Raw genomic sequence first — 172,631 nt, forward strand, 5'->3', positions numbered from 1 at the left:
TTGTGTCGTAACTTCATTCTACACGAGGCCATCGCTATGGGCTTTTTTGCGTTCACGTTCAGGTGTTGCACTTAATTTTATAATTCATCCTATAAAATTACCAAACCAGACTTCATGTAATCGATATATCACGACAGATATAAATACCGTGATATATGATATTAGGTACACCCGAAAAGATGGAAACTTTCTAATGGGAGAAAAAATAAAAATCGCTAGTAACAATGCAACAACAATACCCGTTCCACTTCCTGCTGCATAAGTAGTAATCATACCGATTAGTATTATGAATAAAGGAAACGGTCTAACCTTTTTATATATTGTCAAAGAATAAATATAAGCTATTGCTATGACTAGAACGATTGTCATTGAAAATTGATTTTTTCCACCTAAGAAATACATCGCTTCCCCACCTGAATAAAGTGGGAAAAATAAAGAAACGAAGCTAGCTAGAACAACAATAACTGACATATAGTATAATCCTGTTATTAACTCTTTAAAATCTTTAATCGCATATGAAAAGTATATACAAAAGCTAATAAATACTACTATAGTAAATACGATACCTACAGTTATTGTGTGATTTACCATTGCTGATATCAAAATAATTACCATGTTGAGAATCGTAAACGCAATAAATTTATTTAGTGTAAGAGTCTTAATAACTATTATCGTTGCTAGGAATACGATTCCAAACTGCCAAGCTAGTTTAATAGGTTCAACTAAATTCAATACGTAAATACTCAAATGTGGCAATACCAAAAAAAGGACTATCCATCTGTTTGTTATTTTCATGTTACTCACCATACTATAATGTTTTTTTATCCTTCATAGCATAACACAAATTAGATAGCCTTTATAGTACAATTTACTCATCAAAGTACTCTATCACTACTTGAACTTTACCTGTACCACCTTTGCCACCCATACAATGAGCTATTAAAGGAACACCGCTATCAACTAGTGTATTTACAAGTGTACCTTCCTTATAATTATTAGCTGCTATGTTCGTGTCGTGAGTAATGGTTGATACAACGTATTTATTACCTGTTCCCCACCTTACGGTTACTGGTACTGCTGCTTCACTTGTTATCCAGTACGAATAAAATAATTTCACTGATTTTATTCATATTTTATTTGAAGGTAAAGCTAATACAAGATTCTTTTCCTCTCCGGTTAAATCAATTTCGGGCGAAACAATTACTTTTGGTGCATTTAAGTTGTTTACTGTTGGTTTCGAGTTAATTCCAGTTGCATTATGAATATCTGTAATTAATGGAGACAGGTTGGTTAGCATACTGTTTTGATTACTCGCTGTATAAACTTGTCTAAAACCTGTTGCTAGAGTTCCTACATTTACATTCAATAAAATTAATTTAGTGTTGTCTGAAGTCATGAAAATACCGTATGCAGTTCCAGATAAAACACTAGCAGGAGTAATTTGACCATTTTCTAATAAAACAACAGATCCACCTCTTATAGTAACAATAGCTTGACCATTATCTAATTTTGACCCTTCGCAATTGAAACCATGAATCGATACTTGTGCATTTGTATTAATAAAAATTCCTTCATGAAACGAAGTTGTATCAATGTTCAAATTGTAAAAAGATAGTCTTTTAAAACCGTGAACATACACTGCTTGTCCTCTTGGTTTGTGGACATAGATATTACTTACCATGTTTTGAATAGCAACACCAATTGACCCGATAGCGCCATAGATTGCAACCTTTTACGTTTGCATTTCGACCATGAATGTATCGCCGTCACCGCGACAACCCACGTATAGTTTGTCATCAATCGTGAACGCGATTTGAGGTTCTACGTGGATTATCTCGTTTTTATAGTTCGTGTGGCTGTATTTGAAATCATCAATGATATTAAACGTCCCGTTCGTAAGCAACTCTACTTTAAAAGCGTGACAATATTCTGATCCTGTCACAAGGTACAGTGAGCCGTTGTAGGTGATACCTTGAGGTTGAACCTGCCCCGGCGTTAATTGGTCAGTTAACGTGTACGTTTTCAATAATTTCGCTGTACCGTTATACTCCGTTTGCGCCTTACCACTTGTGAACGTACCCCAGTAAGCCGGGTCTGTTTTTCCGGGCGTTACATCAGACAAATCGTTATCACCCATACCGAGTAAGAATTTATAAATCTTCGCCCCTGCGTTGTAATAGACGATTCGCTCGTTTTCTCCGAAACAAGCCGACCCATCACCTTCTAAACGTTTATTGCCTTCCATGAAAATGATTTGTGTATTAGCGGTGTCGGTCGTCAATACACTCGTCTTCCCGTAGGGGTTTTTGAAGATATTAATCTCTGGAGGGTAGGTTGCTCCGTTAAAGACCAACAAGAATCCGTTTCGGTAATCAACCCCGTTCGCGTGTCCTAAGTTGTGCTGTTTGTTCGCCTTTTCAGCAAATGTCGCTTTATCCAAGACTCGAATCGTCGAATTACCCACATGGTTCGGCGTACTCTCGTCAAACAACCAAATCTCATCTTCGACGACGCATCCGTCTTGTTGCAACGGAAAACTAAAACGCTTGATGCTTACAGCCGGTTTGTTCATTTCTCTAAACACCTTGTTCGGACTAGGTTTTTCAATGTGTGCAAGATTGGATTTGATCACCTTACCATACCGAACAGCGAGTAATAGTAAGTGTGTCCCTCGAATGATGCTGTCAGAGTTGACAACTTCAAGCACTTGCGAAGACTTGTTTAGTACCAATGAAAAATTTGAAGGGACTGTGTAAACGAACGTCGTTAGAACAATCTGCTTGTTCCCTTCGCTCGTTTTGTAGAACAATCGCGGATCTTCCGTGCCGAACGTAACTACTGCATTTCCGGAAACACTCTCTACATACACGCCTTCGAACGTACCGTACATCACAATATCGTCTGCAAATTGCCGATTCGCTAACGTGTTCGTTGCGGTCGCTCCGATATTATTTTGAACAGGTTTGTTGCCAACGTTCCCAATCAACACGACGTCATCGACTAATAAAGAATCTACTGATTTCACGGTCATCGTTTGGGTATATGCTCTGTACACCAATACATTACCCGTGGCGATAGAGTATGACGATTGTGGGACAATAAATGTATAGTTAGCCCCTTTGCCAGTCCGAACAAATAAGCGCATATCGCCGCTAAACGTTACTGTGAAACCGCTTGTTAAATCATAGACAACTGTTCCACCGAAGTACACCATATGGTTGTTAAAACCTTGACGTTTAAATTCCAAGTTATTCCCGTAGACTTCGCCATTATTGTTTACAAGCATGATAAAATCAGACGTCGTTAAGGTGTCTGCTGATTTAACGAGCAACTTATTGCGTGTGCCTAACGTGTGAACCAAGGCGGAGCCGGTAGGGACTGTATACTCCAAGTCTTCCGCCGCGTTCAAAGAAACAAATTGCACAGATTCAACATTCTTAAAGTTGAATGTCGTGTACAGTTTGAATTTCACTAACAAATCAGTTCCCGAACGAGTCAAGTAACACTCGTTATTAGATAAATAGATCGCGTCTTGCAAACTACCCAAAGACGTTCCCGACTTCGCTCTCTTTAGGGAGGCGTCTGCTAACTTGGTTGTACCTATGGCGCCATCAGTAATTATGCTTAAAGCCGGAGCGTTACCCGTTAGCGCCTGTTGCACTTCGTCGGCTAAGTTGATTAGTTTTACTTTTTTTCCGTCAGTGGAAGTATCGAGTTCGGTTCCCGCAATTTTTTCGGTCTTGTCCCTTTTGAGAGTCAGTTGACTGTCGGTGTATGTTTTATCAGTTTTCAGATAAAGCGCGGTTGTTACCTCTGTCTTCGTCGCTTTATCCGCCAATTGCGCAGCAATCTCTGTCGACTTTTTGTGAGAATCATCAATCCCTGTTTCCCAACGATTCAAATCATTTTCAGATATTGGGTCATCAATCTTCCAATTAGTCTTTGCATTAAAATTCATTAGTTTACCTCCCAACTATATTCAAAATCAACCACTTTATTAGGTGTTAACAGAATATTTAAATCCTTAGAACTAATTGTCTCCATGTTTTGATCTAAGCATTCAATTTTAGTAATAACACTCAATCCAGTAATAGTCTCAGTTTTTGTCGTGACAATGTTTCGATCAACTACAGTACCGACTAGGGTTTTTAAGATACTACCGTTTAAACGAATATAGTGAATTTTTTCAGCTAATTCCTGAGCGACAATCGAACGATAGAATAGAGTTACACTCACGCGTTTACCTCGCTTTCTTTTCTCCAAACAGGAAGCCCCGCTTTTAACTCACCAACGGATCGATAGGTCCCAATTTGAATTTTGGCTCGATTTGAAATCATGAGACTTTCTTTAACTACCGGTTGTGCAACAATTCCTTCATTGCTATCAATGACCCGATAGTAGAAGCCATCTCTATGAAATATTATCTCCTCTAGTCTTGTTGATTGACGTTTATTAGCATTTACAGTTCTGAAAACGACCTTTAAAGTTTCATCACCTGAATACGGACCATCAATCTCGATACGGAAATGATACGGGTCGCCGCCATACTCGAACCATTCCACGATTTTCGCCTTGTCCAAAATGATGGAGACGACGTCCTCGATGGCCTGCGCCGTCCCCTTCTTCCGATGGACGGACCACGAGCTTTGGATGAGTGCTCGTTTTTGTTCGGCGCTCAATTGATCGTCGTAGTAGTCGAGATGCTCTTCTTTTGCGATGATGTCGAGCAACATCTCGGGGATCGGGTTGGTCGGGTCGAGCACGTCGGTCTGTTCGAGGACGAAACGGAACATTTCTGTGATCGCCTCGGTCAACGCGGCATTCTCAGGCTGCGATGTGAGCGAGCGTGGCAGGATATCCCGCAACGAAAAGTCGCGTAAGTCAATCATCGATGAACCCTCCGAACGTCACGCTGATGTTCCGCTCTCTCGCGACCTGGTCGTCCGCGATTCCGACATATTCGTTCGGCTCCACCAATACACGACGTCCCCCTTTTTCTTGGACGCGTGCATATAGCTCGCCCGGGTCGACCCCACGCCCTAACTTCGAGCGCTGCCACAGCTTGTATTCGGCAATTGCCGCCAATATCTCGCTTTGATGGAACGATTCTGCCGTTCGATAGCTTTCGGGAAGATAGTAGACGAGTGTCAGATCGTAATAAACCGGAACCGGCGCAGCCGTCGTCACGAAATCAGTCAACGGACGGATGTCGCGCGGTGAGCATTTTGCGAGCACCGCCTCGAGGACTTCATCGCTTGGCAGTTCACCGCCCTGCATCAATGGTACAATCTTCACCACGCTCGGGGCCGGTGAGATCGCCTTGACGTCGATGATACCCTGATGCGCGGTCTTGGCGTGATAGATATAGGCCAGCTCAGGACCTGCGGTCGAAAATCCTTCAGGCGATAAATGGATACGCTCTGCGTAGGCCTCATCCTCTTCGACATCTGTTCCGCCATTCGACGTGGTGACGTTTTGCACCCCCTGTACCCAAGGAATCGGGGTCTGCAGGTCATTGATGAGGCCCGGTGCAATCTCGTTACCGATGGTCCCTGCCTCGGTGCATCGAGCGATGATATCAATGTAGGATAATCCGGTCGTGACCGTGATGTCGCCGATCGTTTCAAAGGTGATCCCGCTATATGCGACCGCGGTCCCTTCAAAGATGACAAACGGTTCCGGGTTCACGAGGTCGAATCTCAAAGTCGTGAGGGCAGGCGCGGCGTCGAGACGCGGTACCCCTTTGTCGTTACCGAGATGGTCCAAAAAGTTATCATCCGCGTAGGCGAGTCGAGACTGTTTGCCCGTATAATCGATGTTGTTCGCGAGCAAAGAGGCGACATAAGCGGCCGCCTGCAACATTTTAAAACGCGGGTCTGCCTCGTTCAACTTCACGCCTGGCATCAATTGCTCAAACTTGGTGACGCCCAGTTGTTCGTACTCTTCGACGTCGCTCGAGACGAACTCGATCTCAGGTAAATTAAATCGTGTCAATTTCTATCACCACCTTCACCGTCGTTCTGATTCTGCCGTTCAAGAGATCTGATTCGTCCTGGTCAACAAGAACCTCTTGCACGCTGACCTCCGGAATGTTCCGTTCAAGTTTCTCGATCACCTGTGCCGACCACTCGTTTTTCGCCAACTCACTCGGATCGTCAATCGGGGGATCCATCCCGAATTCGCGATGCATCGGGTAGCTGTCCACAAGCGTATCCAGTAAAAACGAGATACTTTGCAAAATAGCGGCCACTCCCGTCGCCCCGTAATCGATGGTCGTGCCCTCGGATGAACTGATTTGATAGACCGTCATCTTCAAGCCTCCCTATTTCTTTTTGAATGTTGTGTATGTCGACACCGAGGAGATATAGAGTCCGCCACCGACGTTGTACCATCGGATGCCGCTGCCATTCGCGTACCCATAGACTTGGAAACTCTGTCCTTTTCGCATCACTTTTTTGATACGTGCATTGAGGGATGGGCCCATGCGGCAATTGAGCATACCCACTTTTACCGTCGCAGAACCGATCGGGCCTGACTTCTTGGCGGGAGTCGATGCTGTAGGCGGTTTCGGTTTTGGTTTCTGACGGACGGGTTTGTCTTTTGGATATTCTTTCAAGGTCAACGAGAGTTCAATCGTGTGCGAGACGCCTTTGTTGTCGATGAATCGATGGGTTTCTTGAAGATCCTCGATGTACCAAAAACCATTCGTCACTGGTTTTTGACCGATGACAAGGGTGCCAACCTTCCCTCCGTCTCGAAACCCACGCAATTGTTGGGCCACTTTTTCCGGATCCACTCTCTTCGAGCGTTTCAGTAAGATTTTCATGCTGATCGACTCTTGGCCCGGGCCTTCGAATTCCGGCAACGGTTTCTGCAAGATGATGTCATGAACCGCCCATCGGGACGAACCGCTGCGGGCGAAATCGCTGAACGTGAGTAACTTGCTTGACGACACCTCAAATGAGACGCCTGCAAATGTTCCGATTTTCATGACGCCCCTCCGTTTCGAGTGATGAATTGGTCGGCGATGATGCGTCCTTTGATATCTAAGGTCCCATTTCCAACCAGATTGATGGTCATGTTTTTATTTTTGATATCATATTGGACAAAAGCGCCGTCCTCGAACTCGATGTGTCGCTTGGTCTCCTCATTTACAGGCACCTTGTCGACATCATTGAAAATAGAACCGAGCACATAGCCCTGTTTGGCGCTTCCTTCGACAAAGATACAGACGACCATCTCGTCAACCTTTGGCAACCAGTAATCCTTCACACGAACGCTACCCCTTCCGACAATCGGGAGCTCGCGCGACACCACCTCGTCGCCACCTTTGTCCTCAAACAGGACACGAACCGTGGCCCGATCCGGATAGACCGATGACACACGTCCGATATCTACATGTCGCATCAGTATCCCTCCAATACGCGTCGTAATGATAACGTCGTCTCCGAACCTTTACTGACCGTCGCCGAGACGCTTGTGATGATATATTTGCCATCGAACGCGTCGAATTCTTCCAATCTGACCGTTTCTCCCGCAAATGCGGTCAAAAATCCGGCGAACCGGACAGAGAAGGTCATCCCATTCTTGTTTGCATCCCTCAACTTCGCCATTGCCAGTTTCTTCGCCGCCGACTCCGAATTGATTTCCTCATTGATGTAGAGGACGCGATTTGTGGCGGGTGGTCGTTTAGGTGTGAAGGTGTAACGTTTCACCTTTTTCGTCTTCGGGTCCGTCCATTTGACGGAACAGCTGCGGTATAGGCTCGTCAAGGAATCGTCCCCGTCGTAACTTTTGATCGCCTTGTCCGATTCTTTGATGATAAGTTTCTCGGGCGCCTCTTCAAGTTTCGCTTCATCCATGACGATGAGTTTTTTGTTCGCCACTTTGAGCGTCAAACCGGCGTCGGAACACAAACGCATTAAGAAGGCGAGATCCGTCTCGCCTTCTTGATCGACGCGGTCATAGTATGGATTGTCCATCGCCGAGAAGTAGAGGGACATGCCGTTCACTTTCGCGACGTCCCCTGCCACTTTTCGAAAACTCGTCTTCTCCCATGCTTTTGTCTTCTGGGAACGATTCAATGTCGAGCTCTGAGGAATGGATAAACCTTCAATCGTCGATACCTTCGGTGTTCCGGAAATGCCGAACTTGTCGATTTCAAATGTGCCGATGAATCGGCTCGTCGGTTTCGTGTCGTCCCATCCACTCGATACGACGAATGCGCACTTGATGACAGACCCTTTTTGGGGGCGCCATGCACTTCGCCACTTCTTCTCTCGGTCGGATAGGGCAATCGAAACCGTGTCTGGCTCGGCCGAAATGTTGTCGACGAATGAGATGGATGTCAAAAAATCTTCGATTTCCCTCGTGACATTGACGTTGTCATGCAAGATATCCGGACGCACACGACGCGCAAACTTAATCATCCGAACACCCCGCCTTCAAGTGAATTATCTTCCATCATTTCCGCTTCACCGTCACCGAGTAGCCAATCCGGCTCCCCAGCGAAGATTTCTTCGCGTGGCGGTTCAGGTATGTTTAAGACCACTCCAGCGGAAAAGATGAGGGTCAATCGGTGTTTCGGGTTGGCTCGCAACAAAACAGGGAGCAAATATTCGCTCCCCAACAACTTTAGGGCGATGCGGTCGAATGTATCGCCGCTCACCGTCGTATAGGCCTCCATCTGCTCCCTCCTCAGTAACGATTCCGTTTTTTCTCACGTTCGAATTGTTCGGCCATGCGTTTGAACTCCTCATAGCTGAACTTCAATGCGTCTTCGACCTCTTGGCGGGACGTGCCTGGGGCCATGTGGACCACCGGGCTGTAGACGAATTGATAGTTCGCGCTCTCGTTCGGACAAGCTGAAGATTTGTCACCGTTACCGAAATCTAGAAGTTCACGTAACGGGTTCTGGCGGTCACTTAGTTCGAGACCGAAACGTGATGCAACCCGACGCAACAGGTTCGTCGCCCGACCGCGTTTTTCTTCTGACAACGGGATGATGGCTTCCGGACCCGCCTCTCCGACGAGACCGAGATGCGCATTCGTGACGATTCCGCCGTTCGCATACGGGAGATAACCGCCGCCGCGCATCATGTTCACGATACCGGGGTGATTCATGATCCCTCCGTAACGACCGTCCATATATCGAATGGCAGCAAGCGCCGAATCAAGTGGATTACGACGGTTGTTGAAGCCTGGCACCTTCCACCGTTGGAAGGTGGAATTGATGATTTGGAACAGGCCGACAGACGGGTCGCCCCGTTGTGCGTTGATGTCCCAATCGTTGATCGCATTAGGATTGAAGCCCGACTCTTTTTGCGCGATCGTCATGAGTGGTCCCAAGAGGCTTAATGGCTTATTGAGCATGTTGAGCGCCCGGGTGATAGCCGAACGGGCCATATCGGCACCTGAACCGCCAAACGAGGCGCCCATCGACTCGCTCATATCAGGGACGATCCCTTTAATGAACGTGAGCGCCTTGTCTTTCACATAACCAAAGGCACCCTTACCGATATCACCAAACGCACCACTCAGGCGTGGCACCTCGACCCCGAATCGCTCGAGCACTTTCGAGAGGAGCTTGGTCGGGTCTGACAGATAACCGAACACATCGAACGCAGCATCTTTCACTTGGCCTGCCTTTTGACCGACCCATTCCATACCTGTTTGGAACGCGTTTTTCACCGTACCAAAAGCATAGTGCGGAACACCTTTCCGGCCGAGCACGGCCCGGGTCGCTTTGGCGTTGATGACCTCCGTGCCTTTCGGCAGGTTCATTAACGTGTCGGTCGATGGGCTCAGTCCCACGCGTCCATTCGGTGTCCGATAGAGTTCGGGACCTGCGTTCGAGCCTCGACCGTCACCGAGGACAGCGAGGCCGCCCGGGTGCCCTTTCGTACCTTTTGCGTACTGCGGGACGACCCAATTCGGAATCGTCGCCTCAATACCGAGCTTACCGCTGACCCAGTTCAGACCGCCGATCACACCGTTAACCGAGTCTCCAATTTTATTCAACAACTTATTACCTATTGAAGCCGCTCCGTCGACCGCTTTTCCAGCCATGTTCTTGATCCCTTGCCCGATTTTCCCTGGCAAGGCTCTTGCCATCGCCACGATATCTTCAAAACGTTTCGCCATTGCGTCCTTCATGTTTGTGGCGATTTGAATTGCTTTATCTCGCATAAACCCAAACCGGGAAGCGATCCCTGTGACCATATTACGCACTAACGCGTACGCTAGGGCGCCCATATTTCGAATCGAAGCCCCTACTCGTGATGCGAGCAATGCGGCTTGCAACACTACAGTCGTAACGCCGTTCTTGAACAGGTTGTAAACGCCTGTCCAGTAACTTCGATAGAAACCGATAACGTTTTTAACGAAATTGACAACCCCGGCAATAATCCGGGCACCCATTTGGGCGACTAGGTTTTGAGCGGATGAAACACCTCTAGCAAACAAATCCTTGGTCGCAGTCCACATTGCCCCTGCGTTTTTGACCAATCCCGTACCGAGCGCCTTAATACCGCTAAGAACGCGACCGATGAACATGAGGTTCATATAGTTCCAGATAAATTGGATCGCTCCGAAAAAGAGTTGTTTGACCCCTTCCCACATTTTCGAGAAGTCACCGGTAAAGAGGCCGGCAAAAATCTTTATGGCTCCCATGATGACGTTTAGCGCCCCATTGATGAGCCCGGAAATCGTCGACCACAACATTTTTAAAATCGGCAGCACGATCGGCGCCAAAAATTGAATGATTTTGATGATTGTCCCAAACACGTTTTGGACTGCCTGAATGATTTGTGAGCCGTTTTCATTCCAAAAATCGAGAATTTTCGTCGCAAAACCAGTCAGGGTGTTGACGATGATTGGAATCATCGGTTGCACGATCGAAAGGACGGTCGAGGTCACCTTCATGATGCCGGAGACCACGGCGCCGATCCCTTGGAACACGCCAGAGGCGAGGTCGGCGATTTTAGGGCCGTTATTCGTCCAAAACGACAACAGACCATTAAATATATCGCCGTACATCGCCTTGAGCTTGTCAGCGATCGGCTGGGTCTGTGCGTAGATGTCATTTAGCGCAGTCGTAAAGCTCGTGCCGACGTCTGAAAAGGTATCCTTGTTCGAGATGACGCGGTCACGGAACGCGTCGATCTGTTTATGATTGAATCCGACGTCGGGCATGAGCTTTCGTCCTTTAACAAAGTCACCAGAGAACATCTTGATGCCGGCGAAAGCTGTATTGGCAAAATCTTTCGCTTCATTGACCCGATCACGAAACACATCGATTTGACTGTGGTCGAAGCCGACGTTCAACATGATCTTCCGACCGCTCACGAAATCGCCATTCAACATATCCTTGGCGGCACGTAATGGTGCCGTGAAATTCTCGACGGTCTTCCCGAGGTTCGCCATCCGACGTTGTATCGCCGGGATCTGTCCCTTCAAATATCCGGAAAACTGTGTGAGATACGGAAGTGCCTTGGAACCAATCGGGATGATGAGCCCAGTCTCGACTTGACGGGCAATCCCTTGGAAGGCGTCACCAATCGTGTCGTACTTGACGTCAGCCACCTTTTCCATGGTCTTTTTGGTCATGTCGAACTGTTTACGGGCGCTGCCCATCGCTTTTAGCACATCCATCTCGAGATCTTCGGCCTGCGTCCCGAACAATCCGACCGCGATGGCGTTCTGTTCGACGGGATCTTTGACCTGCGCGATGGCCGCAACGACCTGCTCAAAGGATTTCTGGGCGGTCGGCCCGCCTTTCGCGAAGATTTGGGACATTTTCTCGGCATCCATGCCGAGTGCACGATAGGCCTCGGCGGACGCCTTAGATCCATCTTTCGAGCGAATGTTGAACTCTTTGACAGCGTCAGCTGTCTTATCGAGCGAGAACGCCCCGTTTTCGAGTCCTGTGCTGAAAATGTTGAACATTTGATCTGCGCTAAATCCTAGTGCTTTGAAATAAGGTGCGTATTCATTCGCAGTATCCAGCAATTCGTCAGTTTTGTTTAATCCATTCTGAGCGCCTTGGGCGAGCAAATTGAACGCCTCGGTGTTCGAGATGCCGAAGTTCCGCATCATCGTATCCGCTGCCTTGATAGATTGGGTCACGTCCTCACCGAACACGTCTCGATAGACGAGTGCGTTCGCCGTCGCCGTCTCGAGCTCTTTGCCGGACAGTTTGGTCACGCTTCGCGTCTTAGAGATGGCGTCCGCGAGGTCGTTCCAATCCTCCCCGAGGTTCGAATTATAGAGATTCGTCGACACTTTTTTGAGCTCGGCCACTTCTTTCGTCGACATGTTGGTCGAGGCCTGGACCTGCTTCATCGCTCCATTGAACGCATTCGCGCTCTTCGCGGCACCGGTGAGACCGACCGCGATCGCTCCGATAGCCGCACCCGTGGTGACCGCGACCGCTCCGAGCGCTTTCATCGTCCCGGTCGCCACTTTCGAGTTCTCGCCCATCTGCTCGAGACCGCTGTTGGCCTTCGCAAATGACGATTTCATCGAACTGTCGACCATACCGGCTAGTTTGAACGCGATTTCATAGACTTGGGCACTAGCCATCCTTTTTCACCTCTCGGACGTCGGTGATGAATTCGATGAGTTCACGGAGTGAGAGACGCAAGAAATACTCGATTCCCGTATGGGCGACAGAAGAAAGGCGGACACATGCTTTCCGCACGTTCCGCCCCGTCACGATGATTTCAAGTCGATTCCCTCTGACCTCTGCGACTCCTAGCTGTTTAAAAAACGGACGACCTCGTTCTTCACCTTGAGCGCTTCCTTACCAGGGAGACGCTTGAAGAATTCATGTGGGACACCCGCTACCGTGGCAGCAAGCGAGAAGGCATAAGCGAGCGTCAACTCCGGGACCGGTGAATAGTTTCCGGTCGCCGAATATGCACGGTCGGCCTCGAGTAGGTCGTCGCCAGTCAGGTTCTCAAGTCCTGACAAATCGATGCTCTCGACAGACTTCCCTTCGAATTCGAATGGTTTCCCGAAGACGATGACGCCTTCTTTTTTCTCGCTTGGAGAGGAGAGGACGTTCGTGACGTCCCCTTCCGTTTTTTCGATTTCATCGACACTGATTTGTTTTGCTTCTGTTGGCATGTTTTATCCCCCTATTGTTTTGGTCAGATTAAGTTACGGATCCCGCTGAGTTGATCCACGCCGTTGAGCACGTAGACGAAGTTGAGCTTGTCGAGCTCAAGGAGCACTTTGCCATCTTCCTCGATTTTGAGATAGAGGACTTCGTAGACGGCTGTCGTCTCCGTGTTCGCGTTTTGCGCGATTTTACCCGGGTTGATACCTTTCGGTTGGCCCTTCATCGAGATTTTGAGACCGCGATGTTGTGTGACGCCCGATGAGACGTCATAGGCTTGTTGCGCCGCTCGTAGGACGAGCATGCGGTCTTTCATTTGCTGAAGCGCGAAGGCCTGGCTTCCGATGTGGCGGAAACCGATTTCGAGCGCGAGACTCCCAAAATGACCTTGCGAGACGCTGTCCCATTCGCCGAGCAGGCCGGCTCCGGATACTGTCTCCGTCAACGGTTCAAGGTTCGGGAGCGTCACTTCGGCACTGACACCGATCAACTTCTCGGTGTCCGTATACAGGTTATAATTGACTACCTTCTCAGGAATCATGTTCATTATGAAGCACCTCCGAACATAGCATTAGAAAGCATTTGTGGATCAAACTCTAGGATGTTGACGATATGCTCGGCAGGCGGGTAGGCTGCGAGTTTTTGGATGAACGTGATTTTACCGTTCAAGATGTCCGTCGACGGGTTCATGTCCTGGCGGAACTCGATACGCGCGCCGGCGATCTGGCCACGCGCCGTATATCCGTTCGCCCGGATGTTCTCGCTGTCAACGACGGACTCGATGAGACGGGTGTTCGTCGGGTCATCGACCTTTTGGAAATACGTCAAGATGAACGTGTTGCCCCACCAGTTGAAGATGCGACGAATCGAGATGAACCGGTCTTTCGGGTCTGTCGTGTTCGGATAGGCCGCGGTGTTGTTGCCCCATGTCTTCCATCCGTTCCAGTTCAGCAATGTGACGATTCCGTTTCCGTTCAAGTGGTTCGCCTCATCCTTGTCGAGGTAGACTTCCGTCCCGTCCGCCAAGACCGCGCCCGAGATGGCGACCGACTCGTTCGATGGAGATTCGTGCGGGACTGATTCGTTCCGCGCATCGACCGACGCCATCACGGCACCGAACAATGCCGAGTAGTGGATCTGCTTCTCGCCGACTTTCACTTTCGGCCACAAGGCGACAGCTTGCGACCCGTTGTAGCCGTTCGCATTCTTCCAAACGAGCGCCTCATCATATGATGTGACGACGGATGTGTCGATGTCGAGAGCCGTCATCGCGTTGAATCCGCCGTTGATCTTCTTCGTTTTCGCTTGTAGGACCGCTGCCACTTCCGGGATATGCGAGAATCCTGGTGCAAGTAGTGTCCCGGACACGATGTTGAACATCGGATAGACGACCTTCACGAGTTCGAGACCTTTATAAGATTTCGAGACCGCATCATATCCACCGATGACATCTTCGGCCGTAACCGCACCCGGATCGAGCTTGTCGTATTCTGCCGTCAATGCGGCATTGGCCGTGACCGTGCTCGAAAGTTTGACCACAGTCGGTTTACCATAACTGTTGAAGGAAGCGATGTAGTCCGTCCCTTTGACCAAAGGTGTCGCGCCGTTCTTCACGACGAGCGTTTCGAGCAACACGCCTTCGTCGTCGATAACTCCCTCGCCATTCGCCAACGTGAAGGCTTTCGCCGTGACGGCCGTTTTATGGACCGCCGGGTCGAGCACGTTGATGAAGACAATCGGAGCGATGCTTGCCAACTTAAATGATGCGTACATCGATTCACAGAGTGTGAATGCCTCGAAGTTCTCGCTGTACCCAAGTTGTTCTTGCGCGCTCGCCAAGTTATGGACGAGGATCGGTTTGTTGACGGCTGTCGCCGGGTCTTTCGCAAGATGGACCGGCGCTGTTCCGACGACGACCTGCACGGCCGAATCGGCTGTGACCGGCGGCGTCAATGAGGTCGGGTTTTCAATCAAGTCAATTCCATGTTGATATGCCATTATGTTTCACTCCCAACTTGTTTTTGTGCTTCTTGGTACAATACATACTCTTTCGACGCGATCACCTTCAATTTCTCTTGGGCCATAGATAAAGACTTGACCGACACGAGGAGTTGTCCGAGCACCGGCCGTTTCTCGATTTCACGGGCCAAGTAAGATGGTACCCCGTTCGAAAAAATGGAGAACTGAGGGACGAGTGCCAAATCTGGCCCGATGTAGACCATTGTCTCGGCCTTCGTGGCCGGTTCGGCCTTCACGTCAATCTGAGCGTCCACCTTTCCTGACGCCCGCTCTTTTTTTACTTTGTTTTCTTCGGTCATATCAATTCCTCCACATCTTTTCTCGCTGGAATCGGCGCTTCCCAATACGTATCGATTGAGCCGAGCCATTGCGGTGCGGTCTCTTCCTCGTAAGGAGAGGCATCGAGGGGATAGCTGAGCTCGTAGAAGCGTCCGGCTAACGGTCGCGCCCGGAACTCCTCGATGATCCGATTGATGATACGGACCATGTCGCGATACCCTTGATTATCGGGCGCATCATCGTAGAGACCGACGATAAAGCCAATCCGGACACGAGGTTGCGTCTCCGGTTTCTCTTGCCTAGCCTGCATCAGTTTGACGATGACAAAAGGGAACTGGATATCGTCCTCATGCTGCCGTGCGGGTAGCCCTTGGGCGAAAATCATCATCGGACCGGTTGTGACCGTCCCGTCCGGAAGTGGTTTTTTGAATTCCTCACCCTCGAACATGCCTTTCAACCTGTCTATGATGGCATCTTGTAGCAATGTTGAGATCATGTCGCCGCTCCTTTCGCCAAGATACGCTCGATTTCATGGTCGATGCGCTTGTTGAACATCTTTTGACCGGTGGCGTCGATTCGATTCCGGATATCCTCGCGATTCAACATCTGCGGTATCGAGGGACCGAACAGCCTGTCGATGGGCAGGCGCCGTTTTGCGCTCCGTTTGAATACCTTGATACCGTTGATATCTGCGTTGAACGCGCCCTCGAGAGGTTTGGCCGCACCTTTTTTGACCGCGACTTTGATCGGGGACTTCCGTTTCGGGTTGACCGTCTTCGGGCTCACTTTGAACCGGTCCAACGGCACGACTGGACCACTACTCTTTAGGACTGCATTCACATCGCTGCGTTTCGCACGTGTCCGAGTGATCGTCGGCTTGATTTCGGCCGTCTTGATGTGATAATTCTTGCGGAGCTCCTCGTTGACCGTTTTGGCCACGCTCGACATCGCCCGGTTGAGCGAGCTTGCGATGACTTGCGGCGCTTTCTTCTCCATCGACCCGAGCCTGGCCTTGATATCTTCAATCGCGCGTTCATCGACGGAAACACTGGTCGTGATCATAATGCCGACACCCCTTCCAAGACGATGACAAGCACACCGCTCTCATCCATGATTTCCATGACTTCATAAGGGCGTCCTTTGAACGCTAAACGCTGCCCGCGGAACGGGCGTTTCTCGAACGCGGCCTTGTCTGCATAGAAAAGGAGATCACCTCTCGTGAGCCCCTCCTCATCATTTTTTCGGTTGAATCGTTCGAGCCTGTCCTCGTCAAAGGTGATGTTGATCAGCTTGCCATTGAAAGACACCGTTTCAGCGAACTCGTTCGGGTTGAAAAACGTCGTCGACAAGTCTTTTGACAACATCTCTTTGAATAACGACATTCAGGTCACTCCGTTTCGTCTTCGAGCATGGCCAACAATTTTTCAGCCTGTCCGCTTTCGACAATCGCCTTGATCAGGTCGGATTTTTTGAGCGTTTTTTCGATTCCGATGATCCCGACCGCGTCCATGTCTTCCTTGAGCTCATCGAGTTTCCATTCCTCATCAATCAATTTCTCAGTGGCCGTTACATCGAGAGCAACCTTGTCGTCAGAACCATCAGTGCCCGGTTCGACGACCGCGACTTCCTCGAATGTGACATGGGCGACGGCCAACCCGTTCGCAAGAAGGAACTTGACGTCCTCCTCACTCAACTCCACGATGTCACCTTTACGAAATCGCTCTCCTTGATAACGTGTGTGTGTAAGGAACTCTAATTGGGGCATCCGTTACACCACCTTCGCGACGAACCACGAATCGACGTCGTTCGGCTTCGGCAACGGGCGACTGCTGACGCGCATCATTTTCACTTCATTCGCGCGGTCGGCCCACATTTTCGGGACGCGTGATCCTTCGTACGTGACGAAGTTGTCATCTTGTTCCATCTGGGTGATGGCTCCGTACGCGAACGTACCCACTGCCGCCGGCGCCATGAGGATGCGGTCTTCCGGCACGAATGGTTTCGTCACATTGTCCTCATCCAAGTACCAGGCGTCATAGGTGACGAGGTCGAGACCAAGACCCGGAAGGCGACCGATGAATGTCGTCCCGTCACCGCGGACCGACGGCTCGATTTGGCCGAAGTTCATGTTGCGGATGTCGAGCAACTTCTGCATCTTCTCGTCATTCCGGAGTTTAGTCGCCGCTTGACGACCGAGTACGACGACCGCCGGTGCGACCCCTGTCTTCTGAATGATTTCCAAGCGCCATCCCTCGAGGTCGGAGTAGATGTCCGCCCCTTCGCCCCAACGGTCAGCGAGCGTGAGTGTTTCTGTGTTCGTGAACTTGTAATCGATCTGTTGTTCGATGAAGTTCTTGCTCTCATAATCGACGTATCCTTTGAGGATTGCGCTGCCATAGAACAATACCTGCGCCGCCAACCATTCTTCACGCCGTGTGATCATCGCGCCCAACTCTTCCAAGTCTTTGGCGACGAGTTCCGCTTGGCGGTCTTCCGGTGATCGCGTGCTGACGACCGACTCGCCGAAGCCGCGTTTCTTGAGATCATCGATTGTCGTGACACGTTGCGGTGCGATGCGGGGTGCCGTGTATTTCGTTGTACGGAATCCATCTCGTTCCATCGTCACGCCGCCGACACGAGGTGCGACGAACGGTGCCATCTTCTGATTGCCCTTACGGATGTCGAGGAGCACTTCCTCGGTCACGAATGTCTCTTCACCAGGGAAGAATGTGTCTTTCAAGAATGAACGGGCTGGCGGCATTTGTTCGACCGCCTGTAATAGAGTCAAAGTGTTTGAAAAGTCCATGTCTGTTTATCCTCCCTCTCACATTTTGTCTTTCAAATAGATACCGAGCTCACGTAGGCGTTGCTCGTGGTCTTCGGCCGTATCCGTCCCGCCCAAGATCAGCGCTTTCCGGTTGAAGCGACCTGATGCATAGGCGACATATGTGACCGCGCCGTCTGTCGTGTCGATCGTGTCCGCGAGAATGCAGTCCGCCTTCTCAGAGCCATCCGCCTTCGTCGAATCCACGGCGACCGCTTCTCCTGTCGCTGTCACGATTCCGAGGACTGTACCGCGTTGCAACACGCCCTGCGCTTGTTTCAAGACGACCGATTTCGTGACGAACGGAATCTTGTCGTCAAAAATTAGCTCGTCGAACTTTTGCTCACTCACATCATTCACCAATTGGAACATGCTCATTTACCTCCTTTTTTGCCGAACTTCTCGGCGATTTTATTGGCAGCCTTTTTCACTTCGTCTCCGTCGCCATCCGAGACCCCGGCACCATGTGTGCCTTTGACTTGATTGATTGGATTCGCATCTTGTTCGCGGTTCTCCAGGTAGCCTTGACGATGTTTTTCGTCCGCTTCGGCCGCTTGGTTGAGGATTTTCATGGCGACCTCGCCGGCGTTCGCGTTCACGTCCGCTTTGGCATCGTTCATGATTTGTTGGAACTCTTCGTTCTTGATGCCTGCAGGTTTCTTCAACGAATCGATATTCTTGATTCGTTCGTTTTCGTTTTTGACGCCCTCGGCAATCCCGAGATTCAAGATTTGTTGATAGACGTCAGGATGATTGTTCTTCAAATCCTCTAGGTTCATGATGTCGTTTTCCTCCGTTTCGTTGTTTGGTTTGGGTTGTGGTTCTGATTGATTGGCCACTTTCAACATATTCGGCATCTCGTTGCGCAATTTATCGATCACGCGTTGCGGTAACAATCCAGTGGCCAGGTCATTCAGGTTGGCGACGACTTTCGGCGCCTCGTTCTCGAACATGACCGCGTCGATGAACCCGTGTTCTTTCGCCTGATCAGGTGTGAGCCACGTCTCCTTCGACATCATGTCGAGCAACTTTTCGTTCGACAACCCTGTCTTTTTCGCATAAGCGTTCGAGATCGTGCGGTCGATCCCTTTCAGGAAGTCGGCCGTATGCTTCATGTCTCGGTGGTCGCCCATTTGGATACTCGACGCGTTATGGATCATCATCTGTGCCGTCGGGGACATCAAGACGTTGTCTCCTGCCATCGCGATGATGGAGGCGGCGCTCGCCGCAAGACCAACAATATGGACCTCGACGTTCCCTTTATGCGACATCAATGCCGTATAAATCTCGGAGGCGTCGAACACCGAGCCACCCGGGCTATTGATTTCGACCGTGACGTCCTCATCAGATAAGTCCCTGATGGCGTCAGACACCATCTTCGGCGTCGTATGGTCGATACCGAACCACTCATAGATCCACGCCTCATCGTTCGAGATGATGGCACCCTTGATGTTAATCTTCATTCCTACTCACCTCCTTTCAGGTCTCATCTTCCTCGTCCGACTCCACGGTTTGGTCAGGGACGCCGGATGCCATTCCCGTCTCTCGCCGAGCCTGTTCCTCACGAATGCGAAGCGAGTGGTTTCGGAACCAATCGCCGCCTCCGAGTGCGACAGTTTCTGCAGAACGGGTCGTGAATCCGTTGTCGACACGTTTCTCGGCCGCGTTCACTTCTTTGAGTGGGTCGAGTTGTCCCTGCGATGGACCGTTCCACTCGGCGCCGCTGTATGCCTTTCGGATCATCGGGTCTGTGAAGAACCCGGGAGCATCGATACGCCCTTTGGCGATCGCCTCGCTCAAGAATTCTTCATAGATCGGTTGACAGAATCCCTCGGCCATCCATTGTCGGCGCATCTTGAACATCTTCCATGCCTCGAGCAAGGCACCGCGCGACGCGGAATATGAGGACGTGAAGTTCTTCAATAACACTTCATAGGGAATCTCGAGCGCTGCTCCGATTTGCCGGCACATCGATGTGACGAAGGGGTCAAAGTTTGGATTCGGTCGCCCCGGTGCGGCCTCTTGAATCTTTTCATTCTCGCCAAGGAAGTGGACCGTACCTGGTCCGAGCTCGTACGTCGTCTCATTATCTGAATCGACCTCGTCCTCTTCCGGGATGCTTCCGAACTTATCCGTCTCAGAATCCGCATCCGATGTGATGAAGACGGAATACAGCGCATTGACGACTGCGGCCATCAGCTCGGCGTCCGAATAGCGAGCGAGTTGTTTCATCGTCTCGATGACTGGCGCCAGCAAAGGGACGCCTCGTCTTTGTTCAGGCCGTTCGGTTTCAATCAGATGTAAGATGTTCGGACGTCCTGTGGTTCTCCCGAACTTCTCGACGCGGATGCGTTTCATTTTTTGGCTATCGAACGAGCTCGGGTGACGGTCCGAGATATGATAGGCGACGACCTCGCCGTCACCATTGATTTCGACGCCGTTCAACACCTTCGGGTTCCCTTCTAAAAGCATCCCACCGTCCGCGCTGTTGACGCGGTCCGCCTCAATCAATTGGATACGCAAGTCGTACGGCATGTTCGCACGTGGCTTGATCGGCAGTAAGCAAAAGGCATCCCCGCTCATGAGCCATGAGAGGAATGCCAATCCTTGCAATTGATAGAAGTTGTTCATCCGCTGCATGTCACAATGGATGGATTCGGCCCATAGATTGAACTCGCGTTCGACTTTCGTCTCCCAGATGTCGGCTTCCTCGGTCGTCATGCCGAGATAGTCCGCGTCGATTTGTGCATTGAGTCGAAGCCCGGAACCGATGACGTTCGTCCGCATCGTCTTCAAGGCGCCGGTCGCAAGAGGGGCGCCCATGTAGAGATCGCGCGAACGTTCCCGGAGTCTAGGGATGTTTTTCTCGATGTCGTCGATGACCGAACCGTTCTGCGTCACCCACCCCGCCATGCTGCTCTTCCGAGAACTGGCACCGTGGTTCCCATATCCCTTGTTCATCACGGTCAATAGTTGTCGATTCTTCTCGCGTTTCAATCCTTGTGCCGGACTGATGAACGCGACGGTCTTATCTAGCCAATTCATTTCAATGGTTCACCCCCTTCATAGGTCACGTGGCACGATGCGTTTGGCGCGTCGTCGTGGCTTGTTCGTCAGGGCAGACACACGGCCTTCCCAGTATTTGATTTGCTGACGGATATCATCCATATCTGCACGGGTGAGCGACCGAGAGCCGATCGTGTAACTTTTCCCTGTCGAGACGGCCAGGTCCGCTTGATACCATGCCTCAAGATGCGTTTTCGCCCGTTGGAGGGTCATGACCCCGGTTAGTTCATTCAATTACGTCACCCCTTTCGACGATGTCCGCCGTTTCTTCTTCTTACGTGCGGTACCGATCGTGTATTCCCGTTCGGAATTCAAGTCCGGATTCAGGATCTCTAACGCTGCCGTGTTATAGACACGTAGATCGAGTGGCTCGTTTCGGTTCCGGATTTTCTTCCACACCTTGTACGCGACGCCTCTCTCGTATTTCGTGACGAGCGCTTCGGCCGTCAGACCGAGGAAATAATTCGCGTCATAGCCGCGCCCTTGGGGAAAGTGGCAATAGTTCGGCCCGATCTCCGTGACACAGATGTTCGACATGACGCGCGACTTGCCTTCCGAGACGCCGAGACTGACCAGCACCGCTTTGACCGGCTTCGGCCGGGTGTAGCCTGCGACGAGTGGCGTATATTGTCCCTTCGTGTCAGACCGGCCCTTGATGGCGTAGACGCGTCTGGACTCCCGGGCCTTCGTGAACCGGTAAACCTCACCGGTGAAATGACCGCCGGAATCCATGCAGGTGGCAGCAATGCCGAAACGCTTGCCGTCCGACTTGGACCACGTCCGTGAAAGATACTCATCGAGCTCTTGCCATGGTTTCTCTGTTTTGAGGTCGCCGTGAATGACATGGTATTCGATGCCCCACGATTCACGGCCCGCGCCCCATCCGACCACCTCGACTTCGAAACGGTCGTCCTGCGTATCGACGGCAGCCGTCAATACTTTGACCCGATCGGGGACTTCGGCGCCGTATTCTTCACGACGGCTTTCGAGGGATTCTGTATCAACCTCTTCCGTCTCTTCCTCCCATGTCTCGCCGAGCGAGGTGTTCACCCATACTTTCATCGCCTCCTGCCCTTTTTTCTTGGCATCTAGAAAGTCGTTGATGATTTCTTGCCATTTTTTCCACGGCGAGGCGAACTCGTTGAGATGAAAACCCCGACTGCGTGCGCCAGGGTTTCGGGCGATCCACTTGCCAGGGCTTCGTTTCCATTCGTATTCGTCGTGCAATGCCCCGCAACAGCTGCAGGACATCGAGACACTGTCGAAATGGATCTGGGCGAACTTCAACGGTTGATATTCGCCGCATGACGGACAGGCGAGCGTCCATTCTTCCATCGTGCTGAGCTCATATTCCTTCTCGATTCGTGAAGCGCCTTTGATTGTCGGCGTCGACACGAAAATCTTTTTCCGGTTATAGAAGTTGTTCGTCCGTTTTTCGGCGAGGGACAACGGGTCGCCCTCGGTACCGGCCGATACAGGGAAACGGTCGATCTCATCGGCTAAGAGGATTCGAATCGGACGTGATGCGAGTCCGGACGGTGCGTTCGCTCCTGCGAGGACGATGTATCCGCCCGGGAACGATTTTTGGAGTGTCGTGTTCCCTGAATCGCGGCTCTTCGCATCGGCAATCTTATGTTTGATGGCCGGGGTGTCCCGAATCATCGGCGCCAGACGCTCTTTCGAGAACGATTGGGCGAGCGCGACCGTCGGTTGCACGACCAAAATCGGACCCGGGTCGAAGTCGACATGGTAGCCGAGCGTGTTCAAGATGAGCTCGGTCTTCCCGACCTGCGCACTCGACATGATGACGATCTTCTCATACTCCGGATCGTTGACCGAATCCATGATTTCGCGTTGATACGGTGCGCGATCCGTGCGCCATTGCCCCGGTTCGGCCGACGATTCCGACGAAAGTTTACGATAGGCGTCCGCCCACTCGGACACTGTCAGATCTGGTGGCGGCGCAATCGCGTTCTTGACGATGTCACGGAACAGGCTCTCGGTACTTTTACTTTTTCGGCTTGCCGTCATGGCGCACCGGCTCCCCGTTCAGCTCGTCGTCGATGGAAGTGACCTCGTCCGCATCTTCTAGCAGCATCTTGTCCTTGCTGATGTCGTAGAAGACCATCGGGTCATAATCAGACAGTTCTTCCAGCGCTTCATACACCCCTTGCTTCAAAACCTCTTTGATCGGTGGGATTTCAGTCAATCCGACCAACTGCGGTGCGAATTTCGAAGGGATGGAGAGGATTCTCGCCCGGAACGCGCCCATCAAATCGTTCATGACGCGCCTCACATCTTCCGATCGATGCAGATCACCCCGCATGATTTGAAGTTCGAGCTCCGTTTTCTCACGTCGGGCACGGGTCCATTTTGCCTCTTCTGTCGTTTTGTCGAGGACTCCCTCGTCTTTTGTGTCGTCCAGACGGTACTCGATGAACGAATTCACTGACGCCGGGAGGTCGAATTGACCGTGGCCGACACGGACGAACACGCCATCCTTCGCCAATTGCTGCACTCTTCGCGTTGAAATCCCGAAGATTTCGCTTATTTCGGCTGTACTGACGGTATATGTGTTTTTCTCTGAATCCTTGCGTGCCAAGGCTTCAACCTCCCTTCGAACGATTATTTCCCAACAACGGCAAGGCGAAAGCGAAACGGACTTTTAGCGAAAAAAACTAGCGCTTCCGCGGGCCTCGCAGCACCCGCGGCTGAATTTTATATTTTTCCCAGTACCTTTTACTTTTTTTGATAGGGTCATTAACGATTTCGTTCGTCCCATAGATAGTTCGCCCACTTGCTCCGCTTCCGGATGCGTGTCGGGCCTGTCCGCTTGTCTTTGCGCATCGGATTGATGGTCCATTTGATTTGATAGAATTCTGCGCCATATTTTCTCATGTCGATCCCTCCTCATACCTTGTTTACATCAAGCACCAGACGAGCCATCAGGTCTTGCGACCAAGTTCGGGGGTACTCAGCCGCTACCGAAGGGGAGGACGCACTCGTCTGGTCGTTGATGCATACAAAAAGCCACCGAATCCGCTCGGTGGCTTGAGTGTGTCCCTACGACCTGAGGGACTATTAAGTTTGGAGTGAACGGTGAGGAGACGCGGTCACTTGCGGCGTGTGCACGCTCCTCTACACCCCAATTATCACACGCTTTTCTAAGGGTGGAGTATCAAATCCGTATCAAAATCGTATCAATTCCGTATCATGTTTTCGTTCGGTCGATTGCTTGGCGTGCCAATGACCCGACCGGTCTCAACTCTTCATCCTCGCCGCCCTCGAAAACATCCCTGTCATTCAGGATAGAATAATATTCGGGGTCGGCATATCGTTCTAGCGCCGATATCATTTTCTCTGAGGCGATATCTTTTTTCCAGGCGGTGATCGTTCCCAGCCGGAGCATTGTTTTGTTCTGCTCGGCAATCACTTTTTTCTGGCGGAGTATGATGTCGTTCAGGTCGACGACCGCTGTTTGATGAGCTTCGATGTTCTGCCGGGCCAACTTCAGATAGGCGTTATACTCCGACGTGATGACGATGAAGTATGCCAACAGTCCTGCCGCCACAGAATCCGCTACATCCATATTGAGTGACCGGTATGCAAACCATTCGTGCATGATCCATATGATGCTGAGGCATATGTACAGAAGTATCATCTTGCCGACGACTTTCAGTTCACGTCTGCCAAAAAGTCTATTAGCCTTTCCCATGTCTTGTCCCTCCGATTCGTCTGAGTGCCGGGTGACGTTGATTCATCTGATGGGCCCGTTCAATCTTCATCGAGCAACCGCTTTGTTGCGGGATTGCGTTGAGGCCTAATTGTTTTGGCTTCGGCGGGAGCTGGATGTATCCTGGGCGTTTGTTGGTTCTGACTTGCTCGATGCGTTCGTTAGATATGACCATTCGGTTGAAAACGATACGAGCCCGCTCGAGGAGCATGTTCCAAAGTCTGACGGCCGCATCCCGTAACAGCCTCGCCGCTTCCATGACTTGACGTGTGATTTCCGCTATCGCATCCTTGTTTTGATCATTCATCGCTTGTAGTCTCCTTTTCTGTTCAATTGGCTGTATCTGAAATAATCTGTTTCCAGTCACTCCCGAGCGCAAGCCCATGTTTGCGCCGGTACAGCTGGTACCCGATGACGTCGATCATGTCACCTGCTTGCGCGTCCGTGTCGCGCAGCCATTGGATGAACAGTGGGTTGACCCCGATGGACGAGGAGGGATGGGCGCCTTCGAGGTGCCAATCCTTGACCGTTGTCTGTCGCGGCGGCTTCACTTTGGAGCTGTAGGCTGTTTTAAACTGAGCTGGCATGAACTTATTGTAGTTCGGTTTGTCTGTCGCCATCACTCGAACCTCCTTAATAGTATTTCGTCATAAACTCAGCGAGCGTCATACTATTCGCCATCGAGAGCGTGATGCATGTAATCGCGATGTTCTTCTCCGTACTCAGTCCTTCGCCGGAATAGATATAATCCAAGACATGCTTGAAGATGGCATGACCTTTCTCGTCCCCTTGAAAGATTTCCAAGCGATCTTCATCGAGCGAATAGCCAATCATCTCGTGTCCGTTGACGATGTGAACGGCTCCGTCCGGATATTGAGAACGCTCTCCGTATCGATACCATCCGTAATTCCTCTCGCTCCAAACGTCATCCGAGATAGCGTCAAGTTTTCGAAGATTCTCGTCGGTGAGTTCCCATACCTCGTAACCGTGCTCATAACGATCGAGCTCACGAATCGTCTTATATTTCAATTCTGCGGGAATCTTGTTTTCCTCGAATGCGGCACATAAGTCATCGCCGAAAATTTGAATCATCATTTCATCCTGCATCACATCGATGTCAATTTCTTCAACAATCGTAAACCCTTTGTCAGACCCCTCTAGACGAAGTGTAAAATACTTGCCTGTATAAGATTTTCCTAATCCTATTTCTTCTCGCATCATTTCAGCGGTAACAACATTTGTTAAATCTTCGTTGCCAAGTAAAACACCATCGTATAACTCTGAAAGTTTTCTCATTTTCTGTCACTCTCCAGTAAAATTTATTGTTTAGTTCATTTGTCTGATAAAAGTACCAGCTCTTCGATCTGACGTGTGTCGAGCACTTTATGCGTTCTATGGAGCGGGGAGAAATGCTTGGGTTCCGGCCTCACTTCGATTCTGCCGCTTGGACACTTCAATCCTTCCGCGACAGTATTTCCTTTGTAATTAATCAGCACATGATTTTTACGGCGTGGATGTGGGATGATGTTCATGATTCTTGTCATTTGGTCACCACATTCCACTTACTCAAATCAGACCACTCAGGGTTGCTGTATATGTCTCCGACCACATGGACGAATTCGTGTTCTTTGAATACGCCATACGCCAGGTAATCGCCGTACATGACGCGACCATTCGATACACGTACATGGTTGAGCGTCGGTTTCTCCCATGGCTCATAGATGCACTCCACGACATCACCTTCATAGATACGCCGACCCTTCGTATCGATTAGCCCTATGAACGGTAAAAGCGCGACCTCGTTTATAGGAACCCTCTCTGCCATGCCGTCATATTCAATCCCGACGGTCGCGGTTTTGAAGCTGATGCTCGTGACGTCATACATCCACTCACGTTCGATGTGCCACGCTCTGAAACTGATGTCGTTCATATACGCCCTCCTTGTCGGTCATCGATTCATAGCGGCTTGAGAGGGACTCAAGTTCGAGCACCCTCGTCTCCCGCTCCACCTGTAACAATCGGATCATCTCGTCATACATCGTAACTTCGTGCTTCAACAGCTTCATACGGTCTGCCAGTTGCTTCATGCGATGTCCTCCGTCCGTGGAAATCGTAATTTTACTGGTTGATTAGTTTTTCGTTACCTTGTTCATCAGTTTCTACTTCCCAACCGCATTTACAAGAACGGTAAAATCTATCGTCTTCAACAATCAATTTACCTGCGCCGTTACCGACTTTGTCATTACCGCACAAAGGACAATCGCTGTACTTCTGAATTAATTCAAACGTTTTTAAAGCGTTCACTTAATCCCCTCCCCGATCGTCCCGTTCAGGAACGCCTTCGCCTTTTCTTGAATCGCCACGTCGAACGCCTCGTCGAAGTGCTCGAGCAATTGCTTCGTCCGTTCCGGGCCGACGCCATTCACTTTGGCAGCGGCCATTTTCATAGAGTCGTGATGCATCGCTTTCGCCGCTTCGAACGTGTCAAACATCGTCTGGAACACGATTTTCTGTACCTCAGTCCCAGAGTACCGTTTGTTCAAAGCGCTCTTCCGCTTCTCTTGAAACTCGCGTTCCCGTCTCCGGCGCTGTTGCCGGTTCAGTTGTTTTTCCATCGTTCGATACCCCCTCTCTCCATTCGTCCGCATGCATGAACCGTGCATTGTCGCCTCGCAAGATACTTAAATTGCGTCTGCAACCTGTTTCTCCGTCCGCGACGGTGACGAACGACTGCTCCGTCCCATCTTCGAGATAGTAGACGCGGAACATGTTCCAGTCAGGTCTTATGGCCATCTCGTTCGCTCCTCCTTCCGGTCGATGACGATACCGATGATGACCAGGAGTGCGAAGGCCGACATGCATCTCTCTTCATGTAGCGCCCCGTACAGAACGCCGAGCACTCCTGCCCATATCATCAGTACACCCATATCAGTAGCCTGATGCCATCCGGGCGTAGTTCTTCTCGAGCGAGTCCTCGAACGCCGTCATGATCTCGTCCGTCGTGGCCCCCAATACCTCGGCAATCGCGATCAACGAGGCGATCGATTCCTGTACCGTCCCTTTGACCGCCTTATAGATCAGGTCCTCGTCCGGATAATGTTCACGCGCCAATCGGCTCACCTTCTTGTATTCGAGCTCGATGGCGAGGTAACAATATCCGACGGTCCGTGTCTTGTTGGCCATGCTGGCGACGAAGTGGAAGCAGTCGGCAAGCTCTTCGATGAACCGTTCACGGTCACGCTCCTTGGTCGTCCACCATTTCCAGTCCTTCTTCAGTTCCTTGACCGCCTCATTGGCCTCGCTCGTGTACCCGATGTCGAGACCCTTCAGTGACGGCTCTTTGACGTCCCGTGACTCATAAATATGTTTGTCCAGCTTCTCCTGTTCCTCGCACATGTGGCGGAACAGTTCGCGTGTCAGTATCATGTCAGCCATGTCGTTTAGCCCCTTTTCTGCGTCTAAGTCGTGTTTTTGGGTAAAAGAAATCCCCGATTCGGTTAGAGCCGGGGATCCAGTTGTCGGTCGTGCCGATCAGATGATGAGGATACGTTCGTTCTCAACGTCCTCGCTGAGCGCGTCAGCCAGGAACTCTTTGATGTTCTCAATGGCCGCGTTGCGCCATTGTCCACCGTCCGCCTCGAAGAGTGCCGCCGTCGGTCCTTCCTTCATTCGGAAGATGAACTGGCTCTCGACCTGTTCGACCTCGACGAACGTGCGATACGGGGCGAGCGTGACCGGATTCGGTACCGCGACCTTGCCGATTGTGGCGACGCCCGTCTTCGCACTGATGATCTGAGACACCCCATCATCCTCGCGGGTTTGGATGTTCTCTTCGACGACCGACCCGCATACCTTGAGCAGGACGTCACGGTCATCGTTCTTCACGAAGATCGACTGCAGCTTGATGTTCATCTGTTCCATGTCGAGGAATCGTTCGAACGGATATTGCGGCAAGAGTGCCTCCGATGTGACGTAACGGCTGCGGCGTCCCTGATCGTTCAAGCGACCGTAGAGATGGACCGTCGTCGGACTCTCGACATGGATGAGATATTTGTCTCCGTCATTTTCTTTGACGAACGTCGTGTTCTCATCGATTTCGCTCAAGACATAGCGCACAAGCGATTGAAGTGAGTTGACCTTGACCGTGTTCGCCGTCGGGTCTTCCAGGCGTTCGACGCTGCGGCTGACATACGTTTGCGATTTGTGGTACAGCTCGTCCACCTTTCCGTGGTTTTTGATCCAGTCGAATGCGTCTTTGAAGATTGTCATGATGGTTTGCTCCCTTGTCTGTTGGATTAGTTGGTTGATTTAAAAGCTATACACGTCGTACACGAGCCGGGGCGCTTGACCCCGTTCCCATGAGTGTTTTGATTACTTCGTCTTGCGGAAGTCGATGACGGTTGATTCGGCAGTCGTGTTCGGTTCCTCGAGCTTCGTCCCGTCGTCGTTGACAATCTCACCTGAGTCGACGTCGACCATGTATTGGCCCGGCATCGATGATTTCAGCTCACGGCCGATGACCTGTCGTCCATCGTGTCCGATCATGAGCGAGGCCGAGACGGCCGTGGTCGGTACCAGTGTCGATTTGACAGATGAGACGACGTTCGCGAGTTCGCGACGGTCATTCGGTTCAATATCGAGCGTGATCGTCACCTTGCGCTTCTTCGTCGCATCGGTGTTCAGGTCTTGAATGTTCTCGAGCACCTTTCCGATTTCCATGTTGACGCGTTCGAGCAATGCTCCGTCCGCAAAGTTGTTCAGGTCGATGTGTTTGTGCATGATTTAGTCCTCCGATGTATATGATTTGGTTGTTTTGAATGCCAGTTCCTCAGCAATCGGGTCGAGGTAGTCGAGGATGATGCCGTTCCGGCTGTAAATTCGATGCGTCTGACGCTCGCGGAACCATTCGACAGGGATAGACTTACGCTCGGTGCTGTTGCGCCACCTGAGGGCATCCTCGGCTTCCAAGAGATATGTCTCATTGTGGAGCTCGAAGTGCACGAGCAGGAACGACACCCCGCCGAAGTCGAGCACACGCCTGAGTTCCGTGTATTGCTCGTCCGACACCTTGTCGACGGACAGATAGTTCTTCCGCGTCGACTTGGCATCGAAGGCGATGAAGCGTCCGTCTACGGTCCCCATGTAGTCGAGCCCGCCAGAACGTTCGAACCAATGTTTTTGGATGGCTCCTTTTTTATCGCGTTGGATCTTCGATTCCGGGAACGTCTTCCGGACGTGGGCGATCCGCTTCAGACGATATGTGTGGTTCGCCAGGTCGACCATCTGTTCGAAACGTTGCCCACGGTTGCGTGGGCTGATTTTCATGGTTTCTCACCTCTCAGGTCGTCCCACAGTCGGAATACGTCGGCCACCCTGCCGAGAAGCGCATCACGGTCGTTGAAGTAACTCTGCCGATTCCCGTATCCGAGTTCCTGGATGACGATGGCGTCGGTGTTGCGTAGCCCTTTCCGGAAACGGAGGTCCCAGATCCGGACCAGTTCCGGCTGCGTCTCCTCGAGCAGCTTCCTGAGATAGACGAGTTCTGATAGTTCGGCGAGCGCGTGGTCGAGTTCCTCTTTGGCGAGCACCGCCTTCTCGACGGGCGAGGACGGCGCCTTATGGCTCTGTCCCTCACTCGTCTGATAGCTCGGCGTCGTCGAGGTGACCAGTCGGCTCTCCAAGTGGTCGATGCGGATCGGCAGCGTGTAGAAGTTGTTCAACTTCTGCTCGGCGATGTTCCGCGCGGTCTTAGATAGTTTTTGGTCGACAATATGGTCCATCTACCCTGCTCCTTTGTCTGCTAGATTGATAGGCGTTTCCACCCTTGGTAGACGAGTTGTTGTGTCTCATGATGTGTGGCGTGCGGTATGTACTGATAGACAACCTGCGTACCTTCTCTTCTCGTCAGATATTGTGCTTTCGTGACCTTGTACTTTATGACCCTCTCGTGGCGGGGTTTCGGGCGGCGTTCTGTTCGCGCCATCTCGTCACCACCGTTCGGAACGTCTCCCCGTCGAGCGTCCAGTCGTCCTGCTCACGTTGCAACAGTTCGGCGGTCTCGATGGGGCAGAGGTCGTGCTCGACATCGACCAGTTCACCCCCTTCGACGCGATGACGTGTGATGCCGGTGGACACGATGATCAGGTGCTCCGTGTCTCCCTCAGACTTGCGATAAACGATGCCACCCATGACAAGACCCCTTTCCGTGTGTGTCGACTGATGTGCGACTGGATGCGATGTAGTGCCTTGCGTTGCCGTTGCCGGCGTAACAAGTAGGCCGTCTGACTGTCGAGCGTGTCCGATGGTTCGTCCGGGCGTCGGCTCATAGCATGTTCCCGGCGGCCATCTGATACTTGACGATGCGCTCGGCCGCCTGCGGCATCGAGAGCGTCACCTTGCCCGACGCGACCGGATGGTCGAACGTGTCCTTGTTGCGCCACTTGCGCTCGATGCGGTACTCGTCCCCGAGTTCCCCGTTCTTGGAGAGCAGGACCGGGATCATCGCCGACACGGTCTTGCCGTCGACCCTGTAGCCCATGTCCACCCATTCGAAGGTGAAGATCTGTCCCGTGGCGTCCCGGAGGATTCGCATCGGTGTGTCGCCGTCGAAGGCGAGGTAAGAGACGTGCGGATCCATCTCGTTTGCGTTCATGTTCGTCCACTCCTGTTCTGTTCGATTTTTTTCAGTTGCTCCGCGAAATGGCGGAGGCACCGGGCGACCACGTCGTCGCCCTTCGCCTCGTAACGCTTCACCTCACGGTCTAACGATTTGATGCGGTCCCTGCGGTCTTGCTTCAAGCGCTCGCCCCGCCCTTCAGTTCCGACATGAGTTTTGCGAGCTCGGCGTCGTCCGGGACCTCGGCTTCGAGTTCCGCTTTCTTGCGGGCGGCATGCTCACGGGACTCACGTTCTTCCTTCTCGAGCCATTCCGGTGTCTTGGCGTCGGGGTTCGTTCCTGCGTGCTGCTGTTGGCGCTTTTGTTCTTGAAGACGGATGAGGTCGAACGTGAACAGTTTCTGGGCGATGCAACGGTCGACGATTCGCTTGACGTATTTGAGTGTGCGTTTTTCCTGGATGACCGCCTGTTCGAGTGCATAACGTACCGACTCGTAGGATGCATCTTCGATCATGTCCTCGAGGGAACCGATGACGTAAGGCGTGGCCGTACTGATGTTCTGCTGATAGAAACTGGCGAGGTCGTTCAACTGGTCCGCCACCACCGCATCATTTGTCAGTGTCTCTTTCTTTTGTTGTGGTTGTGGTTTTGTTTCTGCTTTTGTTTCTGTTTTTGTTTTTGTTTCTGTTTGTCCGTTTTTTTCGGACGATTCGTCATACGATTCGTGGTACGATTCGTCAATTGTCTTCTGAATGGCTTTGTTGAGCGATTCCTTACTTGACGATTCGTGCGTCGATTCGTTGCACGATTGGTGGGGCGATTCGTCCGGCGATTCGTCATACGATTCGTGGCACGATTCGTCATACGATACGTAGTACGATTCGTATACCTGCCGAATGCCGTCTATCGGGACGTGTTTTCCGACGATTTCGATATAAGGTTGATGCTTCACCTTGGCGAGCTCGGATTTGATGAGATCTTGCACCGGTTTTCCACCGCGTTTGAAGTTGTACTTCGCCCAATTGAAGATGACGAGCTCTCTCGTGTCGACGTTATAGTCGATGAGCTTGTGATAGGTGATGAACCGGTCCATCAGGGCGTTTACCGTCTCTGTCGAGTAGCCGAGCTGGAAGGCCATCTCTTTCTTCGTGATGCCGTAGATGCCACACTGTGTCGTGTTCGGGTTCGTGAGGAGATAGAGGTAGAAGAGCTTGTCCTCCGGTGTGAATTCCTCCATGATCTTCGGGTCTTTCCAAAAGTCTGTCTGTACTGTTCGATAAACGCTCATTTCGTTCACTCCGTTCTCTGTTTTAAAGCAATGTGGTCGTCAGAAGGGCAGATCATCATCTGACAAGTCGATTTCCCCGCTGCCATTGAAGGGGTCCTGGTCGAACCCTTTTCTTGTCGACGGCGCCTTATCGTCCTTCGGTGGCGGTGCATTGTCACGTCCTCCGTCCCCTTTCGAGCTCAGGAAGCGCACACTGTCAGCGACGACCTCGGCACGGTAACGCTTCTGTCCGTCCTGCCCTTCATAGCTGCTGATTTGGAGCCGGCCGTCGACGCCGGCCATGCTCCCTTTCGATAGATACTTCGATACGTTCTCCGCCTGTTTGCGCCAGACGACACAATCGATGAAGTCCGCCTCTCGCTTCCCGTCCTGTCCACTGAACGGACGGTCGCAGGCGAGCGTGAAGCGCGTCACAGCGATGCCTGACTGCGTGTAACGTTGTTCCGGATCGCGTACTAACCTGCCTACCAATACAACTCGGTTGATCATTGAATCCCTACTTTCTTCGAAGGGATGTCTCCCTCGTATTTTTCGTCACCTTCACGGTAGAATGTCTCGTGCTTCGGCACGACCCAGACCCAGTCGTACTTCGGGTTGAATCCTTTCGGGTTGAGCAGGAGCTCATACTCGACGCAGTTCTCAAGCTCGTACTCACGGATACGGTCCTTGACGAGCTGATAATTGCCGTTCGTGCGTTCGAGGTACAACCAGATGATGCCGTCATCCCGGCGGACCGAGTGCGTGCCTTTCATGCCTGACTGATACAGCTGGCTTTTGAGCCGGTCATTGTTAATACGGATGCGGTGACGGCTCATCTTCGGTAAGGATTCATGCTTACGTCGCAGGTTCTGTGATCTCATCCTCCCCGTCCTCCAATCGATTAATCTGACGCTGGATGCCATTGACCATCCCGTCGACTTGCTTCTGGGCAACGGTCAATGAGTAGAAGACTCTGCGTTTCCCGCCTTTGAGCGCGATGGCCTTGAGCTCCTGTTGGATGTCGTCAAGGTCGGCCGCGAGCTCGACGAGCCGATTGACGTCGTCGTAATGCTGTTCGAGTTGTTCAGGTTCGTGTGTCTGCATGGCGATTCTCCTCTCGATTTCGATTTGGCTTACATGCTGGATGCGCGGAACAAATCATCATCCCGTCGTTTCAGGTGATGCGCGACGGTATCGAGCGTCTTCGTCAGTGATTCGAGGACCGTGACGTCGATGACCTCGGCGCGCACTTCTTTTTCCAGCCGTTTGATGACGGCCTGCTCGAGCGTGTCGAGCGTGGTGGATTCGGTCTGTGCGTTCATTCAGCGTTCACCTCCCTCGATGGCCTGACGTAGTTCAGCGGGATGCACTTATCCAAATCATCATGGAGCATGTTATAAGTTGTGGCAGTGGTCGCAAGTGCATTGACCGTGTCGGTTAGGATGATTGCATTCACGACCCTCATCGTCTCGCTATCAAACTTAACGGCGCGCCAGTCACTACGTCTCTTGAACTTCCCGATCCACTTGTCCGGATGCTTGAGTAGTTGCTCGCGAACATTGAATACCCGTCTGATGTACCATGTGGCATCAAGTGCGACCGAGACAGGAAGTTGTCCGAAGTCGGCATACGGCTTCCCTACCTTCTGCTCCGAGAAGATGCCGTTTTTATCGAAGAAATAGCGCGTCCCACGTGAATTGAAAATCTCTAACCCGTTTGCGATGCGAATCAACGCCTCGCGACCGTCGATTGGTTCGTATAGCGTCGGGTCCAATTGCGACTCCCGTCTTTCCATCACTCGCTCGCCCCTTCCTCGATTTCCTCGTCGATGTAATGTAGCGCCCCGTAGAAAACGGAGCTCATGACGAACGCGACGGCCGGGATGACCCAATATTCGAAGCGTGCGTTCATCGTGGCCATGAGCCATAGGCCCGACCCGAGCGCTGTCAGAAGGAGCCCGTATCGGATGTGGTCCAGTTTCTGTTGTAGATGCATGTTGCCCTCTCCTTTTCAACTCGCGCCGCCCGTGCTACACTTAAAGTGTTCAGGTTTATGTGTAGCTGTGTTTCCCGTTTGGGCGACACGGCTTTTTTGTGTCTTTCGATGGTCAGTGACGGTTGGCGAACGCCCACTCGTCGAGGTCCTTGACGTGATAGAGCTTGATGGTCGACAGCTCCGGTTGAATATATGGGATGCTGTCCTTGATGGCCATCCGGTCGAGCGACGCCGGGCTGATGCTCAGATAGGCGGCGGCTTCTCTCCGGTTGAGGTACTTTTTTTCATGTGAGTAGACCTTGTCGACGGCGATCTGCGCGGAACGCTGCAGCATCCGTTCGAGCTGGTCGACCGTCAGCGTGACGACCTGTACTTGCGTTTGTTGCATGGTGGTCCTCCTTTCGATGTAACCCTAACGAAAAGTTAGTCTTGACGACCTAAGTTATTCTTAGACCCAACATTCATAGAACTGCTATGCGCAAACCTGTAGAAGGTACGGCGTTTCGCCGTAACATCGATTCCAAACGGTGTCGATGTTACCGACATCCTTTCCAACGAGTACGGATGACGACCTACATTCCGATGGTATGAGTTGAACTCACCCCATTTAGATGGTGTGGTTTGAAACCACATCATCGATGGCCTCATTAGTAATGACCCCATCTTTTAAAGAATTGTTCACGATTCGAAGTCCAGTTCGAGTTGGTCATTCAATTTGCTGATGGTCATGCGATTTTCAGTGTTCGGTGTCCATTCTCGAATAAACATTTTTGCTTCTTGGAGTTTGACCCGAGGCAAGTCGCCTTTACGGGCAATCTCGAAGTAGTCTTTGAACTCTTTCCAAAACTGCGAGTAGACTGTCTGGCGAAGTGACGCGTCCTTGTAAGCTCGTGCCTTCTTGCCGCCGAGCGATTTGGTGACCCGTTGATTCGCTAGGTTCGAGAACATTTGCTCATCATTCGTCGAGAGACGCATCTCGCCTTTGAGAAATTTGACGTCATTCTTTATACCTTGCGTCTCTTCTAAGAGGTCAGCTTGCGAGCGGAACAGCATGGCGAGCGATTGTTCCGGGCTGACTTGCTGTGCCTGTTCCATTTGGTTGAAGTGTTTCACGTAAAATGCCGTGAATAGGATTCCCTTCTCGCCGGTCAGTTTGTTGGCAATCATCTCGCAACCGAGTTTCGTGAGAAGATAGCAGCGGTAACTCTTTCCGGTACCGGCTTGATAAGATGACTCGATGTAGTAATCATCAGAACGCAGATTTGCGTTTTGACTCATCGCCTTAACGTGAGTATCAATATCACGAACTAGATCGCTATGACGTTTGTCCATCATCTCCGCGATATCGCGACTATCGATTGCTTGCTGTTGTTCTTTGACTCGTCCCGCGACTTGCATTGCTTGGAACATCGGTGTTTTAAATTCGTTCACTGCTTGTCACTCCTGTCTGATTCATCTTTAAAACGGGTATATTTAATTGATAAACGTTGTTTCCTAAATGGTAATCCTTAATCAAAAAAATAATCGATTGGTTTTTTGTACAATTTTGACAACATCATTAAATACTCCGCTTTAACTCCTCTCGATCCAGTTTCAAAACGAGAAATTGTCGCAGCTGCTTTGAAGCCTGTCTGTTGAGCGACTTCTACAAGTGTTAAATTGGCTTCTTCGCGAGCTAATCGGAGTTTTGATAAATTAATTTTTGTTTCGCTCACATCTGTTCACCTCCTGTTTTTATTACCACTTAGGTAACTTATGACTTAATATTAATTTCCTTTCCGGTAATTGTCAACACTTTGTTTCCTTTTTGGTAATTTTATTTTTTTGCTTTTCCATTTTGGTAAAAGTGATAGAATTGAGAGGAGAATATATATGGAGATGATGATGTTGGATAATGTTTTTCGAGGTGATAGATTAAAGGCTTTGCGTAATAAGAGAGATTTACTGCAGCAGGATATTGCTGACGAACTCGGTATAACAAAAGCTACACTTTCTCGTTTTGAAACTGGAGCTAGGCAACCCGACGCTAACATGCTCGTTAGGTTGGCGAATTATTTTAATTGCTCAGTAGATTATTTACTCGGTAGAATCGATGATCCAGACATGACGCTTGAGGAATATATCAATAAGAGATCGGAAGAAGAGGATATTATCGGCCTTCATTTTTCGAATGACGAACTAAAGAACCTTAGCAAGGAAAAAATTGATTCCATCATTGATTTCGTTAATTACCAAATTGAATCAGAAAAGAAAAAGCGATGATGCCATCAACAGGCGTCATCGCTTTAATGTTTTATCTTTATTTTCCAATGCGTCTTTTTGGGGAATCTCATCGAGCCGATAGAAGATGATCTTTCCAAGTTCGATATCTTTCTTGCCCACCAGTTTAACGAGTCCAGTTTTCGTGCTCAAATAACAACTCATGCCATTGTTGTCAGCCAAAGAAACCCCTCCATCTACGAACGACCGTTCATGTATTTATTTTCCTTGCAAAGATACCACCATCGAAAGACCTAGTCAAGAAAAAATAACTTTATATCATAAAACAAAAGTATTGAAACGTCAACAGAAAAATACTTTTATAATTCAATATTCGTCATGGCCGTCCAAATTAAGAACGCTTGTTCCTGTTTATGTACTCAGTATGAGCCCAACACAAAATATTTTCAACCATTTTCCTCATTGAGACAATCTGAGATGTTCGACAAAGTCCCAAAAATAGCATATTTTTGTCGAACGATTCTCAATTGAAATTTATGTATATATAAGGGTAAACAGTATTTTAATTGGTATAATTTTTAGGAGGTTTTACCAGTATGAAGACGATTTTTAAAATTGTGATCGGGATCTTGATCGCGGTGACACTACTCGGCATCGGCGCCGTTGCTTGCACAGGTGCTTTCATCAACGAGGTCGACAAAGAGATGACGAAGACGACTGAAGAAGCGAAGACTGACGAGTCGAAGCCAGGTCTCGCGGAATACGAGCAAGTCGAGACTGGCATGACAATCGAAGAAGTCAACGCGATCCTCGGCGAGCCGACAGACAACACGGTGTCAGAGTCAGACGGTCTCAAGATGGAAATGGTGTCTTATGATGCACGCGGCGACCTAGGTGCCAACATCCTCGTCACATTCACGAACGGCGCTGTCGATTCGAAGACACAAACTGGCGTTGCTGAATAAGTAATTTACTAGAAGGGTTGAATTGACACCCTTCTATTTTTTATATTCACTTCACTGAAAGGGAGATGCAATCATGGGTTGGTGGCAAGATATCATGAACGCCCGGCAGAACCGGGAGGAAGTCGAGCGTTTGACGAAAGAGATTGAACGGATTGAGCTGACAAAGGAAGAGGTACGTTATATCGACCTCAAGAAAGAAATCGAAAACATCGAGAAACATAACGAGGTTAAACAAGAGCAGCTCCGCGCTGAACTGGACATGTTCAAGAAAAGCATCGAGAAAGAACGTGCGTCACTTGAAAAGGAAGTCGAGACACTATAACGCACACGTGATCAGCTCGGTCTGAGCATCAATGCTTATGAAGGGCGATTGTCCGCACTCGAGCACGGCCTCTTCTCCCCGCCTCGCTACCTGACGGACGACGACACGTCCGAGATATTGAAGGCGAAGCTGGACGCGGTGCGCTCGAAGCAGAAGGAATTGATCAAGGAGAAACGGGCGACGACACATCCGGCCGGTTATACGGTAGACGGGGACAAGAAGAAAGGCAAAGAGTTCGTGAACGACACGATCAAGCTGATTTTACGGGCGTTCAATAACGAGTGCGACGTCATCATCGCCGGCGTGAAGCATACGAACCACGATCGGTCGATCGACAAGATTGCGAAGAGCTTCAAGCAATTGAACTCGCTAACCGATATGCAGTCTGTCTTCATGACGGACGAGTACCTCAGACTAAAACTTCAAGAACTTCAAATCATGCATAAGTACCGCGTGAAGAAGCAGGAAGAGAAGGAAGAGCAGCAGGCCATCAAAGAGCAGATGCGTGAAGAGGCTCGTGTCTTGAAAGAAATCGAGGAAGCTCGGAAGAAGGTCGAGAAAGAAGAAACTCACTTCAAAGCCGCCCTACTCGCTGCACGCACCAAAATCGAGAACGCGAGCGAGTCCGAACGCACGGCACTCGAAGCGAAGATCGCTGAGCTCGAGGCCAAGCTAAAAGAAGTCGAGGAGATTAAAGGCGACATCGAGAACCGTGAGCGCAACACGCGTGCCGGTTATGTCTATGTCATCTCGAATATCGGGTCATTCGGGGAACATGTCTACAAGATTGGCATGACGCGTCGTCTCGAGCCGTTCGACCGTATCCGTGAGCTCGGGAGCGCATCGGTTCCGTTCACGTTCGACATCCATGCCATGATTTTCTCAGAGGATGCACCTAACCTCGAGAACAAGCTGCACAAACGTTTCGCCGACCGTCGCGTGAACCAGGTCAACTTCCGCAAGGAGTTCTTCAAGGTCAACATCGATGAGGTCGCCGACGTCATTAAGCAGGAATTCGACCAGACGCTTGAGATCACGAAGTTGGCGCAAGCCGAGGAATATAATAGAACGCTTCAAATTTTGTCAGAGAGCGAGGCTGCAGTATCAAATTAAAAAAACGTCCAACCCTCTTGCTGCATAGAGGGTGGACGTTTTTTACTCTTACTCGTCAGACTCGGGCTCGAGCTCGCTCACCGGAATGAACCACGCTCTCTTGCCGTATGTCTTCGCATAAATCTTTTGTTGGGTGCGAGGGTCAATTCTCCAGGCACGGAATACCCCGTAGCAACCGAACTTTTCACTATAAACTAATTTTGTCATAAATATCATTTCCCTTCTGTAACAAGATTTATCTTGTAGAAGGGCCGATTATTTTGTTATCATATTTAAGTACAGCAACCGGGAAGTTATGTACATTGAACATGATGCAGCAAACAAAATGATGTATCTTAGTTCGTCGGCCCTCTACAAGGGCTATTTTTTTTACCCATTTTTCTCCCTCACTTTCGAACGTTGTTATATCGCTTGATGGCCACTTGCTTCGAAACGTTAAATGTTGTTGCGATTTCTTCCACTGATAAATTACCGATGAGATGGCTAGGAGCCAAAAACTCTCCAGCAAATTCATTGGCTTGCCATTCGGGGTTTTCAAACACTTTTAAATCCGGTAGTTTCCCGCCAATCCTGGCCAATTTTTTTACATCATGATGTAAAAAAAGATGACCGATTTCATGCGCTATCGTAAAGCGATGCCTTACGTATCCTTTAGCAGCTTCAACATACACGTCTTCCCGAATGATAATTTTGCAAAGGTCGGGCAGACAGATAGCATACTCCTCCATCTCGTCCACCTCAACCACTTCATACTCAAAATCATCTCCAAAAACTTTAACCAAGTCATGCTCAAGCACGCGGACAATATCCAACCGTGCTAAGTCACTATATCCAAGTGCTTGTCTGAGGATATACGCAAACATTCTGAGGTCTTTTCTGGATCTTGGCTTTGTTTTATAGTGTGAGTGACTCATCATTACCTCCAACGTTGATGACTTATTCTAAGATGTCGAACATCATTTTTAATTGCTCTTCGGAGATGTCCCCCGATTTTCTAGCCAATGCTTTTAAGAGCTTTTGACTGTTTTCGCCGGTATGTTCAAGCGCGAAGATGATCATCTTCTCGGATTCAATAATCGCCTCTTGAAGTTCCCAACTTTGCTCGGGATTCAAATCGTACTCTTTCGAAATGATAGTCTCCCATTCTCCTGGGACACTTCTTTTTCCGTTCTCGACCGCCGATAGATATGAAACGGTGACATTAAGTTTGGAAGCCATGTCTTTCAAGATTTCATTGCGATCAATACGAAGCTTGCGACAAAACTTTCCGAATGGAGTAAGCACAACGTTACCTCCTTATAGTTAACCGAATTTAAATAAATACATTTTTGATTTGTAGGCGTCGTGAGATACTTCTTAATCCTAATATACACAATTAATATCAACAATTCAACTATTTTGTTGAATTAAAATCATATTTTTAATTTTATTCCTTCTAAACTACATTAATCATTCATTTTCGCATAATATTACAACGAGAGGAGTGAACCGTGTGGCGAACATCAAAAAGAACGAGAAGACCGGTAAATGGGAGGTGCGGCTCTCCCTCGGTTTCAATGAGGAAGGTAAGCGCGTGCAGCGCTATTTCTCCGACGAGCGAAAGAAGACCGTCGAGTATTGGGTCGCCGACCAGATCCGGGCTCAGAAGGAAGGTGAGTTCGTCAAGGTACGTCCGAAAGGAAGTGTCGGCGAGGTGCTCGATGACTGGCTCGAGTTTTACATCAAGACGACGATGGCCAAGACGACGTACCACTCGTACACCAGCTTCGTCGAGAACGTGCCGGGCTGGTTCAAACGTCTGAACATGGACAACGTGAAACCGCAACACTGCCTCCGCCTGCTCCGTGAATACCTCGACGCCGGCCTACAGCCGAACACCGTCAACATTCGCCGGAGCGTCTATGTCGGCTTCTTCTCCTGGGCCCGCCGTCTGGACTATTACAAGGGCGACAACCCGATGGCTGCCGTCGAGAAGCTGTCGGAGGGATTGAAGGAATACAAGACGCTCACGCCAGATGAGCTGAGACGTTACCTCGAGACAGCGGATGAGACGATGGCGAACGGTTATCGTACAGCGGTCCACCTGATCGCCTATACCGGCATGCGTGCCCGCGAGGCGACGTCCCTCCGTTGGTCCGACATCGACTTCGATCGCAAACAGATCACGATCGCCCGTACCGCCATCGAGACGAAGGGCGGCTATTCGTTCGAGCAGACCAAGGGGAAGAAGGTGCGGGTCGTCACCATCCCCGACCAGTTGATCCGCTTCCTCGAGAAGTCCCGGCTTCGTCAGAAGTATGACATGGTCAAGTTCGGATGGCGCAACGATGAGGACCTTGTCTGCCTCGGCATCAAGGGCGCCTATGTCTGGTACTCGGGGTTGCGACGACGTCATAACCTGACCGTCAAAACGGCCGAGATTCCTGAGATCACGATGCGTGAGTTAAGACATACCCATGCGACGCTGCTTATCAAGGCCGGTGTCCATGCGAAGGTCATCCAAGAACGTTTGGGGCACGCCGATGCCAAGACGACGATGGATATCTACGCTCACGTATTGCACACTACTCAGGGAGATACTGCAGAGCTCTTTTCCAACATGATTGAGGACGTAAAAAAACCGCTCTAGGGAGCGGTTTTCGTGTGTTTGCGGCAGAAAAAAATAAAAAGTGTGCAATTAGTGTGCAATGGGTGATTACTTACCCTCTGCAAACGGCTCTGTTGAGCGTCTTTTCGGACGTAAACCATAATACTGGTAGTACTGCGTCTCGATATTGCCGTTATACAGCTTACGACGCTTCGTCGCCGGGCGGCCGTAGGCTTTCTCGAAGTCCTCGTAACTCGTCAACATATAGACGCTATAACCCGGATATTTGGCATATTGCTGCCCAATCCGCTCGTACAGCTCGATGATTTCGTCTTCCGTCTGCAACCGCTCACCGTAAGGCGGGTTGCCGATGATGATCCCGTAATCCTCGGTCGGCTTGAGCGCCGCCGCATCGGTGTGGACGAACGTGATCGCGTCACGGACGTCGGCGAGGTCGGCGTTGTCTTTGGCGAGTTTGACCATGCGCGGGTCGAGGTCGATGCCGTAAATCTTGAGCGGCTTGTCCCACTCAGCTTTTTCGTTCGCTTCATTGATTGCCTCGTACCAAGCTTTCTTCGGTACACATGGCCAATCTTGCGAACAGAATTCACGGTTTAATCCCGGTGCGATATTGCGACCGATGAGTGCGGCCTCGATCGCGAGCGTACCAGAGCCTGTGAACACGTCATAGAACGGCATGTCCGGCTTCCAGTTCGTCAGCTTGATCATCGCTGCGGCCATCGTCTCTTTGAGCGGTGCCTGCGAATGAAGCTCGCGGTAGCCGCGACGATGGAGCGCGTCACCCGACGTGTCGATCGTGATCGTCGCCACGTCTTTCAAGAGCGCAACTTCAATTGGATAGATCGCACCCGTCTTCGGAAGCCATTCATCCGGTTTGTTGTATCCGCGTTGCATCGCATCGACGATCGCTTTCTCGGTGATTTTTTGGCAGTCGCGGATCGAGAACAGTTGCGACTTGACCGAACGTCCGTCGACGGTGAAACGGGCGTCCCACGGCATCAGCTCCGTCCAAGGCAAGTCGACGACACCGTCGAATAGTTCCGTGAACGTCGTCGCCTTGAACTCGGCGACGACGAGTTTGACGCGGTCGGCCGTTCTGAGCCAAATGTTCAAACGGGGAATATCCTCCATCTCGGCGTCGATGTAGACGCGTCCATTCTCGATTTCACACGTGTAACCGAGGTCACGTACTTCTTTAGCGACGAGCGCTTCGATGCCCATCGCTGCAGTTGCGATCAGTTTTCGTTTTGCCATATGATCCCTACTTTCCTAATTCGTAATTGTTAAGCGTAAAATGGTCAAGTAAAAAGGAGCTCAAGTAAGATTGCTTGAACTCCTTGTCAATGTAAGTTGAGACTATGCTGCCCTGTAAGCCATGTTCTGTACTCCGGTGCTCGTAGCGGTTTCCCTGGCACGATGGAGTGACAATCATCTATCTGCGCCGCTTGGCGCCTTCCGTCCCGTTCGATTCCAGTCAGGAAGTTCCCCTACCATAGTTTGGGTTTCTCGCTCGTGGGGTTTACCTCGTTCCACTCTGAACGTTTCCGAACAGACTCCGTCACTGTGGCACTTTCAAGAAGCTTGCACCGTATCCGAAGACTTAGGTGCTTCTTCTGCCGTCAACTTGCGTTGCCTACACTTATCTTTTCGTGTAGCACGATCACTACAGCCATCACAGGCTGTGCGAGCATGGACTTTCCTCAAGACTTGCGTCCCGCGATTGTCCAGACTTCATAGTCACTTAATCATTGTAGCGGATATTGCCAAATATGACAACTAAGAAACCGAACTTGATTTTCATTGGCGTCAGCGCTAAAATAAGGCGTGTTCCATTGAACAAGGAGGGATTTTGATGCGTCAAGATGCAAAGAAAGGTTGGATCCAACGACTGACCTATGTGATCGAGATCGATGACATTAAAGCGCTCCACCCGAACAACGGCGTATTCGCCTTCTACCGTAAAAATCGACTCGTCCGAGGATTTGAGCCGTTTGACATTAAAGGACCGAATGAATTGTCTAAACGCGCTTATCACTTCGATCACCATAACTTGGCCCATTTACAGGAACGTTTTCCTGAATCGATTCCTTTATTCGACGCGTCGAAACAGACGCGACGCGTTTGGAGCGACGCCGTTCGCGTCGGTCTATGTGAAATCATCATCGACGGGAAGCTAAGTTTTGAACACATCGACGACAACGGCAACGTCTTAGAAGCGAATATCCGCTGGAGCGGTGAAGCTATCACAATCGATTAACGAATTAAAAACGCCCGCATCTTTCGACTCGTCTGTCGGAGATGCGGGCGTTTTTTTATATCGCTTCAGTCGTGTCCGTCGTTTCTTCGACGACAGGTAATGCCGGGGCATACTTCGTCGAGACGACTTTTTCGGAGATGTCGGTCGGTTTCAAGAGGACGGTAAGGCCTTCGGCGGTACTTTTACGGACCGGAAACGTTCCCGGTATATGCAGTGCCTCATAGACGACTTGATTGTCTTTATCGAGCACGGTGACGGTCCCTTTGCGCGTCGTCGTCAGTTCGAACGTCTGCGCATCGGCCACTTTGATCGCCACGGACGGTTTGACCGGGTTCACGTACGTGAATGAACGACTGGCTGAACGTTTAAATTTCCCGTCCGTCACGACCGCGGTTAGACGGTACTGCCCGCTCGGGAGCCAGTCCCCACCGGCGAACATGGTAAAAGCCGGATTGTTTGCGGTCAACGTCTTCACTTTGCGCGTTCCCTGATAGAGGTAATAAGACGTCTTCAAGTTCGGTTTGTTCGAAAGAGCCAGCTTCGCCTCCGTCACATAACGGTTCCGTAGCGTCGCTGGTGACGTGATCGTGACCGGACGCGGCGTCGCGTCAAGCAACCGCTTCGTGTTCAGTTCGGTGTACGTCTTCCCGCTGACGCGAGGCATTTTTTGAAGCAGTCCTTCGATCTCAGCCGGTGTCAAATACGGATTGACCGACTTGACGAGCGCAAGCCCAGACGAGACCATCGGCGCCGCCATCGATGTCCCATCCATGTAGATAAAACTGTTCTTGACGCCGAGCGATAAAATGTTCACGCCCGGTGCGACGATTTTCACTTGGCTATCCATGTTGCTAAACGAGGCGACACGGCGATTCGCATCGACCGCTCCGACGGCGATGACTTCTTTCATATTGGCGGGGAAAGAAGTCTTCGCGCCGTCATTTCCAGACGAGGCGACGATGACGACACCTTTCGCCCGGGCCCGGCGGATCGAGTCGGCGAGCACTTTATCGTAATCCTGTCCCCCGAGTGACAAATTGATGATGTTCGCACCTTTGGCAACGGCCGTGTCGACGGCTTTGGCGACCGTCCACGAATCCGTGAACTCTGAGTTCTTCCCGTAGAAGACGTTATAGAAATGATAGCGGACGTTCGGTGCGAGACCGGCCATCCCAAATTTATTGTGCAGTCCCGACATGATTCCGGCCGTGTGCGTGCCGTGATAGTCGACACTGTATGGCCCTTTAATCGAATTGACGACTCGTGGTACGTTATAGAGCTCTTTATGGCTCCGGTCTGCAGATGAATCGATCAAGGCGACGACAATGTCTGACGCCCCACGGGTCGTGTTCCACGCTAAATCGGTACCGGTCTGCTTGATGTAATATTGGTTCCCGACCCGCGGCTCTGTCACAACGTACCCATGCTTCTCTAACAACACCGGCTTAGACGCCCCGGCAGTCGAAGGCACGAGTAACGTCAAAGCCGTCAGTAGAAGAATTTTTTTCATCGCCTTACGCTCCATTCCAAACTTCCTAAGATTTACCCATCATCTCAAATTTCACGACGGATTTCCCTTTTTTCTTAAAAAAAGGTTGTGACATTTTTCTGACGGTTTACCAGTAGTCCGGCTCATCAGGATGTTCCATCTCAAAATCGATAATTTTACCGATCGTCAAGTACGTATAATACCGGGCCAACTCCGTCCGGTAAGGGTCCGGTGTAAAACCTTCTAAATCTTCACCGAGCGGCGAACCGTCAATCGTTTCGAACTGTTGACAGAAGAATGACTCCGTCTCTTTATTCCAGACGATATTGTCACCGATATAGCCACTTCCAAAGCGGATATAGTCGATGATCGAAGGGACGATCACTTCAGCCGGGAGCCGTTCACTCATCCGTCCGACCAATTCATAGCGATCCCGGTCCGCATAATCAGCTTGTTCAAGCGACGTACATTTCAACACTTCTTTATTGATCTCGATCAACACGACATAATCCCCAGACTCAATCGACAGCTTCATCTCTTCACCTCATCTCAATCTCCACTGATCCGTCTATGTTAACAACTATTCGGAATAAAATGCCGAAATCCTGTATACCTGTACAAATTTTCCAACGGCTCGATTCGCACAACATGATGAAATCTGTTTTTGTTATACTAAGGATATGAATCAAGAGAGGAAGTGCACTATGGCCAAACGCCCTTTGACCCCTCGTGAAAGCGAATTGATCGCCACCGCCCTGTTTGTCGTCGGTAGCGTCCCTTACGCCGGACATATCGACCGGCTCGAATCGCTGACACTTCGCGACATCGCAGACGACTACTTGTCCGGAAAACGTCCTGCCGCGGACGCCGTCGAGGCGCTCGACCAGTACATTTTCGTACGCCGCCATCGCTTTAAAAATGTTACGCCTCATAACCTATGGACGCTCGACGACCGGACCGAGCAGGAAGCGCTCCGTTATATCGTCAGACGTCCGGAATTGAAGAAAGGGGAGACGTTAAACAAGCAAAACTCGCCGTTCACGATCGGACAAGATGTCGAATTCAAAGTCGACAAACAACTCGACCGCGGGCAATTCCGCATCTATATCGGGAAATTGAACGGGTACACGATCAAAGCCCAGTCGAAAGAAAAAGACAAGCTTAAATCCGTCAAAGGCTGGATCACCCATCTCGACCGCAAAGACCGGCTCGTTTTCGTCAATATTTCCGAGTTCGGGCGCGAACCGATTGACGCCGACATGTTGGTCCAGTTCGAGGCGATGAGCGCGGGACTGCTCGGCTGGTTCGATACGGCCACCCTGCCGACCGAAGACGAAGCGAAGACGGCCAAACAAATGATCGCCACGCTACAACGACGCGACCAGCCGTATTGGTTCACACTGACCCAAGCGTTGAACCATCCTCGACCTGAACATGTGAAACGCTGGAATACGGTCGTCAACTTGCTCGTCAAAGCAAGCGCCGGTGACGCGGCCGCCGTCGAGACGCTCGAAGTCAAAGAAGACAAATACTTTAAAGACGCCTTTTTACGGGCGCTGCGATCACTTCACGCCGAGTTGACGAAACCGACGTGACCGTGTCTTGACAGGTGGCTTCGGATTACCCGAGGTCACCTGTTTTCACCGTGGTCGCCATATGGAAAGGAAGAGGGATATGCACGTATTGATCGTAGAAGACGACCCGGCCATCTTGCGCCTCATTGAAGGGACGCTGCGGCAGGCCGGACATCACGTGTCGGTCGCCATGGACGGACACGCGGCCGAGCAATTGTTTTTATCGAACCCGGCCGACGCCGCCGTCATCGACATCATGTTGCCCGGGATGGACGGGCGACAGTTGTGTCATCGCTTGAAGGAGCTCGTGGACATCCCCGTCATTTTGCTGACGGCGCTCGGGGAATGGGAAGACAAACGGAGCGGGTTCGAGCATGGCGCCGATGACTACATGACAAAACCGTTCATTCCGGAAGAACTATTATTCCGGCTTCAAGCCGTGGCCAAACGGTATGAAAAAGTCGCCGCCTCATTGATCAAGGCCGGGCCGCTCACGTTAAATCTCCGGGAATATCGCCTCACCTTCAATCAAGAGACGATTCACCTGCCAAAACGCGAATTTGAGCTGTTGTACCAGCTCGCTGCCTTTCCGGGACGCGTGTTCAGTCGCGACGAGCTGATCGAGAACGTGTGGGGGTTAGAGTTTGACGGCGACGACCGGACGATCGACGTCCACATCAAACGGCTCCGTAGCCGCCTACCTGATGAGACGGTCATGATCCGAACCGTCCGGGGCATCGGCTACACGCTCGAGGTGAGGCCATGAGATCGCTCTATTCGCGAATCGTCGTGACCGTGTTCATGATTTTACTCTTGTCGGGTGCCATCGCCCTGCTCGTCAGTAACGTCGCCTATTACACGTGGTGGCAGCCATCGTATAGCGCGAAGACTGAACAGATGGCAAGTTCCGCGCGCGGCTACTTTGACAATCATACCGATCAGGACGAGACCGCATTTTATTCGTTGCTCGCTCAAAGCGGCTACCAACTGTTCGTCGTCAAACCTGACGATCGCATCATGCGTTACGGTGGAACGTTCCGAGACGAGACGATCGATGACGAAACGATCGATGCGGTCCGCTCGGGCATCGCCTATGAAGGGATGCGCGATTACCCGTTCCACTTGTTTTTGCTCGGTCTGTTCGATAACGAGGTCATCAATACGTACGGCTTCAACGTCGCAGGGGCTGACGGGGATGATGCCGTCTTCCTACGTCCGGACTTGAGTGCCCAAATTCGTGAGCTTCATCTGTTCGTCGGACTATTTTTCGCCGTTCTGACCGCTTCGGCCTTCATCTTGATCGCCTTGGCGACCACGCTGCTCGTCCGGCCGCTTAAGATCCTCACGGCTGCGACGAGCTCTGTCGCCTCCGGAGAGCGCCCGAGCTCGCTCCCGCTCAATCGTCATGATGAGATCGGTACGCTCGCACGTCGTTTCGCCCTCATGGTCGATTCACTCGAAAAGTCAGAAGGTGAACGGCGACGGTTCGTCTCGAACGTATCGCACGAATTTCAATCACCGCTCACTTCGCTCACAGGCTACGCGAGTATTCTGGCCGATCAGTCGACAGGCGAGGCGAAAGAATATGCGACGATCATCCGGAATGAGACGGAACGTCTGTCAGGGTTGACCAAACAGCTGTTGATGCTCGCCCGTCTAGATGAGGCCAACGTGTCTCTCCAGACCGAGGTCTCGATTAGCCGCTCCATCGAAGACGTGATTCGCATGCACGCGTTCGAACTCGATCAAAAAGGAGTCGCCGTCACGACGGATCTCGATGCGTCGCTCGTCGTCACGGGCGACCCCGTCTTGTTGTCGCAAGTTTGGTCCAACTTGTTGTCCAATGCGATTCATGCCTCACATGAGGGCGGGATGATCACGATCCGGGCCTACGAGGAGACACGTCCGACCGTCTCGATCCAAGACGAAGGTGTCGGTATGGACGATGCGACAAAGGCTCGCTTGTTCGAACGCTTCTATAAAGCCGATCTGTCCCGGACGAGTCGCGGCACCGGACTCGGGCTCGCGATCGCGAATGACATCGTCCGCTTGCACGGCGGGGAGCTCCTCGTCACTTCAGAGCTCGGGCGTGGCAGCGTCTTTATCGTTCGATTGTAGGTTTGTTCATATTCCGTTCATGTTCGTCAGCTATGCTTCCTTCATCGACATGAAGGAGGTTTTTTTATGGAGTTAGGACTGAAAGAAATGTGGCGTCAAAAACGGAGGTTCTCGCTCATTTTTGTGATCACGCTGCTCATCGTCTTGTTGACGACGCTGATCACCGGACTCGCCGATGGGCTCGCTTATGATAACGGTGCGACCGTACGTGAACTTGATACAGACACGTTTCACTTGTCCGCTGACGCGGAAGGTCAATTGACGCGATCGTTCATCGAACAAGCGCCAACGGACGGTTTGACACCCCTTGCAGTCAAACCGCTCACGTTCGTGAACGAGACGAAAGTCGATGCGACCGTTTTCGCCTTGCCGGCCGATTCGTCGATTGGACCGTCACTTGACCTCGAAGTCGGGGAAGTGCTCGTCGACCCGAGTTTTCTTGAGACATTTGTCGTTGGAGATACGGTCGAAGATTTCACGAGTGGGTATCGCTTCACCATCGCCGGCGTGACGGATGGACGGTTCAGCCACGCCCCGGTCGTCTGGACGACGATGGAGACATGGGCCGCCTATCAACAGGCGGCCGGTGGTCCGACTTACGTATCTGCTTTACTTGGAGAAGGCGACACGTCCCTCTCCGCGTACACGAAACAAGAAATCATCGAGTCCGTTCCTGGCTATTCGGCCGAACAAGGCACGTTCGATATGATGCGCGGTTTTCTATTAGTAATCGGCGCATTCATCTTGACAGCATTCTTCTATATGGTGACGCTACAAAAGTTGCCAGAGCTCGGGATTTTAAAAGCAATCGGCATTCGGACACGTTCGATCGGCACAGCGCTCGTCAGCCAAGTGTTCGTCACCGTCGTCTTCGCGAGCGGCGTCGCGTCACTGATCACATGGCTGTCGACACGTATCGTCCCAGAAGCGATTCCATTTCAATTTGAGCTTGCGAACGTGATGCTCTTTAGCGCACTCTTCGTCCTCATCTCGCTCCTTGGGACGATCTTGCCACTACAAACACTACGCCGGCTCGACGCAGCTGACGCCTTAGGAGGTCGAATGACATGAAACTGACTGGCATTTATCACGCATATGAACAACCGATTTTGTCTGGGATCGACTTGACCGTCTCTCCTGGTGAGTGCATCGGGATCGTCGGACCGAGCGGTAGCGGGAAGAGTACGCTCCTGCAAATTCTCGGGTTATTGAAACAGCCGGATGCCGGGACACTCTATCTCGATACGGTCGATGTATTTACACTCGACGAAGAAGCGAGACGGAAGTTACGCCTCAATGAGATTGGGTTCGTCTTTCAAGACGCCCACCTCGTCCCGTATTTGACGGTCATTGAACAACTTGCACTCATTCAGGCGGAAAGTGACACAGACGGCGACGCGAAACAGCTGTTGACAGATTTCGGACTCGGCCATCGATTGAACGAGTTGCCGAATCGTCTCTCCGGCGGCGAACGGCAACGGGTCGCTGTGGCCCGCGCGCTCATCAATGACCCGTTGCTCCTGTTGGCTGATGAACCGACAGCAAGTCTCGATTATACGAACGGCCGCCTCGTTATGGAGCGTCTCGCCGCAGCGGCGCATGAACGGAACAAACGAGTGATCGTCATCACCCACGATGAGCGCATGCTTGATGTGTGCGACCGGGTGCTCCGTCTACGAGACGGTCAGCTCGAAACGCTCTAACATGCTCGTACACTACCGGCTTAATCGGGGGCGCTAGCATGGGGACACCCCGCTTCTGATCGGGGAGACCGAAGATCTTTAACTGATTATGAGAAGAGGAGCGCCGACCCGGAGGGGATGACGCTCCTCTTCTTTCAGTATCTATGGCAGCGTGTTGAAGTTTTCATCAACCGACCCGATGCCTTTCCGGATGACGGATGAGGTCAAGATGATAGGACAACCAGGCGCTGAACGTGATATGAACGGATAACGTCCGCATCACATCGATGTCAATCTGTTGAATCTTCAGAAGCCTCTCTTCGATATGGTGTGAGACGAGGAAGACGTCGGATAACGCCAGGAGCGCCCGCATCGCCTCATCTGGTTTGACGCCCGCGGTTATCGCGAGCGTATGTAGCGACAGATGAATGCTGCGAGTTGTCCCGGTCAAGTAACATTCGATCAACGCATCGAGTACAGGCGACAAATGTGTGGTCTCGTGCGTCCCCCGCTGATAGATGCTGATCCCCTCTTCGGTCACGTAATCCGTCCGCCCCATTAAACAAGCTTGAATCATCCGATACATCGCTTTACGCGTCACGTTCATCCGCCTCCTTCATTTCTGCCGTTTCAGCATAATGTCAAACGACTCACGGGGCAAATATCCTTGTTCACACTTCCATAGACAATTCGGTCACATATGCTCGGACATTAGTAACTCGAACGTGAACGAAACGATTCGTTTCGGGTACAATAATGGGGAAGGGAGCGGTTTTATATGCAGAAAAAATGGAAGTACGGTCTCGCGACTTTGTTCACAGGCTATTACGCCGTCAGTTATTACGCGTTCAAGCGGATGACTCGCGGAAAACGTAAGACGCCCGAGATGCTCTTAGCACCCTATACGAAAGAAGATCAATCCTTTTATCACGACGTGCCGTTCGAGCACGTCTCCCTCCGTTCCCGTGACGGCTACCGTCTGTATGGCCGGGTCTATCGGAACAATAATCATAAAAAGTGGATTGTTTTTGTCCACGGTTACACGGCCTCCCACAGCTTTATGGCACCGCACTTGGCGATGTTCCACCGGCTCGGCTATAACTTGCTTGCGGTCGACTTGCGCTCACACGGAGAGTCGGAAGGGGTGTACGCCTCGTACGGATACCACGAGAAACATGACATCGTCGACTGGGTCGAGTGGTTACGCGACCATGAGACGGTCGATCAAGTCGGGCTCCACGGCGTATCGATGGGCGCCGCGACGATTCTTCAGGCCGGCCCGCTCACTGATGTGGATTTTTTGATCGCCGAGTGCCCGTTCGATGACATGAGGCAACTCATGCGTCACCAATTGAACGTGCTACATCGCTTACCGGGTGACTTGTTGTTGCCCGGCATCAATTACTTCTTGTGGAGCCGGGCCCGGTTCACGATGCGGCAAGTCCGACCGAAAGTAGCGCTCGCATCAATCACTGCACCGGTGCTGTTCATCCACGGCACGAAAGACGACTTTGTCCCGACCTGGATGTCCGTCGAGATGAACGCACTCAACCGCCAGAACGCGCTCGCACTCATTCACGGCGCCGAGCATACGAATTGTATCTTAAAAGACCAACCTGCCTACGAGAACGCTGTCAGTCAGTTTTTGCGTCGGTGACGTGAATCGGCCCGGCGATCAAGTCGAGCAACGTATGGATGAGGATCAACGGCCACAACATTCCCATCGCCAAATATAAATAGCCGAACAGGAAACCGACAAGGCCCGTCGTGACAACCCCTTTCGGACCCTGGTACGCATGGGCCAGACCGAACAGCCCGCCCCCGATGATGGCGAGCGTCGCATCCGGGACGTCCGTGTATAAAGAAATCGTATACAAGAGGACGCCGCGGAATATGAACTCTTCGGTCGCCCCGGCCGTGAACGATACTGCGCCCCACGCCCTCGCTTCGTCGGTCGTGCGCGGAAGGAGCAACCGTTCAATCTCAAGCCCGTAAAATGGCCGAAGCTTTGTCCGTAACGCGGCCGACGTCTTGACGAGCAAATAGAACGCGATGAGACCTGAGATGACTATGGTCGAAAAGAAGAAATACTGCCAGGCGCGCCCGTCCCCATCCGGCGGCGCGAACCCGAGACCGACCGCTTCCGGCGGAACTTGGAACAAGAAGACGAGCGCTAGTAAGAGCAGGCTCAGCCCCCATGCCGACTTGATCGTCTCTTCATAGACACGGGTTCTCCCGAGCGCCTCGATCATCGGCTTCACGAGCCGGGCGTTGAATAGTTGTACGATCAATAAATACGCAAGAATAATCGTAAAGACGACCTGTTCAAGCATCTATATCCTCTCCTGTCCTTCCTGTTAGCTATATGCTACACTATTCGGGTATTGTCTAGAAAGCTAGGAGGCGGAATCTTGAAACGAATGATGCTGCGACTGACCGGCGTAATGCTTGTGATCGTGCTGTGCCTCGGCGCAATCGGCTGGTTTGGTCAACATGATAAAGTGAACAACGCCCTCTACCGGGCCTATTACGGTGACCACGGTATCCCGGCGGTCCACCAAGACGTCTACAAGGAAGCCGCGGCCACCTATGACGTCGATTGGCGGCTACTCGCCGCCGTCCACCGTGTCGAGACGATCTTCTCGCACAGTTCATCGATGCGCTCTTCGGTCGGCGCGATCGGACCGTTCCAATTTATGCCGCGGACGTGGCTCGGTTGGCAGTACGATACGGATGACCAAAAAGGTGATGTCCCGGAAGACGAAGTCGATTTGACCGACTTGACGCTGATTGAGCAGTACGGCGGCTTAGGCCGAGACGGGGATGATGACGGCAAGGCCGACCCTCATAGTTTGGTCGACTCGGCCCATGCCGCCGCTTACTATTTGAGCGAGCACGGCGGGCAGACGACTGATTCAGTCGACTCGATTCAAAACGCCATCTTTGAATACAACCGGAGTGACCAGTACGTGTCAGACGTCATGTCCTTTTATGAGCAGTATCAGGACGAGCTGTCGTTACTGCCTGGTGACGCGACGACGACGACGCAGCAGGTCGCCCGGTATACGATCCGGTATCTCGATTGGTTCGCAGGCTGGGCATGACCCGGCACTACTTGGTTAAAGTGAGGAAACAACATGAACACGCATATCGAGGAAGTGACGATTCGAGTCAAATCGATATTTAACGAAGACAAGACAAAGCGTTACATGCGAACGTATGAATTCACCGACGTCGTCGATGGGGTGATTTGTGCCGTCATCATCTATTCTCCGCGGATGAGCGATGCATTTTTATCTGGTACGACGACTCAACGCGCCTACATGCTCATGCGGAACCATTTGGACAAACCGATCCGCGAGATGCGCGTCATCAGTCTCGTCCCGACGCTCGCCATCAATGACAACCTACCCTACGTCGAGTCTCAACTCGACGAAGTGAACTTTCATTACGTGGAAGAGACGCTCGACGAGGTCGAGACGAGCGGCGGCATGATCATCGTCGGTTGGGGTTCGCCTGGGCGCCTCATGCACCATTCCACACTGTACAAGACGTTATTCGCCGAGCACGAGGCGAGCATGTATTGTATCGGTACGACGTCAAAAGGCGAACCGCAACAAATTCGCATGGCCAATGAAAATACGGTACTCGAAGCGTTCAATAACGAATCGATCAAACCGAAATTTAAGATCTTGAAAGAGACAAAACAGGACGACTCGAAATGAGTCGTCCTGTTTTTTATCGCACGCCGATCCATACACTTACTCCGAACAGCGTGAACAAGAGTGACGCCAACAGAAAATCGTTTCGCGTGACCGGAATCACCTCGTACGTGGAACGATGTTCACCCGTAAATCCCCGAGCCTCCATCGAGAACGCGATCCGCTCGGCTTGACGGATAGCGCCGGCAAGAAGCGGGATTAGGAGTTTCGGGATGTGCCGCACGTGATCGATCCGGGTGTCGAGGCGCACGCCACGTAAGGCATGCGTTTCATAGAGCTGCATCAGTTCGATCTTTAAAATCGGGAAAAAGCGAAAGCCGACGAAGACGCTATAGGCGATGTTCGGAGACAATCTCGCCTGCTGCATCAGACTGTAGACGAACCGCTTCGGGTCCGTCGTCAGCGTGAACAGAAGCGACAGGACCGTAAAGGCGAGGACCCGAAGCGAAAGTGTCGCCGCCAACAACACGTTCTCCTCGGTGACATCATTGCCGAAGATCGAGAACACGACTTGCCCGCTCGCCTCTCTGCCGAAGACGAGCGTCGTCCAAAGCGTCCCGAGCGCGGTCAGTAAAAATGGGATCATGAACAGTTCCCATCGCTTCCAGCTCACGTCGGAAAAGATGAATTGGAGGGCGATTGTGCCGAAGAAGACGACGAGCGGAGTCCACGGGTTGTACACGAAGGCGAGACCGAACATGAGACACGTCACGGTCAAGAACTTGATTGTCGGGTTCATCTCGTGAAACGTCATCAAAACGCCTCCGTCAACAGTCCGTGGGCCCGCAATAAGTCCGAGTCGTCCCAAATCGACGCATCGTACGGCCCACTCAAGTTCCCGTCACTCATCAAATAATACGTGCTCGCGGCACGGGCGAAACTGAGATCGTGCGTTACGAACAAGACCGTCTGCCCCGCACGGACTCGTTCAGCCATCAATGCATGGAGCGCTCGAAGTGATGCCTCGTCTTGACCGGCCGTCGGTTCATCAAACGCGAGCAGTTGTTTACCCGACAGAAGCATCACCCCGATGGCGAGTCTCCGTTTTTGACCGTGACTGAGTGAGAGTGGATGGGCGTCACGCAGACGTTCAAGCCCGAGGCGTGCCAACATGTCCTCGATTGAACGGTTATGTCCATACGCTAGTTCCCGCGACACGTCACTCGTCACAAACAAATGCGCCGGGGATTGCGGGACGAGCCCGACTTCACGGTGATGCCGCGCCAGGCTTTTTAGCCACGTCGATTTGCCGCTGCCGTTCCGACCGAGGATGGCGATCACATCCCCGGGGGCCACTGCGATTTTGCTCGCTGCAAGTTGAAACTTTTTGTGATTCACTTTCGGTATCTGAAATAATGTGTTTGTGCCCCGTGTCGTTTCAATCGGCGTAAATGTATAATCCGGTTGAACGACGAACGATCCATCGCCTGCGATCCTTCCGTTCACGAGTTCCAGGTGCCGGTCAAAGAAGTCGCCCCACATGTACGGACGATGCTCGATGACGACGATATTGACGTTCCGTGCGGACTTGTCGAGCCAGCGAACGAACCGACGTGCCGTCGCCGGGTCGAGGTGTGAGAGCGGCTCGTCGAGTAAGAGCCATTCCGGACATCCGATCAAGGCACAGGCGACGGCGATTTGCTGCTTCTCGCCCCCTGATAAATCATGGATGGTGCGGTGGCGATAATCGGACAAATGTAACTCGTGCAAAATCGCTGAGACACGGTCCATCATCTCGCTTCGGGCGACCGAAAAGTTTTCGAGCGTGAAAATCAGCTCTTCCTCTACCGTCTGCATGACGAACTGGCTGTCCGGGTCTTGAAACACCGTCCCGACGCGGCGATTCACCTCGCCAGGCCGATACGTGGCATAGGACCGACCGAATAGATGCAATCGCCCCGTCACAATCCCATCACAGTTGTCCGGGTAGAGCCGATTGAACAAGGCGAACAAAGTCGACTTCCCCGACCCGCTCGCCCCGGTGATGAGCGTCCTGCCGTCCTTAAGACGAAGTGTGATATCTGTCAATACGTCGCGTTCTTCTCCCGGGAAACGAAACGCCAGACGCTCGGTCTCAACCATGTGCCTTCCTCTGCCGGGTGACGGCATATCCTTCTAGCGCACCCGTTCGAAGCAACAAGTCGCTCAAAATCTTCCCGCCGATCCCTGCGATGAGCATCCCGCTCGTCGCCCGTAGTGCGAACATCAAAGCCACGTACGTCGGACTGAGCGCACTGAGACCTCCCATGACGTACGTATATGCGAAACTCGTCACTGCCGCACCGAATCCGGCGAGCATGAGCACCCACAAGTCATACCGCTTATACCCGGTTAGTGCGAACGCCGCTTCGGCGCCGAGTCCTTGAATGATGCCGACGAGGATGATGCGCGGACCGATCGCATTGCCGATCATCATCTCGATCGACGCTGCGAGCACTTCCGACAAAAAGGCGGCGCCTGGCTTTCGAATGATGTAGGCGGTAATAATCGAGACGATGAACCAAATCCCAAAAATCCATTCATAGGCGATCGGCCCGATCAAGCCGGCCCACAAGTTCCCCACATGGACGAACGCCAAATAGACGACGGCAAAGACGACCGATAAAATCGACAACAAAACGATTTCTTTCAACTTCCATGAGTTAAGCATCGATGCGTCCCTCGTGTGACGGACTGTTCACACTGAACGTGACCGTCATGACGACGTGGCTCGACTTCTCGCGAACACGGTTGAACGTCGCCTCATAAAACGCGAACACCGGCTCGATGTCTCCGTGAATTCCTGAAGCATAATGCATCGCGTCATTGAAGACACCCCGTGCTTTCGCGAAATCGACCTCTTCATAGATGATGTCCATGTAATCGTCATCACCGAGCGGGTAGAGCGCGAACTGTGAAGAGACGTATTGCGCACCTACCCGCCCGTTCACAGGTTCAGTCGTTACGTCGAGCAGATTGTCCCCGGCCGTGTCACCCGGACAGCCCACCGAGAACGTTCCACTCATCGAGACGTGGGTCCCTGTCTTCGTTGCGTGTGACAAGACTGCTTTCGCGACGTCAAACACGTGCTCGGCCCGACCGCGAATCACGGTCGACACATCGTCCGTGTGCCTCCAGACGTTGCTTAAATCAGTTTCTTTGAGTGCTCCTTTGATGACCGGTATGAACTCTGACGTCATCGGGCTTAGCGTAAAGCGGAACCCGACGATCGGGCTCGTTCCACATTGTTGATTCATGATGATTCCCCCCTTATTTGGTTACACAAAAAAGCCGCATCCATGAGAATGCGGCCACTTATCCAATCATCAATCCATCAGAAAAAGTGCCACACTTCCTCACGCCAGTATTACCTGGATCGAGTTATAAGGGATTGGAGCCATGCTCACATCTCAGCCGAAGCACCCCTAGTGTAGTCCAATGTATGCGGTTGTTCATGCAAGCAAAAGTATAGCCGTTCGATTCTGAATTGTAAACGTTTAAATCATGAAAACGTCGCGATTCCGTTTCCTGGAAGCGTATCCCGTAACGTTGTCCAGTCTGACGCCATTTCTTCGTCTGACAGTAGACAGGCGTCAAGTTCAAGCTCGACGCGCACTCGGTCCATTCGGTGACCGATCAAGACGAGCTCCGTCTGGCGGTCGCCGTACGGTTCGATGTAATCGGCCTCAAGCTCTGGTTCGGCGGCAAACATCTGCTTTCGTTCCGCGTCAGGAAGCGTCGCGAGCCAACGGCCGGCATGTTCGAGCGTCGACGCGTACCCCGCTTGGGAGAACAGGCAAGCGATGTCGTTCCGTGAGGCGATCCATAAAAAACCTTTCGCCCGGACGACTTCTTCCGGGAACTGTTCGATCCACGCATGTAAACGCTCCGGGTGGAACGGACGGCGGCGGCGATAGACGAACGAACTGATGCCGTACTCTTCGGTTTCAGGGGTATGGTCGTCTGTCTCGAGCTCTTGGATCCATCCGGCGGCATGCATCGCCTGGTCGAAGTCGAACAAGTTCACGTCTAACAGGTCGGACAACAATACGTTCCCGTACGTACTTGTCAAAAGTCGCGCCGCCGGGTTTAACGCGCGCAACAGACTTTCGATCTCGTGCAGTTCCGGTTCCGTGACCCGGTCCGCCTTGTTGAGGACGATGATGTCGGCAAACTCGACTTGATCGACGAGCAAATCGACGACTTCCCGGACGTCACCCGTGTCGACAGCCTGTTTCCGTTCATGCAGCGATTCGCCCGAGTTGAAGTCTTTTAAAAATCGATATGCGTCGACGACCGTCACCATCGCGTCAACATACACACGGCTCGTCAAGTCGATACCCAAGGCGTCATCCGCATATGTAAACGTCTGCGCGACCGGGATCGGTTCCGAGATACCTGACGACTCGATGATGATGCCGTCGAGCTGTCGGTCGTTCGCAATCTCGCTGACCGCCTCGAGTAAATCTTCTCGCAACGTGCAGCAGATGCAGCCGTTAGACAGCTCCACCAACTTCTCGTCCGTCCGTGAAAAACCTGCTCCGTCAATCAATCGCTCATCGATGTTCAGCTCGCTCATATCGTTGACGATGACGGCATATTTTTTACCATCCCGATTGTTCAACATATGATTGAGCAACGTCGTCTTGCCACTTCCTAAATATCCGGACAAGACTGTGATCGGAATTCGTTTCATGATGTATACCACCTTTAAATCGTAATCATTACATTTTAGATAATGAACGGGATCACGTCCGTTGTCAACAAAAATACACGCTCAAAAGGAGCGTGTTTTCTTGTTGACTAACATGATTGTTATCGCTCGTCCTTCCGGCGCCCACGCTTTCCGCAGGCAATCCCGGAGCCGCATCGCGACTCGCGTCGCTGCTGGGTCTCCGTCGGATTGCTTTCCTGCAGGAGTCGGGGCGCCATCGAACGAGCAACGCAAACGGTCGCCATCTAGCGGCCATTTGTCTTTTTCTGAGGCCTCGATGGCCGAAGAAAAAGCTCTGGATATGTTCTTCGTACCGGTTATTCTTCTAACGCTTTCCGTTCCGCCTCGGAGCGAGGATACGTGTTCGCCTGCCACTCGGCCCGATAAATCGAATCGAGTTGCGTCAAACCGACCTCGTCATCATCCTTATCGGCATCCACACTCGGCGTCTCGTCCCACTTTGGTTCAAGATACGTATGGTCTTCTTTCCGGGCCCGGTCGTCCAATATCTTTTGAATCCCGACCCGAGCCACCGCCGCTAGTGCCAATCCGATTCCCGCTCGCACGAGCAATCGCTTCACCATAGCCGTCCCTCCTTAACGTCCAAACCGATAAAGTGGCATCCCTTTCACGTCCGTATCGATCTTGAAGACCGAACCCGCATCCGGATGAGCGGCGAGCGCCTCGTCGTCCATGCCTTCCCGTGCCGTCGTGATCGCCAATTGTTTTAAGTCATCCCCGATAAAACTACACGACGTGACGTTCGGCGCCGGGACGATGACTTCAAGCACTTTTTCACCCGTCTCCGGATTCCACCGCGTGACGCGCCCGCCTGCGAAGTGGGCAATCCATAAAAAGCCGTCTTCATCCGACGTCATGCCGTCCGGGAACCCGTCCTCATTCTTGAAATCAATGACGACCTCACCTTCCCCGAGCGTGCCCGTTTTCAAATCGAACGGGAACTTGCGAACCGTCTCGGTCGGCGTATCGATATGGTAAAACGACGTATGGTCAGGTGACCACGTCAACCCGTTCGATAACGTCAATCCGCTCAACATGACCTCGGTCGTGCCGTCGCGGTTCAAGCGGAACAACGTCGCCTGCTCAGACTCGTCTTTTAAGTGGAGCGTCCCGGCGAAGACACGACCGTACGGGTCGGCTTTCCCATCGTTGAAGCGAAGGACACCTTCCCGGTCATCAAGTTCTACGAGTTTATCGAGTTGTTTCGACGTTTCATCCCACTCATAGATACCATCCTTCAATCCGACGATCACGCCGTCGGTCACTTTAGGGACGACAAACCCGACCTGCTGTCCCATATCAAACGAAGATAATTCATCTTCTTTCTCATCGTACCACCAGAGCGCGTGCCCTTCGATATCGACCCAGTAGAACCGCTTCAGTTCAGCGTCCCAGCAAGGCCCTTCCCCGAGCGTGTTTCTGACTCGAATCCATAACGTAGCGTTTACTGTCTCCATTGAATTGCCTCCACTCTCTGCTTTGATATCAAAAGACTATTCCCTGAGGGGGTAAGGACTATTCATCATTCACAAAAATGTTTAAAGATATTTCTCGTCTGACGCATTATACGCCCGGGCACGATAAAAACGCTCCGAATCGGTTTCGATTCGGAGCGCTCGTTTATTTGGCGCCTTCGACGTTCATTTGTTTACTGCGTAATTGGCCGCACGCCGCATCGATATCGGTCCCGTGCTCGAGACGCACGCCCGTATTGATGCCCCGTTTTTTCAAGACGTCGTAAAACGCCATGATGTCCTCGGTCGTACTCCGTTCGTACTGGATGTGCTCGTTGACCGGGTTGTATGGGATCAAGTTGACGTAAGACTTGTCTTTGATGTCATCGATCAACGCCGCGAGTTCTTCGGCATGTTCTGGCAAGTCGTTCACTTTCGAGAGCAAGATGTACTCGAACGTGATCCGTTTATTCGTCTTCTCAACGTAGTAGCGGATTGCCGGCATCAGTTTATCGAGCGGGAACGCCCGGTTGATCTTCATGATTCTCGTCCGCAGCGCATCGTTCGGCGCGTGCAGAGAGAGGGCCAAGTTGATGCGCAGGTCAAGGTCCGCGAACTTGTAGATCTTGTCGGCGAGTCCACTCGTCGAGACGTTGATTTTACGAGGAGCGATCGCGAGACCGCGCTCGTCTTTGACGACACGGAGGAAGTCGACCAAGTTATCAAAGTTATCGAACGGCTCCCCGATTCCCATGACGACGATGTGGCTGACGCGGTCACCTTCACCGACCTCGTCTAAATAGTGTTGGACGGTCATGATCTGTTCGACGACCTCGCCGGCCGTCAAGTCGCGTGTTTTTTTCAAGAGGCCGCTCGCACAGAAACTACAGCCGATGTTGCACCCGACTTGTGTCGTCACACAGACGGAACGCCCATACTTATGGCGCATGAGCACCGTTTCGATATAGTGCCCGTCGTGCAGTTTAAGTAAGAATTTGACCGTGCCGTCACCCGCTTCTTGTTTGACGAACAGTTCTTGTGTCGTCAGCGCATAGTTCGCCTCGAGCTGTTCGCGCACTTCGGGACGAACCGCGATCTCGTCGAGCCGTCTGACACGGTCGATGTAAAGCGAGTCCCATATTTGTCTGGCGTGGTAGGCACTGTATCCCCAAGATACGCAAGCGTCCGACAGCTGATCAAATGTCAGCCCATATATAGATGATTTCATTGTAATCTGTCCTTTCTTCAATCCGCATACGTACCATTGTAGCGGACGTGAGCGACAGGTGCAACGTTCTTACATAGGCGGGATCGGACGCGTCACGTGGCGTTCGAACGCGTAGGCGATGCGGATGAGGTCTCGTTCCGCATAGCTCGTACCCGTGAATGACAGCCCGAAAGGTGCCCCGCTCTGTTTGAGCTTGTATGGGATCGTGACCGTCGGGTGCCCTGCCTTCGCCGCCATATCGTAATTCAAGTCGTGTGGCAACGCCAGGGCGTGAAGCGTTTGTTCCATCAATAAACGATCGAGGCCGTCCGTTTTCGCGTGCCGGACGTCGGCTAAGCGTCGCTCTAGGTAGCTCGACTCGGTCAAACGCCCTGATAACTGATTCGCTTTCTCGAACGTAACTTGTCCGTGCGGGATCGTTTCCGGGTGACGCTTGTTCCAGTCCATCAAGTCCTTGAGCGTTTCATACGGGAGCGCTGTCGTCGCCAAATACGCCTCGATCCCGAGCTTGAACTCATGGTAGAGGACGTCGCCTTGGTCAAGTCCGTCGTTTGACGGCAGGTCGACTTCGACGAGCTCGACCCCGCTCGCTTTGAGTAACGCCAGCGCCGCTTGATAGAGCGTCTGTTCTTCATCCGACAATTCCGCCTTCACGAAACCGACGCGCATGCCGACGGCTTGACGTTCGTCGAGACACGTCCGGTACGGTGGACCGGACGGCAGATGTGTCGTCGCCGGGTCCGAGTCGTCTTCCCCGCACATCGCTTCTAGTGCGAGCACCGCGTCGCGGAGCGTCCGCGCCATCGGACCGGCCGTATCTTGCGACCGTGAGATTGGGATGATCCCACTCCGGCTGATGAGCCCGACCGTCGGTTTGATGCCGACGATGCCGTTATGGACGCTCGGGTGGATGATCGACCCGCTCGTCTCGCTGCCGACGGCGAGCATCGTCAAGTTCGCCGCAACGGCAGCCGCCGAGCCAGAGCTCGAACCGCCGACGTCGAGATTGTCACCATACGGATTGAGCGTCTGGCCTCCGACCCCGCTCCATCCGTTCGGCATGTCCTCCGTCAAAAAATTGGCCCATTCCGATAAGTTGGCTTTGCCGAGAATGACCGCCCCATGCTCACGGAGGCGGCGGACGAGTTCAGCGTCACGACCGGCAAAGTGATGCTCGAGCGCCACGGCGCCGGCAGTCGTCCTCATGAGTCCAGCCGTCTCGATGTTGTCCTTGAGTAAAACGGGAATACCGAGCAGTGGCAGCCGGTCTCCGCGACGGTAGGCGCGGTCCGCCGCCTCCGCCTCGAACAACGCGTCAGGGTTCACTTGGATGACCGCTTTCAGTTTATCGTTCAAGCTAGCGATCCGTGTCAAATAGTAGGCCGTCACGTCCCGGGCCGTGAACGTCCCTTCTTTATAGCCGCGCTGTGCGGTCTCGATGTCTAGTTCAAATAAGTCTTGCATCCAATTCCCTCCTTATAGGCAATGTTATTCGGTATTCGCTTAATGCATCGAATCCCCTTCTTTTTATCGCCATTGGATGTGCAACTTGATACACTAGAAGAAACGTTATTGGAGGTAGCCATGTCCCGCTCTTACATCCTTGTTTTACTGTCCGTGTTCGCCCTGTTCTTTCTACAATTGTTCGGGGATGATTTGCCGTGGGCATTCCCTGCGTCCATTGCCCTCATTATCTTGATTGTTGGTGCCACGCTATTTCAACTTCGGCGCACACCAAATCGTTGACGTTTAAACGAGACAGATGATATGATGCTGTCACCAACTACATATCGATATCTTGAGTGAACGAGAGACCTGGCTCTACGACTTCACAGCAACCTGCTTCGGCAAGGTGCTACTTCCAGCAAGGCATTGCCTTGGACGATATGACAGAGCGCTCATGTCGATGACATGGGCGCTTTTTTTGGAATGAACATGAGGGGGATTTTATTTTGGAAAAAGCTACATTCGCAGGCGGTTGTTTTTGGTGCATGGTGACACCGTTCGAGGAACAGCCAGGCATCGAAGGCATCGTATCCGGCTATACGGGCGGGCACGTCGACAATCCGACGTATCAAGACGTCAAGACAGGCACGAGCGGTCATTACGAGGTCGTCGAGATCACATTCGATCCGGCTCAATTCACATATGAGCGCCTGCTCGAACTGTATTGGATTCAGACCGATCCGACCGACGACGGCGGCCAGTTCCAAGACCGCGGGCAACAATATGCGCCCGCCATCTTCTATCATACGGAAGAACAACGCGTGAAAGCAGAACAGAGCCGCGACGCGCTCGCTGCGAGCGGAAAGTTCAAACAACCGATTGTGACGAAAATCTTACCGGCTGACGTCTTTTACCCGGCCGAAGACTATCATCAAGATTATCATAAAAAAAATCCGGCCCACTATAAAGCGGACCGGAAACAATCTGGCCGTGACGAGTTCATCGACCAGACGTGGACAAGCTGACAACGACGGGCCTCATGCCCGTCGTTTTTTTAGCTCTTGGCGAGCCCGAGCATGAATCCAGCGACCACGATCAGACCGATCCCCATAAAGACGAAGACGCGTTCTTTCGACGTCTTTTCTTCTTTTAGCAAGTAAATGCCACCGAGTGTCGCGACGACGACGTTCAGTTGAGACAGTGCGAACGACGTCGCGATGCCGACTTCTCCGCTCGAGACGAACAATCCGAAGTTCCCGATCCCCCAGGCAAGCCCGGCGAAGATGTTCTTGAACGTTTTCGGATCAAACTTTTTCACATCTTTTTCACGAAGACTGAACAAGAGCGCGGCGATGAACATCCCGAGTGACTGCGGTAGGATGGCGGTGATGCCATCGACCTCAAAGTAGTTCGTGAGGACGGCATACGTCACGTAACCGATGCTCGAAACGAGCAGCACGAGTAGCCCTTTTTTCAAAGCACTACTGCTGTCAGATTCTTTATTTTGTTGATATGACGTCATGATGGCCCCGATGATGATCAAAACGAGGGCCGAGAAGCCGAGCCCTAGCTCAGTTGGCGTCTTCCAGTCCCCAAGGACGATGACCCCGAACAGTGACGTCCCGACAAGCTGCATCCCTGTACTGATCGGCATCGCCTTCGAGACGCTTAAAATTTGGAATGACTGGAACTGAAGGTATTGTCCAAGCGCCCAGAACACACCTGATATGAAACCAGTCACGATCGCGAGCGTCGTGAACTCTGGCTTGAAGACGAGCGCGATGACAACCGCCATCACCATCGCGCCGATCGTCGTACCGATCAATTGTTGAATCGGCTTGCCGCCGACAATAGATACGATCAGCGGGATACTCCCCCACATGAGGGCGGGCAGTAGCGCCAACAAAATCATCTCCATATGTTGCACCTGCTTTCTTAATATAACATTCTGTCTGTTTTTCCCGGCTCCAGCGCTCATTAAACTTCAAAAAATGATTTTCAAAGTTCTTTCGTTTTTCTTATTGCCAAATCATTTATTAGAATGATATAATAATTTCCAACGGGGCATTAGCTCAGCTGGGAGAGCGCCACGCTGGCAGCGTGGAGGTCAGCGGTTCGAGCCCGCTATGCTCCATTCCTTAAGTCGGTCCACTGATGTGGGCTGGCTTTTTTGTGTCCCCGCCTCGGTTTAAGTCGACACGAACCGGGTAATGATTGTAAGACATCATTTATCTTAAGGGGGACTTCCAATGAACCGAGCCTCTGTCGAAGAGACGATTTTGGCCGTGATCGATTGTATCCGGGCGAGCAACCATTGTTTCTCGAAATGTTTACAAGAAGAAGACCTGCTGATGGTCTCGGAATGTATCCGGTTGACGAAAGAATGTGCCGAAGTCGCCACACTCACCTTGAACGCGCTCGAAACCGACTCTGCGTTCACAAGACCGATCGCGGCGCTCTGCGCGCAAGTGTGTGATACGTGTGCCGTCGAATGCGGGCGTCACTTATACGACCATTGCCAACGTTGCTCTGAGGCGTGCTTGCGCTGCGCCGAGGCGTGTCGGCACCTCTCGGCCGCATGATCGCTTTCCAGTCTAACCTTGTGTTAGACTTTTTTTGTACAGATTTTTAACGAAGAGGGGAACTTTTATGCCACATTCTATTCTAGCAATCGACGTCGAGACGGCCAATCGCGACAGTCGGAGCATCTGCTCTGTCGGTTGGAGTTTACTTACAGACGGTGAAGTCGTCGAGACGAACCAATTGCTCGTCAATCCTGAGGAAGACTTTGACCAAGGCAACATTCGCGTCCACGGGATTCGCCCGAGCGACGTCTGGGACGCCCCGGCATTGCCCGAAGTGCTCGAACAGCTCTATCCGACATTGAACGCCGTCGACGTCGTCATAGCCCATAACGCCGCATTTGACATGGGTGCGCTCCGTAAGGCGATCGCCAAGTACGACTTGTTCACTTTCCCGACGATTGAATACGGCTGCACCGTCAAGTTGTCCCGCAAGCTATACCCGGGGCTACCGAACCATAAGTTGAACACGATGGCCGAGCATTTGAACGTCCCGTTCATCCACCACGATGCCGCCGAGGACGCCCGCGTCTGCGCCCTGCTCATGCGCGACATGATGATCAAGACCGGGATCACCGACGTGCGCGAGTTGCACCGCTACACGTCGGTCAAACTTGGAACGCTCGCTTATTGACAAAAGGCCCGACAGCTGTCGGGCCTTTTAGCGTTTGAAGATCCATCTCTTTTGGACGTAGTAACTCAATACGAACAATACACTATCGACGGCGACCTTGAGGATGACCTCGCCGTCCCGGAACAGCAGGAACAACACGTAGACGAGACTCGCCGACAGCGCCATTTGCACAGCGACCAGCCCAAAGTATTTCAACATCGAGCGCTTCGCTTTCGATTTGAAGACGACTTTCCGGTTGACGTAATAATTAAATAACGAAGACACGATGCGCGCCAAAACCGTCGCCACGATGACATGGACTGATTCGAACCATGGATTCAATAAGAAAATCAACAACGCGTAGACGCCGATGTCCATTAAGAATGAAGCGACTGATGATAAGGAATAGGCCAAAAACATTCGATAAATGAGAATCGAATCGATGACTGGACGAAAATGTGAAGACGCGTTCTCGTCAACGTATACCGTTTCGATCGGTGTTTGATGGATCGGTACTTGCAATCGTTTCGTGAACGTCAACATGTTCATCTCGAACTCATAGCGGTTGCCCGGAATATCGATCAGTTGCTTGGCATAGCGGAGCGGAATCGCCCGCAGTCCGGTCTGTGTGTCGTTCAGACGGAGACCGCTGCCGAGCAACATGACAAATCTCGTCATTTGATTGCCGAACCGGCTCCGGAACGGAATCGCAGGCGACGAGAAATCACGACAACCCATGATCAGATGATGCGGCCACTTCACCCCTTCATCGTACAGGTTACGGACGTCCGCCGGCAGATGTTGTCCGTCCGCATCGACGGTGATCACGCCGGTCGTCTCCGGGTACGCATCGACGATGTGGCGGAGCCCGGTCTTTAGCGCTGCGCCTTTGCCGGCATTTTGTTCATGCTCGAGCACAGCGGAGACGTCCGCCTTTACGTCATCAAACACGGCACGGCACGTATCGGCACTGCCGTCGTTCACGACGATGACATGGACGAACCCTTTGTCCTTCAACTCCCGGACCAGTGTGACGAGCGCTTGATCAGGGTTATAGGCCGGTATTAATACGACATAGTCGTCTAAACGTTCCACGGCATGCATTTGCATCGCCACCCCTCCTTCTTTCCTCTTATACCCCAGTCAGACGAAAGTGATACCGAGACAAGAAAAAAAACGTGATGGCTTTGCGCCATCACGTCAAACAGACGAGCTGATGATTCATCCGGTAAAGATGAGATATGAAGAAACGGCGTAGACGAAGACGACGAGAATCGAAGGAAGGGCGTATCTGACTTTCGATGTCACGTCTTTGCGAAGGACGCTGTACATGACCAAGATCGACAGAATCGTGATCCCGATCGCCGTGACCAAGTGTGATGCCGACACATCCGCTAAAATCGACCCGTTCTGATAAAATACGTCCGACATGGCGATGATGAGCATGTTGAAGATGTTGCTCCCTAAGATCGAGCCGAACGCCAAGTTGACGTTACCGAGTTTCAAGGCGACGAATACCGCGACCGCTTCAGGCAGCGACGTCGACGCCGCAATCAAGAAACTACCGACGAAGCTTGAACCGAGCCCTGTGACGACAGCAATCTGGTCACCCGTGATCGACAGCGCCGTCCCGGCCGCCATGATGACGAGTGCCGCGATAACAAACCCGACGCCGGCTTGTTTCACTGAAATCGTATCAGTCACGCTCGCACCGACTTCTTGCTCGACTTCTCGTTCGGCCGTCGGTTCTTGAGGCCGCTTCCCGATATAGTAAATCCCAATCGCATACAAGACGGCAATTAATATCGCGTCAATGCCAATGCCTAGTACCGTATAATCAATCCGGACGATGAGCGCGATCATCGTGACGAGCGTCAACATCAATCCGAGACTGGCCGTATATAGGTGGTCTCGACTTGCGTCATTGAACAGTCGCTTTTGACGATAAAATAGATCGAACATCGCCAAAATGAAGATGTTGAACAAGTTCGAACCGAGCATGTTCCCGATCGCGATATCCGGGTTGTTGATCAAGACGGCGGATACGCTCGTCGTCACTTCCGGAAGTGACGTCGCACCTGCAAGCAAGACCGTCCCGACGAGCATCCCGCTCATCGTCGACTTCTCACTGATGACATCAGCGTACGTCGATAATTTTATGGCAGCATACACTGTAATCGCAGCGGCCAAAATAAAGTAAATAAATACCATGTAAATTTTTCTCCCCTTTTCATGAATTCAAAAAGACCTTTTTATGGACGCCGAAAACGCATCCATAAAAAGGTCTTGCGGACTTGGTAAGAAGCTCGATGGACCGAGTGCATACGCACCGTAATGACGACCCATCGACCACGTTCGTGGTCGCTACTCCCCTTCTCATGTTCATGACGAATATAACACGTTCAAGGTCACTTGACAATCATTTCACTTCAACAACGTGATGACGTCCTCAGACCGGAGCGCGGCCCGGTAAGATAATTCGTTGATTGCTTGCAAGACGGGAATTGACAAGTCTTGTCTAAGACCGCTGTCTTGCAGTTGGTCTTTCAGCGTTTCGAGTTCAAGCCTTTCCGCTTCAGAGCCGTGACGATAGCCTTCCCGCATCGACTCGTTCAACTCGTAAGCAGTTTGACAAAGCGTCGACGACTCTTGGAGCCAATCGTCTTCGTGGAACCCATGCCCGATCACATCGAACAGTTTGTTCAACTTCTCGTCACGGTCTTCTTCGACACCGTAGAACAGCAAATTCAACTCGATCTCAAATTCATCGATCAAACTCGTCGTCTGACTGAAAGGCTGAAGCGCGTGGAGCAGCTCATGATAGTACCAAGACTGATCACGAAGTGGCCGCTTGAATCGTCCCCACACCTGCTTTCCTTCACGCTCAATGTCGAGTCGGATCGAGCGCAGATTATGTAACTTGTCTGCCGCTAGAAGCGCGACTTCATCATACTGGAGAGTGTGCACTTTCTGAATCGTCATCCGCTTACGTTCTTCCCACGAGTGATGCTTCCCCGGTTCCGAAACGGCTTGGACTAACCGGGCGACTTCTCGTCCGAACTCCTGTTCAATCTCCTCGGCCGTCGTCAGCGTGTCTTCTAGTAAGTCATGGAGCAGTCCGGCCGCTACGACCGGAATCGGCTGCCGGTCTTCGACGAGCAACATCGAGACGGCGACCGGGTGGGTCACATACGGAATGTTCGTCCCTTTGCGAAACTGTCCGTCATGACGGACGGCCGCAAAGCGTAAAGCCTCTTCGATCAGCTGGTGCACGACGCTTCCCCCTTCAAATTTGTTTACTCACTCCTTCCTGTTATACCCATGACTAGGACTTATCACTCACATCCGCATTTAAAATATAGGGTAATGGTCCTACCGGCAGACTTCATCAAGACTCGTAAATCATTTTCTTTGTCATTCCACCATCGACGACGAGGTTATGTCCGTTCACGAAATCGTTCATCGGATCAATCAAGTACGTAACGGCACGGACGATATCTGTCGTCGTACCGACCCGGCCCGACGGATGTTGACGATGGTCGACGTCTCGCAACGGTTCGTCGGACGTATGGATCCAACCTGGGCTGATCGCGTTCACCGTGACCGGTCGAGACGCGAGCGAGACGGCCATCGAATTGGTCAATGCGACAATCCCGCCTTTTGACGCTCCGTACGCTTCCCAGTCCGGCTCGTTTTGGTGCGCGCGCGTCGAGGCGAGATTGATGATGCGTCCATACTCCGCCCCTTCATTTAGCGTCAAAAATGCTTTTGAACAAGCAAACGTCCCGACAAGGTTGACATCGATGACGTGTTTAAACGTCTCGACGTCCAACTCTTCGATCGGGGTCTCAAGTGACGACACGCCCCCATTATTGATGAGGATATGTGCGACACCGAAGTCTTGTCCAATCTTCTTGAAAGTGTTCGACACGTCCTCATGGTTGCCTAAATCCATCTGCATGAACGTCACATCACGAAGCAACGGATCCTCTCCGATGTCGAGTCCGATGACGTGATAAGACTCCGCAAAATGATGCGCGAGCGCGTAACCGATCCCTTGACTGACTCCTGTAATGATCATTGTCTGTTTCATCGTCTATCCCTCCTCGAAATCATTTACCCGGAATGTGCTTACTTAAGTCCTGCCGCACGCCAAAGCGTTTGATCGGACGTCGTCACGACCGTCGCTCCGGCCGCGAGTGCTTGCTCAACTTCGTCAAGCGACGAAATCAATCCGCCCGCGAACACAGGGATCCCCGTCCGTTCTTTGACGAGCCGAATGTATTTAGGGACGAGTCCCGGCAAGACCTCGATGTAATCAGGTTGCGTCCGATTGATTAACCGATAGCTTTTTTCGAGCGAGCTCGAATCGATCAAAAATAGGCGTTGCACGGTCTTGACTTGTTTTTGTTTCGCCTTTAGGATCACATTCCCTTTCGTCGAGATGATGCCGTACGGTTTATACGACTGACAAATATATTCGGTCGCGAACTCGTCGGCCTTCAATCCTTGGATCAAATCGAGATGGACGAAGACCTGCTTACCGTGCGTCTCAAGCAACCGAAAGACCGCATCGAGACGCGATATGTGGATCTCGAGCAAGACGCCGATGGCGAATTCACTTTCCAGAAAAATTTCTACATCCCGCATATCACGAAGCGCGGGCAAAATCGATTGGTCCTCAAACATTTGGCCGCCACACCCTTTCCATTTTCTTTCATTATTCGGACAAAGGCTTTATGAAATCAAGGTTTATGAATTCAATATAGCGGGAAAACGATTACAACTTGTGTGGAGGGGGACTCATCTAATGGTAAATGAAGTCGAGGTACGGATTGAAACACCGACACCGGAGCAACATCAACAGCTCAGGGTCAAGGCCGGAATGCCAAAGCGTTCAGACAAAGGAACGATTAAAGGACTGGCCAACACGCTATTCGGTGTGTGCCTATATAGAAACGATGAGATGGTCGGTATGGGTCGCGTCGTCGGGGACGGGGGGATGGTATTCCATCTGGCCGATATCGTCGTCGACCCGGATTGCCAAGGCCTTGGGCTCGGGAAGCTGATCATGGAACATTTGATGGACTGGATCTTGAAAGAAGCGGACGAGACGGCCATCATCAGCTTGATTGCCGACATCCCGGCCGACGGGCTGTACAAGCATTTCGGTTTTGACTATTCGCGGCCAGAATCGGTCGGCATGGAGTACCAGTGGAATCAAGACTAGTCGCTGTGGACGGCGACTCGTCACAAAGGGGTGACGTATGGAACTATTGAATATTATCGTTTTACTCGGTTTAGGACTGACCGTCATCTCTGTTCTTAGCCTCATCATCGAGCGACTCTTCTTCCCGAGTATATTGGCATTTATCGCGATCGGGGTCGCCGTCGGCTTCTTCTGGGATGGGAACGAAGTGTTCAAGGTCGCCGGTGAGATTGGGATCATCTTATTGTTTTTCTTGCTCGGACTGAAGTTCCCGTTAACAGAGCTCGTCAAGCGAATGAAACAAGTTTGGAAAGCAGGCGTTTTAGACATCGTGCTCGCGTTCGGTGTCACGATCGGTATCGCTTTGCTGTTCGGGCTCGATTTTCCACAGGCTTTCTTGATCGGGGCCGTCCTTTATGCGACGAGCTCATCGATTTCTGCCAAACTGCTCGAGCGAAATTCGGACAAGCACGAAGATATTAAAGAATTCGTGCTCGCCTTGCTCATCTTTGAAGACATCTTCGCGCCGCTCATCTTGACCGTCGCTCCGTTCATCATTCAAGACGAACCGATTGCTTTCTCTGACATCGGCAAAGTGTTCGTCGGTTTCCTCGTGTTCGGGGTATTATTGTTTGTCGGATCACGCTTCGTCACGAAACAACCGAAGATCGCGAAGCACCTGCTACGTCAGGACGATGCGAGCATCGGCTTGATCGGCTTGATCTTATTCTTCGCGGGCATCGGCATGATATTCGGGTTATCGGAGATACTCGGAGCGTTCATCGCCGGGATCATGTTGGCCGGGATTCACGACGTCAGACCGTTGAAACGTCTGACCGTGCCGGTCCGTGATTTGTTCTTGCCAATCTTTTTCATCTCATTTGGAATCTCGATCAACCTCGAGCAAGGAGTGATCATCAATACGCTCTTCTTCGTCTTGATCGTCTGGGGCGTGCTGTCGAAGTGGATCGTCGGCCGTGTCGGCGGCAGGCTGTACGGATTGACGCGGGTTCAAGCGAACGAGGCCGGTTTCTCGCTCGCACCTCGAGGCGAGTTCTCGATTCTTTTCACCGCCCTCTCGAACGGTGCCATCAACTTGTTCGTCGGGTTATACATTTTCGTTTCCGCCATCGTGGGCATCGTCTTGTTCCGCTTCTCTGAAAGTTTAGCGGCGAAGACGGAGCAGACGCTCAAAAGAGTCTTGCCCGAGGAAACTGATAGAAAACCTGACCAAACCGATAAAGGAGACTGAAAACTCATGGTTGAAGTTGCATTTGTATGTATTCATAACTCATGCCGTTCTCAAATGGCAGAGGCGATCGGACGCGATATGCTCGGAGATATCGCCCGCGTCCACTCAGCCGGCACGGAAGATTATCCGGAAGTAAAGCCGCTCGCGCTCGAGGCCGTCAGGGAGATCGGTCTTGATCCGTCGGGTCAACACCCGAAACGGCTTGACGAGATTCCGGACCGGCTCGACTATTTGATCACGATGGGTTGCGGGGTCGAGTGTCCGTACGTACCGACGACATATCGGGACGACTGGGGGCTCGACGACCCTTCCGGTCAGCCGATCGAAGCGTTCCGGGAGACGCGTTCGCAAATCATCACGAAGATGAAGCAGTTGCGCGAACAGATTTTGAACGACCATCCTGAACTCCAAAAATAACGGGCCCTCTTAGGAGGACCCGTTTTTTAGTCGCCATCAAACCGACGACGCTTTGTTCGACTGTTTCCGTTTCCGCCGCTTCCGCCACACGACGAAAGCGATGATCGCGATGACGAGAAGCGCGTACATCACGTATGAATACACGTCGAGATAGCCTAAGATCGATTCCCAGTTCTCCCCGACCCGAATTCCAATATAAATCAGAATCGAATTCCAGATCACCGTTCCGGCTGTGCTCAACAGCAAAAATTTAAGGAACGGCATGTTCGACATACCGGCCGGCAGCGAGATCAAACTCCGAACGACCGGCATGAGCCGACCAAAAAAGACCATCCAGCCGCCATAGCGGTCAAACCACGCGTCCGCTTTTCGGACGTCATCGATATCGAGCCGGATCCACTTCCCGTGCCGCTTCGTCCACCGCTCAATCTGTTCGACGTCTAAATATAATCCGATGCCATACAACAAGACCGCTCCTAAGATGGCGCCCACTGTCGCCGCCAAGACGACGACCCAGACGATCAAATTTGTTTTGACCGCAAAGAACCCACCGAACAGCAAGACGACTTCTGACGGGATCGGCGGGAACACGTTCTCGATAAAGATCATGAACGCGATGCCGAAATAACCGTACTGTTCAATGATACTGATCATCCAATCTCGCATAAATCCATCAACCTCCAATATGACGTATTATACCCGTCAATGAACATCGACAACCGTTCTGACGTGCTAAAATGAATCGATAACGAAAAGGAGATGAAAGCAACATGGAAGAGACGTCACGCTGCCCTTGGTGCGGCACAGACCCGGACTACGTTCGATATCATGACGAGGAGTGGGGCCAACCGGTCCACGATGACAAGAAACATTTCGAATGTTTGACGCTCGAGAGCGCGCAGGCAGGACTCAGCTGGATCACCATCTTACGGAAGCGTGAGAACTATCGACGCGCGTATGCCGATTTCGATGTCACGCGTGTCGCAGACTATACCGATGTCGACATCGAACGGCTACTGTCAAACGATGGAATCGTCCGCAATCGCCGCAAGATTGAAGCGTCGATCAACAACGCCAAACGGTTTCTCGAGATCCAGAACGAGTTCGGTACATTCGATGCGTACATCTGGTCGTTCGTCGACGGAAGGGTCATCAACAACGACTGGACGTCGGTCGAAGAGGTTCCGGCGACGACGGAGCTATCGCATCGTTTAAGCACAGACTTGAAACGACGTGGTTTTAAATTTCTCGGTCCGACGACCGTTTACGCCCATCTGCAAGCGACCGGTCTCGTCAACGACCATCTGATCAACTGCCCCGCCAAATGATTTTTTGTTATTTTAGTCAATGATGAAAAATAAACGTGCAGCCGATTCAATTTTGTGACAAAATCTTGTCAAGGTATAAGATATAGATTTTGAAAACGTTTTCACAACTGAATGAGGGGGCTGTTACATGAACGGAATTTTAGTTTCCATCACGATTTACATGGTGCTCATGATCGTACTCGGCGTCGTCGCCTATCGCCGTACAGAGAGCATCGGCGACTATATGCTCGGAGGAAGAGGGCTCGGTCCAGGCGTAGCCGCCTTGTCGGCCGGGGCATCTGACATGAGCGGTTGGCTACTGATGGGCTTGCCGGGCGCCATGTTCGCGACCGGTCTCTCGAGTGGGTGGATCGTCATCGGGTTGACGATCGGCGCCTACTTGAACTGGCTCCTCGTCGCCCCGCGTTTACGCACGTATTCGTATTTGTCAGAAGATGCGATCACGATTCCAGACTTCTTCGAAAAGCGGTTCAAAGATTCTCGGGGCACGCTGCGGACGTTCTCAGCCGCCGTCACCTTGATTTTCTTCACACTGTACGCGACGAGCGGATTCGTGGCCGGCGGCCGGTTGTTCAACGCCGTCTTCGGCATCGAATTTGTGACAGGCGTCTTGATTTTAGCGTCGATCATCATCCTGTATACGTTCATCGGCGGGTTCCTCGCTGTCAGTTGGACGGACTTCGTCCAAGGACTGATCATGTTGTTCGCGCTCATTTTCGTTCCGGCGATCGCGATCACGGCGACTGATGGCGTCTCGAACGCGCTCCAAACGATCGGTGATATCGATTCGGCGCTGCTCGATCCGTGGACGGGCCAATCGTTCATCGGGATCGTGTCTCTATTCGCCTGGGGGCTCGGTTACTTCGGACAACCACATATCATCGTCCGCTTTATGGCCATCGAAAAATTACAAGATATTAAGACCGCCCGCCGGATCGGCATCTCGTGGATGCTCTTCACCGTCGTCGGGGCGATGGCGACCGGATTGATCGGTCTCGCCTACTACACGCAGCAAGGACTTGAGATCGACAATCCAGAAAATATTTTCATCAATCTATCAGACCTATTATTCATCGACTTGATCACGGGCGTGTTACTCGCGGCACTGCTTGCCGCCATCATGTCGACCATCTCGTCGCAGTTGCTCGTCTCGTCTAGTGCGGCGACGACCGATTTCTATCAGAAGTTTTTCCGCAAACAGGCAGGTGACCGTGAACTCGTCATGGTCGGCCGGATCACCGTCATTCTCGTCTCGGTCATCTCGATTTGGCTCGCCTTCGGTGCTGATGATACGATCTTGAACCTCGTCGGCTACGCTTGGGCCGGTTTTGGTTCCTCGTTCGGCCCGCTCATCTTGTTCAGCTTGTTTTGGAAGCGGACGACGCGCCAAGGCGCACTCGCGGGCATGTTGACGGGTGCATTTATCGTCATCGTCTGGAAGAACTTCGCCAGCGACTGGTTCGGGACCGTCGGTGAACTGTATGAGATGATTCCAGCGTTCTTCTTGTCGGCGCTTGCCATCTATGTCGTCAGTTTGATGACACCGCCACCAAGCACGACAATCACGAACGAGTTTGAACAGATGGAGCACATATTGAAAAAAGAAGGCATCTGAACCGCACAAAGTACCGGGATCCACTACCCCGGTACTTTTTTGTCTGTCGTGACAAAAGGAGATTTAGCGCTTTTGCCGAACTCCTCTATATACACGTTCGATTTTAAACGAAAGGAAGTGACCACTCACTTGAAACGAGTGATCTTGCTAAAACAACCTGCCCTGTTTTTGTCCCTCCTTTTCCTGTTCGGCTGCACCTCAGCCGATGTCGAAACTACGCAACCCGAGCAAACTGAGAATCCGCCGGTCGAGACGGAACAACCGATCGATACCGTGCCCGAAGAACCGGAACCGGTCGTGACGACGACGTCCATTTACGCGATCGGCGATATTTTATTGCACGACTCCGTCTACAACGCCGCCAAGAGCGGTGACGGCTATGACTTCACCCCTGCGTTTGAAAAAGTTGCGCCCGCTTTGGCCGAAGCCGACATTACCGTTGCCAACCAAGAGAGCATGATCGGCGGCAGTGACATCGGGTTGTCGAGTTACCCTGCCTTCAATAGCCCCTACGAGATCGGTGATGCGTTGCAAGAAGCAGGCATCGACCTCGTGACGACAGCGAACAATCACACGCTCGACCGCGGCGTGAAAGCGATTGAGAATTCAATCGCCTACTGGAACTCGATCGATATGCCGTATACCGGTTCGTTCTTATCCGAAGCAGATAAAGCCAACGTCCGGACGCTGACCGCGAACGACATCTCGTTTGCGTTCCTCGCCTACACGTATGGGACGAACGGTGTCGTACCGAAGCAGCCGTATCACGTCAATTACATTGACGTCGAAGCGATGAAACGAGATATCGAGGCGGCCGAACAAACCGCCGAGCTGACCGTCGTCGCACTCCACTTCGGGAATGAGTACGAGCCGCTCCCGAACGAAACGCAAGAAACACTCGTCCAACAACTGTCCGATCTTGGTGTCGATATCATCATCGGCCATCATCCGCACGTCCTGCAGCCGACGGCCTGGGTCGACGGCGCTGCAGGCAATCGAACGTTCGTCGCCTACTCACTCGGAAACTTCTTGTCTGGCCAGCAAGGCGATGAGCGGAATACGGGCGGCATCGTCGGTATCGACATCGTCAAGACAACCATCGACGGCGAATCGACGTTTGAGCTCACGAACCCGATGTTCTATCCGACGTTCACACGGCAATCGAGCGCGGGCCATTTCGAGGTCGTCCCTCTCCAGTCCGCCAAACCTGAGCTATTCAACGAGACGAGCGAGCATATGAAACAATGGATGCCAGAACTCGAGATCATTCAGTGACGAACCACTTTTCATAAGTGGTTCTTTTTTTTTTTTAGGAAAACCATTGCTTTCCATCCCAGCATCCTTTAATGTAAGTTGTATATTTATAAAAACAGATGAATAATTATGTATAAGGGGTGCAACGAAATGAAACAAAAACTCGTATTAGCTTATTCAGGTGGATTGGATACTTCGGTCGCCATCAAATGGTTGAACGAACAAGGGTATGACGTCATCGCTTGTTGTTTGAACGTCGGGGAAGGCAAAAATTTGGAGCATATCCAACAGAAAGCGCTCAAGGTCGGCGCCGTCAAATCAGTCGTCATCGATGCCGTTGATGAGTTCGTCAATGACTTCGCCCGTTACTCGATGCAGGCTCACACGATGTACGAAGGTGTCTATCCGCTCGTCTCCGCCTTATCACGGCCGCTCATCTCGAAAAAGCTAGTCGAGGTCGCACAAGCCGAAGGAGCCGTCGCTGTCGCTCACGGCTGTACCGGCAAAGGCAACGATCAAGTCCGGTTCGAAGTATCGATCCACGCGCTCGACCCGTCGCTCGAAATCATCGCACCGGTCCGGGAATGGAAATGGTCGCGGGAGGAAGAAATCGCCTACGCCGCCAAACACGATATCCCGATTCCGATCGTGCAAGCAGAACCGTTCTCGATCGACCAAAATATTTGGGGTCGTGCCGTCGAGTGTGGCATCCTCGAAGACCCGTGGGCCGCTCCGCCAGCAAGCGCCTATGAATTGACGGCGCCGCTCGAGGATACGCCGCATGAACCAACGTACGTCGAGATCGAATTCAAACAAGGCGTCCCGGTCGCCCTCGATGGGAAACCAGCGACGTTCACGTCGATCCTTGAACAATTGAACATCGCCGCCGGCGCCCACGGAATCGGCAAGATCGATCATATCGAGAACCGGGTCGTCGGTATCAAGTCGCGTGAAGTGTATGAGGCACCCGGGGCGATGACGTTGATCACGGCACACCACGCGCTCGAGGCGTTGACGCTCGTTCGTGAAGTCGCCCATTTCAAGCCGATCGTCGAACAAAAATTGACCGAGACGATCTATAATGGCCTGTGGTATTCACCGCTCACGAAAGCACTCCTCGCCTTCATCGATGAGACACAACAGACGGTGACCGGAACGGTGCGGATGAAACTGTTCAAAGGTCAAGCCATCGTCGACGGACGGAAGTCGCCGATCTCGCTCTATGATGAACAACTTGCCACGTACACGTCAGCCGATACGTTCGACCAACAGGCTGCCGTCGGCTTCATCAAACTTTGGGGCCTACCGACAAAAGTCCAGGCCGAAGTGTTAGCCGAGAAAGGATTGATGCCCCATGAGTAAACTATGGGGGGGACGGTTCGAGCAGACAGCGAGCGAATGGGTCGACGAGTTCGGTGCCTCGATCCATTTCGACGCCCAGCTCGTGCTAGAAGATATCGAAGGGAGCATCGCCCATGTGACGATGCTCGGAGACCAGCACATTTTAACCGCTGACGAGTCCGAACAGATCATCGGCGGTCTGAACACCCTCGCTGAGAAAGCGCAAGCCGGCGAGCTGTCGTTCAGCGTGTTCCATGAAGACATCCACATGAACCTCGAGTCGTTACTTCGCGAGGAAATCGGTCCGGTCGCCGGGAAGATGCATACGGCACGCAGTCGAAACGACCAAGTTGCGACCGACATGCACCTGTATTTGAAGCGTCGCGTCGGTGAGACGATCGAAGGCATTGAAGCACTACAGACGGCGCTCTATAACCATGCGGCAAACAACGTCGAGACGATCATGCCGGGCTACACGCACTTGCAACGGGCGCAACCGGTCTCGCTCGCCCACCATTTGCTCGCTTATTTTTGGATGCTCGACCGTGACAAGGAACGCTTCAGTGACAGTTTGAAACGGATCGATATGAGTCCGCTCGGTGCCGGCGCGCTCGCCGGGACGACGTTCCCGATCGACCGCCATCGGTCGGCCGAGCTGCTCGGTTTCAGCCGGGTCTATCCGAACAGCCTCGACGCCGTCAGCGACCGTGACTTCATCTTAGAATATTTGTCGAACGCGTCACTCCTGATGATGCACTTGTCCCGGTTTTGCGAGGAACTGATTTTGTGGAGCAGCGAAGAATTCAAATTCATCACGATCTCAGACGTGTTCTCGACCGGTTCGAGCATGATGCCGCAAAAGAAAAATCCGGACATGGCCGAGCTCGTCCGCGGCAAATCGGGTCGTGTCATCGGTAACCTGATGGGTCTACTCACGATCATGAAAGGTCTGCCGCTCGCTTACAACAAGGACTTGCAAGAAGATAAGGAAGGTATGTTCGACACGGTCAAGACACTTCAAGGTAGTTTGAGCATCATGACCGGCATGATTCAAGACATGACGTTCCACGCTGACACGATGAAACAAGCGACCGAGCGCGACTTCTCGAACGCGACCGAGCTCGCCGATTACTTGACCGCGAAAGGACTGCCGTTCCGCGAGGCCCACGAAGTGACGGGTACGCTCGTCCGCTACTGTATCGAGCAGCGCCTCTACTTGTCAGAGCTTCCTTTAGAGACGTATCAAACTCACTCCACTTTGATCGGGACTGACGTCTACGAGGCACTCTCACCGGTCACGGCCGTCAAACGCCGGAATAGCTACGGCGGGACCGGCTTCGATGCGGTACGGACGCAACTTACGGAAGCGGCCACAAAACTTCATCAACCAACGAGTTGACACGAAAGCACCTGGCCAATCATGACCAGGTGCTCATTTTATGCTTGCCAACGTAAATCACTAGATGTTAACCTATATATAGTCAACGTTAACAGAAATGAGGTTTACATATGAAGATTCATGATTTGACACAAGTTGCCATCGGTGCCGCATTGCTGGCTAGTATCGGTTCTGTCGCCATCCCGATCGGACCCGTCCCGATCACGCTGCAAATGCTCGGCATCATGACGATCGGCGCCATTCTCGGTGCCAAAAAAGGCGGACTCGCCGTCGTCGTCTATCTACTTCTCGGAATGATCGGTCTCCCGGTGCTCAGCGGTTCCGGCGGCTTGGCTCCGTTCGTCGGCCCGACGGTCGGTTATTTGATCGCGTTCCCAATCGCCGCTTACTTGATCGGGTGGTTGTCGGAGCGATATCGCTCTTTCCCCGCCCTCGTTGCCTGCAACTTGTTGATTGGTCTCGGTTTCGTCTATCTCGTCGGCAGCCTTGGCCTCCAAGCCGTATTCGGTCTATCGTTTATCGATGCGCTTAAAGTGAACATCCCGTTCATCTTCGGCGACGTCATTAAAGCGGTGCTCGCCGCAGCCATCGCCGTCAAAGTCTCGGCAAATTCGCAAGTCCGACGTTTACTTGCTTCGTGAGTGTTCAAACGTTTCGCCTTCTTCCTTATGTGGAACTTATATAGTATGGAAGGGGGGTGTCCTTATGAGCGATTCAACGTTTAAAAAACGCTTGATGAAAGCGACCCATCTCCATCGCTCCACAAAAGGACCAAAGCGCGGCAAAGATGAATCGCGTGATGAGAAACGCGACACAGAGGCGTTCGAACGACGACTCCGTGAAGCGAAGAGCAAAGTCGGCGAAATCCAAGAAAACATTGATCATATTTCTAGACGCTAAAAACCCCGTCCACGGACGGGGTTTTGTTGTCATTTCTTTCGTCGCGGCCGGATGAACAGTGCGACGATGAACGAAAGCGCCAGGACGACGAGCAGTCCGAGCGAGATGTCATTGAAGCCGAGCAAGTTAAGGGCGACGCTGATGGCGACGGCGACGTAAAATCCGCCGAGCGCTTTCTTGACGAGCTGCGAACTGAACCGTTGTAACTGCTTAGCCCCGATCGGCGAACCGATCATCGCACCGGCAATAAGCGCCAAACCGTGCCAATAGTTCGTATCAGCACCGGCGACCGCGTAATTGATCACGCCCGAGACGACGATGAGGAACGCCGCGGCGATACTCGTCCCGACAGCCCGTTTCATCTCGGTGTTGAGCAGCTTGACTTGGAGCGGGGTCAATACGAACCCGCCGCTGACGCCCATGAGTGACGAGATGAATCCGCCGAACAGACCGATAAAACCGAGTCGTGGCACCGATTCCGATCCGATACTTCCCTCCTCATGTTGCTTCGAACGGAAAAACGAGACGGCGAAGTATGTGAGTAGCGCGATGTAGGCGAGCGAGATGACGGGCTTCGCACCGTCGAGCGTCTCTAAGTAAAAGACGAGCGGCGTCGCTACCCACGTCCCGACGACCCCGAACGCCCCGATCAAGAGGGCGTGTTTTGGATTGACGTTTTTCAGTTTGAGATGTGAAATCGTCCCGGCCGTCGTCGACCCGAGCGTCAGCATCAAGCTGAGCGCGATGGCCGCACTCGCTTCATATCCGAAGACGAGTAAGAGCGGCGTGAGTAAGATACCGCCCCCGATGCCGAAGAATCCGCTCAAAATCCCGATGAGCGTTCCGAGCAGTAAAAATGATAGTAACGCAGTGACATCCATATAGAACCCTTCTTTCATTCATTCTCGTTAGCAATCATATCAAAAAGGAGCGCAAGATGCGCCCCCACTCATAACGACCGCTCTAAAAAGTCGAACAGTTTTTGACGGTACTCCGTCTGGAATGATTCGTGTGACGCCACGTGTCCGTCATTGTCGGTCACCCAGAGCTCGATCCCGTCATTTTTCTCCACCAACTGCTCACTTTCAGACACTGGGATGGCGTCGTCGCCTTTCCCGTGAATGAGCAGGATCGGGGCCTCAATTTGAGCGACATCGTCAATCGGCTTCACGATATCCGCGTCAAGGCCAGTGAACCACGGCGTCACGGTCATGATGACCGGTGTGAACGGGAAGTTCGGCAAATCGCTCCATATCGGCAGATTCGTCTCGAGATAACCGCGAAGATCGCTAAACGGACTGTCGGCGATGACGGCCGCGACATCCATCTCATCGGCTGTCGCGAGTGCCGTCGCCGCTCCCATCGATACGCCGTATAGGACGATCGGTCCATCCGTCCGCTCATTCGCAAAATCGATGGCCGCCATCAGGTCCGTCTGTTCTTTCGCCCCGACCGTCACGCGGTCTCCTTCCGAGATGCCCGAGCCACGAAAATCAAACGTCAAAAACTGGTAGCCTTGCTCATGGAACTCAGGGATGAGTTCTTTCAGCGGCAAGTCGGACTGCTCGCGGTTTTTCCCATAACCATGGGCGAAGACGATTGTCGCCCGTGGCGTCGGATGAGGGATCCACCAGCCGTACAGGTCGCTGTCGTCCTCTGCCTGGATCGTCACGTTCTCATATTTGATGCCGAGCGCCTTTGGCGTGAACGTCAGCGTCTCCCGCACCGGCGACGTCAATTGGTCGCCGATATGGGCCGAGATGCCGACGACGGCCAACATGGCGACGATCACCACGACACTTACCGCAATTCCTATATATTTTCCCCATCGACTCATCGCCCGACTCTCCTTCATCTTCAAAATATTGCCCAATCGTTTCATCGGAGCCAGCTCCGTAACGCGATCAAGGCGTGTTGCACCGGCTCCCATGTCGACGCCGGGATCAAGTAACACGTTGCTTCATGGATCACGAACGTCTTGACGTCCGCCCGCTTGACGATGTTCTCCCCGATGGCACCGAACGGGTCGCTGTTGACGTCCGTATGTTCGAACGTCTTCCACACCCGCTCGCCATTCTCGTATAAGGCGCAACCGAACTGCTTCACCGGTCCGTCGATCCCATATTCGGCATAATGCCATAACGTCGTCGCATCGAGCGGCGACCCGAGATGGAGGATACGAGCGTCTCGTTCAATCATTTTTTCGATCGGTGACCCTGGTCCGAATCCGATATCGGTCGTGTGATTCGCGACCAGTTGCTCGGCGTCACGACCCCAGGCCGCGACCGACCACATCGGATGCTCGCTCCGGTGTACGTCCGGATACGTCCGGAACAGCTCGGGGACGCGGCCCATGCCGCGAGTCGCCGTTTTCCGTTGATCAAAAGCAGGCATCTCGGCTCGGATTTCGTCCCACCACTCGCTTGGGACGGGCGGCGCCTCCCATTCGGCCGGGTCGGAGTTGTCCCCACTTTGAGTCGCCATCATGATGAGCCCGGTCGGCCCGACGACGTCTTGTAACGCTTCGATCACCGCCTCCGGTCCGCCGCAAACCCACCCGAGCTTGGATAACGAGCTGTGCACGAATAATGATTCCCCCGACTTGATGCCGCTCTCGCGCAACCGGGCGACCAAACTTGATCTTGTTTCCATATGTTTCATCGGTTTCACTCCACAACGAGCTGGATCGTCGACCCGCTTCTTGATTTTTTCACTTCGATCCGCGCATCGACGCGGTCTTTCAACTCTTGGACGTGGCTGATGACACCGACGAGACGTCCGCTCGACTGCAGCGACATCAACAGTTCGATCGCCTGGTCGAGCGATTCGGCGTCGAGCGTCCCGAATCCTTCGTCGATGAGCATCGTCTCGAGACTGACACCGCCGCTCAGTTGCTGGACGACCTCGGCCAACCCGAGCGCGAGGGCGAGCGAGGCTTTGAACCCTTCCCCGCCCGACAAGTTTTGGACGCGCCGGGATTGTCCCGTATAAGCGTCAAAGACCAATAATTCGAGTCCAGATTTTGCGTTCCCTTTCGCCGTCTCGACTTTTCGCTCGAGTTGGAACTGCCCACTCGTCATCAGATCAAGATGAATGTTGGCCGCATGTAAAATCTGATCGAAGAACGCCGTCTGCACATACGTCTCGAACGTCAGTTTCTGTGGGTTCAAACCACGACCCGTGTCGGCGATCAGTTTGACCGTCTCGAGATTACGTTGCTCGTCTGCGGTCTGGTCTCGAAGCCGGTCCCATTCCGAAATGACATGGCGATGGCGCTTCAATTGGCTGTCCGCTGTGACGAGTTGTTCCGCCAATGCGTCGAGACTTGCCTGCGCTGTCGTCAATCGGTCGTTTAACAGAACGAGATCCGGTTTGATCGCATCACCGATCTTGTCGGTCAATGCGTTGAAGCCATGTTCGAGGCGGATCCCGTCTGCCTGTTCTTCCGCGAGTTGTTCTTGCAGCGACGACAACGTGTCGATCTGTTCGACGTGTGTCAAAAAGACGTCACGGCTCAATTCGTTTTTCGCTAGCGACTCCTCGAGCTCGGTCTCGGTCTGGTCAAAACGTTTCTGCTCGAGGTCGAGCCGTTCGTTCAGAAGCCGCAAACGTTCTGCTTCGGTCCACTTCAAGCGTGTCACGTCTTCGAGTTCGCGTTCATACTGCGCGATAACTTGCTGCAGTCGTTCGAGCCGCGTCGATTGCGCGTCACGTTCGGCTTGCAGTTGTTGCAGCGAGGCCGCGTCCGGTTGCCGCATCGCTTGCAGCCGTTCTTGGACGGCTTGCAACCGCTCGAGCAATTGCTGCCGTCGCTCCGTCAGTTCGCGTTTCTCTTTCTCTAATCGTTTTAGTTCTGTCATGACCGTGCGGTACGTGCGTTCCGCTTGAGCACGCGCCCGCTCTTCATCTCGAAGCGAACGGATGAGTCGCTCTTGCAGAGCGGTCGCCTCTTGAACCGACCCGGACAAGTCGAGTGCCTGTCTTGACGATTCGAGTTCGCCTCGGACTTCTTCGGCCTGTTGCTTCAACGCCCGGTAGTCCGCTCTCGCCTCGTGCAAGGCCGCCTCATATTGTTTCAGCGCCTCCGTCGCGGCGACGAGCTCGCCTTGGTCACTCGTCACCTCGTGCGACGCGACCGTCCCATGGGTCCGCGATCCACATACGGGACAAGGCTCACCGTCGACGAGCGTCGCACTGAGCTTCTGTGCCCATAACGCCTGCTCTTCATGCATGAATTGCTCGACGATATCCGACTGGGCCTTGTGACGCCGTTGTGCTTCCTTGCCGTTGCGCTCGCACGATGCGAGCCGCTCCGTTACAGCTTGAAATCTTGCCTCGAGTTGCGCGTGTGCCGTGAGCCGGTCATACTTCCGTTCAGCTTCGACGAGACGGTTCGGTGTCGTTTCCTGTGCGAGCTCTGCTGACAACACCTCTTCCTGCCGTCTCAGTTCGGTTAAACGAGAATCGTCCTTGAAGACGGCGAGTTGGTCGGTCAAGCGTTTCAACTCGTCTCGCTCTGTCACGGCGGTCTGCCATTCGTCCACGAACGGAAGCATGTCATCGATGGCTTTCAGACGGGCGGTGATCGTCTCGACTTCTTGCTTCGAAGTCGCGATGCGCTCCGTCTTGGCGTGGAGCTCGTCTAGTTTGCTCGCGTATTGTGTCAACCGTGTTTGAACACCGTCGATGTCATGATTTAGCCGTTCGATATCTTGTCGATTCGCCAAGTAGCGATCGTATAACGGCCGGACACGGCTTGATGCCTCCAACCGTTCAATCAATCGGCGGCGCTCCACCCGGTCAGCTTCACCCGATTTGTAGCGTTCAAGGGCGCGTGCCTGCTCGTCACGTTCGACGAACAAACGGACGAGCGCGTTCGCCTGTTCGAGTTCGCTCCGTATCGCATCGACCCGTTTCGATTGTACGTCCCGTTCGCCTCGTAACGACTCGGTCGCCGTCAGCAGACGCTCTTCTCTGGCCTCGAGCCAGTCCTGAATCTCCGGCAAGTTACGCTCGGCGACGGTTTCGATGTCATCGTCTTCAAGTTCGAGCAGCTTCAAGCGTGTCGTCTCTGTCGCCCACTCAACTTGTTTCCGGTACTTGCCATACCGCTCGACCCAATTCTCTTGAAACGCTCGATACGCCTCGGTCTTAAAGATCGACTGGAGGATCTGTTGTTTCTTCATCGAATCCGAGTCGAGTAGTTGGCGGAACTGGTTTTGCGGGAGCAGCAGGATTTGGCTGAACTGCTCATAATCAAGTTGCAGCAACGATTCGATCTGCTGCTCGACATCCCCGACTTTCGTCGCCAGCGGTTTCCAGCTGTCCGCCCATTCATAGAGGACGGCCTCATGCGGGATCGGTGTCTTATTTTTCGGGTGCGGTTGTTGGGGCTGGCGGACGATCCGGTAGCGCTCGTCTCGAATCGTGAATGAGAAATCGATCTCCGTCTTTCGTTCCGGTTCGGCGTATTGGCTTCTAAAATCGCTGGCGTTCCGGAGGGCACCGCTCGCCCGTCCATACAAGGCGAACGTCATCGCGTCAAAAATCGTCGTCTTGCCGGCGCCGGTTCGTCCACTGATGACGAACATCGAGCGCCCTTCAAGCTGTGTGAAGTCGATCTGTTCCGTCTCGGCGTAAGGACCGAATGCGGTGATCGTCAATCGTTCAGGTCTCATATCGGTCCATCTCCTTCCACGAATCGTCGTACCGTCTCATCGGCGTCTCGGCCATGGACAGCTTTATAGAACTCCATATAGACGTCCTCGATTGACTGCCGTTCGAGCGTCTCACGCTCGAAGCGGGACGTCTCGTCTTGCCGGCGCAACAGTTCAAGCTCGAGATGCAAAATGTTCGGATAGACGGTCCGCAGTTTCGCCATCGGGTCGAATAACGCAGACTCGTCGGTCAAGACGATTTTCAAGTAATCATCCGTTTTCTCGTCTTGATAGAACACCGGATCGAGTAGTTCATTCAACGTGCCCGTCAAGATGCGCAAGTCGCGTCTTGCTTGAAGCGGACGACGGCGGCGCGTCCATCCTCCGTCCCATTCGATGACGTCGACCGATTTCACGTGGTTCGCCTCAGAGAATGAATATTTCATGAGCGAACCGCTGTAGGCGATCTTATCATCGCGGAGCGCGTCACGGTTATGGAGATGGCCGAGCGCCGTATAACCGAACGGTTCGTATAGTCCTTTGGCGACTTGTCCGGCCGTACCGACCGACAGTTGCCGCTCAGAGTCGGTCTCGAGACCGCCGGCGACGAAGCTGTGGCCGATCCCGACCGCTCGGGCATCGATGGAACCGAACGATTCGACGACGGACGTGAGCGCGTCGTGATGGGTCCGGATCGTCTCGTCTTGCAGCGTGTAGCGGATCCGGGCCGGTTCTAAAAACGGCATCAAGTAAAACGGGATGCCCGCGACGATGATCGGTCCCGCACCCGGCTCATACTTCCCGACGATATGGAGCCCGACTTTCGTCAACAGCTTCGAACTATATTGGAGCCGTTCGGCCGAATCGTGGTTGCCGGCGATCGCGAGCACGGGGATGTTCCGCTCGAGCACGAGCGCTTTCCACATCTCATCGAGCAAATCGACTGCTTCAACCGGGGGAACGGACCGGTCGTACAAGTCCCCGGCGACGATGATCGCGTCCGGTTGTTCCTCGTCGACAATCTGTAGAAACGATTCAAATAAAATGATGCGTTGATCTTCTGTCATGTGGCGGCCGTGGACGATTTTTCCTAAATGCCAATCGGCCGTATGTATCCATTTCATTCGTCCTCACCTCTATTTCTATTCTAGCATTTTTCACCGTAACGATTCGACGTCTTGACACTTGTTTTCGAAACAGCGAAAGTTAATAGGAAAGGGGGACGTTCGATGGAGTCCACAACTACTTGGCAAGCTTTCCTTCGCTTGTTCCGAGTCGCAAAACCGCCGAAACAATTGTTTATCGGTGCCGTATTGATTTCTTTAGTCCAAGCGATGGCGGCCCTCGCCATCCCGCTCATTTTGCAACGTGTCGTCGACAATTGGAGCGAGGCCGTGCTCGACGCCCGGCTCGTCGCCATTTTTGTCGTCGCTTTTCTCGTCCAAGTCGTCTCGAGCGCCATTTCCATCTATTGGCTACATATCGTCGGACAACGCGTCGTCGCCAATCTCCGGACGACGTTATGGGAGCACCTCGTCGCGTTGCCGATCCCGTTCTATGACGGTGTCAAATCGGGGGACCTCGTCTCACGCCTGAACAGCGATACGACGACGCTGCAACAGCTGTTGTCGGAACAGAGCGTCCGGCTGCTCACTTCGTTCGTATCGGTCATCGGGGCCGTCGGTATCTTGTTCACGCTCGACTGGCAGATGACGCTCGTCATCTTGTTCTCGGTCCCGACGACGCTCGTGATCGTCATCCCACTCGGCCGCAAACTTCGAACGATCGCCAAGAAGACGCAACACGAGCTCGGCGGGTTGTCTGGATTTTTCGCCGAGCTGCTCGGTGAGATCCGGCTCGTCAAATCACAGGCGACCGAACGTGAGGAAGTCGCCGAAGGGAGCCGGCGGATTGAACGCTTGTTCGATTACGGTGTGAAAGAAGGACGGATTCAAGCGATCTTGATCCCGCTCTTGAACGTCACACTGACGGCGATGCTGATCGCCATCCTCGGTTTCGGGGCGTACCGTGTCTCGACCGGGGCGTTATCGACCGGGGCGCTGCTCGCTTTCATGCTCTACTTGTTCCAAATCATCACCCCGCTCATTACGATGACAGAATTTATCACGCGCCTGCAAAAGGCTCGCGGCGCGACCGAGCGCATCTCTGAGCTGCTCGCGGTCGAACCGGAACGTTACGCCGCTGCCACGGAACACATCCAACAGTCGACACTGACGTTCGAGGACGTCACGTTCCGCTATGATGAGCAACCAGTCATCGATGCCATCTCGATGACCGTGCCGTTCGGGGCGACGACCGCGATCGTCGGACGGAGCGGCGCCGGCAAGACGACGCTGTTCGCGCTCGTTGAACAGTTTTACGTTCCATCGTCGGGTCGTATCCTTTATGGCGACCGCGACATCGATTCGTACGGCCGCGACAATTGGCGGCAAGTCATCGGTTATGTCGCCCAAGACTCACCCGTCCTCTCGGGAACGGTCCGCCAAAACATCTTGTACGGCCTGAAGCGTGACGCGACCGAGACCGAGATTAAAAGCGCATGTGAGATGGCGAACGCTTGGTCGTTCATCGATACGATGCCGAACGGGCTCGAGACCGAGATCGGTGAACGCGGTGTCCGTTTATCGGGTGGCCAACGGCAACGGCTCGCCATCGCCCGGGCGCTGCTCCGTGACCCCCAAATCTTGTTGCTCGATGAAGCGACGTCGAGCCTTGATTCAGAGTCCGAGCGTGTCGTCCAAGAGGCGCTCGACCGGCTCATGCGAGGACGGACGACGCTCGTCATCGCCCACCGCCTCTCGACCGTCCAACACGCCGATCAAATTATCGTCCTCGAGAACGGCGGCATTAGCGGACTCGGTACGCACAAGACGCTGCTTCAAGACAACGAATTATATGAACGGCTCGTTAAACAGCAACTACTAGGAGGAAATCAACCATGAAGACAATCGGATTTATCGGACTCGGCGTCATGGGTCAATCGATGGTCAGAAACTTAATGAAGGCAGGCTATACCGTCCAAGCGTACACGCGGACGAAAGACAAGGCCGCCGACCTGCTCGCGGAAGGTGTGACGTGGTGTGACTCCATCGAAGCGGCGTGTCAAAACGCCGATGCGGTCATCACGATCGTCGGCTATCCGTCAGACGTCGAAAGCATCTATTTCGGTAAAGGGATGATTCTCGACTCCGCCGAACCCGGCACACTCGTCATCGACATGACGACGTCGTCACCGAAGCTCGCCGAACGAATCGCTGAAGCCGCAATCGACCGCAGCCTGCTCCCGCTCGACGCCCCGGTCACGGGCGGCGATGTCGGCGCCAAGAACGGGACGCTATCGATTCTCGTCGGCGGTGGCGAATTCGCGTTCACGAAAGCAATGCCGCTGTTTGAAGCGATGGGGCAAGCGATCGAACGGATGGGATACGCCGGGAGCGGCCAGTACGCCAAACTCGCCAACCAGATCGCGATCGCCGGCATCATGATGGGCAACGCCGAACTGCTCGCCTTCACGAAGCGTGCCGGGCTCGACCCCGATCAATTGCGCCAGACGATCCGTGGCGGCGCGGCCGGCAGTTGGACGCTCGAAAACCTGGTACCTCGCATGATTGTCGAAGATTATTCCCCAGGCTTCTTCATCAAACACTTCATCAAGGACATGGCGCTCGCCCTCGAGAGCGCGAAAGAGTTAGGCGTCAAACTGCCGAGCCTCGAGCTCGCATACCGACTCTATTCGATTTTAGAAGAGAACGGATACGGTGAGAACGGGACGCAGGCGCTCATCGAATACTATATGAATCAAGACGTTTGAATCGACGCTGTTGTGGAATTAGTAGTACAGAAGGGAGCGATCATGATGCCTTGGAATATGAAAGATTATCCGGAATCACTGAAAAACTTCGACCCGCTCGTCAAAAAGAAAGCGATCGATATCGCCAATGCCCTCATAGCTCAAGGGTATTCCGATCAAAAAGCGATACCGATCGCGACAGAACAGGCTAAAAAGTGGCATGAACATGCGACGAATGAAGAGAGACAAGACTTTAAGGACGCGCCCGATCCACAGAAGTCAGATCGGCACGGATCATAAAAAAACCACGGTCGGCTGAGATTCAGCCGGCCGTGGTTTCGTTTGCTTGTTTTTCTGCTTTGATTTCGAGGTAGAGGCCGCCGAGCGCCGTATGAAGATACGGCTGGACGAAGATATAGGCGATCCCGCCTGTCATGAGCACGAGCACGTACCAGCCGATAAAACTTGCATAGAGTCTAAGCATGACTTGCTTCTTGCCGTGCATGAGGCGTCGGCTCTCACGCATCGCTGCGAACGCCGACAGTTCAGGTTGATCGCGAAGGATGAACGGGACCATTCGATACGTCAAGTAAAACCAAACGCCCGGGACGATCAAGAAGAGCATGAGCACGTTCAGTCCAAGATAGAACACGGCGTAATACGTGACGGCACGGACGTAGTCTTTAACGGACCCGAACGACTCGAGCAAAAGACCGAACCTTGGTTTTTCCGCTTTGGCGATGTCGAGGAAGATCCAGTTTCGTCCCATCTCGAGCGGGGCGAGCAAGACGGTCGCACCGTACAAGAGACCGATCGAGACGAGCATGACGGACGGGTCCGTCGATGACAAATCGAGTTGCGTCGTGATCATCGCTTGAACGAGCATCGTCGAGAGCACGGCAAGGAGTGAGATCCCCCAGTTTCCGGACAACATCCGGAGCGCAAATTGTTTATAGACTGCTGATTGCATGACGTCACCTTCATTATCGTTTTTTTCATTATAGCAAAAAAACAGTCATCCGACTGTTTTTAGCGTTTCATTTGCTCGAACAGGTTTTGAAATTTCGCCTCGTCGAGTCTCCCGTCCGTCCGAACGCCGTTGCCGACATGGACGAAAGGAACATCGAGCCGGGCGACGAGTTGAGCGACGTTGTCCGCCGTGATCCCGGCTCCAGGCAGTATCGTCATCGTCGCCGCGTCCCGCATCGCTTCGAGACGTTCGATCCCTTCAACGGCCGTCACCGCTCCCCCGGACGTCAAAATTTGATCGACTTCCGGAAATCCGTTCAACACGTCCAGCGCTTGAATGAGATCAGCCGCCTCGTCGATCGCCCGGTGGAACGTGAGCGCCATGTCACCTTTATGCTTGATGACCTCGCCGAGCAGCCGTTCATCGATTCGTCCGTCTTCCGTCAATGCACCGAAGACGATCCCGTCGGCCCCGAGCTCACGGCATAGCCCGACATCCGCCAAAATCGTCTCACTATCATCTTGGCTGTAGACGAACGAGTCGGTATGCGGCCGGATCATGACGTGGACAGGGATCGTGACGTGCTCCAATACGTTCCGGATCGTCCCGAAGCTCGGGGTCGTCCCACCGGCACGCATATCGGCAATCAGTTCGAGCCGATTCGCCCCGTATCGTGCCGCTACTTTCGCTTCGTTTAACGTCGTGACGATGACTTCGATCATAAATGACTCCTCCTTTAGTTATGGAGCGAAACGCCATTCGACCTCGTGTTCGGCCAACGCCCGTTTCCAATCGGTCGGTTCTGGAAAATCTGAGATGATCGTCGTCACCGTCGAGAAGTCGGAGACACGATATCGTTTCTGTTGATTGAACTGAGTGTGGTCGGCGAGCAGATAACACATGCGGCTCTGCGTCATGACGGCTTGCGTCACAGTCGACAGCCCATGGGCGTCACACGTCAGTCCGAGCGTCGCGTCGACTCCTTCGACAGACAAGATCGCCATATCGAACACGTACGCTTTCAGTTGTTGAAGCACTTGTTCGCCGACGGTAACGAGATGTTTCGGGTCGATCGTACCTCCGAGCAATTGAATATCGCCCGTGAACACACCTTTGGCCCGCTGCTCGAATAGCGCTTTCGCGACCATGAGTGAAGGCGTGACGACCGTCAAGTTTCGCCCGCGGAGCCTTGACGCGACTTGCTCGGGGGCGACACCATGCCCGATGTAGAGTAGCATGTCGTCTTCGACAAGTTGAAACGCCGTATAGGCGATGCGACGAATCCCGTCCATGTTCGAAATCGTCATCGGCTGGAACGAGACGCTTTGATGCAAGACGGCCCCCCCGTATACCCGTTTGATGCGATGTTCTTTCTCAAGCTCTTCTAAGTAGCGGCGAATCGACTCCCCCGAGACGTTCAACCGTTCGATCAGTTCACTCGTCTTCACTTTACCTTCCCGCTCGATCCACTCGACAATCTTTTGTTTACGTTCTTCTCCAATTAACGACACAAGCCTGCCTCCTCCGCAAAAATCGCTTCCTCTCCCATTTTAGCGAACGGATGTAAATTTAACGTAAACTGAAAGTAAAGAACGGGCAAATCCAACACTTTTTTCATTCTTTTTAGCAAAAATCCACGGAAATCCACAACAATTGGTAGGTCGTTCGAAATCGTTTCGGCGCAAACGACAAAAACCGAACGGAACTTGATAGACAGGTCCCGTTCGGCAACATCTTTATTTTTTCTTTTGGAACAGCGGCACTTTCGGTTCGGTGCCCGCGCGGATCCGTTGCCAGTTCGTACGGTGCTTGATGATGATGAACAAGGCGAGCGGCACGATGACGATGAGCGGCAACCAATCTCTCGTGACGACGCTATACGTCACGACCGTCACGAGTCCGACGGCTGACGCCGCCATCGACGAGAGCGACACCATCTTCGAGATGAGGAGCGAAACGATAAACGTCCCGACGACGACGAAGAAGAACCACGGGAACGCCGCGAGTAAGATCCCGGCGCTCGTCGCGACCGATTTTCCGCCTTTGAACTTGGCGAAGATCGGGTACGAGTGGCCGATGATGGCGGGAATCCCTGCGAGCAAGAGACTCATGTCGCTCCCGAACAGGAGCGGCAACAGCGCCGCGACCAACCCTTTTCCCATATCTCCTAACAATACGAGCGTCCCCGCTTTTTTTCCGAGCACGCGGAACGTGTTTGTCGTCCCTAAGTTCCCGCTCCCATGCTCCCGCACATCGACTCGATAACCGAGCTTTCCGACGATGAGCGCAAATGGGATCGAGCCGAGCAAATAGCTGACGATGATGATCATCACTTCTGTCATGTAAGGCATCGCAATTCCCCTTAGTCCATTAATTGCTCGAGGTAGCGCTCGAACGGAACGTTCGCTTTATGAACGTTCGTCGCATGGTCTACCCCGATATATCGTAAGTGCCACGGTTCATACATATAACCGGTTTCCGCTTCGTAAGCACGTTGGTAACGGACGATAAACCCGTACTTGTGTGCATTATCGGCAAGCCACTTGCCCTCTGTCGTCTGTTCAAGCTCTTGCGTCAGTTGATAACCGACTGATGCGCTCGAGACGTCGATCGCGAGCCCTGTCTGATGCTCTGAGTGTCCCGGAGGCGCCGAGTACTTCATGGCCTGCTCCTTGCCGTCACGCGCGACGTAGGCGTTGAACAACTGCACTTGATACGCATACGTCCGGAACGCGCTCGTCCCTTTCAAGTCAATCCTGGCCGCTTTCGCGTCCTTCATGAGTGACTCGATGGCACGGGCCGCTTCTTTACGCAACATTCTACGCTCACCGGTCGCCGAATCGACGAAATCGATGTTCGCTGGCACCAAATCGGCCGGTTGATAATCACTCGGCAAGGCAATCTGTTTATTGACGAGGACGAGTGCGTCCAACTCAAGGTTTGCTTGCCCGTTCAATTCGATCGGTTGACTCGGGTCGTCCGGTTCGGCCACTGGTTCTTCCTCGACCGGCGGCTCTGGTTCGGTCGCCGGTTGTTCGTCCTTATCCGTTTCGGCCGGCTCTTCTGCTTCCGGAGCTGGCTCTGCCGGTGCCGTCTCGTTATCAGTCGGCGTTTCCGCCGGCTTCTCCGTGTCAGACACGGTCGGTTGTTCTATCGGTTCGTTCGGATCAGCTTGTTCGCTTGTCGTACATCCCACTAACGTGAGCGTCAAGGCGCAGCACACCATCAACATAGATGGTTTTCGCATGCGATCTTCCCCTTTCTTCATACAAAAAATACCGTCAAGATATGATACCACACTGACGGTACAAAGGAACGACTGTTATTGAACCGGGCTCAAGACTTTCAAATACATATTGTGCCATGCCGGGAATTCCCGGTCGAGCCGGATCGGTTTGAAATCGCCGCGCTTCACGACGACATGCGTCGTCTTCGCGGTCCCGACCAAATCATTGTTTTGGTCGGTCAACTCATATCCGTAGACGGTACGGATCTTCGAATAACTGTCGACCCAGACACGCACGTTGACCGTGTCTCCGAACGTGACGCTCTTCTTATAGTCGACCGTCACGTTCGTCACCGGCGACACGAATCCGGCCTGTTCCATGTCTTTATATTCCACTCCGAGTTGTCGTAACAACTCGGTTCTCGCGATCTCAAGGTAGACTAAATAATTCGCATGATAGACGATCCCCATCATGTCCGTCTCTTGGTATCGTACAGGAATCTGAATCGTATGCATCAAATCGCCCTCTTTTCAGTATACAGTATATTATAACTTACTATTAATATCTACTACTAAAATCTGATTTAACTCGCTATCTTCGGCGTTCTCGGCGATGAGCCGGTACGATTGCCGGGCGATCGCCTCATCGACGAGCGACAGCGCTGTCCGTGCGTTCGGTTTATCTGCATGCTTCAGTCGTTCGGCCAGTGCAGCTTCGACACCGTCCCCGAACGCATAACCGAACTTCTCGGCATAGCTGTTCGCGATTTGGGAAAGTTGGGCGAGTGAATAGTCGTCGAACTGAATCGTTCGTTTGATCCTACTGCTCAGTCCTGGGTTCGAATCGATCAACCGGCGCATCGGCGCCTCATAGCCCGCCAAAATGACGACGAGGTTCTCCCCGTGCTTCGGCATCTCGTCGACGAGCGTATCGATCGCTTCGCGTCCGTAGTCGTTCGGACCGCCGTTCAAACTGTACGCCTCATCGATCAGCAATACCCCGCCGAGCGCGTCGCGGATGGCTGCTTTCGTCTTTTGAGCCGTCTGTCCGACGTAGCCGCTGACGAGGTCGGCACGGCTGACGACTTTCAAATGTCCCCGTTTCAAGTAGCCAGTCTTCTTCAACAACTGAGCGTACACGTGCGCAAACGTCGTCTTGCCGGTACCGCTGTTGCCGACAAGCGCGGCGTGAAGTTGGACCGGAGCCGTCTTCAGCCCGAGCTCGCGCCGCCGTCTTTGAATCGTGATCAACGCCTCGATCTCCTGAAGCTGTCGTTTCGCTTCTTCCATCCCGATCATGTCATCAAGCGTCGGAGCCGTGCCATCTTCGCTCGTTGCCTCTTCAAAGTCGAGCTCTGTCAACAAAGCCATCTCATCGAGCGGGGCGTCGGCACCGAAACGAGATCCTTTTTTGAACATCGCATCGAGCAAGATGTTATGGACGGTCCGGGCGTTCCCGAACGTCGCATCGACTCGTTCCCGGTCAATCCGGGCGATGAGGGCGCGCTTGGCATCGGTCGTCAGTACATAGTTGTTCTCTTCGGCCACTTTCTCCCCGATCGCGACGAGCTCTTCGTCGCTGTAGTTCGGCAGCTCGTAATGGTTCGATTCAGGGAACCGCGACCTGAGTCCTGGATTCGCGAGTAAGAAGTGGCGCATCTCTTCCGGATAACCGGCCAGGATGACGACGAACTTTCCGGCATATTCCCCGCTCGTCATCGCGGCGACGAGTGTGTCGATTGCCGCTTGTCCATAATCGCTCCCGCTCGCATCTTGCCGTTTGAGCGCGTATGCCTCATCGATGAACAAGACGCCCCCTTCGGCTTCCTTGACTTTATTCATGACTTGTTCTTCCGTCTGGCCGACGAAAGCACCGACAAGGCTCGAACGGTCTGCCTCGATAACATCGGGCCGTCCGAGAAGACCGAGCTCGAAATAAATCTCGGCCATGAGCCGGGCGAGCGTCGTCTTGCCGGTACCGGGGTTCCCTGTGAAGACGAGATGGAGCGATGGTTGATGTTTCGACGAGAAACCGGCCTTGTCCCGTTCTTTTTGGAACAACAAGAACCGATACCACGCTTTTACCCGCTGCTTCACTTCCGTTAGACCGATCATCGACTCGAGCGACTCGATCGCACTCGAACGGACCTCCCGTGGACGTTCCGGCAACAGCTCGCAAATCGCATCGATCCGTTGTTTGACGAGACCGACCCGCTCACCGAAACGACGGAACGCCTCCCGGCTGAAGTAGTTGCCTTGCATCGACGCGAGCAGTGACGCGGTGTCGTCTTCGAGTGACGCGACTTCTTGCATCGCTTCGATGACGACCTCGAACAAACGCTCCAATTGATCTTTGAACTCGGAGTCCCGCAGATCTGACTTGGCCCGTTCGATTTCGTCGTGTAACCGATCGAGCTGATCGAGCAGTTCGGACGTCTTCGCTTCGTACTCGGTCAAAATTTGGACTTTCATCGAGGCGTAGTCGGCTTCGCGAAGAGTCGGCCAGTCGACATGGAGCGATTGCCTGAACCGGCGCAACTTCTCATTCAGTTGGCTGACCCTCAGTTCGGCCGGTAAAGCGCCGAGCGACTCGAGTTCCTTCACCCAGCGATTGAGGAGCGGATCGATCGTTTGGTTGTGCTGCAACCGTCTCGTCGAAAGCAGTGTCAACGTCCGGATCAACTCGTCGTTATGCTCTGTCGCACGCGACCAGTGGGCATAGGACAAGAGCGCCGCTTCATCGACCTTGTTGCCTTGTTCCCACCGTTCCAAGTCATGTTGAACTTGTTCCAAATGGATCTGTTTCATAAAGTTCTCCCTTTCAGACGACAAAGGAGCCGACGTCTCAGTCTGCTCCTCGTCGGGTTATAGTGCTTCAAAAGAAGTCATGCGAATTGAGTGGAACAAGTTCCCGTTGTTGCGTGACTCAGCAGCGAGCAGAATCCGTTCGTTCACATCGACGTAATATGTCACCGCTTCCTCATTTTCGTCTTCGTCGAAGATCGATGGGTATTTCTCGACCCACTCCGCAGGTACCGCCTCGGCGGATTCCGTTTTGACGAACGCCTGAGCTGTCCGACCGATGATATTGACGTCACCTTCACCCGTGCCTAGCGTCCCGTCATCAAGCCACTTGCGAATCTGTTCGTTCGTCGCCCGCGACAAGAACGGATGGGGGGCGACTGCACCCGAACTCGTCTCTTGACTGTTCGTTTCGTCGCCTTCCGGATTGAACTCACGGTACATCGTGCCATCCCATTCGGCCCGGGCACCGGCGTTCGGTCCCGATACGACCTCGGATACGAAATGTCCGTTCTCATCGTACGTGACGAGGTAGTTGCGAACTTCGAGTGTCTCCCCGTTTTCCGGCAACTTCTTCTCTTCATAGCCGATTTCGACGGACGTATAGAACGGTTCGGTCCGATTCTCACGACCATTGTCATCATCATCATTCAAGTTGGTGACCAAATAAAAATTATAAGCGAGCAGAGCGCCGACGATGAGGATACCGGCAAAAATGATCCAACTGAGCCGCTTTTTCACTTCTCGTTTCATAACATGCCCTCCCAATATTCTTCACTTACTATCCTACACTAGCGAGGGTGCCATGCAAAACATTTACAACTAAAAAAAGGGCCTCGACTGAGACCCTATAATTTTATCCAAGTTTATCTTCATCACGCTTATAGCTTTCAATCCACTTATCCCGTTCGTCCGGTTCATCGGCCAAGTCCTTGAACAAGGCGACGATCATCAGAATCAGCACGAAGATGAACGGGAAGGCGACAAGGATCGCGACGGCTTGAAGCGCGCCGAGACCACCCGCATATAAGAGCACGGCTGCGATCGATGATTGGATGAAGCCCCAAATCAACTTGATCCGCATCGGCGGGATGAGTTTCCCTCCTGTCGTCAACATCCCGAGCACATACGTCGCCGAGTCGGCTGATGTGATGAAGAACGTCGAGATCAAGAAGATGGCGACGATGCTGAGCACCGTCCCGAATCCACCGAACGTCTCGAACAAGGCGAACAGTCCGACTTCCGTTCCGATCTCGTTGACCGCGTCGATCAAGTTCGCCCCGCCGAACAAGTCAGCCCAAATGGCCGATCCGCCGAAGACAGAGAACCAAAGCAGTCCGAACGACGTTGGCACGAGCAAGATTCCGATGATGAACTCGCGGATCGTCCGACCTTTTGAGACACGGGCGATAAACGTCCCGACGAACGGTGACCATGAGATCCACCACGCCCAGTAGAAGATCGTCCAGCCGTTGATCCACTCGCGCTCGACCGGTTCAAAAGCACCCGTTCGGAAGCTCGTCGTCGGCAATTGTTGCAAGTACGTCCCGATCGTCTGCGTGAACAAGTCGAGAATGAACGCGCTCGGTCCGGCGATGAGCGTCGCAACGAGCAAGACGATGGCGAGGAAGATGTTCGTGTTACTGAGAATACGAATCCCTTTATCTAATCCGGTCGAAGCGCTGAGCATATACAGCACCGTCACGACAGCGATGATGATCAACTGCGTCGAGAACGCGTTCGGTACGCCCGGAATTAAGTAGTGAAGCCCACCGGCAATCTGCTGGGCACCGAATCCAAGCGACGTCGCGACCCCGAACGCTGTTGCGACGACGGCCAAAATGTCGACCGTCTGTTTGACCGGACGTTCGTAGCGGTCATTGACGAGTGAACCGATCGTCTCCCCGATCGTCGCCGGACGCCCTTTGCGGAACGTCGAGTAGGCGATGGCGAGAGCGATCATCGCATAAATCGCCCATGGGTGGAAGCCCCAATGGAAGAAGGCGTAACGCATCGCCGTGCGCGCATCACCTTCCGGCGTCGGCGACTCGAACGGTGGCGCGTGGAAGTGAAGCAACGGTTCCGCCGCTCCCCAGAAGATGAGACCAATTCCCATCCCGGCACTGAACAGCATGGCGAACCATGTCAAATATCCAAAATCTGGTCGGTCTGTATCTTTTCCGAGCCGGATCGACCCGAAGCGCGAAAAGATTAAAAAAATCGCGACGAGTAAAATCCCGGTCGCGCTGAGCAGGTAGAACCAGCCCATCCCGTTCGAGAGCAAACCTTGCAGTTTCGTCGTCACGTTGATCAAGCTTGCGTTTCCGAGCAAGCTTTCAGGGAAGATTCCCCAAATCGTAAAGAGGACCGTAATGATGGCTGATACGATAAATACGGTCGTCACTCGACTTTCTCTTTCCATAATCTCACTCCTATTCAATTTTCTTATTTTCATATACGTTTTCCACCCTAACACAGTTTACAATCTCGGCACAACCCGAAAACGTGTTCGCTCGTGTCACGATGAAAAAAGTGACGATGGAATCTCGTCACTCGGTCGACTTCGGTTCTAACGATACGATCAACGTCTCATCGACGACGTAATAGGGCCGTTTTGGCAACACTTTCAAATAGCCGCCTTCACGCAGACGCGTCAAATCAAGTTGCGCCGTCTGTTGGAATTTACGTAGCGGTAATTTTTTTTCTTGCTCGAAATATAAGTCGAGCGCCCGCTGCACCTGGTCCATCTCATAGACGACGTCACGCTCGTCCTCTGGGGCGATGTGGAACGTCTCTTTTGACATGTAAAACCGCTGTCTTGGCTTGCCTGGCAAGTGACGTTTCAAACGTCCGAGATCGATCTCTTGGGACTCGTCCAACAGCACCGTCCGGTTGACCCCTTTCGGTAACGTCTGTTCATACTCATGAATGGCTTCTCGTAGCTGCGGCAACGTGATATCGACTTCTTGCTCGACCACGTCTTCTTTTTGCGTCAGACGCTGCCACCAATTTTTACCTGACCGTGTTTGTCGCTCCATACACTCCCCCCTCTCCCCGTTCCTTTCCCGTTATCTTTGACCATCTCACCTTATATTCGCATATTCACGAAAAAAACCTTCCTTTTTTCAAAGGAAGGTCTGACGCTTATTTCAATTTGTTACGGAGGACCATCTGGAGGATCCCGCCGTGACGGTAGTAGTCGATCTCAATTTCCGAGTCGAAGCGGGCGACGACTTTGAACGCTGTCACCGTGCCGTTTTCATGCGTGGCCGTGACGTTCAAGATGTCGCGCGGACGTACCGACTCATCGACTTGGATATCGAGTGCCTCTTCGCCTGTCAGTCCGAGTGATTCCGCAGACTCACCGTCCATGAACTGAAGCGGTAACACACCCATCATGACGAGGTTTGAACGGTGAATCCGTTCGAAACTTTGGGCGATGACGGCACGAATACCGAGCAGGTTCGTACCTTTGGCTGCCCAGTCACGCGACGAGCCCATGCCGTAGTCGTTTCCGGCGAGCACGATCAAGCCTGTGCCCTGCTCTTTATATTTCATAGCCGCATCATACATCGGCATGATCTCACCTGTCGGCCAGTACGTCGTGTACCCGCCTTCTGTGCCAGGCGCGACTTGGTTACGGATACGGATGTTCGCGAACGTACCGCGCATCATCACTTCGTGGTTACCACGACGCGACCCGTATGAGTTGAAGTCGAGCGGCGCGACGCCTTTCGACTGCAGGTATTGCCCAGCTGGTGTCGTCTTCGAGAACGCTCCTGCCGGCGAGATGTGGTCAGTCGTAACCGAATCGGCGAACTTACCGATGACACGAAGACCATTAAGTGGGAGCACAACGCCCGCTTCCGGTTCGAGGTTTTCGAAGAACGGCGGGTTTTGGATGTACGTCGAGTCGTCCGAGAAGTCGTACAAGTTACCTTCTGGGACGGCGAGTGCGTTCCAACGTTCGTTGCCCGTGAACACCGTGTCGTACTCTTTACGGAACGCTTCCGGCGAGACGACGTCTTGAACGACCATCTTGATCTCATCGTTTGACGGCCAGATGTCTTTGAAGAAGACTTCGTTGCCGTCTTTATCCGTCCCGAATGATTCGTTCATGATGTCGAAGTTGACCGATCCTGCGAGCGCGTAAGCGACGACGAGTGGCGGTGACGCCAAGAAGTTCGCTTTGACGAGCGGATGGACGCGGCCCTCGAAGTTACGGTTACCCGAGAGGACAGACGACACGAGAAGATCGTTCGACGTGATCGTCTCTTCGACTTCGCGGTCGAGCGGCCCAGAGTTCCCGATACATGTCGTACAGCCGTAACCGACCGTGTTGAACCCGAGCTGGTCGAGGTACGTCGTGAGTCCGGCTTTATCGAGGTAGTCAGTAACGACTTTCGAGCCCGGGGCGAGCGACGTCTTCACGTATTTCGGTACCGTGAGTCCACGTTCGACGGCTTTTTTGGCCACGAGGCCAGCGCCGACCATGACGTAAGGGTTCGACGTGTTCGTACAGCTCGTGATCGCCGCGATCGCGACGTCACCCGTCTGCATGTCGACCGATCCATCCTCATAATGGATGGCAGCTTTCTTGTCGAGCTCGGCACGGTCGAGACCGAAGCCGCTGTGTCCGGCCGGTGCGCTCAAGCTGTCGATGAACGCCGTATGCAAGTCAGACAAGTTGATGCGGTCTTGCGGACGTTTCGGGCCTGCGAGTGAAGGTTCTACTTTAGACAAGTCGAGCGTGAGCGTCTTTGTGAACGCCGGATCGGCTTGATCAGGTGTGTAGAACATGTCGTTCGCTTTCGAGTACGCCTCGACGAGGTCGATCAACTCTTCTGAGCGACCTGTCGTACGCATGTAGTTCAACGTTTCCGTATCGACCGGGAAGAAGCCGCAAGTCGCCCCGTATTCAGGCGCCATGTTGGCAATCGTCGCCCGGTCAGAGAGCGGCATCGTGTGGAGCGACGGTCCGAAGAACTCGACAAACTTGCCGACGACTTTCTCGTTACGGAGCATCTCGGTCACGACGAGCGCGACGTCTGTCGCTGTGACACCTGGGTTGACCTCACCGATGATCTTGACGCCGACGACGTCTGGTACCGGGAAGTACGACGGTTGTCCGAGCATGCTCGCTTCGGCTTCGATTCCGCCGACGCCCCAGCCGAGGACACCGAGTCCGTTGATCATAGTTGTGTGCGAATCCGTTCCGACGAGTGAATCTGGATACGCGACATTACCTGTCCCATCATTCTTTTCAAGCACGACCGACGCCAAGTACTCGAGGTTGACTTGGTGGACGATTCCCGTTGCCGGTGGTACGGCACGGTAGTTGTCAAACGCAGTCTGCGCCCAACGCAAGAATTTGTAACGCTCTTCGTTCCGCTCGAACTCGATGTCCATGTTTTTCATGAGCGCGCCGGCGAATCCGTAGGCATCGACTTGGACCGAGTGGTCGACGACGAGATCGACCGGGATTTCCGGGTTGATCTTGTTCGGGTCGCCACCAAGGTCAGCCATCGCTTTACGAAGTGAAGCGAGGTCGACGACCGTCGGGACACCCGTGAAATCTTGCAAGACGACGCGAGCCGGTTTGAACGGTACGTCAATGTCTTTCGAGACGCCGGCAGTACCCCATTTTGCCAAGTTCTCGACATGTTCCTTCGTGATGGCACGGCCGTCTTGTTGACGCAAAACTGATTCGAGCAAGACACGAATCGAGTACGGGAGGCGACTGAGTTCCGTCACCCCTTCTTCCTCTAACTTTTTAAGCCGGTAATAATCGTACGCTTGTCCGTTGACCTCGAACTGTGTCCGAGATGAAAAAGCGTCTACTACGTTCGTCTGTTCCATACAATTTCCCCCTTTTTGAAAGCGACGACCACAGCAGTTGCCGTAATCGCTTACTTATCACATGTTTATCATAATACAACTATAGCGCGACGTAAAATACATTCCGTCACAAATTAGTCATAAGTAAAACTTATCATTTACTCCAATCGTCTCAAAACACGAAAAAAAGACGGCCATCTAAGGCCGTCTTTACAATCTAGCTTATTCGGCACCGATCTCGACATTGACATCGAGTGCGTCGACGAGCGTCAACTCATCTTCATAGCGTTCTTTGAAACGGTCAAACGTGAACTCGTTGGCGAACAAGAACACAGGGCGTTCCCAACGGTCGGTCACGAGCATGTTCCGTGAGTCTTGGAACGGCTTGAGCGCCTTCAATTCTTTGTCCTTCACCCAACGAGCGACACTATACGATACCGGCTCCATCCGGATGTCGACCCCGTACTCGTTATTGAGACGATATTCGAACACCTCGAACTGGAGTTGACCGACCGCGCCGAGATAAATCTCGTTATACTCGTTGCGGTACACTTGGATCGCTCCTTCTTGGGCGAGTTGCTCGACACCTTTGTGGAAGTGTTTCGACTTGAGCGAGTTGATCGGCGAGACGCGCATGAACAATTCCGGCGGGAACGTCGGCAACGCCTCGAACGCGATCTTTTGCTTCGACGTCGTGATCGTGTCACCGATCTGGTACGTCCCAGAATCGTAGATCCCGATGACGTCACCGGCAAACGCCTTATCGACAGTCTCCCGGTCGTTGGCCATCAACTGCGTCGATTGACTCAGTTTGATTTTCTTGCCGGTCCGCGTCAACGTGACGTCCATTCCCCGTTCGAACACACCCGAACAGATGCGGACGAAGGCGATGCGGTCACGGTGGGCCGGGTTCATGTTCGCTTGAATCTTGAAGACGAAACCACTGAAGTCTTCAGACGTCGGGTCGATCGGACCGACGTTCGATTTACGGGCCTCTGGGGCCGGCGACATATCGAGGTAGTGGTCTAAGAAAGACGTCACCCCGAAGTCGACGAGCGCCGTACCGAAGAAGACAGGTGTCAACTTACCTGATTGGATCGCCTCGACGTCGATGTCGTTGCCGGCACCGTCTAACAGGTCGATCTCGTCGCGCAAGTTCGTCAAGTTTTCTTCTGTCAAGTAGTTGGCGAGCACAGGATCGTTGACCCCGTCCTCGTTCAACGTGAGCTTGCCTTTCTCGCCACGGAACAAGTGGATCTCGTTCTTGATACGATCGAACACACCTTCGAACTGCATCCCGCTGCCGATTGGCCATGTGACGGCGACCGAAGGCATACCGAGCACTTCTTCAAGTTCTTCCATGAGCTCGAGCGGATCTTTTGCCTGACGGTCCAACTTGTTCATGAACGTGAAGATCGGGATACCCCGCATACGACAGACTTGGAATAATTTCTTCGTCTGTGTCTCGATCCCTTTGGCGGCATCGATGACCATGACCGCGCTGTCGACAGACGTCAAGACGCGGTACGTGTCTTCTCCGAAGTCGTTGTGACCCGGCGTGTCCATGATCGAGACGACCTTGTCGCGATAGACGAACTGCATGACAGACGACGTGACAGAGATGCCCCGTTGTTTCTCGATTTCCATCCAATCGGACTTGGCGTGTTTTGAGTTTTTGCGGGCTTTGACCGTCCCCGCCTCGCGGATCGCTCCCCCGTGTAAGAGCAATTTCTCCGTGAGTGTCGTCTTACCGGCATCCGGGTGGGAGATGATGCCGAAAATGCGGCGTTTCTCTACTTCTTGTTTTAATTGGTTCATATATTGTCCTTTCCCTTCCAGACTTTCAACTTCATTCTCATTTCTGACTGCAACGCTCTCTATTCTAACGAAACGGCGTCGTTTCGTCCATCATTATGGGATGCTCATGCTTTTGTATTCACGGTCTTTTTTGTATACTAAGTTTGAATGATTGTGAAATGAAAGAACGGGGGAAAGACGATGCCAGAAAACTTGATGATGTATTTCATTGTCTTCTGGGGATTTGTGATGATCGGGTTGATGACGATCGGCGGATACTTCATGTTCCGTAAGTTTTTAAAACGGATGCCGAAAGAAGACGGCCGCTCTCTCCTAGATATCGAGGACGATTACATCGCTAAGACACGCCACCTGTGGACGCCCGAGACACGGACGCTACTCGATCGGCTCGTCACACCAGTGCCTGAGCTGTTCCGCGATGTCGCCATTCGCAAGATCGCCGGCAAGATCGGACAGTTCGCGCTCGAATCGAGAGCGAAAGTGATGACGACGGAACTCGTCGTCAAAGGATATATCGCCGCCACACCGAAGCGGGACCACAAGTTTTTGAAGAAAGCGCTCGAAGAAGAGCAAATCGATTGGATGACTTATAAGCGTTATTTCCAACAGTGAAGATTCGAAAAACAACGGCATACCTCGCTCGAGGTATGCCGTTGTTTATGTCGTCGCGATGCGCTTATATTTTTGATACATGGCGATCCGCCACGGCACGATCATGCCCCAGGCGATCAAATAGAACAAGCCGCCCGTCGCGAAAATGTTGACCTCATCGCCGAGGAACGCTTTCATGACCGTCCTGATCGCGAGTAAGGCGAAGACGACGATGAAAAACGCTTTCGAGCGGGATAAATAAACCTCACCATCACGTTTTTCAAAATTGGACGTCTTGATCAAAAAGATACTAAAAATCAAGCCTACGACAAGCGCCTCACCGACTTCGAGCCATGTCAGACGAAAAGCCGGCACTAAAAATTGAAGCATGCCCGTCGACATCGCGAGCGGTGGAATCAAGATTTTTTTCGCATTCGTCGGTCGGGCCGATGCCTTCACGCGAACGAAACTCGCGATGACCCCCATCAGCAGTGCGACGAGAGTCGATCCCCAAAATATCGACATATGGTCAGCCCCTTTAGAATCCGGTGAATCCCACTAGTTCGCTCATCCAGGCAGCGAAGCGGTTCATTCCATCAAAATATAATACGACTCCGAAAGCCATCATCAAATAGCCTCCGAACTTTGTTACTTTCGCGCTGTTGCGCGCCAAATATTTGATTTTGCCGACGAAGCCGGCCATGACGAGAAACGGGATCGAGAACCCGATGACGTAAGCGAGCATATACCCCATGCCTTGGCTCGGGTTAGACGCAGCCAGTGCGATCACCCCGGCGAGAATCGGTCCTGTACACGGCGTCCATCCGGCTGCGAACCCGATTCCAATCAACACGGTCCCAAAATACCCGCTCTTCCGTTCTCCAAGTGCGAGTTTCTTTTCGCGCATCATGAAGCGCGGTTGCCATAGCCCCGCTAAAAAGACCCCGAACACAAAAATAAGGATTGCCCCGAACATGCGTAGACTATCTTTAAATTGAATGAAGAAGTCGGCGATCAACGAAGTTGATAAACCGAGGACGAGAAAGACGATTGAGAATCCGAATAAGAATGAGAACGTATGAAACCAAGCCGTCCGTTGCCGGAGCCCTTCGCTTTTCAAGTCAGAGACAGATACCCCTGTGATATACGACAAAAAGACCGGATAGAGCGGCAGCGTACACGGTGATAAAAAAGACAAGACGCCCGCCCCAAAAGCGAGCCATAAAGTGACTTCCATGCGTTTTTCCACCTTTCAGCCCCATTATAGCGAAAACCATTTCAAAATGCTCGCATCTTTTCTCCGTCCACTTCTTCCGATTTTGTAATCATTGAAATGGAAATGTAACTTGTGATGTGTAGTGTTGAATGCTAAGATTTGGATATTCTACTTCACCAGGTTCTATTTTAATATGATGGGGGAAATACCGTGGCGGTCATCACAGCTGAAACCTTACACTATGCCATTGAACAAAAACGCGATGAACTGTATGAAATCGCCTCGCAGTACAGTTGGACGTCTCCAGAAGTGATTCATGTCAGCCAAGAGCTAGACACGTTAATCACGTCTCACGTCCTCTCGAAACACCTAGCAGACAACTTAAATTGATCATCAACTCCAGCTCGTCACTTTCTAGTGACGAGCTTTTTCCATGGAAAAAGGACACCCCCACGGGTGTCCTTTGTAAATTATGACATCAGACGTTGTCCTGACTGTAACTCGTACATTTTTTTGTACAATCCATCATGCTTCAACAAGGCCTGATGATTGCCCCGTTCGACGATCTCGCCGCGATGTAAGACAAGAATCAAGTCGGCATCCTGTATCGTCGACAAGCGGTGGGCGATCGCGATCGTCGTTCGTCCACGACGCATCCGGTCGAGGGCGAACTGTACCCGCTCCTCCGTCTCCGTGTCGATCGAGCTCGTCGCCTCGTCCAAAATCAGGATTTTCGGATCACGGGCGACCGTTCGGGCGAAGGCGAGCAACTGCCGTTCCCCGCTCGAGAACGTCGCTCCCCGTTCGCCGACTGTATGACCATACCCCGTCTCGAGTTTTTCGATGAACGTATTGGCTTGGACAAACTCCGCCGACTGGCGTACTTTATCGGAATCAACTGTCGGGTTGAACAATTTTAAATTATCTTCGATCGTGCCGCTGAACAGGAACGGGTCTTGCAAGACGAGACCGATCTTATCGCGAAGTTCCACTTCCTCGAACTGCTCGAGTGGGTGTCCGTCGATGGTGATCCGTCCCCCTTCATACGGATAAAACCGAGTGAGCAAGTTGATGATCGAGCTTTTCCCGCTCCCCGTGTGACCGACGAGCGCGACCGTCTCACCAGGCTTGGCGACGAACGAGATATTCTTCAAAACATCGACTTCCCCGTCATAACTGAACGTGACATCGTCAAACCGCACTTCTCCTGCCTCGATCGCTGCCTCGCCAGAGAGACTTTTTCCTGGCGCCGGTTCATCGGTGTCGAGCACTTTGAAGACGCGGTCTGCCGAGACGACCGCTTGTTGGAATTCACTCAGCCGTTGCATGATATCGAGCACGGGGCGGAAAATGCGCTCGATGTAACTGATGAACGCATAGACGACCCCGACTTGAACTTGTTCCGTCATCGACAGGAAGCCATAGTAGCCGAGCAAACCGATGATCGAGAACGCAAGCAACAGCTCGATGATCGGGCGGAGCAACATACTATCGAGCTTCAAGTTCTTGAAGCGCGCTTCTTGATGCGCCTCGTTCGTCGCTTCGAACTGACGGACGAGACGCTCTTCTTGACGGAATTGTTGAACGATACCCATACCGTTGATCGACTCGCTCAACTGCGCGTTCAGTTGCGATAACAAATCACGGACTTGGGCAAAGTATTTAGTCGAGTACCGGCGATACGCCCAAATGATGAGCCAAAACAACGGGAGGAGGACGAGCCCGATCGTGGCGAGCGTCGGCTCTAAAATGTACAGGAAGATGTACGTCCCGAGCAATTGAACGCCCGACTGGACGAACGTGCTCATCACGCCGACGTACAACTCTTTCACCGCTTCCGTGTCGTTCGTGATCCGGGAGACGAGCACACCCGCCGGCGTCCGGTCGAAATAGGCGAGACGCAGCCCCATCACATGGCGGAAGATGTCCATTCGAATATTTTGGACGATTTTAAGGGCGATCTTCTGAAACGCAATCGATTGTAAATAGTCGAAGATGACGGCTGAAATGTGTAACACCATATAGACGACGAGCAGCGTGACGATCCAATTCGTCGGATAGACGCCCGGTGTCACGAACTCATCGATGAACACTTTGATTAAAAATGGTCCGGCAAGCTTCGCTCCCGTCGCAAGAAGCAAAAAGACGAAGGCGAGGCTGAGCGGCCGGCCGTATCGTTTCGTATAGGCCAATAACCGCTTGATGACCACCCATTCTTGAATATCATGCTTCATGGTGGCCCCCTCCTTCCACGATCGCCTCAAGTTGTTGGCGGTCGTACGTTTCTTTGTACCAGCCCGGTTCTCGGATGAGATCGTTGTGTCGGCCTCGCTGAATGACTTGGCCGTCAGCGAGTACGAGAATCTCATCGGCATGCTCCACTGCCGACAGACGGTGGGCGACGATCAATCGAGATTGCTCCGGATTGCCGACACGGAAATGTTCGATGATGGCTTCTTCCGTCTTCGCATCGACGGCGGACAACGCGTCATCAAGGATTAATAGATCGGCTTCGATCATAAGCGCCCGGGCAATCGAAATACGTTGCTTCTGTCCCCCCGAGAGCGTTACGCCGCGTTCACCGACGAGCGTGGCATACCCTTCCGGCAACCGTAAGATGTCGTCATGCACTTCGGCAATCTTGGCAGCTTCCATGATCTCATCCATTTTTGCTTCCGGTTTTCCGAAGGCGATATTGCTCGCAATCGAATCCGAGAACAGGAAGTGGTCTTGCGGGACGAGGGCGACTTTATCTAGTAGAAGTGATTTTTTGACTTGACGAACATTGACGCCGCCGATTTTGATTTTACCGTCGGTCACGTCATATTCCCGAGTCAACAATCGAACGATTGTCGTCTTACCAGAACCGGTCCGACCGACAATCCCGAGTGTCTTGCCATGCTCGATCCGGAACGTGACATCACGTAGCACGGTCGTATCGTCATAACGGAACGAACCGATATCCGCCTCGAGCTCGGAATGATCCAGTTTCGTCGCCGCCATCGGGTCGTCTTGAATCTCCGGCTTGATGGCGAGCATGCGCTCGATCCGGTCGTACGAAGCCCGACCACGTTCGACGATATTGAACAACCAACCAAAGGCGAGCATCGGCCAAGTGAGCAGACTAAGATAAGCGGTAAAGCTGACGATTTGACCGATCGTGAGCTCGCCTTGTTCAATCAAATAGGCCCCGTAGCCGATCGACAATATGTAAGATAATCCGACGATCCCGAAGATTGTCGGGTCGTACAAGGCGTCAATTTTAGCGACACGAACGTTTTTTGCCATGACTTCATCTGACAACTTCTCGAACGATTCGACGTCGTGGTCGACTTCCCCGGTCGATTTCAAGACGCGAATCCCACTCACACTCTCCTGAACCTTGTCATTCAATTCGGAAAATGCCGCTTGGGCGACACCGAACCGGCTATGGAGCATCTTTCCATATCGTGTCGTCAAAATGACCATGATCGGCAGCGGCAGTAAAGCGACGACCGTCAGCTTCCAGCTGATCGTCGTCACCATCGTGATGATGACGAACGTACCCATCGTAACACTGTCGACGAGCGTCAAAATACCCGCCCCCGCCGTCGTCGAGACAGCCTGGACATCGTTCGTCGCGTGCGCCATCAAATCGCCGACACGCGACTTTTTATAAAACCGTTGATCCAAATCCGTGAAGTGACGATACAATTGGCTCCGGAGCAGGCGTCCGAGCCGGATCGAGGCCCCGAAAATGAAATAACGCCAAAAAAAGCGCGCCACATAGTTTCCGATCCCGACAGCCGCAAGGCCTCCTAACAGCATCCACAGCAAGTCCGCTTCGAGCGAACCTTGGTTCATCCCATCGATGACTCGGCCGATGATGCGCGGCGGTATGAGCTCGAGTGCGGCGACAAACATGAGCAAGACGATACCGACTGCATACGTCCGCCATTCGAGCCTGAAGAACCAAGCTAATTGTTTAAATACACGAATCTGAAACGCCCCCTATATCTTGAAATAAGACTATTCATTTATGGTAGCGAAAGTTTGTTCGATTGTCGAACAAAAGATGAATAAAAAAGCACTTCGCGGGTGCGAAGTGCTTCGGTGACTCATTATGATTTTTTTTCGTTCTTCGCTTGAACGTTCATGGCACGCATCACTTGGTTGACTTTTTTCTGTGACGGTTTTTGACCCATCTGCATCATTAACGTACGAATCATGTCTTCGTTGATTGGTGGGTTCTGTTCAAGGTAGTTCATCATGTATTTACGAGCGATGAAGAATCCGATCGCGATACCCCCGATGAGTGCTGCCACGACAAGAAGAATCCAAAATAATGTACTCAAGGTTTTACCTCCTCTACCATATGAAACATCGTTTTTTACTATACACTATATTACGCTAATTCGCTAGTCGTCAGAAAAAAAAGTGATGACCTAGACATTGCTAGGCCATCACACGTTTTTTATGACAATTATAGTGATTTGACAGCGTCGATGACGTTCTCGACCGACATGCCGTACTCTTTCATGAGGAGGTCCCCAGGAGCCGAGGCGCCGAACTTGTCGATTCCAAGCACTTTACCGCCGAATCCGACGTACTTGTACCATCCGAGCGTCGCACCCGCTTCAAGCGAGACGCGCTTCGCGATCGACGAAGGAAGGACTGATTCTTTGTACTCTGCCGATTGGGCTTCAAACAGTTCCCATGACGGCATTGAGACGACAGCAGCGTTCACGCCTTCAGAAGCGAGTTGCTCACGTGCTTCGACGAGGACGTGGACTTCTGACCCTGTACCGAGAAGAAGGACGTCCGCTTCGCTAGACTTACCTGCGACGACGTAGGCACCTTTCGCCGCGTCTTCGACAGATGTTCCTACGAGTTCTGGCAACGCTTGACGTGTCAAGACGAGAAGTGACGGAGCTGACGTCGTCGTGATCGCTTGTTTCCAAGCGGCGATCGTCTCTTTACCGTCTGCCGGACGGAGAACTGACAAGTTCGGCATCGCCCGGAAGCTCATCAAGTGCTCGACCGGTTCGTGCGTCGGACCGTCTTCACCGACTGCGATCGAGTCATGCGTCAAAACGAATGTCGACGGAATTCCCATGAGTGCAGCGAGACGGACCGCTGGACGGAGGTAATCCGAGAAGACGAAGAACGTTGCGCCGTAAGGAAGTACGCCACCGTGAAGTGCCATCCCGTTGACAGCTGCCGCCATTGCGAATTCACGGACACCGAACCAGATGTTACGGCCAGCCGGATCTTCGTCGAAGTCAGCCGCGCCTTTAATCATCGTGTTGTTCGAGCCGGCGAGGTCAGCCGATCCACCGAACAATGTCGGCACCTTCTTCGCAATCGCGTTCAAAACTTCTCCGCTCGTTTGGCGCGTCGCTTTTTCCGAACCGATTTCAAACGTTGGCAACTCGCTATCCCAACCTTCAGGAAGTTCGTTGTTCATCGCACGTTCGAACTGAGCACCGAGTTCAGGATGAGCCGATTTGTAGGCTGCGACGAGCTCGTTCCAATCCGACTCAGCTTTAGCGCCAGGCTCAACGACTTTATCGTTGAACAAGTCGTACACTTCGTTCGGGACGTAGAAGTTCTCGCCTTCCCATTTATAGAACTGTTTCGTGAGCTCGATCTCTGCTTCTCCAAGTGGAGCGCCGTGTGATGCCGATTTACCTGATTTATTCGGTGAACCGAAACCGATGACCGTCTTCACTTCAATCATCGTCGGTTTAGACGTCTCAGCTTTCGCCTCGTCGATCGCTTTGGCGATCGTATCGATGTCCGTTCCATCCTCGACGCGAATGACTTGCCATCCGTAAGCGTTGAATCGATCTTCTACGCTTTCAGAGAATGACTTGTGGAGATCCCCGTCAAGTGAGATGTCGTTTGAATCATACAAGACGACGAGTTTCCCGAGTTTCAAGTGACCGGCGAGTGAGGCAGCCTCAGCCGACACACCTTCCATCAAGTCACCGTCTCCACAAATTCCGAACGTATAGTGGTCGACCACGTTGAACTCATCGCGGTTGTATGTTGCTTCCAAATGTTTTTCAGCCATCGCCATACCTACAGCCATCGCAATCCCTTGGCCGAGTGGTCCCGTCGTCGCGTCTACACCAGCCGTGTGACGATACTCAGGGTGTCCTGGTGTCTTCGAGTCCATTTGACGGAACGACTTGATGTCATCGAGTGAAAGGTCGTAACCAGACAAGTGAAGCAGCGAGTACAATAGCATCGAACCGTGTCCCGCTGAAAGGACGAACCGATCGCGGTTGAACCAGTTCGGGTTTTTCGGGTTGTGACGCATTTTGTCTGTCCAAAGCGTGAACGCCATCGGGGCCGCACCCATCGGCATACCTGGGTGACCTGAGTTCGCTTGTTGGACAGCATCAATCGAGAGCGTCCGAATCGAGTTAATCGCTAATAATTCTTTAGTAGTTGTTTCCACTAATTTCATCCTCTCTGTTGTTAAGAAAGTTTCTACCCGTCATATTTTAGCACACTCAATCGTGTGTCACAACTAATTAAATAGTATGTCACATTGGTTGGAATCGTTTACTTCCATACGTCTGTTTTCGAGGGAATGGTCGAACCTTATCGAGCTTCGTGTATAACAAACATGCACATCCTATACGAAATAGGATGTGCATTCGAGTTCATTCAGAACGGTGTCGGTTCTGTTCGTCTTTTAGTTTTTCTGGTGTCACGTCGTTGCCTTCCGGATCGACGACTTTCATGCCCATCATCTGGGATTTGAACGATTGACGGAACGCTTTTAAATATTGTTGACGCAACGCTTGTTGCTCGTCCATCTCTTGTTGTGACAAGCCGTCTGTCTTTGCCTTGTTGGCGAGGAAGTTAATCCGCTCCAATTGTTCGGGTGCTAACATAATGGTTCGCCCCCTCTCTACTGAATTTGTAGTTCTACTGTACAAAATCAGGGCGTAGGAATCAAGTTTCTGGCACTGCCACATGCTCCAAATAGCGACGGTTCACAGTCGCTTTCGAGACTTCGTAGCCGAATCCGCGGAGCGTGGCCGCGATTTCAGCGAAGGTGAGCCCCCGCTCCCGAAGTTGGACGATCTCCTCGATCGGCACTTCGATCCGGCTCCTCCCACCTTGGTCATGGTGCTGAATGTTGCGTTGCGGGTTGAAGCCGTTCGCGACCGCCCGGCGCATGCCGCGCGATATCTTGGCGTTATGAATCTTCCGTTGATACTCCTCGACGACGCTGACAATCTCAAGCACCATCTTCTCGGCGTCGGAGACGACGTATTCGTCGGGCGACTGCATCGTCAACAGCCGGACGTTATGCTTCATGAGCGTATGCAAGATGGCGATTTTTGCATTCCCTCGGCCGAGGCGACTGTCATCGCTCACGAGCACGGCATCGAGCTTTGACGCCGACACATGCTCTAACAGATCGAGCAGACCCGTCCGATTGACCTCGAAACCGCTCTCTTGTTCGGTGATCACATCGATCACTTCCGCATCGAGACGTTTGGCCATCTGTAACAATTCCGCTTCTTGCCTCATGAGCGAGGTTTCCTGAGTTGACTTGTTCGTCGATACGCGACAATAAATGACGACTCGCATCTCGTCACTCCCTTTCTTTCCAGTCATCCTTTTACGATACACAGGATGAGCGGGTGTTCGCAATCCAAATCGATCATTCAGCGGCGAACCACGTCGTTTTCCGTTCTTCTTTTTCCGCACGTTCCGCTAACAGCTGGGCTTCGAGCGTTTCCGCTTCGTTGAACGCAACTTCTTGTTCGATACTTCTTTCGACCGTCATCACTGTCGGTTCGACAACTTCGCCTTGGCGAAACTCGCCGACTAAGTAAAAGGCGAACATCCCGAGCACTACCATTCCGACCAATATGAATCCGTTGATTGTATCTTTCATTTGAACCGCCTCCAAATATAAGAATATGCGTTCTTAGGAACGTATGTTCGTTTATCTGTTCTCATCATAAAACAAGAACTTCTGTTCGGTCAAGAAAAAACGAACGAATGTTTGTACGCTCATATGTTCTTGTGTTAAAATAAATCCATAAAGAATAGGATGCGTTCGCAGGTTATTCGACATAAACGAGGTGAAATCCATTGAAAAAAATGTCAGCAAGACAGCAACAGATTCTTGATTTTATAAAAGCTGAAGTTCGGACGAAAGGTTATCCGCCGTCAGTCCGCGAAATTGGTGAAGCCGTCGGTCTCGCATCGAGCTCGACCGTGCACGGTCACTTGGACCGTCTTGAAAAACGTGGATTGATTCGGCGCGATAAGACAAAACCGCGTGCGCTCGAAGTGTTGAGCGAGGACGCCCCGTCTATCGAGGAGCGTGAGACGGTCATGTACGTCCCGGTTATCGGGAAAGTTACGGCCGGAACACCGATCACGGCGATCGAGAACGTGGAAGAACACTTCCCGCTCCCGGCCCATATCGTCGGTTCGGATAACGTGTATATGCTCTCCGTCTCTGGCGATTCGATGATCAACGCCGGAATCCTCGACGGAGACCGCGTGCTCGTGAGACAACAGAACACGGCAGACAATGGAGAGATTGTCGTCGCGATGACGGACGAGGGTGAGGCGACCGTCAAACGGATCTACAAAGAGGCGTCGAAAGTCCGACTCCAGCCGGAGAACGATGAACTTGAGGCGATGTATTTCGATAACGTATCCATTTTAGGGAAGGTCATCGGTGTATACCGGACGATCCATTAATGGCTAGCGGCAAGACACATACGCGTACGAACCTCGTGGCAATCGGTGCTTTAGCGATTGCCACGCCTTTTATTGATGTCGATATCCCGACTACCCTTTTCCTCGGTGCGCTTATCGGGACGTTCTGGCTCTCCCCGGACCTCGATTTGAAATCGGATGCATACTATCGGTGGGGACCGCTGCGTTGCTTTTGGCTCCCTTACGTGAAGCTGATGCCGCACCGGTCGCCGCTGTCGCACTTGCCGGTGTTGAGCGATCTCATTCGTGTCATCTACCTTGGCTTCCCGCTCGCGCTCATCCTTACGTTCACCCCGTATGAAGCGGCTGTGAAGACGTGGCTCGACTTGAACGGCATCCCGTTCTTCCTCGGTCTCGTGTTCGCGACGACGCTCCATACGGCACTCGACTATGCGTCCACATTTTTCAAACGTGCGTTCTAATCGCAAAACAAGCGACCACTCAATTTCGAGTGGTCGCTTGTTTTGACTAAAAAAACGCCCGATCCAAGAAACTGGATCGAGCGTTTTTTGAATCCATTCGACTTAGTAGAGCGTCATGTACTGATCGCGTTCCCACTCTGTTACTTGCGTGCGGAACATGTCCCACTCGATCTCTTTCAACTCGAGGAAGTGTTCGCCGATGTGGTCACCGAGCGAATCCATGACGATTTTGTCGGCGCGGAGTACTTCGAGTGCGTCGAAGAGTGTCGCCGGAAGATCGTCGATGCCGTTCGCAACACGCTCTGGCTTGTCCATCACGTAGATGTTGCTGTCGATCGGTTTCGGTGCTTTCAAGTCTTTCTCGATGCCGTCAAGACCAGAAGCCAAGAGGGCCGAGAGCGCGAGGTACGGGTTCGCCGCCGGGTCGACCGAACGTACTTCGATACGTGTCGAGAGGCCGCGGGCAGCCGGTACACGGACGAGCGGTGAACGGTTACGGGCGCTCCATGCGACGTAGCATGGTGCTTCGTATCCAGGCACGAGACGCTTGTACGAGTTGACCGTCGGGTTACAGATCGCCGTGAACGCACGTGCATGCTCGAGGATACCAGCTGTGAAGGCGCGTGCCGTATCCGAGAGCTCCATGTCACCGTTCGGGTCGTAGAACACGTTCGTGTCGCCTTTAAAGAGTGACATGTTCGCATGCATCCCTGAACCGTTGACACCGAAGAGTGGTTTCGGCATGAACGTCGCGTGAAGGCCATACTTCGCCGCGATCGTCTTGACGACGAGTTTGAACGTTTGGATGTTGTCGGCAGTCGTTACCGCATCCGCGTATTTGAAGTCGATTTCATGCTGTCCTGGTGCGACTTCGTGGTGTGACGCTTCGATCTCAAAGCCCATGTTTTCGAGCTCGATGACGATTTCTTTACGGCAGTTCTCACCAGAATCGACAGGTGCCAAGTCGAAGTAACCGCCTTGGTCGTTCAATTCGAGTGTCGGCTGTCCGTTCAAGTCTTTCTTGAAGAGGAAGAACTCTGGCTCTGGTCCGACGTTGAACGCTGTGAAGCCGAGCTTTTGCATGTGCTCGAGGTTGCGTTTCAAAATACCGCGCGGGTCACCGCTGAACGGCGTGCCGTCCGGATTATAAATATCACAAATTAAGCGAGCGACTTTACCGCTGCCGTCTGTCCATGGGAAGACAACCCACGTGTTAAGGTCTGGATAGAGGTACATGTCTGATTCCTCGATGCGTACGAACCCTTCGATTGAAGAGCCATCGAACATCATCTTGTTATCAAGTGCTTTGTCCAATTGGCTGATCGGCACCTCGACGTTTTTAATCGTACCGAGGATATCCGTGAATTGAAGACGAATAAAGCGTACGTCCTCTTCTTGTGCGATCCGTTTGATGTCTTCTTTTGTGAACGTTTTTCTGGCCATGGTAAAAGTCCCCTCTCACATTGTGTAATGGTTTGTGTACTGGCGTCATCGATAAAAACGTGACAACTCTCCTTGGATGAGCGACGTTTTATTGAAACGACCAGCTTCTTGAAGCTGCGTTTTCAATAATTGATGTAACTCTTTCTCGGAAATCTTTGGCGGTTCGCTTGGCGGGGCCGTAGAAGCAGATTGTTCTGTCTCTTTGGCACCGTCGTTGTCGAGCATATGGCGAATCGCCGCCAAGTTGAAGCCTTGGTCAATGAAATCTTTGATTGCGAGTAAACGTTCGACATCATTAAAGGAATAAAGTCGTCGTTTCGATTCCGTCCGACTAGGCGAAACCAGACCCTGTTCTTCGTAATATCGAATCTGCCTGCCTGTCAGTTGCGTCAGATCTTGGACGATCCCAATCGGAAACAACGGGTTGGAGCGACGAAATTGATCGGCCATCCCTTACCCCTCCTTTTCTGTCTCACACTGTGAGAATAATACATGACAACTTTCCTGTCAATAGATGTTAAGAAAGTTAACATGACATTTCGGTTACAACGTTTGAGTTGAATTTTCACGGTCAAATGTGACGAGCCCTTTCGTCCGCAATTGGCTCAAGGCGAGCATTAACGCGACTTTCACGTGCGCATAGGTCAAGCCGCCTTGGACGTATGCCGTGTACGGCGCCCGGAGTGGTCCGTCCGCTGATAGTTCGATCGACGAACCTTGGATGAACGTCCCGGCCGCCATGATGACGTCGTCCTCATAGCCTGGCATATAGGCCGGTACCGGCAGCGCGTGGGCGTTGACCGGGGACGCCATCTGGATGCTCTGACAGAACGCGATCATCTTGTCGCGGTCGCGGAACGTGACCGATTGAATCAAATCGGTCCGCCGTGACGTATAATGCGGATCGGTCTCGAAGCCGAGCAGGCCGAGCAGGCTCGCCGTCAAATGGGCCCCTTTCAACGCTTGGGCGACCGTGTGCGGCGCCATATAAAAGCCTTGATACATCTCCTGCAGCGAATAGAGCGACGGACCGGCCTCGCTGCCGATGCCTGGTGTCGTCATCCGGAACGAGCATCGTTCGATCAATGCTTTCGTCCCGGCGATATAGCCGCCTGTCTTCGCCAAGCCACCGCCCGGGTTTTTAATGAGCGAACCGGCCATGAGGTCGGCCCCGACATGTGTCGGCTCAATCGTCTCGACAAATTCGCCGTAGCAGTTGTCGACGAAGACGAACACGTGCGGGTGCGCTGCTTTGATCGCCGCGATCGCCTCGCCGATTTCTGTGACTGGGATGCTGCGTCGATTGGCGTACCCTTTCGAACGTTGGATGCCGACGAGCTTCGTCTCGGGGCGGATCCGTTCGATCGCAGCCGCGACATCGATTTGATCGTCTTTCAACTCGACCGTGTCGTAGCCGACACCGAGTTCTTTCAATGAACCGCGGCCGTCGCCGCGGATGCCGACGATCTCTTCAAGCGTATCGTACGGTTTACCCGTGATATACAAGAGTTCATCTCCCGGTAACAGCACACCGAACAAGGCGATCCCGATCGCGTGTGTCCCCGAGATGATTTGCGGACGACAGAGGGCGAGTTCGGCCCCGAACACGTCCGCATAGATCGACTCGAGCGTGTCGCGCCCGATATCGTCATAGCCGTATCCGGTCGTCGGATTAAAATGAAAGTCTGACACTTTATGCTTCTTGAACGATTCGAGGACACGGTATTGGTTGAACTCCGCCGTTTCCTCGATCGCTTCAAAATAAGGTTTCACCCGTTGTTCCGCTTGCTTGACGAACGGGGCCAATTCATCGTAATGCTCAATCTTTTCTTGCCACATCATTCACACCTCAAATGGTTTCAGCGTCGCATATAGACGCGTGTCTTCTCTCATATAACCGACAAGTTCGACCGAGCCGTCGTCAAGGAAGTTCTCCTCGAGCCGGTACATCGAATCTTTGGCCGGATGGTAATGTTCGAACGAACTGACCGGCAAGACGACGTGCACTTTCGTCAACACGTCCGAAATCTTGTCCTCGATCGCGCCGATTAGCGTCTCGATATCGGCCGAGTCGAGCGCCGAGATGACGAGCGGTCCACCGACGAAGTCAGCCGTCAAGCGATCTTTCTTGTTGTACACTTCGAGCTGCGGCAACTCACTCGCGCCGAGATCAGACAAGACCGAATTGGTCGTATCGATCTGGTTCATGTAGTGCGGGTTCGACGCATCGATGACATGAAGCACGAGATCGGCCCCGAGCACTTCTTCAAGCGTCGAGCGGAACGCGGCGACGAGTTTCGTTGGCAAGTCGCGGATGAACCCGACCGTGTCGGTGATCAGCACTTTCCCGCCGCGCGGCAGTTCGAGCTCACGCGTGAGCGGGTCGAGCGTCGCGAACAGTTCGTCCTGTTCGTACGTGTCGGCATCGGTCAGACGGTTGAAAATCGTCGACTTGCCGGCGTTCGTGTAACCGACGAGCGCGACTTGGAACACACGGTTCTCTTTCCGGCGCACACGGTAGCGGTCACGGTGCGCGACCGTGCCTTCGAGTTGTTTCTTGATCTCATCGATGCGGCGCTTGATGTGACGGCGGTCACTTTCAAGTTTCGTCTCACCCGGGCCACGTGTCCCGATCCCGCCTCCGAGTCGTGACAACTGTGTGCCTTGCCCGATCAGGCGTGGGAGCAAGTAGTTCATCTGGGCGAGCTCGACTTGGAGCTTCCCTTCCTTCGACTGGGCCCGTCCGGCGAAGATGTCCAAGATGAGTTGCGTCCGGTCGATCAATTTCATCTCGTCCGGGTCGTTCAACGAGATCCGAATGTTTTTCGATTGGGCCGGTGACAGCTCAGCGTTGAAGATGACGATATCCGGCTCGAACTGTTCGATGAGCACGGCGAGCTCCTCGACTTTCCCTTTCCCGATAAACGTCCGGCGGTCGACTTGTTGCCGTTTCTGGTCGAGCCTTGCGACGACCTCACCTTTTGCTGTATCGACCAACTCGACGAGTTCACCCATCGATTGCTCATATGTCCAATCGTCGACGGTCGGTAGCTGACACCCGACGATAATCACTTTCTCTCGTTCCATATACATCCCTCATTCCTAATAAGTCTCATCCTCCATCTTACCACGAATCCATGAATGGAGAACGTCCGTTTGTGGTACGATATGAAGAGAAGGAGGGACGTCCCATGACGAAACGCAGAAAAGAGTACTCGCTCCCCGAGTATATCGAAACGTATTTATATCATCTCGGTGCGAGCGGCCGCCAGCCATCGACGCTGAAACGCTATCGCTACGACTTGATCGACGTGCACAAATACTTCAGCGACCATAACGTCGAACTCGTCACCCCCGAGGAATGGCTCGCCGTCCCGCTCGAGTCATGGAAGACGTTCATCAACGATTTTTTGATCGAAGAGAAACAGTACCAACAGGCGACGGTCGCCCGCATCGTCACCGTCATCAACAGCTTGACCCAGTTTTTGAACCCGCTCCGCAAAAAGATGCTCGCCTATTCGCAACCGGCGCACACGCTCACCATCGACCAGATCGCGTTACAGTCCGAGTTCGACAAGCTCGTCCGGACGATCCGGTCGCCGCGGGGATTGAGCGAGAACCAGCTTCAGGCTCATCCGTACCTCGTCAACCGCAACGCGCTCATCGTCACACTGTTCTACAAATACGGTTTGCGCGTTCATCATATCATCCGTCTGAAAATGAACGACCTACACTTGGCGAGCTACGAGTTCGACGTCTATGACCGGCTCGGTAACAAGTTCACGCTGAAGCTGACGCCTGAAGACCAATCGCTCCTCATGAACTATCTCGCCGACATCCCGACGCCGGTGCGCCCGCGCTGGTACTCGGAAGATCCCGTCTTCGTCTCGTTCGACTTTGCCCGGATGACGTTCCGCTGGGTGTACGCCAAAAACCAGCCGAAACAGCTGACGATCGTCATGATTACGAAGATGATGCGGCAGTTGAACGAGCGCAGCGGCGTCACCCGCTCGGTCACCCCGTCGATGCTCCGGAACGCCCATGTCTTGAAGACGTATGCGACCGACATGACCTCTCTCGAGCGGATGAACGTGACGTGCATGCATAAAGAGTCGTCGCTCCGCCGTTATGAGCAGGCGTATGCCGAGTTCGGTGCCGAGCTGTTCGGTGAAAATGTGACGAACTAAAACCCGCCCTTTTCCGAGGACGGGTTTTGCTTTGTCGATCAATGGGCCCATTCATCTTCTAGTAACCCGTAGACGACATGGTCGACGTACCGGTCGTACAGCCATTCGGCGTCTCGAAGCACGCCTTCTTGTTTGAAGCCGAGCCGTTCCGGCAGCGCCCGGCTCTTCACGTTCCCGGTCGCGACACGGATCTCAATCTTATGTAAGCGGAGTTCCTTAAATCCGTACTCGATGATCGTTTCAAGTGCTTGGCTCATGATGCCCTGCCCTTGAAAGTCTTGGCCGAGCCAATAGCCGACCGTCCCGCACTTGATGCCACGATCAAGATCGTTGAAGCCGATCGTCCCGGCTAGCTCGCCTTGATACAGAATCGCGAACGATTTTGGATAGCCACCCGTCTCGATCAATCCTTTGATTCGTCCTTCGATGTTCTGCCGCGAATCCTCAACCGTCTCCGTGTAATCGAGCCACCCGAGCCACTCGCGAAGATATGGCTTCGATGCCATCGTCAGTTCGAACAACGCGTCCGCGTCGTCGACGTTAAACATGCGTAACTGCAGCTGTTCATTGATATCATAGGTCAACATGTTGATCCCCCAATCGCTTTCCAATTATTGTTCTGATAATAGTTTCATTGTAAGCTTGCTGAACATCTAATATATCGAAATTCAATCTAAATTCCCCCTTTTAATCAATGGTTTGATCAATCGACGACGAAGGATGGATTATACTAAAGGAAACCTCTGAATGGAGTGATGATCCATGCCAATCTTTTCACAAGAAGAAACGAACGAGCTCCTGAGCATTCTTGAGAAGCGTTTCGCCGCCCACACGGCACGCCATCCCGACGTCGAATGGTCCGGCGTTTTGACAAGGCTCCAACAAGACGACAGCAAACTCGCATCGATCGCCGAGATGGAACAGACCGGCGGCGAACCTGACGTGATTCGACTTCCGAACGGTGACCTCGCCTTTTGCGACTGCTCACCGGAAACTCCGAGCGGACGACGGAGCCTCTGCTACGATGAGCAGGCGTTAGCGACGCGGAAGAAGAACAAACCGGATGGAAGCGCCGTCGCGTTGGCCGAAGAGATGGGGATTGAACTATTGGATGAGGTCACGTATCGTCATCTGCAAACACTCGGCGCGTTCGACTTGAAGACATCGAGCTGGATTGCCACCCCGGGAGCGATTCGTCAAAAGGGCGGCGCCTTGTTCTGTGACCGCCGCTATGACCACATCTTCGTCTACCACAATGGTGCGGATTCCTATTACGCGGCCCGCGGGTTCCGAGGGATGTTCATTATTTGAGCAAGGCCAAGTGCCTTGCTCTTTTTATGTGAATAGCCACTTGAAGACGAGCGGAATGTATTTGACGAAAAAGAGACTCACGAAGAAGAGCGACGGTGCTTTCAACAACCAGATGTACCAGGCATTCTCTTTACGCATCATAATCAACACGATGCCATTAATCAAAGCGTTCTGTGTAACATGAGGTTCGTGCATCCATTTACTTACTAACGTCCCCCATCCTGGAAAGGAATCCAGACCAAACGTTGCCGAAAAATCCGGCGACGTATCGTACTTAATTCGGACGTACCATGCCATCGCATAAACCGAAACGAAAACCGAGGCCCAAATCGTCATCCCTAAAAACAAGAAAAAGTCTTTCCATGACTCCACGTCGATAGAGAACACGACGACCAAAATCCCGATCCCAATCACAACGTTAATAATGAACAGCGGTGAAATCGTCAGAATAGAGAATTCTTCCGCTGTCATAAACGACCCTAAAACTAAACTTGAATGTTGGTCCATCAACGCATCCTCATCGCTTTCACGTGCGGTAACAATGCGTCATACAGTTCGACGTATAGTCCCATCCCCAAGCCGATGCCGATAAGTAACAAGATTGCCCCCAAATGTTTTGTCGTCATAAATATAAGGACAACGTGAATCACAATCGTAGCGATAATGCCATCCACGCTCCCTGAACTATCCGTGATCGCTTTTCCCGGTTTAATCAATAGATAAATGCCCGCTGTCGAAAAAAGTACACTTATACAGGCGATTCCGATAACATCAATCCATAATGACATTCTTTGAACTCCTTAATTCTAAATTCGGTATTTGAAATAAAATTAAATTCTAAATTATTCTTTTTCAAATTTTAGAGTCTGCACCCTCAAATGTCTACCAAAATTTTCAAGACGAACCAGTATAACTTGTTCAAATAGGTCATCTCTTACTCCACGGTTGATTAAGTTGACACGATATATTCATAGATTGAAGAGGATAGTATAGACGTTTTGACACATAAAAAACTGCAGACAAATCGTCTGCAGTCTCAAGCTTACGCGTGAAGCGTCACGTTCAACTCTTCGGCGACCGCCTTGAAAGCGGCGAGCGCGCGTTCGAGGTCGTCACGCGTATGTTCCGCCGTCACGATCGTCCGGATACGGGCCTTGCCTTTCTCGACCGTCGGGAAAGCGATGCTTTGCGCGAACACGCCGTGGTCTTTCAACTTGTCCGAGAACGTGTGCGCGAGCGTCTCCTCACCGAGCATGACCGGCGTGATCGGCGTCGTCGCGTGGCCGATGTCGAAGCCGAGGTCACGGAGACCCGATTTGAAGAACTCGGTGTTCGCCCATAGCTTGTCGAACAGCTCTTCTTCTTCTTTCATGACCCGGATCGCCTCACGGTTCGCCGCGACGACCGCTGGCGGGTGTGACGTCGAGAACAAGAACGGACGCCCTTTTTGGATTAAGAAGTCACGGACGTCGTTCGAGCAGGCGACGTAGCCGCCGAGGACCCCGATCGCTTTCGACAACGTCCCGACTTGGAGGGCGACGCGGCCGTCGAGACCGAAGTGGTTGACCGTCCCGCGTCCATTCTGACCGAGGACGCCCGACGCGTGCGCGTCGTCGACCATGACCGCAGCATCATACTTCTCGGCGAGCTCGACGATCTCCGGGAGCGGTGCGATGTTGCCGTCCATCGAGAAGACGCCGTCCGTTACGACGAGCCGCGTCCGGTAGTCTTGCGTCTCTTTCAAGGCCGCCTCTAAGTCTTCAAGGTCGGTATGCTTGTAGATGCGACGGGCCGCTTTCGTCAGACGGATTCCGTCGATGATCGAGGCGTGGTTGAGCGCGTCACTGATAACGACGTCTTCCGGTCCGAGCAGCGCTGATAAGACGCCGAGGTTCGTCGCGAATCCCGATTGGAACACGAGTGCCGCTTCCGTATGCTTGAACTCGGCGAGCTCGCGCTCGAACGCTTCATGCATCTCGAACGTTCCGGCGATCGTCCGGACCGATCCCGTCCCGGCCCCGAACGCTTCGACCGCTTCGATCGCGGCTTGTTTTAAGCGTGGGTGGTTGGCGAGTCCGAGGTAGTTGTTCGACGATAATTGGACGAGCGACTTACCGTTGATCATGACTTCGTTCCCTTGCGCCGATTCGAGCGGCACGAGCGAGCGGAACGTGCCCGCTTGCTTCATTTCATTGACTGCTTCTGTAATATGTTCAAATGCCATATCGATTCCCCCTGTTTATGGTAGTAAGACGACTTTCCCGCATTTCCCGGCCCGCATGAGCTCGAAACCTTGCTCGAACTCCTCGAGCTTGAAGACGTGGGTGATGATCGGTTCGACGTTCAATTGGCCGGACGCGAGCATTGTCGACACTTGGCCCCACGTCTCGTACATTTTACGACCGGTTATGCCTTGGACCCGGATTCCTTTGAAGACGACGTCACGCGTCAAATCGAGCGCGACCGGTTGTGCCGGAAGTGACAAGACGTTGACGTCACCGCCCGCCGTCACCATCTTGAACGCCTGGTCGATCGCGACCGGATGCCCGCTCATCTCACAGACGACGTCGATCCCGTCCCCGTCCGTCTCAGCCATGATCAGGTCGAGCGGATTTTGGTCCATGCTGTTGATGACGACGTCCGCTCCCATCTGTTCTGCGAGCTTCAACCGGTACGGATTGATGTCAATCGCATACACGCGGCTCGCACCGGCCGCCTTGGCGACGCCGACGGCCATGAGACCGATCGGGCCGCAGCCGACGATGGCGACAGATTGTGCCGTTACGTCACTTGCGAGCACGGTATGGACCGCGTTCCCGAGCGGTTCTTGAATCGACGCTAGCTTCGACGGCATCGTCTCCGGGTTGACCCATAAGTTCTCTTCCGGCATGACGACATACTCGGCGAAACAGCCTTGTGTGTCGACCCCGATGATTTTCGTATTTTTACAGATATGATACTGGCCACGCAAACATTGTTTACACTGATGGCAGACGATGTGCGTCTCAGCCGACACGGTCTGACCGACTTTGATGCGCTTCGCGCCTTCCCCGAGCGCCACGACTTCCCCTGAAAACTCATGCCCGAACACGTAAGGCGGTTTGACCCGGCTCTTCGCCCAGTCGTCCCATTCATAAATATGGACGTCGGTCCCGCAAATCGATGTCGCTTTCACTTTGATCAATACTTCACCGGCACCCGGTGTCGGAATCGGCACCTCGACCAGCTTTGCCCCAAATCCGGCCGTGTGTTTTTGAATCGCTTTCATAACAGGTGTCGTTGCTTCCTTCTCTGTCGTTGACACGAGCTGTTCCATCGAAAACGTCCCCCTCTTGTCTGTTTGTCGAACTTCACGTTCTCTTTCATCTTGTCATAAAATGACGAAACTGAGAAGATAGAACCTCATTTTTCAACAAAAAAGAGAAGCCATCCGCTCCGATGGCTTCTCTTCACAAGAATAGGACCTATGTCCCGACCGCACAAGCTCATCTAGGTTCGATGATGAGCTTGATGGCAGTTCGTTCTTCCCCGTCAATTAGAATATCCGTGAACGCTGGAATACAGATCAAATCAAGACCGCTCGGCGCGACGAAACCGCGGGCGATGGCGACAGCTTTGATGGATTGATTGAGCGCACCGGCGCCGATCGCTTGAATCTCACACGTTCCTTTTTCACGAAGAACGCCAGCTAATGCACCCGCAACGGAGTTGGGATTCGATTTTGCTGAAACTCTGAGTACGTCCATTCTTGTTTCCCCCTCGGGTAGGTTGTTCAATCAAACCAGACGGTCTGATCATCTAGGTGTATGCGTTCGATCTTGGTCGCTCGTTTCGACTGGTCGTCGATCGTGATTAAAACTCCATTAAGTTGTTCCCGTCCCTCGGCAACTTCAAACCGGACCGGGAGTTGTGTCACAAACTTTTTCAACACGACAGACGCGTCCATGCCGAGGACACCGTCGAGCGGACCGGTCATCCCGACATCAGTGATATACGCCGTCCCGTTTTTAAGCACACGCTCATCAGCGGTTTGGACATGGGTGTGCGTCCCGACGACGGCTTGGACACGGCCGTCTAGGTGATACCCCATCGCGATCTTCTCACTCGTCGCCTCGGCGTGCATGTCGACGAAGATGGCATCGACGTCGTCCCGCACCTCATCGACGAGGGCGTCGACTTTGCGGAACGGACAATCGAGCGACGGCAAGAACACCGTCCCCATGACGTTGATGACGGCAAGCTTCTTCCCGTTCTGCTTGAGCACCATCATGCCGACACCGGGCGTGCCGTCCGGATAGTTGGCCGGACGGACGATACGCTCGGCGTCGTCGATCCAATCAAAGATTTCACGGTTGTCCCAAGTATGGTTCCCCATCGTCACGCCATGGAATCCAAGTTCGAGAAATTGTTGGTATATTTTTTTTGTGATACCGCGTCCGTTGGCTGCGTTCTCACCGTTGACGAGCATGAACGTCGGACTATATTTGCTTTTCAAGCGCCCGATTTGTGCTGCCAAAATGTCACGACCCGGTTTCCCGACGACGTCACCGATAAATAAAATCTTCATAAATATTTCCTCCTTCAAAACAGAAAAAGCGGAGAATGTCTCCGCTTTTTACTTCGCATAATCGACGGCACGCGTTTCACGAATGACCGTCACTTTAATTTGTCCTGGATAATCCAGTTCATCTTCAATCCGTTTGCAAATATCGCGGGCCATCTTGTTCGCCACGACGTCGTCGACGACGTCTGGGCGGACGATGATGCGGACTTCGCGTCCTGCTTGGATCGCATATGATTTCTCGACACCTTCGAACGACTCACAAATTGACTCGAGGCGTTCTAAGCGGCGAATGTAACTCTCGAGCGTCTCTTGACGAGCGCCTGGCCGTGCCGCAGACAGCGCGTCTGCCGCTGCGACGAGAACAGCGATCGTCGATGTCGCTTCGACGTCTCCATGGTGCGAGGCGATCGAGTTGATGACGACCGGATGTTCTTTATACTTCGTGGCCAGCTCAACGCCAATTTCGACGTGGCTGCCCTCGACTTCATGGTCGATCGCTTTCCCGATATCGTGGAGGAGTCCCGCTCGCTTGGCGAGCGTCACGTCTTCCCCGAGCTCGGCGGCCATCATGCCGGCGAGGTGGGCCACTTCGACCGAATGGGCGAGTACGTTTTGACCGTAACTCGTCCGGTAACGCATGCGTCCGAGTGTTTTGATAAGGTCAGGATGTACCCCGTGGATACCAGCCTCGAACGTCGCTTCCTCACCGTATTCACGGATGCGCTCATCGACTTCGCGGCGTGACTTCTCGACCATCTCTTCGATCCGGGCCGGATGGATCCGTCCGTCTTGCACGAGTTTTTCTAGCGTCATCTTGGCGATCTCACGACGGACCGGGTCAAATCCGGACAAGATGACCGCTTCAGGCGTGTCATCGATGATGAGATCGATCCCAGTGAGCGTCTCGAGCGTGCGGATGTTACGTCCTTCACGACCGATGATGCGCCCTTTCATCTCGTCACTCGGCAAGTTGACGACGGATACCGTCGTCTCAGCGACATGTTCAGCCGCATAACGTTGCATCGTGAGAGACAACAAGTGTTTCGCTTTTTTATCAGCTTCAAGTTTTGCTTTTTGCTCGATGTCTTTTTGAAGGAGAGCAGCATCGTGAAGCGCTTCCTGCTTCGCTTCGTCCATGATGATGGTTCGTGCTTCTTCTTTCGACAAGGCCGCCACGCGTACAAGTTCTTGACGGGCTTCCTCGTATAATTCCTCCACTTTGCTTTCGAGCGTCTCTGCTTCACGTTTCCGTTTCGCAATGCCCGCCTCGCGTTCATCCAAAGCATCTTCTTTCCGTTCGAGCATGTCTGCTTTCCGGTCAAGAAGCTCTTCTTTTTGAACGAAGCGATTCTCTTTCACTTTCTGCTCTTCGCGACGTTCACGTAACTCTTGTTCCGTCTCATTGCGAAGTTGAATCATCTCTTCTTTTACTTCAAGCCGTGCCTCTTTTTGCATCGCTTCCGATTGTTGTTTCGCTTGCTCCACAATCTTGGTCGCTTCCGTCTCAGCACCTTGAATCTTCGCTTCGGCGATCGATTTACGCACAAAAAAACCTGCAACAAAAGCTATCGGCAAAAGGAGGATCAGAATAAGCCAATTTAGCCATTCCATCATGTTCACCTCCCTTTCGCAAGGTTATTTTATTTTTTTAAGATTGAATGACACGGGGGGACCCGCGCATAGCTTTATTGTACTTATTTACTTGTTAGAATGCAATGCAAGGACAGGATAGAACTCCCAATTCCTTAAAAAATATTGTGATATACAAAAACCCCGCTCGGACGCATCCGGCGGGTCGCTTGCTTAATCTTCTTCGATGAGTGAGAGCACTTCATCACTGTCGGCTTCGACCGTGACCGTCTTCTCACCGTTGAGACCGTAGTGATCGCGAATTTGTTGTTCGATCGCTGCGGCGATTTGTGGATTTTCTTTCATGAACTGCTTCGCATTTTCACGACCTTGTCCAACGCGTTCTTCGTTGTACGAATACCAAGCACCGCTTTTTTGAACGATATCAAGATCGGCACCGATATCGATGAGTTCACCTTCACGTGAGATCCCTAGACCGTACATGATGTCGACTTCAGCTGTTTTAAATGGTGGGGCGACCTTGTTCTTGACGACTTTGATCTTCGTCCGGTTACCGACCATTTCTTGGCCTTGCTTCAACGTCTCTGCACGACGGACTTCTAAACGAACCGACGAATAGAATTTCAAGGCACGTCCACCTGGAGTTGTTTCCGGGTTCCCGAACATGACACCGATTTTTTCACGAATCTGGTTGATGAAGATGACGATCGTCTTCGATTTGTTCGTCGCACCCGACAACTTACGGAGCGCTTGGCTCATGAGACGAGCTTGAAGTCCCATGTGTGAGTCACCCATCTCACCTTCGATTTCAGCTTTTGGTACGAGTGCCGCTACCGAGTCGACGACGAGGATGTCGACGGCACCAGAACGAACGAGCGCTTCTGCGATTTCGAGCGCTTGCTCCCCTGTGTCCGGCTGTGACAAGAGCAGTTCATCGATGTTGACACCGAGGTTGTGCGCGTACTTCGGATCGAGCGCGTGCTCCGCATCGACGAACGCTGCTTGGCCACCGCGTTTTTGGACTTCAGCGATCGCATGGAGCGCCACTGTCGTCTTACCTGAAGATTCTGGCCCATACACTTCGATGACACGACCACGTGGATAGCCGCCTGCGCCGAGCGCGATGTCGAGGGCGATCGATCCTGACGGAGTGACGGATACTTGTTGATCTGTATTTTCACCGAGGCGCATGATTGAGCCTTTACCGAATTGTTTCTCAATTTGGCGTAATGCCATTTCTAACGCTTGTTTACGATCACTCATAGATTAATGAGCCTCCTTTGATTTGTATCTTCATTATAAACGAACCCAACCTTTTACACAAGGTTTTTACGAACGTTTATTCGCCTTTTTTTCATTCGTTGCCACAATGCCCATAACCCATCTTTGGCCGCGCGCGCCTGGATGACGTTCCGCTGTTGGTGCGGATAGACGCGTTCGATCACTTCCATACCTGACGGCGTCTTCACCCCGATGAACACGGTGCCGACCGGTCGACCCGAATTGGAGACGGGTCCGGCCTCACCGGTGAAGGACAGTCCGTAATCCGAATTCGTCTGATCAACGAGCCCTTGGATCATTTCTAAAGCAACTTGTTTTGAGACGACCGACTGTGACTCAATTGTAGCAAGGGACACCCCTAAAAACCTATTTTTTAGCTTGTCCGAGTACGTGACGACGCCTCCTAGAAAGACTTCTGACGCCCCTGGGACCGCCGTCAGCATCGCTTGGACTTGTCCCCCGGTCAACGATTCGGCGATCGATAGCGTCGCGTGGCGCCGTCTTAGCTCGCGAATCAAATGCGCAGCCAGCGTATCCTCGTCCGAACCGAAATAATAGGCGCCGACACGGGACAGAATGTCTCGTTTGACGCGGTCGATCATCTCCCGGGCCGCGTCCTCGGTCTCCGCTTTCGCGCTGACACGCAGTCGCGCTTCCCCTGATTCCGCGTACGGGGCGACTGTCGGGTTCACCCCGTCCATTAGATCGGATACCGCCTCGTCAAGCGCCGACTCACCGATCTCATAAAAACGTAGTGATTCAGAAACGATCGTCGCACCCGAAAACTTGCTCGGAAACGTCGCTTCGACAATCGCTGTCATCTCGCGTGGCACCCCGGGCAAGAGCAGCCACGTCGTCTCGTCCTCGACCCACATGCCGGGAGCGAGACCGGCCGGATTGTGGAGCACTTCAGCTCCTGATAAAACATCTGCTTGTTTGGCGTCCCCGTCGTTCATGGCTCGTCCCCGCGAGGCGACAAAGCGTCGGATCGTGTCTAAAGACGCTTCGTCCCGAACGAGCGGACGGCCGAGCAAGTCAGCGAGCACTTGTTTCGTGATGTCATCATTCGTCGGACCAAGTCCACCGGTGACGATCACGAGTTCGCTCCGCCGCTTCGCTTGCTCGAACGTTTCTCTCAAGCGATCAAAGTTATCCCCGACCACTACATGATACAGCACGGACAGCCCATATTTCGACAACTGCTCTGATAAGTAACGGGCGTTCGTGTTCGAGATTTCCCCTAAGAGTAGTTCAGAACCTACCGCAATGATTTCGGTCCGTTTCATCGAAGTTCCTCCTTTGATTCAAAAAAAAAGACGAGTTGCTCCCACAACTCGCCTGTCGTCGATTTACATCGATTTTACAATGATCTTATAGTTTTGTGCGAAATACTCGGCCCCAGAATAAATCGTCAAGACGAGTGCGAGCCACATCGCCCACTCCCCGAACGGGATGCCGATATAGTTGAAAATCGGGTTGCCGAACAATAAGAAGATGATGGCAAAGAGCTGGACCCATGTCTTCGCTTTACCCGACTTACCGGCCGCCACGACGATTCCTTCATCAGCCGCGACGAGACGAAGCCCCGTCACCGCGAACTCACGTGACAAGATGACGACGACGACCCATGCCGCGACGAGGTCCATCTCGACGAGCAAGACGAGCGCCGCCGTGACGAGTAACTTGTCAGCGAGCGGATCCATGAACTTGCCGAAGTTCGTGACCAAGTTGTGCTTACGGGCCAAGTGCCCGTCAAGCCAATCCGTAATCGCTGCGATCGTAAACACGACCGCGGCGATGAATTGATGGAGCGGTACTTCCGCCCCGAGGAAAGCGATGTCTCCCCAGTTAAAATCTACAGCGAGCAAGACGACGAATACGGGGATGAGCAAAACCCGCAACATCGTCAGGCGGTTAGGTAGGTTCATCGAGAACTCCTCCTCTAGAAGACGTCGACTTATTCAGCGTCGACTCTCTTCACAAATATATTTTGTGTGACCGGAGAATCAGCAAGCTCAAGCTCACGGCCGTTGACGACAATCTTCTCGACGCCACCGATCAAACCGATCCGAATCCGAAGCGTATCTGTTTCGGCACCTTCGATGACGATCGGGTTTTGTTTCGATTGGTTCGGATATTCCGGTGCAAGGAACGCTCCTTCAAGCGATGTATCGCGAACGCCGACATAAGTCGCCGGTGATTCTTTGACGTGAATCTCGGTCGTCAGCTTGTCAGCTGTTGCGATCTCATACGTGAGGTCGGCCCCGTTCGTTTCCGTCACCGCGATCGGTCCGGTTTCTTCTGGCGGCTCTTCCTCGGCCGGTGTTTCTTCGACCGGCGCTTCTTCCGTCGGCTCTTCTTCAGGAACGTCTTCATTTTGATTGATCGTCACGCCTGAAGCCGGTGGTTCAGCCGGTGTCGCGTCCTGTCCGCCTCCAAAATCGAGATTTCTAACGACGTAGTAGACCGCTGTCACAAGCAAGAAGGCGACAAGCACGAGCATGATTTTCGGCACCCATCTCGAGACGCGGCTCGACGTCTCGGAAGCTTTTGAATAAGTTTGCTTACGTGATAATTGAGCGGTCGGTTGCGGTTCGATTTTCGGTAAATCTTTTGCATATGTCTCGTAAAGCTCATCGACATCAAGACCGAGCGATTCCGCATACGTTTTGATGAACGCCCGTGCATAAAACGAACCAGGGAGATTTTTATAATCACCTTCCTCGATCGCGATGATATAGCGTTTTTGAATCTTCGTCGTCTGCTGAATTTGGTCAAGCGTCAGACCGCTCGCCTCACGCCTTTGTTTCAAAAAAGTCCCTAGTTCTGTCAAAGGGGTCCACACCTTCCATTCAATTAATTATTCAAACCATTCTGCTTCACGATTCGTTTCTTGCGGAATGATGATGATTTCATCTTGGTTGTTTCGCAGTTCGATAATATAGTCAAAGTCCTCAAACACGCAATCGGTATTGCGGACGTAAAGATCGGGATGCTCGATCACTTTGACGGCAGGCAGACGCATGACTTCCCGGATCAACTGACGATGACGTTCGTCCATCGTCCGCGTCGAAACGGCGCCGTCGATTATGTAGACGTGATCGCCTTCTCGTTCTTCTTCAAACAGTGACGTCCGGACCGTCTGTTTCATGAGCGTCGACGAGAGAAACAGCCAACGCTTGTTTGCGCAGACGCTCGCCGCGACGATCGACTCCGTTTTGCCGACGCGCGGGTTGCCCCGGACACCGATCAACAGATGTCGTTCTTCTTTCATCAGTTCAGCGACAAAATCGACGAGTACTCCCAAATCTCCACGCACGAAGCGAAACGTCTTTTTGTCGTCGTTGTCGTGTTCGATATAGCGGCCGTGACGGATCGCAATCCGGTCCCTCAGTTTCGGGCGGCGGAGTTTGATGACGACGATTGCTTCCATCTTCCGCAAAATATGCTCGAGCCGATGGACGTGATCGGCGGCCGGTGCCTTGAGCAACATCCCACGACGTTGCAGATCGACCCCGTTGATGGTCACGATCGAGATTTGGAGCATCCCCATCAGCGAGGCGATATCGCCGAGGATACCGGGGCGATTTTGGCAAAGTTCATATTCGAGATACCATTCTTCGAACTTATGATCCATCTCGTCCACCCTTTCCGAATGTAGGCTCGCTACCTTGTTCATTCTAAATTATTTTAGAAGAATTGAAAAGAACTCGTTTCAACCGAGACGACAAAGTTTTTACTGCCAACCGCCATCGACCCGTAACACCGTGCCGGTCACGTAGGACGCGGACGGTGAACAGAGGAAACGGATCGTCTCGGCAACTTCTGTGACATGACCGAGACGGCCGAGCGGAATCTCATCTCTAACGTCTTGTTTCGTCTCTTCTACCGTATCATTCATCGGCGTCTCAATCCACCCCGGCGTGATGGCATTGATGCGAACATTGAACGGGCCGGCCTCGCGCGCGAACGCTTTGACGAAGCCGAGCTGTGCCGCTTTGACGGTCGAGTACATCACTTCTCCGGCCGCTCCGACTTCCCCCCAGACGCTCGAGACGATGACGATGTCGAGCGGGCGATCGTAAGCTTTTTGCCCGACGACGTGTTGAACGAGTCGAACCATCGCGCGCACATGAACGCGATAGAGACGATCGAGTTCAGTGATGTCCGCGTCGACGAGCAGCCCGTAGGCGTGATTACCGGCGACGTGAATAATCCGATCGACCGCGCCGACCGTAGCGAGCCAGGCGTCTAGCTCCTGGTCGTCGCCGAGGTCGCACGTGACGACTTGTCCTGACAAACCCTCTGTCTTCACGAACGCTTCGAGCGCTTCCGTGTTCGCGTACGCATGTAAGATGAGCTCATCATCGCGAAAGGAAAGGGCGACGGCACGACCGATCGCCCCACTCGCCCCGGTGATGAGTGTCGTCATGGTTTTTTGACGACACAGACGGTCCGTTGATCCGGTTTGAACAATCGGTCATACGTGTCGTATAGGTCTTCAAGCGTGACCGCGTCTAGCAGCTCAGGCAAATCGAACATGTTCCCGCCCGTTAGCGCGTAGCGTGAAAATTGGTTGGCGATGAACTCGGGTGAGTTGAGCGCCTTCAAAAACTGCCCTTTCATCATCCGCTTCTTACGGTCGAGTGTCTCATTTCCGATGTCGAGCGGACGCTCGAGCACCTCGGTGATGCGGGCGACGAACGCATCGACATGCGGTGTCTCCATCGACAGCACGGCGAAGGCGAACGATTCTTCCGACGTATAGTCGAACGAGAAGGCATCATCGATCAACCCTTCGGCGTAAAGCTCTGCATAGAGCGGCGCCGTCGTGTCAAACAAGGCGTGCATGAGCAGTTCGACGGCCAGTTCTTGTTTCATCCCGTCTTCCCCGGCGCGTGGCGTGTCCTTGTAGCCGATCATGACTTTCGGGACTGATACGTCCATCTCGATGACACGCGTGGCTAAGCGGACCGTTCTCGGCTCTTGCACGTGTTCGCGTTCAGTGAGTACAGGCGGTTCGAACGTTTTCGCGGCCTGATTCGAACGGATCTGTTCGAGCACGATGTCAGGGTCGATGTTACCGACGACGAACAGCGTCATGTTACTCGGATGATAGAACGCTTGATGACACGCATAAAGGTCAGCGGCCGTGATCGCGCTGATCGACTCGATTGTTCCGGCGATATCGATTTTGACCGGATGCGCTTCATACATCGCCTCGATCAAACCGAAATAAAGACGCCACCCTGCGTTGTCTTGATACATTTGAATCTCCTGGCCGATGATGCCTTTCTCTTTCTCGACCGAAGCCTCCGTAAAGTACGGATCTTGGACGAAATCAATCAACGTCTTTAAGTTTGCCTCGACGTTTGACGTGGCACCGAACAAATAAGCGGTCCGGGTGAATGATGTGAAAGCGTTCGCCGACGCCCCGAGCTGTCCGAACTTCTGGAACACATCGCCGTCCTCTTTTTCGAACATTTTATGTTCAAGGAAATGGGCGATGCCGTCGGGTACTTCGATCCAGTCGTCCGTTTTGAAGCGGCGGTCGATCGAACCGTATTTTGTCGTGAATGTGGCGTACGTCTTTTCATATCCAGCTTTCTTCAGCAAGTAGACCGTCAGCCCGTTATCGAGAACGACGTGATGAATCGTCTCACCGACGTTTGGAAAATCTAGTTTCATGCTGTCCCCCCCTTTAAACAATAAATCGCCTTCAGTTTGATTTGACTCGAGAGCGCGGCCACGTCTTCTCGCGTGGTCCGGGCAAGGATGGCCATCTCTTCTTCGAGTGAGAACGGACGGATGTCCGAGCCACTCATCCAGGCGATCAGTTGACGCGGACTGTCACCGAGTTGGCGCCGTTGATGGAACAACATCTCTTTCGTCTGCTCAAGCGTCATGTCATCGAACCCTCCTGCTTGCAGGTCGGCAAGTTGGTCGGCAATGATTTGTTCTGTTTTTACTTGGTTCAAGGCATCGATCCCGGCGTAGACGAACAACATCCGGCTAAGCGAACTGTATTGCGACGCCGCATAGTACGCCAAGCTCTCCTTTTCACGGACGTTCATGAACAGTTTCGAGTGTGGGAACCCACCGAACAAGCCGTTGACGACTTGCATCTTGATTGCGTCCTCGCTGCGCGGGTCAACGTTGGCCTCATAGGCGAGGTGAAGTTTACTCTGCTTCACGTCCTGCTGTTCCTCAAGTCGTTGAAACTCTCGGTCGACCGGTTCAGGATACTCTCGGACGAGCGGCGAGCCGAGTGTCTCGAGTGGCAAAAACGCCTCGGTCACTTGGTCACGCGTGACGTCCCCGACGACGTAGACGTCGATGCGGTCGTGTTTGATCATGGATGTGTACGCTTCATAGAGCGATCGCGGCGTCACCTGGTCAAGTTGTTCGAGTGTCCCGAGCGACGGGATCGCGAGTTCTCCGCCGAGCAGTTCTTGCAATCGCTGCTGGGCGAAGCGCATTTTATCATCGTATACCGACTCGATGCGTTGACGCTGCAGACGGGATTCTTGTTCGACGATAAGCGGTTGGAACGCGCCGTCGTAAACGTTCGGGCGGAGCAACACTTCTTCTAGTAGCTTGATCGCTTGAGACAGGACCGGTTCCCCGACGAGCCGATCGTTCACAACTTCTAGTTGGAACTGGATGACATGCTCTTTCCCGACTTTTGACGCACCGGCGAATAGGCTGGCATCATATAATTGCTCGAGCGGTGTATGAAACAGTTCAATCGACGGATACGCCGCCGTCGCTTTTTCCATGACGTACGGCAGTAGCGCCCGGTCGGCAATCGTCTCTGCAGACAACGGCGCCGCGAACGAGACGAGACACGTCGTCGTTTTAAATTTATCGGTCGGATAGACCGAGTAGTGGAGCTGGTTACGGAATTGTTCGATCCCTTTCATGAATCATCTACTCCTTTTTCGTTTTCGGTTGGAACACGGACGCACCGCGCGCATACTCTTGATCGGGTACGCCCGCCACCACGTTGGCATAACGGGCGGCCGTGAACAAGTAATCGCTTAAGCGGTTATAGTAAGACAATTGACGAACGGCCGCATCGATGTTGACGAGCTCGCGTTCGACGCGGCGACAGACCGTCCGGGCGACGTGCAGACTCGCCGAGGCCACGCTGCCCCCCGGCAGAATGAAGCGGACGAGTTCTGGACACTTCGTCTCTAGTTCATCGATCCACGTCTCGAGCTCGGTGACGATCGCTAAGTCGACTTGCTGCGGCGGATCTTGTTTGTACATCAGTTCTGAACCGAGGTCGAACAGATCGTGCTGGATTTTCGTCAGTTGATGCCGTAACGTCGCGTCCGTCTGGTGCGCGAGCGCGAGACCGATGTGACTGTTCAATTCATCTAACAATCCCATCGCCTCGATTTGCGGATGTACTTTCAAGACGCGTCCGCCGATCAATGACGTTTCACCCTTGTCGCCTCCACGTGTATATCGCTTCATGTCATTTCCTCCTCTATGCCACAAATGGTGACCCATAGGAGTCACCATTGTCGTTATGATTGCGGTTGGTCGTAAGGGAGCCGAATCGTGAACGTCGTCCCTTCGCCGTACACGCTCGTGACGTCGACCGTGCCATGATGGGCGTCGATGACGTTCTTGACGATGGCGAGTCCGATGCCTGTTCCGGTCTTCCCGCCGCTCGTCCGGGCCTTGTCCGCTTTATAGAACCGCTCGAACACAAACGGCAAGTCCTCTTTCGGGATCCCGCTGCCGGTATCGGTCAAACAGATCAAGAAACCGTCCGCTTCTTCGGTCGCCTCGAGCCGAATCGCTCCGCTCTCGGTGTGGGCGATGGCGTTGCCGATCAAGTTCGTGAACACTTGTTCTAACCGGTCCCCATCCGCTTCAATCATCCGCTTCGGAGCCACGGTCGACAACGTGATCCCTTTCTCGTTCGCCATCTGGTTAAACTTGCGCATCACCCGCGGTAAAAATTCGCCGAAATCGAACGCCGCGAACTGCATCGTCTCTTTCCCTGATTCGATTCTCGCCAAATCGAGTAAATCGTTGACGAGCCGGGCAAGCCGTAACGACTCGTCGTAAATGATCGAAGCGAATTCTTTCGTCGCCTCGTCACTTTCGGTCATGCCGTCGATGATCGCCTCGGAATAGCCTTGGAGCGTCACGAGCGGTGTTCGCAACTCGTGGCTGATGTTGGCGACGAAGTCTGTCCGCATCTTGTCGAGGCGGTGACTTTCGGTCGTATCACGGATGACGACGACCGCTCCCTCGAAATCTTCCTCCCCGAGGAGCGGTGTGACCGTCAACGTGTAGTAGTGATCGTCTTGCTTCACTTCAATCGTCTTCTCAGGCGCACCGCCGACGACGTCTTCGTAGAGCGCGAGCACGACTTCGTGCGGTTGATCGTCGTGCAATAACGGCTGTGCCTGCGGGTTCGTCACGATCACGTTCGCATGGCGATCGAGCGTGATGACACCGTCTGCCATCGAACGTAGAATCGAAGCGAGCTGCAGCCGTTCGCGGTCGAGCGCGTTCACGTATGTCGACAGCTGGCTGCTCATCGCATTGAATGAACCGGCAAGTTCACCGATTTCATCATTCGATTTCTGGACGAGCCGCAGATCGAACTGTCCTTCACCCGTCTTATTGACGGCGTCCCTCATCTCACGTAGCGGGGCCGTGATCCGGGTCGATAAGAAGAAAGCGAACACGGTCGTGACGATGATCGCCGAGGCGACCGTCCAAAAGATGATCGTCCGCGCCCCTTCATTCGCGCTTGAGATCGCATTGAGCGGCTCAATCAAATAGAGTGTATACTCGCCCGTCTCAAGAGAGAACGTCGTCCGATACGCCAAGGCAGCCTGGTCATCGAACGACGAGAAGTTCCCGATCGCCGTCTCCCCTACAGCTTGATAAGGACCCCATGACTGACGTCCGAGTTCGGTCATCAAGCCATCGACTTCCGTGCCGAAGTTCGAACGGACCGACCCGTTCTCTAAAATATAGTTCGCTCCGTATACTTCGATGATTTGGTCGACCGTCCGTGACGAATCGCCTTCCTCTAGCAAGACTGACTGGACTTGTCCACCGAGTTTCGCTAAATGCCCACGTTCCTGATCAATATGGAACGAGTTGAAGAACTCGAGCATAAGGACGGATACGATGAACAAAATCAGGCTGACCAACACGAGGATCGTCAGCCACAGCTTCGTGACAATACTATTGCGGCGAATCATCACTCACTGACGACTTCAAACTTGTATCCGACACCCCATACCGTCGTGATCATTTGGGCCGCGGATGGAGAGACGCGGTTCAATTTCTCACGAAGCCGTTTCACGTGCGTGTCGACCGTTCGAAGGTCTCCGAAAAATTCATAGTTCCATACTTCTTTTAACAGTTGCTCCCGCGAGAACACTTTATCGACTTGTTTGGCCAGGAAGAATAACAGCTCATACTCTTTTGGCGTGAGGGCGATTTCTTCCCCGTCGACCGTGACACGGTGTGCGTCATTGTCGATCGTCAAATGCGGGAACACGATCAAGTCTTTCGACTTTTCGGCCGTTTGCAAAAACTTTGTCGAACCTGAGCGACGGAGTAGCGCCTTGACGCGCAAGACGACTTCACGAGGACTGAACGGTTTAACGATGTAGTCGTCTGCGCCGACCTCGAACCCTTGAACCCGGTCGATCTCCTCACCTTTCGCCGTCAGCATGATGACAGGTGTCGCTTTCGTTTTACGGAGTTCGGTACACACCTCGACCCCGTCCATCTTCGGCATCATCAAGTCGAGCAAGATGACGTCAAAGTCGCCTTCAAGTGCGAGTTGAAGCGCTTCTTCACCGTTCGTCGCTTCTTCGATCACGTATTGCTCCCGTTCTAGATACATTTTTAACAGTCGGCGAATTCTTTCTTCGTCGTCGACTACTAGAATTTTTGTTTTATCAGCCATCAACTAAACCTCCCAGAGAACCATTACAAGATGTAGCGAATGTTGCACAATTGTGAACATTTCGCTCTCTTTCATAACTATACCACTCTATTATTTCGCTTAACAACGGTGAGTTGTATGCCCTTACGAAAAAGAAGCCACCGAAGTGACTTCTTTTTCATCAAGCGTATGAATGTAATCCGGCGATGACGAGGTTGACGAACACTAAGTTGAACATGATGACGGCGAATCCGCCGACACAGAGCCATGCTGCTTTCGTCCCCGTCCAGCCCCGCTGGATGCGCATATGCAAGTAATAAATATAGATGAGCATCGTGATGAGCGCCCATACTTCTTTCGGGTCCCAGCCCCAGAAACGGTTCCAGGCAATCTGCGCCCAAATCATGGCGAAGATGAGCCCCCCGAGGATGAAGACCGGCAACCCGATCGCGATCGAACGGTAGCTGATCTCGTCCGCGAGGTCAAGATCGACTTTCTTCGCGAGCGGTTGCAACGCTTCCGCAATACGTTTGCGTAAGACGACGAACCGGAGCACGAGGTAAATGACGGCGCCAGCGATAACCGACCAGAGCAACGTGTTCAACTTCAACGTGTTGATGAACGTCGGCAATTCGAGCGATAGTCCACTCGCACCTGATAACAGTTGTGCGCCTTCCGGTACGAACAAGATCGGCATGAAGTATTCGTACGACTCTTGCGTACCGCGGTCATTCGTAAATTCGACGACTCCGCCGGCACCGATTGCTTTAAACAGCATCGATACGAGGATGAAGCCGAGCGTGCACATGAGGACGAACATCGTCACTTCTAGCCATGTGCGCGATTTCGATTGTTCGCGCATCGACGTCTCGTTCAGCAAGAAGATCAAGCCCGAGGCGAAACTGATGGCGAGAATCCCTTGACCGAGCGCGGCCGTCGTGACGTGAATTTTCAACCAGACACTGTTCAATGCCGGAATGAGCGGCGCCACTTCGCTTGAGAACATCGATGCGAACGCGATGACAAGAAGCGCCACCGGCATGGCGAACAAGCCGAGCACATCGTTTTTATAGATCCCGTAGACGACGAGAAAACCGAGCACCATCATCATTCCGAAGAATGTCGTATACTCGTAAAGGTTAGAGACCGGCGCGTAGCCGACCCCGATCCAACGCATGATAAAATATCCCATTTGGGCGACAAAGCCGATGACGGCTAGCGTGAACGCATACTTACCGTAAGCGATCCGGTTGACGTTTCGGTCTTTGCGCATGCCGCTGACCGCGATTGTGAACAACACGGTCGCCACGGCGTAAAGAATGAACGCGATCAAGAGCAGGCGGCTGCTCCACTGAATCCACTCCATTATGATTCCCCTCTTTCTTTAGTTGAGTCGATGTCTGCCTTTTTTTCGAACCGAGCCTGGTCTTCCCAAATCGGCAGCCCATTTTTTTCTAGGAGCGGTGTGATCTCGCGGTGAAGCGACGACGGGTTCTTGTTCGTGAATCCAGCCACGAGCACGTCCGTCTCGTTATGACGTCGAATCCAGACCCGGCGGTGCGGCCAATACATCCCCATGACGATCCCGATCATGAAGATCGTCCCACCGACAATTAAAATCGGATACGTCGAGTCGCTCTTGACCCGAAGTCCGCTCGTACTCGCCATTTCCGTTCCTGCGAACTGGATCGCGTAACGATTGTCTTCATCGGCAACGTTCAATCGAATCCCGATCAAGTTCGATTCGGTCGTCCCATCCGGGTTCTCGACCGCTAAGAAGAAGGCAGGGTTCAACGCCCGTGGTGACTTCGTATCCGGCTGTCCGTTTCGAACTTCAAAGTCCGGATACAAGTCGTTGAGCGTCACCGTGACCTCGCCGAGATCGTATGTCGTCTCAGGGTCCGTCAAGTCAACCGTGAACGGTCCGTATATGTCACCTGTCTGTTTGTCACCGACGTTAAACGACATCGACAAAAACTCCGGTCGGCTTGAATACTGTTCCTGATACACTTCGTACTTATCAAATTTGAACGGATGGTTCACTTTCGTCGAACCGGTTTCGACTTCCTCGAGTTGCGGCGATCCGTCCTCGTTCGTTCCGGTCTTCTTGAACAGTGTCAGTTCCGTCTCATAGTTTTTCGGGACAGCACCGGCTTTTTCAATCGCTTCGGCGAACTTGGCGTCCTCCGCATTATTTTCTGGATCATACATCTCGAGGATGAACTGATCGTTACGAATGTAATACGTGTCATCGGTCGCCTCGAGCGCGACCGTGTCCCCTTCTCTCACCCATTCGAGCGTATCGGTGTGAAATGCCGGGAAGACGCGGAGCATCGCCCCCATAAAGAAGATGACAAGCCCGATGTGGTTGATGTATGGACCCCAACGACCAAACCGATACTTCTCGGCGAGTAGCGCATCGCCGTCGCGTTTTACATGATAACGCTTAGACTTCAACGCCTCACCGAGCGCGTCGATCTGTTCGTCCGTCCCTTTACCTTCACCGATCAGGCGTTGCCCGCGCATGAAGCGATCGGTGCGTCGGACCGGTTGATATTTCAACGCTTTATACAACGGAAAGAATCGATCGATCGAGACGACGATCAGTGACAACGTCAGCATCACGATCAACGTGATGTACCACCACGACGTATATAAGTTATGGAATCCTAACGTGTAATAAATCGTTCCTGGCGTGCCATATTCTTCGGTATAGTATTGACTCGCCGGCAATTGTTGCGGAATATACATCTCTTGCGGAAATGTCGTCCCGACCGCAGAACCGACGATAATGAGTCCAATCAACCAAAGACCGACTTTGACCGATGCAAAGAAACTCCAGACACGGTCAATCCAAGATCTCGGACGACGCTTCGACCGTAAATCGGCGCCGTCGTATTTCATATCTAGCATGTGTGCGCCCCCCGTTCGCTTACAATGACTTCTCGGCTAACTCTAACAGTTTCTCTTTCGTGAGTTCGCCTTCATACTTTTCAATGACTTTTCCGTCGGCATCGATGACGAACGTCACCGGTAAGTTATAAATGCCGTACGCCTTCTCGACTTCGCTACGTGTATCCATCAAGATCGGATAGTCGAGTTCGACGCCGAGGTCATTGATAAAGTTGTCGACCCGCAGCGGCGTCTCACCGACGTTCACGGCCCAAAAATCCACGCCCATATTTTGAAGCGTGGCATAGTTGTCTTGTACGACCGGCATCTCTTTCTCGCACGGTTCACAGAACGTACCCCAGAAATTTAACAGCATCCCTTTCCCATCATACGTTTCGCGCTCGACCATCGTCGTACCGTCAAGACTGACGAGTTTAAAGTTCGGCGCGTCGTCTCCGGCCTCGACCCGGCCATCGTTCCCGGCCTGCTCGATCAATTGCATGATGACGACCGCACCGGCAAACAGCACCATCGTCATAATCATGAGGCGCCAAAATGACCGCTTTTTCTTATGGGCCATCGCTTGATTCATCCGATCGCCTTGTTTCGTCTCTTTCGTCATGATTTCACACCATCCTTCAGTTGCTATTGTACTGAAAAAACAACGATAACGCACATTAACAGACTTTTTTCATCTTTTTGTCACAGAATCTCCACAAAAGAAAAAATCATCCTGTGTAAGGACGATTTTTAACTTGTTATTTTTTCTTTTTCTTGCCTCGTGGTTCATTTGGCACGACCGGGTTCGCGAGCTCACGGAGCTTGCTCACTTCCTTGCGTGACAACTCGCGCCAGTCGCCTGTCGTGAGTCCGTCGAGCGTCAAGAAACCGAACTGTTCGCGCTTCAGTTTGATGACTTCCGAACCGACTGCTTCGAGCATGCGTCGAATCTGACGGTTGTGCCCTTCCGAAATGACGATTTCGAGAATCGCCGAGTTCTTCTTATGGTCGACTGTCTTCATTCTGACTTTCGCGCTGCCCGTCTTATAACCGTCATCGAGCTCTAAGCCTGACTCGAGCTGCTTGATAGCGATATACGAAGGGATGTTTTTCACTTTCGCGACGTAACGTTTCGGGATTTTGAACTTCGGATGAGTCATCATGTTCGAGAATTCTCCGTCGTTCGTCAAGATGATGAGTCCCGTCGTATTGTAATCGAGACGACCGACCGGGAAGACACGTGACCCTGGTGGGACGAGATCGGTAACGACTTTGCGTCCTTTATCATCGTCGACCGTCGACACGTAGCCGCTCGGTTTGTAGAGCACGTAGTAGACGTGTTCTTCCTGTTCGATTTTGACGCCGTCGACTTCAATCTCCGACTTCGGTCCGACTTTCGTCCCGAGTTCACGAACGACTTTGCCGTTAATGCGAACCCGTCCGTCTAAAATCATTTCTTCGGCTTTACGCCGTGAGGCGATACCCGCTTGGGCAATCACTTTTTGTAAACGTTCCATTTAATCATTCTCCAATCTATCTTCCGTAATCGAAGTTGGCTGGCCGAAGAACAGATCGCCTTCGTCTGCCAACTCGTCAACAAACGTTAATGGTGGCAACTCCTCGAGTGAATTGAATCCGAAATGGTCAAGGAAATGCTCGGTCGTCCGGTACAGTTTCGCGCGCCCGATCGTCTTCGCCCGGCCGGCTGATTCAATCAGTCCTTTTGACAACAACGTATGAATGACGCGTTCGACTTTGACACCGCGGACTTCCTCGATATCGGCCCGTGTGACCGGCTGCTTGTAGGCGATGATGACGAGCGTCTCCATGGCCGCACGAGACAGCGCCTGTTCGGCCATCGTCCCGACATACCGTTGAATGTACTCGGACACGTCCGGGATCGTCACAAGCTTGTACACGCCGCCCGATTCGATCAATTGAAACGGACGCCCCGAATCCGTGAACGACGCCCCTAGCTTATTCAATTGTTCGCGGGCAGCGGCCTCAGAAATATCGAGCGTATCTGCTAGCGCCCGGACTTCCATGCCCTCTTCTCCGACGACAAACAATAGGCTTTCAATGATCGTTTCATAAGACAACAACGGCTTCATCCCTTTCCTTTGACGCTTCGACAAACGAAATGTGAATATCTCGGTCGACTTGCTTTGTCGTGACGACTCGTAACTTAATCAACTCAAGCAGCGCCATGAACGTGACGACGAGGTCGGACACGTCCGGCCGTTCTTCGAAGAATGCAAAAAACGACGTGTTCCGGTTCGCCGACACATGTTCATGCAAACGGGTCATCTGCTGTTCGAGCGTCCGCTCTTCCCGCTTGATCGTCTTTTTACGCCGTTCTTTCCAACGCTTCCGCTCGACCATCTTTGAATAGGCGTGCAACAAATCTGAAAAGTTGAGCGGTCCATCGTAAGGTTGGACCAGTTCAGACATGTACCGTGTCAAATCTTCGCCGGGACGGCTATATAGTTCGAGCCGTTGCTCTTCCTGCTCGCGCATGAAGACGACCGCTTCTTTATAAGCTTTGTATTCAATCAACTGTCGAATCAACCCTTCCCGAGTCGGCTCTTCGCCGAAATCCGGAATCTCATCGTCCTCGATCGGGACCGGTGGCAACAGTTGTTTGCTCTTTAATTGGAGCAACGTCGCCGCCATGACCAAATATTCACTGGCCACATCGAGCTCAAACTTTTGCATCGTCCGGATAAAGGCGACATACTGGTCCGTGACTTCCGAAACAGAGATGTCGGCGATATCGAGCTCCATCTTGCCGATCAAGTGGAGCAGCAAGTCGAGCGGGCCTTCGAACGTATCGATTTTGACGTTATACGCTTCCATAGAGACACCTGCCATTTAACATTTTTGCGCTTTAGTATAACATGTTTTGTAGTACAGTGACCACGAAAGGAGAAAATTGATGCTTACCCCTTTTTATCAGTATACGTTGCTGTTTGAATGTCATGCCGATTATTTCGAGTGCCACGAGGTGCTCGAAGAGGCGTGGCAGGATGGGAACCGTGAACATCTCGGCTATGCCGTCTTGATCCAGTACGCCGTCGCCCACTACCACTTCCGCCGGGGCAATACGGCCGGGGCCGTCAAGAGCGTCGCTGCATTGAAGCAAAAGCTTCCTTTGGCCAAAAGCGCTCTTGAACCGCTCGGCATCGACATGGAGGCGTTCACACGCGACTTGGAACGTTGGCCGCTCTCGGACACACTCCCGCTAGACGAGCCGACACGCCGACAAATCGACCGGTTGAAACCCACGTTCGAACCGACCTCCCTGACTTTCGACGAGCTCGTCCATAAACATATCCACCGTGACCGGACGCCCGTCGTTGAAGAGCGTCTGCTCGCGCTAGAACAACGACAAAAAGCTAGGCGCTGAGCCTAGCTTTTTATATCGAGACTTGATTCCATTTATCGAGCAAGTCACTCGTCTTCCCGTGACCGACAAGCGTCAAATCGAGCGGTAACAAGTTCCGCGTCTCATCGAGCAGTTCATATGAACGTTTTTCGCCACGGAACGAAGGCGACAAGGCGATATGATGGATGCACATCGTCGTCTCAAGCTGTTCCATCCCGATGATCCCGACGAAGTCTTCTTCGACTTTCCACAAGTAGAGGAACTTCGAAGCATCTTCCTCGTAAGACCGTACGAGTTCGAGAAGGGCGAGCGGAGACTTGTCGCTACATGAAAATGCGAGCAGCCCCATCGCCGTCTTCTCGTGCGATTGTTTATACTTCACCAGCATGGCTGGTCTCACCACCTTTAGTCAGACATGTTTCACGAAGTGATCACGTGAGAGACATGGCTCATTGTGCCATAACGTTTAGGCAGAAATCAATTCTCATCCCAAACTTTGACTTCAGCCATCTTCGTGCCTTGGCGAAGTTTGACCGCGTGTTCAAGGCCTGACGTCACTTTACCGAACACAGTATGAACCCCATCAAGGTGCGGTTGTGGCGCATGGACGATGAAGAACTGTGATGAGCCCGTGTTGCGCCCAGCGTGTGCCATCGAAAGCGAGCCGGCTTCATGTTTGTACGGGAACGAAGTCGACGTCTCGCAAGGGATCGTTTTACCTGAACCGCCCATACCTGTTCCGTCCGGGCATCCGCCTTGACTGACGAAGCCTGGGATGACACGGTGGAACGTCAATCCGTCGTAGAAGCCGCGGTTCGCGAGCTCTTCGAAGTTGTCGACCGTGATCGGTGCTGCGTCATGGAATAAATCAAATTCAATCATTTCACCGTTCTCTAATTTCATTGATCCTTTTTTCATATGGAAATACCCCTTTATGTTCATATAGTCAATAATCACTCACATTACCCATCTTATCAAAAAAAGACGTCTGCCTCCACTGTTTTGTGGAAACAGACGTTCTGACTTACTGGATGACCGCGTGGACGAGCGGACGTGCCTCTGGTTGAGTGGCGCCGATCGTGTAAGCATGATCCATGCGTTCAAGTGCCGAAGACATGTCTTCGATGTTTGAACGAAGGACCGCGATGACGTCACCCGCCTCGACTTTGTCGCCGACTTTCTTCTCGAGCGTGATACCGGCCGCGAAGTCGATCAAGTCGTCCTTCGTTGCCCGTCCCGCTCCGAGGAGCATCGCTGCGACACCGACCTCGTCCGCGATGATCGATTCGACGTAACCGGCTGTCTTCGCGACGAACGTCGTCTCAAATTGCGCTTGCGGGAATTTAGTCACATCATCGACGAGTGAGGCGTCCCCACCTTGTGCCGCGACGAACTGACGGAATACTTCAAGCGCGTGACCGTCGGCCATCCGGCGTTCAAGATCGGCGTATGCTTCGTCAAACGTCTTATAAAATTCACCGAGGACGGCCATATGACCGGCGATCGTGAGTGCGATCGTTTTCAAGTCTTTGACGTCTTTCCCAGACAATACTTCAATCGCCTCTTTCACTTCGTTCGCGTTCCCGATCTCAAAGCCGAGCGGTTGATCCATATCGGTGATGACGGCGATCGTCTTGCGACCGACGTTTTTCCCGATGGCGACCATCTCTTCAGCAAGTGCTTTCGCGTCGTCGAACGACTTCATGAACGCACCAGACCCTGTCTTGACGTCAAGGACGATGCTGTCGGCACCGGCCGCGATCTTCTTCGACATGATAGAGCTCGCGATGAGCGGGATCGACTCGACCGTCGCCGTCACGTCGCGGAGCGCGTAAAGACGTTTGTCGGCCGGCGTCAAGTTGCCCGTCTGCCCGATGATCGACATCTTGATGTCGTTCACTTGCTTCGTGAACTGAGCTTCTGTCAACTCGACGTTGAACCCTGGGAATGATTCGAGCTTGTCGATCGTCCCACCTGTATGACCGAGCCCGCGCCCGCTCATTTTAGCGACCGGGATACCGATCGATGCGACGAGTGGGGCGACGATCAAACTGATCTTGTCACCGACGCCACCCGTTGAGTGCTTATCGACTTTTTTCCCTTCAATTTTAGAAAGGTCGATGACGTCACCTGACTTGACCATTTCCATCGTCAACGCCGCCGTCTCTTTCTCGGTCATGCCATTGAAATAAATCGCCATCGACAAAGCAGACATTTGATAGTCTGGAATCGTCTCATTCGTGAAGCCTTCCACGACGTAGCGGATCTCCTGTTCGTTTAATTCTCCACCGTTACGTTTTTTCAAAATCAAATCGACCATACGCATAAGTTTCGTCCTCCTAGAATTGTTTTAGTCACATGCTTTTAATCGTGCCACGTACGAGTGAAAGGAAGTCTTGACGGACGCGCTCTGTCGTCTCGATGACTTCTTCGTGGTTGAGCGGTTGGTCAAGGATACCTGCGGCCATGTTCGAGACGCACGAAATTCCGAGGACACGCATGTCTGAGTGACGAGCCACGATGACTTCTGGTACGGTCGACATGCCGACGACGTCGCCGCCGAGCAGACGGGCCATCTTGACTTCGGCCGGTGTCTCGTATGTCGGACCGGTGTTCCCGAAGTAGACGCCTTTTTGAATCTTGAGACCGAGGTCTGACGCGACCCGCTCTGTCAACGCGACGAGTTGTTTGTCGTACGCCTCTGACATATCCGGGAAGCGTGTCCCGAAGTCGCTCGCGTTCTTGCCGATGAGCGGGCTCGTACCGAAGAAATTGATATGGTCCGTGATGACCATCAAGTCGCCCGGGTTGAACGCCTCGTTGCAAGCACCAGCGGCGTTCGTGACGATGAGCGTCTCGACACCGATCAATTTGAGGACACGGACTGGGAACGTGACTTGTTCCATCGAATATCCTTCATAGAAATGGAACCGTCCTTGCATCGCAACGACACGTTTCCCTTCAAGGTCACCAAAGACGAGCTGTCCGACATGACCTTCGACTGTCGAGACCGGGAAGTGCGGAATATCTTCGTAAGGAATCGCGACCGGATTCTCAATCTCGTCGGCGAGCACGCCAAGACCCGATCCGAGAATGAGTCCGATTTCTGGCGTTCCGTTCATGCGTTCCTGTAAAAATGCTTTTGTTTCGTTCCAATTTACCATGTGTAGTGCCTCCTCAAATTTCGTTTAAGAAACTGTTTCCGATTGCTGGTGCGTCGACGTCAAAGTTATCCGCCACCGTGGCGCCGATATCTGCGAACGTAGCGCGAACGCCGAGGTCGACCGCAGTCGAACCGTGGTGATGGACGATGAGCGGGACATATTCCCGCGTATGGTCCGTCCCTGGTGCCGTCGGATCGTTACCGTGGTCGGCCGTGATGATCAGCAAGTCGTCTTCACGCAAGCGAGCAAACACTTCAGGAAGACGGGCGTCATACTCTTCGAGCGCGACCGCATATCCTTCCGGATCCCGGCGATGGCCGAACAATGCGTCAAAGTCGACGAGGTTCAAGAAGCAGAGCCCTTCGAACTCCTCATCAAGCGAAGCGACGAGTTTGTCCATCCCGTCCATGTTCGACTTCGTACGGACCGCTTTCGTCACGCCTTCTCCGTCATAGATATCACTGATCTTCCCGAGGGCAATCACGTCTTTGCCAGCTGTTTCGAGCGTGTTCATGACCGTCTTGCCGAACGGTTTGAGCGCATAGTCGTGACGGTTTGACGTCCGGACCCAAGCACCAGGCGTTCCGAGGAACGGCCGGGCGATGATCCGTCCGAGCATGTACGGATCTTCGCGCGTGATGTCGCGCGCGTATTCGCAGATGCGGTACAGTTCTTCGAGCGGGACTACTTCTTCGTGGGCCGCGATTTGAAGCACCGAGTCGGCCGACGTATAGACAATCAACGCACCTGTCGCGACATGCTCTTCACCGAGCTCGTCTAAAATTTCCGTTCCTGATGCCGGCTTGTTGCCGATGATGTCGCGTCCACTGAACTCTTTAAGCCGGTTGATCAAATCGTCCGGGAATTCCTCGAACACACGGAACGGCGTATCGATGTGGAGACCCATGATTTCCCAATGACCAGTCATCGTATCTTTCCCGGCCGAAATTTCTTCCATCCGACCGAACGCGCTCGGCGCGCTTGACGGTTCGATGCCTTCGATCGGTTTAATGTTCGCTAATCCGAGCTTGCCCATGTTCGGCATGTTCAGGCCGCCATGCTCACGAGCGATGTGACCTAACGTGTCTGAACCGACGTCTCCGAACTGGTCGGCATCTGGGGCTTCCCCGATCCCGACTGAGTCCATGACGACTAAGAATATACGTTTAAATTTCTTCACAAAAGTTCCTCCTTTAAGTGTCTAGGCCCGCGGGTGATGCTTACGGTACACATCGTGGAGCCGCGCCTTGTTGACATGTGTGTAAATTTGAGTGGTGGAGAGATCGGCATGGCCGAGCATTTGCTGGATGGCGCGCAGATCGGCACCATTCTCGAGCAAGTGCGTCGCGAACGAGTGACGCAGCACGTGCGGTGTGATCTCTTTCGGGATACCGGCGTCTTTCGCCCGTCGCTTGATGATCTTCCAAAACCCTTGGCGGCTAAGCCGACCGCCACGTCCGTTCAAGAACAACGCCTCGGTCTCCCGACCACCGAGGCCGTTTCGCGCTTGCTGGATGTAACGTTCGACAAAATTTTGGGCGACCGACGACACCGGAATGATCCGGGCGCTCTCGCCTTTGCCTTCACACTGTAAATACCCCAGTTCAAACTGTAAATCATCCAAATCAAGACCGAGAAGTTCGCTGACGCGCATGCCTGTCCCGTAGAGCAGTTCGAGCATGGCACGATCCCGAAGCGCGAGCGGATCGTTCGTCGGGACGCTATCGAGCAACCGCTCGACTTCGTCTTGCGACCACGTGTCCGGCAGATGTCGCTCCGCTTTCGGCGTCTCTAAGTAAAGTGCCGGATCAGTCGAGGCGCCGCCGCTCATCTTCAGATGGTGATGAAACGTGCGAATCGAACTGACGGCTCGCCGCAGTGACGAGGCGGCCCGACCCGCTTGCGACAGTTCCTCTAAATGCTTGACGATATGTGAGCGCGTGACTTCATTCCACTCGGTCACCCCAAGTTGGGTTAGTGTCGATAAGTACTGGGTCAAATCGCTCGCATAGGCTTGTCTCGTGTTGGTGGACATTCTTTTCTCAACCGTCATATATTGTAAAAACGACTCGACTTGCGAACGCATGACATCCCCCTCCTTCCTCGCTACACCTGAATACGCTTACATCATATCACTTATGTAAACCGTTGTGAAGACGTCTGACCTCATTTTTTTGTAAGTTTTTTTGACAGTTTTTTGTCATCGATTTCACGTCCGTTTTCTCCAGGAAATCGACTGACAATCCCGCTGTATCACTGGTAAGATGAACGTAGTTGAAAAGGAGTGATGACGATGAACATCGAACACGTTGCCGTATGGGTCCACGACCTCGAACGGATGCGCCGCTTTTACGAGACATACTTTGGTGCCAGCGCCAACGACAAATATACGAACCGGCACAAACAGTTCACATCGTATTTTTTAACGTTTCCGGAATCAGCGTGCCGACTCGAGCTGATGTCGCGGTCGGACATCCAAGGCGAAGCGATGCCGGCACTCGGCTGGGCGCATGTCGCCTTCGCGCTAGGCAGCGCCGAGGCCGTCGACGAATTGACGGCGCGCTTGCAGGCTGATGGCTATGAACTCGTCGATGGACCGCGTCTGACCGGGGACGGCTATTATGAGAGCGTCGTCCACGATCCAGAACGAAACAAAATTGAACTGACGATTTGACGGCACGATGAACAAGGGAGGACAAGCCGCTCGGCTTGTCCTCCCTTGTTTCGTCAACCGTTAATGACGGCTTTATGCCCTTCGAGCGTGACGCCTTTCGCTTGGCACACTTTACAGATGCCATGGAACGTCAAACGATGGTCTTTGATTAAAAATTCATACTTGCTCTCGACTTTCTTCTCGACGTCGACGAGCAGGTCTTCCATGATCTCTTCGACTGATCCGCACTCGACACAGACGAGGTGATGGTGCGAATGGTTCGCCCCTTCTGGTCTGAGATCGAACCGGGCGACACCGTCACCGAAGTTGACTTTGTCGACGACGCCGAGCTCGGTCAACAGTTCGAGTGTCCGGTACACGGTCGCGAGACCGATTTCGGGTGCGATACTCTTGACGAGCATGAACACGTTCTCTGCACTTAGATGGTCTGTCTCATTCTCAAGCAAGATACGGACCGTTGATTCTCGTTGTGGTGTCAATTTATATCCTTTGGCGCTCAATTGCTGTTTGATCCGTTCAATTCGCGTTTCCATAAGGCGCCCCCTCTTTACATAATTCACTATTCAAAGCATACCGAAGTTCCGTCGATTTTTCAAATTAAAATCATTACTATGTAAGTCTATCACAACCTACTACAGATTAGAATTATTTCAATTTAGATAATTGCCACCATTGAATCGCCATAATCGTCTTGGCATCGGTGATCCGGCCGCTCGCTAAAAGTTCGCCTGCTTCTTCGAACGTATAACGTTCGACTTGTAAAAATTCGTCCTCGTCTAGGTTCATCGCTCCCGCCGTCAAACCTTTGGCGACGAACACGTCAACGCGCTCACTACAAAATCCAGGTGCCCCGTAAAACGAGAACATCTTTTCAAGCGACTCAGCTTTATAACCGGTCTCTTCCTCGAGTTCACGCTTCGCACTCGCGAGCGGCTCTTCTCCGATTTCAAGTTTCCCGGCCGGAATCTCGAGTGACATCGATTCGAACGCTTTCCGGTATTGCTCGACGAGAACGATCTTGTCGTCCTCATCGATCAACAATATCGCGACGGCCCCATTATGATACACAAGCTCTCGGACCGACGTTCCTCCGTTCGGGAGCTCGACGACATGCTTCTCGACATCGAAAATCTTCCCTTGATAGATGACTTCCCGTTCAATCGTTTTCTCTTCCATGGTTATGTACTCCTCACGTTTTCTTATATACTGTAATTATGAGTCAAATCAATCGACGGAACAAGGAGGAATTATCGATGGTAGAACTTGGACTAGGAACGATGTCGATTTTAAAACAAGGTGACGATGAGGGCCGACGGATTCTCGAGGCGGCTTACGCGTCAGGGATCCGTCATTTTGACACGGCTGACGTCTATGACCGTCACGACGTCGAACGGCTCGTCGGTGAGACGTTTGCCGGTCGGCGGGACGATTTGTTTTTGACGAGCAAAGGCGGAAATGAATGGACCGAGGACGGAATGCGCTGGAACCCAACCCCTTCTTATTTAGAACAGGCGCTTCACGGTTCTCTCGAACGACTACAGACGGATTACTTAGACTTATATTACGTACATGGTGGAACGATGGAAGACGACCTTGACGCGACGATCGATTTCATGCGCCGACAAAAGCAGGCCGGGGTCATCCGTCAAATCGGGCTCTCCTCGATTCGTCCGAACGTGATCCGCTACTGGCTTGAGCACGGGGAGCTCGATGTCTTGATGACACCGTACTCACTGCTCGACCGCCGCATCGAATCGCTCGGGCAAGACGTTCCGCTCGTCGGTCGAGGACCGCTCGCTAAAGGGCTGTTGACCGATGAATGGTCCGAGCGCTTGAGCGCTAAGGGCTTCGAGTCGTGGAGCGAACCCGAGTTACGCAACCTCCTGTCGACGTTACCACACCCGATTCAAGCGTATGCGCTCGCTGCCGCGAAACGGACGTGTGCCGTCGTCTTGCCTGGCGCTTCTTCTGTTGAGCAGTTGCAGCAGACGATTGACGCGTATCATGACGACATCAATGAGCGTGCACTCGATAAACTACTGGCTCGTCTACCGATTCATCCGTATACAAAACATACGACCTGAACGTCAGGTCGTATGTTTATCGCGCTGTTTCATTTGTTCGATCGCCCAATCGGCCCAATCGGCATAGTTTTCCATCATGCGGATCGCATATTCACTCGTCAATAAGTACCCGAGCGTGTCCGCTTCCGATTGATGGGCTGCTTGGAACGCACGAATTTGATGTGCGACTTGTTCATGATGCGTTTTCGTCTCCTCGACGTAACGGATTGCCTCGTCGAGCGGAAGCAGTTGCAGCAGGCTGACGCGCAGCAGGTTCTCATCTTTCATCTTCGGCTGAAACGACGTCGGTTGTCTGAGCCAGTCAATCAACTCTTGACGTCCCGTCGCTGTGATCGAATAGATCTTCTTATCGGGAAGATCATGTTGGGTCACATGCTCTGACGAAACGAGGTGCTCGTCTTCCATCTTTAACAGTTCCCGATAAATCTGTGTATGATGGGCGTGCCAAAAGTGGATCATTTGCGCTTTGAACGTCGCGTTCAAGGCGTAGCCGGTCGCAGGCTGATGGGTCAACAACCCGAGTAGTGCATGACGTAACGCCATAACCATCACCATTCCCTTGCAGTTCAGTTTTTTTAAGTGTAGCACAATCTCTTGTAAGTCCGAGAATGTCAATCGGTTGACGGGCGCACTGAAGACACAGACAATGAGAGAAAGGAGTGATCAATCATGAAACCAATACAATCTGAACAACAATTCCAAACTGCCATTCAAGATAAAGGAATGGTCATCTTCACGACGTCTTGGTGCCCGGACTGCCGCCGCCTCGACATGTACGTCGACGAACTCGTCAAAGACTACCCGCAATTCAACTGGTACGTCGTCGATCGCGACGAACTGCCTGAACTGTCTGACACGCAGGAAGTCCGTGGCATCCCGTCACTGCTCTTCTATAAAGAAGGCGTCAAACAAGAACACCTTCATTCGGCGCATGCGAAGACGGAAATGCAAATTCGGTCGTTCCTCGACACGTTGAACGCCTAATCAAAAGACGACCGCGGTCGTCTTTTTTAGTGCGTGAATTTCTGCATGTAGCGCCTGTCGATTTGACGCTTGATCCAATACGAACACCGGCCGTGCCACGTCAAGCGTCCAAACGTGAGTAAGGCGTGTCCCGGGGTCGTCAATAAAATATTGAGCGACGTCCGCTGTTTGTATGGCTTTTGGTCACCGAGGAGCGCTGACGCGACGTGACGGCCCGAGCGGACCGCGTCGACGCCTCCGTTCAAGCACATTGCCATATCCCCGGTGATGTAAATATCTTGATACGTCGCGTGACGCAAATAAGCGTCGGTCGGAATAAACGACCCCTCCTCGGCAAGGCCTGAGCGGTGCCACCACTCGACCGGCACGACTCCAGTCGCGTCAAGGACAAGACCGTCTGGCGCGTCCCCACCCTCATACTGTTGCGCGATCAGCGTCACCCCGCTTGCAACGAGACGACGGGCAATGTGACGGCCGACCCGGTTCGGCAAGTCGGGCAAAATCTGCTTCGCATAGAGCGTGACGTGTTGCTTCGACCTCACGCAAGCGAAAGCGAGCTCGACGCCAGCTTTGCCCCCTCCGACGATCGTGACCGCACGGCTCGCTTGAATCTGTTCGATCGCTACGTCCGTCATCGGTTTCAAGCCCGTTCCGATCCCTCGGCTCTTCGCACCTGTCGCGAGCACGAGGTGATCATAAGCGATCATACCTTGATCGGTCTCGATGATTCGCTTGACCGGGTCGAGCGAGATGAGTCTGCTCGCGACCGGTGTGACATCCGGTCGCAAGTTGACGACTGCCGAAGCCATCTCATTTGCGATCACTTGGGGGAACGCCCCGGTATAAATCGTTTCCTCAAGTCCGACATAACTGACCTCGTACCGTTCACGCAACTGTTCGATCCGCGCTAAAATTTCGAGTTGCCCGTGACCGAGCCCGACTAGGACGAGCCGCGGCTTCATCGTAAAATCCGCCGTGCTTCCAACAGGCGCTGGCTGATCGTGAACACTTCAAGGATGAGGAACAGCGTCGCGACGACCCCGATCCACGACGGGAACAAAATCATGAGCGTGAACAAGATGAAGCACTCCGTCCGTTCAAGGAGACCCGGTTGATAATAAAATGATTTCTCAGAACGTTTTGAACTGCTGGCTCCGACGGCGAGAAACAGCGTCATCGCAACGACGAAGGATCCGAGCAAGAAGAGAAAGACCGGCATGTGCTCAGGGTAACGAAGCGCCAGCGCAACGACGACCGAGATCTCGACGATGCGATCGAAGACGAGGTCGAGCACTGTGCCAAACCCCGTCTTCCGAGAGCGGCGCGCCATCGTCCCGTCAATGACATCGAGAAGACCCGACAACCAAAGCAGGGCGACCGCTGTCCAAAGCATGTCATTATAAATAAAGAACCCGACCGAGATTCCGATGACGCCTCCAAGGATTGTCACTTCGTTCGGTGTGAAATTCCATTTTAGAAGCCGATCGGCCCCTCGTTCAACGATGGGACGAACCCAGCGGCTTCCGTACGTGTCTAGCATCAAACCACTCCTTTTTTCTTCCGCAAATAGTAGGTCTCCCCGACCTGAAACGCTTCATCCCGGGGGAGAATGATGTACGTACCGGTCGCGAGGCGATACTCGCCTAGGCGATTGCCGAAGCGATTCAACTGTCGGACGAGTAGGACCGGTTCGCCTGCTTCTTCCGTCACTTCCATCATCGTCGCCGGATAAGACGAACCCGAAAGCTCGATAAAGTCTCCAAACGCCGGCTCAGTTTCGTATAGTTCGCCTGGCGTCCCCGTCGCCAGGACTTCTCCGTCCTCGAGCAACGTCACCCGATCGGCGACGAGCATCGCTTCTTCCCGGTCGTGGGTCACGAGCAACGCCGTCAACTCGAGTTGTTGGACGAGGTCCCGGATCAGCCGCTGCAACTCGTACTTCAAATCCGGATCGAGATTCGTGAACGGCTCATCTAATAAAATGAGCCGCGGCTCGGCCGCAAGGGCACGGGCAAAACTGACACGCTGTTGCTCGCCTCCGGAAAGTTCGTGGATGTCATCGTCATATCGGCCCGGAAGGCGGACACGGGCAAGCCACGCCTCTGCCTGCTCCCGGGACCGGTTTTGAGTCGCGAGCGTCACGTTCTCCCCGACCGACAAATGCGGGAACAGAAGCGGTGATTGTGACAGCATCGTGATGCGCCGCTTGTGAGGAGGCGTCCCGAGGAGCGGCTCTCCGTCCCACGTCACCGTCCCCGTGTCTGCCGTCTCAAGTCCGGCGATAATCCGTAGCAACGTCGACTTCCCGGACCCGCTCACCCCGACAAGCGCATGGATCTCTTTCTTGTCAACGATCAGGTCGACCCCGTTCAACACGTCGCGTTGTTTAAAGTTTTTTTGTATTCCCGTAACGACTAAACTCATCTTAACCGCTCCTTCATAATTCGTACCGATACGCGAAACAATCCTCCGAGACCGATATACAACAAGACCGGTAACAAGATGAGGACCCACGTGTTTTGTAGTGCCAATGAAACGTCATTTCCTGCATACGATTGATACAGTTGTGTCGTGACGGTCGGGATGAGCCCTGCACCGATCAATTGCACGAGCACGAACTGACCGAGAACGATGACCGTCGAGAACAAGACGATCGTCCGCATCGTCGCCGCCAACAAAGGAAACAGCACCATGCTAAATCGAGGCAGCGGCGGCAGTGTCATCGTCTGCTCAAGGAGCGGGCGTCCGATCACATACATCGCATTGTAGGCGAGCCGGATCGAGTACGGGAGCGTCGAGACGAGCAAGACGAGCAAGACACCGGCATAAGTCCCGACGAGCCCGACGTTCGCGAGCACGATGTACATACCGAACATACTCGCCATGACCGGAATGAACAACGGGATAAAGACGAGCCATTCGACGAGTGTCCGCCACCTCGACTCTGTAAAAATCAGCCACCACGCTGTCCCAAGACCGAGCCAGACATTGATGACGGCCAAACTGATGACGTAGAACACCGTGTTCATGAGCACTTCATCCAATCGGATCGGAGAAGGCAAACCGAAGAGTAAGCCGAGAAACGGGAACAAGATGAAACTGATGATCAGGACCCGACTCATCGCCTCACCCCTTTTTCAATCCGGCGTCTTCGTTTGACCGTAACGAGATACGATACAAAAGCCCCGACTGAGATCAATAGTGTCCAAACGAGTGCGACCGCGTAGGATTCATTCGCGTTTAAAAACAACCCTGTCGTCAGCCGTTCGTATGCGAGCACCCCGAGCAGCTCCGGGAATGTGACCCCGAGCAGGGCCGGTACCTCGTAAGCGAACGAGATGAACGCCACTAAAATCCAAAACGAGTCCAAGAGCGGCTTCAGTAAAAACGGCCACTCCGCGACTTTGAACTGTTCGAACCGCGTGAGTTGGAGCGTCTTCGCCATATCGAGATAGCCGCGATTCAGTTGCCCGTATGTGCCGAGCATCATCAAAAAGACGAACGGCACTTCTTTCCACACATACGTCAATATGATGACAAAGTGATGGCGCTCGTTCGCTTCCACAAGCCCGTAAAACGGAAAACCGCCCGAGAACAACAACAAAAATAAATACGCACCTGCGACATGCGGCACGAACATCGGCAATTTGAGCAGCGCTGAAAGCCAAACCGCCTCTCGAATCCGGACCGTTCGTGCCAACCACGTCCCGATGAGTAGCGAAATCGTCGTCGAGACGAGCGTCACGTAAAGCGTGACGGCTAAACTCGCCCGCCACGCCGCATCGCGCCAAAGTGACGTCCATTCGAATGAAGCGGTCTCACCGGCTAGAAACGCCAGACCGGCGAGCGGTAGCAATAAGACGATGACGCTCAAGCCGACGCTACCTCGCGACACGGGACCATCCTTCACGAACTTGATCGATCACGCTCGGCCCGAAGTCGGCAATCGAACGTTCGGCAAGTTGTTCAGGGTCTGGATACGTGACGCCCGTGTCCAGTTTGAGGAAGGCTTCCCGGTCCGCTCGTTCAAGCTTCGTCAAATCGAGCGACGTCCCGTCCCCCCAATACGTCGCATCTTGTTTGGCGAGTTGGGCTTCCGGTGACAACAATTCATTGATCACGACGATGGCACCGTTCGGATTGCTTGCGTTGAACGGGACCGCGAGAAAATGCGTCGAGGCGATTGAATGGTCGAGGACGAGTGCACGCGTCCCGTCTGGAAACACGCCGTCGTTTCGCTCGGCCTCAGCACGACGCTCATTGAATCCCATCGTCATCCACACGTCACCTTTCGCATAAAGTTGGTCGAGTTGGGCGAGTGACTTCGGATACGTCGCTCCTTGTTTCCACAGATTCGGTGACCACGTCGCGAGTTCATCCCAAAATGCATCCGGGATCGTTTGATCGCTTCGGATCGTTTCCCCGTACTCGGCATAGAGCAGATGGCGGACGAACGCGTTACCGGTGAAGTCTGTCACTTCAGGATACGTGAAACGGCCCGGATTTGCTTCGGTCCAACGATGTAGTTCTTCGAACGTCGCCGGAGGATTCGTCACTTTGTCGGCATCATAGTGCAGCACGAACTGAACGTTGCCCCACGCCACCTCGAGTCCGTCGGTCGGCGTCCCGGCGTCGGTCGCTTGCGCGGTCTCGTTCAAAAGTGCTGCGTTCGGGATTTTATCGAGCAGGTCGCCTTGTAGAAGCTCCGCCTCGGCCGCGTTTCTAAAATTATCACCATTGATCCACATGAGGTCGATCGTGCCCGCCTCTCGGTTCGAACGTTTATCAAGTGACAGTTGGCGAATGAATTCGGCCGTGTCCATCGGGACGCGATTCAACTCGATATCGTATGTTTCTTTCAAGCGCGGTGCGACGTAGTCATCGATGTAACGGTTGATGCCGTCGTCCCCGCCCCACAAGTAAAAGTTGACCGTCGTTTGCTCAGCCTCTTGAACCGCCTCGTCAAACGTCGGGGCCAAGTCTGCTCCCGTCGTCCCGCAGGCGCTGAGGAAAACAAGCGCAAACAGCAGCCCAAATTGTCGTATTCGTCGCATCGTACTTCCCCTCTCTCTACTACTTTTTGTCAAATCCCCGTTTTGCCAACCGTTCGAACCAAATCGGGCACATTGCGTACAGTTTTCCGCCTAAGTCCATCCACCACGGGGCGTTGACTTCACGTTTCGACTGTTCAAACGCTGAGACGACCCGCTGTGCCAACTGATCTGGGTCGAGCATGATACGACGCACACTCTGTTCATAGCGCCCCGTCTTATCAGCACGATCAAAGAACGGCGTGTTGATCGGACCAGGATTGACCGTCAGTACATGGACACCTGCCGGCTTCAGCTCGAGCCGGAGCGCGTTTGAAAACTGGAGCAACGCCGCTTTCGATCCGGCGTACACGGCCGACTTCGGGGTCGGCACTTTGGCAGCTTGCGAGCAGACGTTTATGATCGTCCCGCCTCGCTTCATCCGGCGCCCACAGTCACGCGACATCACCATCGGCGCGATCGCGTTCAAGCGCATCGTCTCTTCGATGACGTCCGTCGTTTGATCAACGACCCGGTCAAACTCACCGACGCCGGCGTTGTTGACCCAACCGTCGATTGGTCCATATTTCTGTACGACATCGTCGACGAGCGTCTCATAACTTGTCAAAACATCCGCGACCATCCAGTCTGCAGATAGTTTCGTCCCGAGCTCTCGAAGGCGCGTCTCGTTTCTGGCAATTAACGTCAGCTTATAGCCCGCTGCCGAAAAAGAATGCGCCAAAGCGGCACCAAAGCCGCTCGACGCACCCGTGATCACAATATGTCTCATTCCATTGCTTCCTCCACTCTCACATAAATCCATTTGCCATCGGTTAACTGCTTGACGACATGCCCGCGCTCCTCGAGCAATGTCAACCGCGCGAACACTTCGCTGAAGACAAGCGGCATCGCCCGGCGCATCTTCCGCCCGTACAGCCGCATCGACCAATCGAACACACTCAAGCCGTCGGCCCAGTCGTTCAGCAGCTGTTCGCTCCGTTCATAGCGTTGACTAATCCTTGATTCGATGAGCACCCGCGGATGCTCAATCGGATTACCGTGTCCGCTCACGACGAGCTTAATATCAAGCTCCTGTAACTTTCTAAGCGAGTCGAGATACAGTAAGACCGGTGACGCAAACCCTTCGTCCTCATACGGTTGTTCGATCAACGGGTTCGGTTCGACCGCATCGATCAAATGATCACCGGCGATCAAGACGCCGCCCGGTCCGAGCAGTCCGAGTTGATCGCTCGCGTGTCCCGGCAGATGAATCGTCTTCCATGCCCCGTCGCTCGTCACGTCTTGCCCTTCTTCGAACGTCATCGTGACGGTCGTCGGACCGATCCAACGTAGCGCCTCCCGGTAGTCCGGCAACTTGGTGATGATCGACTCCGGTGCCCCGAACCAATGAGCCAGTTCATATAAGAAGTGATTGCCTTTTTTAATAAAGTTCGGTGTCTGTTCCAAATAACGAACGAGCTTCTCGTGACCATAGACTGGAATCGAGGCGTCCCGCAGCCGCCAAGCTTGACCGGCATGGTCGGCATGATGGTGCGTTAAAAATAGAAAATCGATATCCGCTAGCGTCAGTTCGAGTTCAGCCAATTCGCCGTTCAAGGATGCCCATGCCTCTTCCGTATCCGGGCCACAGTCGACCATGAAAAACCGGCCCCCATGCTCTACGATGTATACGTTCACGTTACCGACCTCAAACGGTGTCGGAATATCGAGTCTTGCCAGTTGGCTTGAAATCCAGTTCGCCACGTCCACACAACCCCTTCCACCTATCTTCATTCATTATACCTGTCAGAAAGAAGGGATTTCAATGGCACAAAAAAAGGAGGGGATTTCTCCCCTCCAATCGTTTATAAGTTAATGACGGTCACTTTATCGCGTGTCATCGTTTCAAGACTGCGTCCGATGCCTTGGACACCGAGACCTGATTGTTTCACACCGATGAACGGGAAGTGGTCAGGACCGCGTTCCGTTCGACCGTTGACTTGGACCGTACCGACTTCGAGCTTGTCGGCGACCGTGAACGCACTGTTCACGTTTTGCGTGAACACGCTCGCTTGAAGACCGAACTCTGACTCGTTCGTCAGTTCGATCATCTCGTCGAGCGAGCTGACACGGATGATCGGAAGAACAGGTCCGAACGGCTCTTCCCAAGCGACACGCATCTCACGCGTGACGTGATCGAGCAGCGTCGGGTGAAGCAGGTTGCCGTCGCGTTCGTTACCGTGGACGACCGTAGCACGCTTGTTGACGGCGTCGTCGATCAAGCCTTGAACGTAGTCAGCCGACTTTTTGTCGATGAGCGGGACGATGAAGCTGTTGTCGACTGGCGAACCAACCGTGAGCTTCTCGACACGCTGTTTCAACATGGCGACGAGTTCGTCCGCTTGATCTTCGAGCACGAAGACGCGTTTGATCGCCGTGCAACGCTGACCTGAGTAAGAGAACGCACCGCTGACGATTTGATCCGCCGCAAGCGTCATGTCCGCGTCTTCTAAGACGAGCGCCGGGTCTTTGCCACCGAGCTCTAAGACGACCGGGACCATCGATGCCTGTTGTGACAAATGTTGACCGGTTCCTGTACCGCCTGTGAATGTGATCATGTCGACACCTGGGTGCGACGTCAAGTAGTCGCCGATGACCGAACCGCGACCCGTCACGAGGTTCAACAATCCGCTCGGAAGACCGGCGTCTTGCAGTGCCTCGACCATTTTGACGCCACTGATCGCACCTTGCGTCGCCGGTTTGAAGACGACCGCGTTCCCCGTAATAAGGGCCGGGGCGATTTTAGCAGCGGCTAAGTTGACCGGATAGTTGAATGGTGAGATCGCGAGAACGACACCGAGTGCCTCTTTTTTGATGATCGCCATTTTGTTTTTTGATCCGCCCGGGAACGAATCGCCTTGCATGAATCCACCTGTGAAACGAAGTCCTTCCTCAGCCGTATAACGAATAATCTCAGCTGTGCGGACGACTTCTTTCTTCGCGTCGCTCAAGTTCTTCCCGACTTCGCGCATGATGATTTGACCGATCTCATCGACGCGTTCTTCGAGTTTGTCCGCCCATGCGTACAACAGCTCGGCGCGCTTGTTGACCGGAAGCGCCGCCCACTCTTGTTGTGCACGTTTAGCACCGTGAATCGCCTCGTCGACTTCGTCGCGCGACATCGCTTGGACGTGTCCGACGATTTCTTCTGTATAAGGTGAAACGAGTTCGACCGTCTCATTTGTTGTTGATTCTTGCCATTGCCCGTTAATTAAATATGGATACGTGTTCATACTCATAATCTCTATCTGCCTCCTGAGTAAGCTGTGATATCTCGTTGCCACCCTCATTGTATGCAAAATCAATTCCGTTGAACAACTATAAAGATTCAGTTTATGTAATGTAAACGGTTACTCCATGATTTTTCGTGATTTTTGACCTGACTTTGACACTTTTCAACTGAAGACTTTGATCGATTTGACCGATAGAGAGGAAGAGAGAACGCGATATAGGAGGGACCACCATTGAGCATGGATCATAATATTTTACTTGAAGCAGGTACGAACGAGTTAGAAATCGTCATTTTCCAGTCAGGCCCGTTTATTTTCGGGATTAACGTCATGAAGGTTCGCGAGATCATCACGATGCTTCCACTCACCCCGTTACCTGGAACGCCTGAGGCGATCATGGGGTTGATCGAACTACGCGGTGAAGTCATGACGGTCATCGATCTCCCGATGGTCATCGGCCATCCACGTGAAGCCGGAGACGGGGATCGCTTGATCGTCTGTGAGTTTAACGGTGAGAAATCGGTGCTCCGAGTCGACCAAGTGACAGAGATCAAGCGCATCTCATGGGAACAGATCGATACACCGTCAGATCTCGCCCGCGGTGTCCAAGGCATCACGAACGGCGTCGTCAAAACAGGAGACCAAATGATCATTCTTCTCGACTATGAGCGCATCGCTCTCGAGTTGTCACGAAAAGACATCATGGCTCGTGAATCCGTCAAACGACTCGGTGCAAGGGAACGCTCGAACAAACAAGTGTGGATCGCAGAAGATTCGGAGATGCTTCGCACCTTGATCATCGACACGCTCGATGAGGCAGGCTACTTCAACACGACAATCTTCAACAACGGGAAAGAAGCGCTTGATGCGTTCGAGCAAGATGGTGTCGAGTGCGATCTGCTCATCACCGACATCGAGATGCCACAAATGGACGGGTTACATTTGACGAGACGGCTACGCGAAATGGACCGCTACGCGACATTACCGATCGTAATTTTCTCGTCACTCATCTCAAACGACTTGAAACATAAAGGCGACGCCGTCGGCGCGAACGCACAAATCACGAAGCCTGAGATCGGCATGTTGATCGCGACACTCGATGAGTTTTTAGCCTAATGACAAACGGAGGGGCCGCAAAATTGCGGCCCCTCTTTCATTACACCAATCGATTGAAATAGGCGTCCCACTCGACAGCGAACCGTTTCATTTGACGCTCGATGTCTTCAAGCACCGGTTCAAGGTTCTCGACCTCGTTCGTCTCACCGGCGAGTTCAAGTTGTTGGAAATGCGACGCCGTCTCGTCGAGTCCGACCGAATAAGAGGCGCCCTTTAACAAGTGGGCGAGTTGTTCGATTTGTTCATGATCTTTCGTCTCGACCACGCGCTTTAATTCAGGAAACTTCGCCTCGAACTGGGCGACGTACGTCTCTGCAATCTTTTTCAGAAAATCTTTATTTCCACTTGCGATTTGATGGAGCTCTGCTAATTTCTCTTCGTTAAACAGAGCGTTTTGGGGTGTTTGAGTCATCTCCATCCCTCCTTCTACTCATTCCTTCTGACATTCTAACTCACTGTAGTATGTTTTCGAGAGAAAACAAAAAATCTCCTTCTTTGCGATTGCACTCTCCTACTCGCCTACCTATAATAAAGTTGAGCTAAGGTAGGAGGAAGATTATGCTAACGATTTACCGTACCGACGCATCTGGTCGTGTGCACGAGATCGAAGACTTTGACAAAGGAAGCTGGATCCAACTCGTCAATCCGACGAAAGACGAGGCCGATCAAGTCATTGCCGCCTCCGGCATTCCTGAAGACTTCGTGTACGACCCACTTGATATTGAAGAAAAGCCGCGTTTTGAGAAAGATGACGAAGGCCTGCTCATGATCATTGACGTTCCATACGTCGAAGAAGACGATACGGGACGTGCCTATAATACGATCCCACTCGGTATCATCGTCACGGGACGACATTTCATCACCGTCTGTTCGCGAGACCTCGATGTACTCAACTTGTTCGCTAACGGCAAAGCCCGCTTGTTCCGGACAAACTATCGCAGCCGGTTCGTCTTCCAGATTTTGCACCGAGTCAGCATGACGTACTTGCGGTTCCTCCGCCAGATCGACCGGCGAATGGAAGAGCTAGAGCAAGAACTTCAACGTTCGATGCGAAATCAGGAAATTTTCCAGTTGATGAACTTACAGAAGTCGCTCGTCTACTTCATGACATCGCTCAAAGCGAATGACAGCGTCCTCGACCGCATCGTCAAGACGCCGAGTCTTGAGAAGCATGAAGAGGACGAAGACTTGTTAGAAGACGTATTCGTCGAGCATCGTCAGGCGATGGAGATGGCCTCGATTTATAACGACATCATCAGCATTAAGATGGATGCGTTCGGGTCGATCATCTCGAACAACGTCAACTTCGTCATGAAGTTCTTGGCGTCGATCACGATCGTGCTCAGCATTCCGACGATGATTTCCGGGATCTTTGGGATGAACGTCCAAGTCCCGTTCGAAGGTCAATCAATCGGTTTCGTGTTCGCACTTGCCATGATGTTCGGTTTTTCGAGTCTCGCCTTTTATATTTTATGGCGGAAACGTTATTTCTAGACAAAAGGATGAAATCGTCACGAGCGACGGTCTCATCCTTTTGTCGTTTAAATAAGCTTTACCGTGACGAGGCACAAGTCGTCGTCAATCTCAATTTTCGGGACGAGCCGTTCGGCAACGTGACGGGCATAATCTAAGCCGTACGTGGCGATGTCTTTTTCAAGCCAACGGATGCCGTCATCGATGTCTTTGCTGTAACATTCCATCAGTCCGTCCGTGTACATATGCAGGACCATACCTGGCGTGATCTTGATTTCTTTCGATTCATAATTCGGTTCCTCGAACATGCCGACCGGCACCCCGGTCGTCTCGAGACGAGTCATCCCTTCCTGAGACGTCACAATCACAGGCGGATGGCCGGCATTGACGTACTCGATGCGTTGATTCGTCGTATCGATGTAACAATAGACGGCCGTGAAATAACTTTGCATATCGTCGCCTGAAAACAGGAACGTCATCTGTCGGTTCAGTTCGGTCATAACGTCGACCGGGTACTGGACGTTGGCGACAAGGCCCGGCAAGATCGAGCGGATTCCCATCGTGATCAAGGCTGAAGACACGCCGTGACCCATCACGTCGAAGATGATGACGCCGTAACGATCAGGCGCGACTTGGAACCAGGCGTACATGTCACCCGCCAATTTTTTAGATGGCAGGTACAGCGCCCGCATATCGATTTCCGCGCTACTGATTGGTGGGGTCAGTGCGCTCTGCTGAATCTTTTGGGCCAAATCCAGGTCGTATTGGAGACGCGCCTCATATTTTTTCCGTTCATCAACGGCCGCTTTGTAACGGAGCGCCGAGCGAATCCGAGCGAGGAGTTCGGTGATTTTGATCGGTTTCGTCGTATAGTCGGACGCTTCAGCATCTAGCCCTTCGGCAATTTGCTTCTCTTCGGTCCGGCCCGACACCATGATTACCGGCAGTTCTTCATATCCTGTCATTTGTCGAATCCGTTTGCACGTTTCAATCCCTGAGATGCCCGGCATCTCGACATCGAGCAGGACGAGGTCATACAGCGACGGGGCTTGCGGGTCCATGAGGAGCGCGAGAGCATCTTCACCACTTGAGACCGAGACCGTCTCATAATCGTGTTGATGCAATAATTGTTCGAGAACCATCGTATTGACCGGTTCGTCGTCGACAATCAAAATCGCCATAGTCATCCCTACCTTCTCTGTCAGTGTTCTTCTACATGTTATTGTATCATATCTAATCAAGAGACCAACCATTTCAAACCTGTAACAGTTGTGAGAGACTCAAACATGGAGAACGTCTCAGATTTTTGTCATACTAAGAGAAAGAAAGCGAGGAATGCGCTATGGGATGGATATTTGCCGTGAGCGGATTGATCATTTTGCTCGTCTTGATCGCCTCTGTCGTCGTCATCCAAAAAGGATACGCCTACAAAGACAACAAAGATGACATCGTTCTCGACTACGATGAGATCAATCGCCGCATCACCGAACAAGATCAGCAGGACAAATAGAGCCATCCACGACGGATGGCTCTATTTTTATTTGAATTCGAAACGGAGCGCCCCTTTTTCAAGGTAGAGCGTGGCATCAAACGTCTTGTCGCCTTTTTTGAACGCATGAACATTTGACTGCCCGCCGTTGATCATCTGTTTCAGTTCATCTTTCGCGAGTCCGACGCCGAGCACTTGTTTTGACACGGTAAATTTGCACCCTTCGCGGTAGCCGCTGCAACCGATGAACTTCGGATGCTCGACGAGTCCTTTTCCACAGCTCGGACAGACGCCAAACGACGCTTTTGGCCGCGAGGCAGATTTCTTCCCGAATCGTCTCGGTTCAATCGTATAGCCTTCCGGATTCGCCGCCGCGACTCTCGCTTTGGCTTCTTCGACGAGATGAATCGACATCTTTTTCGCCTGGTCGATGAATTCGGCCGCAGACGCAGACGCCTGTCCGATCTCATGGAGCCGCTTCTCCCATTTCGCGGTCATGGCCGGCGAGGCGAGAATGCTGTCGCCGAGCACATCGATTAACAGACGGCCTTTATCGGTCGGAACGAGCTCTTTCTTTTGAAGTTCAACATAACCCCGCTTCTTCAAGCCGTCGATTATGTTCGCCCGAGTCGCTTCCGTGCCGAGCCCCTCGACTTCTTTCATGATATGGATCAGTTCCTCGTCGTCGAGCTGTTTCCCGGCGACTTTCATCGCCATGATGAGCGCGCCTTCCGTATACCGTTTTGGAGGCTCTGTCTGTTTCGATAACACTTCGACTTTCTTTTCAGTCAACGGCTCACCGAGCGTTAGCGCCGGTAGCTCGACGTCTTTTGATTTCATCTCGACGACTTGACGGTACCCGGGGCTGACAACGACCGTCCCTTTTGCCCGGTATAAGTCTTCCCCGTCCATCAAGTCGACGGTCGTCTTCTCGAGTTTGGCCGGGGGGGCGAACGCTGCGAGAAAGCGGCGGTTGATCAAGTCATACAGCTTCGCCTCATCCCCGCTAAGTCGACCCACATCGCCGCACGCTTCGGTCGGAATGATCGCATAGTGATCGCTCACTTTTTTCGCGTTGACGTAGCGGCTGTTCCGGGACGGGTTCTCGGTCAACACGTCAGCGAGTCCAGCATATGCCGCAGACTTCAACAGCCGTGCTTTCGTTTGGGGGAACAGCGTTGCCTCGTCCGGCGTCACGAAACTGGAATCGGTCCGTGGATAACTGATCCACCCTTTCGTGTACAGCTTCTGGGCGATATCGAGCGTCTTCTTCGCCCCGAAGCCGAACCGTTTGCCGGCCTCGGCCTGGAGACCCGATAAGCTGAACCAGAACGGTGGGTGTTCCGTCTTGTCTTCCTTATCAATCGACCGCACGACCGCCGTTCCGGTCGATCGGTCGACGACAGCGTCAGCTTGTTCACGCGTCTTCAGTTTCGTCGTCTTTCCGAGTGTGTATTTCGCTTTGAACGTGCCCCGTCCTTTTTGGAGCGTCGCTTCGACCTCGAAGTACGCTTCCGGGACGAACTGTTTGATCTCGCGTTCTCGATTGACGATCAAGGCGAGCGTCGGTGTCTGGACGCGGCCGAGTGAGAACACGTCCTCGATGCCAATCGTCTTCAAGAGCGTCGTATACGCGCGCGATGCGTTCATACCGACGAGCCAGTCGGCACAGGCACGACTCATCGCCTCATGGTAATACGGAATCGTCTGGTCTCCCGGTAACAGCTGGGCGAAACCGCGATCGACCGCCTGCTCGGTCAAACTCGAGATCCATAAGCGCTCGAGCGGTTTTTTGTTGCCCGCGAGCCTCAAGATGAGGCGAACGATCGCCTCCCCTTCCCGCTCGGCGTCGGAAGCGATGATGACGTCCGTGATGGAGCGGTCGTGGAGCCATTTTTTGATTGTCTGGAACGGCTTCGACTTGCCCTGCGAGATGCGGTAGTCGAACCGGTCTGGGACGATCGGAAGTGACTCATATTTCCAAGATTTCCACTCCGGACGGTAGTGAGACGGCTCTTGGAGTTCACATAAGTGTCCGACCGCCCAAACGACGATGGCACCTTCTGGGAAACGTTGACACGCTGCGATTTCAATCTCGTCTTTTTTCTTTTTTGATGGATATGGCGCTGCCAGCTTTTGTGCCTGCGACGGTTTCTCCGCAATGATTAATCTCATGTGATCCCTACTTTCGTTGTCGTTCGAACGACCTTGTTAGAACGACACTTTCGAAAAAGAATGTTTTTTCTCGTATGTTTCATTATATCATTAGAGGAATATGTACAAAACCAAAGGGGGATGCCTGTTGCCTTATTTAATTTTATTTGCCGCCGTCTTTTTCCTGTCGACGAGCGTCTTGTTCGTCAAATGGACGTCCGCTCCGGCGGAGACGGCCGCATTCTACCGTATGCTGTTCTCGAGCCTCATGTTGTTGCCGTTTCTCGATTACCGCTCGCTCTTCTCATTACGCTCGAACACCCGCTACGCGATCTTGCTCAGCGGGACGCTCCTCGCCTTCCATTTCTGGCTCTGGTTTTTATCGCTCGACTACACGACCGTCGCGAGTTCGACGTTGTTCGTGACATCGAGCCCGATTTTCGTCCTCATCGGGAACGCCCTGTTCTTTAAAAAACATCCGACCCGAAAAGGTTTGGCGTTTGCGCTCGTCGCCGTCCTCGGCGGCATGCTCGTCGCAGCCGGTGATATCCAAATCGGTCGCGACGCGCTCTACGGGGATTTGCTCGCGCTTCTCGCCGCCTTGCTGATCGCCGGCTACTGGCTCGTCGGTCAACACATTCGGACCGAGATGAAGACGAACGACTACTCGTTCAGCGTCTATCTCGTCGCCACGTTCGTTCTCGGTTTCATGTTGCTCGTTCGGGACACGACGTTCGTCGGCTTCGAAGCGGTGAATTGGTGGTATTTCATCGCTCTCGCCTTCTTCCCGACGCTCCTCGGCCATAACTTGTTCAACTACGCCCTCGCCCGCGTCAGTGCGACCGTCGTCAGCATCACCATCCTCGGCGAGGCGCTCTGGGGCATGCTATTCGGCTTCGTCTTCTTCGAGGAACGGCTCGGCGTGATGCAATGGATCGGCGCGGCCGTCTTGCTCGGTGGGATTTACTTATTCCTAAAAGAAGAGGCTGGGACATAACTAGCCTGTTTTAAAGCTTTTCAATAAAAAGAGGGGTCCGGTCACCGATTTTCGGTGGCCGGACCCCTTCTTTGCACTTCCCCCGATGCCCACGGCGATGAACTTCCGTAGGTTCACCGCCATGAGGGCGAAGCCGAGCTCGCGCTTCACGCGCTGTTTTCCCCTGACGGAGAAGCGGGTGAAACCTAAATTGGCCTTCAGATATCCAAAAACTGGTTCCACGTCCGTCTTGCGTCTGGCGTAGAGGGCACCGGTTTTTTCATCCGAAAGCAGCGTTCTCGTCCTATTCTTTTGTTCTTCCCAGGCACCGTTCACGCTGACCTGTCGGTGTCTCCCTTCCTCGGCCTTCGTGCACAGTTCCCGGAACGGACAACCGTCACAGCTCTCGCACTCGTACACACGAAAATCACGGGTGAAGCCGTTCCGGTCGGTCCGATGGGACTCATGGCTGAACGGGAGCCTTCTCCCGTCCGGGCACGTGAACGTGTCGGTCCCGTCATCATACGCCCAGTTCGCGAGGTTGAACGGGTCCTCGCGCCATTTCTTCTTCTGTTCCTTCCGGTACATCGTATGAGGGATCAACGGCTGGCGCCCCCGGCGCTCGAGGATGTCTGTATAGTTCTGCTGGCTCCCGTATCCCGCATCGGCGACGATGTAGGCGGGTAAGTCGAGGAACGTTTCAATCTCATCGAGGAACGGGATCAACGTCTTCATGTCGGTCGGGTTCGGATAGACGTCATAGGCAAGCGTGTACT

The 172,631-nt window shown here is 52.8% G+C and carries 204 protein-coding genes, 1 tRNA gene, 1 other RNA gene and 2 riboswitches; of the genes, 45 read left to right on the forward strand and 161 right to left on the reverse strand.

Going from position 1 to position 172,631, the window contains the following annotated elements; genetic code table 11:
* Window positions 1–84 precede the first annotated feature (84 nt).
* The 58 genes from KNP77_RS07055 to KNP77_RS15995 form a co-directional block, all read right to left on the reverse strand.
* Window positions 85–732: a hypothetical protein gene (locus tag KNP77_RS07055; protein ID WP_214889615.1), complete on the reverse strand. Its 648-nt coding sequence runs from the start codon at window positions 730–732 to the stop codon at window positions 85–87.
* Between the two features lie 394 nt (window positions 733–1,126).
* A complete protein-coding gene (locus KNP77_RS07060) occupies window positions 1,127–1,681 on the reverse strand; it encodes a hypothetical protein (protein ID WP_214889618.1) in 555 nt (184 codons plus the stop codon).
* A gap of 51 nt (window positions 1,682–1,732) precedes the next feature.
* The gene (locus KNP77_RS07065; protein ID WP_214889627.1) at window positions 1,733–3,958 is read right to left on the reverse strand and encodes a hypothetical protein; all 2,226 of its coding nucleotides are present in this window, start codon (window positions 3,956–3,958) and stop codon (window positions 1,733–1,735) included.
* Window positions 3,958–4,263: a hypothetical protein gene (locus KNP77_RS07070; protein WP_214889630.1), complete on the reverse strand. Its 306-nt coding sequence runs from the start codon at window positions 4,261–4,263 to the stop codon at window positions 3,958–3,960. The genes KNP77_RS07065 and KNP77_RS07070 overlap by 1 nt, the downstream gene beginning before the upstream one ends.
* Window positions 4,233–4,889, reverse strand: coding sequence for a phage tail protein I (locus tag KNP77_RS07075; RefSeq protein WP_214889634.1), 657 nt, complete (start codon window positions 4,887–4,889; stop codon window positions 4,233–4,235). The genes KNP77_RS07070 and KNP77_RS07075 overlap by 31 nt, the downstream gene beginning before the upstream one ends.
* Window positions 4,882–5,994 (reverse strand): baseplate assembly protein, encoded by a 1,113-nt coding sequence (locus KNP77_RS07080; RefSeq protein WP_214889636.1) that lies wholly within the window; start codon window positions 5,992–5,994, stop codon window positions 4,882–4,884. The genes KNP77_RS07075 and KNP77_RS07080 overlap by 8 nt, the downstream gene beginning before the upstream one ends.
* Window positions 5,981–6,310 (reverse strand): hypothetical protein, encoded by a 330-nt coding sequence (locus KNP77_RS07085; RefSeq protein ID WP_214889638.1) that lies wholly within the window; start codon window positions 6,308–6,310, stop codon window positions 5,981–5,983. The genes KNP77_RS07080 and KNP77_RS07085 overlap by 14 nt, the downstream gene beginning before the upstream one ends.
* 12 nt (window positions 6,311–6,322) lie before the next feature.
* A complete protein-coding gene (locus KNP77_RS07090; protein ID WP_214889641.1) occupies window positions 6,323–6,991 on the reverse strand; it encodes a phage tail protein in 669 nt (222 codons plus the stop codon).
* Window positions 6,988–7,407 carry a phage baseplate assembly protein V gene (locus KNP77_RS07095; RefSeq protein ID WP_214889644.1) on the reverse strand — a complete coding sequence of 140 codons (420 nt, stop codon included), beginning with the start codon at window positions 7,405–7,407 and terminating at the stop codon, window positions 6,988–6,990. Before KNP77_RS07095 ends, KNP77_RS07090 begins: the two co-directional genes overlap by 4 nt.
* Window positions 7,407–8,429: a phage late control D family protein gene (locus KNP77_RS07100; RefSeq protein WP_214889646.1), complete on the reverse strand. Its 1,023-nt coding sequence runs from the start codon at window positions 8,427–8,429 to the stop codon at window positions 7,407–7,409. Before KNP77_RS07100 ends, KNP77_RS07095 begins: the two co-directional genes overlap by 1 nt.
* On the reverse strand, window positions 8,426–8,686 hold the full coding sequence (locus KNP77_RS07105) for a tail protein X (RefSeq protein ID WP_214889648.1): 261 nt from the start codon (window positions 8,684–8,686) through the stop codon (window positions 8,426–8,428). The genes KNP77_RS07100 and KNP77_RS07105 overlap by 4 nt, the downstream gene beginning before the upstream one ends.
* A gap of 11 nt (window positions 8,687–8,697) precedes the next feature.
* The gene (locus KNP77_RS07110; RefSeq protein WP_214889650.1) at window positions 8,698–12,582 is read right to left on the reverse strand and encodes a phage tail tape measure protein; all 3,885 of its coding nucleotides are present in this window, start codon (window positions 12,580–12,582) and stop codon (window positions 8,698–8,700) included.
* Window positions 12,575–12,700 (reverse strand): hypothetical protein, encoded by a 126-nt coding sequence (locus KNP77_RS16080; protein WP_285801014.1) that lies wholly within the window; start codon window positions 12,698–12,700, stop codon window positions 12,575–12,577. Before KNP77_RS16080 ends, KNP77_RS07110 begins: the two co-directional genes overlap by 8 nt.
* Window positions 12,701–12,753: 53 nt before the next feature.
* A complete protein-coding gene (locus KNP77_RS07115; protein WP_214889652.1) occupies window positions 12,754–13,128 on the reverse strand; it encodes a phage tail assembly protein in 375 nt (124 codons plus the stop codon).
* A 23-nt stretch (window positions 13,129–13,151) separates the two neighbouring features.
* Window positions 13,152–13,667, reverse strand: a complete 516-nt coding sequence (locus tag KNP77_RS07120; RefSeq protein WP_214889654.1) for a phage major tail tube protein — start codon at window positions 13,665–13,667, stop codon at window positions 13,152–13,154.
* Window positions 13,667–15,118, reverse strand: coding sequence for a phage tail sheath family protein (locus KNP77_RS07125; RefSeq protein ID WP_214889657.1), 1,452 nt, complete (start codon window positions 15,116–15,118; stop codon window positions 13,667–13,669). Before KNP77_RS07125 ends, KNP77_RS07120 begins: the two co-directional genes overlap by 1 nt.
* On the reverse strand, window positions 15,118–15,438 hold the full coding sequence (locus tag KNP77_RS07130; RefSeq protein WP_214889660.1) for a hypothetical protein: 321 nt from the start codon (window positions 15,436–15,438) through the stop codon (window positions 15,118–15,120). The genes KNP77_RS07125 and KNP77_RS07130 overlap by 1 nt, the downstream gene beginning before the upstream one ends.
* Complete coding sequence (locus KNP77_RS07135; RefSeq protein ID WP_214889664.1) at window positions 15,435–15,914, reverse strand: hypothetical protein; 480 nt, start codon at window positions 15,912–15,914, stop codon at window positions 15,435–15,437. The genes KNP77_RS07130 and KNP77_RS07135 overlap by 4 nt, the downstream gene beginning before the upstream one ends.
* The gene (locus KNP77_RS07140; RefSeq protein WP_214889675.1) at window positions 15,911–16,480 is read right to left on the reverse strand and encodes a phage tail protein; all 570 of its coding nucleotides are present in this window, start codon (window positions 16,478–16,480) and stop codon (window positions 15,911–15,913) included. The genes KNP77_RS07135 and KNP77_RS07140 overlap by 4 nt, the downstream gene beginning before the upstream one ends.
* Window positions 16,477–16,800 carry a hypothetical protein gene (locus KNP77_RS07145; protein ID WP_214889679.1) on the reverse strand — a complete coding sequence of 108 codons (324 nt, stop codon included), beginning with the start codon at window positions 16,798–16,800 and terminating at the stop codon, window positions 16,477–16,479. Before KNP77_RS07145 ends, KNP77_RS07140 begins: the two co-directional genes overlap by 4 nt.
* 5 nt (window positions 16,801–16,805) lie before the next feature.
* A complete protein-coding gene (locus KNP77_RS07150; protein ID WP_214889681.1) occupies window positions 16,806–17,183 on the reverse strand; it encodes a hypothetical protein in 378 nt (125 codons plus the stop codon).
* A 3-nt stretch (window positions 17,184–17,186) separates the two neighbouring features.
* The gene (locus KNP77_RS07155) at window positions 17,187–18,224 is read right to left on the reverse strand and encodes a major capsid protein (protein ID WP_214889702.1); all 1,038 of its coding nucleotides are present in this window, start codon (window positions 18,222–18,224) and stop codon (window positions 17,187–17,189) included.
* Between the two features lie 18 nt (window positions 18,225–18,242).
* Window positions 18,243–18,614, reverse strand: coding sequence for a head decoration protein (locus tag KNP77_RS07160; RefSeq protein WP_214889704.1), 372 nt, complete (start codon window positions 18,612–18,614; stop codon window positions 18,243–18,245).
* A 2-nt stretch (window positions 18,615–18,616) separates the two neighbouring features.
* Complete coding sequence (locus KNP77_RS07165; protein ID WP_214889706.1) at window positions 18,617–19,705, reverse strand: head maturation protease, ClpP-related; 1,089 nt, start codon at window positions 19,703–19,705, stop codon at window positions 18,617–18,619.
* Window positions 19,706–19,721: 16 nt separating this feature from the next.
* The gene (locus KNP77_RS07170) at window positions 19,722–21,287 is read right to left on the reverse strand and encodes a phage portal protein (RefSeq protein WP_214889709.1); all 1,566 of its coding nucleotides are present in this window, start codon (window positions 21,285–21,287) and stop codon (window positions 19,722–19,724) included.
* A gap of 18 nt (window positions 21,288–21,305) precedes the next feature.
* Window positions 21,306–21,542 (reverse strand): DUF6148 family protein, encoded by a 237-nt coding sequence (locus KNP77_RS07175; RefSeq protein WP_214889711.1) that lies wholly within the window; start codon window positions 21,540–21,542, stop codon window positions 21,306–21,308.
* Window positions 21,543–23,339 (reverse strand): phage terminase large subunit family protein, encoded by a 1,797-nt coding sequence (locus tag KNP77_RS07180; protein ID WP_214889713.1) that lies wholly within the window; start codon window positions 23,337–23,339, stop codon window positions 21,543–21,545.
* A complete protein-coding gene (locus tag KNP77_RS07185) occupies window positions 23,317–23,910 on the reverse strand; it encodes a hypothetical protein (RefSeq protein WP_214889715.1) in 594 nt (197 codons plus the stop codon). Before KNP77_RS07185 ends, KNP77_RS07180 begins: the two co-directional genes overlap by 23 nt.
* A 158-nt stretch (window positions 23,911–24,068) precedes the next feature.
* Window positions 24,069–24,206 (reverse strand): hypothetical protein, encoded by a 138-nt coding sequence (locus KNP77_RS07190; protein WP_214889717.1) that lies wholly within the window; start codon window positions 24,204–24,206, stop codon window positions 24,069–24,071.
* A 313-nt stretch (window positions 24,207–24,519) separates the two neighbouring features.
* Entirely contained in the window at window positions 24,520–25,023 is a 504-nt protein-coding gene (locus tag KNP77_RS07195; RefSeq protein ID WP_214889719.1) for a hypothetical protein, read from the reverse strand.
* Window positions 25,010–25,348 carry a hypothetical protein gene (locus KNP77_RS07200; RefSeq protein ID WP_214889721.1) on the reverse strand — a complete coding sequence of 113 codons (339 nt, stop codon included), beginning with the start codon at window positions 25,346–25,348 and terminating at the stop codon, window positions 25,010–25,012. Before KNP77_RS07200 ends, KNP77_RS07195 begins: the two co-directional genes overlap by 14 nt.
* A gap of 22 nt (window positions 25,349–25,370) precedes the next feature.
* Complete coding sequence (locus KNP77_RS07205) at window positions 25,371–25,661, reverse strand: hypothetical protein (protein WP_214889723.1); 291 nt, start codon at window positions 25,659–25,661, stop codon at window positions 25,371–25,373.
* A 13-nt stretch (window positions 25,662–25,674) separates the two neighbouring features.
* Window positions 25,675–26,136, reverse strand: coding sequence for a hypothetical protein (locus tag KNP77_RS07210; RefSeq protein ID WP_214889726.1), 462 nt, complete (start codon window positions 26,134–26,136; stop codon window positions 25,675–25,677).
* Between the two features lie 236 nt (window positions 26,137–26,372).
* Window positions 26,373–26,573: a hypothetical protein gene (locus KNP77_RS07215; protein WP_214889728.1), complete on the reverse strand. Its 201-nt coding sequence runs from the start codon at window positions 26,571–26,573 to the stop codon at window positions 26,373–26,375.
* A gap of 8 nt (window positions 26,574–26,581) precedes the next feature.
* Window positions 26,582–26,971: a YopX family protein gene (locus KNP77_RS07220; RefSeq protein WP_214889731.1), complete on the reverse strand. Its 390-nt coding sequence runs from the start codon at window positions 26,969–26,971 to the stop codon at window positions 26,582–26,584.
* Window positions 26,931–27,128: a hypothetical protein gene (locus tag KNP77_RS07225; RefSeq protein ID WP_214889733.1), complete on the reverse strand. Its 198-nt coding sequence runs from the start codon at window positions 27,126–27,128 to the stop codon at window positions 26,931–26,933. The genes KNP77_RS07220 and KNP77_RS07225 overlap by 41 nt, the downstream gene beginning before the upstream one ends.
* A gap of 31 nt (window positions 27,129–27,159) precedes the next feature.
* Window positions 27,160–27,345 (reverse strand): DUF3797 domain-containing protein, encoded by a 186-nt coding sequence (locus tag KNP77_RS07230; RefSeq protein ID WP_214889736.1) that lies wholly within the window; start codon window positions 27,343–27,345, stop codon window positions 27,160–27,162.
* Window positions 27,342–27,656, reverse strand: coding sequence for a hypothetical protein (locus KNP77_RS07235; RefSeq protein ID WP_214889739.1), 315 nt, complete (start codon window positions 27,654–27,656; stop codon window positions 27,342–27,344). Before KNP77_RS07235 ends, KNP77_RS07230 begins: the two co-directional genes overlap by 4 nt.
* Complete coding sequence (locus tag KNP77_RS07240; protein WP_214889742.1) at window positions 27,559–27,834, reverse strand: hypothetical protein; 276 nt, start codon at window positions 27,832–27,834, stop codon at window positions 27,559–27,561. Before KNP77_RS07240 ends, KNP77_RS07235 begins: the two co-directional genes overlap by 98 nt.
* A complete protein-coding gene (locus tag KNP77_RS16085; RefSeq protein ID WP_285801015.1) occupies window positions 27,825–27,956 on the reverse strand; it encodes a hypothetical protein in 132 nt (43 codons plus the stop codon). The genes KNP77_RS07240 and KNP77_RS16085 overlap by 10 nt, the downstream gene beginning before the upstream one ends.
* 13 nt (window positions 27,957–27,969) lie before the next feature.
* Window positions 27,970–28,476, reverse strand: a complete 507-nt coding sequence (locus tag KNP77_RS07245) for a dUTP diphosphatase (protein ID WP_214889744.1) — start codon at window positions 28,474–28,476, stop codon at window positions 27,970–27,972.
* 96 nt (window positions 28,477–28,572) lie between these two features.
* A complete protein-coding gene (locus tag KNP77_RS07250) occupies window positions 28,573–29,310 on the reverse strand; it encodes a hypothetical protein (RefSeq protein ID WP_214889746.1) in 738 nt (245 codons plus the stop codon).
* Between the two features lie 102 nt (window positions 29,311–29,412).
* On the reverse strand, window positions 29,413–29,820 hold the full coding sequence (locus KNP77_RS07255) for a replication terminator protein (RefSeq protein ID WP_214889748.1): 408 nt from the start codon (window positions 29,818–29,820) through the stop codon (window positions 29,413–29,415).
* A 3-nt stretch (window positions 29,821–29,823) separates the two neighbouring features.
* A complete protein-coding gene (locus KNP77_RS07260) occupies window positions 29,824–30,366 on the reverse strand; it encodes a Holliday junction resolvase RecU (protein ID WP_214889750.1) in 543 nt (180 codons plus the stop codon).
* Entirely contained in the window at window positions 30,363–30,821 is a 459-nt protein-coding gene (locus tag KNP77_RS07265) for an ArpU family phage packaging/lysis transcriptional regulator (protein WP_214889751.1), read from the reverse strand. Before KNP77_RS07265 ends, KNP77_RS07260 begins: the two co-directional genes overlap by 4 nt.
* Before the next feature lie 154 nt (window positions 30,822–30,975).
* Window positions 30,976–31,230, reverse strand: a complete 255-nt coding sequence (locus tag KNP77_RS07270; protein WP_214889753.1) for a hypothetical protein — start codon at window positions 31,228–31,230, stop codon at window positions 30,976–30,978.
* Complete coding sequence (locus KNP77_RS07275) at window positions 31,182–31,367, reverse strand: hypothetical protein (protein ID WP_214889763.1); 186 nt, start codon at window positions 31,365–31,367, stop codon at window positions 31,182–31,184. Before KNP77_RS07275 ends, KNP77_RS07270 begins: the two co-directional genes overlap by 49 nt.
* Window positions 31,364–31,753 (reverse strand): hypothetical protein, encoded by a 390-nt coding sequence (locus tag KNP77_RS07280; protein WP_214889766.1) that lies wholly within the window; start codon window positions 31,751–31,753, stop codon window positions 31,364–31,366. The genes KNP77_RS07275 and KNP77_RS07280 overlap by 4 nt, the downstream gene beginning before the upstream one ends.
* Window positions 31,754–31,835: 82 nt before the next feature.
* Complete coding sequence (locus tag KNP77_RS07285) at window positions 31,836–32,945, reverse strand: DnaD domain protein (RefSeq protein ID WP_214889770.1); 1,110 nt, start codon at window positions 32,943–32,945, stop codon at window positions 31,836–31,838.
* Window positions 32,946–32,984: 39 nt separating this feature from the next.
* Window positions 32,985–33,434, reverse strand: a complete 450-nt coding sequence (gene ssb, locus KNP77_RS07290; RefSeq protein ID WP_214889774.1) for a single-stranded DNA-binding protein — start codon at window positions 33,432–33,434, stop codon at window positions 32,985–32,987.
* Window positions 33,431–33,805 (reverse strand): hypothetical protein, encoded by a 375-nt coding sequence (locus KNP77_RS07295; protein ID WP_214889777.1) that lies wholly within the window; start codon window positions 33,803–33,805, stop codon window positions 33,431–33,433. The genes ssb and KNP77_RS07295 overlap by 4 nt, the downstream gene beginning before the upstream one ends.
* A complete protein-coding gene (locus tag KNP77_RS07300; protein WP_214889780.1) occupies window positions 33,780–34,028 on the reverse strand; it encodes a hypothetical protein in 249 nt (82 codons plus the stop codon). Before KNP77_RS07300 ends, KNP77_RS07295 begins: the two co-directional genes overlap by 26 nt.
* A 29-nt stretch (window positions 34,029–34,057) precedes the next feature.
* A complete protein-coding gene (locus tag KNP77_RS07305) occupies window positions 34,058–34,246 on the reverse strand; it encodes a hypothetical protein (protein ID WP_214889783.1) in 189 nt (62 codons plus the stop codon).
* On the reverse strand, window positions 34,243–34,719 hold the full coding sequence (locus KNP77_RS07310) for a hypothetical protein (protein WP_214889786.1): 477 nt from the start codon (window positions 34,717–34,719) through the stop codon (window positions 34,243–34,245). Before KNP77_RS07310 ends, KNP77_RS07305 begins: the two co-directional genes overlap by 4 nt.
* Window positions 34,719–34,919 carry a hypothetical protein gene (locus KNP77_RS07315; RefSeq protein ID WP_214889789.1) on the reverse strand — a complete coding sequence of 67 codons (201 nt, stop codon included), beginning with the start codon at window positions 34,917–34,919 and terminating at the stop codon, window positions 34,719–34,721. Before KNP77_RS07315 ends, KNP77_RS07310 begins: the two co-directional genes overlap by 1 nt.
* A gap of 112 nt (window positions 34,920–35,031) precedes the next feature.
* Window positions 35,032–35,307 carry a hypothetical protein gene (locus tag KNP77_RS07320; RefSeq protein WP_214889792.1) on the reverse strand — a complete coding sequence of 92 codons (276 nt, stop codon included), beginning with the start codon at window positions 35,305–35,307 and terminating at the stop codon, window positions 35,032–35,034.
* A 290-nt stretch (window positions 35,308–35,597) separates the two neighbouring features.
* Complete coding sequence (locus KNP77_RS07325; protein WP_214889795.1) at window positions 35,598–36,350, reverse strand: Rha family transcriptional regulator; 753 nt, start codon at window positions 36,348–36,350, stop codon at window positions 35,598–35,600.
* Window positions 36,351–36,427: 77 nt separating this feature from the next.
* Window positions 36,428–36,634, reverse strand: coding sequence for a helix-turn-helix domain-containing protein (locus KNP77_RS15995; protein ID WP_214889798.1), 207 nt, complete (start codon window positions 36,632–36,634; stop codon window positions 36,428–36,430).
* Between the two features lie 157 nt (window positions 36,635–36,791).
* On the opposite strand from KNP77_RS15995, the gene KNP77_RS07335 reads away from it, so the two are divergent.
* Entirely contained in the window at window positions 36,792–37,181 is a 390-nt protein-coding gene (locus KNP77_RS07335; protein WP_214889801.1) for a helix-turn-helix domain-containing protein, read from the forward strand.
* 15 nt (window positions 37,182–37,196) lie between these two features.
* Here the strand turns inward: KNP77_RS07335 and KNP77_RS07340 are convergent, their stop codons facing one another.
* Entirely contained in the window at window positions 37,197–37,361 is a 165-nt protein-coding gene (locus KNP77_RS07340; RefSeq protein WP_214889804.1) for a hypothetical protein, read from the reverse strand.
* Between the two features lie 374 nt (window positions 37,362–37,735).
* Between KNP77_RS07340 and KNP77_RS07345 the strand changes: the two genes are divergently transcribed.
* The 3 genes from KNP77_RS07345 (at window position 37,736) to KNP77_RS07355 (ending at window position 39,539) form a co-directional block, all read left to right on the forward strand.
* A complete protein-coding gene (locus tag KNP77_RS07345) occupies window positions 37,736–38,104 on the forward strand; it encodes a DUF3862 domain-containing protein (RefSeq protein WP_214889806.1) in 369 nt (122 codons plus the stop codon).
* Window positions 38,105–38,177: 73 nt separating this feature from the next.
* A complete protein-coding gene (locus KNP77_RS07350; protein WP_214889809.1) occupies window positions 38,178–38,426 on the forward strand; it encodes a hypothetical protein in 249 nt (82 codons plus the stop codon).
* Between the two features lie 117 nt (window positions 38,427–38,543).
* Window positions 38,544–39,539, forward strand: a complete 996-nt coding sequence (locus KNP77_RS07355) for an SNIPE associated domain-containing protein (RefSeq protein ID WP_214889812.1) — start codon at window positions 38,544–38,546, stop codon at window positions 39,537–39,539.
* A 48-nt stretch (window positions 39,540–39,587) separates the two neighbouring features.
* Here the strand turns inward: KNP77_RS07355 and KNP77_RS07360 are convergent, their stop codons facing one another.
* From KNP77_RS07360 to KNP77_RS07370, 3 genes are all read right to left on the reverse strand, one after another.
* Window positions 39,588–39,746 carry a hypothetical protein gene (locus tag KNP77_RS07360; RefSeq protein WP_214889814.1) on the reverse strand — a complete coding sequence of 53 codons (159 nt, stop codon included), beginning with the start codon at window positions 39,744–39,746 and terminating at the stop codon, window positions 39,588–39,590.
* A 179-nt stretch (window positions 39,747–39,925) separates the two neighbouring features.
* Complete coding sequence (locus tag KNP77_RS07365; RefSeq protein WP_214889816.1) at window positions 39,926–40,453, reverse strand: ImmA/IrrE family metallo-endopeptidase; 528 nt, start codon at window positions 40,451–40,453, stop codon at window positions 39,926–39,928.
* Window positions 40,454–40,475: 22 nt separating this feature from the next.
* Window positions 40,476–40,823: a helix-turn-helix domain-containing protein gene (locus KNP77_RS07370; protein WP_214889818.1), complete on the reverse strand. Its 348-nt coding sequence runs from the start codon at window positions 40,821–40,823 to the stop codon at window positions 40,476–40,478.
* A gap of 208 nt (window positions 40,824–41,031) precedes the next feature.
* Here KNP77_RS07370 and KNP77_RS16140 point away from each other — a divergent pair, with 208 nt between their 5' ends.
* On the forward strand, window positions 41,032–42,168 hold the full coding sequence (locus KNP77_RS16140; RefSeq protein WP_214889820.1) for a tyrosine-type recombinase/integrase: 1,137 nt from the start codon (window positions 41,032–41,034) through the stop codon (window positions 42,166–42,168).
* 66 nt (window positions 42,169–42,234) lie between these two features.
* Here the strand turns inward: KNP77_RS16140 and KNP77_RS07380 are convergent, their stop codons facing one another.
* Complete coding sequence (locus tag KNP77_RS07380) at window positions 42,235–43,401, reverse strand: THUMP domain-containing class I SAM-dependent RNA methyltransferase (RefSeq protein WP_214889822.1); 1,167 nt, start codon at window positions 43,399–43,401, stop codon at window positions 42,235–42,237.
* A 110-nt stretch (window positions 43,402–43,511) separates the two neighbouring features.
* Window positions 43,512–43,879: RNase P RNA component class B (rnpB, locus tag KNP77_RS07385), an RNA gene on the reverse strand.
* A gap of 120 nt (window positions 43,880–43,999) precedes the next feature.
* Here rnpB and KNP77_RS07390 point away from each other — a divergent pair.
* The gene (locus tag KNP77_RS07390) at window positions 44,000–44,404 is read left to right on the forward strand and encodes a hypothetical protein (RefSeq protein ID WP_070327210.1); all 405 of its coding nucleotides are present in this window, start codon (window positions 44,000–44,002) and stop codon (window positions 44,402–44,404) included.
* A 55-nt stretch (window positions 44,405–44,459) separates the two neighbouring features.
* Here KNP77_RS07390 and KNP77_RS07395 read toward each other — a convergent pair whose 3' ends face one another.
* Both KNP77_RS07395 and KNP77_RS07400 read right to left on the reverse strand, forming a co-directional pair.
* Window positions 44,460–45,914, reverse strand: a complete 1,455-nt coding sequence (locus KNP77_RS07395; RefSeq protein ID WP_236633378.1) for a S8 family peptidase — start codon at window positions 45,912–45,914, stop codon at window positions 44,460–44,462.
* 106 nt (window positions 45,915–46,020) lie between these two features.
* Window positions 46,021–46,428, reverse strand: a complete 408-nt coding sequence (locus KNP77_RS07400; RefSeq protein ID WP_131440802.1) for a hypothetical protein — start codon at window positions 46,426–46,428, stop codon at window positions 46,021–46,023.
* A gap of 169 nt (window positions 46,429–46,597) precedes the next feature.
* Here KNP77_RS07400 and KNP77_RS07405 point away from each other — a divergent pair, with 169 nt between their 5' ends.
* From KNP77_RS07405 to KNP77_RS07425, 5 genes are all read left to right on the forward strand, one after another.
* Window positions 46,598–47,488 (forward strand): hypothetical protein, encoded by an 891-nt coding sequence (locus tag KNP77_RS07405; RefSeq protein WP_131489710.1) that lies wholly within the window; start codon window positions 46,598–46,600, stop codon window positions 47,486–47,488.
* A 79-nt stretch (window positions 47,489–47,567) separates the two neighbouring features.
* Window positions 47,568–48,233: a response regulator transcription factor gene (locus KNP77_RS07410; protein ID WP_214889825.1), complete on the forward strand. Its 666-nt coding sequence runs from the start codon at window positions 47,568–47,570 to the stop codon at window positions 48,231–48,233.
* A complete protein-coding gene (locus KNP77_RS07415; protein WP_131507131.1) occupies window positions 48,230–49,585 on the forward strand; it encodes a sensor histidine kinase in 1,356 nt (451 codons plus the stop codon). The genes KNP77_RS07410 and KNP77_RS07415 overlap by 4 nt, the downstream gene beginning before the upstream one ends.
* 66 nt (window positions 49,586–49,651) lie before the next feature.
* Window positions 49,652–50,656, forward strand: coding sequence for an ABC transporter permease (locus tag KNP77_RS07420; protein ID WP_131463560.1), 1,005 nt, complete (start codon window positions 49,652–49,654; stop codon window positions 50,654–50,656).
* Window positions 50,653–51,288 carry an ABC transporter ATP-binding protein gene (locus KNP77_RS07425; RefSeq protein WP_131504734.1) on the forward strand — a complete coding sequence of 212 codons (636 nt, stop codon included), beginning with the start codon at window positions 50,653–50,655 and terminating at the stop codon, window positions 51,286–51,288. The genes KNP77_RS07420 and KNP77_RS07425 overlap by 4 nt, the downstream gene beginning before the upstream one ends.
* 166 nt (window positions 51,289–51,454) lie before the next feature.
* Here the strand turns inward: KNP77_RS07425 and KNP77_RS07430 are convergent, their stop codons facing one another.
* On the reverse strand, window positions 51,455–51,868 hold the full coding sequence (locus KNP77_RS07430; RefSeq protein ID WP_131489707.1) for a hypothetical protein: 414 nt from the start codon (window positions 51,866–51,868) through the stop codon (window positions 51,455–51,457).
* Between the two features lie 177 nt (window positions 51,869–52,045).
* Between KNP77_RS07430 and KNP77_RS07435 the strand changes: the two genes are divergently transcribed.
* The gene (locus KNP77_RS07435; RefSeq protein WP_070327201.1) at window positions 52,046–52,924 is read left to right on the forward strand and encodes an alpha/beta hydrolase; all 879 of its coding nucleotides are present in this window, start codon (window positions 52,046–52,048) and stop codon (window positions 52,922–52,924) included.
* Here the strand turns inward: KNP77_RS07435 and KNP77_RS07440 are convergent.
* Window positions 52,902–53,600, reverse strand: a complete 699-nt coding sequence (locus tag KNP77_RS07440; RefSeq protein WP_131458005.1) for a CPBP family intramembrane glutamic endopeptidase — start codon at window positions 53,598–53,600, stop codon at window positions 52,902–52,904. The two genes, KNP77_RS07435 and KNP77_RS07440, sit on opposite strands and share 23 nt — an antisense overlap.
* Before the next feature lie 87 nt (window positions 53,601–53,687).
* On the opposite strand from KNP77_RS07440, the gene KNP77_RS07445 reads away from it, so the two are divergent.
* Entirely contained in the window at window positions 53,688–54,371 is a 684-nt protein-coding gene (locus KNP77_RS07445) for a lysozyme family protein (protein WP_236633385.1), read from the forward strand.
* Window positions 54,372–54,404: 33 nt separating this feature from the next.
* On the forward strand, window positions 54,405–54,992 hold the full coding sequence (locus KNP77_RS07450) for a DUF1643 domain-containing protein (protein WP_131463566.1): 588 nt from the start codon (window positions 54,405–54,407) through the stop codon (window positions 54,990–54,992).
* Between the two features lie 13 nt (window positions 54,993–55,005).
* Here the strand turns inward: KNP77_RS07450 and KNP77_RS07455 are convergent, their stop codons facing one another.
* The 9 genes from KNP77_RS07455 to KNP77_RS07495 all read right to left on the reverse strand — a co-directional run bounded on the left by KNP77_RS07455 (window position 55,006) and on the right by KNP77_RS07495 (window position 63,849).
* Window positions 55,006–55,743: an energy-coupling factor transporter transmembrane component T family protein gene (locus tag KNP77_RS07455; protein WP_214889827.1), complete on the reverse strand. Its 738-nt coding sequence runs from the start codon at window positions 55,741–55,743 to the stop codon at window positions 55,006–55,008.
* Window positions 55,743–57,071: an ABC transporter ATP-binding protein gene (locus KNP77_RS07460; protein ID WP_161566995.1), complete on the reverse strand. Its 1,329-nt coding sequence runs from the start codon at window positions 57,069–57,071 to the stop codon at window positions 55,743–55,745. Before KNP77_RS07460 ends, KNP77_RS07455 begins: the two co-directional genes overlap by 1 nt.
* Window positions 57,064–57,639, reverse strand: coding sequence for an ECF transporter S component (locus tag KNP77_RS07465; RefSeq protein ID WP_070327197.1), 576 nt, complete (start codon window positions 57,637–57,639; stop codon window positions 57,064–57,066). Before KNP77_RS07465 ends, KNP77_RS07460 begins: the two co-directional genes overlap by 8 nt.
* Window positions 57,632–58,225: a YkoF family thiamine/hydroxymethylpyrimidine-binding protein gene (locus tag KNP77_RS07470; RefSeq protein WP_214889830.1), complete on the reverse strand. Its 594-nt coding sequence runs from the start codon at window positions 58,223–58,225 to the stop codon at window positions 57,632–57,634. The genes KNP77_RS07465 and KNP77_RS07470 overlap by 8 nt, the downstream gene beginning before the upstream one ends.
* Before the next feature lie 79 nt (window positions 58,226–58,304).
* Window positions 58,305–58,405, reverse strand: a riboswitch (TPP riboswitch).
* 65 nt (window positions 58,406–58,470) lie between these two features.
* Window positions 58,471–59,664: a GTP-binding protein gene (locus tag KNP77_RS07475; RefSeq protein WP_070327195.1), complete on the reverse strand. Its 1,194-nt coding sequence runs from the start codon at window positions 59,662–59,664 to the stop codon at window positions 58,471–58,473.
* 335 nt (window positions 59,665–59,999) lie between these two features.
* Window positions 60,000–60,266, reverse strand: a complete 267-nt coding sequence (locus KNP77_RS07480) for a hypothetical protein (protein WP_016509018.1) — start codon at window positions 60,264–60,266, stop codon at window positions 60,000–60,002.
* 12 nt (window positions 60,267–60,278) lie between these two features.
* Window positions 60,279–61,160, reverse strand: a complete 882-nt coding sequence (locus KNP77_RS07485; RefSeq protein ID WP_214889833.1) for an SMP-30/gluconolactonase/LRE family protein — start codon at window positions 61,158–61,160, stop codon at window positions 60,279–60,281.
* A 163-nt stretch (window positions 61,161–61,323) separates the two neighbouring features.
* Entirely contained in the window at window positions 61,324–62,385 is a 1,062-nt protein-coding gene (gene rlmN / locus KNP77_RS07490; protein ID WP_070327193.1) for a dual-specificity RNA methyltransferase RlmN, read from the reverse strand.
* 69 nt (window positions 62,386–62,454) lie between these two features.
* Complete coding sequence (locus tag KNP77_RS07495; protein WP_214889836.1) at window positions 62,455–63,849, reverse strand: amidase family protein; 1,395 nt, start codon at window positions 63,847–63,849, stop codon at window positions 62,455–62,457.
* A gap of 326 nt (window positions 63,850–64,175) precedes the next feature.
* Window positions 64,176–64,275, forward strand: a riboswitch (SAM riboswitch).
* A gap of 62 nt (window positions 64,276–64,337) precedes the next feature.
* Here KNP77_RS07495 and msrA point away from each other — a divergent pair.
* Window positions 64,338–64,856 carry a peptide-methionine (S)-S-oxide reductase MsrA gene (msrA, locus tag KNP77_RS07500; protein WP_214889839.1) on the forward strand — a complete coding sequence of 173 codons (519 nt, stop codon included), beginning with the start codon at window positions 64,338–64,340 and terminating at the stop codon, window positions 64,854–64,856.
* 29 nt (window positions 64,857–64,885) lie between these two features.
* Here the strand turns inward: msrA and KNP77_RS07505 are convergent, their stop codons facing one another.
* Window positions 64,886–65,749 (reverse strand): GRP family sugar transporter, encoded by an 864-nt coding sequence (locus KNP77_RS07505; protein ID WP_214889841.1) that lies wholly within the window; start codon window positions 65,747–65,749, stop codon window positions 64,886–64,888.
* A gap of 143 nt (window positions 65,750–65,892) precedes the next feature.
* On the opposite strand from KNP77_RS07505, the gene KNP77_RS07510 reads away from it, so the two are divergent.
* From KNP77_RS07510 to KNP77_RS07520, 3 genes are all read left to right on the forward strand, one after another.
* A tRNA-Ala gene (locus KNP77_RS07510) sits at window positions 65,893–65,965 on the forward strand.
* Window positions 65,966–66,080: 115 nt separating this feature from the next.
* A complete protein-coding gene (locus tag KNP77_RS07515) occupies window positions 66,081–66,413 on the forward strand; it encodes a four-helix bundle copper-binding protein (RefSeq protein ID WP_131463583.1) in 333 nt (110 codons plus the stop codon).
* A 67-nt stretch (window positions 66,414–66,480) separates the two neighbouring features.
* Window positions 66,481–67,047 carry a 3'-5' exonuclease gene (locus tag KNP77_RS07520; protein ID WP_131463585.1) on the forward strand — a complete coding sequence of 189 codons (567 nt, stop codon included), beginning with the start codon at window positions 66,481–66,483 and terminating at the stop codon, window positions 67,045–67,047.
* Between the two features lie 27 nt (window positions 67,048–67,074).
* Here the strand turns inward: KNP77_RS07520 and KNP77_RS07525 are convergent, their stop codons facing one another.
* From KNP77_RS07525 to KNP77_RS07545, 5 genes are all read right to left on the reverse strand, one after another.
* Window positions 67,075–68,136, reverse strand: a complete 1,062-nt coding sequence (locus tag KNP77_RS07525) for a bifunctional glycosyltransferase family 2/GtrA family protein (RefSeq protein WP_214889844.1) — start codon at window positions 68,134–68,136, stop codon at window positions 67,075–67,077.
* A gap of 111 nt (window positions 68,137–68,247) precedes the next feature.
* A complete protein-coding gene (locus tag KNP77_RS07530) occupies window positions 68,248–69,237 on the reverse strand; it encodes a sodium:calcium antiporter (RefSeq protein WP_070327186.1) in 990 nt (329 codons plus the stop codon).
* Window positions 69,238–69,450: 213 nt separating this feature from the next.
* Window positions 69,451–70,299, reverse strand: coding sequence for an HD domain-containing protein (locus tag KNP77_RS07535; RefSeq protein WP_131463588.1), 849 nt, complete (start codon window positions 70,297–70,299; stop codon window positions 69,451–69,453).
* A 115-nt stretch (window positions 70,300–70,414) separates the two neighbouring features.
* Window positions 70,415–71,119: an SDR family NAD(P)-dependent oxidoreductase gene (locus KNP77_RS07540; RefSeq protein ID WP_214889847.1), complete on the reverse strand. Its 705-nt coding sequence runs from the start codon at window positions 71,117–71,119 to the stop codon at window positions 70,415–70,417.
* Between the two features lie 38 nt (window positions 71,120–71,157).
* The gene (locus KNP77_RS07545; protein WP_214889851.1) at window positions 71,158–71,715 is read right to left on the reverse strand and encodes a glycerol-3-phosphate responsive antiterminator; all 558 of its coding nucleotides are present in this window, start codon (window positions 71,713–71,715) and stop codon (window positions 71,158–71,160) included.
* A gap of 121 nt (window positions 71,716–71,836) precedes the next feature.
* Here KNP77_RS07545 and KNP77_RS07550 point away from each other — a divergent pair, with 121 nt between their 5' ends.
* From KNP77_RS07550 to KNP77_RS07560, 3 genes are read left to right on the forward strand one after another with little or no spacing between them, the layout of a single operon-like run.
* The gene (locus tag KNP77_RS07550; RefSeq protein WP_070327182.1) at window positions 71,837–72,256 is read left to right on the forward strand and encodes a GNAT family N-acetyltransferase; all 420 of its coding nucleotides are present in this window, start codon (window positions 71,837–71,839) and stop codon (window positions 72,254–72,256) included.
* Between the two features lie 37 nt (window positions 72,257–72,293).
* The gene (locus KNP77_RS07555; protein WP_071397604.1) at window positions 72,294–73,487 is read left to right on the forward strand and encodes a cation:proton antiporter; all 1,194 of its coding nucleotides are present in this window, start codon (window positions 72,294–72,296) and stop codon (window positions 73,485–73,487) included.
* 6 nt (window positions 73,488–73,493) lie between these two features.
* The gene (locus KNP77_RS07560) at window positions 73,494–73,904 is read left to right on the forward strand and encodes an arsenate reductase ArsC (RefSeq protein ID WP_214889854.1); all 411 of its coding nucleotides are present in this window, start codon (window positions 73,494–73,496) and stop codon (window positions 73,902–73,904) included.
* A 36-nt stretch (window positions 73,905–73,940) separates the two neighbouring features.
* Here KNP77_RS07560 and KNP77_RS07565 read toward each other — a convergent pair whose 3' ends face one another.
* The gene (locus tag KNP77_RS07565) at window positions 73,941–74,570 is read right to left on the reverse strand and encodes a DedA family protein (RefSeq protein WP_214889857.1); all 630 of its coding nucleotides are present in this window, start codon (window positions 74,568–74,570) and stop codon (window positions 73,941–73,943) included.
* Between the two features lie 104 nt (window positions 74,571–74,674).
* On the opposite strand from KNP77_RS07565, the gene KNP77_RS07570 reads away from it, so the two are divergent.
* The 7 genes from KNP77_RS07570 (at window position 74,675) to KNP77_RS07600 (ending at window position 81,741) form a co-directional block, all read left to right on the forward strand.
* Window positions 74,675–75,232 carry a DNA-3-methyladenine glycosylase I gene (locus tag KNP77_RS07570; RefSeq protein ID WP_214889860.1) on the forward strand — a complete coding sequence of 186 codons (558 nt, stop codon included), beginning with the start codon at window positions 74,675–74,677 and terminating at the stop codon, window positions 75,230–75,232.
* 127 nt (window positions 75,233–75,359) lie between these two features.
* On the forward strand, window positions 75,360–76,847 hold the full coding sequence (gene putP / locus KNP77_RS07575) for a sodium/proline symporter PutP (RefSeq protein WP_214889862.1): 1,488 nt from the start codon (window positions 75,360–75,362) through the stop codon (window positions 76,845–76,847).
* A gap of 138 nt (window positions 76,848–76,985) precedes the next feature.
* On the forward strand, window positions 76,986–78,122 hold the full coding sequence (locus tag KNP77_RS07580) for a CapA family protein (RefSeq protein WP_353048817.1): 1,137 nt from the start codon (window positions 76,986–76,988) through the stop codon (window positions 78,120–78,122).
* Between the two features lie 129 nt (window positions 78,123–78,251).
* Window positions 78,252–79,463, forward strand: coding sequence for an argininosuccinate synthase (locus KNP77_RS07585; RefSeq protein ID WP_070327175.1), 1,212 nt, complete (start codon window positions 78,252–78,254; stop codon window positions 79,461–79,463).
* Complete coding sequence (gene argH / locus KNP77_RS07590; RefSeq protein WP_070327174.1) at window positions 79,456–80,841, forward strand: argininosuccinate lyase; 1,386 nt, start codon at window positions 79,456–79,458, stop codon at window positions 80,839–80,841. Before KNP77_RS07585 ends, argH begins: the two co-directional genes overlap by 8 nt.
* A gap of 110 nt (window positions 80,842–80,951) precedes the next feature.
* Window positions 80,952–81,482, forward strand: coding sequence for a biotin transporter BioY (locus tag KNP77_RS07595; RefSeq protein ID WP_214889866.1), 531 nt, complete (start codon window positions 80,952–80,954; stop codon window positions 81,480–81,482).
* Window positions 81,483–81,546: 64 nt separating this feature from the next.
* Window positions 81,547–81,741, forward strand: coding sequence for a hypothetical protein (locus KNP77_RS07600; RefSeq protein WP_016510851.1), 195 nt, complete (start codon window positions 81,547–81,549; stop codon window positions 81,739–81,741).
* Window positions 81,742–81,770: 29 nt separating this feature from the next.
* Here the strand turns inward: KNP77_RS07600 and KNP77_RS07605 are convergent, their stop codons facing one another.
* The 5 genes from KNP77_RS07605 to KNP77_RS07625 form a co-directional block, all read right to left on the reverse strand.
* Window positions 81,771–82,622 (reverse strand): sulfite exporter TauE/SafE family protein, encoded by an 852-nt coding sequence (locus tag KNP77_RS07605; RefSeq protein WP_214889868.1) that lies wholly within the window; start codon window positions 82,620–82,622, stop codon window positions 81,771–81,773.
* 68 nt (window positions 82,623–82,690) lie between these two features.
* Window positions 82,691–83,578: an alpha/beta hydrolase gene (locus KNP77_RS07610; RefSeq protein WP_131463607.1), complete on the reverse strand. Its 888-nt coding sequence runs from the start codon at window positions 83,576–83,578 to the stop codon at window positions 82,691–82,693.
* Between the two features lie 41 nt (window positions 83,579–83,619).
* Window positions 83,620–84,402: an AAC(3) family N-acetyltransferase gene (locus KNP77_RS07615; RefSeq protein ID WP_201738342.1), complete on the reverse strand. Its 783-nt coding sequence runs from the start codon at window positions 84,400–84,402 to the stop codon at window positions 83,620–83,622.
* Window positions 84,403–84,407: 5 nt separating this feature from the next.
* A complete protein-coding gene (locus tag KNP77_RS07620) occupies window positions 84,408–87,419 on the reverse strand; it encodes an AAA family ATPase (protein WP_214889870.1) in 3,012 nt (1,003 codons plus the stop codon).
* On the reverse strand, window positions 87,416–88,522 hold the full coding sequence (locus tag KNP77_RS07625; protein WP_214889872.1) for an exonuclease SbcCD subunit D: 1,107 nt from the start codon (window positions 88,520–88,522) through the stop codon (window positions 87,416–87,418). Before KNP77_RS07625 ends, KNP77_RS07620 begins: the two co-directional genes overlap by 4 nt.
* 105 nt (window positions 88,523–88,627) lie before the next feature.
* On the opposite strand from KNP77_RS07625, the gene KNP77_RS07630 reads away from it, so the two are divergent.
* From KNP77_RS07630 to KNP77_RS07640, 3 genes are read left to right on the forward strand one after another with little or no spacing between them, the layout of a single operon-like run.
* Window positions 88,628–90,361, forward strand: coding sequence for an ABC transporter ATP-binding protein (locus tag KNP77_RS07630; protein WP_214889875.1), 1,734 nt, complete (start codon window positions 88,628–88,630; stop codon window positions 90,359–90,361).
* Window positions 90,358–91,230, forward strand: coding sequence for an NAD(P)-dependent oxidoreductase (locus KNP77_RS07635; RefSeq protein WP_214889877.1), 873 nt, complete (start codon window positions 90,358–90,360; stop codon window positions 91,228–91,230). Before KNP77_RS07630 ends, KNP77_RS07635 begins: the two co-directional genes overlap by 4 nt.
* A gap of 57 nt (window positions 91,231–91,287) precedes the next feature.
* A complete protein-coding gene (locus tag KNP77_RS07640; RefSeq protein WP_370250775.1) occupies window positions 91,288–91,509 on the forward strand; it encodes a DUF2188 domain-containing protein in 222 nt (73 codons plus the stop codon).
* Between the two features lie 22 nt (window positions 91,510–91,531).
* Here KNP77_RS07640 and KNP77_RS07645 read toward each other — a convergent pair whose 3' ends face one another.
* The 12 genes from KNP77_RS07645 to KNP77_RS07700 form a co-directional block, all read right to left on the reverse strand.
* Window positions 91,532–92,179, reverse strand: coding sequence for a DUF975 family protein (locus tag KNP77_RS07645; RefSeq protein ID WP_214889890.1), 648 nt, complete (start codon window positions 92,177–92,179; stop codon window positions 91,532–91,534).
* Window positions 92,180–92,238: 59 nt separating this feature from the next.
* Window positions 92,239–92,901 carry a copper homeostasis protein CutC gene (locus KNP77_RS07650; RefSeq protein WP_214889894.1) on the reverse strand — a complete coding sequence of 221 codons (663 nt, stop codon included), beginning with the start codon at window positions 92,899–92,901 and terminating at the stop codon, window positions 92,239–92,241.
* 18 nt (window positions 92,902–92,919) lie between these two features.
* Window positions 92,920–93,690 carry a DeoR/GlpR family DNA-binding transcription regulator gene (locus KNP77_RS07655; RefSeq protein WP_070327161.1) on the reverse strand — a complete coding sequence of 257 codons (771 nt, stop codon included), beginning with the start codon at window positions 93,688–93,690 and terminating at the stop codon, window positions 92,920–92,922.
* A 225-nt stretch (window positions 93,691–93,915) separates the two neighbouring features.
* Complete coding sequence (gene plsY / locus KNP77_RS07660) at window positions 93,916–94,530, reverse strand: glycerol-3-phosphate 1-O-acyltransferase PlsY (protein WP_483297950.1); 615 nt, start codon at window positions 94,528–94,530, stop codon at window positions 93,916–93,918.
* 11 nt (window positions 94,531–94,541) lie between these two features.
* Window positions 94,542–95,426: a M15 family metallopeptidase gene (locus KNP77_RS07665; protein WP_251138979.1), complete on the reverse strand. Its 885-nt coding sequence runs from the start codon at window positions 95,424–95,426 to the stop codon at window positions 94,542–94,544.
* A gap of 75 nt (window positions 95,427–95,501) precedes the next feature.
* The gene (locus KNP77_RS07670; RefSeq protein ID WP_071397620.1) at window positions 95,502–95,921 is read right to left on the reverse strand and encodes an acyl-CoA thioesterase; all 420 of its coding nucleotides are present in this window, start codon (window positions 95,919–95,921) and stop codon (window positions 95,502–95,504) included.
* Window positions 95,922–95,951: 30 nt separating this feature from the next.
* A complete protein-coding gene (locus KNP77_RS07675) occupies window positions 95,952–98,213 on the reverse strand; it encodes an AAA family ATPase (RefSeq protein ID WP_214889900.1) in 2,262 nt (753 codons plus the stop codon).
* Window positions 98,214–98,270: 57 nt separating this feature from the next.
* Window positions 98,271–98,960 carry a hypothetical protein gene (locus KNP77_RS07680; RefSeq protein WP_071397622.1) on the reverse strand — a complete coding sequence of 230 codons (690 nt, stop codon included), beginning with the start codon at window positions 98,958–98,960 and terminating at the stop codon, window positions 98,271–98,273.
* Between the two features lie 103 nt (window positions 98,961–99,063).
* Complete coding sequence (locus KNP77_RS07685) at window positions 99,064–100,629, reverse strand: BCCT family transporter (protein ID WP_214889902.1); 1,566 nt, start codon at window positions 100,627–100,629, stop codon at window positions 99,064–99,066.
* Window positions 100,630–100,756: 127 nt separating this feature from the next.
* The gene (locus KNP77_RS07690) at window positions 100,757–101,245 is read right to left on the reverse strand and encodes a DUF3939 domain-containing protein (RefSeq protein ID WP_131463629.1); all 489 of its coding nucleotides are present in this window, start codon (window positions 101,243–101,245) and stop codon (window positions 100,757–100,759) included.
* A 106-nt stretch (window positions 101,246–101,351) separates the two neighbouring features.
* Window positions 101,352–104,066, reverse strand: coding sequence for an aconitate hydratase AcnA (acnA, locus tag KNP77_RS07695; RefSeq protein WP_214889905.1), 2,715 nt, complete (start codon window positions 104,064–104,066; stop codon window positions 101,352–101,354).
* Window positions 104,067–104,267: 201 nt separating this feature from the next.
* Window positions 104,268–105,863 carry a peptide chain release factor 3 gene (locus tag KNP77_RS07700; protein WP_131439727.1) on the reverse strand — a complete coding sequence of 532 codons (1,596 nt, stop codon included), beginning with the start codon at window positions 105,861–105,863 and terminating at the stop codon, window positions 104,268–104,270.
* Window positions 105,864–106,043: 180 nt separating this feature from the next.
* Between KNP77_RS07700 and KNP77_RS07705 the strand changes: the two genes are divergently transcribed.
* Window positions 106,044–106,475 (forward strand): DUF2621 family protein, encoded by a 432-nt coding sequence (locus KNP77_RS07705; protein ID WP_070327153.1) that lies wholly within the window; start codon window positions 106,044–106,046, stop codon window positions 106,473–106,475.
* Between the two features lie 45 nt (window positions 106,476–106,520).
* Here the strand turns inward: KNP77_RS07705 and KNP77_RS07710 are convergent, their stop codons facing one another.
* Together KNP77_RS07710 and KNP77_RS07715 are read right to left on the reverse strand one after the other, a co-directional pair.
* Window positions 106,521–106,979 (reverse strand): CcdC family protein, encoded by a 459-nt coding sequence (locus KNP77_RS07710; protein ID WP_174545499.1) that lies wholly within the window; start codon window positions 106,977–106,979, stop codon window positions 106,521–106,523.
* Window positions 106,980–106,992: 13 nt separating this feature from the next.
* Window positions 106,993–107,691 (reverse strand): cytochrome c biogenesis CcdA family protein, encoded by a 699-nt coding sequence (locus KNP77_RS07715; protein ID WP_016510637.1) that lies wholly within the window; start codon window positions 107,689–107,691, stop codon window positions 106,993–106,995.
* Window positions 107,692–107,880: 189 nt separating this feature from the next.
* On the opposite strand from KNP77_RS07715, the gene KNP77_RS07720 reads away from it, so the two are divergent.
* Complete coding sequence (locus tag KNP77_RS07720; RefSeq protein WP_070327150.1) at window positions 107,881–108,060, forward strand: aspartyl-phosphate phosphatase Spo0E family protein; 180 nt, start codon at window positions 107,881–107,883, stop codon at window positions 108,058–108,060.
* An 80-nt stretch (window positions 108,061–108,140) separates the two neighbouring features.
* Here the strand turns inward: KNP77_RS07720 and KNP77_RS07725 are convergent, their stop codons facing one another.
* The 7 genes from KNP77_RS07725 to KNP77_RS07755 all read right to left on the reverse strand — a co-directional run bounded on the left by KNP77_RS07725 (window position 108,141) and on the right by KNP77_RS07755 (window position 115,573).
* A complete protein-coding gene (locus KNP77_RS07725; protein ID WP_214889907.1) occupies window positions 108,141–109,904 on the reverse strand; it encodes an ABC transporter ATP-binding protein in 1,764 nt (587 codons plus the stop codon).
* Window positions 109,894–111,648, reverse strand: coding sequence for an ABC transporter transmembrane domain-containing protein (locus KNP77_RS07730; RefSeq protein WP_214889977.1), 1,755 nt, complete (start codon window positions 111,646–111,648; stop codon window positions 109,894–109,896). Before KNP77_RS07730 ends, KNP77_RS07725 begins: the two co-directional genes overlap by 11 nt.
* A 122-nt stretch (window positions 111,649–111,770) precedes the next feature.
* Window positions 111,771–112,004, reverse strand: a complete 234-nt coding sequence (locus KNP77_RS07735) for a YneF family protein (protein ID WP_131439735.1) — start codon at window positions 112,002–112,004, stop codon at window positions 111,771–111,773.
* 128 nt (window positions 112,005–112,132) lie between these two features.
* On the reverse strand, window positions 112,133–114,124 hold the full coding sequence (gene tkt, locus KNP77_RS07740) for a transketolase (protein WP_214889910.1): 1,992 nt from the start codon (window positions 114,122–114,124) through the stop codon (window positions 112,133–112,135).
* Between the two features lie 199 nt (window positions 114,125–114,323).
* Complete coding sequence (locus tag KNP77_RS07745; RefSeq protein ID WP_070327145.1) at window positions 114,324–114,557, reverse strand: DUF896 domain-containing protein; 234 nt, start codon at window positions 114,555–114,557, stop codon at window positions 114,324–114,326.
* Window positions 114,558–114,618: 61 nt separating this feature from the next.
* Window positions 114,619–115,263, reverse strand: coding sequence for a YneB family resolvase-like protein (locus KNP77_RS07750; protein WP_214889913.1), 645 nt, complete (start codon window positions 115,261–115,263; stop codon window positions 114,619–114,621).
* A gap of 73 nt (window positions 115,264–115,336) precedes the next feature.
* Window positions 115,337–115,573, reverse strand: coding sequence for a hypothetical protein (locus tag KNP77_RS07755; RefSeq protein WP_070327144.1), 237 nt, complete (start codon window positions 115,571–115,573; stop codon window positions 115,337–115,339).
* A 200-nt stretch (window positions 115,574–115,773) separates the two neighbouring features.
* On the opposite strand from KNP77_RS07755, the gene lexA reads away from it, so the two are divergent.
* Both lexA and KNP77_RS07765 read left to right on the forward strand, forming a co-directional pair.
* A complete protein-coding gene (lexA, locus tag KNP77_RS07760) occupies window positions 115,774–116,394 on the forward strand; it encodes a transcriptional repressor LexA (protein WP_070327143.1) in 621 nt (206 codons plus the stop codon).
* Window positions 116,394–116,834: a metal-binding protein gene (locus KNP77_RS07765; protein ID WP_214889916.1), complete on the forward strand. Its 441-nt coding sequence runs from the start codon at window positions 116,394–116,396 to the stop codon at window positions 116,832–116,834. The genes lexA and KNP77_RS07765 overlap by 1 nt, the downstream gene beginning before the upstream one ends.
* Before the next feature lie 102 nt (window positions 116,835–116,936).
* On the opposite strand, the gene glnA is transcribed toward KNP77_RS07765, so the two are convergent.
* From glnA to hflX, 4 genes are all read right to left on the reverse strand, one after another.
* A complete protein-coding gene (gene glnA / locus KNP77_RS07770) occupies window positions 116,937–118,277 on the reverse strand; it encodes a type I glutamate--ammonia ligase (RefSeq protein WP_071397634.1) in 1,341 nt (446 codons plus the stop codon).
* Window positions 118,278–118,322: 45 nt separating this feature from the next.
* Window positions 118,323–118,727, reverse strand: coding sequence for a MerR family transcriptional regulator (locus KNP77_RS07775; protein WP_131463640.1), 405 nt, complete (start codon window positions 118,725–118,727; stop codon window positions 118,323–118,325).
* 93 nt (window positions 118,728–118,820) lie between these two features.
* A complete protein-coding gene (locus tag KNP77_RS07780; RefSeq protein WP_131439743.1) occupies window positions 118,821–120,116 on the reverse strand; it encodes a methionine gamma-lyase family protein in 1,296 nt (431 codons plus the stop codon).
* Between the two features lie 3 nt (window positions 120,117–120,119).
* The gene (hflX, locus tag KNP77_RS07785; RefSeq protein ID WP_070327140.1) at window positions 120,120–121,364 is read right to left on the reverse strand and encodes a GTPase HflX; all 1,245 of its coding nucleotides are present in this window, start codon (window positions 121,362–121,364) and stop codon (window positions 120,120–120,122) included.
* A 104-nt stretch (window positions 121,365–121,468) separates the two neighbouring features.
* Between hflX and KNP77_RS07790 the strand changes: the two genes are divergently transcribed.
* Window positions 121,469–122,464, forward strand: a complete 996-nt coding sequence (locus tag KNP77_RS07790) for a tyrosine-type recombinase/integrase (protein WP_070327139.1) — start codon at window positions 121,469–121,471, stop codon at window positions 122,462–122,464.
* Between the two features lie 38 nt (window positions 122,465–122,502).
* Here the strand turns inward: KNP77_RS07790 and KNP77_RS07795 are convergent, their stop codons facing one another.
* Window positions 122,503–123,051: a GNAT family N-acetyltransferase gene (locus KNP77_RS07795; protein WP_214889919.1), complete on the reverse strand. Its 549-nt coding sequence runs from the start codon at window positions 123,049–123,051 to the stop codon at window positions 122,503–122,505.
* 175 nt (window positions 123,052–123,226) lie between these two features.
* Here KNP77_RS07795 and KNP77_RS07800 point away from each other — a divergent pair, with 175 nt between their 5' ends.
* The gene (locus KNP77_RS07800) at window positions 123,227–123,775 is read left to right on the forward strand and encodes a DUF4256 domain-containing protein (RefSeq protein WP_214889922.1); all 549 of its coding nucleotides are present in this window, start codon (window positions 123,227–123,229) and stop codon (window positions 123,773–123,775) included.
* Window positions 123,776–123,799: 24 nt separating this feature from the next.
* Here the strand turns inward: KNP77_RS07800 and KNP77_RS07805 are convergent, their stop codons facing one another.
* The 24 genes from KNP77_RS07805 to KNP77_RS07920 form a co-directional block, all read right to left on the reverse strand.
* On the reverse strand, window positions 123,800–124,282 hold the full coding sequence (locus tag KNP77_RS07805; RefSeq protein WP_131489686.1) for a hypothetical protein: 483 nt from the start codon (window positions 124,280–124,282) through the stop codon (window positions 123,800–123,802).
* Window positions 124,282–124,563 carry a hypothetical protein gene (locus tag KNP77_RS07810; RefSeq protein ID WP_214889924.1) on the reverse strand — a complete coding sequence of 94 codons (282 nt, stop codon included), beginning with the start codon at window positions 124,561–124,563 and terminating at the stop codon, window positions 124,282–124,284. The genes KNP77_RS07805 and KNP77_RS07810 overlap by 1 nt, the downstream gene beginning before the upstream one ends.
* Window positions 124,564–124,817: 254 nt before the next feature.
* Complete coding sequence (locus KNP77_RS07815) at window positions 124,818–125,999, reverse strand: glycine C-acetyltransferase (RefSeq protein WP_070327133.1); 1,182 nt, start codon at window positions 125,997–125,999, stop codon at window positions 124,818–124,820.
* 15 nt (window positions 126,000–126,014) lie between these two features.
* Window positions 126,015–127,091, reverse strand: a complete 1,077-nt coding sequence (tdh, locus tag KNP77_RS07820; protein WP_214889927.1) for an L-threonine 3-dehydrogenase — start codon at window positions 127,089–127,091, stop codon at window positions 126,015–126,017.
* Window positions 127,092–127,260: 169 nt separating this feature from the next.
* The gene (locus KNP77_RS07825; protein WP_016509762.1) at window positions 127,261–127,521 is read right to left on the reverse strand and encodes a stage V sporulation protein S; all 261 of its coding nucleotides are present in this window, start codon (window positions 127,519–127,521) and stop codon (window positions 127,261–127,263) included.
* 26 nt (window positions 127,522–127,547) lie between these two features.
* Window positions 127,548–128,342 (reverse strand): TIGR00282 family metallophosphoesterase, encoded by a 795-nt coding sequence (locus KNP77_RS07830; RefSeq protein ID WP_035386387.1) that lies wholly within the window; start codon window positions 128,340–128,342, stop codon window positions 127,548–127,550.
* A gap of 48 nt (window positions 128,343–128,390) precedes the next feature.
* Window positions 128,391–129,953 carry a ribonuclease Y gene (gene rny / locus KNP77_RS07835; protein WP_370246299.1) on the reverse strand — a complete coding sequence of 521 codons (1,563 nt, stop codon included), beginning with the start codon at window positions 129,951–129,953 and terminating at the stop codon, window positions 128,391–128,393.
* Between the two features lie 189 nt (window positions 129,954–130,142).
* Window positions 130,143–131,192, reverse strand: coding sequence for a recombinase RecA (gene recA / locus KNP77_RS07840; protein ID WP_070327130.1), 1,050 nt, complete (start codon window positions 131,190–131,192; stop codon window positions 130,143–130,145).
* 53 nt (window positions 131,193–131,245) lie between these two features.
* Window positions 131,246–132,496, reverse strand: a complete 1,251-nt coding sequence (locus KNP77_RS07845) for a competence/damage-inducible protein A (RefSeq protein WP_214889930.1) — start codon at window positions 132,494–132,496, stop codon at window positions 131,246–131,248.
* A gap of 63 nt (window positions 132,497–132,559) precedes the next feature.
* On the reverse strand, window positions 132,560–133,138 hold the full coding sequence (pgsA, locus tag KNP77_RS07850) for a CDP-diacylglycerol--glycerol-3-phosphate 3-phosphatidyltransferase (protein WP_035386389.1): 579 nt from the start codon (window positions 133,136–133,138) through the stop codon (window positions 132,560–132,562).
* Window positions 133,139–133,167: 29 nt separating this feature from the next.
* Complete coding sequence (locus KNP77_RS07855) at window positions 133,168–134,022, reverse strand: helix-turn-helix domain-containing protein (protein WP_233589550.1); 855 nt, start codon at window positions 134,020–134,022, stop codon at window positions 133,168–133,170.
* Between the two features lie 48 nt (window positions 134,023–134,070).
* Complete coding sequence (locus KNP77_RS07860; RefSeq protein WP_071397654.1) at window positions 134,071–134,847, reverse strand: YmfK family protein; 777 nt, start codon at window positions 134,845–134,847, stop codon at window positions 134,071–134,073.
* Window positions 134,848–134,946: 99 nt separating this feature from the next.
* Window positions 134,947–135,642 carry an elongation factor P 5-aminopentanone reductase gene (ymfI, locus tag KNP77_RS07865; RefSeq protein ID WP_131489684.1) on the reverse strand — a complete coding sequence of 232 codons (696 nt, stop codon included), beginning with the start codon at window positions 135,640–135,642 and terminating at the stop codon, window positions 134,947–134,949.
* Entirely contained in the window at window positions 135,639–136,898 is a 1,260-nt protein-coding gene (gene yfmH, locus KNP77_RS07870; protein WP_131463660.1) for an EF-P 5-aminopentanol modification-associated protein YfmH, read from the reverse strand. Before yfmH ends, ymfI begins: the two co-directional genes overlap by 4 nt.
* A complete protein-coding gene (gene yfmF, locus KNP77_RS07875) occupies window positions 136,895–138,133 on the reverse strand; it encodes an EF-P 5-aminopentanol modification-associated protein YfmF (RefSeq protein ID WP_214889933.1) in 1,239 nt (412 codons plus the stop codon). Before yfmF ends, yfmH begins: the two co-directional genes overlap by 4 nt.
* Window positions 138,134–138,140: 7 nt before the next feature.
* Window positions 138,141–138,692: a cob(I)yrinic acid a,c-diamide adenosyltransferase gene (locus KNP77_RS07880; protein ID WP_070327122.1), complete on the reverse strand. Its 552-nt coding sequence runs from the start codon at window positions 138,690–138,692 to the stop codon at window positions 138,141–138,143.
* Between the two features lie 53 nt (window positions 138,693–138,745).
* Complete coding sequence (locus KNP77_RS07885) at window positions 138,746–140,449, reverse strand: HAMP domain-containing sensor histidine kinase (RefSeq protein ID WP_214889980.1); 1,704 nt, start codon at window positions 140,447–140,449, stop codon at window positions 138,746–138,748.
* On the reverse strand, window positions 140,449–141,165 hold the full coding sequence (locus KNP77_RS07890; protein WP_070327120.1) for a response regulator transcription factor: 717 nt from the start codon (window positions 141,163–141,165) through the stop codon (window positions 140,449–140,451). Before KNP77_RS07890 ends, KNP77_RS07885 begins: the two co-directional genes overlap by 1 nt.
* Before the next feature lie 160 nt (window positions 141,166–141,325).
* Window positions 141,326–142,510 carry a c-type cytochrome biogenesis protein CcsB gene (ccsB, locus tag KNP77_RS07895; RefSeq protein ID WP_071397659.1) on the reverse strand — a complete coding sequence of 395 codons (1,185 nt, stop codon included), beginning with the start codon at window positions 142,508–142,510 and terminating at the stop codon, window positions 141,326–141,328.
* Entirely contained in the window at window positions 142,510–144,057 is a 1,548-nt protein-coding gene (resB, locus tag KNP77_RS07900; protein WP_236633376.1) for a cytochrome c biogenesis protein ResB, read from the reverse strand. The genes ccsB and resB overlap by 1 nt, the downstream gene beginning before the upstream one ends.
* A gap of 19 nt (window positions 144,058–144,076) precedes the next feature.
* Window positions 144,077–144,658, reverse strand: a complete 582-nt coding sequence (locus tag KNP77_RS07905) for a redoxin domain-containing protein (RefSeq protein WP_214889937.1) — start codon at window positions 144,656–144,658, stop codon at window positions 144,077–144,079.
* Between the two features lie 136 nt (window positions 144,659–144,794).
* Window positions 144,795–145,553 carry a pseudouridine synthase gene (locus KNP77_RS07910; protein WP_071397662.1) on the reverse strand — a complete coding sequence of 253 codons (759 nt, stop codon included), beginning with the start codon at window positions 145,551–145,553 and terminating at the stop codon, window positions 144,795–144,797.
* Window positions 145,554–146,147, reverse strand: coding sequence for an SMC-Scp complex subunit ScpB (gene scpB, locus KNP77_RS07915; RefSeq protein WP_173647368.1), 594 nt, complete (start codon window positions 146,145–146,147; stop codon window positions 145,554–145,556).
* Window positions 146,125–146,892, reverse strand: a complete 768-nt coding sequence (locus KNP77_RS07920; protein WP_070327115.1) for a segregation and condensation protein A — start codon at window positions 146,890–146,892, stop codon at window positions 146,125–146,127. The genes scpB and KNP77_RS07920 overlap by 23 nt, the downstream gene beginning before the upstream one ends.
* A gap of 79 nt (window positions 146,893–146,971) precedes the next feature.
* On the opposite strand from KNP77_RS07920, the gene KNP77_RS07925 reads away from it, so the two are divergent.
* Window positions 146,972–147,442, forward strand: a complete 471-nt coding sequence (locus tag KNP77_RS07925; protein ID WP_070327114.1) for a DUF309 domain-containing protein — start codon at window positions 146,972–146,974, stop codon at window positions 147,440–147,442.
* A 10-nt stretch (window positions 147,443–147,452) separates the two neighbouring features.
* On the opposite strand, the gene KNP77_RS07930 is transcribed toward KNP77_RS07925, so the two are convergent.
* The 6 genes from KNP77_RS07930 to xerD form a co-directional block, all read right to left on the reverse strand.
* Entirely contained in the window at window positions 147,453–147,809 is a 357-nt protein-coding gene (locus KNP77_RS07930) for a GCN5 family acetyltransferase (RefSeq protein ID WP_070327113.1), read from the reverse strand.
* Window positions 147,810–147,898: 89 nt separating this feature from the next.
* A complete protein-coding gene (locus tag KNP77_RS07935; RefSeq protein ID WP_035386247.1) occupies window positions 147,899–148,339 on the reverse strand; it encodes a peptidylprolyl isomerase in 441 nt (146 codons plus the stop codon).
* Window positions 148,340–148,445: 106 nt separating this feature from the next.
* Window positions 148,446–149,747: a pyrimidine-nucleoside phosphorylase gene (locus KNP77_RS07940; RefSeq protein WP_071397663.1), complete on the reverse strand. Its 1,302-nt coding sequence runs from the start codon at window positions 149,745–149,747 to the stop codon at window positions 148,446–148,448.
* Window positions 149,748–149,775: 28 nt separating this feature from the next.
* Window positions 149,776–150,585 (reverse strand): purine-nucleoside phosphorylase, encoded by an 810-nt coding sequence (locus tag KNP77_RS07945; protein ID WP_214889939.1) that lies wholly within the window; start codon window positions 150,583–150,585, stop codon window positions 149,776–149,778.
* Window positions 150,586–150,598: 13 nt separating this feature from the next.
* Window positions 150,599–151,765, reverse strand: coding sequence for a phosphopentomutase (deoB, locus tag KNP77_RS07950; RefSeq protein WP_131439776.1), 1,167 nt, complete (start codon window positions 151,763–151,765; stop codon window positions 150,599–150,601).
* Between the two features lie 21 nt (window positions 151,766–151,786).
* Window positions 151,787–152,671, reverse strand: a complete 885-nt coding sequence (gene xerD, locus KNP77_RS07955; protein ID WP_016509359.1) for a site-specific tyrosine recombinase XerD — start codon at window positions 152,669–152,671, stop codon at window positions 151,787–151,789.
* Window positions 152,672–152,878: 207 nt separating this feature from the next.
* Between xerD and KNP77_RS07960 the strand changes: the two genes are divergently transcribed.
* On the forward strand, window positions 152,879–153,259 hold the full coding sequence (locus KNP77_RS07960) for a VOC family protein (protein WP_214889942.1): 381 nt from the start codon (window positions 152,879–152,881) through the stop codon (window positions 153,257–153,259).
* A gap of 53 nt (window positions 153,260–153,312) precedes the next feature.
* Here the strand turns inward: KNP77_RS07960 and fur are convergent, their stop codons facing one another.
* Together fur and KNP77_RS07970 are read right to left on the reverse strand one after the other, a co-directional pair.
* Window positions 153,313–153,792 (reverse strand): ferric iron uptake transcriptional regulator, encoded by a 480-nt coding sequence (gene fur / locus KNP77_RS07965; protein ID WP_016509373.1) that lies wholly within the window; start codon window positions 153,790–153,792, stop codon window positions 153,313–153,315.
* Window positions 153,793–153,904: 112 nt separating this feature from the next.
* A complete protein-coding gene (locus KNP77_RS07970) occupies window positions 153,905–154,435 on the reverse strand; it encodes an NUDIX domain-containing protein (protein WP_214889945.1) in 531 nt (176 codons plus the stop codon).
* Between the two features lie 77 nt (window positions 154,436–154,512).
* Here KNP77_RS07970 and KNP77_RS07975 point away from each other — a divergent pair, with 77 nt between their 5' ends.
* Window positions 154,513–155,343, forward strand: coding sequence for an aldo/keto reductase (locus KNP77_RS07975; protein WP_251138981.1), 831 nt, complete (start codon window positions 154,513–154,515; stop codon window positions 155,341–155,343).
* 3 nt (window positions 155,344–155,346) lie between these two features.
* On the opposite strand, the gene KNP77_RS07980 is transcribed toward KNP77_RS07975, so the two are convergent.
* Window positions 155,347–155,886, reverse strand: a complete 540-nt coding sequence (locus KNP77_RS07980) for a PadR family transcriptional regulator (RefSeq protein WP_071397683.1) — start codon at window positions 155,884–155,886, stop codon at window positions 155,347–155,349.
* 126 nt (window positions 155,887–156,012) lie between these two features.
* Between KNP77_RS07980 and KNP77_RS07985 the strand changes: the two genes are divergently transcribed.
* Entirely contained in the window at window positions 156,013–156,327 is a 315-nt protein-coding gene (locus tag KNP77_RS07985; protein ID WP_071397668.1) for a thioredoxin family protein, read from the forward strand.
* Between the two features lie 26 nt (window positions 156,328–156,353).
* On the opposite strand, the gene KNP77_RS07990 is transcribed toward KNP77_RS07985, so the two are convergent.
* From KNP77_RS07990 to KNP77_RS08030, 9 genes are all read right to left on the reverse strand, one after another.
* Window positions 156,354–157,289 (reverse strand): NAD(P)/FAD-dependent oxidoreductase, encoded by a 936-nt coding sequence (locus tag KNP77_RS07990; protein ID WP_214889951.1) that lies wholly within the window; start codon window positions 157,287–157,289, stop codon window positions 156,354–156,356.
* The gene (locus tag KNP77_RS07995; protein ID WP_071397670.1) at window positions 157,286–157,867 is read right to left on the reverse strand and encodes a CDP-alcohol phosphatidyltransferase family protein; all 582 of its coding nucleotides are present in this window, start codon (window positions 157,865–157,867) and stop codon (window positions 157,286–157,288) included. Before KNP77_RS07995 ends, KNP77_RS07990 begins: the two co-directional genes overlap by 4 nt.
* Window positions 157,867–158,751 (reverse strand): ABC transporter ATP-binding protein, encoded by an 885-nt coding sequence (locus tag KNP77_RS08000; protein ID WP_214889954.1) that lies wholly within the window; start codon window positions 158,749–158,751, stop codon window positions 157,867–157,869. The genes KNP77_RS07995 and KNP77_RS08000 overlap by 1 nt, the downstream gene beginning before the upstream one ends.
* Complete coding sequence (locus tag KNP77_RS08005) at window positions 158,748–159,449, reverse strand: ABC transporter permease family protein (protein WP_071397672.1); 702 nt, start codon at window positions 159,447–159,449, stop codon at window positions 158,748–158,750. Before KNP77_RS08005 ends, KNP77_RS08000 begins: the two co-directional genes overlap by 4 nt.
* Entirely contained in the window at window positions 159,446–160,222 is a 777-nt protein-coding gene (locus KNP77_RS08010; protein ID WP_214889957.1) for an ABC transporter permease subunit, read from the reverse strand. The genes KNP77_RS08005 and KNP77_RS08010 overlap by 4 nt, the downstream gene beginning before the upstream one ends.
* Window positions 160,209–161,381 carry an ABC transporter substrate-binding protein gene (locus KNP77_RS08015; protein ID WP_070327100.1) on the reverse strand — a complete coding sequence of 391 codons (1,173 nt, stop codon included), beginning with the start codon at window positions 161,379–161,381 and terminating at the stop codon, window positions 160,209–160,211. Before KNP77_RS08015 ends, KNP77_RS08010 begins: the two co-directional genes overlap by 14 nt.
* 19 nt (window positions 161,382–161,400) lie before the next feature.
* Window positions 161,401–162,147 carry an SDR family NAD(P)-dependent oxidoreductase gene (locus tag KNP77_RS08020; RefSeq protein WP_251138982.1) on the reverse strand — a complete coding sequence of 249 codons (747 nt, stop codon included), beginning with the start codon at window positions 162,145–162,147 and terminating at the stop codon, window positions 161,401–161,403.
* Window positions 162,144–163,121 carry an MBL fold metallo-hydrolase gene (locus KNP77_RS08025; protein ID WP_236633680.1) on the reverse strand — a complete coding sequence of 326 codons (978 nt, stop codon included), beginning with the start codon at window positions 163,119–163,121 and terminating at the stop codon, window positions 162,144–162,146. The genes KNP77_RS08020 and KNP77_RS08025 overlap by 4 nt, the downstream gene beginning before the upstream one ends.
* 101 nt (window positions 163,122–163,222) lie before the next feature.
* A complete protein-coding gene (locus KNP77_RS08030) occupies window positions 163,223–164,659 on the reverse strand; it encodes an NADP-dependent glyceraldehyde-3-phosphate dehydrogenase (protein WP_214889986.1) in 1,437 nt (478 codons plus the stop codon).
* A gap of 228 nt (window positions 164,660–164,887) precedes the next feature.
* Between KNP77_RS08030 and KNP77_RS08035 the strand changes: the two genes are divergently transcribed.
* Window positions 164,888–165,763, forward strand: coding sequence for a chemotaxis protein CheV (locus tag KNP77_RS08035; protein ID WP_084812901.1), 876 nt, complete (start codon window positions 164,888–164,890; stop codon window positions 165,761–165,763).
* Window positions 165,764–165,803: 40 nt separating this feature from the next.
* On the opposite strand, the gene KNP77_RS08040 is transcribed toward KNP77_RS08035, so the two are convergent.
* Complete coding sequence (locus KNP77_RS08040) at window positions 165,804–166,175, reverse strand: Hpt domain-containing protein (protein ID WP_236633372.1); 372 nt, start codon at window positions 166,173–166,175, stop codon at window positions 165,804–165,806.
* A gap of 146 nt (window positions 166,176–166,321) precedes the next feature.
* On the opposite strand from KNP77_RS08040, the gene KNP77_RS08045 reads away from it, so the two are divergent.
* Window positions 166,322–167,257 carry a magnesium transporter CorA family protein gene (locus KNP77_RS08045; protein WP_214889960.1) on the forward strand — a complete coding sequence of 312 codons (936 nt, stop codon included), beginning with the start codon at window positions 166,322–166,324 and terminating at the stop codon, window positions 167,255–167,257.
* A gap of 47 nt (window positions 167,258–167,304) precedes the next feature.
* On the opposite strand, the gene KNP77_RS08050 is transcribed toward KNP77_RS08045, so the two are convergent.
* Window positions 167,305–168,417, reverse strand: a complete 1,113-nt coding sequence (locus tag KNP77_RS08050; protein WP_214889963.1) for a PP2C family protein-serine/threonine phosphatase — start codon at window positions 168,415–168,417, stop codon at window positions 167,305–167,307.
* Window positions 168,418–168,578: 161 nt separating this feature from the next.
* Here KNP77_RS08050 and ytzI point away from each other — a divergent pair, with 161 nt between their 5' ends.
* Window positions 168,579–168,746 carry a YtzI protein gene (gene ytzI / locus KNP77_RS08055; protein ID WP_131458459.1) on the forward strand — a complete coding sequence of 56 codons (168 nt, stop codon included), beginning with the start codon at window positions 168,579–168,581 and terminating at the stop codon, window positions 168,744–168,746.
* 27 nt (window positions 168,747–168,773) lie between these two features.
* Here the strand turns inward: ytzI and KNP77_RS08060 are convergent, their stop codons facing one another.
* Entirely contained in the window at window positions 168,774–170,900 is a 2,127-nt protein-coding gene (locus KNP77_RS08060; protein ID WP_214889966.1) for a DNA topoisomerase III, read from the reverse strand.
* A gap of 127 nt (window positions 170,901–171,027) precedes the next feature.
* Here KNP77_RS08060 and KNP77_RS08065 point away from each other — a divergent pair, with 127 nt between their 5' ends.
* Entirely contained in the window at window positions 171,028–171,876 is an 849-nt protein-coding gene (locus KNP77_RS08065; protein ID WP_251138984.1) for a DMT family transporter, read from the forward strand.
* Here the strand turns inward: KNP77_RS08065 and KNP77_RS08070 are convergent.
* On the reverse strand, window positions 171,877–172,631 hold a 755-nt coding region (locus KNP77_RS08070), incomplete at its 5' end, for a transposase (RefSeq protein WP_251138985.1).

Origin of the sequence: Exiguobacterium sp. s142 (assembly GCF_018618455.1) — a bacterium.
Taxonomy (GTDB): domain Bacteria; phylum Bacillota; class Bacilli; order Exiguobacteriales; family Exiguobacteriaceae; genus Exiguobacterium; species Exiguobacterium aurantiacum_A.

What these genes read in the sequence shown, in the direction of transcription:
- KNP77_RS07060 (WP_214889618.1), bottom strand. Translation starts at nt 1,681, where the DNA reads ATGGTAAGTAATATCTATGTCCACAAACCAAGAGGACAAGCAGTGTAT.
- KNP77_RS07065 (WP_214889627.1), bottom strand. Translation starts at nt 3,958, where the DNA reads ATGAATTTTAATGCAAAGACTAATTGGAAGATTGATGACCCAATATCT.
- KNP77_RS07075 (WP_214889634.1), bottom strand. Translation starts at nt 4,889, where the DNA reads ATGATTGACTTACGCGACTTTTCGTTGCGGGATATCCTGCCACGCTCG.
- KNP77_RS07085 (WP_214889638.1), bottom strand. Translation starts at nt 6,310, where the DNA reads ATGACGGTCTATCAAATCAGTTCATCCGAGGGCACGACCATCGATTAC.
- KNP77_RS07090 (WP_214889641.1), bottom strand. Translation starts at nt 6,991, where the DNA reads ATGAAAATCGGAACATTTGCAGGCGTCTCATTTGAGGTGTCGTCAAGC.
- KNP77_RS07095 (WP_214889644.1), bottom strand. Translation starts at nt 7,407, where the DNA reads ATGCGACATGTAGATATCGGACGTGTGTCATCGGTCTATCCGGATCGG.
- KNP77_RS07100 (WP_214889646.1), bottom strand. Translation starts at nt 8,429, where the DNA reads ATGATTAAGTTTGCGCGTCGTGTGCGTCCGGATATCTTGCATGACAAC.
- KNP77_RS07105 (WP_214889648.1), bottom strand. Translation starts at nt 8,686, where the DNA reads ATGGAGGCCTATACGACGGTGAGCGGCGATACATTCGACCGCATCGCC.
- KNP77_RS07110 (WP_214889650.1), bottom strand. Translation starts at nt 12,582, where the DNA reads ATGGCTAGTGCCCAAGTCTATGAAATCGCGTTCAAACTAGCCGGTATG.
- KNP77_RS07115 (WP_214889652.1), bottom strand. Translation starts at nt 13,128, where the DNA reads ATGCCAACAGAAGCAAAACAAATCAGTGTCGATGAAATCGAAAAAACG.
- KNP77_RS07120 (WP_214889654.1), bottom strand. Translation starts at nt 13,667, where the DNA reads ATGAACATGATTCCTGAGAAGGTAGTCAATTATAACCTGTATACGGAC.
- KNP77_RS07125 (WP_214889657.1), bottom strand. Translation starts at nt 15,118, where the DNA reads ATGGCATATCAACATGGAATTGACTTGATTGAAAACCCGACCTCATTG.
- KNP77_RS07130 (WP_214889660.1), bottom strand. Translation starts at nt 15,438, where the DNA reads ATGACCGAAGAAAACAAAGTAAAAAAAGAGCGGGCGTCAGGAAAGGTG.
- KNP77_RS07135 (WP_214889664.1), bottom strand. Translation starts at nt 15,914, where the DNA reads ATGATCTCAACATTGCTACAAGATGCCATCATAGACAGGTTGAAAGGC.
- KNP77_RS07140 (WP_214889675.1), bottom strand. Translation starts at nt 16,480, where the DNA reads ATGATCACGACCAGTGTTTCCGTCGATGAACGCGCGATTGAAGATATC.
- KNP77_RS07145 (WP_214889679.1), bottom strand. Translation starts at nt 16,800, where the DNA reads ATGTCGTTATTCAAAGAGATGTTGTCAAAAGACTTGTCGACGACGTTT.
- KNP77_RS07150 (WP_214889681.1), bottom strand. Translation starts at nt 17,183, where the DNA reads ATGCCCCAATTAGAGTTCCTTACACACACACGTTATCAAGGAGAGCGA.
- KNP77_RS07155 (WP_214889702.1), bottom strand. Translation starts at nt 18,224, where the DNA reads ATGGACTTTTCAAACACTTTGACTCTATTACAGGCGGTCGAACAAATG.
- KNP77_RS07160 (WP_214889704.1), bottom strand. Translation starts at nt 18,614, where the DNA reads ATGTTCCAATTGGTGAATGATGTGAGTGAGCAAAAGTTCGACGAGCTA.
- KNP77_RS07165 (WP_214889706.1), bottom strand. Translation starts at nt 19,705, where the DNA reads ATGAAGATTAACATCAAGGGTGCCATCATCTCGAACGATGAGGCGTGG.
- KNP77_RS07170 (WP_214889709.1), bottom strand. Translation starts at nt 21,287, where the DNA reads ATGAATTGGCTAGATAAGACCGTCGCGTTCATCAGTCCGGCACAAGGA.
- KNP77_RS07180 (WP_214889713.1), bottom strand. Translation starts at nt 23,339, where the DNA reads ATGACGGCAAGCCGAAAAAGTAAAAGTACCGAGAGCCTGTTCCGTGAC.
- KNP77_RS07190 (WP_214889717.1), bottom strand. Translation starts at nt 24,206, where the DNA reads ATGAGAAAATATGGCGCAGAATTCTATCAAATCAAATGGACCATCAAT.
- KNP77_RS07195 (WP_214889719.1), bottom strand. Translation starts at nt 25,023, where the DNA reads ATGGGAAAGGCTAATAGACTTTTTGGCAGACGTGAACTGAAAGTCGTC.
- KNP77_RS07200 (WP_214889721.1), bottom strand. Translation starts at nt 25,348, where the DNA reads ATGAATGATCAAAACAAGGATGCGATAGCGGAAATCACACGTCAAGTC.
- KNP77_RS07205 (WP_214889723.1), bottom strand. Translation starts at nt 25,661, where the DNA reads ATGGCGACAGACAAACCGAACTACAATAAGTTCATGCCAGCTCAGTTT.
- KNP77_RS07210 (WP_214889726.1), bottom strand. Translation starts at nt 26,136, where the DNA reads ATGATGATTCAAATTTTCGGCGATGACTTATGTGCCGCATTCGAGGAA.
- KNP77_RS07215 (WP_214889728.1), bottom strand. Translation starts at nt 26,573, where the DNA reads ATGAACATCATCCCACATCCACGCCGTAAAAATCATGTGCTGATTAAT.
- KNP77_RS07220 (WP_214889731.1), bottom strand. Translation starts at nt 26,971, where the DNA reads ATGAACGACATCAGTTTCAGAGCGTGGCACATCGAACGTGAGTGGATG.
- KNP77_RS07225 (WP_214889733.1), bottom strand. Translation starts at nt 27,128, where the DNA reads ATGAAGCAACTGGCAGACCGTATGAAGCTGTTGAAGCACGAAGTTACG.
- KNP77_RS07235 (WP_214889739.1), bottom strand. Translation starts at nt 27,656, where the DNA reads ATGGAAAAACAACTGAACCGGCAACAGCGCCGGAGACGGGAACGCGAG.
- KNP77_RS07240 (WP_214889742.1), bottom strand. Translation starts at nt 27,834, where the DNA reads ATGGCCATAAGACCTGACTGGAACATGTTCCGCGTCTACTATCTCGAA.
- KNP77_RS16085 (WP_285801015.1), bottom strand. Translation starts at nt 27,956, where the DNA reads ATGATATGGGCAGGAGTGCTCGGCGTTCTGTACGGGGCGCTACATGAA.
- KNP77_RS07245 (WP_214889744.1), bottom strand. Translation starts at nt 28,476, where the DNA reads ATGGCTGACATGATACTGACACGCGAACTGTTCCGCCACATGTGCGAG.
- KNP77_RS07250 (WP_214889746.1), bottom strand. Translation starts at nt 29,310, where the DNA reads ATGACAATCTTCAAAGACGCATTCGACTGGATCAAAAACCACGGAAAG.
- KNP77_RS07255 (WP_214889748.1), bottom strand. Translation starts at nt 29,820, where the DNA reads ATGCACAAACACATCGACCTGAACAACTTTGCGGACGGAGCATTGCTC.
- KNP77_RS07260 (WP_214889750.1), bottom strand. Translation starts at nt 30,366, where the DNA reads ATGAAAATCAGCCCACGCAACCGTGGGCAACGTTTCGAACAGATGGTC.
- KNP77_RS07265 (WP_214889751.1), bottom strand. Translation starts at nt 30,821, where the DNA reads ATGGACCATATTGTCGACCAAAAACTATCTAAGACCGCGCGGAACATC.
- KNP77_RS07270 (WP_214889753.1), bottom strand. Translation starts at nt 31,230, where the DNA reads ATGGGTGGCATCGTTTATCGCAAGTCTGAGGGAGACACGGAGCACCTG.
- KNP77_RS07275 (WP_214889763.1), bottom strand. Translation starts at nt 31,367, where the DNA reads ATGAGCCGACGCCCGGACGAACCATCGGACACGCTCGACAGTCAGACG.
- KNP77_RS07285 (WP_214889770.1), bottom strand. Translation starts at nt 32,945, where the DNA reads ATGAGCGTTTATCGAACAGTACAGACAGACTTTTGGAAAGACCCGAAG.
- ssb (WP_214889774.1), bottom strand. Translation starts at nt 33,434, where the DNA reads ATGATCAACCGAGTTGTATTGGTAGGCAGGTTAGTACGCGATCCGGAA.
- KNP77_RS07295 (WP_214889777.1), bottom strand. Translation starts at nt 33,805, where the DNA reads ATGAGATCACAGAACCTGCGACGTAAGCATGAATCCTTACCGAAGATG.
- KNP77_RS07300 (WP_214889780.1), bottom strand. Translation starts at nt 34,028, where the DNA reads ATGCAGACACACGAACCTGAACAACTCGAACAGCATTACGACGACGTC.
- KNP77_RS07305 (WP_214889783.1), bottom strand. Translation starts at nt 34,246, where the DNA reads ATGAACGCACAGACCGAATCCACCACGCTCGACACGCTCGAGCAGGCC.
- KNP77_RS07310 (WP_214889786.1), bottom strand. Translation starts at nt 34,719, where the DNA reads ATGGAAAGACGGGAGTCGCAATTGGACCCGACGCTATACGAACCAATC.
- KNP77_RS07315 (WP_214889789.1), bottom strand. Translation starts at nt 34,919, where the DNA reads ATGCATCTACAACAGAAACTGGACCACATCCGATACGGGCTCCTTCTG.
- KNP77_RS07320 (WP_214889792.1), bottom strand. Translation starts at nt 35,307, where the DNA reads ATGCAACAAACGCAAGTACAGGTCGTCACGCTGACGGTCGACCAGCTC.
- KNP77_RS07335 (WP_214889801.1), top strand. Translation starts at nt 36,792, where the DNA reads ATGGAGATGATGATGTTGGATAATGTTTTTCGAGGTGATAGATTAAAG.
- KNP77_RS07345 (WP_214889806.1), top strand. Translation starts at nt 37,736, where the DNA reads ATGAAGACGATTTTTAAAATTGTGATCGGGATCTTGATCGCGGTGACA.
- KNP77_RS07350 (WP_214889809.1), top strand. Translation starts at nt 38,178, where the DNA reads ATGGGTTGGTGGCAAGATATCATGAACGCCCGGCAGAACCGGGAGGAA.
- KNP77_RS07360 (WP_214889814.1), bottom strand. Translation starts at nt 39,746, where the DNA reads ATGACAAAATTAGTTTATAGTGAAAAGTTCGGTTGCTACGGGGTATTC.
- KNP77_RS07365 (WP_214889816.1), bottom strand. Translation starts at nt 40,453, where the DNA reads ATGAGTCACTCACACTATAAAACAAAGCCAAGATCCAGAAAAGACCTC.
- KNP77_RS07380 (WP_214889822.1), bottom strand. Translation starts at nt 43,401, where the DNA reads ATGGCAAAACGAAAACTGATCGCAACTGCAGCGATGGGCATCGAAGCG.
- KNP77_RS07390 (WP_070327210.1), top strand. Translation starts at nt 44,000, where the DNA reads ATGCGTCAAGATGCAAAGAAAGGTTGGATCCAACGACTGACCTATGTG.
- KNP77_RS07395 (WP_236633378.1), bottom strand. Translation starts at nt 45,914, where the DNA reads ATGAAAAAAATTCTTCTACTGACGGCTTTGACGTTACTCGTGCCTTCG.
- KNP77_RS07400 (WP_131440802.1), bottom strand. Translation starts at nt 46,428, where the DNA reads ATGAAGCTGTCGATTGAGTCTGGGGATTATGTCGTGTTGATCGAGATC.
- KNP77_RS07405 (WP_131489710.1), top strand. Translation starts at nt 46,598, where the DNA reads ATGGCCAAACGCCCTTTGACCCCTCGTGAAAGCGAATTGATCGCCACC.
- KNP77_RS07410 (WP_214889825.1), top strand. Translation starts at nt 47,568, where the DNA reads ATGCACGTATTGATCGTAGAAGACGACCCGGCCATCTTGCGCCTCATT.
- KNP77_RS07415 (WP_131507131.1), top strand. Translation starts at nt 48,230, where the DNA reads ATGAGATCGCTCTATTCGCGAATCGTCGTGACCGTGTTCATGATTTTA.
- KNP77_RS07420 (WP_131463560.1), top strand. Translation starts at nt 49,652, where the DNA reads ATGGAGTTAGGACTGAAAGAAATGTGGCGTCAAAAACGGAGGTTCTCG.
- KNP77_RS07425 (WP_131504734.1), top strand. Translation starts at nt 50,653, where the DNA reads ATGAAACTGACTGGCATTTATCACGCATATGAACAACCGATTTTGTCT.
- KNP77_RS07435 (WP_070327201.1), top strand. Translation starts at nt 52,046, where the DNA reads ATGCAGAAAAAATGGAAGTACGGTCTCGCGACTTTGTTCACAGGCTAT.
- KNP77_RS07440 (WP_131458005.1), bottom strand. Translation starts at nt 53,600, where the DNA reads ATGCTTGAACAGGTCGTCTTTACGATTATTCTTGCGTATTTATTGATC.
- KNP77_RS07445 (WP_236633385.1), top strand. Translation starts at nt 53,688, where the DNA reads ATGATGCTGCGACTGACCGGCGTAATGCTTGTGATCGTGCTGTGCCTC.
- KNP77_RS07450 (WP_131463566.1), top strand. Translation starts at nt 54,405, where the DNA reads ATGAACACGCATATCGAGGAAGTGACGATTCGAGTCAAATCGATATTT.
- KNP77_RS07455 (WP_214889827.1), bottom strand. Translation starts at nt 55,743, where the DNA reads ATGACGTTTCACGAGATGAACCCGACAATCAAGTTCTTGACCGTGACG.
- KNP77_RS07460 (WP_161566995.1), bottom strand. Translation starts at nt 57,071, where the DNA reads ATGGTTGAGACCGAGCGTCTGGCGTTTCGTTTCCCGGGAGAAGAACGC.
- KNP77_RS07465 (WP_070327197.1), bottom strand. Translation starts at nt 57,639, where the DNA reads ATGCTTAACTCATGGAAGTTGAAAGAAATCGTTTTGTTGTCGATTTTA.
- KNP77_RS07470 (WP_214889830.1), bottom strand. Translation starts at nt 58,225, where the DNA reads ATGAATCAACAATGTGGAACGAGCCCGATCGTCGGGTTCCGCTTTACG.
- KNP77_RS07475 (WP_070327195.1), bottom strand. Translation starts at nt 59,664, where the DNA reads ATGAAACGAATTCCGATCACAGTCTTGTCCGGATATTTAGGAAGTGGC.
- KNP77_RS07480 (WP_016509018.1), bottom strand. Translation starts at nt 60,266, where the DNA reads ATGGTGAAGCGATTGCTCGTGCGAGCGGGAATCGGATTGGCACTAGCG.
- KNP77_RS07485 (WP_214889833.1), bottom strand. Translation starts at nt 61,160, where the DNA reads ATGGAGACAGTAAACGCTACGTTATGGATTCGAGTCAGAAACACGCTC.
- rlmN (WP_070327193.1), bottom strand. Translation starts at nt 62,385, where the DNA reads ATGAAATCATCTATATATGGGCTGACATTTGATCAGCTGTCGGACGCT.
- KNP77_RS07495 (WP_214889836.1), bottom strand. Translation starts at nt 63,849, where the DNA reads ATGCAAGACTTATTTGAACTAGACATCGAGACCGCACAGCGCGGCTAT.
- KNP77_RS07505 (WP_214889841.1), bottom strand. Translation starts at nt 65,749, where the DNA reads ATGGAGATGATTTTGTTGGCGCTACTGCCCGCCCTCATGTGGGGGAGT.
- KNP77_RS07515 (WP_131463583.1), top strand. Translation starts at nt 66,081, where the DNA reads ATGAACCGAGCCTCTGTCGAAGAGACGATTTTGGCCGTGATCGATTGT.
- KNP77_RS07520 (WP_131463585.1), top strand. Translation starts at nt 66,481, where the DNA reads ATGCCACATTCTATTCTAGCAATCGACGTCGAGACGGCCAATCGCGAC.
- KNP77_RS07525 (WP_214889844.1), bottom strand. Translation starts at nt 68,136, where the DNA reads ATGCAAATGCATGCCGTGGAACGTTTAGACGACTATGTCGTATTAATA.
- KNP77_RS07530 (WP_070327186.1), bottom strand. Translation starts at nt 69,237, where the DNA reads ATGGTATTTATTTACTTTATTTTGGCCGCTGCGATTACAGTGTATGCT.
- KNP77_RS07540 (WP_214889847.1), bottom strand. Translation starts at nt 71,119, where the DNA reads ATGAAACAGACAATGATCATTACAGGAGTCAGTCAAGGGATCGGTTAC.
- KNP77_RS07545 (WP_214889851.1), bottom strand. Translation starts at nt 71,715, where the DNA reads ATGTTTGAGGACCAATCGATTTTGCCCGCGCTTCGTGATATGCGGGAT.
- KNP77_RS07550 (WP_070327182.1), top strand. Translation starts at nt 71,837, where the DNA reads ATGGTAAATGAAGTCGAGGTACGGATTGAAACACCGACACCGGAGCAA.
- KNP77_RS07555 (WP_071397604.1), top strand. Translation starts at nt 72,294, where the DNA reads ATGGAACTATTGAATATTATCGTTTTACTCGGTTTAGGACTGACCGTC.
- KNP77_RS07560 (WP_214889854.1), top strand. Translation starts at nt 73,494, where the DNA reads ATGGTTGAAGTTGCATTTGTATGTATTCATAACTCATGCCGTTCTCAA.
- KNP77_RS07565 (WP_214889857.1), bottom strand. Translation starts at nt 74,570, where the DNA reads ATGCGAGATTGGATGATCAGTATCATTGAACAGTACGGTTATTTCGGC.
- KNP77_RS07570 (WP_214889860.1), top strand. Translation starts at nt 74,675, where the DNA reads ATGGAAGAGACGTCACGCTGCCCTTGGTGCGGCACAGACCCGGACTAC.
- putP (WP_214889862.1), top strand. Translation starts at nt 75,360, where the DNA reads ATGAACGGAATTTTAGTTTCCATCACGATTTACATGGTGCTCATGATC.
- KNP77_RS07585 (WP_070327175.1), top strand. Translation starts at nt 78,252, where the DNA reads ATGAAACAAAAACTCGTATTAGCTTATTCAGGTGGATTGGATACTTCG.
- argH (WP_070327174.1), top strand. Translation starts at nt 79,456, where the DNA reads ATGAGTAAACTATGGGGGGGACGGTTCGAGCAGACAGCGAGCGAATGG.
- KNP77_RS07595 (WP_214889866.1), top strand. Translation starts at nt 80,952, where the DNA reads ATGAAGATTCATGATTTGACACAAGTTGCCATCGGTGCCGCATTGCTG.
- KNP77_RS07600 (WP_016510851.1), top strand. Translation starts at nt 81,547, where the DNA reads ATGAGCGATTCAACGTTTAAAAAACGCTTGATGAAAGCGACCCATCTC.
- KNP77_RS07605 (WP_214889868.1), bottom strand. Translation starts at nt 82,622, where the DNA reads ATGGATGTCACTGCGTTACTATCATTTTTACTGCTCGGAACGCTCATC.
- KNP77_RS07610 (WP_131463607.1), bottom strand. Translation starts at nt 83,578, where the DNA reads ATGAGTCGATGGGGAAAATATATAGGAATTGCGGTAAGTGTCGTGGTG.
- KNP77_RS07615 (WP_201738342.1), bottom strand. Translation starts at nt 84,402, where the DNA reads ATGAAACATATGGAAACAAGATCAAGTTTGGTCGCCCGGTTGCGCGAG.
- KNP77_RS07620 (WP_214889870.1), bottom strand. Translation starts at nt 87,419, where the DNA reads ATGAGACCTGAACGATTGACGATCACCGCATTCGGTCCTTACGCCGAG.
- KNP77_RS07625 (WP_214889872.1), bottom strand. Translation starts at nt 88,522, where the DNA reads ATGAAATGGATACATACGGCCGATTGGCATTTAGGAAAAATCGTCCAC.
- KNP77_RS07630 (WP_214889875.1), top strand. Translation starts at nt 88,628, where the DNA reads ATGGAGTCCACAACTACTTGGCAAGCTTTCCTTCGCTTGTTCCGAGTC.
- KNP77_RS07635 (WP_214889877.1), top strand. Translation starts at nt 90,358, where the DNA reads ATGAAGACAATCGGATTTATCGGACTCGGCGTCATGGGTCAATCGATG.
- KNP77_RS07640 (WP_370250775.1), top strand. Translation starts at nt 91,288, where the DNA reads ATGAAAGATTATCCGGAATCACTGAAAAACTTCGACCCGCTCGTCAAA.
- KNP77_RS07645 (WP_214889890.1), bottom strand. Translation starts at nt 92,179, where the DNA reads ATGCAATCAGCAGTCTATAAACAATTTGCGCTCCGGATGTTGTCCGGA.
- KNP77_RS07650 (WP_214889894.1), bottom strand. Translation starts at nt 92,901, where the DNA reads ATGATCGAAGTCATCGTCACGACGTTAAACGAAGCGAAAGTAGCGGCA.
- plsY (WP_483297950.1), bottom strand. Translation starts at nt 94,530, where the DNA reads ATGCCTTACATGACAGAAGTGATGATCATCATCGTCAGCTATTTGCTC.
- KNP77_RS07665 (WP_251138979.1), bottom strand. Translation starts at nt 95,426, where the DNA reads ATGCGAAAACCATCTATGTTGATGGTGTGCTGCGCCTTGACGCTCACG.
- KNP77_RS07670 (WP_071397620.1), bottom strand. Translation starts at nt 95,921, where the DNA reads ATGCATACGATTCAGATTCCTGTACGATACCAAGAGACGGACATGATG.
- KNP77_RS07675 (WP_214889900.1), bottom strand. Translation starts at nt 98,213, where the DNA reads ATGAAACAGATCCATTTGGAACAAGTTCAACATGACTTGGAACGGTGG.
- KNP77_RS07680 (WP_071397622.1), bottom strand. Translation starts at nt 98,960, where the DNA reads ATGAAACGAGAAGTGAAAAAGCGGCTCAGTTGGATCATTTTTGCCGGT.
- KNP77_RS07685 (WP_214889902.1), bottom strand. Translation starts at nt 100,629, where the DNA reads ATGGAAAGAGAAAGTCGAGTGACGACCGTATTTATCGTATCAGCCATC.
- KNP77_RS07690 (WP_131463629.1), bottom strand. Translation starts at nt 101,245, where the DNA reads ATGGAGCGACAAACACGGTCAGGTAAAAATTGGTGGCAGCGTCTGACG.
- acnA (WP_214889905.1), bottom strand. Translation starts at nt 104,066, where the DNA reads ATGGAACAGACGAACGTAGTAGACGCTTTTTCATCTCGGACACAGTTC.
- KNP77_RS07700 (WP_131439727.1), bottom strand. Translation starts at nt 105,863, where the DNA reads ATGAACCAATTAAAACAAGAAGTAGAGAAACGCCGCATTTTCGGCATC.
- KNP77_RS07705 (WP_070327153.1), top strand. Translation starts at nt 106,044, where the DNA reads ATGCCAGAAAACTTGATGATGTATTTCATTGTCTTCTGGGGATTTGTG.
- KNP77_RS07710 (WP_174545499.1), bottom strand. Translation starts at nt 106,979, where the DNA reads ATGTCGATATTTTGGGGATCGACTCTCGTCGCACTGCTGATGGGGGTC.
- KNP77_RS07715 (WP_016510637.1), bottom strand. Translation starts at nt 107,691, where the DNA reads ATGGAAGTCACTTTATGGCTCGCTTTTGGGGCGGGCGTCTTGTCTTTT.
- KNP77_RS07725 (WP_214889907.1), bottom strand. Translation starts at nt 109,904, where the DNA reads ATGAAGCATGATATTCAAGAATGGGTGGTCATCAAGCGGTTATTGGCC.
- tkt (WP_214889910.1), bottom strand. Translation starts at nt 114,124, where the DNA reads ATGAAATTAGTGGAAACAACTACTAAAGAATTATTAGCGATTAACTCG.
- KNP77_RS07745 (WP_070327145.1), bottom strand. Translation starts at nt 114,557, where the DNA reads ATGTTAGCACCCGAACAATTGGAGCGGATTAACTTCCTCGCCAACAAG.
- KNP77_RS07750 (WP_214889913.1), bottom strand. Translation starts at nt 115,263, where the DNA reads ATGCGAGTCGTCATTTATTGTCGCGTATCGACGAACAAGTCAACTCAG.
- KNP77_RS07755 (WP_070327144.1), bottom strand. Translation starts at nt 115,573, where the DNA reads ATGAAAGATACAATCAACGGATTCATATTGGTCGGAATGGTAGTGCTC.
- KNP77_RS07765 (WP_214889916.1), top strand. Translation starts at nt 116,394, where the DNA reads ATGGCTAGCGGCAAGACACATACGCGTACGAACCTCGTGGCAATCGGT.
- glnA (WP_071397634.1), bottom strand. Translation starts at nt 118,277, where the DNA reads ATGGCCAGAAAAACGTTCACAAAAGAAGACATCAAACGGATCGCACAA.
- KNP77_RS07775 (WP_131463640.1), bottom strand. Translation starts at nt 118,727, where the DNA reads ATGGCCGATCAATTTCGTCGCTCCAACCCGTTGTTTCCGATTGGGATC.
- KNP77_RS07780 (WP_131439743.1), bottom strand. Translation starts at nt 120,116, where the DNA reads ATGTGGCAAGAAAAGATTGAGCATTACGATGAATTGGCCCCGTTCGTC.
- hflX (WP_070327140.1), bottom strand. Translation starts at nt 121,364, where the DNA reads ATGGAACGAGAGAAAGTGATTATCGTCGGGTGTCAGCTACCGACCGTC.
- KNP77_RS07790 (WP_070327139.1), top strand. Translation starts at nt 121,469, where the DNA reads ATGACGAAACGCAGAAAAGAGTACTCGCTCCCCGAGTATATCGAAACG.
- KNP77_RS07795 (WP_214889919.1), bottom strand. Translation starts at nt 123,051, where the DNA reads ATGTTGACCTATGATATCAATGAACAGCTGCAGTTACGCATGTTTAAC.
- KNP77_RS07800 (WP_214889922.1), top strand. Translation starts at nt 123,227, where the DNA reads ATGCCAATCTTTTCACAAGAAGAAACGAACGAGCTCCTGAGCATTCTT.
- KNP77_RS07805 (WP_131489686.1), bottom strand. Translation starts at nt 124,282, where the DNA reads ATGGACCAACATTCAAGTTTAGTTTTAGGGTCGTTTATGACAGCGGAA.
- KNP77_RS07810 (WP_214889924.1), bottom strand. Translation starts at nt 124,563, where the DNA reads ATGTCATTATGGATTGATGTTATCGGAATCGCCTGTATAAGTGTACTT.
- KNP77_RS07815 (WP_070327133.1), bottom strand. Translation starts at nt 125,999, where the DNA reads ATGGCATTTGAACATATTACAGAAGCAGTCAATGAAATGAAGCAAGCG.
- tdh (WP_214889927.1), bottom strand. Translation starts at nt 127,091, where the DNA reads ATGGAACAGCTCGTGTCAACGACAGAGAAGGAAGCAACGACACCTGTT.
- KNP77_RS07825 (WP_016509762.1), bottom strand. Translation starts at nt 127,521, where the DNA reads ATGGACGTACTCAGAGTTTCAGCAAAATCGAATCCCAACTCCGTTGCG.
- KNP77_RS07830 (WP_035386387.1), bottom strand. Translation starts at nt 128,342, where the DNA reads ATGAAGATTTTATTTATCGGTGACGTCGTCGGGAAACCGGGTCGTGAC.
- rny (WP_370246299.1), bottom strand. Translation starts at nt 129,953, where the DNA reads ATGATGGAATGGCTAAATTGGCTTATTCTGATCCTCCTTTTGCCGATA.
- recA (WP_070327130.1), bottom strand. Translation starts at nt 131,192, where the DNA reads ATGAGTGATCGTAAACAAGCGTTAGAAATGGCATTACGCCAAATTGAG.
- KNP77_RS07845 (WP_214889930.1), bottom strand. Translation starts at nt 132,496, where the DNA reads ATGAAACGGACCGAAATCATTGCGGTAGGTTCTGAACTACTCTTAGGG.
- pgsA (WP_035386389.1), bottom strand. Translation starts at nt 133,138, where the DNA reads ATGAACCTACCTAACCGCCTGACGATGTTGCGGGTTTTGCTCATCCCC.
- KNP77_RS07860 (WP_071397654.1), bottom strand. Translation starts at nt 134,847, where the DNA reads ATGGATCATAAGTTCGAAGAATGGTATCTCGAATATGAACTTTGCCAA.
- ymfI (WP_131489684.1), bottom strand. Translation starts at nt 135,642, where the DNA reads ATGACGACACTCATCACCGGGGCGAGTGGGGCGATCGGTCGTGCCGTC.
- yfmH (WP_131463660.1), bottom strand. Translation starts at nt 136,898, where the DNA reads ATGAAACTAGATTTTCCAAACGTCGGTGAGACGATTCATCACGTCGTT.
- yfmF (WP_214889933.1), bottom strand. Translation starts at nt 138,133, where the DNA reads ATGAAAGGGATCGAACAATTCCGTAACCAGCTCCACTACTCGGTCTAT.
- KNP77_RS07880 (WP_070327122.1), bottom strand. Translation starts at nt 138,692, where the DNA reads ATGAAGCGATATACACGTGGAGGCGACAAGGGTGAAACGTCATTGATC.
- KNP77_RS07885 (WP_214889980.1), bottom strand. Translation starts at nt 140,449, where the DNA reads ATGATTCGCCGCAATAGTATTGTCACGAAGCTGTGGCTGACGATCCTC.
- KNP77_RS07890 (WP_070327120.1), bottom strand. Translation starts at nt 141,165, where the DNA reads ATGGCTGATAAAACAAAAATTCTAGTAGTCGACGACGAAGAAAGAATT.
- ccsB (WP_071397659.1), bottom strand. Translation starts at nt 142,510, where the DNA reads ATGGAGTGGATTCAGTGGAGCAGCCGCCTGCTCTTGATCGCGTTCATT.
- resB (WP_236633376.1), bottom strand. Translation starts at nt 144,057, where the DNA reads ATGCTAGATATGAAATACGACGGCGCCGATTTACGGTCGAAGCGTCGT.
- KNP77_RS07905 (WP_214889937.1), bottom strand. Translation starts at nt 144,658, where the DNA reads ATGACGAAAGAGACGAAACAAGGCGATCGGATGAATCAAGCGATGGCC.
- KNP77_RS07910 (WP_071397662.1), bottom strand. Translation starts at nt 145,553, where the DNA reads ATGGAACGTTTACAAAAAGTGATTGCCCAAGCGGGTATCGCCTCACGG.
- scpB (WP_173647368.1), bottom strand. Translation starts at nt 146,147, where the DNA reads ATGAAGCCGTTGTTGTCTTATGAAACGATCATTGAAAGCCTATTGTTT.
- KNP77_RS07920 (WP_070327115.1), bottom strand. Translation starts at nt 146,892, where the DNA reads ATGGAAGCGTATAACGTCAAAATCGATACGTTCGAAGGCCCGCTCGAC.
- KNP77_RS07925 (WP_070327114.1), top strand. Translation starts at nt 146,972, where the DNA reads ATGCTTACCCCTTTTTATCAGTATACGTTGCTGTTTGAATGTCATGCC.
- KNP77_RS07930 (WP_070327113.1), bottom strand. Translation starts at nt 147,809, where the DNA reads ATGCTGGTGAAGTATAAACAATCGCACGAGAAGACGGCGATGGGGCTG.
- KNP77_RS07935 (WP_035386247.1), bottom strand. Translation starts at nt 148,339, where the DNA reads ATGAAAAAAGGATCAATGAAATTAGAGAACGGTGAAATGATTGAATTT.
- KNP77_RS07940 (WP_071397663.1), bottom strand. Translation starts at nt 149,747, where the DNA reads ATGCGTATGGTCGATTTGATTTTGAAAAAACGTAACGGTGGAGAATTA.
- KNP77_RS07945 (WP_214889939.1), bottom strand. Translation starts at nt 150,585, where the DNA reads ATGGTAAATTGGAACGAAACAAAAGCATTTTTACAGGAACGCATGAAC.
- xerD (WP_016509359.1), bottom strand. Translation starts at nt 152,671, where the DNA reads ATGCGTTCGCAAGTCGAGTCGTTTTTACAATATATGACGGTTGAGAAA.
- KNP77_RS07960 (WP_214889942.1), top strand. Translation starts at nt 152,879, where the DNA reads ATGAACATCGAACACGTTGCCGTATGGGTCCACGACCTCGAACGGATG.
- fur (WP_016509373.1), bottom strand. Translation starts at nt 153,792, where the DNA reads ATGGAAACGCGAATTGAACGGATCAAACAGCAATTGAGCGCCAAAGGA.
- KNP77_RS07970 (WP_214889945.1), bottom strand. Translation starts at nt 154,435, where the DNA reads ATGGAAGAGAAAACGATTGAACGGGAAGTCATCTATCAAGGGAAGATT.
- KNP77_RS07975 (WP_251138981.1), top strand. Translation starts at nt 154,513, where the DNA reads ATGGTAGAACTTGGACTAGGAACGATGTCGATTTTAAAACAAGGTGAC.
- KNP77_RS07980 (WP_071397683.1), bottom strand. Translation starts at nt 155,886, where the DNA reads ATGGCGTTACGTCATGCACTACTCGGGTTGTTGACCCATCAGCCTGCG.
- KNP77_RS07985 (WP_071397668.1), top strand. Translation starts at nt 156,013, where the DNA reads ATGAAACCAATACAATCTGAACAACAATTCCAAACTGCCATTCAAGAT.
- KNP77_RS07990 (WP_214889951.1), bottom strand. Translation starts at nt 157,289, where the DNA reads ATGAAGCCGCGGCTCGTCCTAGTCGGGCTCGGTCACGGGCAACTCGAA.
- KNP77_RS07995 (WP_071397670.1), bottom strand. Translation starts at nt 157,867, where the DNA reads ATGCTAGACACGTACGGAAGCCGCTGGGTTCGTCCCATCGTTGAACGA.
- KNP77_RS08000 (WP_214889954.1), bottom strand. Translation starts at nt 158,751, where the DNA reads ATGAGTTTAGTCGTTACGGGAATACAAAAAAACTTTAAACAACGCGAC.
- KNP77_RS08005 (WP_071397672.1), bottom strand. Translation starts at nt 159,449, where the DNA reads ATGAGTCGGGTCCTGATCATCAGTTTCATCTTGTTCCCGTTTCTCGGC.
- KNP77_RS08015 (WP_070327100.1), bottom strand. Translation starts at nt 161,381, where the DNA reads ATGCGACGAATACGACAATTTGGGCTGCTGTTTGCGCTTGTTTTCCTC.
- KNP77_RS08020 (WP_251138982.1), bottom strand. Translation starts at nt 162,147, where the DNA reads ATGAGACATATTGTGATCACGGGTGCGTCGAGCGGCTTTGGTGCCGCT.
- KNP77_RS08035 (WP_084812901.1), top strand. Translation starts at nt 164,888, where the DNA reads ATGGATCATAATATTTTACTTGAAGCAGGTACGAACGAGTTAGAAATC.
- KNP77_RS08040 (WP_236633372.1), bottom strand. Translation starts at nt 166,175, where the DNA reads ATGACTCAAACACCCCAAAACGCTCTGTTTAACGAAGAGAAATTAGCA.
- KNP77_RS08045 (WP_214889960.1), top strand. Translation starts at nt 166,322, where the DNA reads ATGCTAACGATTTACCGTACCGACGCATCTGGTCGTGTGCACGAGATC.
- KNP77_RS08050 (WP_214889963.1), bottom strand. Translation starts at nt 168,417, where the DNA reads ATGGCGATTTTGATTGTCGACGACGAACCGGTCAATACGATGGTTCTC.
- ytzI (WP_131458459.1), top strand. Translation starts at nt 168,579, where the DNA reads ATGGGATGGATATTTGCCGTGAGCGGATTGATCATTTTGCTCGTCTTG.
- KNP77_RS08060 (WP_214889966.1), bottom strand. Translation starts at nt 170,900, where the DNA reads ATGAGATTAATCATTGCGGAGAAACCGTCGCAGGCACAAAAGCTGGCA.